The organism is Deinococcus ficus (assembly GCF_003444775.1).
Taxonomy (GTDB): Bacteria; Deinococcota; Deinococci; order Deinococcales; family Deinococcaceae; genus Deinococcus; species Deinococcus ficus.
Map to the genome: position 1 here is coordinate 230687 of NZ_CP021083.1, position 164432 is coordinate 395118.

Here is a 164432-nt window from a genome sequence, read left to right on the forward strand (position 1 = left end):
GACGAGCACCGTGCCGTTCACCGAGCACCTCCGGCTTCGGCGAGCAGGGCTTCGAGCTCGGTGAGGAGACGCTCGCGCTCGAAATGGGCTTCGAAGTACGCCCGGCCCCGGCGGCCCATTTCGGCGCGCTCCTCCGGGGGCGTCTCGTGCAGGCGGGTCACCGCGTCTGCCAGGGCGCGGGCGTCCTGCGGCGCGCAGCTCAGCCCGGCGCCGGCTTCCTCCACGATCTGGGCGCCTTCGCCTGCCAGGGAGGCGAGTACCGGCCGGCCGCTCGCAAGGTACGACTGGAGTTTGGCCGGTACCGTGAGGGCAAAGAGCTCATCCCGGGTGAGGGAGACCAGCAGCGCGTCCGCCTGAGCGAAGAAGCGGGGCATCTGCTCGGCCGGGTGGCTGCCCAGGAACGCCACCCGGTCCAGCTGCCGTTCCCGGGCCTGCTGTTCCAGGTTGGCGCGGACGCTGCCGTCACCCACGAAGACCCAGTTGATGTCGCGGTCACGCAGCATCTCCGCGGCGTCCAGCACCGTGGACAGGTCCTGGGCCAGGCCCATGTTCCCGGCGAACATGACCGTGAACCCCGCCTGCACACCCTGCGCACGTGCCCAGTCGAGGTCGGGCGCCAACGGCCGGTAGAAGCCCTCCGCGTACTGGGGGTAGTACGCGATCCGCCGGGCCGGCACGCCCAGGCGCTCGACGCGCGGAATGAACGCGCGGGACGTGACCAGGATCCGGTCGCAGGCCCGGTAGATGCCCCGGACCATCCATTCCACCGCCCGAAGCGCCCAGGGGTGCGTCACGAAGCCCGTCGCGGAGAGGCTTTCCGGCCACAGGTCCTGAATGTAGAACACGATCGGCCGCCGGGTCCTGCGCTTCATGACCATGGCCGGGTACCCGACGGTCATGGGGGACGGCTCGTACACGAAGATCACGTCGTACGCCTCCCGCAGCAGGCGGGGCCCGAGGACGCTGGCCGACACCGCGAACGACAGGTAGTTCAGGAACAGCCGCACACCGCTGCCCTGTCCCCGGGGGAGCAGCGGCACCCTCACCACCCGGATGCCCTCGTACTGCTCCTCCGCCACCCGACGCCCGTCATAGCCGTGCGTGAACTGGCCGGACGGGTAGTTCGGGTGACCGGTGAGGACCGTCACGCGGTGGCCACGGTCATGCAGGCCCGACACCAGGTCGTTGATGCGGAAGTTCTCCGGCCAGAAGTACTGGGTGACGATCAGAACGTGCACTCAGCTGTCCTTGCGCCAGACCACGCGGTTGACGTAATCGGTGTAACTGAGGATCAGGCGGACAACCTTGTCCGACACGTTGGGCATCGAGTAATCGCTCACCAGGCGCAGCAGCCGTTCGTCACCGCGCGGCTGGGACTCGAGAATGGCGAGGCCCTGCATGACGCGCTCCACGTTCAGGCCGGTCAGCATCACCGCCGCTTCCTCCATGCCTTCCGGCCGTTCGTGCGCTTCCCGGATGTTCAGGGCGGGGAAGTTCAGGATGCTGGCCTCCTCGGTGATCGTGCCCGAGTCGGACAGCACCGCGCGGGCGTGCATCTGCAGGTGCACGTAATCGTGGAACCCCAGCGGTTTGAGGAGCTCCACGTTCTCGTGGAAGCGCAGGCCGGCCGCGTCGATGCGTTTTTGCGTGCGCGGATGCGTGGACACGATGACCCGCAACCCGAACGTGGCGGCCACGGTGTTCAGGGTCTGGTGCAGCTTGTGGAGGTTCACGTCCGAATCGACGTTCTCTTCACGGTGCGCGCTGACCACGAAGTACTCGCCGGCCTGCAGGCCGAGCCGGGGCAGGACGTCAGACGCCTCGATCTGCGGGCGGTAGTGGTGCAGCACCTCGAACATCGGGCTGCCGGTCTTGATGACGCGCGCCGGATCGAGCCCTTCGCGCAGCAGGTATTCGCGGGCGATGCTGGAGTAGGTCAGGTTGATGTCGCTGGTGTGGTCCACGATCTTCCGGTTGGTTTCCTCCGGCACCCGCTGATCGAAGCAGCGGTTCCCGGCCTCCATGTGAAAGATCGGAATCTTGCGCCGTTTGGCGTTGATCGCCGCGAGGCAGCTGTTCGTGTCGCCCAGGATCAGCAGGGCGTCAGGGCGTTCCTGCTCCAGCAGGGGATCCATGCGAATCAGGATCTGACCGATGGTCTCTGCCGCGGAAGTGCCGGCGGCCTGCAGGAAGTGGTCCGGCTGGCGCACGCCGAGGTCACGGAAGAACACGCCATTGAGTTCGTAATCGTAATTCTGACCGGTGTGCACGAGCACGTGATCGGTGTGCTCATCCAGGCGTGCGAGCACCCGGGAGAGCCGGATGATCTCCGGCCGGGTGCCCACCACGGTCATCACTTTCAGCCGGCGAACGGAATCGAGGGTCATGCGGTCTCCACGGGTTCAGGGTAGGTGTCCGGGTGTGCCGGGTCGAACAGCTCATGCGTCCAGAACAGGGTGGTCAGGACGCCCGGGCCGACATTGGTGATGCTGTGCGTGTGCAGGGTCGGAATGTCCACGTACGCGGGCACCTCGCCGCTGACGCGGAAGCGCTGCACTTCGGTCCCGGTCACGTGACGGAGCCGGATTTCCGCTTCGCCGCCCGTCACCAGGAACCGTTCGATCTTGCGGGTGTGGTAGTGGTTTCCGCGCGTGACCCCGGGATGCGTGGTGGACATAAAACTCTGCCCGCCGTTGTGGCTTTTCACCGCCTCGAACAGACTGCCCCGGTCGTCGGTGTGAAGGGTCAGGGGCACGGGGTAACGCTGCGGGTAGAGGTAGGCGCGGTAGGTGTTGAACAGGTCCCGGTCGAACTCCGCGCGCACGTCGGGAATGACGTGCACGTCGTACAGCCGCTGGAAGTCCCTGAGGCGCCCGAGCAGGTCACCGACGCTGAGCCGGGTCCCCTCCACACGCACGTCACCTGTCTCGCGGCCGATCAGCGCGTGAACGTGACGGGCCACCTGCTGCGCGTGAACCTGCTCGACCATCGCCTCCGCATTGGCCGTCGGCGTCTCCCCACGGGCGAGTTGGGAGCAGAACGTGGAGACCACCGAGTTGTAAAAGGGCCGTCCGCCCTCACCGAACACGCCGGGGAGGATGACGTTCGTGAACGCCCCTCCGCTGCGCTGCGCCCAGTCCCGCAGCACCTGCGCCGCCTGGCGTTTGGACGCCCCGTAGGCCGAGTCGCGGTCGATGTGGGTCGACGACGAGAACAACACGTGCGGCGCCGCCTTCGCCGCTTCCAGGGCGGTCACGAGGTCCTCGCACAGGCGGACGTTGGTGCGGGCGAGTTCCGCGTCGTCGCCGCGGTTCATTCCCGCCAGGTGGACGATGGCGTCGCAGCCGTCCACAAACTCCCGCAGGGCGGCCTGGTCGGCGTAGATCTCCCGCCCGCCTGCACGGACTTCCACGCCCGGCTGACCGTGGAGGTACGCGTGAAGGTGCGTGCCGAGCAGGCCGCGCGCCCCCGTGATCCCGATCCTCATTGACGAGCGCTCTGGAACGCGGTGAGTTCCCGCTCGAACGCCGGCAGGGACCGCAGCAGGGCCTCAATCTGCGGCACGCTGAGGCGCTCGGTGTTGTGAGAGGTGTAGTCGTCGATCAGGGCTTCCTGCGGCTCGCCTTCCGTGAAGTACTTGGCGTAGTTCAGGTCGCGGTCATCCATCACGATCCGCAGGTAATCGCCCATGTCCTCGGCGTTCACCAGTTCGCCGGACGTGGCCAGCGTCTCGTAGAGCTTCTCGGCGTGCCGCGTGCCGATGACCTCCAGGGGCGTGTCCGTTCCGAACAGATTCTGAATGGCCTGCGCGAGGTCACCGACGGTGCTCGCCGGGGCTTTGCGCACGAAAATGTCCCCCTGCCGCGCATGCTCGAACGCGAACAGCACCAGGTCGATCGCGCTGCGCAGCGACAGCAGGAAGCGGGTCATGTGGGGATCGGTGATGGTCAGCGGCCGCCCGGACTTGATCTGCTCGACGAACAGGGGAATCACCGATCCGCGGGAGTACATCACGTTCCCGTACCGCACCGTGGAAATTACCGTCTCATGGTCGCCCAGGCGGCGCGCCGCGGCCGTGGCCACCTTCTCCATCAGCCCTTTGGTCATGCCCATCGCGTTGACCGGGAACACGGCCTTGTCGGTGCTGAGGCACACCACCGACCCGACCCGGTGCGCGATGGCCGACTCGACGACGTTGTGGCTTCCGACGACGTTGGTCATCAGGGCCTGCATCGGGAAGAACTCGCAGGACGGGACCTGCTTGAGCGCCGCGGCGTGAAACACGAGGTCCACGCCTTCCATGGCCTGGTCGACACTCTGCCGGTCCCGGATGTCCCCGATGTGGAACTTGACCTTCTGGTTTTTCATCCGCACGCGCATCTGCTCCTGCTTGAGCTCGTCGCGGCTGAACACCCGGACTTCACCGACGTCGGTGTCCTTGATCAATTGAAGAAGCTCATTGCCGAAGGAGCCGGTTCCCCCAGTAATGAGCACAGTTTTATCTGCCAGTGTAGTCATTATTTTTCTCCTGAACGCTGATGAGGGGAAACTCCTGGTGTTAATTCTCTGTAAACTCGCTACAGATTAGCCGTACTGATCCGAATAGCTTATAGTCTTACGTTATCTTGATTTCCTATATTATAAGAGTGAATTCTCCCATCCTAAAGAATAATCTGAAGGTATCTGAGCCGGTCCATCTAATTTCTAATTTTATATGCACTATTTAAGAGATTATCTGATCCTCCTGCCGGCAATTTCCTCATTTAAACCGATTGTAAGTACTAACTGGAGAGATGACAAGCACCAAAAACATCCCTCCGTATTCACCGGAAGAATTCTGCCGTTTCTGCCATAGCCCCTGCCAGGGCGTCCACGTCGTCCAGGGTGTTGTAGATGTAGAAGCTGGCGCGGGCGGTGCTGGCGCAGCCCAGGGCCCGGATGAGCGGCTGGGCGCAGTGATGCCCGGCGCGCACGCAGATGTTGGCCTCGTCGAGGAAGCCGGCGACGTCGTGGGCATGGGCTCCGCGCACGTTGAAGCTGATCACGCCGCCCCGCGCGGTGGGCGGGCCGTACAGGTCCAGGCCCTCGATCTGGTTCAGGCGGTCCAGCGCGGCGTGCAGCAGTGTCTGCTCGTGCGCCTCCACGCGGTCCATGCCCAGGTCGGTGAGGTACGCCATCGCCGCGCCGAAGCCCACCACCTCGGCAATGGCGGGCGTGCCGGCCTCGAAGCGGTTGGGCGCCGGGGCGTAGGTGCTGCGGTCGGGGTAGACCTCCCGAATCATGTCGCCGCCACCCATGTAGGGCGGCAGCGCGTTCAGGGTGTCGGGCCGGGCGATCAGGGCGCCCACGCCGCTCGGCCCGAGCATCTTGTGGCTGCTCAGGACGTAGTAGTCGGCGTTCAGGGCGCTGAGGTCCAGCGGGAGGTGCGGGGCGGCCTGCGCGCCGTCCAGCAGGATCGGCAGGCCCCGGTCGTGGGCCAGGCGGACCAGTTCGGCGGCCGGATGGACGGTCCCCAGCACGTTGCTGACGTGCTGGAGCGCGACGAACTTCACGGCCGGGTTGCGGAGTTTCGCGGCGTAGTCGTCCAGGTCCAGACGGCCGTCGGGGGTGGCCCGCACGTACTCCACGCGGGCGCCGCGCAGTCCGGTGACCAGGTGCCACGGCACGAGGTTGGCGTGGTGTTCCATCTCGCTGACCAGCACGACGTCCCCGGCGTTCAGGTGCGCCTGGCCCCAGCTGTGGGCGACGAGGTTGACGGCCTCGGTGGCGTTGCGCGTGAAGATCACGCCGTCCGGGCTGGGCGCGCGGAAGAAGCGCGCCGCGTCGGCCCGGACGCTCTCGAAGCGGTCGGTGGCGTGGGCGGAGAGGCGGTAGGCGCCGCGGTGGATGTTGGCGTAATCGCGGCTGTAAAAGTCGCTGATCGCCTGGATGACCGCGCGGGGCTTCTGGGTGCTGGCGGCCGAATCGAGAAAAACGAGCTCGGGATGATGGTCGAAGATCGGGAAGTCGGCCTTGACGTTCAGCAAGGCCGGCGCGGCGGGGGCAGTGGGGGTCATGGGGTGGGGGCCTCGGGGTCGGTGGAGGGGCTCAGGGTGGGGAGGTTCAGGGCGCCGAGGGGATCGGGGCCCATGGTCGGGTCGATCAGTTCGTGCAACTTGCGTTCGCCGAGGGTGCGTTCGATCTGCGCGTAGGTGGCGTCAAGGTGGGCGTGCAGGGGACACAGGGCGTGCTCGTGCGCGGGCCGGCCCAGCGGGCAGTGGAGGATGCGCGGGATGGGATCCACCGCGTTCACGATGTCGAGGATGCTGGTCTGCTGGGGGGGGTGGCTGAGGCGGTAGCCGCCGCGTTTGCCGCGCACGGCGGTCACGACGCCGCCCCGCGCGAGTTGCCCCATCACCTTGAACAGGTAATCGGTGGGAATCTGGGTCTGCCGGGACAGCTCAGCGGCGGTCAGCGCCTCGTCAGGCCGCGCGGCGAGGGTGACGGCGGCGCGCAGGGCGTACTCGGCAGTTTGGGAGAACATGGTTTCACCTCAGGTGGCCGCGGATGCCCGGGTGGTCCGGGGCCGCCGCCTTGACATGCACGTTATAGGTGACCTAGCCTGTCAACGTCAATTTACTGGATAATAATGTCCAGTTAAAGCCCAGTGACGTCAGGAGTGCCATGACTGCCCCCATTCCCCTGCTCGGCCACGACCAGACGCTTTTCGACCGCGTCGGGGAGGACCGTCTGCGCCGGCTGCTCTGGACCTTCTACGGCCGCGTCATGACCGACGACCTTCTCAGTCCGGTGTTTCAGGCCCGCGTCGGGCCGTACCCGGGCGGCGGCTGGCCCGTCCACATTGCCCGGCTGGAAGGCTTCTGGCGTGCGGTCATGCACGGACCCAGTGCCTACCGCGGCCAGCCCGGCCCCGCCCACATGAAGCTCGGCCTCGGCCCGGAGCACTTCGACCGGTGGCTCGCCTTCTGGCAGGGCACCCTGCCGGACATCCTGGAACCCGCCGAGGCCGAGGAGATGTACGCCCTGGCCAGCCGGATGAGGCCCAACCTCGAGCGGTTCGCCCTCGCTCCCACCGAGTAGCGACGCTCGTGGCCCCACCGGGCCACACGAACACCTCTCTACACTAGGTGACCCATGACCGCTGCACCCGGATCCGCCGCCCAGCCGTACCGACTCCAGGTGCGACCGGATTCCTTCACACTCAGCCGCGGCGCAGATCTGGTGCTCAGCTTCGAACTGGACGGCCGGCCACTGACCTGGTTCAGTGGGGGCACCCTGCACAAGCGCTCTCTCGCCTCGCAGGTCCTGGCCCGCAGACGCGTGAATGGCAGCCGTGAACGCTGGACTCTGACGCCCGAGCAGGCCCTTGAGCAGTTCGCCCAGGTAAAGGCATGGGTTGATGAGGCGCGCGAACAGGACCTGTTGCTGCGCTCCTCTCCCCTGCTCACCCGGGCAGCGGAGTGGTCGCCGCGTCGCCTTCTGGACGAGCAGGCGCGCTTCTCGCTGGCCTACTCCCCCATCAGCATCCTTCCGCCGGACCAGTACTACTCGGTGGTCGTTCAGGTCACCCGGGGCTGCTCATGGAACCAGTGCACCTTCTGCACGTTCTACCGGGACCGGCCCTTCACCACCCTCCCGCCGACGGAGTTTCAGGCTCACCTGGAGCAGGTGGGCGCGCTTCTCGGAGGATCGCTGGCGCTTCGGCGCTCCATCTTCCTCGCGGACGGCAACGCCCTCATGGTGTCCAATGCCCGCCTCCTTCCGGCCCTCGCTTCGGTGCGTGCCGCCTTCCCGGGCCGGCCGGTGAGCGGCTTCGTGGATGTCTTCACCGGGCAGCGCAAGAGCGCAGAGGACTGGCGTGCGTTGCGGGATGCCGGGCTGAAGCGGGTGTACGTGGGGCTGGAAACGGGGCACGATCCCCTGCTCGCCTGGGTGAACAAGCCCGGTGGACGCGAAGCCTCCCGGCAGTTTGTTTCTCAGCTCAAAGAAGCCGGGCTGGAGGTGGGTGTCATCGTGATGACGGGTCTGGGTGGCCTGACTTACGCAGCCGGACACGTCGCCGATACCAGTGCCCTCCTTGAGCAGTTGCCCCTGTCGTCCGGCGACCTCGTGTACCTCTCCCCTTTCGTCGAGCATGGGCCGTACGTGAACCGGGCCACGGAAGACGACGTCGCTCCCCTCCCGGAAGAGGAGCGGCTGACGCAGGAGCTGCATTTTCGTTCGCTGCTGAGTGCGGTGCATCCGGGTGTACGGGTGGCGCGGTACGACATCCGCGAGTTCATCTATTGAACGTATCGTGTTAATTTGTGTACAAAGTTGTACACAAATTAACACATGAGTATACGTGTGTGTTTGTTCGCCATACGGTCCATAGGCGACGTAACGAGGTGGCCCCGTGAGGAACGGCCACCGCCTTTGAAGTGACAGCCTCACATCTGCGGCCTGCCTCCCATCACCGCAGTGAAACCAGCTCGAACAGTTCAGGAGAAGCCGCGAGTCTGATCACACACATGTACACAAACGTACGTAATTGTGTACATGTGTATTTGTGTGTAAATTTGTTTTTTGATTCACGTACACGCTAGAGTGTTTACATGTCAGATTCAGATGCTCCGGGAGGTCGTGTGGGTCCGTTGGTGGTGGCAGTTGCAGGGCTGAAAGGGGGCATCGCCAAGACCACCACCTGCATTCATCTCGCCGGCGTGCTCGCTGACGCGGGTCAGAAGGTTCTGCTGGCTGACGGGGACCGCATTCGGACCAGCACCTCCTGGGCCCGCTCTGGACTGCTGCCGTTCACGGTGGCGCCCGTCTCCTCGCTCGCACGGGCCAGGGACTACGACGTCGTGATCCTCGACACCGAGGGTGGGCCGGACAACACCGAACTTCTGGAATTTGCCCGCACTGCAGATCTGACGCTGCTGCCGACAACGCCCGACATCAACGGGCTCGACGGCGCGGTTCAGACGGCCGAGATCCTGCGGACCGGTGGGGTGACGACAGACAAGTTCGTCTGCCTGCTCACCATGATCCGGCCCAAGGGGATGAAGGAGATCCTCGCCAGAAAAGCATTACAGGACCAGGGCATCACGGTGATGACCTCCGCAGTGCGACTGAGTGAAGCCTTCCGGGACGCCGCGAACAGTGCCGTGCTGGTGCGGGACCTGAAAACCGACATCGCCCAGAAATGCTGGAAGGACTACGAGGCGGTCACCACTGAACTGATTCACCGCCTCAGCCAGGGCCCGGAGGCGAGCGCATGAGCGATCTCCTTAAAGGGCTGGCCCAGCTGAAGCAGGTCCGGCAAACCGAGCAGAACGAGCCGACGCCAGTCAAGAGTCACCCGGCATCCGCTCCTGAACGCCGGCCGGGCGCCGGGACGGAGGTCGACCAGACGCCACAGGCCGGAATGGCCGGAAAACCCGGTCCCGGCAGGGGAGAGGAGAAGACCCTGGCCGGCCGGGTTCCCCTGGCGCTCCACCGCGAACTTGCGAAACTCATCCTCGAAGCTGCGGATGACATGGGCATGCGGCGGATCTACATCGATGAGGCGCTGGAGGCGGCTGTACGCATCGTGATCGGCGACCAGGCCATCCAGGAGCGCTGGAAGGCCGAAGTGCAGCAGGTTCGCATGGAGAAAGCCGGTTCCTGATTGACTCCCCGAGGCCCCCCTACCGATTTACTCGGCATGTTGGATGTACGTTGGACGGATGCCGCGACCGGCGATGCGGCCACCACGGTAAAAAATCGAGAAGGCGAGATGCCGAGTAAGACGGGTCCGGATGCTCTCTCCGACCCGTCTTACTCGGCATCTTTCGCAGGGTTATCCACAACACCTCCCGTCTTACTCGGCAGGTCCTTCTCGCAGCCCTGCCGTCTTACTCGGCATCTTTTCCCGATTTACTCGGCAGGTCAGCGAGAAGCGTCCACAACCTGAGCCCCGACTTACTCGGCATCTTTCACCCTTGACGACCCGATTTACTCGGCAGAACTCCCGTTTTACTCGGAATGTTGGAGGCACTTATCCACAAAAAAAGCCCGATTTACTCGGAATGGTGTTCCGAAAATTGCCGTCCTAGACGCCATCGGCCGCGCGCCGCTTGTTGTTGTTGATCAATCATTCTTTTCTTTTTTTAAACAACATCCAAGAAGACCAACAATCAACGTCACATCAATCCACCCTGCGTTTCCGCATGCGTGTTCGCTATAGTTGCCGTACGACAGCGGGAGGATATTGAGTGGCACGCACGCGGAAATCGGCCGTTCGGCCCAGACAGCCAGGAGAGATCGAACGGTTCGATGAGGCGAACTCTGCCCGCCTGGGGCTGATCTGTGTGCAGGAACGGATTCCCGCCGACTACACCCGATGGGACCTTGAACTGATGGTTGAAGGCCGCGTCGCCAGGCTCACCTGCATCTCGCCCGGCGAATATGGCGGCGTCCCCCACGGCCTGGACGGCGATTTCGCCACTGCCCTGAACATGATCTACCTGGAGCAGGGGGCGCCCGACAGCGGCGAGGTGGTCATCACCGCTTACCAGCTGCTGCAAAAAGCAGGGTTCACCGACTCCGGGCAGTACTACCAGGCCCTTCAGGACTCGCTGGACCGGCTGAAGGGGGCCACCTACACCGCCAGCGAATCCTGGCGCGACAAGCGTCATGAGCGCTGGACCACTGTAAAATTCAACATCATCGAACAGATCGACGCCGACACCCAGGACGGCACCGCCTACGGGCACGGCACTCTCCTGAAAATCCGTCTGGCACGGCCGGTGGTGCAGAGCCTGCGGGAGCAGTACCTCAAGCCCCTGGACATGACGTTCGTGCTCAGCCTGAGCCGTTCCCTGACCCGCAGCCTGTACCGCATGCTCGACGCCCGGAGGTATGATCCGGTGAATCTGGCCGAGCCCGCTGAAGTCCTGCGAATTTCCCTGCAGCAGTGGGCGCGCGAGTGCAAGCTCCTGGAAACGGTCCCGGCACGCATCAAACGCAACCTCGAAAGTGCGCACGCGGAGCTCATTGAGCGCGGTTACCTGAGGTCCGTCAGCTATGAGGGGACCCGCGCGGCCACCGTCATCGTGTACGAATTCGGCGACCTGCCGGCCAGCCTGCCCGCTCCGGAACCGAGCCTGCAGGTGATTCCGGACGCCCCGGTCGTGGACGCCCTGCGCCGTCACGGCGTGGTGGTCCCTGTGGCGCGCAAACTCGTCACCCAGTTCGGGGAAAACCATGTCACGGTCCGGCTTGAGCAGTTTGAGGCGATTCTCGCTGGGGGGTACCAGCCGCAACGGCCTTCGGCCTTCCTGGTGGACGTCATCAAGGATCAGAGCGGGAAGTACGCTTCAGGGCAGACGGTGCTGCCGCCGGCGCCCAAGCCTGCGCGCCCGGCGGCCAAACCCAAGCGTCTGCCGCAGCCGGACCTCGCGATGGAGGCCGAAGCGGATCAGATCAACGATCAGCTCACCCGTGAATTCCGTGCCTTGCCCCTGACCGAGCAGGCGGCCCGGGCGGTGACCCAGGTGCGCATGTTCGTGGGCCGTGAACTGCGTGACTCTCACTTGAAATCGCTGCTTGCGGCCATGCTGGCCGGTGACGTGGATCCGCTGACGGTGCGGGACGAGGTGACCCGGGCGGCCTGCAATCTGCAACTGCCGGAATTTGCCGAGGCGCTCCGGGCGGCTTACTCGGACGGCTAAGCGCGGCCCGCTTCACCCGATTTACTCGGCATGTTGCTCTGGAGCGCGCGGGAATCGTCCTGAACGCGGCATTGCTGCGGGATTGCCGCGTTCGGTGACGGTCCACACGACAAAGCATGCCGGCTGACCGGACATGCCAAGTAAATCGGGAGTGCCCCGAGACGTTTATGCCGAAGGGGGCAAAACCGCAGACGAGCCGGCTGGGTCCTTCAGGGTTCAATCCGGTCTGCTCCGGCGTACACCTTCAGGCTGTTCGGCTTCAGGAAGCCCACCAAGGCCATTCCGAAGTGAACTGCGGTCTCGACTGCCAGAGAGGTGGGTGCCCCCACGCTCACGAGCGTCTGAGCGCCCGCGATGACCGCCTTCTGAATGATTTCGAAGCCAGCACGACTTGTCACGACGAGAACATGGTCACCGAAGGGCAGCTGGTCACTGGCCCAGGCCCAGCCGATCAACTTGTCCAGGGCATTGTGTCGCCCCACGTCCTCAAAAGCGGCCAGGAGCCTCCCCTGACGGCTCACCAGACCGGCGGCATGAACGCCGCCCGTGGCGCGGTAGACCGGTTGAGCCTGCTCCAGCAGGGCCGGCAGGCTGCATAGCCAGCGGGCGCTGAGTGGCCCGGCTTGCACGTGTATCGGAGGCGCCGTCAGGGTCAGGCGTTCCACGCTGCCTGCCCCGCAGACCCCGCAGGCACTCGCCGTGAAGCCCGCCCGGGCCAGCGCGAGCAACTCCTCCACCGCCGCGCTGCGCAGCACCACGACGTTCGGCGTGGCCGGGTCCACCACCATCTCCAGGTCGCCCAGCGGCCTGAAGCCTTCGCTGTGCAGCCACCCGCGCACCAGCTCCTGGTCGTGCCCCGGGGTGCGCATGGTGATCAGAAGCGGCTGCTCGCCCTCCTCGGTCTGGATCCGGACCTCCAGGGGTTCCTCGGTGGCCACCAGGTCGGTCTCTTCATGCAACCGGCCGTCACGCAGAGCGACGGCCCGGGCCGGTTCGGTCGGATTCAGCGGCCATCCTCCCCGGTGGTGCGGCGGGTGGCGGCGGGCGCGTGCTGCCGCTCGTCCGCAAGCCGCAGGGTGTGCCCGAAACCCTTCAGGATGCCGACCATTGCGCTGAGGGCCACCTGCACATCCGGGTCCTTCAGGAGGCCCAGCAGTTCACTCAGACCGACCCGTTCCTCCCGCGCCACGCGGGCCGCGCCCTCGTTCAGGCCGTTGGTGAGCGCGCGGCCGAGGGTGGCGGTATTCTCCGGGTCGAGGTCGCTCAGCATCCGCGCGGTCTCCAGCAGGTTGCGGATCAGCAGCGTGGAGGTGCCGCGTTCCAGCAGGGCGAGCGCCTCGCCGCTGAGCCCCTGGCCGCCCCGCACGACCTTGGAGGCCGCCTCGAGCAGGCCGTGCCGGTGCAGCACGGTCAGCAGCTCCATGCCAGCCTGCAGGGCGTCAGCGTGGTCGCGCTGCGCGGCAGCCGCGATTTCTTCCGAGGTGGAAGGGCGGGGGGTGTACTTCAGGGATTCAGCCATCTCAGGCACCTCGAGGGCAATGAGGGGGAGCGTCAGTCATCGGCCACTCCCGATTTACTCGGCATGTTCATCCGGGAAGGCTGCGGCGGGGCGCCCAACCGGTCGGCCCGGGCGTTCAGACTGCTGCCCTGAAGCAGGCCCAGTCCCAGGCCCGGGAACACGTAGTCGGGCCGCGCCCACTTGCGCTCCACCTCCACGCCCCGCTGCGGCGTGGGGGTGCCGTACCGGAAGTTCCGGCGGGGCAGGGGAGGGGTGTCGCCGGTTCCGCCGATCACCTCCAGGCGAACGGCCGTGTCCTTGTACGCGGGCGTGTGGGTGCTCGGGTCGGTGTGGCTGCCGGTCAGGCGGTTGACGGCCTGCGCGGCGTCCGGGCTGTTCATCGGCACGTAGAGCTGCTGGCCCTGCACGCGCGCGGTGACCAGGGCCGGCAGCTTGACCGCGCCGTGCCGCGAGACCAGCCGCACGAGGGTGCCGTCCGTGAGGCCGCGTTCGCAGGCCAGATCGGGGGAGACCTCCACGAAGGCACCGGGCACCTGCGCGGTGATGCCGGCCGTGCGGAAGGTCATGTTGCCCTCGTGGAAGTGCTCGAGCATGCGGCCGTTGTTCAGGTGCAGGTCGTACTGCGCGTCAGGCGGCTCGGTGCGCGGAATGAACTCGGCCGGGTACAGCCGGGCCCGGCCGTCCGGGAAGGGGAAGCCGTCCGTGAACAGCAGGGGCGTGTCGGTGCCGTCGGGCTGCACCGGCCACTGGAGGGAGGCGAAGCCCGCGAGGCGCTCGTAGGTCACGCCGGCGTACAGGGGCGTCAGGCGGGCGATCTCGTCCATCACCTCCACCGGGTGGGCGTACGACCAGCCGGCCCCCAGGGCGTTCGCGACCCCCTGGATGATCTGCCAGTCGGGGCGGCTGTCGCCCAGCGGCGGCAGGGCCTGGTTCAGGCGCTGGATGCGGCGCTCGGTGTTCGTGAAGGTGCCGTCTTTTTCCAGGCTGGGGCTGGCGGGCAGGACCACGTCCGCGAAGGACGCGGTGTGGCTGAAGAACATCTCCTGCACGACCAGGAAGTCCAGTTTCTCCAGGGCGGCGTCCACGTAGTTGGCGTTGGCGTCCACCAGGCTGATGTCCTCGCCCTTGAGGTACAGGCCGCGCAGGGTGCCGGCGTGAATGGCGTGGATCATCTGGTGATTGTCCAGGCCCGCCGTGGTGGGGAGTTCCGTGCCCCACTCGGCGGCGTACGCGGCGCGCACGGCCGGGTCGTCCACCCGCTGGTACCCGGTGACGTGGCCGGGCATGGAGCCCATGTCGCTGGCGCCCTGCACGTTGTTGTGCCCGCGCAGGGGGTAGCTGCCTGCGCCGGGGCGCATGTAGTTCCCGGTCAGCAGCAGCAGGTTGGAGATCGCGGTGCTGGTTTCCGAGCCGCTCATCTGCTGGGTGACGCCCATCGCCCACATGATGCAGACCCCGTCGGCCTGCGCGATCTCGTGCGCGACCTGTCTGAGGGTCTCGCCGGACAGGCCGGTGACGGCCTCGGCGTACTCCAGGGTGTAGGCGTCCAGGCTCGCGCGGAAGGCATCCAGACCGCTGACCCAGCGGTCCAGGAAGGCGCGGTTCTCGAGGCCCTGGTCGAGCAGGTAGCGGCTCACGGCGTTGAGCCACACGAAGTCCGAGCCGGGGTTCGGGCGCAGGAACAGGTCCGCGCGGCGGGCCATCTCGTGCTCGCGCAGGTCCGCGACGATGAGTTTCTGCCCGCGCAGCTTCTGCGCTCGCTTCACGCGGGTGGCGAGCACCGGATGGGATTCGGCGGTGTTCGTGCCGATCCCGATGACCAGCCCGGCCCGCTCCAGGTCGGTGATGCTGCCTGAGTCGCCGCCGTACCCGACGGTGCGCCACAGGCCCATGGTGGCGGGGCTCTGGCAGTAGCGCGAGCAGTTGTCCACGTTGTTCGTGCCGATCACGCTGCGCGCGAGCTTCTGCATCAGGAAGCTCTCCTCGTTGGTGCATTTGCTGGACGTGATGAAGGCCAGCGCGTCCGGGCCATGCTCGGTCCGGAGGGCGCCCAGGCGCCGGGCGATCAGGGCCAGCGCCTCGTCCCAGTCCGCCTCGCGGAAGGCGCCGTTCTCCCGGATCAGCGGCCGGGTCAGGCGCTGAGGCGAACCCACGTGGTCCCAGGCGAACTTGCCCTTGATGCAGGTGCTCACGCCGTTCGCCGGGCCGTGGGTCGGCTCAATCTTCAGGATGTGGCGGTCCTTGGTCCAGACCTCGAAGGCGCAGCCCACGCCGCAGTACGTGCAGACCGTCTTCGTGCGCCGGATGTACCCCTCGCGCCCGGCGGCCTCGATCTCGCTGAGGTTCATGATCGGGCCGTACCCGAGGCTGGGTTCCACGTTCTTCACCATCGCCACCGCGTTCCCGAACAGCGGTCCCCGCTGGTCCGTGAAAAAGCCCGCCTCGCCCAGCATGCTCTTTTCCATCAGCGCGTTGCAGGGGCAGACGGTCACGCAGTGCCCGCAGTCCACGCAGCTGGATTCCCCGGCCGGCACGCCACCGTCCCACAGCACCCGCGGCTGCTCGGCTTCCCAGTTGATGCTGAGGGTCTCGTTCACCTGCAGGTTCTGGCAGGCCTCCACGCAGCGGCCGCACAGGATGCACTGGTCCGGGTCGTAGCGGTAGAAGGGATGCGAGGCGTCCACCGCCAGCCCTTTGCCCTGGAAAGGCCGGTACTGGTGCTGCACGTTCATCTCGCGGGTGGTGTTGTGCACGGTGCAGTTGCCGTTGTTGTTGTCGCAGACGGTGCAGTACAGCTGGTGGTTGGCGAGCAGGCGGTCGAAGGCCTCCTCCCGCGCGACCTGGGCGGCCCGCACGGCGGTGCGCACGCGCATGCCGGCGCGGGCGGGCGTGCCGCAGGCGCGGACGAGCTGCCCGTCCACCTCCACGATGCAGGTGTCGCAGGTCTGGATGGGGCCGAGCTGGGCGTGGTAGCAGACCTGCGGCACGGTCACCTGCGCGCGGTTCAGGGCAGCGATCAGCGGTTCGCCGGGCCGCGCGGCGTACCGGGCCCCGTCGATCAGGATGTCGGCAGGCTCAGGGGACAGGTTGGGACTGGGGTCCAGCACGGATTTCCTCCACTGGTCAACAAAGTTGCCATGTTGTGTACAACCACACGAGCGAACAACTGAACAGATCGAACTTTCCCGGCGCTGTGAGGACCACCCACACGGCCCGGACGCCGGACCGGTCCCGCCGCATACGTCAGGAACAGGGCGGACAACACCGGAAACCACGCTCCGCTCGAGGCTGGGGACAGCCCAGTATGCGCTCCAGCGCCCCCCGTCCGTCAGAACTCCGCAAGGCTGGTCTGATAGCATTCAGGGACTCACAACCCCGACTCATCCACGGCCTGCTTTGGCCGTCGCCGCACTCCCCCACCCTTCCCCATCACCCTGGGCCTCACGCAGGCCCGGACCCGGAGGACCCCATGAAACGAACCCTCGCTGCCCTGACCCTCTTCACCGCCCTCGCCACCGCCCAGGCCGAAATCCGTGTCGGCGTGGTCGTCTCCGCCACCGGCCCCGCCGCCAGCCTCGGCATTCCCGAGAAGAACACCGTCGCCCTGCTGCCCCAGACCATCGGCGGCCAGAAGGTCGTGTACACCATCCTGGACGACGCCAGCGACACCACCGCCGCCGTCACCGCCACCCGCAAGCTCATCCAGGACAGCAAGGTGGACATCATCATCGGGACCACCACCACGCCCGCGTCCCTCGCCATGATCGACGTGGTCGCCGAGGCCAAGGTGCCCCTGATCAGCCTGGCCGCCAGCGAGGCAATCATCGCGCCCATCGACGCCAAACGCCAGTGGGTCTTCAAGACCCCCCAGACCGACGCCCTGATGGCCGCCGCCATTGTGGACCACATGGCCCGCAACAAGGTCAAGACCGTCGGGTACATCGGCTTCAACGACGCCTACGGCGAAGGCTGGCTGGCCGAACTGAAGAAGAACGCCGCCAAGAAAGGCGTGCGCATCGTCGCCGAGGAGCGCTACGGGCGCAGCGACACCAGCGTCACCGGCCAGACCCTGAAACTGCTCGCCGCGAAGCCCGACGCCGTCCTGATCGGCGCGTCCGGCGTGCCGGCCGTGCTGCCCCAGAAGACCCTGAACGACCGCGGGTACGCCGGCAAGATCTACCAGACGCACGGCGTCGCCAATGCCGACTTCCTGCGCGTCGGCGGCAAGGACGTCGAAGGCGCCATCCTCCCGGTCGGCCCGGTGCTCGTCGCCGACCAGCTCGCCACCAGCGTGCCCAACCGCAAGGTCGCGTTGGACTACATGAACCTGTACGAGAGCAAGTACGGCCAGAACACCGTGTCCGGCTTCGGCGCGCACATGTGGGACGCCGGCCTGCTCCTCCAGAAGGCCATTCCCGCCGCGCTGAAGAAAGCCAAACCCGGCACGCCCGCCTTCCGCGACGCGCTGCGCGACGCCATCGAAGGCACCCGCAACGTGATCGGCACGCACGGCATCTTCAACATGAGCGCCACCAACCACCTCGGCCTCGACGCCCGCAGCCGCGTCATGGTGCAGGTCGTGAACGGCAACTGGAAACTGCTCAAGTAACCCCGACGGGCAAGGGGGCCGGGTCTGACCCGGCCCCCTTTGGCTTGCCTGTCCTAGCTGCCCAGTGCGGCCGCCAGGGCGTGGTCGCCCGGAACCACCTGCACGCCACTCAGGTGCGCGGTGAGTTCCTGGCCGAGCAGCGGCGAGATGCGGAACGCGCCGCCCGACGCGGTCACCGGCAGCGGCCCGGTGTGCACCTGCACGCGCCGCGCGAGATCCGCCAGGGACTCGGCGGCGTCCCGCACCAGCACCAGGGCCTGGGGGTCGCCCTGGTCCGCGGCGCGGCCCACCGCGGGCGCCAGCGACGCGATCGCCGCGGCGCCGGGCGTGCCGTACGCAAAGCCCCGCAGCGTGTCCCAGTCCAGGCCGCCGGTGAGGGCCGCGACCTCCCGGGCCAGGGGCGTATCCGGCGGGCCGCCCACGTCCAGGGCGTCGGTCAGGACCCGCAGCGCCGCCCGGCCCAGGCTGAACCCCCCGCCGTCGTCACCCAGGCGGTAGCCGCGTCCGCCGGCGCGGACCACCTCCCCGCCCGCAGTGACGTGGTAGGCGATGCTGCCGGTCCCGGCGTACACCAGGACGCCTTCCCCGGGCCGGAAGTGCGCGCGGTAGGCGAGGTCCAGGTCGCCCTCCACCTGCACCGCCTCCGGCGGCAGCCCGAAGGCGAGGGCGACCTGCCCGGCGACCTCCGCGGCCCGCGCTGAGCTCCGGGAGAGGCCCGGCAGGCCCAGGTGCACCGCCTGGGGCCGCTCACCGACGGCCCGCACCAGCGCGTCCAGATGCGCCGCACCTTCCGGCGTCAGCAGGAGCAGGCTGGTGAGAGGCGGGGTGACGCCGCGCGCCACCGCCACGCCGCCGCGCGCGAGCACCCACTTGGTGCCGCTGCCCCCGGCGTCCACACCCAGGCGGGTGGCGCTCATGGCAGGTGCAGGTCCGGCAGCACGGTGACCTGCCGCGGCAGCGGCGTGATCCTCTCGGTGGTCACGTCCCCGACCTGCACCTGCACCGGGCCCAGCGGCAGGCGCATGAAGCCGTAGCGGCCGCGGCCGTCCGTCTGCGTGCGGGCCACCTCCTGCCCCTGGGCGTCCAGCAGCAGCACCGTCCGGCCGCCCAGCGGGCCGCTGCCCACCTGCACCTGCCCGCTCACGGCGCGCAGGTGGGCGGGGTTCGGGCGGTCCCAGCGCACGGGCCGCTCGAAGGGCCCGCCCTCCCCGGAGAGTTTCGTGGTGAGTTCCGGCAGCACCTGCTCCTTGGTGCGGCGGTTCTCGTTCACGTCCTTGTCCGGCGTGCGGTAGGAGTACCCGGCCCAGCCGTCCAGGCCGGCCTCGCGGGTCTTCCAGACCTGATTGACACTGCTGTCCTGGTCGTTCAGGTAGATGGCGGCGCCGCTCACCTGATGCACGCCCGTCTCCTCCTGCAGGCGGGCGGCGAAGGCGTTCCACTGGTCGAACCACAGCGCCTGCGCGGGCACGAAGTCGCGCTTGTAGTTCATCATGACGTTCACGTCCAGGTAGCCTTCGCGCACCCAGGTCACCCAGTCCTGCAGGACCTCGGCGTAAGGCCGGGAGGCCAGCCAGCCCGCCTGATCCGAGGGACCCTCGCCGTACGTGATGGTCGCGGCGTTCACGCTCACGTCCGGACGGGCGGCCTTCACGGCCAGGGCCGTTTCCCTCACGAGGTTCGTGACCTGCTGGCGCCGCCACGCGCTCCACTGCGGGTCAGCCGGCAGGGGCGTGCCGGTGGCGCCGGTCTCCTCGCGGTAGCGTTCCAGCGCCGTGGGGTTGTACCCCCAGTTGTTCGGCCCGCCGACCGGGTTGTAGTCGGTGTAGCGCACCCGGTCGAACTGAATGCCGTCCACGTCGTAGTTCTTCACGACCGACACGTACATCTGCTTGATGTACTCGGCAGCGTCTGGGTGCCCGGGGTCCAGCAGCCAGTCGCTGCCGCCGCGGGTGCTGCCGTCATCTTTGACCATCAACCAAAAGTCTCGCCCGGTGGCTTTCAGGCCGTGCGTGGTGAAGACATGCCCCGGCGGTGGGGCAAGGACGGCGCTGTTCCAGATGGCGGTCGTGATGATCCAGGCGTGCACCTGAATGCCCTGCGCGTGCGCCTTGCCGAGCAGGTCCGCGAGCGGATCGAATCCGGCCGGCACGGCCGGGTCGTTCGTGCGGGGCATCGCGGCGTTGTTGCAGTAGCAGTCCCCGCGTCGGCCCACCTGCGCGAACAGCACGTTCACGTTCATCGCCTTCGCGGTGGCGACCAGCTGGTCGATCTCGGCCGGGGTCTTCATGCCGGGCCCGAAGCCGTCCACCCACAGGCCCCGCAGTTCCTGCTGGCCCTGCCCGCGCGGACCGGTGTGCGGCCCCGGCGTCCGGACCGCCTGGCTGTTCAGCGCGGGCGTGTCCGGCAGGCCGGCCTGCACCTGACCGTTCTGGGGCTGGGGGGTGCTGCCGCACGCGGCGAGCAGCAGGGCGGAAACCAGGGCGGTGCACTTGTGCGCGTGGGTCATGACGGGTCTCCTTGACGGGGGTACAGCCAGAAAGGGCGAAGGGAAAGGGCCGCCGCCCCGCCCGCCGCCTGCCAGCCCGCCAGGGCCGTCAGGGCAGCATCGGGACTGGATGGAACCGTGTCTGCGGGAACACCGAGCAGTTTCTGGAGCCAGTCCGGGTTGCGCTTCGCTCCGGCCGCTTCCAGGGCCGTGAAGAGGGTCAGGCCCAGCGGCAGGACCCGCAAAGGGCGTCCGGTGTCGTGCAGCTGCACGCCGGCGCAGCGCTGCCCGGCGTGCTTGCTGGTGGTGGGCGTGAAGTACGCCGGGCGGGCGGTGACGCCCAGATCCCGGCGGTTCACCTCCGCAGCCAGCGCGGGGGCGTCCACGCCCGGCGCGCCCACCAGCCGGAAGGGCAGGGCGGTGCCGCGCCCCTCGCTGGCGTCCAGCGCCTCAATCAGGCATGTGCCCGGGTACAGGTGGACGTTCGTGAGGTCCGGCAGGTTCGGGCTGGGCGGGACCCACGGCCGGCCCGGGTGCCAGCCGTCCGGGGCGTCCGTGGGGATCACGTCCACCGTGGCGTCCTCCTCGGCGGCGAGCACCCGGGCCACCTCGCCCAGGGTCAGGCCGTGCCGCAGGGGGAGCGCCTGGGTCACGCCCACGAAGGAGCGGAACTCCTGACGCTGGAGCGGCGGGCCTTCCACCGTGAACCCGATGGGGTTCGGGCGGTCCAGGATGACCACCCGCAGCCCCAGGGCCCGGGCGGCGCGCAGCACGTCCCGCACGGTGCTGATGTACGTGTAGAAGCGCACGCCGACGTCCACCAGATCCACCAGCAGGGTGTCCAGGCCGGCGAGGCGCCCGGCGGTCTCGGCGTCGGTGAGGTGGTACAGCACGCTGGTGGGCAGGCCGCTCGCGGCGTCGGTGCCGGCGTCCGGCGCCTCGCCGGGGGCGCCGCTGCCGTCCACGCCGTGCTCGGGCCCGAACAGCCGCACGAGCTGCACGCCCGCGCGTTGCAGGGCCACCGCCGAGGGCGTCAGGTCGCCGGTCACGCCGCTGGGGTTGGTGAGCAGCCCCACCCGGCCCCAGCCGTCCGCGCGCGCCGGATCCGCCAGCAGCCGCTCCAGGCCGGTCAGGGGCCCTGTCACGGAGCTTCCCGGTGGGGGAGGGGGGCCAGGCGGCCCCCGCGGGTCGTCAGGCCGGCCACCGTTATTTCTCGAACACCGTGTAGTTGCTGCTGATCACGGCGTTGTTCCGGACGTAGAAGTTCCCGATGCGCTTCTGGAACGCGGCGACACTGTCCGGCTTGGCGATCAGGATGACCGGCAGGTTCCGCGCGAACAGCAGCTGCCACTCGTTGTACAGCTTCTTGCGGGTGGCCTGGTTGCCGCTCGCTTCGGCCTGCGCGAACAGGTCCCAGGTGCGTTTCTCGTACGGCTGCATCAGGTCCATGTTGGGCGTGCCGCCTTCCTGCGCGGGCTGCAGGCTGCGGCGCCAGAAGTGCAGCGCCCCGCCGGGCTGCCAGATGTCCTTGCGCAGCTGCGGGTCCGGCTGGTCGCCGAAGGTGCCGAGCACCGCCTCGAAGTTCCCGCTCATGCTGGTGGGCAGGACGGTGCTGCCGGTCACGCCGCGCAGGTTGACCTTCACGCCGATCTTCCCGAAGTCACTCTGGATGATCGTGGCGATGCCGGGCATGATGCTGCTGTCTGCGGCGTGCAGCAGGTCGATTTCGAGGTTTCCGCCGCCCGGGTGGTTGCGCACGCCGTCGCGGTTGGTGTCCCGGTAGCCCAGGGCGTCCAGGCGGGCGGCGGCCTGCGCGAGGTTGAATTTCGGGAACATGCCCTTGGTGACCGGGTTGAACCACTCGCTGATCGGCGCCACGCCGAAGCCCGGGTAGCTGGCCAGGCCGTTGTACACCGTGTCGATGATGCGGTCGCGGTTCACGGCGAGCTCCATCGCCTGGCGGAACTTCAGGTCGCTGAACGCCTTTTTCAGCGCCGGGTCCTTGCTGTCCTGGTTGAACGCGAGGTGCACGGGCGGGTTGTTCAGGCCCACGCCGCGGATCACGCTGAAGTTCGCCCCGGCGAGCTCCTGGCGTTTCAGGTCCGGGAACTGCGCGCCGGTGATGGGCGCGCTGTCGAGCTGCCCGGCCCTGAAGGAGTTGATCTGCGCTTCCGGGCTCTTGATGATCAGGTACTCCAGGCGGTCCATGTACGGCAGTTGCGTGCCGGCCGGGTCGCGCCGCCAGGAGTTCGGGTTGCGCACCAGGGTGACCTTCTGGTCCACGGTGTAGTTGCTGAGGATGAAGGGGCCGGTGCCGACGATGTCGCCCAGGGCGGTGTTGGTCGCCCAGGCTTTCATGAAGCCCTCGGGGTCCTTGAGGGGCTGGTACTTGGCGAGCTTGTGCTGCGGGAGGATCGGCACGAAGGTCAGGGCCTGCAGCATCGCCCCGTAGGGTTTGGGCGCGGTGACCCGCACGGTGTAGGCGTCGACCTTCTCGAACTTCAGGGGGTCCTTGCCGACCTTGAACACCGCGGACTGGTTGGCTTTCAGGCCGGTGTTGCTGGCGACGTCCTCCAGCGTGAACATCACGTCGTCGGCGTTGAAGGCCTGCCCGTCACTCCATTTCACGCCCCGGCGCAGTTTCAGGGTGGCGACCCGGCCGTCCGGGCTGAAGGTCCAGCTTTCGGCCAGGGCCGGGTACAGCTTGTTCGTGCCGGGATCCAGGGTGATCAGGCGGTCCAGCACGTTGTTCATCACGGTGTAGCTGTTGTTGTCCAGCACCGCGAAGTAGTTGAAGCTCTGCGGGCTGGACACCAGGCTCAGGGTCAGCGTGCCACCCTTTTTCCCGGTGGTCTGGAACAGGCTGGCGGGAACGTTGCTCTTGGACTGCGCGGTGGCGCTGCACAGGCTCAGGGCGGCGGTGACGGCGAGCAGACAGACGGTCGTTCGGTTCATGGCGGCCTCCAGGAGGAAAGGAAGGAAAAGTCAGGGTCGGAATGGACCGGCGCCGAAGCAGGCTCGGCGCAGGGCGGGGGCAGGCCTAGCGGCTCTGGGTGTCGGCGGCGTCGCGCAGGGCGTCGCCCATGAAGTTGAAGGCCAGCACGCTGATGGTGATCATCAGGCCCGGCAGCAGCAGCCAGGGGTAGCTCTTGAAGGCCCCGTCGGTGTAGGCGTCTTTCAGCAGCAGGCCCCAGGACGCCATGGGTTCCTTGATGCCCAGGCCCAGGAAGCTCAGGCCGCTCTCGCCCAGGATGTAGCCCGGCAGGGCCAGCGTGGCGGTCACGATCAGGAAGCTGCTGAGGTTCGGCATGATGTGCCGCAGGATCACCCGCAGGTCGCTGCCGCCCAGGGCGCGCGCGGCCTGCGCGTAGTCGATGTTGCGGGCACTCATGACCTGCCCGCGGATCACGCGCGCCAGGCCCGCCCAGCCGATGAACGCCAGCACCGCCACGATCCCCAGGTACACCAGCGTGCTGGGCCACTTCGCGGGAATGATGGTGGACAGCGCCAGCAGGATCGGCAGGCGCGGGAAGGACAGCAGCACCTCCACCACGCGCTGGATCAGGCCGTCCACCCAGCCGCCGTAGTAGCCGCTGATGCCGCCCAGCACGATGCCCAGCGCGAAACTGATCAGGATGCCCACCACGCCCACCGTGAGACTCACCTGCGACCCCACCAGCATGCGGGACAGCAGGTCACGGCCGAACTTGTCGGTGCCCAGCGGGAAGTAGTACTGGCCGTCCGGCACGCCGAACAGGTGCAGCCGGGCGGGAATCAGGCCCAGGAAGCGGTACTCGTCACCCTGCACGAAAAAGCGCAGGGGAATCGGGTTGTCCCGGTCCACGGTCGTCTTGCGGGCGAACGTGACCGGGTCCCGCTCGGTTTTCGTGCCGTACACGAACGGGCCGCGCAGCTGCCCCTGGTGGATCAGGTGAATGCCGCTGGGGCGGGCGTACGGGTGTTCCTCGTGCTGCTCCTTGATGCTGTACGGCGCCAGGAACGGCGCGAACAGCGCCACCAGGTACATGAAGGCCAGCACCCAGAAACTCAGCACGCCCACCCGGTTGCGCCGGAAGCGGCGCAGGGCCAGTTGCAGCGGCGAGCGGCGCTCGGCGACCCGGAGGCGCTCCCCCTGAGAGGTCACGGTGGTCATGCGGCCCTCCCGAACGGGTGTGAAGCCCTGCCAGACCTGGCCCCAGGAGTGAGGCGGTGAAGTGTCCCGTGGCCCCTACCGTTCACGGACGGCCGCTCACTCTTCTTGATTCGGTGGCGCATGAGTCGGCTGTCCATCATTCGAACCTCACGCGGGGGTCCACCCAGGCCAGGGCCAGGTCGGCCAGCAGGTTCCCGATCAGGAGCAGGAACGCACTGAGCAGCAGCATGGTCATGGCGAGGTACTGGTCTTTGTTGATCAGGCTGTCGTACAGCAGCGGGCCGATGGTGGGGAGGTTCAGCACCACGCTGCCGATGATGCTGGCGTTGATCAGGTTGGGGAGGCTCATGCCGGCGATGCTGACCAGGGGGTTCACGGCGTTGCGGAAGATGTGCCGCCACAGCACCACCTGACCGGTCAGGCCCTTGCTGCGGGCGGTGCGCACGTAGTCCTGGTTCACGACGTCGAGCATGCTGGCGCGCATCTGGCGCATGATGCTGGCCACGCCTTCGAGGCCCAGCACGATGATGGGAATCCAGAGGTGGCCGAGCAGGTCCACGACCCGCGCCCAGCTCCACGGCGCGTCGATGTACTCGGGGCTGAACAGGCCGTTGACGTTCTGCCCGCCCATGGAGAGCACGAGAGCGGAGAGCAGCATGGCGACCAGGTAGTCGGGCGTGGCGAGGCTCACGTACCCGAAGAAGTTCATGGTGGTGGCGGCCTTGCCGTAGCGGTTCAGCGCGGTGTACACGCCGAGCGGCACGGCGACCAGCCAGGTCACGAGCATGGTGACCAGAGCGAGGAAGACCGTCCAGCCCAGCGAGTCCCAGATCATGCTGGTGACCGGGCGGGAGTTGGCGAAGGAGAACCCGAAGTCGAAGCGGGTGACGATGCCCTGCACCCATTTCAGGTATTGCGCCCAGGCGGGCTGGTCCAGGCCCAGCTGCCGGGTGATGCTCTGCACGGTTTCCTGCGTGACGCGGGGGTCGTCGAGGTACTGGTCGAGGTAACTGCCGGGCTGCAGCTGGATCACCGCGAAGCAGATGGCGCTGATGACCAGCAGGGTGGGGATCATGCCCAGGATGCGGCGCAGCGTGAAGTTCAGCATGCCGGGCCGCCCGGGCGGATGGGGGTGAGGTCAGGGTCAGTCATGGGTGGGGGCTCTTTGCGTGAGGGAAAGCGTGAAGGGCGGGACGTGCAGGCCTGACGCCTGAATGCCCCGCCCTTCACGTCAGGGCCTGGTTACTTCTGGTAGATGAGCGGGACGGGGTTGTACCCGGGGATGGAGCCGAGGTTGTACACGTAGTTGCCGAACTTGTTGCTCACGGCGCCGACGTTCTCGGGTTTGGCGATGGGCGTGACCGGCAGGTTCTGCGCGAAGATCAGCTGCCAGCGGGTGTACAGGGCCTTGCGCTGCGCGGCGCTGGTGGTGGTGGCCGCCTGGTTGAAGATGTTGTAGATCTCCTTTTCCCAGGGGAACATCTTGGCGACGATGCCGGGGTCGCCGTCCTTGGCGGGCTGCGTGGAGCGGTGCCAGTAGTACAGGCTGCCGCCGGGCTGCCAGATGGGGCGGCGCAGTTCCGGGTCGGGCTGGTCGCCGAAGGCCGCGAGGATCATCTCCCAGTCGCCGCTCTGGCCGGTGCTGATCAGCTTGCTGTTCAGGATGCCCTTGAGGTTGACCTTCACGCCGATCTTCGCGAAGTCGCTCTGGATGATCGTGGCGATGGGCGGGTAGGCGGCGCTGTCCGTGGCGTAGGTCAGGTCGAATTCGAGCTGCTTGCCGTTGGGCATCAGGCGGATCCCGGCCGAGTTCTTCCTGCTCAGGCCCATGGCGTCCAGGGCGCGGTCGGCGGCGTCGAGGCTGAAGCTGCCGAGCTGCTTGGTGGTGTTCGTGTAGAAGGCCTTGTTGGCCGGGGCGACGCCGTGCCCGGGGAGGCTGGCCAGGCCGTTGTACACGGTGTCGATGATGCGCTCGCGGTTGATGGCGGACTGCATGGCGCGGCGGAAGCGCACGTCGCTGAAGATCTTGGCGAGCTGCGGGTCTTTCGCGTCGAAGTTGTACGCGACGAAGGGGGGGCTGCCGAACAGGGCGGTGAAGCGCATGACCTTGAAGGGCGCGCCGGCCACTTCACGCTGTTTCAGGTCGGGGAACTGCGCGCCGCTGCTGTTGAGCTGGTCGAGGTTGCCGGCCAGGAACTGGTTGAGCTGCGCCTGCGGGTCGCGGATGACCAGGTACTCGAGGCGGTCGAGGTAGGGGAGTTTCTTCCCGGCGGCGTCCACCTTCCAGTAGTTGGGGTTGCGGGCCAGGGTGATCTTCTGCCCCACGGTGTAGCTCTGGAACTTGAAGGGGCCGGTGCCGACCACTTCGGCGGCGCTCACGTTGGTGGGCCAGGCGTTGTTGATGTCGGCGGGTTTCGCCCCGTTTTCCTGGCCGTACTTGGCGAGCTTGTGCTGCGGCATGATCGGGTAGCGCTGCTGCAGCAGGAAGGCGGGGGCGGGCTTGGGCAGCTTGAACTGCACGGTCATGCTGTCCACCTTGGAGATGGTGATGTTCTCGGTGCCCTGCTTGAAGTTCCCGGCGTCCCCGGCTTTCGCTTCGGGGTTCATGATCATGTTCCGGTACGTGAAGATCACGTCGTCGGCGTTGAAGTCCTGGCCGTCACTCCACTTCACGCCCGAACGGAGCTTGAAGGTGTAGGTCTTGCCGTCACCGCTGATGGTCCAGGATTCGGCCAGGGCGGGCTCGATCTTGTACGTGGAGAGGTTGAACTCGACCAGGCCGTCGAACATCTGGGCGGCGAGCTGCCCGAGGTTGCCGTCGATGGCGCCGTAGTACATCAGGCTCTGCGGGCCGTCGCCGAGGGGCAGGGTGTAGGTGCCGCCGGGCTTGCCGTTCACGATGCCCAGGGAGCTCAGGCCGGTCATCTTCTTGGGGGCGGCGAGCGCCCCGCCGAGGAGCGTGAGGGACACGAGGGCCAGGGTGGTGCGTTTCAGCATGGATACCTCCGGAGGGGGGGCGGGTGAACCGGGTGGTCCTGGGTTCAGGTTTGAAGTTGCTTGAACCAGACTAATACCATTCACGCACCACTTGCAAGCAGGTGACGAAGTGGTCTTGGGGTGGTATGGTCCTGGCATCATGCCCGAGCTGCCCGCCCCCTGGGGCATCCAGCTGCACACCGCGAGCGCCACGCCGGTGTACCTCCAGGTCGCCCACGGCCTGGAAGCCCGCATCCGCGCCGGCGAACTGCCGGCCGGCAGCGCCCTGCCCGCCGAACGCGACCTCGCCTCCCGCCTGGGCGTCTCCCGCGTCACCGTCCGCCAGGCCCTCTCCCGGCTGGCCGAACAGGGCCTGCTGGAGCGCCGCCACGGCAGCGGCACCTTCGTCGCCCCGGCCGGGCCGAGCAGCCCCGACACCCGCACCCTGGGCCTGCTGGAATCCTTCTCCGAAGACATCCGCGCGCGCGGCCAGCGGCCTGGCGCGCGCGTCCTGCACTTCGAACAGGCCCGCCCCAGCCCCGCCGAGGCGATGGCGCTGGCCCTCGCGCCGCGTCAGACCGTCTACCGCCTGCGCCGGCTGCGCACCGCCGACACCGAACCGCTCGCCGTGGAGGAAAGCACCCTGCCGGCCTCCCGGGTGGGACCGCTCACCGCCGCCGACGTCACCGACGCCAGCCTGTACGCCCTGCTCTCCCGTCAGGGCCTCACGCCGCACCGCGCCATCCGCCACCTGCGGGCTGTGAACGCCACGCCGGAGCTCGCCGCGGCGCTGGGCGTGCCGGAAGGCTCGGCGCTGATCGCCACCGAACGGGTCTCCTGGACCCGGGACGGCCAGCCCATCGAGTTCGCCCGCGCCCACTACCGCGGGGACCGCTACGACTTCGTGATGGAACTCCACGCCGAGGACATGCAGGCATGAGCGGCGCCACCCGCGCCCCGCGCGTCCTGGGGCTGATGAGCGGCACGAGTGCCGACGGCGTGGACGCCGCGCTGCTGGAACTGCCCGCCTGGCCGGAGATCGGGACCGGCGCGCCCTGGCCGGGCCTGCCGGCCGGCATGCCGCGCGGGCGGGTGGTCGAGCACGTCTTCACGCCCTTCGCCCCGGACCTGCGGGAGGCCGTGCTGCGGGCCATGCGCGGCGAACTGGGCAGCGAGGCGCTCACGCAGCTGCACTGGTGGCTGGGCGAGGCGCTCGCCGCGGCCGCCGCGCCGCTGGCCGCGCAGGCCGACCTGATCGCCTCGCACGGGCAGACCGTGCAGCACCACCCGCAGCCCGACGCCACGCGCGGCTGGGCCCGGCCGGCCACGCTGCAGCTGGGCGAGGCGGCCGTGATCGCCGAAACCTGCGGGCGGCCCGTGGTCGCCGACTTCCGCCCGGCCGACATCGCCGCGGGCGGCGTGGGCGCGCCCCTGGTGCCGTTCGCGGACTACGCCCTGTACGCGCAGGCGGGGGTGAACCGGGTGCTGCTGAACGTGGGCGGCCTGGCGAACATCACCGCGCTGCACGGCACCGACCCGGGGCGGGTGGTGGCCTTCGACACCGGGCCCGGCAACTGCCTGCTGGACGAGATCGCCGCCCGTGCCGGGCAGACCTGCGACGAGGACGGCCGCCTCGCCGCGGCCGGCACCGTGCACGTTCCTACCCTGGAGGCGTGGCTGGCCCACCCGGAACTGCACCGCCCGCCGCCCAAGGCCACCGGGCGGGAGGTCTGGACCCTGGCCCGCCTGCCGGCCGCGCCAGACCTGAGCCTTCCGGACATGGCGGCCACCGCCACCGCGCTCACCGCCCACACAGTGGCCGGCGCGCTGGCACGCTTCCTGCCCGGGGCGCCGCAGGAGGTCGTGATCGCCGGCGGCGGGGCCCGCAACCCCACCCTGCGCCGCGACCTGGCCCGGCTGCTCGGCCCGGTGCCGCTGCGGGACTTCCCGGCCCTGGGCTGGGACGCCCAGGGGTTCACCGACGCGACCCGGGAAGCGGCCGCCTTCGCTTTCCTGGGCTACGCCCGCGCGCAGGGCTGGCCGAACACCCTGCCGCACACGACCGGCGCGCGCCGCGCCGTCAGTGGCGGAAAGCTCAGCCTGCCCTCCCTCTCCCCGCTCTTCCAGGAGTCCGAACCATGACGACCTCGCAGGCCCCCGCCGACGACACCCGGCCGCCCGACTTCCGCCAGACCGAGGCGCTCGCCCCGGAACACGCGCACCTGGACACCCTGGACGTGCCGGGGCTGGTCCGGGCCTTCACCGACGATCAGCTCCGGGCCGTGCAGGCCGCGCAGGCCGCCGCGCCCGCCCTGTCCCGGGCGGTCGAGGCGGCGCTGCCCCGGCTGCAGCGCGGCGGGCGGCTGGTGTACGCCGGCGCGGGCACCAGCGGCCGCCTGGGCGTGCTGGACGCCACCGAACTTACCCCGACCTTCTCCTGGCCGGTGGAGCGGGCCGTGCCCCTGATCGCCGGCGGCGAGAAGGCCATCCGGGAGGCGGTGGAGGGCGCCGAGGACGACGCCGAGCTGGGCGCCGCCGACGTCCGGGCGGCCGGGGTCGGGCCGGACGACGTGGTGCTCTGCCTGGCGGCCAGCGGCACCACGCCGTACCCGCGCGGCGCGGCCCGGCAGGCCCGGGCCCTGGGCGCGCTGACGGTGGGCCTGGCGAACAACCCGGGCGCGCCGCTGCTCGCGGAGGTGGACTGCCCGGTGCTGCTGGACACCGGGCCGGAGGTGATCAGCGGCAGCACCCGCCTGAAGGCCGGAACCGCACAGAAGATCGCGCTGAACACCCTGTCCAGCGCGCTGATGGTCCGGCTGGGCAAGGTGTACGGGAACCTGATGGTGGATGTCCGCGCCAGCAACACCAAGCTCGAGGCCCGGGCCCTGCGGCTGGTGCAGCACGGCGCCGGGGTAGACGAACCGGCTGCCCGGGCGGCCCTGACGGCGGCGGGCGGGCAGGTGAAGACAGCCATCGTGATGCTACGCCGCGGCGTCGGCGCGGACGAGGCCGCCCGACTGCTCGACGGCGTGCAGGGTCACGCCCGCGCCGCGCTGGACGGCCCGGGCGAGGTGACGGGGTGAATCCCCCGCTGATTCCTGCACGGACACGTGACCTGCTCGCCCACCTCACGGACCGGCGGGACCTGGCGGGCGCGGCGCTGGGCGTGGTGGACGCGGCCGGTCGGCGCGAGACGCTGGTGCTGGGGCACGCGGCGCTGTTCCCGCAGGCCGCGCCGCTGGAGGAAACCCACCTCTTCGACCTGGCGAGCCTGACCAAGCCGCTGTTCACCGCGCGGGAGGTGCTGCGCGCCGCCGAGGACGGCCTGCTGGACCTGGACGATCCCCTGTCCCGGCACCTGCCGGAGCTGGCCTGGATGCAGGACACGCCCCTCAAGGCCCGCACGCTCCGGCAACTGATGACGCACACCGCCGGCCTGCCCGCCTGGGTGCCGCTGTACACCTGGGGCGACGAGGCGACGATCCGCGCGCGCTTCATGCAGGAACCCTGGACGCTCGCGGAGCCGGGCCCGGTGGTGTACAGCGACCTGGGGTACATGCTGCTGGGCCGCGTGCTGGAACGCGTGCGCGGCGTGCCGCTGCGGGACTTCGCCCTGCCGGCCGGCCTGACCTTCACGCCGGACCCGGCGCGGAGCGTGGCCACCGAACGCTGCGCGTGGCGCGAGCGGGTGCTGCGCGGCGAGACCCACGACGAGAACGCCGGCGCGCAGGGCGGCGTGGCCGGGCACGCGGGCCTGTTCGGCACCCTGGCCGGCGTGCTGGACCAGGCCGAGGCCCTGCTGCGCGGCGGCTGGCTGTCGCCGGCGGCGCAGGCGGCCGCCGCCCGCCCGGCCGCGCCGGAACGCACGCTGGCGTTCGTGCAGTCCTGCGCGGGCTGGAGTGGCGGGAGCCTGTGCAGCGCCGCGGCCTTCGGGCACACGGGCTTTACCGGCACGGGCGTGTGGGTGGATCCGCAGGCGGGCCTCGCCTGGACGCTGCTCACGAACCGGGTGCATCCCAGCCGCCACACCAGCATCGACATTCAGGATCTGCGCCGCCGCGTCGGGAACACGCTGCTGGCCCAGCAGGGCGGTTGACCCGGGAGAACCCACCCGTTGCGTGATGACGGCCGTTCACGTTCGTCCCGGCCTCATTCGCTAGACTTGCCGGCATGAAAATGCGCAACCTGTCCGTCTTGACGGCTCTTCTGCTCGGCACCGCCTCCGCCGCGCCCCTCACCGTCACGGTCCTGCACACCGACGACCTGCACGGCCACCTCGAACCCGTGAAGATCGGGGAGAACATGTACGGCGGCTACACCCGCCAGACCACCCTGATCCGCCAGTTCTCCAGCAGCGATGTCAACCCGCTGGTCCTGTCCGGCGGCGACACCTTCCAGGGCACGCTGTTCTACAACGTGTACCAGGGCCTGGCCGACGTGCTGTTCATGAACCACATGGGCTACCAGGCCATGGCCGTGGGCAACCACGAGTTCGACAACGGCCCCGAGGCCCTCGCCCGCTTCATCGACCGGGCGCGCTTCCCGGTGCTCGCCACGAACATCGACGTGAGCGCCGAGCCGCTCCTGAAAGACAAGGTCCGCCCTTACGCGGTCCTGAACGTCGGCGGGCAGAAGGTCGGCGTGATCGGCGCGGTGACGCCCGACCTGCCCCTGATCAGCAGCCCCGGCCCGAACGTGAAGATGCTGGAACTGATGGTCAGCCTCCAGAACAGCGCCGAGGCGCTGAAGGCCGAGGGCATCGACAAGATCTTCCTGGTCTCGCACCTGGGGTACGCGCTGGAGCAGCAGGTCGCCGCGACCGTGCCCGGCATCGACGTGATCGTGGGCGGGCACAGCCACACGCTGCTCGGCACCTTCAACAACAAGGACTTCCCGGCCTCCGAGGGGCCGTACCCGACCATCGTGAACAACCCCGACGGCAACCGCACGCTGCTGGTCGCCGCGTGGGAGTGGGGCAAGGTGCTGGGCCGCCTGAAGGTCAACTTCAACGACGCGGGCGCCGTGGAAAGCTGGGAAGGCAACCCCATCCCCGTGACCATGGACATCGCCGAGGACGTCACCGCCAAGAAGATGGTGGAGACCCTCAGCGTGCCGATCGCCGCGCTGCGCCGCCAGGTGGTCGGGAACACCGACACCGGCCTGAACGGCAACCGTGAAGTGGTCCGCCGGCGCGAGAGCACCATGGCCAACGTCCTGGCGGACGCCTCGCTGGAAGCCGGCAAGAAGGCCGGGGCCGTGATGGCCTTCCAGAACGGCGGCGGCGTGCGGGCCGGCGTGGACAAGGGGCCCATCACCTTCGAGGAAGCGATCACCGTGCAGCCTTTCGGCAACACGCTGACGATCGTGGACCTGACCGGCGCGCAGATCAAGGCGGCGCTGGAGCACGGCGTGGCGACCTGGTCGGAGAACAAGGGCCAGTTCCTGCACGTGAGCAAGGGCGTGAGCTACACCTTCGACCTGAGCAAGCCCGCGGGCAGCCGCGTGACCAGCGTGACGCTCAACGGTCAGCCGATCGTTGATACCCAGGTGTACAAGGTTGCGATGAACAACTTCACGGCCGCCGGCGGTGACGGCTTCACGATGTTCAAGGACGCCAAGAAGCTGGAGACCGGCACGCTGGACGTGGACGTGCTGGTGAACTACTTCAAGCTGGTGGGCACCGTGAACGCGCAGAACGAGGGCCGCATCGTCATCGTGAACGAACCCAAGTAAGCGCAGTTGTAAGGTGTGGGGGCAGCCGCCGTGGGTGGCTGCCCCCACGCTGCGGCTGCATGCCAGCCGAAATCCCCACAAGTCAATCTGTTTATGACATAATAGGAGCGCTATGGCACGCCCCAAGACGAAAACCGAAACCACAGGTGGCGCCGCCGCCACCCTCGACCGCCCCCGGACCGGCAAGGCCGCGGAGACCCGCCCGGCCACCGACCCGTACCAGACCTTCGACGCGCTGATGGCCAGCGCCGGCCTCGACAGCCGCCTGGCCGCCTTCGCCGAGAGCGGCGCCACGCCGGCCGAACTGCAGGCCGCCCTCACCGAGCACCTGGGCGTCGCCCTGACCCGCTGGGGCCTGGGCCTGCACCACCTCACCCACGAAGCCCGGCCCGAAACCGGCGAAAACGGCCCGGACATCGCCCTGCTCACCGACGGCCGCGTCACCGCGCGCCTCAGTGAGGGCGCCGCGGCCGTCGCCCGCGCCTACGCCTCCCTCACCGCGCCCGACGAGCGCGGCCTGAGCGCCTGGCCGGCCCTCGGCGAAGGCCACCGCCTCGCCGCCGACGCGCCCGCCACGCACCTGAAGATCCTGATCGAGGACGCCCGCGACTTCGAAACCGAGTGGATGACCGCCCGCGGCGGCACCCACCACCGCGTCTGGCGCCGCGGCGAGACGCTGCACGTGGAAGTCGTGCGCCCCGCCCCGCCCGAGACCGCCCTGGCCGACGCCGCCTGGGACGTCATCACCAGCATCAAGGACCGCACCTTCCAACGTGAACTGATGCGCCGCAGCGACGAGCACGGCATGCTCGGCGCCCTGCTCGGCGCGCGCCACGCCGGCGCCGGCGACGCCCTGTCCCGCCTGCCCGAGGCGCACTTCGCGGTGCAGGCCATGCACGGCACCCTCACCGGCCCGGAGGCCCGCAGCGCCGACGCCTACCGCACGCTGCTACGGACCCTGGGCACCGAACTCGAGCAGGTGCAGTCCCAGGCCACCCGCCAGCTGGCCGAACTGCTCAAGCACGGCCTGAACCGCGCCTGAACCCCGCGCCCGCGAGGCCCTGGAGTCACGCCCCGTCGGGGGCGGTCTCCAGGGCCTTTTTCTGCAGTTTCTGCCAGACCTCCACGGCCTTCAGGGTGCCCAGGCCCAGGTGCTCGGCGACGTCCTCCGGCCGGCCGGTCTGCTGCAGCAGGTGCCAGCCGGCGGCGTTGCGCAGCGCCCGCCAGGCCTTGTAGGGCACGTTCGCGCGGGAACACAGCCGGAACAGCACCCGCCGCAGACCGTAATCCCCCTGCACGTCGAACACCGGCCCGCGCGCCTCGAACAGGTCGGTGTGCCCGCGCTCCCGGCCGTACTCCCGCAGCGCCCGGTACAGCTCGTCGTCCAGCGGCAGCACCTTCCCGCGGGCGTGCAGTTCGCCGCGCCGGGTGTCCACCGCCTCCCATTGCAGGTTCAGGGTCTCGCTGGTGGTCAGGCCGGGCCGGCTGCCCAGCAGCACCAGGGCGCGCTCCATGGCGTCGGAGTGCGCCAGCAGCCGCCCGATCTCCTCGCCTGTGTACATCAGGCGGTGCTCCTCGGGCTTCTGGCTGGGCAGGCTCAGCCCGTCGAACGGGTTCGGGCCGGGGTGGGCGCCCAGTTCGGCCAGCAGGTCGTACAGGGTGCGCACGCGCGTGGCGTGGTTGTGCAGCGTGGACTCGCTGCTGCCGGCCGCCGCCAGGGACCCCAGGTACGCCCGGGCGTCCTGCGGGCGGGCGCGCAGCACGCCCACGCCCTGCTCCTGCGCCCAGCGCAGGTACACCCGGGCGCTCGACAGGTACGCCTTGCGGGTGGCGTTCCCGGGCATGCCGGGCAGCTTCGGGGCCAGGACGTCCAGCGCGGCCTCCGGGTCGCCGGCGGTCAGGTGCCGTTCCAGCAGCGCTCTGAGGGTCGACATGCGCGGAGGATAGAGCATCCCCGCGCGGGCACGCCGCTCAGCCGGCGTCCGGGCCGGGCAGCACCTCGTGCACTTCCAGCTCGTTGCGGCCGGCGAAGGCCTCGCGGGGCAGGCTGCCGCTGCGGGCATGCCCTTCCCGGAACGCATCCGACGCCGTCCAGGCCTCGAAGGCCTCCCGGCTTTCCCAGTACGTCAGCACGATGTACGGCTGGCCGGGCTGGGTGGGGCGCAGCACCTCGTTACGCACGAAGCCCGGCATGCCGTCCACCAGCCGGGCCCGGTCACGGAAGCGGGCCTCGAAGGCCTCGGCGTACTCGGCCTTCACAGGAATGCGGTTCATCACGGTGATCACGGAACACCTCCATGGAGAGAGAGGGGAGAGAAACGGGGACCGGCCCCCACCATAGGGGACGCGGGAGAACCCCGCCGAACGTGAGGGCGAACACGCCCGAACCTGGACACTGCAGGTCGCGAGGGGTTCACAGCGCCGGGGTGATCCCGGACAATGACCCCATGACCGCCTTCCCCACCACGCGCGCCGCTGAACTGATCGCCACGGAAGACCGGCTCGGGGCGCACAACTACAAGCCCCTGGACGTCGTGATCGCCCGCGCACGCGGCGCCCACGTGTGGGACACCGAGGGCCGCGAGTACCTGGACTTCCTCGCGGCGTACAGCTCCGTGAACCAGGGCCACTGCCACCCGCGCATCCTCGACGCCCTGACCACCCAGGCGCAGAACGTCACCGTCACCTCCCGCGCCTTCCGCAACGACCAGCTCGCCAGCTTCTACGAGACCGTCACCCGCCTCCTCGGGTACGGGGCGGTCATTCCCATGAACACCGGCGCGGAAGCGGTGGAAACCGCCCTCAAGATGATCCGCAAATGGGCCTACATCCACCGCCAGCTTCCTGAGGACGCGGCCGAGATCATCGTGATGGACGGCAACTTCCACGGCCGCACCACCACCATCGTCGGCTTTTCCAGCGAGGCGCAGTACAAGGCGGGCTTCGGGCCCTTCACGCCCGGCTTCGTGCGCGTGCCCTACGGCGACCTGGACGCCGTGCGCGCCGCCATCACGCCCCGCACGGCCGGCATCCTTTTCGAACCCATTCAGGGCGAGGCGGGCGTGATCGTCCCCCCGGCCGGCTTCGTCAGCGGCCTGCGGGACCTGTGTGATGAGCACGGCCTGCTGCTCGCCGCCGACGAGATCCAGACCGGGCTGGGCCGCACCGGCCGCTGGCTCGCCTGCGACCACGAGGGCGTCCGCGCGGACCTCGTGATTCTCGGCAAGGCCCTCGGCGGCGGGGTGTACCCGGTCAGCGCCGTGCTGTCCAGCCGCGAGCTCATGGACGTCTTCCGTCCCGGCGACCACGGCAGCACCTTCGGCGGCAACCCGCTGGCGGCCGCCGTGGCGAAGGCCAGCCTGGAAGTGCTCGCCGACGAGCAGCTGCCCGAACGCGCCGCCCGCCTCGGCGAGGCGCTGATGGCGCGCCTGAAGGCCATTCAGAGCCCCCTGATCCGCGAGGTCCGCGGCCGCGGCCTGATGATCGGCGTGGACCTGCACGGCCCCGCCCGCCCGGTCTGCGAGCAGCTCATGGCGCTGGGCGTGCTGTGCAAGGAAACGCACCACACCACCGTCCGCCTCGCCCCGCCGCTGATGATCAGCGAGGCGGACCTGGACGCCGCCGTGGCCAAGATCGAGCAGGTGCTCACCCAGGCGGGCTGATCCCCGGACCCCCGCGCCGGTCCGCCAGCTGAGGCGGCCGGCGCGCCGTTACTTACCCTCGCGGTCCATGGCGCGCGTCACGTCGGCATCCGCCTGCGCGAGTTCCTCGGCGCGGCCCAGCGCGCCCCACTCGTCGATGCCGCCCGGCAGGACCGGCGGGAGGCCCCTCAGGTACGCCGCCTGCGCGATCAGGTACGCGGTCAGCGGCGTGGTCAGGAACTGGAACAGCAGCACCGCCAGCAGCCGCGTGAACGCCGCCGAGTCCTGGAAGGTCGCCGCCGCCCCCAGGAAGATCCCGGCCGAGCCGAGCGTCACGAGCTTGCTGCTGGCATGCAGCCGCGAGTACAGGTCCGGGAAGCGCACCACGCCGATCGCGGCGCTCAGCACGAAGAAGGCCCCGATCAGGATGGGCACGTCCCGCGCGGGCTGGAAGTCCGCCCAGGTGCTCTCCGCGCCGTTCACCGCATCACCCGCCCGGTCAGCAGGTACCGCGTCAGGGCCAGGGTGCTCAGGAAGCCCAGCAGGCTCAGCAGCAGCGCGGCGTCCAGCGTCACGAGCAGCCGGGTCTTCACGGCCAGCAGCGTGACCAGCACCACCAGGTTCACGCTGAGAAAGTCGAAGGCCATGATCCGGTCCCCCCAGCTCGGGCCGCGCAGCACGCGGAAGGTGACCAGCAGCACGGACAGCGTCACGATGCCCAGGGCGAGGTCCACGATCATGCCGCCCCCCCCCGCCCGCCGGCCGGGGCCGGCAGGAAGTCCAGCAGCAGCCGCTCGACGTTCTTCACGCCGGCGCGGGCCTCATCGGGGCTGGCGAGCCCGATGCCGTGCATGTACATCCGGGTGCGCCCGGCGTCGAAGCCGAGCACCACCGAGCCCGGCATCAGCGTGACCGTGGCGGTCAGAAGCGTGAGGGACAGGTCGGTGTGCGGGCGCAGCGGCACGCTGAAGATCATGGCGTTCAGGTTCGGGCGGGCCCGCAGGGCCAGCAGCGCCACCTGCACGTTCGCCACCGTCAGTTCCCGCAGGAAGGTGCCCAGGAATCTCAGCAGGGCCACGCTGGCCCGCTGGTAAGCGCGGGTGCCCAGCGCGTCCGGGAACAGCCGCAGCAGCAGGTACCCCAGCCCGAACCCCACGCCCAGTTCGCGCAGGTTCACGTCCCCGGACAGCAGGGCCCACACCACGGCCAGCAGCACGTTCAGCAGAAAGCCGCTCACTTTGGTTCCTCCTTGTCGGTCTTCATCAGTTCCCGGCCGGTGGGGCGCGCCGGAATCCGGACCGGCTCCTCGCCTAGCACGCTGCGGACGTATTGCCCGGGGTCACGCAACTGCCGCGCGGTGGCCTCGGCGTGCGTGAACAGCGGTCCGGCCAGCACCACCAGCGCCGCGACGAGGGCCGAGGCGAAGTACGCCGGCCAGGTGGTGCGGCGCGTCACCGATTGCATCGGCACGGCCCGGTCGGCCTTGCCCCAGAAGAAGTCCCGCCACACCGTGAGCAGCGCCATCAGGGTGATCAGGCTGCCCAGCAGAGCGCACACCACGCCCGCCACGGCCAGCACCGACCCCTGCGCCAGCCCCGCGCGGACCAGGGCGTACTTCGCCACGAAACCCGCGGTGGGCGGCAGGCCCGCCACGGTCAGCAGGCACAGCAGGAACGCGCCGGCCAGCCACGGCAGCGGCTCGATGAAGCCCCGCCGGCCACGCACGGCGGGCGTGCCGGCGGCGCGTTCGGCCACCGCCGCGATCAGGAAGGTCGCCAGGGTCACCACGACGCTCACCGCCAGGTACGCCAGCGCCGCGCGCAGGCCGTCCGGGGTGCCCAGCCCGATCCCGAACGCCAGGTACCCCACGCTGCCCATCACCGTGAACGACAGGATCCGGCGCCACTCGCGCTGGCTCAGCGCGCCCAGCGCCCCGAACAGCATGGTGGCCGCCCCCAGTGCCAGCAGGAAGGCCTGCGGCAGCGCCGAATCCACCGGCAGGACCGTGGTGAACAGCCGGATCAGGGCGTACACGCCCACCTTCGTGAGAATCGCGGCGAAAAAGGCGCTGCTGGCCTGCGGCAGCGCCGGGTAGGTGCCCGGCAACCAGAAGCCCAGCGGGAACAGCGCCGCCTTGGACGCGAACACCAGCGTCAGCAGCACCGCCAGGACCGACACCGTGGCGCGCGGCCCGAGTTCCAGGGTCCGCTCGGCGATGTGCGCGTAATTCAGGGTGCCCAGCGTGCCGTACACCAGCCCGCAGGCCAGCACCAGCAGCGTGGACGCCGCGAGGTTCATCAGGATGTACCGGAAGCCCTCGCGCAGCTGCTCGCGGGTGCTGCCCAGCACCGCCAGCGCGTAACTGGCGACCAGCATCACCTCGAACGCCACGAACAGGTTGAACAGGTCCCCGGTCAGGAAGGACAGCTGCACGCCCGTGAACAGCAGCAGACTCAGCGCGAACGCGTGGTGCTGCTCCCGCACGCGGTCCTCGTGGGCGATCATGAACCACACCGCCACCACGCCGCTCAGGGACGCCAGCACGCTCATCCCGGCCGACAGGCGGTCGGCGGTCATCACGATCCCGAACGGCGCCGGCCACCCGCCCAGCTCGCTGACCAGCACCGAGCCGTCCGCTGTGGCCATCAAGAGCAGGCCAGAGCACAGCAGGGTGCCCAGCGCCCCGAACAGGGTCAGGCCGGCCTTCAGGGAGCGGCGCATGGGAATCAGGCACAGCAGGGCCACGCCCAGCGGCGTGAGGATCGGCGCGAGCGGCAGCGCGGACATCACGGCCTCACCTCCACCACGCCGCTGTCTTCCCAGTCGGGCTGATCCGGGCCCTGGTGCTCCGGGTCGGCGCGGTCCACGTCCTCCAGGCTCTCACGGGCCAGGCTGTCCCCGAGCGCCTCGACGTCCTCGTGTCCGGCCACCTGGTAGGCGCGCAGGGCGACCGTGAGCACCAGCGCGGTCGTGGCGAACCCGATCACGATGGCGGTCAGGATCAGCGCCTGCGGCAGCGGGTCCACGTGCGGGCCGGGCAGGGTCAGCAGCGGCGGACTGAACTGCTCCAGGCCCGCCACGGTCAGGATGGTGAGGTTCACGCCGTACCCCGTGAAGGCCAGGCCCAGCACCATCCGCACCAGGGAGCGCGACAGCAGCAGGAACACGCCGGCGGTGATCAGCACCCCGATGATGATTGCGAAAAACGAGGCCATTCAGCGGTCCTCCTGAGGCCCCGGCGCGGCGTCCTCCGGGGCGAGTTGTGTGGGGCGCACGTCGATGAGGGCAGTGGTGATCGCCATGCCCGCCCCGATTACCACCAGGAAGACCCCGATGTCGAACAGCATGGCGCTGGCCCATTCAAACTCGCCGGTCAGCGCGGTCGTGATGTACCCGAAGTCGGTTTTCAGGAAGGGCCGCCCCAGCAGGTACGGCACCAGCCCCGTCAGGAACGACAGGGCCGCCCCGATAGGCACCAGGGCCAGCGGCCCGACCCGCATGGCGCTTTCCCCGGTCGCCATGCGGTGCAGCGTCAGGGCGCCCACCATCATCAGCCCGGCGATGAACCCGCCGCCGGGCGCGTTGTGGCCGCGCCACAGCAGCAGCAGCGCGAACAGCATGATCAGTGCGAACGCCGCCCGGCTGACCGTGCGCAGCACTGGGTCAGGCCGGGGGACGGCCGCGGCCGGCCGGGAGGAACGGGCCGGACTCACGCCCGCCCTCCCCGGCCGCGCCGGACCCGACGTTGCCGGGCGGCCGCCGGGCCGGTGGCGTCGAGTTCCAGGTCGTCCGGGCGCTTCCCGGGCGCCTGCCCCGGGCGGCCGAGCTGCACCAGGCTCACGACCGCCAGGGCCACCATGCCCACCACTAGGATCTCGCCCAGCGTGTCGAAGCCGCGGAAGTCCACCAGCAGGACGTTCACGGCGTTCTTCCCGCCGCCGCCCTCGTAGCTGTTCACCACGTAGTACGGCGAGATCGGCGGCGCCAGGAACCGCAGGCTGCTCAGCGTGAGCAGCGTGGCGCCCAGCCCGGCCGCGCCGGCCAGCAGGCCGTCGAGCAGCAGCCGGCCCCGGGTGCGCGGCAGGTCACGAACGCCCGGCAGGTACCGGAAGGCCAGCAGGAACAGGATCACCGTGACCGCCTCCACCAGCAGCTGCGTGAGCGCAAGGTCCGGCGCGCGGAAGGCCAGGAACGCCGCGGCGGTGCCGAATCCGGTCAGGCCGGTGACGACCACCGCCGTGAGCCGGTTGCGGGACAGCACCACGCCGACCGCGCCCGCCACCAGCAGCACGCTGATCGGCACGGTCACCAGCGGCAGCTGCCCGATCGAGTGGAACACCTGCGGGGAGCGCCACACGGCGTACCCGCCCAGCGCCCCCACGACGAGCAGCATGGCGCGCAGCTGGTCCGGCAGCGCGAGCCCCTGGGTGTGCGTGATCAGCTGGCTCGCCAGGGCCCGCAGGCCGTCGGAAAGCGCGTAGTAGGCGGTGTTGGCGTTCCAGCGCGGCGTCAGGGCCGCCTGCAGGGCCGACACCCGGCCCGCCTGCGCGGCCACGAGCGACCCCAGCGCCCAGGTGAGCAGCGACAGCAGCAGGGCCGCGTTCACGCCGTGCCACAGCGCCAGGTGCTCCCCGTACGCTGTGAACCGCAGGGCCGAGGCCGCCGTGCGCGTGAGCCACTCCGCAGACTGGGGCAGCAGCCCGAACAGCACGGCGGCGCCGGCCAGCAGGAGTGGGGGCAGGTACAGCCCGGCCGGCGCCTCGTGCACGGCCGGCCCGGGCTGCGGGGCGGCCGGGGTGAAGAAGATGCTCAGGAGCCGCCAGCAGTACGCGAAGGTCAGCACGCTGCCCGCCACCGCCACCAGGATGAACCCGGGCCCGTGGTGCAGCATCGCCTCGTAGAACAATTCCTTGCTGACAAAGCCCCCCAGCGGCGGCAGGCCCGCCATGCTGAGCGTGGCCACCACCGCCACCAGGAAGGTGACCGGCAGCGCCCGGCGCAGGCCGCCCAGGGCGCGCAGCTGCGGAATCTCCCGGGTGCCGGTCTCATGGTCCACGATGCCCACCACGAAGAACAGCGCCGCCTTGAACGCCGCGTGGTTGAGCAGGTGCGCGGTGCCCGCGAAGCGGCCCTCGTCGGACGCCAGGCCGTACAGGCTCATCAGCAGGCCCAGCTGCGACACCGTGGAGTACGCCAGCAGGGCCTTGAGGTCGGTCTGGCGCAGGGCCAGCCACGACCCCCAGAACAGCGTCGCCAGGCCCAGCGGCACCAGCAGCCCCGACCACAGGGCGCTGCTGCCGAAGATCAGCCCGAACTTGGCGACCAGCACCACGCCGGCCTTGACCATGGTGGCCGAGTGCAGGAACGCCGAGATGGGCGTGGGGGCCTCCATGGCGGTCGGCAGCCACAGGTGAAAGGGCAGCTGGGCAGACTTGGTGACGGCCGCCAGCACCGTGCACAGCAGCGCCGGCACGAACAGCGGCGAGGCTCGCACCGCGTCCAGGTTCAGCTGCGACAGGGTGGTGGTGCCGCCCGCGATGGACAGCATCGCCACGGCGGCCAGCAGGCCCAGGCCGCCCAGCGCGCTGATCAGGAAGGCCTTGACCGCGCCGTCCCGCGCGGCGGGGCGGGTGTGCCACAGGCCGATCAGGAGGAAGCTGGTCACGCTGGTCATCTCCCAGAACATGAACAGCAGCGGCAGATTGTCGGACAGCACCAGGCCCAGCATGGACCCGCCGAACAGCAGCAGGTACGGGTAGAAGCGGCCGAACTTCTCCCCGGCCGACAGGTACGTCACCGAGTACACGCTGGCCAGCGTGCCGATCAATCCGATCAGCACGGCGAACAGCAGCGAGAACCCGTCCCCACGCAGGCGCAGGTGCAGGTCGAGCTCCGCCACCCAGGGCGTCACCTCGGTGACGGGCGTGGCACCCGGCATCCCGGCCAGCGGCAGGCCCAGGGCCAGCGCCGGCACGAACGCCAGGACCGCCAGCCACCCGGTGTGCCGGCCCAGCGGCCGGGCCGCCAGGGCGCAGACGGCGGCGAGAAGAAAAGGAAAGATCACGGCGAGGCTCAGCACAGCAACACTCCTGAAAAGGGCGGGGCCACGTCGGACAGGGAGGCCGGGACCGGTCGGGCACCGTCGGGACCGGGCCGGGCAGGGGGGCAGGTGCCGCGATGCGTCGCGGACGGGGGTGAGCTGGGCCAGGCGGCCCGCACCCACCAGGAAAGGCCGCGGGGCGCGGCCACGCTTCCAGAGTACCGTGCCGGTCCGGGTTTCCGCGCTGCGGGCTCCGCCGGCCCGCCGCTCTCGGCGCATGGCGCCCCGGTCGGGTATCGTGGCGGCATGAGCGTCACTGCCGGCTGCCCTGCCCGCCCCCCCCACCTGCCCGCCGGCGCGGCGGGCCGGGGGCCCGCGTGACTTTCGCGCCGCCCACCGCCGGAGCCCTGCTGGACCTCGTGATGGCCTGGCAGCGCGGCGAGGTGGAGCGCGAGGCGCTGATCGGCGCGCTCGTGCGGGTGCCCCGTGACCAGGGGCACGTGGTGCACGAGGTGCTGCGCGACCTGTGCCAGCGCGTGACCTGCGCCGAGCCGCTGGGGGCCGGGGCGCATCCGGGCGCGCACCTGGACGCCTCCGTGTGGCGGGAGGAGCTGATGGGCTGCCGCGCGCGCGCCTGGGAGTACCCGGAGATCGCCGGGCTGCTGGTGGGCCCGCAGGTGGTGATCCTGGTGGACAGCCGCGAGGGCGTGATCCTGCGGGACGGCGCGGCGCGCTGCGTGCCGCGGAGCGTGGCCGGGTCGCTGATGCTGCTGTGCCAGACGGTCGTGATGGCCCAGTCCGCGGTGGACGCCCGGGAGCTGGAGGCGCTGCGCAGCCAGCGGGTGAACTCGACCTCGACCTCCCTGTCGGAGATCGAGCCGGTCGAGTAAAGGCGAGCGGCGGCGGGCCAGCCCCGCCGCCGCTCAGGGCCGGGGTTCAGCCGCGGCGGACGGGGATGTAGAGGCGGCCCTGGGTGTTCCAGAGCAGGTCGAAGTCCCGTTCGGTCAGGGCGACGTTCGGGCCGTGCAGGGGGTCGCTCATCACGATGATGCCCTGGGCCTCGTCGTAGCCGCGCACCACGCGCCAGTGGGGGACTTTGCCGATCTGCTTGGCGTACTGAAGCACGATGACGGGGTTACCGGCCGCCACCTCGCGCTTCACGTCGGCGAGCGTGCCGCCCTTGTTCACCGGGGCGTCGAAGCCCAGCTTCTTGAGGAGTTTCTGCCCGGCGCCGGCGCTCATGTACTGCCCGCCGGGGCGCAGCTGCGCCTGGTACTTGTTCTGGGGGATGTTCAGGCCGTACAGGGTCAGTGCGGAGGAGATGCTGGCCGGGCCGCAGTTGTTGAAGGTCTGGTGGACGTACCCGACGCCGCTCAGGTACGCGCTCGTCGGGCGGTTGCCGAACCCGGCGGCGCGGAAGGTGCTGGGGGCCGGCAGGCGGTCCGGCAGGAAGATGCCGCGCTCCAGGCGGTTGCTGGGCAGCGGACTCGGGCTTGCGCTCGGGCTCGGCGCCGCACTCGGGGGGGTGGCGGGCGCGCTGCCGGGCAGGGTCAGGGTCTGGCCCAAGCCCAGGGTGCTGGTGGTGAGCCCGTTGAGGGCGATCAGGTCGTCCACGCTGACGCCGGCCGTGCGGGCAATGCGGTAGAGGGTGTCGCCGGGCTGGACCCGGTAGGTCTGGGTGGCGTGGGCGAGCCCGCAGCAGAGCAGGAGCACGAGTGGAGCGAGCTTCATCTTATCTTTAGTTTTCGCATATTTTTTCTTTAAAATCCCATACAAATCTTCACAGCCTCACCGACCGGGCCCCAAGGTCAAGGCCCAAGGTCAGGTGAAGCGCGGCGCCACGCGCCCAGGCGTATTGTTCGCCCATGCGGCCCCGCGCCCGACCCGCCCTGACGTCCCTGCTCTCCCTGCTGGCCCTGGGCTCCGTGGCCGGCGCGCAGCTCGTGCCCGGGCCGCCTGTGGCACCGATCCCCGTGGACGCTACGCCGCCCCCCAGCGGCCTGGTCCGGCTCCAGACCCCTGCCGGGGCCCTGGTGGGCCGCAGTGACGGGCAGGTCAGCTTCTGGCAGGGCGTCCCCTACGCCCAGCCCCCCACCGGGGACGCCCGCTGGAAGGCCCCCCGCCCCGCCCTCCCGTGGAAGGGAGACCGCAGTGCGCTGACCGCCGGTCCGCCCTGCCCGCAGAAGGGCGCCGGGTCCTTCGGCCTGGTCGGGTCCGAGGACTGCCTGAGCCTGAACGTCGCCGCACCCAGCGCCGCACTCGGCGCCGGGGCCGCGGCCCTGCCGGTCATGGTCTGGATTCACGGCGGGGCGTTCACCAGCGGCAGTGGCTCGCAGTACGACCCCCGCCTGCTGGCCCGCGAGCAGAACGTCGTTGTGGTGACCCTCAACTACCGCCTGGGCGCCCTCGGGTTTCTCGCCACGGACGGGCTGGCGGGCGAATCCCGCGCCCTGAACTACGGCCTGCAGGACCAGCAGGAAGCCCTGCGCTGGGTGAAGACCAACATCCGCGCCTTCGGCGGCGACCCCGGCAACGTCACCCTCTTCGGCGAGTCGGCCGGCAGCATGAGCATCTGCGCGCACCTCACCTCCCCGCCCGCGGCCGGCCTGTTCCACAAGGCCATCATGCAAAGCGGGTCGTGTGCTGCACCCGGCACCACCATCCCCCAGGCCGACGCGCGGCGCACCGGCGCCGCCTTCGCCCAGGAGGTCGGATGCCGCGGCGGCGACCCCGCCTGCCTGCGGAAGGTGCCGCTCGCACGCCTGATCTCCACGCCCATTCCGGGCCGCGGCGAGCTGCGCTTCCTGCCGCTCACGCCGGCGCACGGCGACGTCCTGCTCCCGAGCGAACCGGCCGCCGCGTTCCGCGAGGGCAAGGCTCCGCGCCTCCCGGCGCTGCTGGGCACCAACCGCGACGAGGGCACCCTGTTCGTCGGGCCCCTCGGGGACCGCGGGGGGGACCTGCCGCTGCTCACCCACTGGGCCCTGGCGGGCGTGCTGGCCGGCTGGAACGCCCCGCGCGTCCTCGCTGCCTACCCCACCGCGCAGGGCGTGGGGGTGGCCAGCGCGCGCCTGATCACCGACGCGATGTTCGCCTGCCCGGCCCGCACCCTCGCCCGGCAGCTGGCGGCCGTCACGCCCACCTACATGTACGAGTTCCGGGACCCGGACGCCCCCACCGACCTGCTCCCCACCGGCAGCGCCCCCCGCTACGGCGCCTTCCACGCCTCGGAGCTGATCAGCGTGTTCGGCACGCCGCTGACGTACTTCGCGTCCCCCACCCACTTCACACCCGCGCAGGGCGCGTTGGCCCGGCAGATGCGGAGCTACTGGGCCAACTTCGCCCGGACCGGCAACCCGAACGGCCCCGGCCTGCCCACCTGGGCGCCCGTGACCCCCACCCAGGACCGGGTCCTGGCCCTGGAACCCGGCCGCGTGCAGGAACTGGGTACCTTCGCGCAGGACCACCGCTGCGACCTGTGGCCGTGACGCCCCTCAGGCGGCGGCCAGGCGCGACCGGGCCGGCTGGATGCGCAGCGCCAGTACGGCCGCCGCGCCGGCCAGGACCGCCGCGGCGATGAACGCCGGGGTGTAGCTGCCCAGCGCGTCGCGCGCCACGCCGCCCAGCCAGGCGGCCAGCGCCGCGCCCAGCTGGTGCGCGAAGAACACCCAGCCGTACACCACGCCCACGTTCTCCCGCCCGAACACGTCCGCGGTCAGCGCGGTGGTGGGCGGCACCGTGGCGATGTAATCCAGCCCGAACAGCACCGCGAACGCCAGGAAGGCCGCGCCGGGAGGCACCAGCGGCAGCAGCACCAGGCTCAGGCCGCGGAAGGCGTAGTACGCGCCCAGCAGCAGGCGCGGGTCCACCCGGTCGGTGAGGTACCCGCTGCCCAGCGTGCCCACGAAGTTGAAGGTGCCCATCAGGGCCAGCATGCCCGCCGCGAAGCCCGCGGTAAGCCCCAGGTCCCCGCAGAACGCCATGAAGTGCATGCCCACGATCCCGGTGCTGGTGGCGCCGCACACGAAGAACGTCAGGGCCAGCAGCCAGAACTCGGGGCTGCGCACCGCCCGCCACATCACCTGCGGGTCCGCCCGGCCAGCGCCCTGGCCGGCGCCGGCCACGCCGGCATCCACCGGGTCGCCGTCCGGGGCGAGGTTCAGGTCGGCGGGGGAGTCGCGCATCAGCCACCACACCACCGGCGCCAGCGCCACCGCCAGGCCCGCCAGGGCCAGCGACCCGCCCTTCCACCCGACCGAGGACGCCAGCACGGTCAGCAGCGGAATGAACATCAGCTGCCCGGCACTGGTGGCCGCGCCGAACAGGCCCACCACCAGCCCGCGGCGTCGCCGGAACCAGCGGGTGGCGACGGTGGCGCCCAGCACGCTGCCGACCAGGCCGGTCGCCACGCCGCTGAACACGCCCCAGGTCAGTTGCAGGGCCAGCGGCGAGCGGGCCAGCGTGCTCACCGCGAACGCCACCGCGACCGCCAGCAGGCCCACCGTCGCCACCCGGCGCGGCCCGTGCCGGTCGATCAGCCCGCCCGTGAACGGCGCGGCCAGCCCGAAGGTCAGCATGCCCAGGCTGCCGGCCAGGGACAGCACGCCGCGGCTCAGGCCCAGGTCCGCTTCCATAGGCAGCAGGAACACGCCCGGCGCGCTGCGCCCCCCCGCCGCGAGCAGCAGCGCCGCGACCGTCACCGCGACCACCACCCAGCCGTAGTACACGACCGTGCCCCCGCGCCGCTGCCCTGCTGTCATCCGGGCAGTGTGGCACGCCCGGTCACGCGGGGCCCGGGGACCGTCTGGACGTGCCTCCCCGCTCCATCCGCTGAGGTTCAGCACGCAAGGGGCCGCGCGCGCGGCATGATGGGCGCATGCCGCCTGACCCCTCCAGTGAGTTCATCCAGCGGCTCCGCGTGCCGGGCCTGCTGGTCCTGGGGGTCCTGGCGGTGGCGTCCCAGGGCTTCGAGCTGCGCAGCGCCCTGGCGGCCGGCGACACGCTGCGCGCCGCCCTGGGCGCCGTGACCCTGCTGATCAGCCTGACCGTGACGCTGCTGATGCTGGCCCGGCGCCTGGACCTCAGCGCGCTCACGCCGCTGATCCTGTGGTTCGCGGGCGCCTGGACGGTCGTGCAGCTCGTGCAGGCGTTCGGGTCGCCCGGCCCGGTCGCCATGCCGCTGTACGTGTCGCACCTGATTCTGGTCAGTGTGGCCTACACGCTGCTGCCGGTCGTGCCGGCCACCGCCGCCGGGGTGCTCAGCGGAATGCTGGTGGTCGTGGCCGCCGTGACGCGCACGGCCGTGCAATGGGAGGTGCTGTCCTCGGTGCTGTTCCTGGCCGGGCTGATCGGCTTCATGGCCGTGCACGGCCGGCCCATCCGGGACCAGCGGGTCAAGACCGAACTGGCCCTGGACCTCACCGGCACCGACGTCCTCACCGGGCTGAAAAGCCGCCGCACCGGGCAGGAACGGCTGCAGCTCCTGACCCGTGCCGGTCCCAAGGACCGCAGCCGCAAGGCGGTGGTCGTGCTGGACGTCGAACAGTACGGCCCGGACGCCGCGCCGGACCGGGTGGCCGGGGACGACGCCCTGCGCCGCGCCGCCTCCATCCTGCAGGCGCACCTGAACGAACCGGACTTCGCGTGCCGCTGGGGCGCCAGTGAACTGCTGGTCGTGCTGAACGACACCACCCGGCCCGCCGCCGACGAACTGGTGGACTGGTGGCGCACCCGCATCTCGCTGCGGGAGAAACCCAGCCACCGCCTGACCCTGCGCGCGGGCGTGGCCATGTTCACCGAGGGCCGCAGCGTGGACCAGGTTCTTGCCCTGGCCGAGGCGCGGCTGTACTCCGCGCGCATCGCCGACCGGGAGGCGCAGGCGGGCCGCTGAGCCCGCCCGGCCGTCACAGCCGGGTGCGGACCTCCCACAGTTCCGGGAACAGCACGTGATCCAGCGCCGAGCGCAGGTACCCCACGCCGCTGGTGCCGCCCGACCCGCGTTTCATGCCGATGGTGCGGGACACGGTGGTCAGGTGGTTGAAGCGCCAGCGGCGGAAGTTGTCCTCGACGTCCACCAGTTTCTCCGCCAGGGCGTACAGGTCCCAGTACGCCTCGGTGTTGCGGTAAACCTCCAGCCAGGCCTGCAGCACCGCCTCGTTCAATTCAGGTTTCTGCGTCCGGTCCCGCTGCAGCACCTCGTCCGGAATCGCGAAGCCGCGCTCACTCAGGAGCCGCAATGCCAGGTCGTACACGCTGGGGCCGTGCAGGGCCTCCACCAGGGGCCCGTGCAGGTCGGGCCGGTGCGCGTGCGGGCGGAGCATGGTGGGGTTGCGGTTCCCGAGCAGGAATTCCACCATCCGGTACGACTGCGACTGGAAGCCCGAGGCCTGCCCGAACGCGTGCCGGAACTGCAGGTAGTCGGCAGGCGTCATGGTTTTCAGGACTTCCCAGGCGTTCGTGAGCTGCTCCTGCGCGCGGACCACGCGGGTCAGCATCTTCAGCGGCGCGTCGGTGATGCCGCGCTCCAGCAGCGCCATGGCCGCCAGGAGTTCGCGCACGATCAGGTCCAGCCACACCTCCGAGACGTGGTGGATGGCGATGAACAGGTGCTCGTCGTGCGCGTCGGTGATCGGCTGATGCGCGGCGCGCAGGTCGTCCAGGCGCAGGTAGTCGCCGTAACTGAGGTTTTTTCGGAAGTCGCTGTAGGCCTGCTCGGCGGCGTGCTCCGCGCCCGGCGCCGGGGCGTCCTCGGGGCCGCCCTGTGTCCCGCCGCTCACGCCTGCTCCTCCAGCACGGCCTGCACGCCCAGCACGGCGCGGGCCACGTCCAGGTGCGAGTGGTACAGCGGCGTGAACCCGAAGCGCAGGATGTCCGGCGTGCGGAAATCCCCGATGATGCCGCGCCCGGTCAGCCGAGCCATGACCCGCGCGGCGTCCGGGTGACGGTAACTGACCTGGCTGCCGCGCCGGGCGTGGTCCAGGGGCGTGGCCAGCGTCAGGGGGAAGCGCTCTCCCAGGGGCGCCATCAGCTCGATGAAGGTGTCGGTCAGGGACAGGGACTTGGCGCGCAGGTCGCCCAGGTTCACGTCCTCGAACACGTCCAGCGCCGTGTCCAGCGCCGAGAGGCTCAGCACCTGCGGCGTGCCCACCACGAACCGGCGCGCATTTTCGGCCGGGCGGTAGGAGCGTTCCATCTCGAAGGGGTCGGCGTGGCCCATCCAGCCGCTCAGCGCGGTCGGGGCGTGCGGCAGGTGCCGTTCGGCCACGAACACGAACGCCGGCGCGCCCGGGCCGCCGTTCAGGTATTTGTACCCACACCCAACCGCGAAGTCCGCGCCCGCCCCACGCAGGTCCACCGGGAAGGCCCCGGCGGAGTGCGCCAGGTCCCACACCGTCAGCACGCCCTGTGCGTGGGCCGCGGCGGTCACGGCCGCCATGTCCAGGCGCTCCCCGGTGCGGTAGTCCACCTCCGTGAGCAGCACGGCCGCGACGTCGGGCGTCAGCTGCGCCGCGATCTCCCGGGCGGGCACGCGGCGCAGCTCGTGGCCGCGGCCGAGCAGCTCGCCCAGGCCCTGCGCCACGTACAGGTCGGTGGGGAAGTTCTCCGCGTCAGTCAGGATCACGCGCCGGTCGGGGTTCAGGTGCAGCGCCGCGGCGAGCACCTTGAACAGGTTCACGCTGGTGCTGTCGCCCACGGCGACCTCGTGCGCCTGCGCGCCGATCAGACGGGCCACCTTGGCCGCCACGCGGTCCGGCAGGGCCATCCAGTCCTCGCCGCGGTCCGCCCCGGCGGTCCAGGAGCGGATCAGCGCCTCGCCCCACTCGCCGTGCAGCACCCGGGCGAGGCGGTCGGGCACGGCGCGGGGCATGGCGCCCAGGCTGTTGCCGTCCAGGTACACCACGCCCTCGGGCAGGGTGAATTCGGCGCGTTTGTGCGCCAGTGGGTCCCGGGCGTCCAGGGTCAGCAGGTGCTCGATCACGTCGGGGGCGAGGCCGGGCAGGGCAGGGCGGTGGTCAGGCAGGGTGGTCACAGGGGGTCCTCCAGGAGCAGGCGGGAGCGAGGGCCCGCGAACGGGCCGGGGTCGTCATGCCGGCTGTGAGGTCAGTGGGCGCTGCCCAGCGTCGCGCACCACCACGGGCGCAGGGCGGGCGCGATGTCGTTCGCCCGCCTGCCCCGGGGGTCCTCCTGTGAGGGGTGACGCATGTCCCGGTCAGTATACGGAGCGCTCGGGTGCCGCGCTCAGCGGCGCAGGAGCTTCACGGCGCGCACCACGTCCTGCGGGGTGACCGCCTCGCCCGGGTGGGCCCGGCAGCCGGAGGCGTACTGCTCCAGGATGGTCTCCCCGGCAGCGTCCAGGGCGCTGCGGACGCTGGAGAGCTGGGTCAGGATGTCGTGGCAGTCACGGCCCTCTTCCACCATGCGGTGCAGGCCGCGGACCTGCCCCTCGATGCGGCGCAGGCGTTTCAGGACGCGTTCGTCCGTCTCGGAAAGCGGCGGGAGGGCAGGGGCGGAGCTGTTCTGCGTGGTCATGGCGGGTCCTCGGGAAGGGGCGGGGAAGGGCTGAGCGGCAGTATAGGCACTTTCCCGGCCGCTGGCGCCGGGCTTTCGGCGCTCAGCGGGCGACGGGGTACCCGGCAGCCTGCCAGTCGTTCATGCCGCCCGTCACGTTCCGGATGTCCCGGAACCCGGCCCCGACGAGCAGCGCACTGGCCTGAGCGCTGCGGCTGCCGGAGCGGCAGATCACGTACAGCGGCTGCGCCGGATCGAGTTCGCCGGTGCGGGCGCCGAGACTGTCCAGGGGAATGTTCGCGGCCCCCCCGATGTGCCCCTCGGCGAATTCCGCGGCGGTGCGGACGTCGAGCACGGCCGCGCCGCCCTCCACCGCGGCCTTCAGGTCCGTGACGCTCACGTTCCGGTAGTCCCCGCCGGCGCTTTTCGGCGCGCAGCCGGCCAGCAGGACGGCAGTCAGGGCGACAGTGATCACAGGGCGCATGCCGCCAGTATACCCCCTTCCCCTATGTCGCCGTGAGGAGTCCGGCTGCGTGGGTGTCAGCGCCGGCCCGTCAGGCGGAACACGCCCCGGCCCACCCGCGACCCCGCCGGAGCCGGCGATTCCGTCTGCCGCCCCCGACCCACTCCCAGGTGCTCGGCCAGCGCAGCCACCAGGGCGGCATTCTCCCCCGGCCGGCGGGTGCACGCCAGCAGCGTCTCCTCGTCCCCGCCGAGCAGCAGCCCCCGGGCTGCCAGGGCCGTCCGCGCCGCCTCCGCCCCGGGAAGCCGCAGCGCCACGACCGGACCGCCCGCGTGCTGCACGTCCCCGAAGCGCTCCAGAGCGGCGGCCAGCGAGCCAGCGTGCTGCAGGACGCGCGGCAGCGTCTCATGCAGGAACCCGGCCGCGCCAGGCAGCGCCTCCAGGACCGCCAGCGTGCCCGCCGGCAGCGCGGACGGCGCCGCCAGCCCCGCCACCCGCCCGGCCAGTTCCGCCGGCAGCAGGGCGTAGGCCGCCCGCACACCCGGCAGCCCGTGTGCCTCCCCCGGGGAGCGCAGGCGCACCAGGCCCGGCAGTGAGCCAGGAACCGGCCGGGCCGTGAACGGCGCGAGGCTCTCGTCCACGGCGACCACCGCTCCTGCCGCGGCGCACCGGTCCGCCAGCGCGTGCCAGTCCCGGGCGCCCCAGGGGCAGCCCGCCCGGAATTCCGGCGGCCGGACCAGCACCAGCTTCACGCCGTCCAGGGCCAGGCCCGACAGGGGAGAGCGCCCGTCTGCATCGCGTTCAGGCAGGGCCACCTGGTGCGCCGGCGTGTCCCGGGCCATCAGCCAGGGGACCACGTCGTCCCAGGGGCCGCCCAGCATCGCCAGCCCGCCATCCCCGGCACCGATGGCGCGGATCAGGCGGTCCACCAGATCCACGAGTCCCAGCCCCGGCACGACCCCGGCCGCGTCCAGGTGATGAAGTCCGGCCAGGGCGCGGCGCGCCGCCGCGTAGGCCGGGTCGGGCAGCGCCGCGTGATCGGCGTCCCGCACCGCCTGCAGCAGCGTCCAGTCCGGCCCGTAGGGATTCACCACCCGCCGGAAGTCCAGGGGAGACGCCGGGGTGGGCTGGGGGGAGGGGTGAACCGGCCGCATCGTCATGGGCAAACCCGCGCAGTGTACCCCCGGTCAGGACGTCAGGGGGAGGCTGCGGGGCCCTGCGCCGCGCGAACCAGCCGCAGCAGCTGCGCGCGGTTGAGCGGCCCCAGATGGCGCGCGGTGACCCTCCCTCCGGCGTCCACCACCAGCGTGGTCGGAAACGCCGTCACCTTCAGCGCCGGGGTCAATGCCTCCCCGCCCACGCGCGTGGGGAGCACAAGATTCTCCCGTCGCAGGAACGCCACGACCACTGCCGGGGCCTCGCCCACGTTGACCAGTTCCACCGGGGCGCCCCGCGCGATCTCCCGCTCCAGCAGGGGCAGTTCAGCCCGGCAGGGCCCGCACCACGTCGCCCAGAGGTTCACCACCCGCCCCGACGGGACGGGTGTGGCCGGCTCCAGCTGCCCGGAGGGCCGCAGCGTCCGCAGCGGCGTGTCCGGCCAGCCCGTCTCGCCGCCTCCGGCCGGGCGCAGCAGCCCCGGGAGCGCTCCGGCGAGCACCGCCACGAGGACGGCACGCGCGGCCACCTGACCGTGCCCGCGTGGTCCCACCGCCAGGCTCAGCAGCCCGGCAGCGAGTCCGGGCAGCCATGCCCAGTCGCCCCGCCGAACATCCACGAGGTCCAGCGCGTTGTCCAGCAGGGGCCGGCCAGCGTCCAGACCGGGGACAGCCGCCCACAGCCGCGCCGTGATCAGCGTGATCAGGGCGGCGCGGCCGGCGCCAGGGAAGCGTGCCAGGGCCGCCCAGGCCACCAGGCCCAGCAGCAGGGTCAGGCTGGGCCAGCTCAGGGCGAGGGGACCCAGGCGCAGGCCGTCAGGAACGATCACCCGGACAGGATACCCCGCCGGGCTATGTCGATCGCCTCTCTGAACTCACACGCCCATGCTGATGAACTTCGTCTCCAGGTACTCCTCCAGCCCCCAGTGCCCACCCTCGCGGCCCACGCCGCTGTTCTTCATGCCGCCGAACGGCACGTGCGGGCTGTTCGCACTGGGCACGCCGTCATTGATGCCCACGATCCCGTACTCCAGCGCCTCCGCCACCCGCCACGCGCGCGACAGGTCCCGCGTGTAGGCGTATGCCGCCAGCCCGAACTCACTGTCGTTCGCCAGGCGCAGCGCCTCCTCCTCCGTGTCGAACACCACCACCGGCGCCACCGGACCGAAGGTCTCCTCGCGCAGGATGACGCTGTCCGGCGCGACGTCCACCAGGATCGTCGGCTCGAAGTACAACCCCCCGCGCGCCTGCCCGCCCACCGCCGCGCTCGCCCCACGCGCCAGCGCGTCCTGCACCTGCGCCTGCACCTTCTCCAGGCCCGCCTGCTCCACCACCGGGCCCACCTGCGTCGCGTCGTCCAGCGGGTCACCCAGCGTCAGTGCCGCCGTCTTCTCCGCGAGCAGCCGCGTGAACTCGCCCGCTACGCCGCGCTGCACGTACACCCGGTTCGTGCAGATGCAGGTCTGCCCCGCGTTGCGGAACTTGCTTGCCACCACGTCCGCCGCCGCGCGTTCCAGGTCCGCGTCGTCGAACACCACGAAAGGCGCATGCCCGCCCAGCTCCAGCGAGACGCGTTTGATGGTCCTCGCCGCCTGCGTGTACAGCAGCCGCCCCACCGCAGTGCTGCCGGTGAAGGTGAGCTTGCGCACCCGCTCGTCTTCCATGAACGGCGCCGTCAGGGCCGTCGCGTCGTTCGTCGGCAGGACCTGCAGGGTGTCCGGCGGGCCCCCCGCCTCCAGCCACAGCTCAGCCAGCATCAGGGCCGTCATGGGCGAGAGTTCCGCCGGTTTCACGATCATCACGCACCCGGCCGCCAGCGCCGGCGCAGCCTTGCGGGTGATCATCCCCGCCGGGAAGTTCCACGGCGTCACCGCGTACACAATCCCCACCGGCTCGGCCGCACTGAACCCGCGCTTGTGGTCGAAGCGCATGCTGATCCGCTCCCCGCTGATCCGCCCGGCCTCCTCGGCGCACCACTCGATGAAGCTCGCCGCGTAGTGCACCTCCCCGCGCGTCTCCGTGATGGGCTTGCCCATTTCCAGCGTCATCAGCCGCGCCAGGTCCTCCTTGCGCTCGATCATCAGGTCATGCCAGCGGCGCAGGACCTTGCCCCGCTCGTAGGGGTTCACCTTCCGCCAGACCTTCAGCGCCGCTTCGGCCGCGTCGATGGCCTGGCGGGCCTGCTCGGGCGTGCAGTCGGCCACCCGGCCGATGCTCTGGCCGTTCCCCGGGTGACGGACCTCGAAGGTCGCGGGCGCGTCGCGCCACGCTCCGGCGAAATAGGCCTGGTGGCGGGTCACGGGATCAGGAAGGGTCAGGGTCATGCGGGCACCTCGGAACGGGAAAGGGGGACTCAGGGCGGGGAAGTGAACCGGACGGCGCAGAGGCAGGCGAAGGCGGCCACCCGGGCACGTCACAAAGCGGAAATGCGCCCAGTCTGCCCCGCCCCGGCCCAGCCCGCAACCGCCGCGCCCACCAGGGGCGTCCACTCCGCTGGACGACTCCCAATACGCGGGGCAGGACCGGAATGCCCGGCCCGCGTGCCGTATTCTCGGTCGCATGACGCCCCGCCTCCTCCTCCAGGCCGCGGGAGCCCTGCTTCTCCTCACCGCCCCGCCTGCCCACGCTGCGGCCCTCACCGTCTTCGCCGCGTCTTCCCTCACCGACGCCTTCCAGGAGATCGGCCGGACCTTCGACCGCCAGACCGGGCACCGCACCACCTTTCAGTTCGCCGGCTCCCAGGTCCTGCGCACCCAGATCGAACAGGGCGCCCGCCCCGACGTGTTCGCCAGCGCCGACGACACGCAGTTCGTCCCGCTCAAGCAGGCCGGACTCATTCCCGCTGGCCAGGTGTTCGCGCGCAACTCCCTGACCGTCATCACGCCCGCCCGCTCCACCCTCAGAACCCTGCGTGACCTCGCGCGCCCCGGCGTAAAACTTGTTCTCGCCGACCCGGCCGTGCCCGTCGGCAAGTACAGCCGACAACTCCTGCGCGCCCTGGACGGCGCGCCCGGCCACGGCCCCGCGTACTCCCGGACAGTGCTCGCCAACGTCGTCAGCGTCGAAACGAACGTCCGGCAGGTCGCGCTGAAAGTCCAGCTCGGTGAAGCCGACGCCGGCATCGTCTACCGCACCGACCTCACGCCCGCCCTGAAACTGGCGGTGCGCCAGCTGCCGGTCCCGCCAGCGCTCAACCCCGTCGCCTCCTATCCCATCGGGGTGCTCGGCAGCAGCGCCCAGCCGGCCGCCGCGCAGGCCTTCGCCTCCTTCGTGCGCGGCCCTGTCGGGCAGGCCATCCTGCGCAAGTGGGGCTTCCTCAGCCCCCGATGACCCGCCCACGCCCCGCCCACCGCCACCCGCCCACCGCTCCTGTCCTGCTCGGCGGCGTCCTGGTCGGCTTTCTGCTTCTCCCGGTCGCCGCTCTCCTCCTGCGCGGCCTCACGCCCGCCCTGCTCCTCACCCTCGTCAGTCCCGTCGTCCTTGACGCCCTGCGGGTCAGCCTCCTCACCACCACCCTGACCCTGCTGCTCACCCTGCTGCTCGTCACGCCCGTCGCCTGGCTCCTGGCCCGCTACGACTTTCCTGGCAAGGCCGTCCTCGACACGCTCCTCGACCTGCCCATCGTCCTGCCGCCGGTTGTCGCCGGCCTCGGCCTCCTGCTCGCCTTCGGCCGCCAGGGCCTGCTTGGCCCCCCGCTCGCCCTGGCCGGCATCCAGCTGCCCTTCACCACCGCCGCGGTCGTTCTCGCCCAACTGTTCGTCTCCGCGCCCTACTACCTGCGCGCCGCCAAAGCCGGGTTCAGCGCCGTGGACCCCGACGTCGAAGCAGCTGCCAGCATCGACGGCGCCAGCCGACGCGCCGTGTTCCGCCACGTCACCTGGCCCCTGGCCTTTCCCTTTCTCCTTGAGGGCCTGATCCTCACCTGGGCCCGCGCCCTCGGAGAATTCGGCGCCACCATCCTTTTTGCTGGCTCCCTCCAGGGGCGCACGCGCACGGTCACGCTGGCCATCTACGCCGCCCTGGAATCCGACCTCGGCCCCGCCCTGGTTCTTTCGGCTGTGATGGTTCTCCTCGCCTTCGGCCTGCTGCTGGCGGTGCGGCTGCTCAGCCATTGGAGACCCTCGCTGGGGCGCGCAGCGGTCATCGTGCCGGAATGAGAGGTGCACGACGTGAGGAGACGTAGGGCGCCACGACAAGTCTTCATGGGTTTCTCGAAATTCCGTCAGATTCGCTCATGGAGGTTTCATCCTTCGGCTGCGAAGACTATCCTGCGCAAGATGACGTCGCTGACCCTCTCCGCTATCCACAGGCGGACCATTCATAGCTGCCAATCCTGCCTGAGAATGTCGTTCTCACATCTTCAGAGGCGCGGGCTTAGGCTGATGAGCCCACCAACACACCAGCGGGCGGACGACGTAATTGGGAAAGCAACGTGACCATGACCGCCACACCGACGTATCTCCATAAATTCCTTCTGGACGTAGCACTGTGGTTTTCTGCTGCTCTGCTCGCCTACGCCTTTCGCAAACCTTCCCTGATTGACCTGGGCATTCCTCTGGAAGTGTGGGCGTACGCAGGGATGAGCGCGGCCGTACTCGGTCTGCTGTCGCTGCGTTATCACCTACCTCACCAGTCATGGCGTCGCGTCGGCATGCGGGACCTCACGCTGCTCGCCCGGGCGGCGGCGCTCAACACGCTACTCATGTTCGCGCTGGGGTTCATTCTGCAGTCGTGGCTGCAGTTGCCCCGCAGCGTGCCGCTGCTGGCCGGCATCGTGGGGTTCCTGCTGCTCGGCGGCGTGCGCATGTTCGCGCGGCTGCTCAGCGAAGGCGCCCGCCGCCGGGAGGTCCCGGTCTCCAGCCGCGTTCTGATCGTCGGGGCCGGAGATGCAGGCACCCTGATCGCCCGTGAGATGCAGCGCCACCCGGAAGCGGGTCTCGACCCGGTCGGGTTCCTGGACGACGACACCAGCAAGCAACGACAGCGGCTGCTGGGCCTGCCTGTGTTCGGCACCGTCGACCAGCTGAGTCGGGTCGTTCAGGATGAAGACATCCAGGAGGTCATCATTGCCGTGCCATCGGCCAGTGGCGACTTCGTGCGGCGCGTGGTGGACCTCGCCGGGGGCGCGGGTGTGCGGTACCGCATCATCCCAGGGGTCTTCGAGATCCTGTCGGGCAACGTCAGCATCAACAACCTGCGGGACGTGAACCTGGAGGACCTGCTGCGCCGGCCGCCAGTACGGCTGAACACCGAGGAGATCATCGGGTACCTGAGGGGCCGGGTGGTGCTGGTGACGGGCGCGGGCGGCAGCATCGGCTCGGAAATCGTGCGGCAGATCGCCGCGTTCCAGCCGGCCACGATCCTGCTGTTCGGCCGGGGGGAGAACAGCATCTTCACCATCCAGCAGGAACTGCTGCGGGAATGGCCGGAGGTCAAGCATGTCGGCCTGATCGGCGACGTGCGGGACGCCGGGCGGCTGCGGGCCATCTTCGAGGAGTACCGCCCGGAGGTGGTGTTCCACGCTGCCGCGCACAAGCACGTGCCCCTGATGGAAGAGGCGCCCTCCGAGGCGATCATCAACAACGTGATCGGCACCCGCAACCTCGTGGAGATGAGCCTGCGCTACGGCGTACTCCGCCTCGTGAACGTGTCCACGGACAAGGCCGTGAACCCCACCAGCGTGATGGGCGCGTCCAAGCGCGCCGCCGAGATGACCGTGTCGGCCGGCGCGGCCCGGGCCCGCGAGACGCAGGCGTTCGTGTCGGTGCGCTTCGGGAACGTGCTGGGTAGCCGCGGCAGTGTCGTCCCGACCTTCATGCGCCAGATTCGCGCCGGGGGTCCGATCACGGTCACGCCCCCGGAGATGGTCCGGTACTTCATGACGATTCCCGAGGCGGCCCGCCTGGTGCTGCAGGCCGGGGGACTGGCGGAGAACGGGAAGGTGTACGTCCTGAACATGGGCGAACCGGTGAAGATTGCCGATCTGGCCCGGGACGTGATCCGGCTGTCCGGCGCGCAGGGCGTGGACATCGTGTACAGCGGCGTCCGGCCCGGCGAGAAGCTCTACGAGGAACTGCTGACGAGCAGCGAGGGGGCGGATGCCACCACGCACAGTGAGATCTTCAGCGCCCGTCTGGAGCGGGTGGACCCTCAGGTTCTGGAGGCGCACCTGGACGTGTTGCAGCGCCACGCTGTGCAGGGAGACGCCGCGGCCATCCGCATGGACCTGGCGCGCATGATCCCCGAGAACAAATTTGGCCAGATCCGCTGAGCTGGCGACGGGTGGGGTGTCGGGGGGGATGACATTCCTCCGTGAAGGGCTGACACAAGACCCTTAGACTACGTTCATGAAAGTGAAGATGCTGGTGACGTCTCTTGGCCTGCTGCTCGGCACCTCTGCGTTGGCTCAATCTGCGCCGTTCGGGGTGGTGCTGGACCTCGGGAGCCGCACCGACCGCTCCTTCAACCAGGCGGCCCTCGCCGGCGTGCAACGCGCCCAGAAGGAATTGGGCGTGAAGGTGGATGTCTACGACACGAGAGTCGACGCGGACCGTCAGAAGGGCCTGAACCTGTACGCCGGGCAGAAAAAGCAGCTGGTGATCGGCCTGGGATTCAACTTCCTCGACCCGGTGAAGTCCACGGCCTTCCAGTACCCGGGCACGAAGTTCGCGGTGGTGGACGCCCTGCCCAGCGGAGCGAACACCGCCGGCCTGACCTTCCGGGAGCAGGAGGGCAGCTTCATGGTCGGGTACATTGCTGGCCTCCAGAGCAGCACCGGCGTGGTGGGTTTCGTGGGCGGTATGGATTCGCCCGTGATCCACAAGTTCGACGCGGGCTTCACGGCCGGCGTGAAGTTCGCCTGCCCGAACTGCACGGTGCTCAGCCGTTACCTCGGCAAGACGCCGAGCGCCTTCAACGATATTCCGGGGGCCACGGCGGTCGCCGGGGGGCTCAAGGCAAAAGGGGCGGACGTCATCTACGCCGCCGCTGGCGCGAGCGGCCGCGGCGTGATCAGCTTCGTGACCCGAGCGCAATGCATTCGCGCCTCGGAACTGCCCGCCGGCGTGAAGTTCCGCCAGAACGCCTTTGCCGGGATTCCCAAGTCTGCCCCCTACAAGGCGCAGTGCACTGGCGACACCCGGCCCCTGTTCTTCATCGGGGTGGACAGCAACCAGAACTACCTGGGCGACACCGACAACAACCCCAAGACCCTGAACCACGGTCTGACCAGCATGGTCAAGCGCATCGACACCGCGCTGTTCACCCTGATTCAGCGGGAAGTGAAGAAAGAGAAGTGGCGGTCCGGGGAGAGCAGCTTCGGGCTGGAGAACGGCGGCGTGGACTACGCCCTCGACGAATACAACGAGGCCCTGGTGCCGCAAACGCTGCTGGACAAGCTCACCAAGGTTCGCGAAATGGTGATCACCAAACTGATCAAGATCCCCACCCAGTAAGTCCACCCTGGGCCGGCCTGAACCTTACGGGTTCAGGCCGGCCTGTTCAGGTCACCGGATCGGCCTGCCCGGGTGCCGGAACCACGGCAGGCCCGGCTGGGGCGTCCAGGGCGGGGAACTCCACGCAGAACGTTGTGCCGTCCGGTCCGGTCCGCGCGACCCGCAGGCGCGCGCTGAACTGCCCGGCGATCCACTCGGCGATCGCCAGGCCCAGGCCCGCCCCCAGGTCCCGCTGGCGGGCCGGATCCGCGCGGTAAAACCGCTTGAAGATGTGCGGCAGCGCCTCAGCCGGAATCCCAGGGCCGCGGTCCTGCACGCACAGCTGCCAGCCGCCCGGCACGGCGTCCAGCCGCACCGTGACCGCCGACGCGGGCGGACTGTACTTCAGGGCGTTGTCCAGCAGGATCAGCAGCAGCTGCCGCAAGCGGTCGGTTTCCGCGCGGACCGGCGCAGCCCGGTCGCCGCCCTGAAGGTCGATGGTGTGCTCGAATGCGAGTTTGCGCGCGTCCCGGATAGCCTCGCGGGTCACGGCCGCCAGGTCCACCGGCTGCAGGTACAGGTTGTCCCCGGCGTCACTGCGGGCGAGCAGCAGCAGGTCCTCCACCAGGCGGCTCATGCGCCGCACCTCGCGGTCCATGTCCGCCAGCATCTCCTGCTGCTCCTCGGCGCTCAGGTGCGGGTGGCGGCGCATCAGTTCCACGTTCGCGCGCATGATCGTCAGCGGCGCCCGCAACTCGTGCGAGGCGTCCCCGACGAATTGCTGCTGCGACGCCCACGCGGACTCCAGGCTGCCCAGCATGTCGTTGAAGGTCACCGCCAGCTGACCCAGCTCGTCCCGGCCGCCGGGCGGCGCCACGCGGCGGCTCAGGTCCCGGTGGTGACTGATGCTGCGGGCCGTGCCGATGAGGGCCTGCAGGGGCCGCAGGGCGGCGCCCGCCAGTGCCCAGCCGATGATCAGGATGACTGCCACGGAAAGCACCGTGAGCTTCACCAGGTCCCGCGTCTGCCGGCGGGCGGTGGCGTCCGTGCGGCCCAGGGGCGTGAGGGCCTCCACGAACGCGACGGTCTTGCCGGCCTTGCGGACCTCGATCACGTACCGGCGCCAGCGCTGGTCCGGGAGCCTGAGCGTGCCGAACGCCCCGGCCCCGCGGTCCACGGCCGGCGTGCCCGGCAGGCGCAGCGGCAGCACGTCCAGGTAGGCCGGCGGTGCCGGCGCGTGCAGCGGGTCCTCCGGCCGGGTTTCCGGCAGGCCCGGGTCGGTCACGGACCGGTACATCAGCCCGCCTTTCGCGTCATAGGTGCGCAGGACCAGCACGATGCCCTCGTTCAGCGGCTCGGTGGTGTCCGTCTCCAGCCAGTACGACCGGCCGTACGACAGGATGCCCTGCTCGACCAGCCGCGCCGACCCCTGCAGAACGCGGTCCACCGTCAGGTAGTTCTCCCGCACGGAGATGGTCAGGCTGCTCAGCGCGATGCCGATCAGCACCAGCGTGAACAGCGCCCCGTACCACAGGCTCAGCCGCAGGCGCAGCGTCACCCGCGCGCCCCTGCCGGACCGGGCCTAGCCGTGGCGTAGGACGTACCCGACCCCCCGGATGGTGTGAATCAGGCGCGTCTCCCCGCCCGACTCCAGCTTCTGCCGCAACTGCTTCACGTACGTTTCCACCACGTTCGGGTCGCCGAGGTACCCGATGCCCCACGCCCGGTCGAGCAGGACGGACTTGGACTGCACCCGTTCCGGGGCGTCCATGAACGCCTGCAGCAGCCTGAACTCCTGCGCGGTCAGCACGATCTCCCGCTCGCCCCGCCGGACCGCGTGCCCGGCCGGGTCCAGCGTCAGGTCCGCGAAGCGCAGCAGGGCCGGCACCTCCGTCTCACGGCGCCGCAGCTGAATGCGCACCCGGGCCAACAGCACGTCGAAACTGAACGGCTTGGTCACGTAGTCGTCCGCACCGCCCTCCAGACCTGCGACCTGGTCCTCCGGGTGGTCGCGGGCGGTGAGCAGGATCACCGGCACCGCGTCCCCGGCCTGCCGCACCCGGCGCAGCACCTCGATGCCGTCCACGCCCGGCAGCATCACGTCAAGGATCACCAGGTCCGGCGTCCGGTCCCGCAGCGCCCGCACGCCCGCCTCGCCGTCCCCGGCCGTCTCCACGAGGTACCCCTCGTACTGCAGGCCGCGTTCCAGCACCCGGCGAATCCCGGGATCGTCGTCAATCACCAGAATCCGCGTGCTCATCCCCCCATTCTAGTCGGTGCCTTCCGGGGGCCTGCGCGCCTCAGCCGGGCCACAGCTTCCCTCCCGCTCCCCCCCAGGACCGGTCGGTACGCTCGGCGCATGCTGTACCGTCCCTCCCTTCCGGAGCGCTTCCAGTTCGGCAGCGCGGTCGTGCAGCGCGTCCTGGCCCACGTGGGCGCCCAGACGCTCGAGGTTCTGGTGCAGGAGGCCCGCGGGGCGAGCCTGCTGCGCCGCCTGCCGCCCACCCGCACCGCGCAGGGCAGCGCCCTGTCGCTGCGGGCCCGCTCGGGCGCCCCGGTGGCGGCCGTGCAGGACGTGCAGGTGGATGAACCCAGCGGACACATCCGCGCGTACGTGCTCCGCGCGACGGACGGCACACCCGTAACGGTCCCCGCCGAGGACACCTACTGGTGGCGGGGGGAGCTGTACGGCACCAGCCGCGCCCTGCGGGCCGTGCGCCGCTCCGGCAAACCCCGCCGTGCCGCTGCCCAGCGCAGCCCTCTGGGCGCCCTGGCCCTCTAGGGCCTTCAGCGGAGCCTCAGGTTTCCTCCGGGTGGGCGTCAGGGACGCCATTTAAGCTTCACGTGTCGTGACCTTCAGGCGCCCTGCCTGTCCCGGCCGGAGCTTCCCGGCCTGCGACGCCGTACCCCAGACCGCTGAACGTGACGGACGATCCCGGGTTTCCAGCCTGTCCGTCACGTTCCCTTTTGACCCGTACGGCAGCCGGTCAGGACGGTGCTCTTGGTTCCGCAGGAAACCCCTGCCGTGTTGCCCTGGGTTCCTGGCGCGTTGTTGCTTCACTGCGGGTCTTCAAGGCTCTCCTTTACCGGTCGTGCCGGCGCTTGTCTTCGTACATGCGTTCGTCGGCCAGGCGCAGCAGCACCGCCCCCAGCGGGTCATCGGGCGTCAGGGTCGCCACGCCCACATCCAGCAGGACCTGTTCTCCGGGCTGGCCCTCGGCTGCGGCCTGCTGCACGCTGCGCCGCACCAGCCGGCCCTCGGCCTCCGTCGCGCCAGGCAGCAGCACGGCGAACTCGTCGCCGCCCCACCGGAAGGCCAGGTAGCGGTCCGGGGCGGGGTGGGAGGGTCGGTCGCCGGCCCCCCGACGGTGCCCGGGCACCCAGGTTCGGTTCCCGCTCGCGAGCGGCTGGCTGAGCACGTTACCCAGGTGCCGCAGCGCCTCGTCGCCGGCGGCGTGCCCGAACGTGTCGTTCAGACGCTTGAAGCGGTGCACGTCCATCAGCAGCAGCGTCAGCGGCGAGCCGTGCACCCGCGCGGCGTCCAGTTCCAGCCGCAGCGTCTCGTTGAACGCCCGGCGGTTGGGCAGCCCCGTGAGGTCGTCGGTGCGGGCTGCGGCGGTGATCTCCTCCCGCAGCCGGACCTCGTGCAGAATCAGTGACGCCTGCACCCCGAACGAGGCGGCGAGGTCCACGGAGTCGTCCGCGAAGGCGTCCGGGTCCGTCAGCGAGTCGATGTTCAGCAGGGCGGTGACCTGCCCCGCGTACAGGATCGGGACGGTGATGTTGGCCTGAATGGTGTCCAGGCTCGCCAGGTTCCCCTCGATCAGCCGATCCCCCTGCAGGTACCGCTGTCCCTGCTCGACCAGCGCGGAGCCGCGCGCGACCCGGGGCACGCCCCGGGACCACGACTCCAGCCCCAGGCCGTACCAGCGGTCCCGGGAGTCCTCCAGGCGGAACGACACCTGGGTCAGTTCCTCCTCGTCGTGCGTCTGCGAGGCCACGTACCGGAAGCAGTCGCCGTCGAACACGGCCAGGGAGCCGGTCTCCGCGCCCGGAATGGTGGCGATGGCATGCCGCAGCAGCTCCTGGTAGGCCAGCGTGTGCGCGCCGCCCAGCAGGTCGCGGTGCAGGGCCTGCAGCGTGTGCAGGTGCCGGTCGGCCTGCAGCCGTTCCAGTTCCGAGCCGACGGCCAGAGCCAGCAGCCGCAGCGTGGCCTGCTCCGCCGCCGTCCAGGCGCGGCCCGGCGCCCAGATCCACAGGGCGTACCGGGCGCGGTACCGGCCATGCAGAGGCAGCAGCAGGCCGCCCGGCCGCAGGGCCGCGGTACCGGTTCGCAGCGCGGCGAGATCGTTCAGGGCGAGCGGGACGTCCTGCGGCGTTCCGGCGTCCCAGGCCCGCAGGCGGCGCAGGCCCCCGGCGCGCACCTGCAGCCCGGCCACGCCCGCCACGCCGAACGTGCCGTGCACCCACCGGGCGGCGCCTGCCAGGTCCGCCGGACCGGTCGAGGTGCCCACCAGCTCCGTGAGCACCTCGGCCAGGGACGCGGTCAGCCGTTCAGCGCTGACCCCGCCGGGCGCGGCGGCGGACGGGTCAGGCAGAGGGGAGGGAAAGTCGGTCATGAGGGGAGGGCCGGGACGTCCGGGATGCCGTGATGCTAGCCTGCCTGACCCGCGCCTGTCCCCTCACGTTCCCCGGCCCACCCGACAGATGAAGGCCCGCCGGGTCGGGCCCCGGTCAGGCGAGTTCGACGACGCTGGCGTCGCTGATGGTGAGCTTGTGCGAGTTCGGCAGCTGCTGCCGGCCCCGGACCTGGGCCCGCACGCCGATCAGGCAGTCCTGCAGCCGGCGGTCCACGTTCTCGATGATGGCGCCGGCGTCCACGGCGCTGTGTTCGATCTCGGCGTGGCGGATCACGCTGTCCCGGCCGATGCTGGTGAATGGCCCGATGTAGGCGTCCTCCACCACCACGTTCTCTCCCAGCATGACCGGGCCGAGCAGCGTGCTGCGGATCACGCGGGCGCTGGCCGGCACCACCACTCGGCCCGCGATGCGGCTGTCCTCCACCTCGCCTTCCACGCAGGGCTCCACGCGTTCCAGCAGCAGGCGGTTGGCGTCCAGCAGGTCTTCCGGCCGGCCGGTGTCCTTCCACCAGCCCTCCACGCTCACGCCCAGCACCTCCTGCCCGGCGTCGATCAGCCGCTGGATGCCGTCGGTGATCTCGTACTCGCCCCGCGCGGAGGGCGGCATGCCGTCCAGGGCGCCGAACAGCGCCGGGGTGAAGCAGTACAGGCCGGCGACCGCCATGTTGCTGGGCGGGTTCTTGGGTTTCTCCACGAGGCGGGTGATGCGCGTTCCGTCCAGTTCCGCCACGCCGAACGCGGTGGGGTTCTGCACCTCCACCAGGGCCAGCAGCGCCGCCGGGCGCTGCGCGCGGAACGCCTCCACGAACGGCCGGGCGCCCTGCTCGAACAGGTTGTCACCCAGGTACACGCAGAAGTCGTCCTGCCCCACCCACTCGCGGGCCGTCAGCACGGCGTGCCCCAGGCCAAGCTGCTCATGCTGATTGATCAGCGTAATCTCGGCGCCCTCGATGCCCTCGATGGCGTGCTGAATCTCGTCGCGGGTGATGTCGGAGACGACCACACCGATCTGCCGGATGTCCGCCGCCAGCAGCGTCTGAACGGCGTGCCGGATGATGGGCTGCCCCGCCACCTGCAGCACCGGCTTGGGCCGGGTGAAGGTCAGGGGACGCAGGCGGGTGCCCAGGCCGGCCGCCGGAATGATGGCTTTCATACCCTGCATCCTAGAGCGGCAGCCCAGCCCATGGGCACGCAGGTGGCCGCCCCCGGTCACGGAAACCTTCCATGTCTGCCGAATCCGGCGTGTGTAGCATGGCCGCATGGCGCATCCCTGGCATCACGCCGTCTCCAGCGCCCGCCGGTTTGGCGGCGCCCCCGAGGACTACCTGGGCATCCACCAGTGGTTCGACCAGACCAAGGCGCACCTGCCGGACGCCCGGCACCGTGCCCTGCTGCACTCCAGTTTCGGAATCTTCCTGTGCGAGCAGGTGCACGGCCCCACCCTGGTAAACTCCATGGGGCGGCACGTGCCGGTGCGCGTGATCGGTGAGCAGCACGTGCAGGAGGACATGGGCGGCACCATCCCCACCGTGCAGGACTGGTTGGGGGAACTGCCGCTGCGCCCCTGGATGGCCGTGGGCGCGCGCGGGCTGCGCACCCGCCTGGAGGGGGAAGCGGTACCGCGCCGCGCCACCCGGCCCAAGGGGGCGGTTCTGGGGGCGGACGATGAATGACATCGACCGTGCGCTGCTTGAGGTCCAGGCGCGGCATGCCGGCGCCCTGCGCGCCGCGGCACGCACCCTCCAGGCGCAGGGCGTGCGGCGCCTGCACTATGGCGTGGACTACGTCAACGACGACGGCGAACCCGCCGATTACGCGGTGTACGAGTACGAGGACGGCCGCGTGGTGGAACTGGAGCACTGGCCGGAGGAACTAAGCGAGGACGTCTTCCTGTGGGCCGTGCGGTACTGCCAGCCCTACACCTTCGAGGTGGCCACGGCGTCCCTGACGCTGGACCGGCAGGGCGGGCAGGTCGCCACCGAGGAGAACGTCCTGCGCAACTACCACACCGACGCCCGGCGACAGCTCTTGGAGGAGGAGGCCGGCGACGGGGGCGGCTTCAGCCTACTCGACGAGTTCAGCGTGAGCTATTCGACGGAACTGCGGGAACTCGGAAGCGCCCTCTCTGTCCAGGGCATCCGGAAAGTGCATTTCGGCGTGGACTGCCTAGGCCCCGCCCACCAGCCCCGGTATCCCATTGCCGGGTGGTGCGTCGTCCAGCGGGACGAAGGCGAGACGGCTGGGGCCCTGCTGCCGGAATTGCAGGCCGCCGCGGACCTGTGGGATGAGCTGCCGGACTACGGGGCCTTCACCCTTGACACGGGCAGCGGCTGGGTGACCCCCAGCGATGAGGGCGGTACGGTCACGCTCGGCCCGGAGGAGATCCGGGCGTATCACAGCGAGGCCCAGCGTCAGGCACTGCTGGGCCGGCCCACCTGAACCGCCCTGCACGGCCAAAGGAAAAAGCCGCACGGAGCGGCTTTGATGACAACAAGAATACTGCGGTATGCACGGGCCGCCCAGGATATGCACCACAATCATGGAGCGGGTCTGCGAATGCCGTCCATCACACGTTCAAGGGGATTCGGCGATGTGATATTCGGGCGGCTCGCATGGATTCCCGAAGGACCGAGGCAACTCTTCTGCCGCCCAGGTTCCTTCACCTGGGGCGTGCTGTAACGGTGGTGTGACGTGGCCTGCCTACACTCCGGGGGAACATGAAAAGAATGCTTCTGACGGGCGTCCTGGTGACGCTTTCCATGTCCAGCGTGGGCTCGGCCGTGAAGGTCGGCGCTCTCCTTCCCCTGAGCGGCGCCGGCAGTGTCAGCGGCCAGGCCGCCCGCAACGGGTACCTTCTCGCCCTGGACGAGATCAACAAGGCCGGCGGCGTGCTCGGCCGGCCCCTGGAACTGGAGTTCGCGGATGACGGCAGCGCCCCCGCGAAGGCCGTGCCCGAGTTCGTGAAGCTCGTGACCGTGGAGAAGGTGGACTTCATGGTGGGCGGCGTGAGCAGCGCCACCTCCATCGCCATTTCCGGCCCGGCCAAGCAGTACAACACCTTCATGGCCTGGATCGGCGCGGCCGCCGTGCCTGTCGAGGACGCCTTCGCCGACCACAAGTACTTCTTCCACTACCACCCGTGGTCGTACTACAACTTCGAGGCCATCCTCGACTACTTCAAGCACCTGCGCGGCACGAAAAAAGCCCGCAACATCGCCATCGCGTACGAGGACGGTCCATTCGGGTCGGCCGGGATCAACGACACCGTCGCCGCATTCAAGAAGGCCGGCTTCAACGTGGTCATGACCGAGAAGTTCAAGACCGGCAGCGGGAACTTCGGGCCGCTGGTCAGCAAGGCCAAGGCCGCCAAGCCCGACATCCTGTACTGGGTCGGGTACGACACCGACGCCCTGCCGCTGGCCACCGAGATCAAACAGCAGAACCTGCAGGTCGGCCTGATCTACGGCACGCCGCCCAGCTGGCCGGTCGGGTTCGAGAAGAACCGCCTGGCGGAGAACGTCGGCGGCCTGAGCCTGTGGCTGCCCAGCACGCCGAACACCGAGAGCCGCGCGTTCGTGGCCGCGTACAAGAAGAAGTTCGGGAACATCACCGAGGAGTACTTCGCGCCGCTCGCGTACGTGAACCTCAAGACGCTGGCCGCCGCCATCAACAAGGCCGGCAGCACCGACAAGGACAAGGTCGCCGCGGAACTCGCCAAGACCAACGTCCGCACGCCCTTCGGGCCGCTGACCTTCACCAAGAGCCTCAAGACGCAGTACCAGGGCTTCAAGGCCGGCAGCTGGCTGAGCTTCCAGTACACCGACAGCGACGACCGCGTGCCGGTCTTCCCGCTGAAGGCCGCGAAGAAAACCACTTCCTGGAGCAAGTAAGCCTCCACGCAGCGGGGCCGCCGGCAGGTGACGGCGGCCCCCTTCGCCTCGCCGCGGCGGGGACAAGACGGGAAGAGAGAGGTGAGATGGAACTTTTCATTCAGACGCTGGTGAACGGCCTGCTGCAAAGCGGGATCTACGCCCTGGTCGCCTCCGGGCTGGCCCTGGCGGTCGGCGTGGTCGGGATCGTGAACTTCGCGCACGGCGAGTACCTGATGATCGGGGCGTTCCTGGCCTGGGCGGCCAGCGCCATGCTGGGCGTGGACCCACTGCTGGCGCTGCCGGTCGTGGCGCTGGCCGTGTTCGGCGTGGGGGCCCTGACGTACCGCACGACCATCCGGCACGTGCTGCTCGCGCCGGAACTCAACCAGATGCTGCTGACTTTCGGGGTGAGCATCCTGCTGCAGAACCTGGCGCTGATGTGGATGGGCGGCAACACCCGCTCCGTGACCACGCCGTACCAGGCGAGCAGCCTGAGCCTCGGGGAGATCAGCATCGGCGGGCCGAAGGCCATCGCGTTCGCGTTCGCCGCCGGGATTCTCGCGGCTCTGTACGCGGTGCTGTACCGCACCACCCTGGGCCGTCAGATGCGGGCCGTGGCGCAGAACCGCCGGGGCGCGCAGCTGATCGGCATCAACGTGGACCGCGTGTACCTGATCGCGTTCGGCGTGTCGTGCGGGCTGGCGGCGGTCGCCGGGACGCTCGCGGCGGTGCTCCTGTTCGCCTCCCCGACGGTCGGCCTGGTCTTCGCCCTCAAGGCCTTCGCGATCATCGTGATGGCGGGCCTGGGGAACCTGACCGGGGTGCTGTGGGCGTCGGTGGTGCTGGGCGTCTCGGAAGCGCTGGTGCAGACCTACGTGCCATCGGGCGGCGGCTGGAGCGACGCGGTGTTCTTCCTGATGATCTTCCTGACGCTGGTGTGGCGCAGCTTCCGGGGGGCGCGGTGATGAGCAAGGCCACCACCCTGCCCGCCGCGCCCGTGACCCGCTCGGCCCGCACGCCCGACTTCACGTTCGGCAAACTGCTGCCGCTGCTGATCTTCTTCGCCGTGGCGCTGATCTTCCCGTTCCTGCCGTTCGGCGATCGCCGTGAATTCCTGCTTCAGATCGGGTTCTTCACGCTGGTGGCCGGCACCATGGCCCTGTCGTGGGACATCCTGGCCCGCAGCGGGCAGGTGTCGCTGGCGCACGCGGCGTTCTACGGTCTGGGCGCGTACAGCTACGCCCTGCTGATGAAAGCGGGCCTGCCGTGGCTGGCCGCCATGCCGCTGGCCGCCCTGATCGCGGGACTCTTCAGCCTGCTGCTGGGCATGGTCACCATGCGCCTGAGCGGCATGTACTTCGCGATCGCCACGCTGGCGTTTACCGAGGTCGTGCGGACCGTGATCCAGAACCTGCCGGAGTCCGTGGCGGGCGGCGCGACCGGCATCCTGGTGCCCGCGCTGCTGGGCGGCAATTCCCGGCAGCAGTACTTCTTCGCGCTGCTGGTCCTGCTGCTGACCGTCGGGGTGAGCCTCGCGGTGCGCCTCACGCGGCTGCACCACGCCTTCGCCGCGATCCGCCAGGGCGAGGAGACCGCCCGGGTGCTGGGCGTGAGCGTGGTCCGGTACAAGCTGCTGGCCTTCTTCATCTCCAGCGTGCTCGCGGCCCTGGCGGGCGTGCTGTACGCCGGGAAGACCTTCTTCCTGAACCCGCTGGAGACCTTCAGCCTCGCGAACTCCATCGCGCCGCTCACCACCAGCATCTTCGGGGGGCTGTACACCACCCTCGGGCCGGTGCTGGGCGCCACGGTCCTGCGCATCGCCGAGGAACTGCTGCACAACATCGTGAAAAACGGGTACCTGGTCGTGTACGGCCTGGTGCTGATCCTGAGCATCCTGTGGCTGCCGCGCGGCGTGATCGGCCTGCTGCGCCGCGGCCGGCACGGAGGAGACCTGTGACCGCCGCCGCGCCCATTCCAGCCGTGCCCGCCCCGAACGGGCCGGTCGTGCTGCGCGCCGACGGCCTCAGCAAGCGCTTCGGGGGGCTGCTGGCCGTGCAGAACGTGTCGTTCACGCAGTTCGCCGGGGAGATCCTGGCGGTGATCGGCCCGAACGGCGCCGGGAAGACCACGCTGCTGAACCTGCTGTCCGGCGTGTACCAGCCCACGTCCGGGCGACTGCACCTGCTCGGGCAGGACGTCACCAGCTCACCCATCGAGCACCGCTGCCACCTGGGCCTGGGCCGCGCCTTCCAGATCGTGCGGCCCTTCCCGGAGATGACCGTACACGAGAACGTCACAGTCGGTGCACTGTTCGGCACGCCCGGAACGACCCTGCCCGCCGCGCGTGAACTCGCCTACGACCTGCTGGACCGCACCGGGCTGGCCGCGCACGCCGACAAGGCCGCGCACGAACTCACGCTGCTGCAGGACAAGCGGCTGGAGGTCGCCCGCGCGCTCGCCACCCGCCCTCAGGTGCTGCTGCTCGACGAGGTGATGGCCGGCCTGCGGCCCGCCGAGGCGCAGGAGGCCGTCGCCCTGGTGCGTTCCGTGCGGGACAGCGGCGTGAGCGTGCTGTTCATCGAGCACATCATGCCCGTCGTGCGGGACCTCGCCGACCGGGTGGTCGTGATGGACCAGGGCCAGGTGATCGCCGAGGGCACCTACCGCGAGGTCACCAGCAACCCCCAGGTGGTCAGCGCGTACCTGGGGACCGAAGCGGAGCTTCACGCATGAGCGGGGCGAGCAGGGAGGGAGCGCACGGCGTGGGACAGGAACTGGTCATCGAGCATGTCGCGGCCGGGTACGGCAAGGTGCAGGTGCTGTGGGACGTGTCGGTGCGGGTCGCGCCGGGCGAATTTGTTGCCATGATCGGCGCGAACGGGGCGGGGAAGACCACCACCCTGCGCGCCGTGAGCGGCGTGGTGCGCCCGAGTGCGGGCAGCATCCGCCTGGGGGGCCGGGAGATCTCCCGCGCCACGCCCAGCGACATCGTAAAACTGGGTCTGGCGCACGTGCCGGAGGGCCGGGAGCTGTTTCCCCTGATGACCGTGCGGGAGAACCTGGAGCTCGGCGCGGCCATGCGCCCCGAGGCGGCGCGCGCGCAGGCGGAGACGCTCGGGCAGGTGTACCGCCTGTTTCCGCGTCTGGAGGAACGCGCCGGGCAACTGGCCGGTACGCTTTCCGGCGGGGAGCAGCAGATGGTCGCGGTGGGCCGCGCGCTGATGGCCCGGCCGAGCGTGCTGGTGGTGGACGAGCCCAGCCTGGGCCTCTCGCCGCTGATGACGCAGACGGTGTTCCAGGCGCTGAAGGCCGTGAACGAGGAGGGCGTGAGCGTGCTGCTGGTCGAGCAGAACGTGGGCCTGAGCCTGAAGCTGGCCGACCGGGGGTACGTGCTGGAGAACGGGCAGGTGATCCGCGAGGGCAGCGGCGCGGACCTGCTGCGCGACCCGGCGGTGCGCGAGGCGTACCTGGCGCTGTAGGTGGACGCGGAGCCGGGCCTGGAAGGCGCGCCGTGTTGCGGCCTCCGGGCCCGGTGCCTTGCGGGGGCGTCCGGCCCTGCCGGCAGGGCGGAAAGCCCCCTGGGGTATGCGAGGGTACACTTGGGCCATGAACTTCGCTGACCTGCGGGCCGACCTGATCGGCACGGACGCCGTGATCCGCACGCCGTTCGGGGACCGGCGCGTCACGTACGCCGATTACGTCGCCAGTGGCCGCGCCCTGCACAGCGTCGAGGAGCGCGTCCGGACCCTGGCGCTGCCGCTGTACGCCAACACGCACACCGAGGACAGCGCCACCGGGGCGCACAGCACGCACCTGACCCACCAGGCGGCCGGGTACATCAAGGCGCAGCTCGGCGGGGATCAGACCTGCAAGCTGGTGTTCTGCGGGTCGGGCAGCACCGCCGCGGTGCGCCGGATGCAGGACATCCTGGGCATCAGCGTGCCGGCCGAGCACCGCGGCGCGGTGGAGGCGGCCCTGCGGCCCGAGCAGCGCCCGGTGGTGTTCGTGGGCCCGTACGAGCATCACAGCAACGAGGTCAGCTGGCGGGAGACGCTGGCCGAGGTCGTCGAGCTGCCGCTGTGCCCCAGCGGGGGACTGGACCTGGACGCCCTGAAGCGCGCGCTGAAGGCGCCGGAGTACGCCGGGCGGCCCAAGATCGGGTCGTTCAGCGCGGCCAGCAACGTCACCGGGCTGCTGACCGACACGCGCACCGTGGCGCGCATGCTGCACGCGTATGGCGCGTTTGCCTTCTTCGATTTCGCCGCCAGCGGGCCGTACGTAAAGATCGACATGAAGCCCGGCCAGCCGGACGGGTACGACGCGGTGTTCCTCAGTCCCCACAAGTTCGCGGGCGGGCCCGGCGCGCCAGGGCTGCTGTGCTTCCAGGAGCACCTGTACCACCTGAAGGTGCCCAGCACCGCGGGGGGCGGCACGGTGCGGTACGTCAGCCCGCGCCGGCACGCGTACATCGACGATATCGAGACCCGCGAGGACGCGGGCACGCCCGCGATCCTGGGCAAGATTCGCGCGGCCCTGGCGTTCCGCGTGAAGGAAGCCCTGGGCACGGTGGTGCTGACGGAGCGCGAGCACGAGCTGTTCCGCCGGGCCCTGGCTCGGTTCCAGGCCAATCCCCGGTTGCAGCTGCTGGGCAACCCGGACGCGCCGCGTCTGGCCTTCCTGTCGTTCCTGGTGCGCGCCCCGGGCGGCGCGTACCTGCACCCGCGGCTGGTGGTGCGGCTGCTCAACGACCTGTTCGGGATTCAGGCCCGGGGCGGCTGCGCCTGCGCCGGCCCGTACGGGCACAGCCTGCTCGGCATCGACGACGCGCACAGCGAACGGTACTTCCAGTGCATCCTCAGCGACCTGGAGGGCGTGAAGCCCGGCTGGACGCGCCTGAACCTGGCGCCCTGGATCACCGACGAGGAGGCGGACTTCATCCTGAATGCCGTGGAGTTCGTCGCGGAGCATGGTGAGCGGTTTGTCGGGGAGTATGAGTTCGACTGGCACACGGGCGCCTGGACGCACCCGGACGATGTGGCGCCGCTGGACCTGTTCGGGGAGGCACGGCCGGCCACGGCGGGCGGAGAGGTGCCGTACGCGGCGTACCTGGAGGAGGCGCGGGCGCTGGTGCGGGCCCTGCCGGCCGGTCACGTCTCCCGGCCGCGGCCGGAGACCGTGCCGCAGGACCTGGTGTTTTTCGCCCACTGAGGCGGGCCGAAGCGGACCGGCGGGGAAGCGTCCAGCCGGTCTGGGACATTTTGCCTGTCGGTGCGGCCAGCCATGCCTAAAGATGAACACGTTCAATTTCAGACACGTTCAAAGAGGAGTAGATATGCAAGTGTGGGCCGGACGTTTCCTGATCTTCGTGGCGGTGGGCCACCTGCTGCTGGCCCTCGCCAGCGTGCTGCCCCAGCTGTCCACCCTGGCCCCGCACGGCCTGCCGGGCGCCGTGGTTCCCTCCTGGGAGGCCGCGCACCTCGGCACGCAGGCGGCCTTCTGGAGTTCGCTGGGCAGTTTCGCCGGCCCGCAACTGCTGTGGGGCTGCGGGGTCCTCGCCTCGGCCCGTGCCGGGCAGGCCCTGCCGCGCGGCACCGGCCTCGCCCTGCTGCTGCTCACCGCCGCGCAGGTCACGCTCGCCCCGGTCGGCGGGTTCTGGCTGAACATCGTGCCGGCCCTGCTGCTGATGGCCGCCGAGCGCCCTGCCCGCCGCACCGCCGGAGCGGCCCTGTGACCGCCCGCGTGCTGGTCGTGGGGGCCGGCATCGGCGGCCTGGGCCTGGCGCAGGCCCTCCGGAGGGCGGATGCCGACGTGGTGCTGATCGAGAAGGCCGCCGCTTTCCAGCCGGTCGGGGCCGGGCTGATCCTCAGCGTGAACGCCCTGCGGGTCATGAAGGGCCTGGGCCTCGCAGGGGAAGCGCTGGCGGCCGGTCAGGCGCTCCAGGCCGCCCACCTCACGACCGCGGACGGCCGCCCCGTGCAGACCGTCGGGTACGCCGCGTACGGCGGCGCGGTCGCCCTGCACCGCGCCGCCCTGCAGGCCCTGCTGGCCCGCGGCGTGCAGGACCGGGTCCGGTTCGGCGTGACCCTGCACGCCCTGCGGCAGGACGCCGAGGGCGTGGACGTCACCTTCAGCGACGGCACGACCGGCCGGTACGACGTGGTGGTGGGCGCCGACGGCCTGCACTCGGACGTGCGGCGCCGCACCTTCGGCGCGCGGCCCGCCCGGTACGCCGGGTACACCAGCTGGCGCTTCGTGGTGCCGGGGCCTCCGGGACTACCGGTCAGGGAGGCGGTGGAACTGTGGGGCCGTGGGTGCCGGCTGGGTCTGGTGCCCATCGGGGGCGGGCAGGTGTACGGGTACGTCACCGCGAACGCCCAGGAAGGACAGCGGGAACTTCCAGACGGCCGCGCCGCCCGCTTACAGGCGCGCTGCGCGGGTTTCGGCGGTTCCGCGCCGGCGGTGCTCGAGCAGATGCAGCCGGACACCCCGGTCATTCACACCGACATTCACGAGGTCAGGCTGCCGTCCTGGGTGCAGGGGCGCGTGGCGCTGCTCGGTGACGCCGCGCACGCCATGACCCCCAACCTGGGCCAGGGCGCGGCCATGGGCCTGGAGGACGCCTGGGTGCTCGCCCGGGCCCTGCGCTCCGGACTGGACCTACCAGCGGCGCTGCGGCAGTACGAGGCCCTGCGCCAGCGCCGGGTGGCGGAGGTGCAGGGCGCGTCCAGACTGGTGGGGCGGGCCGGACAGCTGGAGTCAGGCGCGCTGCGCGCCGCGCGGGACGCCGTGATGCGCCTGACCCCGCCGGCCGCGGCCCACCGCTCCGCCCGGCAGATGTTCGCCTTCGGGCTGGACGGCGGGCCACACCCCGCTCCTTAGGGCTGAGCGCTCCAGAAGGCGTCCAGCGCGGCCCGGACCTCGGGCAGCTTCTCCCACTGCGGCAGGCCGTCGGTACCGGGGATGCGCACCACGGTGGTGTTGGGCAGCGCGTCGAACTGCGGCAGCCGGTCGAAGGACACGAACGCGTCCTGGTCGAACAGCACCAGGGTGGGTACGGTCAGTTTGGCGTACAGGTTGGTGTAGGCGTCCGGGTTGAACAGGCGGCCGCTCACGAAGTACAGCGGCGCGTACTTCGCGCCGGGCTGGGCGCTGGTGTCGGCGGCGTAGTCGATCACGTCGCCGGGCACCTCGCCGCGGAAGCTGCGGCTCAGGAAGTACCACAGGCTGGGGCGGGTGCGCAGCGTGCCGTACAGCACGTCCCCGAAGGAGTTCAGGGTGTTGTACAGCTTCAGGCCGCCGTCGTCGGCCGCGGCGTCCTGCGTGCCGTTGCGCGGCTGGCCGAAGCCCGAGGGGCTGATCAGGGCGAGGCTGCGGATGCGCGGCTCGGCCAGCGCAGCGCGCGCGGCGAACTCGCTGCCCAGCGAGAGGGACACCACGTCCACCTCGGTGTTCAGCTGCGCGACCAGGGCGACCAGGGCCGAGGCCATCAGTTCCGGCGTGTAGGTGAGGTCCGGCCGGTCACTGCTGCCGAAGCCCGGCCACTCCAGCAGGTACACGGGCCGCTGCCCGGCGTACGACTCCCACAGGGGTTTCATCTCGTAGCCGCTGGCAGCGGCGTTCACGGAGTGCGTGAGCACCAGCGGGCGACCGGTACCCGCGGCGCTGGCGTAGTAGGTGACCTGCCCGAAGCCGGGCACGGTCAGGGCACGCCGCTCGGCGTTCACGGCGGGGCGCAGGCGGTAGCCGTCCGGGCCGGGCGCCTGCACGGCGGGGGCGCAGGCGCTCAGGGTCAGGGTGCCTGCGGCCAGCAGGGCAAGCACGACAAAGCGTTTTTTCATGGGTCGTTCCTCCACGCCCATTCACGCACGTCTCATTCCTCAACCCCAATTAGTCAATCTTGACTAATCGAGGGGAGAGGCCCGGAACGCTAGCATGCCGGCATGACGGGACCGCGCCGCGCCACACGACCGGCCCCCCGCCCCCCGGCCGACGACCGCGCCCTGCTGTTGCTGGGCCTGCTGATCAGCCAGGACCGTCACGGCTACGAGATCAACGACTTCATCGAGCATCAGCTGCACTTCGTGACCGACCTGAAAAAGGCCACCGCCTACCAGCTGCTCGGCACCCTGGAACGCCACGGCCTGGTCGAAAGCCGCCTGGAGCAGCACGGCGCGCGGCCCAGCCGCCGCGTGTACCACCTGACGCCCGCCGGGCACACCCACTTCCAGACGCTACTGGCCGAGCACCTGCGCGCCCAGGACGCCCTGATCCTTCAGGGCAACATCCCCGTGATGTTCTCCGAGCACCTCGCCCCGGCCGAGCGCCTCCGTGCCCTGGAAGCCCGGCTGAGCGCGGTGGAAGGCCACCTGCACTTCTACGACGCGATGACCTTTCCCTTCCCGGACGGCGTGCGGCTGGCGCTGGCGCGGCTGCGGGCACTCACCGTGGCCGACCGAGACTGGCTGCGGGACACCGTCCAGCATCTGCGGGCCGCCCAGGAAGCCGGGGATTGAGGCCGGCGTTACGCGGTCGGGCGGCGGTCGGCGGCCACCCGGGCCTGCACCCAGAAGGAGATGAAGGCGTCCACCTGCTCCACGAACGCGTCGAAGCCGCTGGCCTTGACCATGTAGGAGCTCACATGCAGGTTGTAGGCGGCCTCCACGTCCAGGGAACTGCCCGACGTGGACAGCACCACCACGGGAATCAGCTGCAGGGTCGGGTCGGCCTTCATGGCCTGCACCAGTTCCAGCCCGCTCATGCCCGGCATGTTCAGGTCCGTGATCACCACGTCCGGCAGGCGCAGTTCGGGGTTCCTCAGGTGCGCCAGCGCCTCGGCGGCACTCTCGCAGGTGGACAGCCCGACCTGATCCTGCCGCTGCTCGAAGGCCTCACGCGCCAGGAAGAGGTCGGCGGGGTTGTCGTCCACCAGGAGCACACAGAAGGGATCCCGCATGCGGGGAGTATGCCGCATGAAGATTTGGTAAAGAGGTCATTGCGTCACGTCTGCGCCGGCACCACCACCTGACCCTGCCCCCCCACCGCCTGAATCGCCGCCTTTCCGGCCGATGCTGCGGTCCCGGTACGCACCAGCGCCACCAGCGCCCCACCGAACCCCGCCCCGGTCATGCGCGCCCCGAACACGTCCGGCAGCGCCTGCAATGCCGCCACCAGCGCGTCCACCTGCGGGTGCGAGACTTCATAGTCGTCCCTCAGGCTGTGGTGACTGGCGTTCATCAGGGCCCCGAAGCCCGCAGCGTCGGCCTCCACCGCCTGCAGCACCCGGGCATTCTCCGTGACCACGTGCCGCGCCCGGGCCCTGAGCGGCGGCGGCAGCTCCTCCACGGCCGTCACGTCCTGCACGTCCCTCAGTTCCGGCACGCCCAGGAGCCGCGCGGCCTCCTCGACCTCTGCGCGGCGCGTGTTGTACCCGCTGCCGGCCAGGGTGCGCGGCACGCCGCTGTCCACGACCAGCACCTCCGCCCCGGCGGGCAGCGGCAGCACCCGGCGGTCCAGGCTGCGGGTGTCCAGCAGCAGCATGTGCTGCGCGTCCGCGAGGCTGGAGGCCAACTGATCCATCACGCCGCACAGCACGCCCACGAACTCGTGCTCCACCCGCTGCGCGGCCAGCGCCAGCGCCACGTCGTCCCCGTCGTACACGCCCAGGCCCCGCAGGGCGCGCAGCACCGCCACCTCGAGTGCCGCGGAGGAACTCAGGCCCGCGCCCATCGGCACGTCGCTGTGCACGTGCACGTCCAGGCCCTCCCGGGCGCCGCCCAGCGTCAGGGCGCCCGCCACGTACCGCGCGAACTCCGGCAGCTCGGCCATGTCCGCCCCCGACACCGCGAACCCCGCCTGCTGGTCCAGGTCCGCGGCGTACACCCGGTGCTGGCCGGTGCCGTTGCGGGCCACCGTCACGGTCGTGTGCTGCGGAATCGCGGTGGGCAGCACGAAGCCCCCCTGGTAATCGGTGTGCTCGCCCAGCAGGTTGACCCGGCCGGGCGCGGCCGCCTGCCCCTCCGGCGCGCGGCCGAAGACGGCCTCGAAGCCCTGTGATTGCGTGTTCACTGCTGCCCTCCTGGCTTGTCCGGCGTGAAGGCCGGGTCGGCCGCCCGCAGCTCCGCGGCGGCCACCTCCGGGAATTTGTCGTTGGCGAACTCCCCGGCGCCCTGCTCAGTGCCCGCCAGGAACTTCAGCCGGCCCGGCGCCCGCAGGTACGGGCACAGCTCCACCCGCAGAGGGTACGTCGCCGGCCCGGCCTCGCCGGGCGTGTCCAGCGGCGCCTGCTGCACCGTGAGCAGGTAAGGCATCCGCACGCCGAACAGCGCGTCCAGCCGCCGCAGCGCGTCCCCGAGCACCCGCGCGAACGCGGCGCGTTCCGAGGCGCTGAGGTCCGCCAGGAAGGCCACCGGCCGCGCCGGCAGCACCCACGTCTCGTACGTGAACCGCGCGAAGGGCGGCACCACGCTCAGCGCCTCGCCCTCGTCCCGGATGACGCGCACGCCCTCGGCGCGTTCAGCCGCCACGAAGTCTTCCAGCCAGGGCCGGCCATGCGCCTCGCGGTACGCGCGCATCTGCTCGGCCGCCCGCGCCGGCACCGGCGGCACGTGATCGTAGGCGTAGATCTGCCCGTGCGGGTGGTGCAGCGTCACGCCCACCTCCACGCCCCGGTTCTCGAAACACAGCACGCTGCGGATCTTCCCGGTGGCCGCCAGCCGCGTGGTGCGGTCCGCCCACACGCCCAGCAGCAGCGTGAGCTGCGCTTCCGTCAGGTCCGCCAGGCGGCCCGAGGCGTCCTGGCTGAACACCACCACCTCGCACGCCCCCACGCCCGCCCGGGTGTCCGCCGGCCCGGGGCCCGGGTCCGGCGCGTTGAGCGTCAGGCTGGGGAAGCGGTTCTCGAACACCGCCACGTCGTACCGGCCGCGCGGCAGCTCGGTCGGGTGCGCGGGATCGCGGGTCGGCGCCAGCGGGTTGTACTCGGGCGGCGGCAGGAACGTGCGCCCCAGGCGGTGCGCGGCGTACATCACCCACTCGCCGCGCACCGGATGCCAGCGCAGCACCGGCCGGGCGTCCACCGGGTCCGGGCTGGGGCTGGGGACTTCCGACGTCACCTCGACGGGCGCCAGGCCGTACAGGGTCAGGGCCCGGCCGTCCGGTTTTACGAGGTCCAGCTGATGCAGGGCGCGGGCGGCCTCAGGGTCTGGCATGACCGTCATTGAAGCAGATCACCGCCGGTCGTGTGCCGGGGCGGCCAGGGAGGAGGAACCTGGCGCACGGCCGCCTTCACCGCACCAGCTCACGGCACCACGGCCACCGGCCGCCCCGAGGCCCAGCTCAGCGGCGCCACGTGCAGCTGCCGCATGGTGTGCGCGGCGTCCCAGGCGTGGAACACGAGGTGATCCTGGTCGCCGCGCTGCGTGACGCTGGCGTGCCCCGGCCCGATCAGCCCGCGGCCCGAACGCAGCACCGCCGCGCCCGGCTGCGGCTCCTGGAACGGGCCCAGCGGGTGCGGGGCGGTCGCGTGCCCCACGCCGTACGTCTCCCCGATCCAAGCGCCGCCCGAGTACAGCAGGTGAAAGGTGCCGCCCCGCTCCAGCACGAACGGCCCCTCCAGGGTGTGCCAGTCGAACACGCCGCCGTAATGCGGCATGGCGCGCTCCGCCTGATACCGCTGCCAGTCGCCGCTGGCCCGCAGGACCGTGCGGACCTCGCCCAGCCGGGTCATGTCATGCAGCGGCGCGGCCGCCAGCACCGTGCCGGGCCGCTCGCCGCTCAGGTCATCCCGCGCGAAGTACAGGAACCACTCCCCGCTGGCTGTCCGGAAGGGATGCGGGTCGATGGCGAACGGCTCCTCCGGCGAGAGGTTCAGGCCCAGGTCCCGGAAGGGTCCGGTGGGGTGCGGCGCCGTCGCCACGCGCAGGTGGTGGCCCCGGTCGCCCTCTCCGACCGAGTAGTACATGAAGAACGTGCCGCCGTGCTCCGCCACCTCCGGCGCCCAGTAGTCGCGCGGCTCCTCGTCCAGCGGGAGCAGCGCCCCGCCGCAGGACGTCCAGTGCTCCAGGTCGTCGGAGGCCAGGACCTCGAACACCCGGCCCTCCACCACGCGGCCCGTGCCGTACGCGTAGTACCGCCCGGCGTGGCGCAGCACGAAGGGATCGGCGAAGTACCCCGGGTACAGCGGCCCCACCGGCGCTGGGCCGCCGGTCACGGTTTCGCCGCCTTCACGGCCGGGCGCGGCTGCGGGCCCACGGTCGGGCCGCTGACCTTCACCTTGCCGTTCTGGAAGCTCACGCGGTCCAGGTACAGGGACCGGTACCCGGCCTCATCCCCGATATACCCGGCGGTCCAGGCGTGGTACGCCAGCCAGGTCTGCCCGGCCGCGTCGGTCACGACCGTCTGGTGCCCAGGCCCGGCCACCTTCCCGCGCGAGACCAGGATGGGGTTCTCGGCGGCCTTGCGGTACGGGCCGGTGACCTTCTTCGCGGTGGCGTACCCCACGGCGTACAGGTCGGAATCGAACGGGCCGGCCGAGTACAGCAGGTAGTAGTCCGCGCCCCGGCGGTACAGGGTGGGCGCCTCGATCACGTTGCCCTCCCACAGCGCGAAATTGCTGATCAGGGTGCTGGCCTTGCCGGTCAGTTTCAGGCCGTCGGCGGACAGCGGTTGCAGGTAGATGCTGGTCGTCTGGTTGCAGCAGTTCCCGTCGTTCTTCCACAGCAGGTACGCCTTGGCGCCCTGGTCCACGAACGGACTCGCGTCGATGGACCCGCCCTGGCCGGCCTGACACACCAGCGGCCCGCTGCCCTGCGCCTTGAACGGCCCGGCAGGCGTTTTCGCGGTGGCCACGCCGATGCACTGCCGGCCGGATTTGCGGTCGCGGGCGGTGAAGTACAGCAGGTACGCCCCGCGCAGCCGCACGACCTCCGGCGCCCAGGTCAGGCCCGGCTGCACCCACGCCGGCAGTTTCGGCATCGCGTCCCCGCGCACCTCCCAGCCCACGAGGTCGCGGCTGACGGCGTACGGCACATTCCCGCGGCTGCCGTTCGTGGCGTACGCGTAGTACCGCCCGGCCCCGTCGTTCAGGATGAAGGGGTCGGGAAAGTTGGCGTCCAGCACCGGGTTGGTGAAGGTCTTGGACGTGCCGGAGGTCTGGGCCGCAGAGGTCTGGGCGGTCGTCGGCAGGCCGAACACGGCGCCGGCCAGCACGTCTGCCAGGCCCAGGAGCAGGGGGCCGCGCCCGGTCATTCCTTAAGCCCCGTGGTGGACAGCCCCGCTTCCAGGAACCGCTGCGCGACCAGGTACGCGATGAGCGCCGGCACGGCCGCCAGGGTGGTGGAGGCCATCAGTTTCCCGTACTCGGTCACGTACCGCTGCGAGAAGGTCGTGATGCCCACCGGCAGCGTCATCTTGTCCACGTCGGTCACGGTGTACAAGGGCCACAGGAAGTTGTTCCACGACCCCATGAACGCGAACACCGCCAGCGTCACCAGCGAGGGAATGCTCAGCGGCAGGATGATCCGCCACAGGATCATGAAACTGCCCGCGCCGTCCAGCCGGGCGGCTTCCTCCAGTTCACGCGGCACGCTCAGGAAGAACTGCCGCAGCAAAAACACGCCGAACACGCCGCTGATCCCCGGCCAGATCAGCGCGTGGTACGAATTGATCCACCCGAAATTCAGCATCATGATGTACGTGGGCACCAGCGTGACGATCCCGGGAATCATCAGGCTGGACAGAATGAACCAGAACCACGTGTCCCGCCCGGGAAAGCGCATCCGGGCCAGGGGATACGCCGTCAGCGCGCACAGCGCCACGTGCCCCATCGTGAACAGCAGCGCCACCAGCAGCGAATTCCAGGTCCAGCGCAGGATGTTTCCGTCTGGCGAGGTCAACACCGCGCGGTAGTTGTCCAGCGTGGGGTGCAGCGGAATCCACTGCACCGGCGAGGCGATGGCGTCCGCCTCGGATTTCAGGGACGTGGAGATCATCCAGTACACCGGCGCGAGGAACAGCGCGGCCAGCACGCACAGCAGCAGGAACCGCGGCAGGTCGCGCGGCCAGCGGCGCCGCGGCGCGGCCCGCCGCACCGCCGCCTCGGCCCCGGTGGCCGCGCCGGAGTCCGGGAACGGAGAGACCGGCGCGCTCACGCGGCGCCCCCTTCACGCGCGTCGCGCGCCATGATCCGGAACTGCGCGGCCGTCAGGATCAGCATCATCAGCCCGAACACGAACCCCATCGCGGCGGCACTGGAAATCTGCGCGTTGGTGAAGCCCTCCTCGGTGATGTACTGGATGACGCTCTGCGTGGAGCGGTTCGGGCCGCCCGCCGTGATCACCAGCGACTGCCCGAACAGCTGGAAGGACGCCAGCGCGGTCGTGATGAACACGAACAGCGTCTGCGGCCCCAGCAGCGGCCAGGTGATGAACCGGAACTGCTGCCCCGGCGTGGCCCCGTCCAGCGAGGCCGCCTCGTACAGGCTGCTGGGAATGTTGCCCAGCGCGGCCAGGTACAGGGTCATGTTGAACCCCACCGTCCACCACACCGTCCCCACGACGATCGGCACCCAGGCGAGCCCCTCGGTGGACAGCCAGGGAATCGGCGGCGCACCGGTCAGGAGTTCACGGGCGGCGTTCACCAGACCGATCTGGTTGTCGAACATCCACCGCCACAGGATGCCCATCACGGACACGGTCAGGATGCCCGGCAGGAAGAACACGGCCCGGAAAAAACTCCGGCCGAAGATCGGGCGGTAGAGCAGCAGCGCCAGCCCCAGCGCCGCGGCGACCAGCAGCGGCACGCTGACCACCGTGAACAGCGTGGTGTTCAGCAGCGTGCGCCAGAAGAACTCGGATTGAGGGGTCCCGCTGCTCAGCAGGTTCCGGTAGAACTCGGTCCCCACGAAGGCCTTCTCCGGGTTCAGCAGGTCCCAGCGGTGCAGGCTGATGTACAGCCCGTACCCGATCGGGTACACCGTGAACACGAAAAATAACACCGCGTGCGGCAACAGGTACAGGTACGGTTCGGGCGACAGGCGCCGGCGGGCGGGCGCGGCGGACAGGGGTCCCGCGGGGTGCGTGGTCATCGGACGTGAACCTCCGGGCAGGGGGTGGCCGGGGAGCGGGCGCGGCGCCGTGGGTCAGAGTCGTCCACGGCGCCGCGCCTCCCGGGGGCGTTACTTGAAGTTCTTGCGGGCCTGCTCGATCTGCTTGTTCGCCTCTCGCACACCGTCGTTCAGGGCCTGCTGCACGGACTTCTTGCCCAGGTACGCCGCTTCCCACGCGGCGTCGAAGGGCCCCATCACCTGCCCCACCCACGGGTAGCCGCTGGTGGCGTACACGCTGTTCAGCCGGTCGAAGATGCCGCTGATGGGCGTGCTCTCGAACTTCTTGTTGCTGGCGACCGCCGCCTGCGTGGGCAGGCTCCCGGTGGACGTCCACTGCAGGTTCTGCGCGGGCTGCGCCATCCAGGCCAGGAACTCCAGGGCCGCGCGGCGTTTCTCGGCCGGGTACCCGGCGCGCTGCACGGGCAGGGTCAGGTGGCTGGACCCGCCCCACGCCGCGTCACGCACCGTCCCGCCGATGCGGGGCATGAACGTCACGCCGAAGTTCATCTTCTGCGACTCGAACCGGTCCAGGTACCACTGCCCGCTGGGGAACATGCACACCTTGCCCTGCGAGAACGCCGCGAGTTCCGCCTCCTCCGTGGAGTTCGGACGGGCCACTTGGTACTTCCGCACGAGGTCCACCAGGAACTGCACGGCGCTCACCGCCTGCGGGGAGTTGAAGGCCGCGTTCTGATTCTTGTCCGTCAGCGCCCCGCCGTTTTGCAGGATCGCGGCGTACGCGGCGCGGGACCCCACCCAGTTGTTGTACAGGCTGACGCCCCAGGTGCTCAGGTTCTTCGGATCAAAGCCGGACTGCGTGGACGTGCGGCCGTTCTTGTCCACGGTGCACTGCTGCGCGGCCTTCAGGAACTCCGCACGGGTGCGGGGCGGCTTGGTGGGGTCCAGGCCGACTTTCTTCATCAGGTCGCGGTTGTAGAACATCACGTACGCCACACTGGAGATCGGCACGCCGTAGGCCTGATTCTTGTAGTCGGCGGTGGCGAACAGCGGTCCGAAGAACTTGCTGCGGTCAATCCCGGCACTCTTCATCTCGGCGGCCGTCAGGGGCGAGACGGCCCCCCGCGCGATGAAGCCCGTGATCTGGTCCTCGTTGATCACCGCGATGTCGGGCGCGCGGCCCGAGGCGACCAGCGCCGGAAGCTGCTGCCAGGTGGTCGCCCACGGCTGCGCCTGCGCCCGGATCTCGATGTTCGGATGCGTGGCGTTGAAGCGCTTGACGAGGTCCTCCATCACGGGGCGGTCGGGGCCGGTGAACCCGTGCAGGTAGGTCAGCGTGACCTTCTGCGCGCCGGCGGCCCCGAGGGCCAGCATGGCGAACAGGGCGGCGGTCCGGGGCATGGTCCTTGTCATGTGATGCCTCCTGAATGGTCCTGGGAAGGGACGGGAGGAGCTGCCGGCCGGGGCCGGTGAAGCGGGCAACGATATGAGCAGCAGGAGCGGGGCCAGCACGTCAGGGCCGCGGCATCCGGCACGGAAGGGCCGGAATCAGCGGAGTGAAACTGAACTAGACGACGAAATCGAGCCTAACATGGCGCCAGGAGCGGGTCAATTTGATTCGTGGTCACCCGAATGACCATGTGGAAACGCTAAAGCATGAGCACGGTGACGGCATGACGAGCGGGAGTTTGGATGCCCGGCAACAGTGCCCGCCAGGCCATCTGGTGAGTGGCTCCCGGCAGCACGCCCGCGCTTTTTCGTCTTCATGCCTGCGGGTTCAGTTGAAGGTTGATGGGACGCGGGGCAAGATAGGCCATGTTCCTGACCTGCTGCGAACCGCGCCCGACGAAGGGTCGCGCGAGGCCCTGGACCGCGCGAGAACCTTCGCTGCGGGCGGCCGTGAACTGGGCGAGGCGCGGGCGCCCGTCCTCCTTCGCCGGCGCGTGGGGGCCGCGCGTGCTCCGGCAGGGGAGAGAGTGAACGCGCCGGCTCCCACGGTCACGGCCCAGCCCTGGGGCCACACGCCCCGCGGCGAGCCGGTCACCCTGTACACCCTGAGCGCCGGTCCCCTCAGCGCCGAGATCATGGATTACGGCGGCGTGATCGTCCGTCTGCTCGCCCCGGACCGCTCGGGCACCCGGGAAGACGTGGTGCTCGGGCACGACCGGCTGGAACCGTACCTGGACCGCGCCACCTCGCCGTACTTCGGCGCGCTGATCGGCCGGTACGGAAACCGGATCGCCGGCGGCACCTTCACGCTGGACGGCCAGACGTACCAGCTCGCGCGGAACAACGGCCCGAACGCCCTGCACGGCGGCCCGGGCGGCTTCGACCAGCAGCTCTGGGCCGGTCACGCCCACGCCGGACCTGCCGGCGCCGTCCTGGAACTCACCCGCCGCAGCCCCGCAGGTGAGGAAGGCTACCCGGGCACGCTGGACGTGACCGTCACGTACACCCTCACGCCGGGCGGCACGCTCGACCTGACGTACGCCGCCCACACCGACGCGCCCACCATCGTGAACCTCACGCAGCACACGTACTGGAACCTGAGCGGCGACGCCCGGCGCGACATCCTGGGCCACCGGCTCACCGTGAACGCCGACCGGTTCACGCCGGTGGACGCCACCCTGATTCCCACCGGGGAGCAGGCGGACGTGACCGGCACGCCCTTCGACCTGCGCACGCCGCAGCGTCTCGGGGACGCCCTGGCCCAGCACGCTGCCCACCCGCAACTCGGGCACGCGGGCGGGTACGACCACAACCTCGTGCTCTCGGGCGGGGAAGGCCAGTCCGGCGACCTCGTGCACGCCGCCACCCTGCACGACCCCCAGTCCGGACGCGTGCTGGACGTGCACACCACCGAACCCGGCCTTCAGCTGTACACAGGCAACTTCCTGGACGGCACCATCACGGGCAAGGCCGGGCGGCGCTACGACCGGCACTGGGGCCTGTGCCTGGAAACGCAGCATTTCCCGGACTCCCCCAACCAGCCGGCGTTCCCCTCCACCGTGCTGCGCCCCGGCGAGCGCTACGCCTCACGCACCCGCTTCACCTTCGGCACGGCTCAGGAAGAAGGCGCCCTCACCGGCTGACCGGGCCGCTCAGGCTGGCCCCCGGACGCTGTGAGGCGGCTGCCCGTCCTGCCAGTCGTCCGTGAGGTTGAAGGTCGCCCGCGTGAAGTGCGTGACGGCCGGTCCGTAACTGCGGGTCAGGGTGCGCGGGCGGTCCGTGCGGCTGACCTCCAGGCAGCGGCGCAGCAGGTTCAGGCCCTCCTCGTCCAGCATCCTGATCGGGTCGCTGCTGGCCCGCAGGCCGCCGATCACGTCCAGCATGCCTGCAACTGTCCCGCGCTCCTCGGCGCTGAGCAGGCTCAGTTCGCGGCGGCAGATGGCGACGTCCGGGTCCGGCTGGTACCACGCGTGCTGGTACCAGCGGCTCAGGCTGGTGTGCAGCGCCGCCCGGGCGCTCGGCGCGGTGCCGTCACCCAGCCACACGCGGCGGGTGTGGTCGTCCCAGTAGGGGGCCACGTCCGGCCCGGTGCGCATGGCGTCCACCAGCCCGATGCTCTGCGCCAGCGGCGCCCCGCAGCCCAGCAGGAACGCGTCCTGACCCGCGCCGTCCCGCAGGCCCTGCAGGCCCCGGCGGTAGGCGTCCGCCCGGCCCACCGTGGGATCGAAGCGCACGCCCGGCAGCGCCGCCCCGAACAGGAAATCCAGTTTCAGGTACGGGTACCCCCACGCGCGTGCCGTGGCCGTCAGCTCCCGCAGCCAGGGCAGCACGTCGGGGTGCGTGGTGTCCAGCACGGGGTACGGCCCGCCCCAGTTGTGCCCCACCGGCAGCGGCCCGCCGTCCGGGCCGCGCACCAGCCAGTCGCGGTGTTCCGCGAACAGCTGTGATCCCGGCCCCACCAGGAACGGGGCCAACCACAGGCCCGGCGTGAAGCCCAGTTCGCGCAGCGGTCCGGGCAGGTCGCGGGCGTGCCCGCCGAAGTGCGCGGCTGGCCGGGTCCAGTCGCCCAGGTCGGCCTGGAAGCCGTCGTCGAGCTGGAAGACGTCGAAGGGCAGCCCGCGTTCCCGGGCGAGGCGGGCGTTCTCCAGCATGGCGTCCAAGGTGACGTCGCGGTAGTAGCTGTACCAGCTGCACCAGACGCGCAGCGGCGCCGGCTGCCGGGCCCCCATCGCCCGCCCCAGCCGGGCCGCCAGGGCCTCCACCGCAGCGGTCACGTCGGCCGTCTCCTCCCACACGACCGGCACCTCCGGCCCCTCCAGCGTGCGGGTCACCTGCACGCCGTCGCCTTCCACGCGCGTCTCCCACTGCGCGAAGGTCCGGGTGGCGTCCAGCACGCCGCCCACCCAGCCACCGCCGTCGCCGCGCACCAGGGCGATCAGGGTGTGGCTGCGCCACACGCCGCCCAGGCCGCTGGGCAGGAAGCCCGGGTCGTGGCCCTGGTCGTGCCGCCACGCCATTGCCGGGCGGGCCTGCACGTCCGTCAGGGGGCGCAGCTCCGCCTCGCTCCACGACTGGTACCCGCTCACCAGCACCTTCAGTGCCTCCACCCGCACCGGTAAATGCCATTCCCGCATGCCGCCTCCTGAGTGGTCGTGACCTGCCCCGAGTGTGCCACCGGCGGTCCCTGGACCATGCTGGACAAGTTGTTGACAGCTCTGATCCACTGGTCTACAGTTGCACCGGCTTCAGCACAGGAGCCGCCTTTATCCAGAGTCGGCGTGAGGTCACTGGACCACGGACCGCCGCAGCAACCAGCCCTCATCACGGCGGGTGCTTTCCAGCCCTGCGCACCCCAACGATGACCACGGGTGGCAGAACGGGTAAAGGAAGGGCGTACCTCATCACAGGTTCAGCAGCGACATTCTGTCCCCTTCCGACGCGACCAGTCCCAGGAAGGGGATTGCCGTTTTCCGGCGCCCCTTTCACCCACGAAACGCCGGAGCCAGTGTCATGCCTCAGTTCCCCCCCGCCTCAGCGCCTCCCGCGCTGGACTTCCAGCAGGTCCGCAAGACCTACCCCGGCCAGCCCCAGCCGGCCCTGCACGACCTGACCCTGCACGTGCCGCGCGGCAGCCGCATGGGCATCATCGGCCGCAGCGGCGCCGGAAAAAGCACCCTGGTGCGCCTGATCAGCGGCCTCGACCACGCCGACGCCGGCGTGCTGCTCGCCCGCGGCGAGGTGGTGCACGGCCCGCAGCTGCGCGCCCATCAGGCCCGCACCGGCCTCGTCTTCCAGCAGTTCAACCTGCTGGCCCAGCGCACCGCCCTGCAGAACGTGGCCCTGCCGCTCGAACTGCGCGGCGTGCCCCGCGCCCGGCGTGACGCCCTGGCGCGCGAGCAGCTGCGGCTGGTGGGCCTGGAGGCCCTCGCTGACCGCTACCCCGCTCAGCTCTCCGGCGGGCAGAAGCAGCGCGTCGGGATCGCCCGCGCCCTGGTGACCGGCCCGGACCTGCTGCTCGCCGACGAGGCCACCAGCGCCCTGGACCCCGAGACCAGCGCCAGCATCCTGACCCTGCTGCTGGACATCCAGCAGGAACGCGACCTGACCCTGGTGATCGTGACGCACCAGATGGAAGTAGTGCGCGCCGTGACCACCCACGTCGCCGTGCTGGACCACGGCACCATCGTCGAGACCGGCGAGACGGGAACCGTGCTGCGCGCCCCGCAGCATCCGGTCACCCGCGCGCTGCTCGGCGCGCACCGCCCCCAGGTCCCGCTCGCCGACCACGAAACCCTGCGGCATCTGACCCTGCCGGACCTGAACCCGGACACGCTGGCCGCGCTGGCCCGCAGCGGCGCGCGGCTCGTGCAGGCGCAGGCGCACCTGCAGGGCGTGGACGTCTGGCTCGCCGTCAGCGCCCACCTTCCCCTGCACCTGCCTGGCAGCGCGCCGCTCGCGGTGGGCGCGTGACCGCCGAGGTGCTGTGGCCGCTGCTCGGGCAGGCCACCCTGGAAACGCTGTGGATGGTGCTGCCCGCCGCCCTCGTCGCGCAGCTGCTCGGCACGGCCCTGGGCGTGCTGCTCACCCTGTGGCGCCCCGGTGGCCTGCGCCCCAATCGCGCCGCGTTCCAGCTGCTGGACGCAGCCGTGAACATCGGTCGCAGCGTACCGTTCATCATCCTGCTGGTCCTGCTGATTCCGGTCACGCGCCTGCTGACCGGCACCAGCATCGGCTCGACCGCCGCCATCGTGCCCCTCGCGGTCGCCGCCATTCCCTTCGTGGCCCGCCTGGTGGACGGCGCGCTGCAGGAGGTGCCGGCCGGCGTGGTCGAGGCCGCCCGTGCCATGGGCGCCACCACCGCCCAGACCGTCTTCAAGGTCCTGCTGCCCGAGGCGCGCCCCGCCGTCATCCACGCCTTCACGGTGATGCTCGTGAGCCTGATCGGGTCCAGCGCCATGGCCGGCGCGATCGGCGGCGGCGGCCTGGGCGACCTGGCGATCCGCTACGGCTACCAGCGTTTCGACACCGGCGTGATGGTCGCCACGGTCGTGGTTCTGCTGCTGCTCGTGCAGGGCATGCAGTGGGCCGGGGACCGCGCGTCCGCCTGGACCGACCACCGCTGACCTTTCAATCACCCGGCGTACCCTTCCCGCCCCGCATCGCGCGGCGTGCCTCCCGTCCCTTTGCCCCCACATTCCCGGCGCCCCCGGCGCCTCCCAAGGAGTTTCCCATGCGCATCCCTGCCCTGCTGACCGCCCTGCTGCTCACCACCGCCTCCGCCGGCACCCTGCGCGTCGGCGCCAGCCCCGTGCCCCACGCCGAGATCCTGAACTTCGTCAAGCCGCTGCTCGCCAAGCAGGGCGTGACGCTGGTCGTGCGTGAATTCAGCGATTACGTCCAGCCGAACCTCGCCCTGGCGGACGGCAGCATCGACGTGAACTTCTTCCAGCACGCCCCGTACCTGAGTGCCTTCCAGAAAGACCGTCCGCTGGGGATCGTGGCCGGCGCGAAGATTCACGTGGAGCCCATCGGCGTGTACAGCCGCCGCGTGAAGGCCCTGCGTGACCTGAAGACCGGCGCGACCATCGCCATCCCCAACGACCCCAGCAACAGCGGCCGCGCCCTGAAACTGCTCGAACGAGCCGGCCTGATCCGCCTCAAGCCCGGCGTCACGACCGGCGCGACGCCCCTGGACATCGTCAGCAACGTCAAACGCCTCAAGTTCCGCGAGCTGGAGGCCGCTCAGCTCCCCCGCGCCCTGGCCGACGTGGACGCCGCCGTGATCAACACCAACTACGCCCTGGACGCCAACCTCAACCCCCTCAAGGACGCCCTGACCCTGGAGGACGCCCGCAGCCCGTACGCGAACCTGCTGGCCGTGAAGCCCGCCACGCTGAAAAACCCCGACTACCAGAAGCTGGTCAAGGTCCTGCAGAGCGCCGCGGTGCGCGAGTTCATCCTGAACACCTACAAAGGCGCCGTCGTTCCGGCCTTCTGAGCCGCGCAGTTCATCCCTTGCCGCCCCCGCCTCAGCGGGGGTCGTTCCTTTCCTGAGCGCCAGGGACCTCCACCGGGTCCTGCATGAACAGGTTGTTCAGCGCCTCGCTCCAGGTGGGGTGCGAGAAGATCCCCTCCCGCAGGTCGGCCGCGGTCAGGCCGCCGTGCAGCGCCACCTGCAGGACGCTGAGCAGCTCGCCGCCCCCGGCGCCCAGCACGGTCGCCCCGAGCAGCCGGTCCGTGCTGGCCTCCACCACCGCGCGGATCAGGCCGCGCGTTTCCCCGGTCTCGGTGGCGCGCGCCACCTTCGACATCGGCAGGGTGTACACCCGCGCCGGCCGCTCCTGCTCGTGCGCGCCCTGCTCGTCCAGGCCGATTCGGGCAAGTTCCGGGTCCGTGAACACCGTGTACGGCACCAAGCGGTCCCGCCACGAACGGTGCGTGCCGTGCAGCAGGGCGTCCCGCACGATCCGATAGTCGTCGTATGCGGCGTGCGTGTAGGCCGGCCCGCCCCGGACGTCCCCGAGGGCGTACACGCCGTCCACGCCCGTGAGCAGGTCGTCGTTCACGCAGATGTGCCCGTGGTCGTCCACCTCGACGCCCGCGGCGTCCAGGCCCAGGTCGTCCGTGTTCGGGGTGCGGCCCACCGCCACCAGCAGGTGCGTGCCGTGCAGCGTCTTTTCGCCCTTTGGGCCGCGCACCCGCAGGCTCAGGCCGCCTTCCGCGCGGCGGGCCTCCAGGGCCTGGTGCCCGCACAGCACCGTGACCCCGTCGGCCGTCAGGGCTTCGGTGAGGGCCGCGGCCACGTCCTCGTCCTCCCGCTCCAGCAGCCGCTCGCCGCGCTCCAGGACCGTCACGTCGCTGCCGAACCGGGCGAAGGCCTGCGCGAACTCCAGCGCCACCGGCCCGCCCCCCAAGATCAGCAATTTTTCGGGTCGCTCCTTGAGGCCCAGCAGGCCGGTGGAATCCAGGGCATCCACGTCCTGCAGCCCTGGCAGGTCCGGCCAGGTGGGCCGGGCGCCGGTGTTGATGAACACCAGCGGCGCCTCGAACGCCCGGTGCGTGCCGTCCGGCAGGGCCACCTGCACCGCGTGCGGGCCGGTGAAGCGGGCGCGGCCCATCACGACCTCCACGCCTGCCTCCGTCAGGCCCTGCTCGTTTCCGGATCGGAACTGCGCCACCACCTCATCCTTGCGGGCCTGCACGGCCGGGAAGTCCACGTGGACCTTCCCGGCGTGCACGCCGTACTCGCCGGCCCGGCGGGCCAGGTGCGCGACGCGGGCGCTGGCGATCATGGTTTTCGTGGGCGTGCAGCCCTCGTTCACGCAGGTGCCGCCCACGTGCGTCGCCTCGACCAGCACGACCCGCCGGCCGGCATCCGTCAGGGCGCGTGCCAGCGGACCGCCCGCCTGGCCGGCCCCGAGCACGAGCGCGTCGCAGCGGGTCAGGGCCTCGGCAGCGGGGGGAGTGGAAGGGGAACGGTCATCGGACATGGTGGCCTCCTGCTGCCACTGAAGCGCACAACCAGGCCGGGCAGTGTAGCGGGGCACACCCGGCACGGTCCGGGCAGCGCGTCCCCTGCTAGCATCCCGGCAATGGCCCCTTCCTGGCGTGAACTCACGTCCGCGCGCCGCGCCCGCTGGCCGGTGGTGCGCGGCGCCCTGACCCGGCCGCGCCTGCACGCGCCGGACGGCGCGCAGGTGATCACGGTCGTGGCGCCCGCCGGGTACAGCAAGACCACCACCCTGGCGACCGCCGACCTGCGCGACGCCCGCGCCTGGCTCACCCTGGACGCCGACGACGCCGACCCGCAGGTGTTCGTGGCCGGGCTGTCCCTGGCCGTCGAGCAGCTTCCCGGCGGGCACGGCCCGGCCGCGCTGATGGACGCCGGCACGCCACCGCGCCGCGTCGCGGCGAAGGTCGCCGACGTGCTGGACGCCAGCCGCGCACTGCTCGTCATTGATGAGGCACACCACCTGGGCGGCGGCCTGCTGGACGAACTGCTGCGGGAACTGCTGGATTGCGGGCAGGGGCAGGTGGCGCTGCTTTCCCGAGTCCCGCTCTCTCTGACCGAACTCACCCGCCTGGACGCCGCGGGCGTGCTCGCGGCGCTGGGCGTGGAGGACCTGACCTTCACCCCGGAGGAACTCGGGGCGCTGTTCGCCGCGCAGGGCGTCACGCTCAGCCGCCCGGACCTGCAGCACGCGCACGCGCTTACCGAAGGCTGGCCGATCGCGGTGCGGTACCTCGCCCAGGCGTGCGCACAGGGCCGGGTGCAGCTCGCGCGGCTGTCCGACCTGGACGGCGGGCCGCAGCTCGCCACGCTGTTCACGTACCTGGCGCAGGAGGTGCTGGGCCCGCTGGACCCGGCGCTGCGGGACGTGTTGGTCAGCGGCAGCCTGTTTGAGGACCTGACCCCCGCCCTGCTGCGGGACGTGCTGGGGCTGGACACCGGCGGAGAGCTGCTCGAAGCCCTGTCGCGGTCCGGGACGTTCCTGACCCGGCAGGGCGAGGGTGCGTACCGCGCCCACCCGCTGCTGCGCGCCCACCTGCGCGCCCAGCTGCCGCCCGGCGAGGTGGTGGCCCTGGCCGCCCGCGGGGCGGCGCACCACGAGGCGCTGGGCCACCCGCGCCGCGCCATGGCCGCGCACTTCCTTGCCGGGAACACCGACCGCGCCGCGGCGCTGCTCATCCGGCACGGCCCGGACTGGCTGCGCGCCGGGCGGCTTTCCCTGGTGGAAAAGGCCCTGGAGCGCCTGCCGGCCGCGGCGTGGACCGCCGAGGTGCACGCGCTGTCTGGCGACCGGCACCGCCTCGCGTCGCGGTACCCGGCGGCGCTGCACGACTACGCCCGCAGCGGCGATCTGCAACGCGCCCTGGGTGAGGCGCAGGTCGCGCTGGACACCGTGCAGCCGGACCTGGGCTGGGACGCGCTCGCCCGCGCCGAGGCCCTGGCGGCCGCCCACCCGGAGGGAGCGGCCATGCTCGCGCAGGTGCGGCGCATGCGGGCCGAGAACCTGCTGAACGCCGGACGGCTGGCCGAGGCGACCGCCCTGGAACCGGACCTGCAGCGGTCCGCGCGGTACGCCCTGCGCTCCGGCGACCTGGACCGGGCGCTGCAGATGGCGGACGACGCTGCGCGGGGCGAGGTGGGCGGCGCGCGCGCCGCACAGAACCACCGCGAGGGCCTGCTGCTGTCCAGTCTGCTGCACGCCGCCACCGGAGCCGCGGACCTCGCCTCCGCCCGCGCCCGGGACGGGCTGCGCGAGGGCGAGCGGCTCGACAGCCCGTTCGTGCGGGCCCTCGCGCTGGCGCGGCTGGGGCACGCCGACCTGACGGTGGGCGCGCTGGACAGCGCGCAGGCGCACTACGAGGCGGCGCAGGCCACGGCGCAGCCGGTCACGCAGCGCCTGCAGACCGAGGCGCTGATGGGCCTGGCGTACCTCGCCGAGCGGCGCGGCGAGCCCGGCCGGGCGCGGGACCTGCACGAGCAGGCGCTGGCGGCCAGCATGGGCGACGCCTACATGCGCGGCCTGCTGCACCTGATGTACGCCCTGGCCGCGCTGCACGCCGGCCACCCGGACGCCGGGCGCTGGGCGGCAGCACGCGCGGCCTTCCTGGCGTGCGGCGACGCGTTCGGACTCGCGGCCGTGGCGCTCGGCGAGGCCGCGTCGCTGCCGGCCGGGACGGTCACGGCGCCGGAGGCCGCGCAGGCCGCCGCGCGGTACCCGTTCCTGCTCACCCGGCGCGCCCTGAGTTCCCCGTTCCCTGAAGGGCCGCGGCGCGCGCAGCTGCTCGCGCGACTGGCCGCCGACCACCCGGCGCTGCGGGAGGCGCTGCTGTCGCTGGCCGCGGCGCTGGGGTACGCGCAGTTGCCCCTGCCGACCGACACGCCGGGGTTCAGCGTGCAGGTGCAGGTGCTGGGCCGGGTGGCGGTGACGCGCCTCGGTGAGGGCCGCCCACGTGACTGGGGCCGGGCGAAGGCGCGGGACCTGCTGCTGCTGCTGGCCGCGCACGTCGACGGCGTGCCGCGCGAGCAGGCGCAGGAGCTGCTCTTCCCGGACGCCGACCCGGGCGTGGGCGAGCGCAACTTCCGCGTGACGCTGCACGCGCTGGGACAGGTGCTGGAGGAGGGTGCCCCCAGCGGCGTGTTCCTGGAACGCGGCGACTGGGTGAGGCTGCGCGGCGGCCCGGACCTGCACGTGGACCTGTGGGCGGCGCAGCGGCAGCTGCAGCTGCCGGCCGGCACGCCGGGGCGGCTGGACGCGCTGCTGGAACTGCCGGGCGCGCTGGCCGATTCGGAGCTGCCGCCGGTGCAGGAGGTGGCGGCCGCGTACGCCGCGCAGCTGCCGGACGCGCTGTGTGCCGAGGCGCTGCTGGCCGTGCAGGAAGGACAGGTGGAGCGGGCGGTGGGGGCGGCCGGGGCGGTGCTGGCGCTGGACCCGGCGCACGAGCCGGCCGCGCGGCTGCTGATGCGGCTGCACAAGGGCCGCGGGCACGGCGCGGCGGCGCGGCGGGTGTATGCGCAGCTGGAAGTCGCGCTGAGGGAGCTGGGCCTCACGCCGTCGGACGAAACGGCGGCGCTGGCCGGGCGCCTGCTCGGCTAATGAGAATTGTCCGGTTGTACGCGTGTCAATTTGTGTACAACTGAACATCCTGGAATCCGTAATCGGCCCGTGACGGCCCGCGCCTACACTCCCCGCATGACCCAGCCCGTTCAGGAAGACCGCACGGCCCTCGTCACCGGTGGCACCAGCGGCATCGGCCTCGCCATCGCCCAGCGCCTTCAGGCGGACGGCCTGCGCGTCGCCGTGCTGGACCTCGACCGCCCCCAGGGCCGCGACGTGGCCGCCGCCCACGACCTGCACTTCATCGGCGCGGACCTCAGCAGGCGCGCCGACTGCCGCCGCGCCGTGGAGGAGACCGTGGCCGCCCTCGGCGGCGTGGACGTGCTGGTGAACAACGCCGGCTTCCAGCACATCGACCCCATCGCGGAGTTCCCGGAAGACACCTGGGACACCATGCTGCACGTCATGCTCACCGCGCCCTTCCTGCTCAGCAAGTACGCCTGGCCGCACCTGCGCCGCAGCGGGCACGGCCGCATCATCAACGTCGCCAGCATCCACGGGCACGTCGCCAGCCCCTTCAAGAGCGCCTACATCAGCGCCAAACACGGATTGATCGGCCTGACCCGCACCGCCGCGCTGGAAGCCGGGGAGCAGGGCCTCACCGTGAACGCCATCTGCCCCGGGTACGTGCGCACGCCGCTGGTCGAGGGCCAGATCGCCGACCAGGCCCGCACGCGCGGCATCACCGCCGAGGAGGTCGAACAGAAGGTCATGCTCGAACCGGCCGCCATCAAACGCCTCCTGAACCCGGAGGACATCGCCGCGCTCGCCAGTTACGTGGCCTCCCGCGCCGCGTGGGGCATGACCGGCGCCGTGTTGGACCTCGATCTCGGCTGGACCGCCCGCTGACCCCCGCCCGGCCTCAGCCGGGCTGAGGCACGGGCGGCTGCACCAGTTCGTCCAGGCGCCCAGCCAGCGCCGTGAACTCGTCGAAGGCCAGCGGCTTGGTGATGTACGCGTCGGCCCCCAGCGCCTGCGCCCGCTCGCGGTCCACGCTGGCGCTGGAGGTGGTCAGCACGATCACCTGCAGGCCCGCCAGGCGCGGGTCGCTCCGCACCGCCTCCAGCACCTCGAAGCCGTTCATGCGCGGCATGTTCAGGTCCAGCACCACGGCGTCCGGCAGCGGCCCGCCCTCCTGCAGCACGGCCATGGCCTCCACGCCGTCGCGCGCCACCACGAACTCCAGGGCGACACCGGCGTGCTGCAGCGCCGCTTCCATCAGGAACACGTCGGCGGCGTTGTCCTCGGCGAGCAGCAGACGCCGCACGCCGCGCATCTCCCCGCCCTCCACGGCGGTCACGCGCCCGCTCCAGACAGGGGCATGGCCGGGGCCGGCAGGTCCAGCGGCAGCCGCAGCGTGAAGCGCGCGCCGGGCCCGGGCGCGGCGTCCAGGCTGAGGGTCCCGCCGTGCAGTTCGGCGATCTTCCTTGCCAGCGGCAGCCCCAGGCCGGTGCCGGCCGGATCGTCGGTCTGGCCCGGCACCAGCCGCTGGAACAGCTGGAAGGCGCGGTCCCGGTACTGCGGGGGAATGCCCGGGCCCTGGTCGGCCACCGTGAAGGTCGTCGAGTGCGCGTCCTGCCGGACCGTGACCGTCACCGCCGACCCCGGCGGGGAGTACGTCAGGGCGTTGACGACCACCTGCCGCAGCGCCTCGCGGCCCTTGACCGCGTCCACCCGGACCGGCCGGTCGGCGCCGGACGCGCCCGAAACGTCCACCGTGACCCGACCGGCGGCGCCGGGCACGGCTTCCACTACGTCCTGCACGAACTGCACGGGGGTCACGTCCACCGGCGAGAGGGCCGGGTAGGACAGCAGCTCGATGTACGCATACAGGTCCGTGATCAGGCGGTGCAGCCGCCCGGTCTCGCGCGTCACGAATTGCGAGAGCGTGCGGGATTCCGGGTCGATGTCCGCGCCCTGCCGCAGGCCGAACAGCTCCACGAACTGATGGATCAACCGCACCGGTTCCTTCACGGTGTGTGCGATCACGAACGCCAGTTCCCGCCACTCAGCGCCGCTGCGCGCCAGCTGGTCGTTCAGGCTGCGCAGCGTGGTCAGGCGCTCGCCCAGCGTGGCCGTGAGCGTCTCCCCCAGCGCCGACGCCTCCGAACGCTCGCCCTCGTGCCAGGGCAGCGCGCGCCCCTGCACGGTTTCCAGGTACGTCTCGAACGACTGGCGCGGCCCCAGGCCGTCCTTGGCGAACTCGGGCGTCGCGCCGCCCCACGCGACGGTGCGCGGCACCTCCGGGCGGAACCACAGCAGCGCTTCGCGCCAGCCGTGCCCGATGCTCAGGGCCAGCAGCCCGCTCGCCACGCCCGGGAGCTCCGCCGCGGGCGGCCAGGCGGCGCCCAGTTCGTCGGTGCTGTACAGTGTGCCCGGCTCCGTCGCCCGCAGCCAGCCCAGCAGGGCCTCCAGGTCCGCCGTGCCGGGCGCGGCGCCCAGCGTGCGCCACTGGCCCTCGAAGTGCAGGGCCAGCCCGCCGGCGTTCATCAGTTCCCGCAGCCGCAGGCCCGGGTCACTCAGGGCGTCCAGCGGCGCGGTGGACCGCGCGGCCGCCTGCAGCACCCGCTGGTGCCCGCCGCGCAGCCGCTCGCGGAAGGCGTCCACCTCGGCGCGCTCCTTGAGCTGCACCTGCAGGTTCAGCAGCCGCCCCAGCTCCTCCAGGGTGCTGCGCAGCTCCGGGCTGGTCACGAGCGGCGTCTGGTGGTGACAGGCGATCAGGCCCCACAGGCGGCCGTCCACCACGATGGACACCGACAGGCTGGACGCCACGCCCATGTTCCGCAGGTACTGCAGGTGGATCGGCGACGTGGCGCGCAGCACCGCGCCGCCCAGCGGCACCGGCGCGTTCGTCACGGGGTCCAGGCGCGGCAGCAGCGGCACCGGCGCGGCGTTCACGTCCGCGGTCAGGCGCAGCAGGTGTCGCACGTACAGGGCCCGCGCCTGCGGGGGAATGTCCGACGCCGGAAAGCGGTGCGCGAGGAAGCTGCCCAGGTCCTCCCGCCGCGCCTCGGCGAGCACCTCGCCGCTGTGGTCCGGCCCGAAACGGTACAGCATCACCCGGTCGAAGCCGCTGAGGTCCCGCGCGGCCGTGACAGCCACCTGCGCGAGCTCCACGAGGCCGGTCGCGCCTTCCATGGCGAACACGGCGTTGCGGCGCCGGTAGGCGAGACCGGCCGTGTCGGGTTGGGTGGGTTCCAGTTCCACGATCAGGCGCTCCCCGACGCGGTGCGCGGTCAGGATGAGCGGCGCGGCGACCCCCGCGCCGGTGTGTAGCGGCACGCGGAACTGCACGTTATCGGCCACGCCGTCCGGCAGCGCCTCGGCGATCTGCGCCTCAACGCGTGCGCCGTCCACGCCGGTCAGTCCACCCAGCAGGGCGCCCAGCGGCCGACCCAGCGCCTCCGGCGCGGCCACGCCCAGGAACGCCGGCAGGTTCTCGCTGACCTGCAGCACCTGCCCGCCCTCCGCGTTCACGACCAGCAGCGCCCCGTGCGGCTGCACGCTGCCCGGAATGTGAATCGGTTCGCGCTCGCAGTTCTCGGTGGTGATCTCCGGACCGCCCAGGTACGTGGGAGGCAGCAGGTTCGCCTCCGGGTTCGGGCCGGTCACGCCAGCGCCCCGTGGAAGGCCAGGAAGGTCCGCCGCGCGCCGCGCAGCACCGCGTCCTCCTGCTCCGCCGGCACGCTGCCTTCCAGCGCCGCCCGGAAGGCCTTCCAGCGCGCCCCGGTATGCACGCCGTGCCCTGCGAAGTACGCGCCGCCGTCCTCGGCGCTCAGGCCCAGGCGGCCCAGCTGCCGGGTGATCAGCTGCCCGCCCAGCGTGGACCCCTCCAGCACGTAGCACGCGCCCAGCGCCTCCGCGCCGGTCAGGTCCGCCCACACCTGCGCGCTGCCCGGGTCCGGGGGCACCGGCGCTTGGTCCAGGCCGCGCAGGTCCGCTTCCAGCAGCGCCGCGCGGCGCCGCTCCGGCCATTCCAGCGCCTCCGGGAGAACCAGAGCGTCCAGCCGCGCCTCCAGGGGCTGTACCACCGAGTAGAAGGCCTGCAGCACGCCCACGTAGTCCTGCAGGGTCAGGTCCGGGTGCATCAATGGCAGCCGGGCCTCCAGCGCCGCATGCTCACTGGAAGTCTCATCTTTCAGCCGCTGTAACAGGGTCACTTCCCTAAGAATACCACCGAGCATTTTTTCACTCAGACCTGACCGCCAATTGGCGGGGGTCAGGCAGCGCCCGCGCGTCACCCGGGCAGGGACCCTGCCCCCAGATTCCGGTAGGTCCGTAGCGGCCCGGCCCGGTCGAGGGGGATCGCGCACCTGCCCGTCATGCCCGGGTCCAGCGCCGGAATGACGCCGTTCACACCGCCCCCCGTCCGGTCACCCGCGTGACGAAGGCCGCCATGGCCGCCAGCGTCACGTCCGGCGCCTCGCGGTGCGGGGTGTGCCCGCAGCCGGGCAGCAGCAGCGCCTCGGCGTGCGGTCCGATGCCGCGCACGATCGCCTCCACCTGCGCGGGCGTGCCATACCCGTCGTCCAGGCCCTGCATGACCAGCGCCGGCACCCGGATCCCAGGCAGGTACGCCTCCAGGTTCCAGGTCAGGAACGCGTCGCTCAGCCACGTGTCGCTCCAGCCGCGGAAGGCCACGTCCACGTGATCGTGGTGCCGCGCCAGGCGCCCGCGCAGGTCCCCCGCCTCGTACGCGGCGACCGCCTCGCGGATGCCCTGGCGGCTCAGCTCCTCGTTGAAGACGTGCGCCGCTTCAGTCACCACGCCCCGCAGCCCCGGCAGCGCGGCCGCCCCGGCGTGAATCAGCGCGACGCTCCCGCCGTCGGAATGCCCGACCAGCATGTGCTCCCTGACATCCAGCGCGCGCAGCACCTCCGGGAGGACGTCCAGCGCCTCATGGTGCAGGTACGTGACCGGGCGGGGCAGGGCCGCTGGGCCGCTGCGGCCGTACCCGGCACGGCTGTACGCCATCCACCCGCACCCGGTCGCGGCCGCGAGCCGCGCCGGGAAGTCCCGCCACAGCCCCGCGCTGCCCAGCCCCTCGTGAAGAAACACCAGCGTGGGCGCCTCCTGTGGGCCCGGACCGGCGCGCTGGACCTCCAGTGGGATCCCGCCAACGTCGTGCAGGAAGGCTTCCGGTTCGGCGGACATGCCCGGAGCGTAGCGCAGCCGGCCTGCCCGGGCGGTTTACCCTGAGGCCATGACCGACCCCGCCTCCCACCCCGGCCTGCGCCAGGACCGTCAGGGTGACCTGCTGATCCTCACGCTGGACCGGCCTGCCGTGCGCAACGCCCTGAACACGCCCCTGATCCGCGCCCTGCACGCCGCGCTGGACGCCGCCGCCGAGGACCGCGCGGTGCGGGGCGTGGTCCTCACCGGGGCGGGCGCGGCCTTCTGCGGCGGGCTGGACATCGAGGAACTCCAGGCCATGAGCACGCAGCCGCCCGAACGGCACCGCGCGGACGCCCAGGCCTTCGGGGCGCTGCTCGAACGCCTGTACCTGCTGCCCAAACCCACCTTCGCGGCCGTGAACGGGCACGCCGTGGCGGCCGGGGCGGGCCTGGTCGCCGCCTGCGACCACGCGGTCATGGACGCCCGCGCCAGGCTCGGGTACACCGAGGCGAAGATCGGGTTCGTGGCCGCGCTGGTCGCCGTGTTCCTGATGCGCCAGATTCCTGAGAAGCACGCCCGGGACCTGCTGCTCTCCGGCCGGCTGGTCACCGCCGCGGACGCCGCGCGCATGGGCCTGGTGAACGAGGCGACCCCGGAAGGGGAGAGCCTGACCCGCACGCTGGCCATCGCCGCTCAGGTCACCGCGAACGCGCCGTACAGCCTGCGTCAGACCAAGGCCATGCTGGCCGACGCCCCCACCCTGAGCGTGCAGGAGGGCCTGCGCCGCGCCACCGACCTGAACGCCGCGGCGCGCGCCAGCGCCAGCCTGAAAGAAGGTGTCACCGCCTTCCTGGAAAAACGCCCGCCGGACTGGGCGGCCCTGCAGGAAGACTGAGCATTCAGGAAGTCCTGTGACAGCCTGACAGATCCCGCCCGGGGCACAGGGATAAGGGCTTTCAAGCGGATGCGCCCTGCACGCCCACCTGAACACACTTCCTGGCGCTTTCCGGTGACAGGCAGGCGGGGGCGGACCACCCGAGCTGCCCTGTGAGAGAACGGAGAGACTCCGCGCAGCACAATGCGCTGTACAAGACAGCTGACGGGCACCCAGGCGGTGACTTCCAGTCAGCGTCCGTCACGCTGCCAGGAGACCCACTGTGAAGACCCCCCGCCTGTTCACCACCCTGACCCTCGCCACCCTCGCCCTGACCTCCGCCGCCCAGGCCCGCAGCCTGAATGACATCCTCAAGGACGGCACCCTGCGCGTCGCCACCGCCGCCGACATCCCCCCCTTCGGCTTCGCGAGCGGCACCACCGTCACCGGCTTCGAGGTGGACCTGATCACCGCCGTCGCGGCCGACATGGGCCTGAAGGTCAAGCTTGTGCCCGCCCCTATCGACCAGCTGTCCAAACTGCTGAACAGCGACGCGGTGGACGTCGCCATGAGCGCCCAGGCGATCACCAGCACCCGCGAGAACCGCGTGGACTTCACCACGCCCACCAGCTGCAGCGCCGTGTCCATGGTCAGCACCAGCCCGAAACTCAAGACCCACACCGACCTGGCCGGCAAGACCATCGTGGTCGGCTCCGGGTCCATCATGCAGAGCTTCGTGCAGAAACTCCCCTTCGACAAGAAGGTCAGCGTCGTGCCCACCAGCCAGGACGTGATGTTCTCCATGATCAGCGGCCAGGCCGACGCCACGTTCATGTACAGCGCCATGCAGCCCGCCATCAAGCAGATGTTCCCCAAAGCCACCCTGTACTTCGGGCCGGAACTGTGGAGCGTGCCGCAGGGCATGATGATCCACGAGGACGCCACGGCGCTGCGCCTGCGCCTCAACGCCGGCATTCAGCGCCTGCTGGGCAACGGCAAGTACGCCACCATCAGCACCAAGTACTTCGGGAAGGACGTCCGCTGCAAGTAAGAGCGGCGACCTGACGAACCGGGGACCCGCAGGTCCCCGGTTTACTGTTCCGACCCGTACTCGGCATCCGTCACGTGCTCCAGCCAGTGCACCGCCTCCCCATTCAGGCGCTCGTGAATGGCGAGGTGGGTCATGACCTGACCCGGCGCCGCACCGTGCCAATGCCGCTCACCCGGCGCGAACCACACCACGTCGCCCGGGTGCAGGTCCACCACCGGGCCGCCCTCCCGCTGGGCGCGGCCCAGGCCGTCCGTGACGATCAACGTCTGCCCCAGCGGATGCGTGTGCCACGCCGTCCGGGCACCCGGCGCGAAGGTCACGCGGCTGCCCGCAGCGCGCGCCGGGTCCGGCGCCGTGAACAACGGCTCGATGGTGACCTCGCCCGTGAACCACTCGGCCGGACCGCTCTGCGCGGCCACGGTGCCTGCCCTGATGATGTCCATGACGCCCACCGTAGCGCGGAGCGGGCCCAGCCGAAATCCCGGCACGTCTCCGCGCCTTGCTCAGGGCCATGCCGAAAGCGAAGCGCCCCCACCAAATCAGCATGAGAGTCCCTTGTGCCCGTCGATGGCGGGCAAACGGTTCAGTGATGCGGGTTGGACCATACCCGCAACTGCGTGCCGCGGGGCCCCGGGAACCGGCCCTCCACCAGCCAAGTTCCGATGCTGGTGACCACGACGTCCCCCGCCCTCGGCGCGTCCACGCCCTGCGCGAGGCTCAGCACGACCGCCCCGTCACTCAGCTTTTCGACCCTGGAAATCTGCCGGTCCGCCAGAAAGGTCTCCATGCCCCATCATGATTCGCTGCCCCGGCAGCCGCCTACCCCCGCGCCGGATCCTGAATCCTGCTTACCTGTTGCTCACCGTGGCCACGGTGGATCCTCTGCAGGCCGCGCGGAAACCGGCTGATTCCCTGCAGCGGATCAGGTCGACTCTGGAACGCACCTCAATACCGGACGCCAGCGGGACCGTTGGCATGACCACGTGACCCACGTTCACGTCGGTACGTTCGACATCCAGGTCTGGGATCGAGTACCGGCGCACGACGCGACACTGCGGCAGCGCGCCACGCTGGTCGATGAATATAACCTTCACAGTCGCGAGCCCGGAATCATCCCCACGGTCACCATCGCTCCTCAGGGTGGTGACCCCGCGCTCCTAGTCTCGCAACATCGAGCGCTCGATCCCCAGGGGTTCCCACTCGGCGTGGTCGTCGTGCCGGACACCAGTCTTGTGCTGATCGGTGCCGCCCAGCGGCTCCTGGCGTATGACTTCATAACCCCCGAAAGATCTGGCTCTAGGAAGAACATGTGGAAATCGGCATCCCGGGATTGGCCCAGCATGACGAGATGATCACGATGTCCGGCGAACTCTCCCTCACGCCCATGATCTACAGGGTCGGGTCGCATCCGGACCCCTGAGTCAGGTTCAGCGGTCGTTGCGGCGTGCTCCACATTCAGACCAGAATGAGCACCCGTCCGGTTGGCAGCTGCTCCTTCCGATCATCGTGGTGTCCCTCAGCATTCGGCGCCGGGTGGGTTCAGCGGACCTCGACGACCTCCACGCGACCGCGGAATTCGCCGATGGCGAGGCGACTGTCTGCCCACTGCAACGTGGTGATCTGGGCGGCGTCCCCGCGGAGGTACGGGCCGATCTGATCGCCGGTGCGCAGACTGTGGATGCTCACGGCCTTGAGGTTGCCGCCCTGACCCTGGTTCGTGGGCGCCACCGCAAAGCGGGCGCAGTTGGCGTTCGTGTATGTGAAGCGGCCCAACTCCGATGGATGCGTTCCCACACGCCAACCATCTTCAACGGACGGAAGTGGTCGTACATCGTCTGCCAGGGCGGAAAGTCGTGGGGCAGTGCCCTCCACGCGGTCACACTACGCAGCACGTACAGCACGGCACTGACGATCTCGCGGGTTGACCACCGTGAAGGCGCCCCTCGCGCAGAACGTGGGGGCCACACTCCACTCAGCATTTCCCACTCGGTATCAATGAGGTCGGAATCGTACGTCTGTGACGACATCCTTTATGTATTCGCCCGCCCAGATCGGCGTGAAATTCCCAATCGGGTTCTAAGGGGCAGGCTCCCGTGAACCTGAAGGGCTGCGGATGAGCCAGATGACGTGCCGGCATTCTGATGCTGCTGGCCGTGCGCCGCCTGCTGCAGGCGGACCTGGAAGGAATGTTCAGCGCGTCCGACGAGGCGCGCCGGGAAGCGCGGACCCTCCCGCAACCCCCCATCGAATTCAGTGAACCGGCTCAGGGGGAGGGCCACCAGACCCCCTGAGCCGGCGCGGGCGTTACAGGCGAGGGTCGAGCGGCTCGCTTTCCAGCGCGGCCACGCCGAACACGCACTCGTGCAAGCGGCGCAGCGGCTCCCCGGCCACGAAGCGCTCCAGGCCCTCGAGGCCCAGCGCGAACTCCCGCAGGGCCAGCGCCCGCTTGCCGCTCAGCCCGCGCGCCCGCAGGCGTTCCAGGTGCTCCGGGAGGGTGTACTCCGGGCCGTAGATGATCCGCAGGTACTCCCGGCCCCGGACCTTCATGGCCGGCTGCACCAGGCCCTTGTGCCCCCGCGTGAGGAAGTGCAGCGGCTTGACCACCATGCCCTCCCCGCCGCCCGCCGTGAGGGCCAGCCACCACTCGGTGGCCGCCTGCCGGCTGGCGTCGTCCCTCAGGTCCACCGTGCGGTGCCGCGTGGCGATGAACAGCGCCGGGTCGGCGTCCGCAAGCCGGGCGAGCGTCCTCATGTGCCACAGGTGATCCTGGCCGGAGTGCACGTGCCCCTCGCTGGCCAGCAGGTGAAAAGGCGCGATCCGGACGTCCGCGAGCCCGTGCGCGCGCCGCACGTACTGCCGGTACGCGTCCACGTACGCGGCCGTCAGCGCCTCACGCGCCCGGGTGCGGTCCAGCAGGTCCCCCAGTGGCAGGCCCCGCGCGACGGCCGCCTCGAGCACGCTGACCTCGGCCGGCAGGGTCGCCCGGGCCGCCGCGCCGACCGCGGCGTACTGCCCCCGCAGCAGCGCCCCGGCCTTCAGGGACCACGGGAGGATCTCGGCGTCGAGCAGCGCCCAGTCCGTCCCCAGTTCCTCCCACAGCCCGGCCGCGCTGATGGCGTCCGCCGCCCGGGCGACGAGGTCCCGCTCCAGGGCCTCATCCTCGAAGAAGGCCCGGCCGGACCGGGAGTACACAGTCCCCTGTCTGCCGTCCCGCACGCCGAAGCGCCGCTGGGCGGCGTCCGCGTCCCGGGCAAGCACCAGCACCGCGCGGGACCCCATGTGCTTTTCCTCGCACACGACCTGCGCCACGCCTGCGTTCAGGTAGTGGGTGAAGGCCTCCTCCGGATGCTCGAGGTACCCCTCGCGGGTGCTGGTCTCACTGGGGCTCATGGTGGGCGGCAGGTACAGCAGCCAGCGCGGGTCCGTGGCGAAGCGGCTCAGGGTCTCCAGCGCCGCGGCCGCCTCGTCCTCCCGGACCGTGACGCGGCCGCGCAGGCGCGTCTCGATCACGCGTTTCCCGGTCACGTCCGCGAGGTCGAGCAGTTCGTCATTCACCTGCTGCGCGCTTCCAGGCTCCCGCGCGGGCTGCAGGGGCCGCACGGGTTCGGCGTACACCTCCCGCGCGGGTACGCTCACGACCTCGAGCTCCGGGTAGCGCAGGGCGGTGAGGTGACCGCCGAACACGCAGCCGGTGTCGATGTCGATCGTCCGGTTCAGCCACTCGGCGTGCGGGACGGGCGTGTGCCCGTACACCACATGCGCCTGCCCGCGGTACTCGGCCGCCCAGTTCCAGCGGACCGGCAGGCCGAACTCGTCGGTCTCCCCGGTCGTCTCGCCGTACAGCGCGAACTCCCGCACCCGGGCGGACGCGCGGCCCTGGTACGCCTCCTTCATCCCGGCGTGCGCCACCACCACCCGGCCGCTGTCCAGCACGTAGTGGCTGACCAGGCCCTCGAGGAAACCGGCCACCTCCCGCCGGAACTCCGGGGGCTGCGCCTGCAACTGCTCAAGCGACCGGTCCAGGCCGTGGGAGACCGTGACCTTCTTCCCCTGCAGGGCCCGCAGGAGCTTCACGTCGTGATTCCCGGGCACGCACAGGGCCGTTCCGGCACGGACCATGCCCATCACCAGCCGCAGCACGCCGGGCGTGTCCGGCCCGCGGTCCACGAGGTCTCCCACGAACACGGCCTTCCGGCCCGCTGGAGGCGTGACGCTCAGGTCCTCTGCGACGGCGTACCCCAGTGCGCCCAGCAGGTCGCGCAGTTCCGGCAGGCAGCCGTGCACGTCCCCGATGAAATCGAACGGGCCCGGCTCATGCCGGAGGTTGTTGTACAGCCGCTCGCGCACCACCTGCGCGGCCTGTACCTCCTGCGCGCCACCCAGCACCGTCACGTGCCGGAAGCCCTCCCCCTGCAGTCTCCGCAGGGACCGCCGCAACTGCTGCACCTGCTGCCGGACCACGCCCGGCCCGAACGGCCGGTCCGCCCGGGCCGCGTGCCGGGCCAGCAGTTCCTCCTCGGGCAGGTCCAGCACGACCGCCACCGGCAGCACGTCGAACTCACGCGCCAGGTCCACGATCCGCTTCCGGGCGTCCGCTTGCACGTTCGTCGCGTCGATCACGGTCAGCAGGCCCCGCGCCAGGCGCTTCCGGGCCACGAAGTACAGCGCGTCGAAGGCGTCCCCGTTGGCGTCCAGGACGTTCTCGTCGTTCGCGACCAGCACCCGGAAGGCGTCGCTGGACAGCACCTCGCCCGGCGCGAACAGCCGTCCACCCAGCGTCGTCTTCCCGGACCCCGACGCGCCCACCAGGGCCACCAGGCACAGCTCCGGCAGGTGAATCGTCGTCATGGACGCACCAGAAGGGCGGCCGCCGCGAGGAACGCCTGCGCCTCGGGGGCGTCCGGGTCATGCTCGTACTCCTCCATGAGTGCCCGGCCCGGAGGGCCGCTGCGCAGCCACGACAGCAGCACTGGCCCGGAGTCACGCCGCGCGAAACTGTTCCATGCCCGGTTCAGCATGAGGCCCGTCAGGTGCTCGTTCACGAACCGCGCCAGCCAGCACCGGGCGGACCGGCCAGACGCCAGCCAGAGGGTCAGGTAGTCGTCCCAGGCCACCTCCGGCTCCACCTCGGTGAGCGAGGCCAGCACTTCCCAGGGATCATCGGTCGGCAGGATCGAGGTGAGCGCCTGAAGCCACCACGCCCGGAGGTACGCCCGGACCGCGTTCCGCTGAGGGTCCGGCCAGTCCCTCCAGGGCACAAACCGCAGGCGGCGGACGACCCAGCTCCGGTCCGGCCAGTTCAGTTCGCCGGTGGCCGAGACCTCAAGAAGGCGGGGCAGGAAGTACTGGAAGTCACCCGGGGCGCCGACCGTGTCCGGGGCGTTGGCACCGTAGGACCGGAGGTCCGCGGCGCTGAGCTCCTCTCGGTTTCTCGAGGACAGGACCGCCAGTTCTTCCTCACTGATGCAGCAGTTCGTGCAGCCGTCCACGCGACCCGGGTGGGGAACGTCCGCAAAGGCGGCGTACAGCGGCGCCACCGTGCCGGTCAGGGCCGTCACGCCCCCTCCTTCAGCCGGAGGCGGACCAGCAGGTCACTCAACGCGTCCACCGTGGCCACATCGACCTCGACCGGCAGGCCGCTCGCGTCCCGGGCGTCCTCGAGGTCACGCGAGAGCCGCCGGTACTCCCGCTCGTAGAACGCCACGTCACCCGTGAAGGGTTCCTTCTCCGCCCCGCCGCGCTTCTGGTCCATCAGGTCGTCCAAGTACCCCAGCCTCACCTCGGCGTTCAGGTGCGTCAGGTTCGCCTCAGTCTTCCCAGTCCGCATCAGGTGAAGACCGGTCAGCAGGGTGCGGAAGGTGTACAGCAGCGGCTTGACCCGGCGCGGGGACTCCTTCTGGAACATCTGCCACTGGTTCGCGCTGAAGCCCAGGTAGTGGTGCGCGTGATGCCGCGTGACGACCCGCGCCGCCAGGTGCCGGAGTTCGGCGTGTTCCGGCGTGGTGTGCACGACCAGCGGGGAGTGCAGCTGCTCGAGCACGTACCCGTTGCGTTTGAGCAGCAGCCGGAAGAACTTCGCGGCGTCGTGCGTCACGAGGTCCAGGTCCACGGCGTGCCGGGCCGGGTCGTACATGACCTCCACGGTGTCCTGCGTGTCCTGCAGGCCCAGCACCTCCCGGACGGGCAGCAGGTGGACGCCGCGCAGGTCCCAGTCGCTGTCGGCACTGGGAAAGCCGTACAGGTGCGCGCCACTGATCGTGGCGAACAGCAGGGGATACGGGTGGTCGCTCACCGCGGCCTGAAGGGCGGCGGGAATGGTCAATGGGGTGCTCATGCGATCTCCAGAGGGGTCGGGGCGTCCAGCATGCGGCGGCGGGCGCGGATCAGGAAAGCGTTCACGCGGTCGTAATCGGGCCGGTCCGGCAGGCGTGTGCGGGCCAGGGCCACGTCGAAGCGGGCGTGCAGGTCCAGACGCCAGCCTTCGGTGTCCGCCCAGCTCACCTCGCCCCGCTTGACGGCCAGCAGGGCGTCCCGGTGCTCTCCGACGTGCACCATCACCTCGCCCTGCTCCAGCACGGCAATGCCTGAGAGAAGCAGGCGAATCAGGTGCATCGCGTGCTTCGGCCGGACCTGCCCGTGGGTGCGGCGGTCGGCTTCCATCCGCCGGAACTGCGAGAGGACGTACCCGTTGTACGTCTGGTACACCAGCGTGGACAGGAACGCCTCCCGCAGGTCCAGCAGGTCCTGCGCGACCGGGGAGACGTGCTCCACCAGGGGCGTGTACAGGCACTCCAGGACGTTCGGGTTGGCCTTCAGCGCCAGCGTCAGGAACTTCTGCAGCTCCCAGTACGTCTCCTGCGTGGCGTCGTTCTCCAGCTGCTCCGGCACGCCCCACAGGCTCCAGTGCCGTTCCGCGGGCGGCAGGTAGAAGCCCCGGCGGTCGGTGTCGCTGCCTTCAGTGTCCAGCCCGAAGGCGCGGGAGCCGACCACGCAGCGGTACTGCACCCACGCGAACCAGTCCGGCTGGTTCGGCGGGGTGGGCTCGGCGTGGTGCCGCTGGACTTCCAGGTCCGCGCGCAGGAACGCGCGGACCGTGCCATCCGGGAAGCTGACCCGGTACGCGTTCCGCAGGTCGGCCGGCGCCGCCACCACCCGCCCGACCGCGCCGGCCGGCCGGCTGACCTCCCCGGAAGGAGAGTGCAGCGCGGTGCGGGTGACCACCTGCGTGCCCACCGGCAGGGGCCGCCGGTCGGTGCCCCGCGCCGGGCCGCGCTCCGGCGCGGTCACGGCGCCTCCCGGCGGAAGACGGCCATCTGCGTGGGCGGCCCGAGGGCGGCGTCCACCTCTCCCACGTCCCGGAAGGTCACCGCGTACCCGAACTCCCCGGCCACCCGCTGCGCCCACGTGCGGAACTCCTGGCGCGTCCACTCGAAGCGGTGGTCGTCGTGCCGGACCGTGCCGGCCGGCAGCGTGGCCCAGCGAGCGTTGAACTCCTCGTTCGGGGTGGTCAGCACCACCGTCGCAGGCCGGGCGTCGCCGAACAGGGTGCGTTCCAGCGTCCACAGCCGCGCCCCGTCGAGGTGCTCGATGACCTCCACGACCGCCGCCGCGTCAAAGCCCCGCAGGCGGGCGTCCCGGTACGTCAACGACCCCTGGACGAGGGTCAGCCGGGCCCGGTAGGGCTCCGGGAGCTCCGCCAGGCGCAGGCGTTCCCGGGCGAGGTCCAGCACGCGCGGACTGACGTCCATGCCGAGCAGCCGCGTGAACTGCCGCTCCGGCAGCAACCGCGCCAGCAGGTTGCCCTCCCCGCACCCGAGGTCCAGCACGCTCGCGGCCCCGGCCGCGAGCAGCTCCGCCTTCACCGCCTCCAGCCGCTGCTCGTTCAGGGAGACGTTCCGCGCCCCGGGCGCCCCGGCGTCCGCGTCCTCCTCGGGCGTGAAGTGCGCCTGCGCGGCGCGCTGCAGCGCCCGGCGGTGCTTCAGGAACCGGCGGGTGATCAGGTCCCGCTCCGGGTGGGTGTCCAGCCACCCCGCCCCGTACCGGAGCAGCTTGTCGATCTCCGCCTCGCTCACGTAGTAGTGCTGGCTGTCGTCCAGCACCGGGATCAGCACGTACAGGTGGGCAAGCAGGTCCCGCAGGCGCACCTCGGCGCGCAGGGTCACGGCCTGGCAGGGACTCGCGCCCCACTCCGGGAAGAGCGGATCCAGCGGCGCCTCCTGCACGCTCACCCCGTACCCGAGCGGGCCGAACAGCCGCCCGGGCAGGGCCGCGTCCCCACGGGCCGGCAGGGCCGGCAACCGCACCTCGAACGGCAGGGACCGCGCCGCCAGGTCCGGGCGGTCCCTGCTGCGGCCGCTCATTGCGGTGCTGAACGCCTCACGCAGCGCCGTGCCGAGGAAACTGGACGCCGCGTACGGCCGGTCGTTCACGTACGGCTCGAGCGGCAGCCCGGCCCGGCCCCCGCCCCGCCCGCGCGAGATCACCACCGGGTCCACCTCGACGAGCAGAGCCGCCGTGCACACCTCCTCGCTTGCCTCGGGGTAGAACACGTGCCCCTGCCCGACCGGCAGACCGAACGTGAACACCCGGGCCGGGTTCTTGTGCAGCAGGAACCCCAGGTCCGTGGCGGGGTGGTGGGTGGTCGAGATGGTCAGCAGCATGGCGGTCTCCTTCGGGGCCCTCACTCCAGGCCTCAGCGCGGCGTGCACCAGCGTACTGTCCGTCAGGGCGGCTTCCATCCGCACTTGGGCGTAGCCGCGCCAGATCGGGCAGGGGCCGCCTGGTGCCCTATCTGGCCGCCAGTCGGCGTGCACGCTCGGCCCCTTCACGGACCTGCAAAGGGTGAGGGATCGGGGTGCACGGGGAGCCAGCCTGACCTCGGACTCAGGGACCTGCCAGAGCTCCGTCTGGGACGACTTCTACGACTGGGGCCTCGTGGCACACGTCGAGCGCGAACCTTACTGAACGGGGTATTTCATCGGAGAAAGGTCGGCGAGATGATGGCGGTCAACACCCGCTCCGACGGGACGTCCGCCTGGAACGAAGTGGCGTACGCGAGTGCGAGCGACGCCCTGCGCATCAGAGCGGACGGCACCGACGAGTGGAAGGACCTGAGTGGCAGGGTCACGAAAGGCAGGTGGACCGCAGCGCCGGACGGCCCGGGATCATCGTGAAGGACGCCCGAAGGGGAGCGTGGAACCTGCACAACACCACCAATCTGGTCGAGGAACGCTTCCGGAAACTGCAGGGCGCACGCCTGTTCCCGAGTGACCCGGGAAAGATGAGCATGGCCGCACCCCGTCCCCTGGGCCGCCCACCTGTTGGCCTCCCTCGGGGACCGTCTGCGCGCACCGTACACGGGTTCCGCATCGGGCCCTCCCAACGGAGTGCCGGGCAGGTCGGGGAGGAGGATGGCGGGTGCGGGTCGTCTCCGACCCTCCGCTCCTCTCAGCGGCGCCTCAGCCGCACGGCTTGAGCCGCTTCACCGGGTCCAGCCATGCTCATAGCAGTAGGCCCAGGTTTCGCCTGGCTCAGCGCTGCGAATCACCGGGTGGGCCTGGGCGTGCGCGTGCTGCGTGGCGTGCCTGTTCTTCGAGGAGTCGCAGCAGCCGACATGTCCGCAGGTCATGCATGTCCGCAGGTGCACCCAGGTGTCCCCCAGGGCGAGGCACTCCAGGCACACGTCGGCCTCGGGGACGATGGGCCCGGCCGCGCTCAGGGCGTGAGGACACTGGGCCTGCTGCGCGGGCGTGAGGCTCACTGGGGCGTGCTCCGAGAGATGTTGAGTCACCTGGGCGCGACTCACGTCCGGGGGCGTGAGGAGGTCCAGAATTCCCGTGGCCACCTCCTTCCGGGGGGTCAGGACGTGCCGCGCCCCCAGCGCTTTGAGGTGACTGAGGTCGTCGGGCGTTTCTGCCCGGGTGATGATGGGCAGGTCGGGCGCCACCGTCCGGGCGACGCTCACGGCGCGGGCCGTCATTTCCGCGTCGTCGTCCGCCACCACCAGGACCCGGGCGGAGGCGATCCCCAGGTCGCGCAGCAGGCCGGCCCGGGTGTAGTCGGCGATCAGGACGGGCGCTCCGCGTCCGGACAGTTCGCTTGCGCCGTCCGGGCTGCGGGTGATGACGCTGTACGGAACCCCCACCCGCGAAAGCGCGCGAGCAGCGAGACGGGCATGCGCTCCATACCCGGCAAACACCACCCGGTCCGCGACAGGAAGGGCACTTCCGTGATCCGACCCGGCAGACTCCCCGGCCTGAACGCTGGGGCGGGGTGGCCGCTGGCCCAACAGGGGCGTGGCCAGGGCACCCAGCGCGGGGGTGACGACCATCAGGAGGACCGTCGCCGCGATAAAGACCTGCGTGCCCTGCGGACCCAGTCCGGCGAAACTGAGGCCCAGGGCGGTGCCCGTGGCGGCCAGGACGAAGGAGAACTCACCCACCTGCGCGGTCAGGAGCGCGACCGGCAGGGTCACGTCCAGCGGCTCGCCCAGCAACCGGACACTCAAGGTGGTCACGGCCGCCTTCAGCACGGCAATCAGCAGCACCGCCCCCAACACTTCGGGCAGATGGGTGAGGAGGAAGGCCGGGTTCAGCTGCAGCCCGACCGACAGGAAAAAGGCGGCGCTGAAGAGCACCTGGAGCGGAAGAATCTCACCCAGCGCCTGCATCCCGTAGCGGCTTTCACTCACCAGCAGACCCGCCAGGAAGGCGCCCAGCGCGAGGCTGACCCCGGCCATGGCCGTGAGGCTGGCGGTGCCGAAGCACAGGGCGACGACGGTCAGGAGAAAGATCTCCGTGCTGCAGGTGCGCGCCACGACCTCCATCACGGGAGGCACGAGCCGCCGGGCCGCGACCAGCACAAAGCCGATGATCCCCGCCGCCTTGGCCAGCGCCAGGGCGACGCCGCCCGGCCCGCCGCCCTGCCCGGCCAGCATGGGAATCAGGAGCACCATCAGGACCACCGCAAGATCCTGAAAAATCAGGATGCCCAGGGCCACCTGCCCGGTGCGGGCGCCGGTCTCTCCGCGCTCAGCCAGGAGACGCATCACGATCGCGGTGCTCGACAGGGCCACCAGACAGCCCGTGAACACGGCGCTTTGCCACCCCACACCGAAGGCAAGCAGAGCCGCCGACACGGCAGCGACCGTCAAACCCGTCTGCAGGCCACCACCCAGGAAGATGAGCCGGGCGATGCGCACGAGCCTTTCCAGACTGAACTCCACCCCGATGGTAAAGAGCAGGAGCATCACGCCGATCTCGCTGGCTGAGTTGATCAGCGCCGGGTCGCGGATGAGCCCCAAGGCGCCTGGCCCCACGAGGACCCCGGCGAGCAGGAAGCCAATGATTGGAATCAGTCGAATCCGGTAGGACAGGTAGGCGGCCAGGGCGGAAACGAGCAGCAGCAGGGTCAGGGGCAGAAGAAATTCAGGGGGGCCTGTGTGACCTGCCTCCCCTTGCGCAGCGACGGCGGATCCCAGCAGCAGGGGAGAGGTTACCAGGGCACGCCCACGTGTCATGAACCAGTGTGGCAAAGGGCCGCAACGCGGTCAACGTGATGGCCGGCATGACCTCCCTGCTCAAGGGCCGGGAGACTGGCCTGGCCTCCTGCACGATTCAAAGGTCGTGGTCGGCCGCCGACGGAGCCCGCGGTGTGCCGGCGTTCCGTCCAGAACACCCGAAGGGCCTGACCCAGACTCATTGCAGGATCACCCTCTGGCCCGGCCTGGACGCCTGTTCAGTCAACGGCCTGGTCTCGCTTTCAACATACACCCGGGCCCAGCGGTTGCCTCAGCAGAGGCTCCGGCAGCTCTGGAAGAACGCGCGCGCCGGGAGGGAGTCCGGGGCAAGCACCTCCGGGTGCCACTGCACCGCGATCAGGCCGTCGCCCTCCACGGCCTCCACCAGCCCGTCCGGGGCGTGCGCGGCAGCCACCAGTCCGGGCGCCAGGTCGCGCAGCGCCTGATGGTGGTACGAGTTCACGAACGCGCGCTCCCCGTGCGTGGCGTGCAGGTGGGTGCCGGGCGTGAACGTCACCTCGTGCCCCACGGCGGGGGAGGGGGCGACCTGCGCGTGGTCCGCCCAGAATTCCGGGGCGTCCGGCAGGTGCTGCCACAGCGTGCCGCCCTCGAGCACGTTGATCATCTGCACGCCCCGGCAGATGCCGAACACCGGTTTGCCCAGGCGGCGCGCCTCGCGGTACAGCCGGATCTCGAATTCGTCCCGCTCGCCGTCCACCTGACCCAGGCCGCGGCGGGGGTGCTCCCCGAAGTGACGGGGGTGCACGTCCACGCCGCCGGTGAGCAGCACGGCGTCCACCTGCGCGGCGTACGTCTCGGCGAGGTCCGGCAGGGTGGGGAGCAGCAGGGGCAGGAACCCAGCGGCGTCGAGCGCCTCGGTGTAGCGGCGGGGCGTGCCGTTGAACACGCGGCCCAGGCCGGTGCCTTCTGTCAGTTGTGAGGTGCTCAGGCCGACGACGGGACGGGGGGCGGGCATGCCCCGAGCATACGCGGGCGCAGCGAAAGGCACGCGCCCCCGGACCGGATGGTGGGGGCGCGTGCCTGCTGGAAGAATTCAGGTCAGGATTACAGGTTGCCCTTGAGGGTGCTGGCGACCTTGAAGGCGACCTTCTTGCCGGCGGGAATCTGGATCTTCTCGCTGGTGCCGGGGCGCACGCCGGTGCGGGCGGCGGTGGCCTTGACGCTCAGGGTGCCGAGGCCGGGCATGCCGACGCTCTTGCCGCCCTTCACGGCGGTCACGATGGCGTCCAGCATGGCGCTGACGGCTTCCTCGCTCTGCTTCTTGGTCAGGCCGGTCTTGTCGGCGACCATTTCCACCAGCTGGGTCTTGGCGACCTTGTTGGACTCGCCGGCGGCAGCCTTACGGGGAGCAGCTTTGGCGCTGGCAGCGGGCTTCTTGGCGGGGGCCTTCGATGACTTTTTGGTCATGGTGAGCAGCATGACATACGCCCTGCGGGAAAAGAAGAGGGGGTATGGGATTCCAGCCCGCCAGTACGGCATTTCCCAGTCTGAGAGAAATATGAAATGCCTCCAGGACGCTGTTTTTCCCGTTATTGAGGTTCGTGGCGTGTGGCACGGGAAAAGCCCGGGCTTCCGTTTGGCGGGGTCGGCATTTCTGTCGTTGTCACCGTGGAAACTCCGGACAGGGCAGCTCGGCATCATAGAGCGTGACGGAAATTGTTCGTACTGGACGTGAATTCTGAGAATAGGACGTGCAGGCGCGCTCCCCGGCGGCGTTGCCGCTGAGGACGCGCTGGCCGGCTATACCCCCCTCTGCTCCCCGTCTTCATGGACGGACCATGGCATGCAAAGAAGCGCTCCCCGGTCCTGCAAACTGGACCGGGGAGCGCCGGGCGGCCTCTCAGCCGGCGTCAGCCGAAGCGGCCGGTGACGTACGCCTCAGTGCGCTCGTCTTTCGGGGACTGGAAGATCTGCTCGGTGGCGCCATGCTCGACCATGTCGCCCACCAGGAAGAAGCTCGTGGTGTCGCTCACGCGGGCCGCCTGGTGCATGTTGTGCGTCACGATCACGATGGTCGTGACCTTCTTCAGGTCCGTCATCAGGTCCTCGATCCTCGCGGTGCTGGCCGGGTCCAGGGCGCTGGTCGGCTCGTCCATCAGCAGCACCTCCGGGTCCACCGCCAGGGCCCGCGCGATGCACAGGCGTTGCTGCTGCCCACCGGACAGCCCGGTCGCCGGGGTGTGCAGGCGGTCCTTGACCTCGTCCCACAGGGCCGCGCCGCGCAGGGAGCGTTCGGCGACCTCGCTGAGCTGCCGGCGGTCGCGCACCCCGGCGAGTTTCAGGCCGGCGACCACGTTGTCGAAGACGCTCATGGTGGGGAAGGGGTTGGGTTTCTGGAACACCATGCCCACCCGGCGGCGCATGGCGACCGGGTCCACGCCCGGGTCGTACACGTCCTGCCCGTCCAGGATGATCCGGCCGGTCACGCGGGCGCCGGGCGTGAGGTCATGCATGCGGTTGATGGCGCGCAGGAAGGTGGTCTTTCCGCAGCCGCTGGGGCCGATGAGGGCGTTCACGGTGCCGCGGGCGAAGTTCAGGTTGACGTTCTTCACGGCGTGCTTGTCGCCGTAGTGGATGTTCACGTCCTGCGCGCTGAGGATGGTCGTCATGGGGTTCTGGGGCTCCTTGGGGTTACTGGCGGCGGCTGAAGCGCCGGGCGAGCAGGCTGGTGGCGAAGATCATCAGGATCAGCAGCAGCGCGCCGGCCTTGGCCATGCGCTGGTTCTCGTCGTAGGCGCTGGTGGCGCCCTTGTAGATCTCCAGCGGCAGCGCGCTCATGGCTTTGCTGGGGTCCAGGTTCACGAGGTTGTTGCCGAACGCAGTGAACAGCAGCGGCGCGGCTTCCCCGGCCACGCGGGCGAGGGCCAGCATCACGCCGGTGACGATCCCGCCCGCCGCGGCCGGCAGCACGACCCGCAGCGTGACCAGCCACTTGGGCAGGCCCAGGGCCAGTCCGGCTTCGCGGACGGTGCCGGGTACGAGTTTCAGCACTTCCTCGGTGGTGCGCACCACGATGGGAATCATCAGGAAGCCCAGGGCCAGTGCGCCGGCCGCGCCGCTGAACTTCCCGGTGGTGAGCACCACCAGGCCGTAGGCGACCAGGCCCATCACGATGGCGGGAATGCCGGCGAGGACGTCGCTGAGCATGCGGATGGTGGGCATCAGCGGGTGGCGGGGGTATTCGGCGAGGAAGATCCCGCCGGCCACGCCGACCAGGACCCCGATGACGCTGGCGAGCCCCAGCATGGTCAGCGTGCCGGTGATGGCGTTCAGCAGTCCGCCGCCCGTCTCGCCTTCCGGCGCGGGGGTCCTGGTGAAGAAGTTCAGGTCGGCCATCCCGTCGTTCAGGCCGAACATGGCGCTGAAGCCCTCGCGCAGCAGGTAAGCGAAGATCAGGATCAGCGGCGCGACGACCACCAGGGTGGCGAGCACGATCAGGGCGCCCATCAGGGCGTTCCTCGCCTTGCGGGCCGGGGACAGGTGCGGGCGTGCCGGGACGGCGGGGACAGGGGTGGTCACTGCTGGATTCCTTTCGGCGTGAGCCGGGCGATGATCAGGCGGGCGGCGTAGTTCACGAGCACGCTCAGGAAGAACAGCGTGAACCCGAGCGTGACCACGCTGGAGCGGTGCAGGGTCTCCTGCGCGTCCCCGAACTGGTTGGCGATCACGGACGCCATGGTGCTGGCGTTGCCCCACAGGCTCTTCAGGAGGTCCTGGCTGTCCCCGATCACCATGGCGACCGCCAGCGTCTCGCCGAGTGCGCGGCCCAGCGCGAGAATCACGCCGCCCATGATCCCGGCGCGGGCGTACGGCAGGATCGCGCGGGAGATCACCTCCCACTTCGTGGCGCCCAGCGCGTACATCGCCTCGCGCTGGTCCTGCGGCACCAGCCGGATCACGTCCCGCGCCACCGACGCGGTGTACGGCAGGATCATCACGGTCAGGATGATCACCGCCAGCGCCAGGCCGCGCCCGGCCGCGCCGTCTGGCACGAAAAAGCACGTGAAGCTGTTCTTCCCCTCGGCCCACAGGGCGCTGCACTGCATGAACTTCGCGAAGCGGTCGGGGTGGTTCGCCTGATCGAAGAAGGTCTGCTGCCAGCGGCTGAGGACGGGCGCGATCACGAACAGCGCCCACAGGCCGTACACCACGCTGGGCACGGCCGCCAGCAGCTCGATCAGGTACCCGACCGGGTCCGCCAGCCATTTCGGGGCGTACTCGGCCACGAACAGCGCGCTGGCGACCGCCAGTGGCACGCTGATCGCCAGCGCGGCCAGGCTGGTGACCAGCGTGCCCAGGATCATGGCGGCCGCGCCGTACTGCCCGGTCACCGGGTTCCAGGTGCGGCTGGTGAAAAACTCCAGCCCGAAGCGCTGCAGCGCCGGCCAGGATTCCTTGCCAAGCTGCCAGAGGCTCAGCACGAACACCAGGGCGATCACGCTGGCGAGCAGCAGGATCACCGTCTCGAACACCCGGTCACTGCGGCTGGACAGGCCCCGTCGGGCGGCCGGGGCAGGGGCGGTCAGGGAAGCGCGCTGGGTCTGGTCAGGGTTCGTCATGGACTCATGCCCCTCCGGGGCGAATACCCCCAGTTCACCGGGAAAACGTCAGCCCGGCGTCATGGCGGGCGGGCGCGGCGGCGTGGACCGGAGGCGTGAAAACGGGCGGCCCCCAGTGGAGACCGCCCCGTGCAGGTGCAGGAATTCGGTTACAGCTTCTTGCCGCCGTAGGTCATGGTGTTCAGCAGGTTCTTGGCCTTGGCGGCCACGTTCGCGGGCAGCTTGCCGTAGTCGAGCGGTTCGGCGTACTGCTGGCCGGAGCTGAGCATCCAGCCGAGCAGGTTCTTCAGGGCCTTGGCCTGCGCCTCGGTGCGGTTGCCGTACTTCTGGTCCTGGTAGAACATCACGTACGAGAACGCGCTGATCGGGTACGCGTCGGCGCGGGCGCTGTTGGTGATGCTCACGCGGGTGTCGTTGGGGATGACCACGCCCAGGGCGGCGTTGGCGATGGGGCCGTTGTCCGCCAGGATGTACTTCCCGGCGCGGTTCTGCACGGCGCCGTAGGCGAGCTTGTTCTGCTTGGCGTACGCCATCTCCACGTACCCGATGGCGCCCGGGGTGCTCTTGACCACGCCGGCCACGCCGTCGTTGCCCTTGGCGCCCGTGCCGACCGGCCACTGCAGGCTGTTCGCCACGCCGACCTTGCTCTTCCACTCGCTGCTGACCTTCGCGAGGTAGTCCGCGAAGACGTACGTGGTGCCGGACCCGTCACTGCGGCGGGCCACGGTGATGGGCAGGGGGGGAATGGTCACGCCGGCGTTGATCTTGGCGATGGCGGGGTCGCCCCAGGTCTTGATCTTGCCCAGGTAGATGTCGGCCAGGACCTTGCCGGTGAAGTTCAGGGGTTTGGTCAGGCCGGGCAGGTTGTACGCGGGGACCACGCCGCCCATGGTGGTGGGAATCTGGATGATCTTGGCGGGGGCGTCCTTGAGCATCTCGTCGGTCATGGCGTTGTCGCTGCCGCCGAAGTCCACGGTGCGTTCCTTGATCTGCTTCTGGCCGGCGCCGGAGCCCACGGACTGGTAGTTCACGTCCACGCCGGTGGCCTTCTTGTACTCGGCGAACATCTTGCTGTACAGCGGGTACGGGAAGCTGGCGCCCGCCCCGGTGAGGCTGGTCTGGGCGGAAGCGGCACTCAGGGTGGTCAGCGCGAGGGCCAGGCCCACGGTGAAGGTCTTCTTCATGCCTGACAGCGTGCGCGCAGACTGTCAGGCCCGCGTCACTGGCCTGTCAGCCGACTGTCAGGGCCCGGCCCGGGAGCGGGCCGGGCGCACAACGGATGTTCACCCCATCCCGGGGGTGCGTGACCGTTGATCAGGCGGTTTTCCGTCACCCAGCGCTGGTCCAGCGTGCGCCGGGCCACTACATTGAGCTGAAGTCCAGCACCCGCTCATGCGTCCCTCACGCATCGGCCGCGCGGCCGGCCGGCGGGCCCCCCCGCCGCACCGGCCTGGTCCCCACCGCATCCTCTCTTCCCCCGGTCATTCCCCCTCTTTCAGGCAGGTCCCGCGAGGTGCTCCATGAAAGCAGTGATATTTGCTGGCGGTTACGGCACTCGGATCAGCGAGGAAAGCACCGTGCGGCCCAAACCGATGATCGAGATCGGCGGCCGGCCCATCCTGTGGCACATCATGAAGATCTACGCTGCGCACGGCATCACCGATTTCGTCGTGCTGTGCGGCTACAAGCAGTACATGATCAAGGAGTACTTCGCGAACTACTTCCTGCACATGTCCGACGTGACCTTCGACATGCGCACCAACACGCCCCGCATCCACCACGCCCACGCCGAACCCTGGTGCGTGACCCTGGTGGACACCGGCGAGGAAACCATGACCGGCGGCCGCCTGAAACGCGCCCGGCCGTACCTGGACGACGACACCTTCTGCCTGACCTACGGCGACGGCGTCGGCAACGTGGACATCAGCGCCGCCATTGACTTCCACCGCCGCTACGACCGCCTCGCGACCATGACCGTCGTGCAGCCCCCCGGCCGCTTCGGGGCCGTGGCCATGGAAGAGGGCTACACCGTCCGCAGCTTCCACGAGAAGCCCGACGGAGACGGCGCCTGGATCAACGGCGGGTTCTTCGTGCTGGAACCCGGCGTGCTGGATTACATCGAAGGGGACAGCACCACCTGGGAAGCCGAGCCGCTGCGCAACCTCGCCCGTGACGGCCAGCTCGGCGCCTACCGGCACGGCGGGTTCTGGCAGCCGATGGACACCCTGCGCGACAAACACGTCCTGGAAGGCATGTGGAAAGACCACCAGGCGCCCTGGAAGGTGTGGTGAGCCCGTGCGGCACGACTACGCAGTGATCGGCGGCGGCATCGTGGGCCTCGCCACCGCCCGCGCCCTGGCGCAGCAGCACCCGCACGCGTCCATTTTGCTGCTGGAAAAGGAAAGCGGACCCGCCCGGCACCAGACCGGCCGGAATTCCGGCGTGATCCACTCCGGCATCTACTACAAACCCGGCAGCATGAAAGCGCAGCTGTGCGCCGCCGGCGTGCAGTCCATGATGCGCTTCTGCGACGACTACGGCCTGAAGTACGAGCAGTGCGGCAAGGTCATCGTCGCCACCGAACCCCACGAACTCCCGCAGCTCGAGGCGCTGTACCGCCGCGGCCTGGACAACGGCCTGGACGTCCGCCGGCTCACCGGGGAACAGGTCCGCGAGTTCGAGCCGCACGTGCAGGCCCTGGCCGGCATCCGCGTGGCGTCCACCGGCATCGTGAACTACCGGCACGTCAGCCAGGTGCTCGTGGAACTCGCCCGCTCCCACGGCACCCAGGTGCACTTCGACACCCGCGTCACCCGCCTCACGCCCACCCGCGACGGCTACGACATCGGCACCAGCGCCGGCGATCACGCCGCGCGGGTCGTGGTGAACTGCGCCGGCCTGCACAGTGACCGCGTGGCCCGCCTGGCCGGCACCGACCCGGGCGGCAGCATCGTGCCGTTCCGCGGCGAGTACTACGAACTGCGCCCCGAACGCCGGCACCTCGTGCGCGGCCTGATCTACCCGGTCCCGAACCCGGACTTCCCGTTCCTGGGCGTGCACTTTACCCGCATGATCGACGGGTCCGTGCACGCCGGCCCGAACGCCGTGCTGGCCTTCGGGCGCGAGGGGTACCGCAAGACCGACCTGAACGTCCGCGACCTCGCGGAGGTGCTCGCCAACCCGGGCTTCCGCGCCCTGGCCCGCCAGCACCTGCGGGAAGGCGCCATGGAAATGGCCCGCTCCTGGTCCAAGGCCCGGTTCGTGCAGAGCCTGCAACGCCTGATCCCTGAGGTCAGCGCTGACGACATCGTGCCCTGCGCCGCCGGCGTGCGCGCCCAGGCCCTCACGCAGCGTGGGCAGCTGGTGGACGACTTCCTGCTCGTGGACGGGCCGAACGCCCTCCACGTGTGCAACGCTCCCTCGCCTGCGGCGACCTCCAGCCTGGAGATCGGCCGGGTCATCGCCGGGCGCGTGCCGCCCCTGGCCGCCCGGCGCAGCGTGGCCGTGCAGGCCCCCCCGCCCCGCCCCCAGCCCCGGCACGACCAGGGACCGCAAGGAGTGCACGCATGAACGTCCTGATCACCGGCACGGAAGGTTACCTCGGGTCCATCGTGACCCCCCACCTGCTGCGCGCGGGCGTGCAGGTCACGGCCGTGGACACCGGGTACTACCGCAGCGGCTGGCTGTACCACGGAACCCCCCTGACCGCGCCCACGCAGTTCAAGGACATCCGGCACATCAGCGCCGCCGACCTGGAAGGCGTGGAGGCTGTGGTGCACATGGCGGAACTGTCCAACGATCCCCTCGGGCAGCTGCTGCCGAACATCACGTACGACATCAACCACCACGGGTCCATGCGCCTGGCGCGGCTGGCGAAGGCGGCCGGCGTGCGGCGCTTCGTGTACATGTCCTCGTGCAGCGTGTACGGCGTCGCCACCGACGGCGACGTCACCGAGGACTCCCCGGTGAACCCGCAGACCGCGTACGCCGAGTGCAAGACCCTCGTGGAACGCGACCTGCGCGACCTGGCGGACGACACCTTCTCGCCCACGTACCTGCGCAACGCCACCGCCTTCGGCGCCTCGCCGCGTATGCGCTTTGACATCGTGCTGAACAACCTCGCCGGGCTGGCCTGGACCACCGGCGAGATCAGGATGACCTCCGACGGCACGCCCTGGCGGCCCCTGGTGCACGCCAACGACATCGCCCGCGCCATCCAGTGCGTGCTGGCCGCGCCCATCGACGCCGTGCACGACCAGGTCTTCAACGTCGGCGACACCGCCCAGAACTACCGCGTGCGGGAAATTGCCGAGATCATCGCCGCCGCCTTCCCCGGCTGCCAGCTCAGTTTCGGCGAGAACGGCAGCGACAACCGCAGCTACCGCGTGGACTTCACCAAGATCAACACCCGGCTGCCCGGCTTCCGCTGCGAATGGAACGCCGAGCGCGGCGCCGCGCAACTCGCCGCCCTGTTCGCCCGCATCGACCTGACCCGCAGCGACTTCGAGTCCCGCGGCTTCACCCGCCTCAAGCAGCTCGAGTACCTGCTCGCCACCGGGCAGATCGACCAGGACTTCTTCTGGACCGACCCCTTCGCCCACCCGGCGCCCGCCACGCCCGCCCCCACCCGGCGCGAGGAGACCCTGGCATGATCTTCACCGAAACGCCCCTCCAAGGGGCCTTCATCATCGATGTGGACCTCCGCGAGGACGAGCGCGGCTTCTTCGCCCGGACGTTCTGCCAGCGGGAATTCGCCGAGCACGGCCTGAAAGTGGACGTTGCGCAGGGCAACCTCAGCTTCAACCACAAGGCCGGCACGCTGCGCGGCATGCACTACCAGCTCGCCCCGGCCGCCGAGACGAAACTGGTGCGCTGCACCCGCGGCGCCATCCTGGACGTGATCGTGGACCTGCGCCCGGAATCCGCCACCTACCTGCAGCACGTCGCCGTGGAACTCAGCGAGGACAACCGCCGCGCCCTGTACGTCCCGGAACTGTTCGCGCACGGCTACCAGGCCCTGACGGACGGCGCCGAGGTGACCTACCAGGTGGGCGAGTTCTACACGCCCGGCTACGAGCGCGGCCTGCGCCACGACGACCCGGTGCTGGGCATCCAGTGGCCCCTGCCGGTCACGGTGATCTCCGGGAAGGACGCCGCGTGGCCCCTGCTGGACCCGCAGGCGGTCACGGCGCGCGAGGCGGTGGCCGGATGATCATCGTGGACCGGGCCCTGCAGGCACGCGAGGCCGCCGGCCAGCCCATCCGCGTCGGCATGATCGGCGCCGGTTTCATGGGCCGTGGCGTCGCCAACCAGATCATCAACTCCGTGCCCGGCATGCGGCTGGCCGCGGTCGCCAACCGCACCCTCGGGAACGCCCGGCGCGCCTACACGGAAGCCGGCGTGGAGAGCGTGCGCGAGGTAAGCACCCAAGGCGCCCTGGAAGACGCCCTGCGCGCCGGGCAGCCCGCCATCACCGAGGACGCCCTGCTGCTGTGCCGCGCTGCCAACCTCGACTGCCTGATCGACGTGACCGGCGACGTGGAGTTCGGCGCCCTGGTGACCGTGGAAGCCATCCGGCACGGCCGGCACGTGGTCACCATGAACGCCGAGCTGGACGCCACCGTCGGCCCCATCCTCAAGCGCATGGCCGACGAGGCCGGCGTGATCCTGACCGCCGCGGACGGCGACCAGCCCGGCGTGCAGATGAACCTCTACCGCTTCGTGAAGAGCCTGGGCCTGACCCCGGTGCTGTGCGGGAACATCAAGGGCCTGCAGGACCCCTACCGCACGCCCACCACCCAGCAGGCCTTCGCCGAACGCTGGGGGCAGAACCCGTACATGGTCACCAGTTTCGCGGACGGCACGAAAATCTCCTTCGAGCAGGCCATCGTCGCCAACGGCACCGGCCTGCGCGTCGCGCAGCGCGGCATGCGCGGCCTGGACTTCCCCGGGCACGTGGACGACCTGAAGGCCCTGTACGACGCCGACGAACTGCGCGCCCTGGGCGGCGTGGTGGATTACGTGGTCGGCGCCAAACCCGGCCCCGGCGTGTTCGTGTACGCCACGCACGACGACCCGAAACAGCGGCATTACCTGAACCTGTACAAGCTCGGCGAGGGCCCGCTGTACAGCTTCTACACGCCCTACCACCTGTGCCACTTCGAGGTGCCCCTGACCGCCGCGCGCGTGGTCCTGTTCGGGGACGCCGCGCTGCAACCCCTGGCCGGGCCGGTCGTGGAGGTCGTCACCACCGCCAAACGCGACCTGAAGGCCGGGGAGACCATCGACGCCCTCGGCGGGTACATGACCTACGGCCAGTGCGAGAACGCCGACGTGACCGCCGCTCAGCGCCTGCTGCCGATGGGCCTCGCCGCCGGCGCGCGGCTGAGGCGCGACGTGCCCAAGGACGCGGTCCTCACCTACGCGGACGTGACCCTGCCCGAGGGCCGCGTGGCCGATCAGCTGCGCGCCCGGCAGGACGCCCTGTTCAGCCCGGCGCCCGTGCCCCAGCCCTGACCGCCCGCCGTACGCCCGCCCCGCCCGCTGTCCCCCAGGGAGAACGACCATGAAAAACACCTACCTCACGGGCGGCCTCGTCAAGCGGGCTCCCCTGCCGCCCCACCAGGTGACTGCCGGCCAGCACGTGCGGGTGGCCTTCAACGAACGCCGGCTCGTCCGGGTGCTTGCCGTCACGGCCGCCGTGCTGGTCGTCGTGGGCTTCTGGAGCATCTACAGCGTGCGCTTCCTGCCGGATTTCTTCGCGCGGGAAATGGTGTGGTCACTGACGTACCTGAACGGCGAGACGAACCTCCCGGCGCTGTTCTCCACCCTGAACCTGCTGCTCACCGCCGCCATCCTCGGCATGATCGCCGTTGTCAAACGCAACGTGCACGATCCGTTCGCGCGCACCTGGACCGGCCTGGCCCTGCTGGCCGCGTACCTGGGCGTGGACGAGGGCGCCAGCCTGCACGAGAAACTGATCGAGCCCGTACAGAAACTCATCCGGCTGGACGGCATCTTCCACTATGCCTGGGTGGTGCCGTACGGCCTGCTGGCCCTGACCGTCCTGGTCGTCTGCCTGCGCTTCCTGCGGCACCTGCCGCCCGGCATCCGCAACGCCATGATCCTCAGCGGCGCCCTGTACGTCACCGGCGCCTTCGGCCTGGAACTCGTGGAAGGGTACGTGCAGACTCACATGGGCCGCGACAGTTTCTGGATGGAAATCCTGATCGCCTGCGAGGAAGCGCTGGAGATGGCCGGCGTGATCCTGCTGATCGGCACGCTGCTGCGCTACATCCGGCTGTACCTGCCCGGCATGGAAGTGCGCCTGGGCGTGCAGGACAGCAGCGGCCCCCGGCCCGGCTGAAAACCGGACCGGGTCATTCGCCGCGCGCCATGGCCGTGAGGTGCGGCAGCAGCCGCTGAACGACGTGCGCCCAGGTGTACTGCTCCTGCACCCGCCGGTACGCGGCCCGGCCCAGCCGCTCGGCCAGCGCGGCGTCGTTCAGCAGGCAGTGCAGCGCCTCGCCCAGCTGCTCGCGGTCGCCCTGCTCCACCAGCAGGCCCGTCTGGCGGTCCTGCACGATCTCCGCGGCCGGGCCGCGGTTCAGGGCGATGCAGGGCAGGCCGTGCCCCATCGCCTCGCAGAACACGTGCCCCCACGGCTCGAAGGACGGCATCACGAACACCCGCGCCCGGCTGTACAGCTCGGCCAGCTTCTCGCGGTCCGCGATCCGGCCCAGCCAGTGCACGCCCGGCTGCGGCGGCGCCTTCGGCAGGCGGGGCCCCACGATCCACAGCTGCGCGTCCGGCAGCCGCGCCCGAACGTCCTGAAACGCCCGCAGGACGTCCTGCCCTCCCTTGCGGTCAAAGTCCATGCCGACAAACAATGCCACCGGTTCCTCGTATCGTTTGCCGTCCAGGCTGGGCGCCATCAGGTTGGTGCCCGCACCCACGCGCACCACCCGCGACGGATCGCAGCCGTACTCCTCGATCAGCGACCGGGCCGTGAAGTCGCTCCACGGAAACAGCCGCGCCGCGCGGTGGTACGTCTCGCGTTCCAGGGTCATCCAGCGGTCCATGGCCGCGCGTGGCAGCGGATGATCCCCCGGGTAGTGCCGGCGGGACATGTCGAAGGTGGCGTCCAGGTACACGCCGTACGGCGCGCCGCCGGTGCCCGGCGCCGGCGCGAACTGCAGGTAGGTCTGCAGGACCACGTCGTACTCCCCGCGCCGCGCGGCCAGGTACTCGCCGGCCACCACGGTCCGCTTCTGGAACAGCTGCGGGTTGAACCCCGCGTTGCGCCGCCAGCGGGACAGGTTCGGGTGAATCTGCCCCAGGCGGTTCAGGAACTTCTGCCCCGGCGACAGGGTGGGCGACATGCGGCCCACCACCTGGACGTGCTCGTCCAGGGCGCGGTACAGCGCACTGTTGCGGGAGAAGTCCCGGCGGTAGTCCGCGATGTACTCCAGGTCCAGCCCCACCAGCCGCAGCGGCGCCGGGTGCTGCGGCGCCGGGTACAGCGGCACGCTGCGCGGAGCGGTCCGGCGCGCGCCGGTCACCTCCATCACTGCCCTCCTCCCGCGCGGCACTCGGCGGTGTTGAAGAAATTGCAGTCCCCGGCCACCCGGCCCGACACCGCCTTGCGGACCTCGGCGCCGAACTGGTTGTGGTCCACGGTCACCGCCGGGTTGTCGTTGTCGGCGTACACGGCGGTGTCCACGTGATCGAAGCGGTTGTTCTCGATGCGGGTGCGGCCGTACCCGCGGTCCAGCAGCACGCCGATGGCCGGCCCGTCGATGCGGTTGTCGGAGATCACGACGCCGTTGGCGCCGACGATCACGGCGGTCCGCGCCCAGGGCTGCCGGCCCGTGATCTGATTGCGCCGCATGACCACGTTGTCCGCCTCGATGCGGATGCCGCGGCGCGTGTCGCTCACCTCGTTGTCCTCCAGCACGATGTCCCGCGACGGCGGCCCGGTGCGCCAGGTGTTCACCTTGATGGCGTCTTCCGAGTACACCTCCGGCTGCCCCCCGGTGCCGACGATGCGGTTGCGGCGGACCTGGCCGCCCTGCACCGAGTGCAGCAGGATGTACGCCGACCCGTCCGACGCCCAGTCGCGCCGCGCGCGGATGGTGTTCCCCTCGACCAGGGCGCCCTCCACGCTGGTGTCGTGCCCGTCGTACGGCATGATCTTGATGCCGTCCTTGCCGAACACGTCCACGGTGTTGTTCCGGTAGACGACGTGATCCACACCCTCGGTCTTCGTGGCGGTGTTCGCGACGTTCTTCACCACGTTCCCCTCCGCGAGGAAGTCGTCGCCGATGGTCGCGAAGAACCCCAGACCCGACGGCCGGACGCGCGGATCACCGCCGCCCACCACGGTGTTGTCCAGCCAGCGCTGGTGCACGGTCCGCTGCGACCAGCCGCCCGCGCCGCCGGCGTTCTCCATGCGGTTGCCCTGCAGGGTCACGGTGTCGGTGTCGGTCACGGCGATGCCGTTGGTGGGCGCGTCGAACACCTGCAGGCCGCTTAACGTGACGTTCTTCCCCCGCACCACGCGCACGCCGTCGATCACGCTGGCGTACGCACTGGCGACCGGTACGCGGTGCCCGACGATCTTCAGGCCCCGCACCGTGAGGTTCACCGGCCGGTCGAAGTGCAGCATGCCCTCGGTCTTCCCGCGGGCGTAGTTCGGCGCGGCGCGGATGGTGGCGCCGCCCTCGCCGGACACCGTCTGGTTCGAGAAGTTGCTGAACACCACCGGGCTGCGGATCAGGTACGTGCCCGCCGGGAACACCAGGTCCCGCCCGGCCGCCTGGGCCGCCGCGCGGTTCAGGGCGGGGGCGTCGTCGGTCACGCCGTCGCCCCTGGCGCCGACCGACTTCACGTTCAGGCTGCCTTTCTTCGACGGGGCCTGCGCCAACGCGAGGACCTCGCTGCGGGCCGCGGGCGGGGCCGCCGGGGCCACCGAGGACGGGGCGGTCGTCCGGGCGGGCGCCGCCGGCACCTGACTGCGTTGCAGCAGCCCCGCCCCCAGCAGCAGGCCGGCGCCCATCATCACCAGGCCCTGGCCGCTCACGACGCCTCCCCGCGGGCCAGGGTCCCGCCGGCCGGCCGGGCGGCCTGCCGTCCCAGGGCGCGGGCGTAGGCAGCCAGCAGCCGCGGCGCCTGGTGCTCCCAGGCCAGCGCGTCCCGCATGCGGGCCTGCCCGATCCGGCCCATCATCTCGCACCGCTGCGGGTCGGCCAGCAGCTCCAGCAGTTTCTGCGCGAAGTCCTCCTCGTCGTTCGGGCGGGCGTACACGGCCGCGTCGGCCGCCGAGTGCCGGCCCTCGGTCAGGTCGAACTGCACGGTCGCCTTGCCCAGCGCCATGTACTCCAGGACCTTGTTCATGGTGCACACGTCGCTGTACGACGTTTTCGGGTCCGGCGCGACGCACACGTCGCAGGCGGTGAGCCGCTCCATGAGTTCCGCCTGGTCGGTGATCATGCCCGTGAATTCCACGTGGCCTTCCAGGTTCAGTTCACGGGCCAGGGCCCGCAGCGGTTCCAGGGACGGCCCGCCCCCGATGATCATGAAGCGGACGTCGTCCCGCCCGCGGTCCAGCAGGCACCGGGCGACGCGCAGCAGCACGTCCAGGCCGTCCTGCGAGCCGAGCACGCCCACGTACCCGACCACGTGCCGGAACCCGGCCCGGTACCGCTCCCCGCCGGGCCGGGGCACGAAGCGGTCCAGGCGCGGGCCGCTGCGCACCACGAACACGTCCTCCGGGCGCTTTCGCCCCCGGCCCAGCGCGAAGCCCCGCAGCGACTCGTTGGTGGCGATGACTACGTCCGCCGCCGAGTAGGTGAGGCGCTCGGCGACCTTCAGCACCCGGTAGGGCAGGTCGCGCCGGCCGAACTTCGCCTCGTACATCTCCAGGGTGGCGTCGTGATGGTCGAAGATCATCGGCGTGCCGAACAGCGCCCGGAACGGCGCGGCCACCAGGAACAGCAGGTCCGGCGGGTTGCACACGTGAATCACGTCGAAGCCCCGCTCGCGCCGCACCCGCCACGCCAGCCGCGTCTCGTGCCAGAGGGCCAGGGCGTACTCCTTCACGAAGGTCAGGGTGCCCTCACCGTCCGGCGGCAGCGGGTGCCGGTAGATGGCGATGCCGTCCAGCATCTCGAAGGCCTGGTCGTGGCCGCGGCCCATCGGGCAGATCACCGACACGTAGTAACCGGCGTCGCGCAGCGTGGTGGCTTCCATCCACACCCGGCGGTCCACCGGTACCGGCAGGTTCTCCACGATGATCAGCACGCGTTTGCCTCGGCGCTGCGCCCGCTGTGAGATTCTGAATCTAGTCATGGGCTCCTCCTGCGGCGGTGCCGCCCGGGGTGAGGGCCGGCGGCCCGCTCAGCTGCCGGTACAGGTCGTGCAGGCGCTCTGCGGTGCGCCGGATGTCGTAGCGCGCCTGCGCCCGGGCGTACGCGGCCTGTCCCAGGCGCTGCCGGGCATCCGGGTCGTTCAGGACCTCGTCCAGCGCCGCCGTGAGGGCCGGCGTGTCCCCCGGCGGCACCAGCCGGCCGCTGACGCCGTCCTCGATCAGGTCCGGGATGCCGCCCACCCAGGTGGACACCAGCGCCAGCCCGCGTGCCATGCCTTCGAGCAGCGCCAGCGGCTGCCCCTCGAAGTGCGAGGGCAGCACTAGCACGTCCGCGCGGTCCAGCTGCGCCGCGACGTCCTGCGGGTCCAGCCACCCGAGCAGCTCCACGCTGCCCTGCAGGCCCTCGGCGTGGATCAGGGCTTCCATCTCCGCGCGCAGGGGGCCGTCGCCGGCGAACCGCAGGGTCGCGCCGGGCGGGCGCAGGCAGGCGGCCCAGGCGCGCAGCAGCGCCAGCGGGTCCTTGCGCTCGATCAGCACGCCTACGAACAGCACCCGCGGCGCGGGCCCGGCCAGAACGCGGGGTTCGGGTGCCAACCGCACGCCGTTTTCGGCCACGGTCACCCGGGCGCCCGGCGCGATGCGCTGCACGGCCGCGCCCAGGGCGGGGGAGAGCGTCACCACCCGGTCCGCGCGCCGCAGCGTGGCCCGCACCAGCGACTGCGCCGGGGCCGGGCAGCGGCGGTAGAAGTCCTCGAATTCCCCGGCGTGCAGGTGCAGCACGGCCGGCACCCGGAACACGCCGCGCGCCGCCCACAGCAGCAGGCCCTTGCGCACGAAGCTGCCGTACGCCGCCGAGTGCAGGTGCACCAGGGCCGGGCGGGCCGTCAGGCACCGCCACACCAGCGTCCCGGCAGCCCGGGCGAACAGCGCCGCGCGCCGCCGCCGGCTGCCGTCGTCATGCGTGACCAGCCGCTCCACACCCCAGTCCGCGAAGAGGCCGGTGGTCTCCAGCGCCCGGCCATACCCGTGAATGCCGCCCCGGGCGCCGGTCGCGACCCACAGCACGCGCCGGCCCGGCCCGGGGGCGGACGCCCTCACGCGAGCACCCGCTGCGGGCGCGCCGCGCCCAGCCACAGTTCCAGGCACAGCGCCGTCCACGCCAGTTTCGCGCCGCCGGTGCTTGACAGCGCCTCGGGGGACAGCAGGTCCTGCACTTCGGCGGTGGTCATCCACTGCCGCAGCGCCGCGCCCGGCGCGAGCAGGTGATCGTGCGCCATGTCCCGCAGGCCCGGGTCGCCGCGCAGCCACTCCCCGAGCGGCAGTCGGAACCCGCTCTTCGGGCGGTCCAGCACCTGCTTGGGCAGATGCGGCGCAAAGGCCCGGCGCACCGGCATCTTCCCGCGCAGCCCGCGGAGCTTCACGCGGTCCGGCAGGGCCACCGCCCAGGGCGTGAGGGCCAGGTCGAGCATCGGCACGCGCTGCTCGATGGACGCCTGCATGGTCGTGTAATCCCCGCGGCTCAGCAGGTTGTTCGGCAGCCAGGATTCCAGGTCCAGCACCTGCATGCGCTGCAGGTCGCTCCAGCCGGCCGGGTACTGTGCCAGGCGGTCCTCCACCCAGGCGCACGCGCGGCCCGGCTGCGCGCCCCCCTGCCGCAGCGCCCCGACCAGTCCGGCGGGCGCGGCGTCGTTCTCGAACCAGCGCATCCAGCGCACCGCCCGGTCCCGTTCGGCCAGGGCGTTCGCGGCGATGCCCAGGCGGCTGCGGCGGCCCAGCAGGCCCCGCACGGTGCCCATGGCCGGGCCCAGCAGGCCGGCGTGGCGGTCCACGGCGTACTTGGGGTAGCCGGCGAACGCCTCGTCGCCGCCCTCGCCGGACAGCACGACCTTCACGTCCTCGGCGGCCGCCAGGGACAGTTTCAGCATGGCGATGTCGGCCGGGTCCGCGAAGGGTCCGTTCAGGCTGCCGGACAGCACCGGCGCGAGGTCCGCGAAGTCCGCGGGCCGCAACTCGATCTCCCGCAGGTCCGCCCCGATGGCCGCCGCGACTGCCCGCGCGTGCGGCAGTTCGCTCACCTCGGACTGCGCGCCCTGGAACCCCACCGAGTACGCCCGCAGCGGCCCGCCGCCTTCCCGTGACAGGCACTGCGCCACCACGCTGGAATCCAGGCCGCCGCTCAGGAAGCAGCCCAGCGGCACGTCCGCGATGGTGTGATGCGAGACGCTGTCCAGCACCCGTTCCTCCACCTCCGCGGACGTGGGCGCCGGGGCGCCCAGGCCCGCCAGGCGGTGCCGTTCGACTTCGTCGGCCACGCTGGCAAACCGCACCGGGCGCACCATGTCCAGCCGGTCGGCGATCACCAGGGCGGTGCCGGGTGCCAGGCGCCGCACGCCCTCGTACAGGGTGTACTCCCCGTAGGCGTAGCGGTGCGTGAGGGTCTCCATCACGGACGTCAGATCCAGGGCCGGGCGCGAGCCCGCCAGATCCAGCAGGGCGCCCATCTCGGACGCGAAGTGCAGCGCGCGGGGTGTGTGCATCCAGTACAGCGGCTTGATGCCGAACGGGTCGCGGGCCAGCACCGTGCGTCCGTCCCGGCGGTCGTGCAGCGCGAAGGCGTACATGCCGCGCAGCCGCGCGAAGCCGGCCTCGCCCCACGCCAGGTACGCGCCGAGGATCACCTCGGTGTCGCTGTGCGTCGCGAAGCGCTGCCCGGCGGCTTCCAGTTCGCGGCGCAGGGCGGCGTGGTTGTAGATCTCCCCGTTGAATACGATGGTCGCCAGGCCGTTCACGTCGCTCATGGGCTGCGCGCCGCCGCTCAGGTCGATGATGCTCAGCCGCGTGTGGCCCAGCACCGCGCTGCCCCGCACCTGGCTGCCCTGGGCGTCCGGGCCGCGGTGCTGCAGGGCCCGCAGGTCCAGGGGCGAACGCTCGATCTCACGGTCGTGAACGGTGCCAAGAATTCCACACATGGTGTTCCCCTCCGGCCCGGGCAGGGGGCCGCGTCACGTCCCGGAACAGCGCCGCGAACCGCGCCGTCATCCGGTCAATCGAAAACTGCGTGGCCGCGCGCTCCCGGCCGGCGCGGCCCAGGCGGGCGCGCAGGGCCGGGTCGGCGGCCAGGGCGTGCAGGCGCGCGGCCATGCCGCCCGCCTCGCCGTCCGGGACGAGGTACCCCGTCTCGCCGTGCACGACCAGTTCCCGCGGGCCGAAGTCGATGTCGAAGCTCACGGCCGGCAGGCCGCAGGCCATCGCCTCGACCAGCACGTTCGCGAACCCCTCGGCGCGGGAGGTCAGGACGAACACGTCGTGCGCCTGCAAGAAGGCCAGGGGATCCGGCACGTACCCGATGAACCTCACCGTGTCCGCCACGCCCAGGGCCCGGGCGCGGTCCTCCAGGGCGGCCCGTTCCGGCCCTTCCCCGGCCACCTCGACCAGCACCGGCACGCCGCGGCGCCGCAACTCGGCGGCCACGTCCAGCAGGCGGTCAAAGCCCTTGTCCGGCACCAGCCGGCCCATCGCCGCGACCCTCAGCGGGCCGGCCCCGGCCATCCCGGACGCCTCTTTCCGGAGGGGGGGCAGCGGCGTGGCGTTGTGAATCACCTGGCCCTGATCGGCCGGGGCGCCGGCCCGCACGAACTGAACGCGCAGGCCCTCGGTCGGGACCACCCAGCGGTCCGCCTGCCGGATCACCCAGCCTCGCAGCCAGCGCTTCACGCGGCCCCGGTCGATCTGGGCGTCCAGGGTGAGTTCCTCGTTCGCGACGTGCCGGAACCCCAGGGTGCGGCGGTTCAGGCTGCCCACCGCCACGCCCGCGTACCACAGGCGCGAGTACACCACGTCCGGCTGAAAAACCTCGATGCGCCGCGCGAGGCGGCGCCGGGCGATCAGCAGGTTGCGGGCGGCGTGCCCGGCCCCCATCGGCCGGTCCAGTGCCGGGGCGATGCCCAGGTCCGTCCAGGGCACACCGCCCGCCTCCAGCCGGGCGCTGAGGGCGTTGCCGTCCGGCACGCTCAGCAGCGTGACCAGTTCACACTCGTACTCGTCGCGGGGCAGGCCCAGCAGCAGGTGCACCAGCTGCATTTCCGCGCCGCCCGGCCACAGGGAGGGCAGCACCGCCATGACCCTCAGGGGCCGGCCGCTGCGCGTGACCGTCACTGGAGCGGCCCCCGGGGACCGCGTCTGGGCGCCCCGGCGCCCGCTCGGACTGAACCTGCTGGTGGGGACGACTGCTGCATGGAGGCTCCTCTGGAACGGCGGGCCGCCGGGGGGCGGCGCGTGTCGTGGCGGGGCATGGGCGGGCAGGGCCGGTGGGGCATTACTTGGCCACCTGCGCCTATTGTCCGTGTGGAACGGCGCCCGCGCCGCTGAGCGACGGGTGGGCAGCCCCTGATTACCGGTCGCTCAGGCCCTGGGGCCGGCCTGCCGTCCTGGCCGCACTGGCGGACTCTGCGGGTGCAAACCCGTTGCAGGGGATGAGCAACGGCCGCCCAGGACGTGACTGGCCGTTGTTCATGAAAGGCAGGCTCCTAGTCTGAGCGCACCGCAGGGCTCAGCTGAACAGGCATTCATGCCCTGAGGTTCCGGCTCCACCTGAACTGCCCCGGGAACGCGAGTCGGCCCCGCCCGCCCATCCCAACGTCTCCCCCTCACCGACCCGGACGGGCATGCACGCGACGCACTGACGGAGGACAGATGAACATCACCATTGTCGGCACTGGATACGTGGGCCTGGGCACCGCCATCATGCTCGCCTACCTGGGTTACCAGGTCACCGGCCTGGACAGCGACCAGGCGAAGATCGACGGCCTGCGCTCCGGCGCGCTGCCCATCTACGAGCCCGGCCTGGAGGAGCTGCTGAGCAGCGCCAGCGCGAACCTGCACTGGACGACCAGTTACGCCGACGCCATCCCGCACGCCGACGTGATCTTCATCTGCGTGGGCACGCCGCCCCTGCCCGACGGCCACCCGAACCTCAGCTACCTGGAAAGCGCCGTGCGCAGCGTTGCGGAGAACCTGGACGGCAAACCGCAGATCATCGTGAACAAAAGCACCGTGCCCATCGGCACCGGCGACTGGGTGCTGCGCATCCTGGAAGAACACGCCGCCCGGCACGCAGGCAGCCGCTACGAGGTCGTGAGCAACCCGGAATTCCTGCGGGAAGGCACCGCGCTCGGCGACAGCCTGTACCCGGACCGGATCGTGCTGGGCGGCAGCGCCTGGGCCACCGGCCGCCTGCGGGAGCTGTACGCCCCGCTGATCGAGCAGACCTTCGAGGCGCCCCCCCATATTCCCCGTCCGCGCGGGTACATGCAGCCGGCCGTGGTGGAAACCACCCTGACCAGCGCCGAGATGATCAAGTACGCCGCGAACGCCTTCCTTGCCCTCAAGATCAGCTTCGCGAACGAGATCGCGGGCCTGTGCGAGTGCGTCGGGGCGGACATTCAGGAAGTCACGGCCGGCATCGGCCTGGACCACCGCATCGGCACGCCCTTCCTCGCGGCGGGCGCCGGCTGGGGCGGCAGCTGCTTCGGCAAGGACACCAGCGCCCTGATCAGCACCGGCCAGGACTACGGGTACAGCATGCCGATCCTGCGCGCGGCGATCAGCGTGAACGACCGCCAGCGGCACCTCGTGATCGAGAAGCTGCAAAAGCACCTGCGGCTGCTGAAAGGCAAGCGCGTGGCGGTGCTGGGCATGGCCTTCAAACCCAACACCGACGACCTGCGCGACGCGCCCGCACACGACTTCATCACGCGGCTCTCGCAACTCGGCGCCAGCGTCGTCGCGTACGACCCGGTCGCCATGCCCCGCGCCCGGCGCGAATGGCAGCACCTGACCTACGTCGAGGCCGCCTCCGCCCAGGCGGCGCTGCACGGCGCGGACGCCGTGATCATCGCCACCGAATGGAGCGAATTCCGCACCCTGAACTGGAGTGAGGCGGTGTGCACCATGCGGACCCGGGTGATCGTGGACGCCCGCAACATCCTCACCCTGCCGCTGCAGGTGCCGGCCGTGCTGGAACAGATCGGCCGCGACCATCCCCGCCCCAGCTTCCTCCCGGCCGAGCACCAGCCGGCCGCGCCGCAGCCCGGCGTGCAGGTCGGCGCATGAAGCTGCTGCTCACCGGAAGCGCCGGATTTATCGGCAGCCACCTCGCGGAACACTTCCTGGCGCATGGCCACGAGGTCATCGGGGTGGACAACTACCTCAGCGGGCAGCCGCGCCACACCCGGCACCTGCTGGCCCACCCGGGCTTCAGCTTCGTGGAGGCCGACGTCAGCATGGGCCTGCCCACCGACACCGGGCCGCTGAACTGGGTGCTGCACTTCGCGTCCCCGGCCAGCCCGCCCCACTACCAGCAGCACGCCATCGAGACCCTGATGGTCGGCGCGCAGGGCACCCAGCACGCCCTGGACCTCGCCCGGCGCAGCGGCGCGCGCTTCCTGCTCGCCTCGACCTCGGAGGTGTACGGCGACCCGCAGGTGCACCCGCAACCCGAAGCCTACTGGGGCCACGTCAACCCCAACGGAGTGAGAAGCTGCTACGACGAGGCGAAACGCTACGCCGAGGCGATCACCTGCGCGTACCACCGCGAGCACGGCCTGGACACGCGGATCATCCGGATCTTCAACACGTACGGCCCGCACATGCGACCCGACGACGGCCGGGTCGTCACGAACTTCATCAACCAGGCGCTGGCCGGCGAGGCGCTGACCGTGCAGGGCGACGGCCAGCAGACCCGCAGCTTCCAGTACGTCTCGGACCTCGTGGCCGGCATCGCGGCGCTCATGGCGCTCCCCGGCCCCCACCCACATCCGGTGAACCTGGGCACCACCGACGCCATCACCGTGCTGCGCTTCGCGCAGATCGTGCGCGACGCCATCGACCCCACCCTGCCCATCCGGTTCGTGCCGCTGGCCGCCGACGACCCCCGCCAGCGCCAGCCGGACATCACGCTCGCCCGCACCCTGCTCGGCTGGTCTCCGCAGGTCAGCCTGACCGACGGCCTGACCCGCACCATCGCGTACTTCCGCGCCCTGCGCGCCGAACAGCAGCCTGTCCCCACGTCCGGTCCGGCCTGGATGAGGGGCGCTGCAGACGCCGGTCAGAGCGCCGCCACGCCGGGCGACTGACCCCGGAGCGACTCGCGCCCCGTCCTTCCAGCTCTCCACCCGTTCCGTGTTCCTGAGGAGGCCCTCCCGTGCTCACCGTTCACACCCTCCGCGCCGTTCCGCACTCCGCGCAGTCCATGGCCCTGCTGTACTTCAAGCGGCGGCTCATGAACGGCGCCGTGCTGCTCGCGGGCGACCTGATCGCCCTGGAAGGCGCCCTGTACCTGGCCGGGCAGCTGCGCACCTGGCTGTTCGGGGAACTCTCGTTGCCGTCCTGGAGCGGTCTGCTGGCCGCCACCTGGCTGCTCGGCGCGTACCTGAACAAGCTGCTGCCCAGCTGGGGACTGGGCGTGGTGGAGGAGGTGCGGCGCGTCACCGGACTGGTCGCCCTGGTATTCCTGGTGACGGTGCTGTCCATCGTGCTGGTCGGGCAGGCCGGGGACTTCAGCCGCCTGGTGCTGGGCCTGGGCGCCCTGATCGCCTTTCCAGCGGTGCTGTTGACCCGCTACGTGACCCGGCACCTGCTGATGCGCGCCGGGCTGTGGGGCGTGCCCACCGTCGTGTACGGCGCGCATGAGGGCGTCATCGCGGCGCTGCAGGCCACGCCCGGCCTGGGGTACCTGCCGGTCGGCATCTTTGACAATGCCGCCCACGGGCGCCTGCTGGGCGTGCCGGTCCTCGGCAACCTGAACGAGATCAAGCCCGGCGAACCGGCTGCGCCGGTCGCGATCGTGGCCCTGCCGCAACTCGAACGCGACGCGTTCACGCAACTGCTGGAAGGCACCCTGCGCTCCTACCGGAAGGTGGTCGTCATCTCCGCCATGTCGGACATGCCCTCGCTGTGGGCGATGTCCGTGGACATGGGCGGCATTCTGGGCCTGGAACTCACCCGCAACCTGCTGGACCCCACCGCCCGGGTGCTCAAACGCGCCTTTGACCTGACCACCACCCTCGTGACCGCCGTGTTCTGGGTGCCGCTGTGCCTGCTGATCGCCGCGGGCCTGTGGCTCGAAACCCGCACCAGCCCGCTGTTCGTGCAGGAACGGGTGGGGGAGGGCGGCCGGCACTTCTTCACCTGGAAGTTCCGCACCATGGTCCCGGACGCTGAATTGGTCCTTCAGCGGCACCTCGCACAGAACCCCGCCCTGCGGGAGGAATGGGAGACGCACTTCAAGCTGCGCGTGGACCCGCGCATCACCCGCCTGGGCGGGCTGCTGCGCAAGACCAGCCTGGATGAACTCCCGCAGCTCGTGAATGTCCTGCGGGGCGAGATGAGCCTCGTCGGGCCGCGCCCGCTGCCCGCCTACCACGAGTCGCAGCTGCTGGCCCGGACGCGGCAGGTGCGGGTGCAGGTGCAGCCCGGCATGACGGGGCTGTGGCAGGTGTCTGGCCGGTCCTCGGCCGGGAATGCCGGCATGGAACGCTGGGACCCGTACTACGTCCGCAACTGGTCGCTGTGGCTGGACCTGGTGATTCTCTTCCGCACCGTTCGCGTGGTTGTGCTGGGCTCCGGCGCGTACTGAACCTGCAGGGCAGCGCCCCCAGACCGTGACCCTGGGTTTCGGGGGCGCCGTTTCAGGGTTACAGGGAGTGACGGTCGATGACCTGCGTCGGAACGGTCGCGAACGGGGGCAGGTCCCCGTGGCGGTCCCCGGCGGCCGCGCGGTCGGCCACGCACTGCGCGAGGACCTCCATGTCGTACGCGACGGTCGTGAGCACCGGGTCGAGGTAGCCCAGCAGCGGCTCGATGTTGTCGTACCCGACCAGGCCCACCTGGGCACCCAGCTGCCAGTCGGGCTGCTCGGTGCTCAGCAGGCGCAGCAGCTGCCGGGCCGTGATGTCGCTCATCCCGAGCAGGGCCACGCGCTGGCCCCGCTCGCCGATTCGCGTGTTGAGTTCCGTCATCAGCTCCGTGGGAATGGCGCTGGCCGGCAGGGCGGACCGGGGTTCCAGGGCGCCCGGCGTGGCGTTCAGGTGCTCCAGCAGGTCGGCGGCGTGATGCTGGTCGCGCTGGCGCAGTCGGGCCGCGGCGTCCGCGCGATTCAGCCCCGGGTCGGTCCACAGCCGCAGTTCCGGCCAGGGTCCGTCGTGCGCGTGCAGGGCCCGGGCCACGCCCTCCAGGCGGGCGCCCGTCAGCCAGCGGTCGCGGCTGAAGTACCCCAGGTGCAGGACGTCGTACCCGGCCTCCAGCGCGCGCCGCGTGAGGGTGGCCGAGGCCGTGCTCCAGTCCGGCGCGACGCTGGGCAGCGCCTCGTCCCGGCCGATCATGACGGCCCGGCGGCCCGTCGCGGCGAGCAGCCGCACGTGCTGGCCGGTGTGCGGGCCTTCCCACAGCACCATGCTGCTGGTCACGCCGGACTGCGCGAGGTCCGGCAGGCTGCCGGGGTCGGTGACGGGCGTGATGACCGGGTGCAGGCCGCGGTCCAGCACGGCGCGCATCAGGTGAAAGAGCATCTGGGCGTGGTACGGGTTGAACAGGTGGCTCATCTCCACGCACAGCGCCACGATGGGACTGCCCTGGTTGCGGCGGGCCTGGGCGACGAGGTCGGGCGTGTACCCCAGCCGGGCGGCTTCCTCCTCGATGTGGCGGAGCAGGTCGGGCCGCACGAGGTGCCGGGCGTCGGGCCGGTAGGCGCGGTTCACGGTCGCGACCGAGGTGTTGGCGGCCATCGCGACCCGGTCGCGGGCGCTGATGGTGTAGCGCAGCGCCCGGGCGCTGGCCATGACCTGCTCGACGATCTCGGCGGGCACCTCGCCCCGCAGGGCGAGGGCCTGGCGGACCTGGCAGGGTTCCAGGCGGGCGTGCTGGGCGATGCGTTCGACGTCGCGGTTGGAGATGGACTTCTTCATCGGCGGTCCCTCCGGTGTGCGCTGGGGGTGTGGGAGGCGCCTCCTGGCGGCGCTTCGCTGATGGCTGACCCGGGCACAGTGTGTGGTGGTGGGCAGGGTGGCGATGAGCAACCGAACGCCGTGCGGCGTACAGCCCTAGCTCATGCTTTCGTCATCCGCTTCAAATTGTTGCCTGCACCGTACACGAGACCATGCGGGAATTCCTGACGAAATCTAAAGGCCGGGCCTGCTGCCACACTCCCGGCCGCCGGGGTCCCGGCCGTCCTGGTGAGCAGAAGTTACTCATTGACGCTGCGAAAAAAGGCGGTCGGATCGGCCCTTGAGCGACCGCTTCTCAGTGCCCTGCGCTTCCATCATGAGCGGTACCTCATCAAGTCAACCGTGTTCGCCGCCCGCCGTTCGCCGCTTTCTCCAGCATCCTCAGCAGTGCGCTTTACAGGAGGCCGATATGTCCCCACGCCACCTTCTCCTTTCCCTCATGCTCGCCGCCGCGACGACCGCCAGCGCCGCCCCGCTCACCGGTCTGGCGCACAGCTTCGTGAACCGCCTCGCGCGGGCCGGCAACGTGCCGATGACCGGCATCGTCTTCACCCGCACCACCGCCACCACCCAGGTCGCCCGGTCCTTCAACGCCCGCAGCTACTGCCTGACCGACCCCACCCTGACGCGGCTGCAGGCGCAGCCCACCAACCGGGCCGTGCAGGCCCAGGTGTTCCTGGAATTCCGCTGCGTGAACACGGTGGGCGGCAAGGCCCTCACGCCGGACCTGGCCCTGGCCCTGCTGGAGGAACTGGGCTACAACCTCCAGGGCGACCTGCTGACCAGCCTGCTGAACAACCCCCCGGGCAGCAACGCGCTGCTCGAGGCCAGCAAGCACGCCGTCACTCCGCTCACGCCCCGCAACTGATTCATGACGCGCCGGCCGCTCGCCCTGATCACCTCGTTCCTGATCCTGGCCGCGACGGCCGCGCTGTGCGGCCAGGCCGTGAGCGCCTACCTGGTCAGCCGCGCCCGTGATCAGGCCGAGCGCCTGCGCCAGGAAGGCGAGTACGACCGCGCCTGGAGCACCCTGGAATCGGCGCTGCACCTCAGCCCCGACTCCCCGGACCTGTGGACGGAACTTGGGCAGACCTACCGCGCGGCGTGGTTTTTCCGGCAGAGCCCGGAGTTGCTCCGCTCGGCGCTGCAGGCCTACGAGCGGGCGGCCACGCTGCATCCGCTGAGCGCCACGCCCCCCGCCGAACTGGCGCGCACGCTGGCGCTGGGCGGGCAGTACGCGCAGGCAGACCGGGCGTACCAGCGTGCGCTCGTGAACGATCCGCGCAACCCGGGTCTGCTGGTGGACCGCGCCGCCGCCCTGGAGAAACTCGGCCGGCCGGCCGCGGCCCTGGCGCTGTACCGCTCGGCCGCCCACATCAAACCGAACGAGTACTCGCAGGCCGCCGAGCAGCGGCTCGCGCCCGCCCGGGAGGCCCCATGACCACCGCCTCACTCCTGAACGGGGAGGCCAAGATCGCGCGGGCGCTGGAACGCGCGGCGCTGCTGGCCCTCTGCGCCTTCGTGGCCTGGGGGCCGCTCGCGCAGGGCAGCACCTTCGCGGGCGGCCGGGCCGGCCTGACCGTGCTGGGGCTCCTGACCGGCGGCCTGTACCTGGCCAGCGCCGTCCTGTCCGGGGAGCGCCGCCCCTGGCGGTCCCTGTGGGTGCTGACCCTGCTGGCCCTGCTGGCCTGGACGGCCCTGAGCGTATGGCAGGCGAGCTCCCGCGCGGTGGCGCTGCCTCAGGGCCTGCTGCTGGGCAGCGTGTTCCTCGCGGCGCTCGCCGCGCGGGGCCTGCTCGTGCCGGCGGGCCGCCGCGGGCTGTTCGGCGGGTGGCTGCTGCTGGTCGCCGTGACGATGGCGGCCTACGTGGCCGTGCAGCACGTCGCGGGCGGCTTCACCCTGCAGGTGGATCCGGACACGCTCAGCGGCTTTTACTACCACCCGAGCCATTACGTGGGTTTCGTGACCCTGGCCCTGCCGGTGTGCGTCTGGGCGCTGTTCGAGGCGCGCGGCTGGCTCCCCCGGGTGGCCGGGCTGATCGCCGGTCTGATCCTGCTGGGGTCGCTGCTGTACACCAACTCCTCCAGCCTGCCCACCGCCCTGCTCGCGGCTGCCACCGCCACCGTGCTCGCCGTCTGGCGCCGGCACCGGCGCCTGGGACAGGGGGCCGCGGCGCTCCTGCTGCTCGGCGTGCTCGCCGGAGGCTGGCTGCTGGCGACCGCGCCGGGCCGGCAGACCCTGGACAGCCTGATGGGCGGCATTCAGACCAAGAGCGTGGACGCCTTCCTCACCGAGCGTGGGAAGCTCTGGGCGATGGACGCCCGCGCCGCGCACGCCGCGCCGCTGACCGGCGTCGGCCCGGGGCACTTCGTGGCCTTCATCACCCGCTTCCGGCCGGAACGGGCCGAGGGCGGCAGCGACCTGGCCTTCAACTTCGTGAACTACGCCCACAACGACTACTACCAGCTCGCCATCGAACTCGGCTGGCCGGGCCTGGGCCTGTACGCCCTGCTGCTCGTCCTGACGCTCGCCGCGGCGCCCCGGCAGGACCCGCTGGGCGCCTCACTGCTGGCCGGGCTGGGTGCCGTGTGGCTTTCCGGGATCTGGGACGCGCACGCCACCGTGGTGCCCGGCACCATGGCCTGGACCTGGGTGGCCTGCGGGCTGGTCGCCGCGCGCAGCGTGCGCGTGGAGCAGCCGCACGCCGTTACCGAGCCCGCGCTCCGTCCGGTCCTCCCTGGCCCGGCGCCGGACGTTCTCCCGCCCCCGCAGGCCCACGCCTTCCGGGCCTCCGCCGACCCTTCCCGCGCCCTGCCCGGAGGCCCGCCTCATGCATGACCGCACCTCGACCGACATGATCGACCTGACCCGCAGCCTGCAGGCGCTCCGGCAGTCCGCGTGGGCCATCCTGCTGTGCGCCCTGGCGCTGGGCGCCGGCGCCTACGCGTACTTCAAACGTCAGACGCCGATCTTTCAGGCGAGCACCATGATCGTCTCCACCGGCAGCCAGACCGGGAACCAGACCGTGAACCAGACCCTGGTGAGCGCCCCGCCCCTGCCGTCCGGCGCGCTGAAAGGCGCGCTGCTGAACTTGGACGTCCTGCGGGCCATCAACACCGGCCTGGACGGCCTGCAAGGCCTTGACCCTGCCATTCGCGTGGCGCTGCAGCGCAAGCTGCTCGGCGAGGCCGCCGCCGGGCGGTCCAGCACCCTGCGCGTGAACGGCGAGGTGGACCTGTACGGCAACGGCATCTACACCATCAGTGCCCGGCACACCGATCCCGGCGTGGCCGCGCAGCTCGCCAACCTCGCCACGGAGGCCATCATCGCCTGGGACACCCGGCGCGGCCTGGTGAAGGTCACGTCCGCCCGGCAGGCACTGGAGGTGCAGCTGCGGGACACCGAACGTCGCCTGGCGCTGCTCGGCCCGGTGGGTGCGCAACCCACCCGCGAGCAGGCCACCCTGCTGAACCAGCAGGCGGTGCGCACCAACGACCTGAACAACCTGCGCGCCCTGGAACGCGCCGTGGTGGGCTCGCTGTCGCTCGTCGCGCAGGCGGTCACGCCCCTGAAGCCGGTCTCCCCGCGCGCGGGGCGCAACGCGGTCCTGGCGGGCCTGTTCGCGCTGCTGGCGTCCTCGGTGCTGGTGCTGGTGCGGTCCTCGCTGTCGCGTGTGGTGTCCTCCGACCTGGACCTGCACGGCATGCAACTGCGTCTCCTGGGCGAGATTCCCCGTTTCCGCACCGCGAAGAAGGGCCAGTCGGTGCTGGCGATGCTGCACAAGGGCCAGGGCGCCGACAGCGTGGCGTTCCTCGCCAGCAACCTGCGCGGGCGCCTGGGGCAGGAAGCCCAGGACCGCGGGCAGGACGCCCGGACCCTGATGGTCACGTCCCTGCTGCCCGGTGACGGCAAATCCACCCTGGTCGCCGCGCTGGCCGGCAGCTTTGCGGCCTCCGGGCTGCGCACCCTGCTGATCGAGGCGGACGTGCGACACCCGACCCAGCGCGCCCTGTGGGGCCTGGCCGCCGAGACGGCCACCTGGGTGAACCTGCCGATGGCCGCGCCGTTCCCCGGTGAGGAGGCCCGCGACCTGCAGGCCGCGCTGCGCAACCCGGAAGCGGCGCAGGCCCGGCGCCTGAGCGAGCACCTGCATCTGGTGGTCACGGCCGCGCACGAGGGCGCCACCCGCCTGCCCACCGAGGCCTTCCGCGCCGCGCTGCACACCTGGACGCCGCGGTACGACGTGGTGCTGGTGGACGCCCCGCCCGCCCTGGCGATCTCCGACCCGCTGGAGATGGCGTCCATGGTGGGCGGCGTGCTGATCGTCCTGGAACCCGGGAAGGCCAACCTGTCGGGCGTGCAGCGCCTGCAGGACGCCCTGGAGCTCGCCAACGCGAACGTGCTGGGCGTGGCGTTCAACAAGATCAACCCGCGCCGGATCACGACCGGGTACGGCTACGGGTACGGGTACAGCAGCCCGGCCCGTCCGGTGAAGGCATGAGTGCAGCCGGCCCGGCCCCAGCGGCGGGGCTGCTGCGCAACATCGCGGCGCTGTACGGCGTGCAGATCGCCACGTTCGTGCTGCCGCTGATCACCGTGCCGTTCCTGGCCCGCACCCTCGGCCCGCACGCCTGGGGCGCCCTGGCGATCGCGCAGGCCTTCGGCGGCCTGGTGGGCCTGCTCGTGGATTACGGCTTCGACCTGTCCGGCACGCGCGAGGTCGCCCGGGACCGCGACCACCCGCAGCGCCGCGCCGAACTGCTCGCCGGGGTGCTGGGCGCCCGGCTGGCCCTGATGGCCGTGGGTGTGGTCGTGACCCTGGTCGCCGGGCAGATCGTCCCGGCGCTGGGCGACCCACTCCTGCTGTGGGCCGCGGTCGCCTGGGGCGCGGCGCAGGCCCTGAGCCTGATGTGGTACTTCCAGGGGCTCGAGCGCGTCACGCAGGTGGCGGGGCTGGACGTCGCGGCGAAGGTGGCGGTCACGGCCGGCATTCTCCTGCTGGTCCGCCGCCCCGCCGACGCGTGGCTGGTGCCGGCCCTGGGGGCGGGCGCGGCGCTCGTGTCGAACGCCTACGCGCTGTGGCTCGCGCACCGGGACACGCCCTTTTGCCGCCCCACCTGGCGCGGCACGCGGCACACCCTGCGCCTGGGCTGGAGCATGTTCGTGTTCCGCGGGTCGGCCGCGTTTTACAGCACGGCCAGTGCCTTCCTGCTGGGCCTGTTCGTGCCCGCGCAGCTCGTCGGGTATTACGCGGGCGCGGAGCGCATCGCGCGGGCCGCCCAGGGGCTCCTGACCCCGCTGCACCGCGCGCTGTACCCGCGCTTCGCCCGGGCGGCCGGCGAGGGCCGCGCGGCCCTGCGCCAGCAGCTGCCCGGCGGGCTGGCCGTGATGGGCGGCGCGGGCCTGCTGCTGAGCGTGGGCACCGTCCTGGCCGCGCCGCTGCTGGTGGGCGTGTTGCTCGGCCCGGGCTTCGAGGCGTCGGTGGCGGTGCTGCGCGTCCTGGCGGCGCTGCCGGTGGTGATCGGCGTGAACATGGTGCTGGGCCTGTTCTGGCTGGTGCCGCTGGGCCTGGACCGGGCGTTCAACCTCACGGTGGCCGGCGGGGCGCTCGTGAACGCCGCGCTGATCCTGCTGCTCGTGCCGCCCCTGGGGCCGCTGGGCATGGCGCTGGCCGTGCTGTGCACGGAACTGCTGGTGGGCCTGGGCCTGTACGCCCAGTACCGCGCGTCCCGACGCTCCCGCACGCCGCACGCCGCGGCCCTGGGAGGCTGAAGGTGCAGCTCCGCCGCCGCGAAACGGACCTGTGGCTGCACGTGGGCCTGTTCAGCCTGTACCTGGGCACCTTCTCCGTGTTCGGATTTGCCCGCCGGCTCGATCCGTCGCTGGGCAGCGCCGCGCAGCTGGGCCTGCTGCTGCTCACCTGGCTGCTGGTGCTGTACGCCGTGTGGCGTTCCCGGCGGCTGCCGATGTGGGGCGTGGTGCTGCTGGCCCTGCTGCCGTACGCACACATGGTCTGGTTCACCGCGACCGGGGAGTCCACGGCCGGGGCGTTCTCGTACGTGTACAAGTTCAGCGGGTTCCTGATCGCGCCGTACCTCTGGCTGTGGGCCCGCAACAGGGACGAGGGGCAGATCGAACGGACCCTGATGGTGCTCGCCACGGTCGCCGCGGCGCGGGCTGTGCTGACCTTCGCCGTGCCGGGCCTGGCGCCGGGCGCCGGCAAGTTCGCGGACGATTTCATCGTGTACGAGTGGGTGGGGCCGCTGCCCCGCATCTTCTACCCGGGCATGGCCCTGGTGTTCCTGGGCCTGACCGTCTCCCTGCGGAACATCTTCCAGACCTCGGACCGGGCGCTGCCGCTGGAAGTGGCGCGGGCCCTGCTGTTCCTGACGGCGCTGTGCGTGAACATGTCGCGCGGCATGCTGATCCTGGCGGTGCTGATCGTCACGCTGCTGGTGCTGCTGAAGTTCTCCAGCGGCGCCGTCGCCGCCGGACGCAAGGGCCGGCTCGTGCTGGGTGCCCTGCTGACCCTGTCAGGCACGGCGCTGGTCGTCGTGGCGACGCCCCTGGCCGACACCGTCGCCAACGCCGCGGCCGGCTTCGGCGGACAGGAACGCTTCAGTCTCGACCAGAAGAACCTCGACTGGCGGGCGCAGCAGGTCTCGGCCGCCTTCCGGCTGGTGCAGACCCCGGAAGCGCAGTGGCTGGGCGTGGGCACGAACACCTTCATCCCCGAGAGCCTGGAAAACCCCCGGCTGGGTGAGGTCACGAACGAACTGCATTACTCCTACGACTCGGTCCGCTGGACCTTCGGCACGCTCGGCCTCATTCTGCTGATCACCTTCACCATGGCCCAGCCGCTGGCCCGCACCCTGCTGCTGCGGCCCGCCACGCCGCTGGTCCTGCCCGCCCTGCTGACCGGGGCGTTCATCGGCCTGGTCGGCCTGTACACCGTGGTGTTCACCACCACCGACTGGAGTTTCGCGCTCACCGTGTGCGGCGCGTACCTGCACGCCCGCTGTGACGCCCGGCGCGCCCTGCCCGCGCCAGCCCGGCCCCGCCGGGCCGTTCCCGCCCTGAATGGTCCCGCCCGGAGGTTCCCCGCATGACACCCCTGCCGTCCCCCACCCTGGCCCCCGCGCCCACCTCCGCCCCCGCTCCCCGCCCGCGCGCTTGGCCGTCGGTGGGCATCGTCGTCATCAACTACAACGGCTGGGCCCTCACGGACGACTGCCTGCGGTCCCTGGCCGCCCTGGACTACCCGGACGCGCAGGTGATCCTGGTGGACAACGGCTCCACCGACGACTCGCTGGCGCAGCTCCGCGCCCGGCACCCGGACCAGCCGGTCCTGACCATTCCCCGCAACGTGGGCTTCACCGCCGCGAACAACATCGGGACCCGCGAGGCGCTGCGGCGCGGCCTGGACTACGTGTGGCTGCTGAACAACGACACGGTCGTCCCGCCGGACGTGCTGCGCGAACTGGTCAAGGTCGCCGAGGACCACCCGCGGCTGGGCGCGGTCACGTCCGTGCTGTACCACCTGCGCCGTCCGGAGGAACTGCAGAGCTGGGGCGGCGGGTACGTGGACCTCTGGCGCGGCAGCGCGGCGCTGTTCGAATCTCCGGTGGACTGGGCGCGGCTGGACTTCCTGGCCGGCACCAGCCTGCTGGTGCGCACCCGGGCCCTGCAGGAGGTCGGCCTGCTCGACGAGCGGTACTTCATGTACTGGGAAGACGCCGACCTGTGCTTCCGGCTGCGGCAGGCCGGCTGGGGCCTGGGCATCGCCGAACGGGCCCGGACCTGGCACCTGGGCGCGGCGTCCATGGGCATGAGCACCATGACCGACAAGAGCACCGCGTACGAACTGCAGTTCACCAAGAGCGCCGTGCGGTTCTTCCGCCGGCACTCGCCGGTCCCGGCGGTGGCGCTGCTGGCCGGGCCCGGCACGTACCTCGTCAAGCGCGTGCTGCGCGGACAGTGGCAGCGCGCCGCGGCGGTCGCGCGGGGCGGCTGGCTGGCCGTCCGCCCCGACCCCCGCTGACCTCGCCACCGGCGTCAAGGAGGCACATGTACCGAGTCATGGGAGTGGACACCGAAGGCGACGTGGACTTCCGGGTGGTGCGAGGCCGCAACCTGTCTCTGTACCGGGCGCTGTCGGCTCACGCGCAGATCGTGGACCGGTTCACACCCGCCCTCAGCGGCATGCCCATGATGATGAACTACGCCTCCAGCTTCCGGCCGCATCCCTACCGCTGGAAGGGCGTCGCCAACCTGAACCCGCGCACCTTCCGCGTCCGCAGCGACCTGGCCCTGCGGCGCCTGAATGCCCGGCGCGGGCAGTTCGACGTGGTGCTGCAGATTTTCGGGATGTTCTCCGTGGCCGGGCACGGCTTTCCGGTAGCCCTGTACCTGGACAACACCATGGCCCTGACCATGCGGCACTACCCGCAGTGGAACCCCATGAGCGACCGCGAGCGGCGCGAGTGGCTGATCCTGGAGCGCGAGGCGTACCACGCCGCCGACCGGATCTTCGCGATGTCCCAGGCGGTGCACCAGTCCCTGCTCGACGATTACGGCGTGCCGGCCGACAAGGTCCTGACCGTGGGCGCCGGGGCGAACTTCACCATCGACCCGGACGGCAAGGACGCCTACGACCAGCAGACCGCGCTGTTCGTCGCGTACGAGTTCGACCGCAACGGTGGCCGGACGCTGCTGGACGCCTGGCGGCGCGTGCGGGCCGACCTGCCCGGCGCCCGGCTGCAGATCGTGGGGCCGCGGCGGCCGGTGGCGCTGGCCCTGCCGCCGGGTGTGGAGTGGTTCGGCCCGGTCCGGGACCGGGAGCGGCTGCGGTCACTGTTCCACGGCGCGACGGTGTTCGTGCTGCCCAGCGTGTTCAATCCCTTCCCTCACGTGCTGCGCGAGGCGATGGCGGTGGGCCTGCCATGCGTCAGCACCAACCACGTCGCGATTCCCGAGATCGTGATGGACGGCGTGACGGGCTCCCTGGTGGCGGTGGACGACGTGCCGGCCCTGGCCGGCGCGCTGACGGAACTGCTGGGGCAGCCGGCCATGGCCCGGCAGTACGGGCAGGCAGGGCTGGAGGCCGTGTCGCACGCCATGTCGTGGGATCAGGTGGGCGCCCTGGTGGCCGATCAGCTGAAGGTGCTCGCCGCGCAGCCTTGAACGGAAAGCCGCAAAGCGGCCCCCGCCCGGTGAGGGGCGGGGGCCAGCAGGTCAGGCTCCAGTGACGGTGCGGGGGGTTACTGGCAGGTGACGGTGACGCCGGTGCCGGTGTTGCCGGAGCAGGTATTGCTGGTGCCGGAGTACACGATGGCCTTGCTCACGGCGCTGAAGCTGTTGGTGGTGAAGGTGTTGTTGTTGTTGCCGGTGTTCGCGGCGTAGATGCCGGTGCTCATGCCGCTGAAGGTGTTGCCGCTGAAGGTCGTGCCGTTCACGTACAGGTCGAACATCACGCCCATCTCGCCGGCAGTGGCGAAGGTGTTGCCGGTGAACTTGTTGCGGGAGGCGTTGCGGTTGAAGATCACGCTGGTCCGGGCGCTGCCCTGGAAGGTGTTGTTGGCGACGGTGTTGTCGTTGCCCATCAGGCGCATGCCCACGAAGGAGTTGCTGACCTTGTTGTCGCTGATGGTGATGCCGCTGGGCACCGGGCCGCTGCCGTGCGCCTGGAGGCGGATGGCGTCCTCGTAGCCGTAGGGGGGCTGCTTGCCGCTGCTGGCGCCGAAGGTGCCGTAGGTGGTGTTGCCGCTGACCCGGCCGCCGATCACGCTGCTGATCTGCAGGGCGGTGGAGCCGTACTGGTGGGCGCCGGAGAAGCCGCGCACGGTGTTGTTCTCGATCACGCCGTTGCTGACCTGGCTGACGCCTTTTTCCGGGAGGGGCATGATCTTGATGCCGTCGGTGGCGAAGCCGTCGAGGTTGTTGCCGCGGAACACCACGTTGGAGGCCCCTTCGGTCTTCATGCCGGTGTTGCCGATGGCGCTGACCACGTTGTTCTCGATCAGGTAGTCGCCGCCGAGCTGCCCGAGCAGGCCGATGCCGCCGGTCAGGACGGTGCTGCCGTGACCGGTGATGCGGTTGCCGCGCCAGGTCTGCTTGCTGGACGCGGAGCTGAACACGCCGTGGTACTTCACGCCGGAGACGGTGTTCGTGCTGACGGTGGTGCCGCTGGTGTTCTCCACGTACACGCCGCAGCCGCCGAGCTGGCTGATGGTGTTGCCGTCCACGACCGCGCCGCTGCCGCCGCTGACGCGCACACCGTCGATCCAGCCAGTGCCTTCACCGGCGCCGATCACGGTGAAGCCGCGCACGGTGGTGTTGGTGGTGTTGGTCAGGTGCAGCAGGGCCGCGCCGGTAAAGCCGCTCTTGGCCTTGATGGTGGCGCCCTGGCCGACGTAGGTCAGGCCGCTGACGCCGCTGAAGGTCACGGCGCGGCTGATGAGGTACGTGCCGGACGGGAAGATCAGTGACTTGCCGCTGCTGGCCGCTTTCTGCAGGGCGGCGGTGTCGTCGGTCACGCCGTCGCCCTTCGCGCCGAAGGTCTTCACGTCCACCGCGTCGGTGGGGGCCGGAGCAGGCGTGGGGGTCGGCGTCGGAGTGGGGGTCGGGGTGGGTTCAGGCGCGGGCGCCGGAGCGGTGGTGGCGACCGGGGTCAGGGTCAGGTAGTCGATGTAGGCGTTGCGGTCACCGCCGGCGCCACTCAGGTCGTTCACGAACACGGCGCTCAGCACCTGCCCGGCGGTGAGGCTCAGGTCGCCCAGGGCGAGGGGGGCGTAGGTGAGGCTGGTGATTTCCACGCGCTTGCGCTCGGTGCCGTTCACGCGGATGCTGAGGATGACGTTGCCCTGGTACGCGGTTTCGCGGGCCTGCAGCGCGGCTGTGAAGGTGCCGGTGCTGGGGACCGTGAAGGTCGCGGCGTTCCCGTTGCCCAGCAGAGTCACGGTCTGCTGGCCTTCGGCTTTGGCGTCGTACTCGGTTCTGCCGCCACTGGCGACGCCGGGTTGCACCTTGATGGGCGTGGTGGACTCGGCGTTGATGGTGGGGCTGCTCACCGTGGTGTCACTGGTGGGGGCGGTGACCTGGTCCTGGGCGGGGGCGGGGGTGCCGGTTCCGCAGGAGGCGAGCAGCAGGGCGGTACCGAGGAGCGCAAAGCGGAGGGCGGCGGGGCGGGCGGCGAAGCGGTGAGACACGTGTTTCTCCAGAGCTGCAGGGTGCAGGGCGGGCATGCGGTGGTGCATGCACGAGCGGGGTCGACAGTGAGGATGAACGGCGCGTGGGTGCGCCGCTGGGCCAGGGCGTGCTGGTCGGGTGGATCTGACCGGCTGCTGATGGTGAATTTAATCTGGCCTTATGGAGACCGTAATAAAGAATTTCACTTCCCTTAATCTGAGTAACTCATGTGAGAAGCTCAAAGCAATCTTGGACTGTCTTCAGCCCTGTCTAGACAAATTGTCTCTCATGCTCGACAAATCCAGAATTTCGTGGTTGCAGCATGCGACAACATCCAGGCGGGAGGGAATCCCTCCCGCCTGGACGGCATTTTTCGTTGGTCGCCTACGCTTTTTTGACCCTGGGAATGGCCCCTACTCCTTCCCAGAGTATGTCCAGAGCGAGCTCCAGCTCAGTTGCGCGGAGTCAGTGGGGTCACGGCCTGTTCGGTCATGGCCTGCAGCCAGTTCACCGGCAGAGGATCATCCAGACTGGCCACAAGATCCTTCGGCGCACTGGTCTGCAATTCATCGGGCGCGGATACCGTCGGCGTGGGCGCGGCCTCACTGACCACAGGCGCCGCCGCCGCAGACACGGGCGTCGTATGGTTCGCCATTTCCCCACTTCCCCTATGCAGGTCCAGGGGCCTGGGAGCACTCACGGGCGCCGCGGCGGCTGGGGTCCGTGCTGGTGAGCTCAATGCCGCCACAGCCTCTGCCGGGTTCAGGGGAGGGCCGCGCAGGGTGACGGCGAAGTCCGCCACGAACTGTGTGTTGCCCGGCGAGGCCTGCAGCGCCTCTAGCACCCGCGGGGTGACCAGCCGCCCCACCCCGGCCATCATTCGGGCGATGTCCAGCGTGGCGGTCGGCCGGTCCATGGCACTTTCCGGAATGATGTACCCGGCGGCCCGCGTCAGCCTCAGGACCACTTTCCGCGCCTCACCCGTGATGGGCCGGGCGCCCGCACTGTCCGGGGCGGGCGTGACCGCTGCCGAGCCGGGGGGGCCCCCGGGCCGGCTGGGCTGACCGTCCACCGCCGGAACCTGCGCCGCTGCGGTGCCTGCCCTGGAGGTGGAGGCGGGCGTCTGCTCCTGGGCAGGGACCGCAGCTTTCGGGGCGTCCCCGGGCCCGGCTGCCGGGGGCAGCGTCAGCACCTGCGCGCGCAGCTCGGCCATGCCGGCCAGCGGCGTGCGCTGACTGACAGTCACTCGCTGAAAGCCGACCACGGCACCCAGGCCCGCCGCGCAGACCGCGAGCACGATCATGCCGTCGGAGACCGTGCGGGCGAGCGCCGGCCGGAGGGCCAGGGCGTTGCGCATCCGGTCCAGCGGCGTGGCGGTCACCACTGGGCGGGTCACCGCCGGCACCCGCTGCGCGTTCAGTTCCTTCAGATCGGTTCGGTTGACATTACGGTCCATGCGGGTCACCTACAGAGGTGCGGGTACCGGGGGCGGTCACGGCGTCCCCCCAGGGTAAGGGCTGGGCGCCCACGGCCGGAATGACGATCCGTCATTCATGCACCGCCCTTCACGCGCTCAGGTGCGGGACGCGGCCGCCGTCCGGGCGCGGCGGGCGCCGCGACTCCATTCGATGCTGGGTCGCTCGACCGCCCGGTATGCCAGGGTCGAGACCGGAATCACTGCAGCTGCGGTCAGCAGCAGCAAGGAGCCCAGGGGCAGGTGCGTGCCCAGGCCGTACAGGAAAGCCAGCAGCACCACGCCGTGGTAGAGGTACAGGCTGTAGGAGATCCGCCCCAGGAACTGCAGGACGGGCCACCGGGAGAGTCGCAGCAGGCGCGGGGAGTGCGCGAAGACCAGGACCAGCATCAGCGCGCCCGGCAGGATCAGCAGGTCGCCCACCCGTGAGGTCACGCCCAGGTGCGCCATCAGCGGCTGGCCGTACGTGAACGAGATCAGCCCCACGCCGATCAGGGCGCCCTTGCGGGCGGGACCGAGCGCCGCGTACCACGCGCCCACCACGCCCCGGTGCCGGGCCATCAGCGCGCCCAGCGCGAAGAAGATCAGGTAGTGCAGGGTGTTCAGGTAGGGCGTCAGGACGAACGCCGCGTGCGGAGCCCGGTGAAGGAGCAGGTGGGTCACGGCGTTCGCCCCCAGGCTCAGCAGCAGGCCGCCGACGATCACGTGCCGAGCGCGGCATCGCACGATCAACAGGTACAGCACCGGGAAGATCAGGCTGACCTGCATTTCCTGCACCAGTGACCACAGCACGAAATCGTACGGTTCACTGTTGGGGTTGCCGATCACCAGCACGTGCTGCAGAAAGGTCTGCAGGTCCGGCGGGTGCTGCCACAGGGTGTTCACCCAGGCACCGTACCCGGGCAGGGCGTGCCCGCCCAGGGTGTCTGCCAGGCCGATGCTGACCAGCACCGCCACGAGATACGGCGGGTACAGTCGCCACAACCGGCGCCGCACGTACGTGCCGTAGGTCATGGGCCGTCCGGCCAGCATCAGGTACAGCACGAAGCCGCTGAGCAGGAAGAACACCAGCACCGCCTCGGACCCGGCAAACAGCAGGAAGGCCGGCGTGAGCCTCAGCGCTCGCAGGACCTCCTGCAGGGCCGCGTCGTGCGGACTGAGGCTCTGGTGCACCAGCAACGTCAGGTGAAACACCACGACCGACAGCGCCGCCAGACCGCGCAGGGCGTCCAGGGCGCTGTGGTGCGGGGCGGGCGGCGCGGCGGGTTCGGAAACTGGGGCGGACGGGAGACCCTGAGTGGGAACGGTGCTGAGCATCGGTGCACTCCTTTCAGACAGAGATGACAGGATCAGGCCCTCATCCTCCCTCATCCGCGAAGGACGTGTGGGCGCACCTTCACCTGACCACCCGTTGCTCTTCCGGCCCGTGGAGAGCCGGTGCAGGTCGGAGCGGCAGTCCCGGCCAGGGAGAACAGGGATGTGATGGGCGTGCCGAGGAGCGGCCGAACCTCCTGGTCGGTGGCAAACTCCCAGCGCCGCCCCGAGGCAAAGCAGAACGTGAAGGACGCTTGTGCGTGAGTCAGGTGCCAAAGCCGAAGCGCTGCGGGTGAAGCCCCCGCCCGGCAATGGATACTCCCCAGGTTTGTGCCGGCGTACACCAGGGGAACAGTGCCGATTGCTACGGCGGAAACCCCCGTCATTGGGTGACGCCGGCAATCGCGTTCGGCAGGTGTCTAAGGTACGTGGGTGATGGTTCCGAAAGTCGGCGCACATGGACCGGGGGATGGTTGTGGGGTCTCGGGCAGGCCACATGCCAGGCTGAGCATTCCAGCCGGCAGGCCCACCCACGATCAAAAAATCTGTCAAGTAACGAAATGTCAGTAGTGTAGGATGAGCGCCAATGACCACGCCCACGCCACGGCGCCGCCGGCTCCAGGCCCAGGATCGCCGCACCCAGATCCTCGACCAGGCCGCCGCGCTCTTCATCGAACGCGGCTTCGAAGGCGTGAGCATGGCCGACATCGCCCTCGCCCTGCACACCTCCCGGCCCACCATCTACACCTACTTCCCGTCCACTGAAGCGATCCTCGCCGAACTGCTCGACCGCCGCCTCGAACACCTCCCAGAGCGCCTGGCCCAGCACCTGCACACCGAGGACCTCACAGCCTTCAGCGAACTCTTCCAGGCCATCTTGCAGGAGAGCGAACTTCTCAAGCTCCTGCACAGCGGCGGCGGCCCGCAGTTCCGCAGCCGCCGCGCCGAATTCCTCAGCGCCCTGCAAAGCCGGCTGAACCTGGAGCAGCTCCCCGGCCTGAAAGGCGAGACGCTGAACGCCCACCCACTGCTCCTGCCGCTGCTGCTCGACCTGATCACCCAGGTGGCCTACCGCCAGGTCACGGACCCCGCCCCCGATCCGGACGGCCTGCTCCCACTGCTCAACACCTTCATCCGTGGCGGAGTGCACGCCGTTGCCGCTCACGACCCTCACTCCTGACCGGGGCAAGACTCAGGGCGTCCAGTGCATCACCACATTCAGAGTGTCGTCGCCCACCTCATGAAACCCCAGGCGCCTGTACAGCCGCCGGGCCGGCGAATCCGCGCGCACGTGCAGCCGCACGCCGCCCGGGCCGCACGTCGCCTGCACGGCCCGCAGGGCCGCACTCCCGACGCCGCAGCCCTGCCAGGCCGGCAGAACAGCGAGATCGACCACCAGCGTGATCTCCTCCTCTTCGGCGAGCAGCAGCATGCCGACCGGCCCAGCTGCCCCCAGCAGGATTAGGCGGCGGGCATGCGGATATCGGGCCGCGTACCCGGCCGCCCGCGCCCGGTACTGAAGGTCGAGCAGGACGCCCCGCTCCGGCAGGCCCTCGAAATCCACCTGCGTCTCCGCGTGCAGCGTCCGCAGGAACATCTCGTCCTCCGACGTGGCCGCCCGCCACAACCGTGACGGGTTGACCGGGTGCCCGGGTTCAGGCATGCAGGTACGTGTACAGCCACCCACTGCGCAGGTCCTCGCCCCGGTGCAGCCCGGCCGGCCCGTCGGCCAGCGGCTTGTCCGGCAGTCCGCCACCGCGACGCCAGAGGGGCGTCCCCGCCAGCCCCGACTCGTTCGCCCGCAGCGGCCCGCGGGCACCAGGGACAGCCGCGTGCATCAGCCCGCTGTACTGGGCCAGCGCCCCGGCCGTCGCCGGCAGTGACGACAGCCCGGCAACCATCCAGCGCCCGGCGTCAAAGCCCAGTTGCGCCCCCGGGTGTCCGGCGTCGTCCCCCAGCGCCGCGCTCGCCAGGCCGTCCGCTCTGGAGGGTGCGGCCAGCACCGACGGGACGCCCGCCAGCCCGGGCGCCGTGAGCCCTCCTTTTGTCACGCTCAGCCCGGCCTGCTGCAGGGCCAGGATGACTTCCGCGCCCTGACCGCTGGCAAGCACGTGCGCCGCCCGCGCGCCGCTGACCCGGACGGCGTCGACCGCGCCGGCCACGTCCGGTCGGCGCGAGGCGAACACCGTGGAACCGGCCAGCGTGCCACCCGCGGCCGTGAACCCGGCGCTGAAGGCATACGGAAGATCGTACCCGGCCTCCACATCGGACATCAGCAGGTGAACGGCCGCGCCGGACGCCGAGCGCGCCAGCGCCTGCCCGTGGCCCCACTCGGCCTCCCAGGTCCGCAGGGAAAGCGTCACAGTCAACGGCGCCGGACGGTGCGTGCCCGGCAGGAGCGCGCCAAGTTCCGCGGCCAGGACCGGGACCGGCCGGGCATGCAGCAGTCCGGCCAGCGCGGCTGCCAGCCCGTCGCCCAAGAGAATCAGCGCCTCACAGCCGTCGTCCAGGGCCGCCTGCGCGGCCTGCGCGGCCTCGCGGGGCAGCGGGCCGGTGGAGTAGGTCCGCAGCTCAACCGCCTGCCCGGGCGCCCCCGCCCGCACGCCCCGCGTGAAGGCGGCCCCCAGGTCAGGGTAGAGGCTGCGGGCGGGCAGGACCAGCCCCACACGCAGCGGCAGCCGCGGGGTGGCGGAAGGGGCCGCGAGGGCCGACGGGGCACCACCGGTCACGCTGAGAGCCCCCAGGGCGGCCAGCGTCTTGAGCAGGCCCCGCCGGGTGGGCGGGGTGGGGGCGGCAGAGTCAGGCAGGTCGGTCATGGAAGGCCTCCACGGACAGCCGCAGGGCAGCTCTCCGGTCGGAAATGTGCGGGCGCGCGGGCGGTCAGGAACGCGGCGGGAAGACGCCCTGCAGGGCGATGATGAACGTCAGCATCAGATATGGCGCCTGGTTGTTGTGAGGCTGGTTGCCGCCAGCGAGGTTCACTGCGCCGGGATGCATCGCGACGTTGGCCGCGCCGGCGTACGGCGTGAGGTTCACGCCCCGGGCCAGCGCCTTCCCGGCAGGCACGGCACTCTCAGCCGGATCGGGCAGACCCCGCACCTGGTGGGTGTGCGCCGGCATCTCTGTGGACAGCAGGGTGACGCTGTCGCTGCCCCCCGGCTCGCCGAGCGGCCGGAGCGAGAGACCTGGGCCCTGTCCCTGATGGACGGGCACGCGGTTCCGCAGGTCCGGCAGGGCGAAAGTGGTGCGGCCGTCGCCGCCGTAGGTGGTGCCGAGCAGACTGAACAGCGCGGTGTTCTGCGAGATCGGGAGGATCTGGCCATCACACCTGGCCCAGCCCGTCGGGGCGAAATTTCCGGCGAACAGACGGATCTCTCCAACAAATGGGTCCATGACTCGGTCCTTTAGGCCTGGCTCGGGAAGATCCCGTACAGGGAAATGATGAAGGAGAGGGGCAGATAGGGAGCCATATTCTCGTGCGGCTGGCTGCCTCCGGTCCCGCCCAGAGCGGCCGCGTTCATCGCCATGACCGGCATGTCGTCCAGATACGCCTGCCCGGCCGCCGGGCGAGCCAGGACCCGGCCCTGCGGCGCACCGCTGGTGGCCGGCGCTCCGCTGGCCATCAGCGCATGGGAGTGTGGGGGCAGCTGAGCCTGCGTCAGGGTGACGGTCTCGACGCCGCCCACAGCGCCCATGGGGTAGGGAGTCTGAATTCCAGGCCCCTGACCCTGATGCAGCGGAGAGCGGCCGCGCAGGTCCGGCAGGGCGAATGTCGACTGCCCGTCGCCACCGTAGGTCGTCCCGATCAAGGTGAACAGGACGTCATTTTCGGAGATCGGCAGAAGCTGCCCGTCACAGAAGGCCCAGCCGGCTGGGGCAAAGTTTCCGGCGAACATGCGGATCTCACCGACGTAAGGTTGGCCCATATCAATTCCTTGAGGGGAAGATCCCCTGCAGCGCGATGATGTAATTCAGGACCAGGTAAGGAGGCCGGTTCTCATGGGGTTGACCGCCGCCGACGGCCTGAATGGACGATGAGTTCAACGCCACGCTGCCCGCACCATCCGTGTACAAGGCGACCTCACCTGTCGCGGCGAGGACGTTCCCGGCTGGGCCGATGGCGCTGCCGGGGCTGCTGCTGGCGTTCAACGCGTGATTGTGCGCCGGCACCTCGTTGGTATTCAGCGTGTGTAATTCCTGGCCGGCCATCTGCCCTGGGTAGGGACCGCTCGCATGCATCGGCCGGCGCCCCCGCAGGTCTGGAAGGGCGAAGTTTGTCTGCCCGTTCCCGCCATACGCCGTGCCAAGCAGGGAAAACAGCGCCTGATTCTGGTTGATGGGCAGCAGCTGGCCGTTACACATCGCCCAGCCTTTGGGCGCGAAGTTGAAGCTGGTAAGGCGGATTTCCGCCAGGAAGGGTTCAGACATGCCGGTCTCCTGAAAACTGAGGTCGGTCCCGGCCGTTCACGGCAGGGTGCAGGTGCCGTTCTGCGGATCGAGGGGGGCGCTGCGGATTCGTGCAGTGGAGGGAGAGTTCGCCGCCTGAATAAAGCTGATCGCTCCGGCATCGCTGGTGTTCGTGATACCGGGCAGCACCAGGACGCTGCCTGGGCGTTTCCGCAGCGCGAACCCGCTCAGGCTGGACCCGGCTGCGGCCTGGACGTTGTTGGCCGCGGCATTCAAGCAAAGGGTACTGGTGTCGGTGGTGTTGATGCCGGCCAGCACCGACACGCCGTCCCGGCCATTCCCAGCCGGACTGGCCACGGTATTGCGCTGCAACGTCACGTCCAGCCGGCCGCTCCCAGCCTCGCCCGCCGACAGGCTGATGCCGTACGTGCCGAAGGACGTGACCTGGTTGTCCGTGACGCTGAACACGCCATTGCCCGGACCGGCCTGGGAGAGGGTGATGCCATTGCCTGTGCCGGTCGTGGCCATGCTGAAGGTGTTGCTCGTGATCTGGCCGCGGTCGGTGGCACCGGCACTGCGATTCTGGGCACTGTAGACGAGCCCGCCACCTCCGACTGTTTGAGTAAAACTGCTGGATTCGATGGTGTAGTCGTTCGTACCGCTTCCACCAGGACTGAGGAGCAGGCCTGTTCCGTTGTTCACGAAGCTGCTTTGTAGTACAAGCAGATTGAGGCGACCAGTGGAAACGGCTGGAAGCTCGTACGCCAGCCCGGTGGCACTGTTCTGAACCTTCACGTCGATAAGCTTCACGTCCAAGAGGCCGTTTCCTGGCTCGAGGCGGTAGCCTGCACCTCCAGTGGACTGCACCGTTCCGCCAGAACCCACCGTTCCCGCACTGCGGACCGTGAAGTTCCCCGTGAGATTGGACAGCAGGACGCCGGGAACCCCGCCCGTGCTGGCTGCATCGACACTGTTGATGTCGGCGAGAATCTGACCGCCGCGCAGATCAAGCGCTGGGCCCGCCGTGGCGCGCACCACATCAGCCAGCAGGGTCAGCTGGCCGACATTTGCTCCCATGACCCCGCCAGTGGTGCCAGTGATGCTGACCCCCTGGACCTTGTTGCCGGTCGCCAGGGTGAGTCCCACGCCCGCTGGGTTGTTCAGCGCACTGGATTGCGGCCCGAAGGGCACAATGAGTGTGGAGCCGGCGCGAAGCTCTGCTCCCTCTCCGAGCAGACGCTGATTGTCCTTCAGGGCCAGAGCACCGTTCATACCGCCCGTGCCCCTGAACAGGTAGAGGGTGTCACCGATCGCTGAGGCGCTTTGCAGGCTCGCCACCGTGTTGAACGGCGTGTCCTGGCGGCCGTCCCCGCCGGCCGCGGCCGTGTCTCGGGCGAACCATACGCGTCCACTGACGCTCACCGGGGCAGTCTGCACCGGACTGGTGCAGCCGTGTCCGTCGGAGACGGTGTACTTCAGCTGGTCGGTCACAGCGGGCGCGCCGTCCCCGACCTTGGAGGTGAACGTGAAGGCCCCATCACCTGACATGTTCAGCTGGCCGCCACGGGCAGTGCCCTGACCAGCGAACGTCAGCGTGGTCGCTGGCCCGGAGGGCGTGGTGGGGTAGGCGGCGTAGTACTGTCCCAGGCCGGTTTCGGTTGGAACGGGGTAGTTGACATTCCCGGGCGTGAAGTAGGAAGACGGCAGGGCCTTCAGGGCGACGTCGCCGCCCAGGTGGGTCAGGCGGCCGTTGCCGGGGGCGCCGGCGGTGGTGGCCGAACCGATGAATACCGCGTTGCTGCCGGCGTAGGAGGTGCCGCACAGTAGCGCCACCTGCGCGCCGCCCAGCGCCGTGGCGCGGGCCTGGACGGTCCCCAGGGCCTGTTCCTCGGGGCTTTCGGTCACGCGGGTCACGCTGTCGTCGGCCACGGCGAAGGTCATGTTGAAGGAGTACGGGTCGTCGGCCACGCTGGCCTGGAGCGGGAGTTTCAGCCCGATGGTGACCACGCCGGCGTAATCGTCTGCGGCCGGAGTGGCAGGCAGGGCGCGGCTGGCAGTGTTCACGCGGTGGCGCACCACGTACCCGAAGGGGAAGGCGCGGGTCACGCTGCCGGCCGTGAGGGGCTGAACCTCGTCCTCCGCGAAGACCTGCAGGTCCTCCCCGCCGGGCAGCAGGGTGGGGCGTTCGGTGCCGCGGTCGAACATCAGTCCGGCGGTGGGGGTGATGGTCGTGGCGGCGCTGGCGTCAGCGGGGGAGCCGTCGTATTTCAGCAGGGCGCTGTAGGGCGTGTTGGGCACGGTGCCGGCAGTGCTGGCCGCGACCAGCGTGAGGTTCTGCCGGGCGGTGGGGTACGCGGCGCCGCTGCCGTCGGCGTTGCGGACGAGGAAGGTGGCGTACAGGTACCGCACGCCGTCCACGCCGCGGGTGCCGGTGGTGAAGGTGCCGTGCGACAACACTTTCAGCTGCACGCTGCTGCGGTCGGTCAGGGCGGCCGGGCCGAGCGCCCCGGAACTCGGGACGGCCACCTTCAGGCCGGCCGGGTCGGTAAGGCCGCTGAAATTCACGGTGACGGTGCCCAGGGCCTTGAGGTCACTGCGGGCGGGCGGGGGGACGGTGCCGCTGGTGGGCGGCGGGGGCGTCGCTGGGACCGGGGCGGGGGCAGGCGCCTGGAAGCAGGCGGACAGCAGCAGGGCGGGCAGCAGCGCACTCAGGCGCAGGGCGGCCTTCGGGTGGGTGGACCGTGCGGGGCTGGTCATGGGCAGCTGCTCCCTTTCACGAGGTACGTGGCGGCGGGGTCGCCCGCCTGCCCGGCGATGCGGACTTCCGGAATGCAGCGGGCCGGGACGGCGCCGGTCACGCCGGCCGGATAGCTGCTGCCCGGCAGGACGTTCACCTCGGTGGCGCCGGCCAGGGCGGCCCGGGCGTTCACGGCGGCGTTCCCGAGGGCCTGTTCGTCCAGGCTCTGCGTGACCCGGGTCACCTCGTCCTCCACGACCAGCAGCACCATCCGGAACCCCCATGGGTCGCGCTTGGAGCCCTGGGAGGGCGTGCGGGCGGGGTCGTCCGGCTGGAGGGGCAGGCTCACGGAGAAGGTCACGCGGCCGTCGAACTGAGCCGGGGCGGGGCTCGCGCTCAGGGTGCGGCCACCGGACAGGGTGCGCACCACGAACCCGTACGGCAGGACGCTGTTCACGCCGAGCTGCGCGTACGTGAGCGGCTGTCCTGCCGGGTCGCGCAGCGCGCCGGGGGCCACCTCGCTCTCGGGGTACACCTGCAGGTCCTCCCCGCCCGTCGAGAGGACCGGTGCGGCGCGCAGCGGGTCCATGCGCATGGCGTGCGTGGGCAGGAAGGTCCGGGCCAGTCCGGCTTCGGCGGCCGCGCCGCCGAAGGTGGTGACGGCGCGGAAGGCGGTGCCGTCCAGCGTATCTCCGGCGTTCACGGCGATCAGCGTGATGTTCTTCCGAGGCCGGGCGGCGGGGGTGCCGTCACTGTCGGCGTTCCGGACGCGGTACGTGGCGCTGACGTACCGGCGGCCGTCCACGCCGCGGGTCCCGGTGTTGAACACGGTCAGCGTGAGCGGCTCCAGCTGCAGGCCGCCCGCCTGGTGGGTGGTCGCCTGCGGGGTCAGGCCGGCGGTCGGCTCCAGGGTCCGGAGGGACGTGGCCGGGGCGTCGGTGCCGAGCCCCTGCAGACTGACCTCGACCAGACCGATGACCTGAGGTCCGGGGGCGGGGGCGGGTGCCGGGCGGGGGGCGCCGCAGGCGACGAGGGGCACCGTCAGGCACAGGCTGAGCAGCCAGACGGGCCTGCGGGGGCGATGCGCACGCGGGAGGGTCGTCATGAGGACTCCTTGCGGGATGCGGGGGAAGTCGCCCGGGGGCGCGTGACGGGGCTCAGGCAGGCTGGGAGGAAGGATCGTTGCGGTGGCCGCCCGGGCCGACTGGCACGCTGACGGCCAGGGTCAGGGCGTGCCAGGTGCCCAGACTGGTGAGCTGCGGGGCGCAGTAGGGGCGCTTCACCCGCTGTGCGGGGGTGGGCTGGTGGGCAGGGGTCGGCTGCATGGCACCTCCAGAAGTAGGTGGGGTCTGAGAACGGGGAGACGAAGCGGCGGGCGCGGAGGGGCGACTGCTGGGTTCCTACTCTGAGGAGTTTATGAAGTATATCTCGTTTCCTGGCCTCATGAGAGCTCAGACGGATGGGTTCCATGTCAGGGCAGTCGTTCAGTTCGGATGGCCAAAGGGACCCTGCAGAACCATCACCTTCTCCTACATGAACCTCACATGGCGTCCTTAAAGCAGAGGGAAACGAAGAAGGTTGTCTGGAAAGGGTTTTTCCGCTTAAGGCCGATGCGGGAGACAGCCGATGAGATGCCGTACGGGTCCAACAGACACGTGCAACCCCCACTTCGAGCTCAGTCCTGGCTGCATGGAAAGGATCTTTATCTATTCATCAGATTCGGTGGCCGTCTTTTTCCAGCTCCAGAGCACAATGCCAGACGACGATCACTCCTGACCTGACTGAATAGCTCTTCTTACCGCAGCCTGTCAGATTGCCTGAATCCGCTGCCCGCTGCTGATGCGGTTCGCCGCCCTGCGGTTTCGTCCAGGGGGGCACTTTTCGTCTTCTGCTCCCGACTGCCGGATGCCCTGAGTGGCCGTAAGGAGCGGCTGAGCCGCACGATCCTACGCTGAGCGCACTATGGAATGCGCCCTGAACCTGCGGAACAAAAAGAGCCTGATTCTGACGGCCATTGCCGCCGCGACGTTCATGACGAGCTGTGGTGGCGCGGGAACGCCGGCGCCGCAGGCAGCGTCGGCGGCGACCAGCACCACCCAGCCGATCAACTGGGCCACGCCGCCCCTGGTGATCCTGTCGCGGGACGGCCAGCAGGCCCTGAACCTGCTGCGCAGCGCGGGCAGCACGGACTACACCGAGAACGATTACGTGAATGTCGTGGTGACGACGCCGCTGCCGGGCGAGTACCGCCGCCGCGTGCAGAGCCGGCCGCAGGTGTTGGGAATGCACGAATGGGTGAACGACACCATCACTGACCTGCACGCGCCCATCCAGGCCCACTGGGTCCGGGCGTACCAGATGCAGGCGGGCCTGACGCCGGCGGAGGTCGTCGCAAACTGCCAGGCGGATCAGGTGGGGGGAGACTCCTGCGCGGCGTCGATGCAGGGGGCCAGCCACGCTTCGGTGGAGCGGCAGGCGGAGGCGGACAGCTGGGTGCTGATTCTGGCGTCTATCGATCAGCCGATCCGCATTCAGCCTGGGCGCTGACTGCCAGAGCCCCTACCGGCCCCGCTTCTGCGCGGGGCTTTTTCGTTTCGGGCTGAGGAAGGAGAGGTTGAGCGTAGGGAAGTGCCGGCCCGGGCTGTTCGGGTGGGGAAGACGTGCCGCACAGCCAGAGTTGAGCAGAGACCTCAGGACAAACTGGACATTGACATCTATTTTTCCTGAGCCTACACTGCCGCCAGATAACTGG

At 70.6% G+C, this 164432-nt stretch carries 149 protein-coding genes (1 of these 149 cut by a window edge); 61 read left to right on the forward strand and 88 right to left on the reverse strand.

Annotated features, from left to right (window positions below):
• The 7 genes from DFI_RS17485 to DFI_RS17515 all read right to left on the reverse strand — a co-directional run.
• On the reverse strand, positions 1 to 21 hold the start of the coding sequence (locus DFI_RS17485; RefSeq protein WP_027462200.1) for a hybrid nucleoside-diphosphate sugar epimerase/sugar transferase. Its footprint begins 1548 nt before the window's first position; only the first 21 of its 1569 coding nucleotides appear in the window; it begins with the start codon at positions 19 to 21; its stop codon lies off the left edge, out of view.
• A complete protein-coding gene (locus DFI_RS17490) occupies positions 18 to 1238 on the reverse strand; it encodes a glycosyltransferase family 4 protein (protein WP_027462201.1) in 1221 nt (406 codons plus the stop codon). Before DFI_RS17490 ends, DFI_RS17485 begins: the two co-directional genes overlap by 4 nt.
• Positions 1239 to 2387: a non-hydrolyzing UDP-N-acetylglucosamine 2-epimerase gene (gene wecB, locus DFI_RS17495; protein WP_027462202.1), complete on the reverse strand. Its 1149-nt coding sequence runs from the start codon at positions 2385 to 2387 to the stop codon at positions 1239 to 1241.
• Entirely contained in the window at positions 2384 to 3487 is a 1104-nt protein-coding gene (locus tag DFI_RS17500; protein WP_027462203.1) for a polysaccharide biosynthesis C-terminal domain-containing protein, read from the reverse strand. The genes wecB and DFI_RS17500 overlap by 4 nt, the downstream gene beginning before the upstream one ends.
• Positions 3484 to 4518 carry a polysaccharide biosynthesis protein gene (locus DFI_RS17505; protein ID WP_043777228.1) on the reverse strand — a complete coding sequence of 345 codons (1035 nt, stop codon included), beginning with the start codon at positions 4516 to 4518 and terminating at the stop codon, positions 3484 to 3486. Before DFI_RS17505 ends, DFI_RS17500 begins: the two co-directional genes overlap by 4 nt.
• A gap of 305 nt (positions 4519 to 4823) precedes the next feature.
• Positions 4824 to 6056: an aminotransferase class V-fold PLP-dependent enzyme gene (locus DFI_RS17510; protein ID WP_051307506.1), complete on the reverse strand. Its 1233-nt coding sequence runs from the start codon at positions 6054 to 6056 to the stop codon at positions 4824 to 4826.
• Positions 6053 to 6523, reverse strand: coding sequence for an Rrf2 family transcriptional regulator (locus DFI_RS17515; RefSeq protein ID WP_027462206.1), 471 nt, complete (start codon positions 6521 to 6523; stop codon positions 6053 to 6055). Before DFI_RS17515 ends, DFI_RS17510 begins: the two co-directional genes overlap by 4 nt.
• Before the next feature lie 140 nt (positions 6524 to 6663).
• Here DFI_RS17515 and DFI_RS17520 point away from each other — a divergent pair, with 140 nt between their 5' ends.
• From DFI_RS17520 to DFI_RS17540, 5 genes are all read left to right on the forward strand, one after another.
• Positions 6664 to 7080 (forward strand): group III truncated hemoglobin, encoded by a 417-nt coding sequence (locus DFI_RS17520; protein ID WP_043777230.1) that lies wholly within the window; start codon positions 6664 to 6666, stop codon positions 7078 to 7080.
• A gap of 54 nt (positions 7081 to 7134) precedes the next feature.
• Positions 7135 to 8289: a radical SAM protein gene (locus tag DFI_RS17525; protein WP_244940407.1), complete on the forward strand. Its 1155-nt coding sequence runs from the start codon at positions 7135 to 7137 to the stop codon at positions 8287 to 8289.
• 305 nt (positions 8290 to 8594) lie between these two features.
• Positions 8595 to 9260: a ParA family protein gene (locus DFI_RS17530; protein ID WP_027462209.1), complete on the forward strand. Its 666-nt coding sequence runs from the start codon at positions 8595 to 8597 to the stop codon at positions 9258 to 9260.
• Positions 9257 to 9649, forward strand: a complete 393-nt coding sequence (locus DFI_RS17535) for a hypothetical protein (RefSeq protein ID WP_027462210.1) — start codon at positions 9257 to 9259, stop codon at positions 9647 to 9649. Before DFI_RS17530 ends, DFI_RS17535 begins: the two co-directional genes overlap by 4 nt.
• A 586-nt stretch (positions 9650 to 10235) precedes the next feature.
• Entirely contained in the window at positions 10236 to 11693 is a 1458-nt protein-coding gene (locus tag DFI_RS17540) for a replication initiator protein A (protein ID WP_043777232.1), read from the forward strand.
• 209 nt (positions 11694 to 11902) lie between these two features.
• Here the strand turns inward: DFI_RS17540 and DFI_RS17545 are convergent, their stop codons facing one another.
• The 3 genes from DFI_RS17545 to fdhF are packed head-to-tail and all read right to left on the reverse strand — an operon-like array spanning position 11903 to position 16319.
• Positions 11903 to 12652: a formate dehydrogenase accessory sulfurtransferase FdhD gene (locus DFI_RS17545; RefSeq protein WP_043777234.1), complete on the reverse strand. Its 750-nt coding sequence runs from the start codon at positions 12650 to 12652 to the stop codon at positions 11903 to 11905.
• A 44-nt stretch (positions 12653 to 12696) separates the two neighbouring features.
• Entirely contained in the window at positions 12697 to 13212 is a 516-nt protein-coding gene (locus DFI_RS17550; protein ID WP_051307508.1) for a helical membrane plugin domain-containing protein, read from the reverse strand.
• Between the two features lie 32 nt (positions 13213 to 13244).
• The gene (gene fdhF, locus DFI_RS17555) at positions 13245 to 16319 is read right to left on the reverse strand and encodes a formate dehydrogenase subunit alpha (RefSeq protein ID WP_420810884.1); all 3075 of its coding nucleotides are present in this window, start codon (positions 16317 to 16319) and stop codon (positions 13245 to 13247) included.
• A gap of 362 nt (positions 16320 to 16681) precedes the next feature.
• On the opposite strand from fdhF, the gene DFI_RS17560 reads away from it, so the two are divergent.
• Positions 16682 to 17821 (forward strand): ABC transporter substrate-binding protein, encoded by a 1140-nt coding sequence (locus tag DFI_RS17560; RefSeq protein ID WP_027462213.1) that lies wholly within the window; start codon positions 16682 to 16684, stop codon positions 17819 to 17821.
• Between the two features lie 53 nt (positions 17822 to 17874).
• Here the strand turns inward: DFI_RS17560 and DFI_RS17565 are convergent, their stop codons facing one another.
• The 7 genes from DFI_RS17565 to DFI_RS17595 all read right to left on the reverse strand — a co-directional run bounded on the left by DFI_RS17565 (position 17875) and on the right by DFI_RS17595 (position 27456).
• Positions 17875 to 18738 (reverse strand): N-acetylglucosamine kinase, encoded by an 864-nt coding sequence (locus tag DFI_RS17565; protein ID WP_043777236.1) that lies wholly within the window; start codon positions 18736 to 18738, stop codon positions 17875 to 17877.
• Positions 18735 to 20327, reverse strand: a complete 1593-nt coding sequence (locus DFI_RS17570) for a family 10 glycosylhydrolase (RefSeq protein ID WP_027462214.1) — start codon at positions 20325 to 20327, stop codon at positions 18735 to 18737. The genes DFI_RS17565 and DFI_RS17570 overlap by 4 nt, the downstream gene beginning before the upstream one ends.
• The gene (locus DFI_RS17575; RefSeq protein ID WP_051307509.1) at positions 20324 to 21451 is read right to left on the reverse strand and encodes an exo-beta-N-acetylmuramidase NamZ family protein; all 1128 of its coding nucleotides are present in this window, start codon (positions 21449 to 21451) and stop codon (positions 20324 to 20326) included. Before DFI_RS17575 ends, DFI_RS17570 begins: the two co-directional genes overlap by 4 nt.
• A gap of 61 nt (positions 21452 to 21512) precedes the next feature.
• Entirely contained in the window at positions 21513 to 23261 is a 1749-nt protein-coding gene (locus DFI_RS17580) for an ABC transporter substrate-binding protein (protein ID WP_022802738.1), read from the reverse strand.
• An 85-nt stretch (positions 23262 to 23346) separates the two neighbouring features.
• Positions 23347 to 24459, reverse strand: a complete 1113-nt coding sequence (locus DFI_RS17585) for an ABC transporter permease (protein ID WP_022802739.1) — start codon at positions 24457 to 24459, stop codon at positions 23347 to 23349.
• A gap of 136 nt (positions 24460 to 24595) precedes the next feature.
• On the reverse strand, positions 24596 to 25567 hold the full coding sequence (locus DFI_RS17590) for an ABC transporter permease (RefSeq protein WP_022802740.1): 972 nt from the start codon (positions 25565 to 25567) through the stop codon (positions 24596 to 24598).
• Between the two features lie 134 nt (positions 25568 to 25701).
• Positions 25702 to 27456, reverse strand: coding sequence for an ABC transporter substrate-binding protein (locus tag DFI_RS17595; protein ID WP_022802741.1), 1755 nt, complete (start codon positions 27454 to 27456; stop codon positions 25702 to 25704).
• A 139-nt stretch (positions 27457 to 27595) separates the two neighbouring features.
• Between DFI_RS17595 and DFI_RS17600 the strand changes: the two genes are divergently transcribed.
• The 6 genes from DFI_RS17600 to DFI_RS17625 all read left to right on the forward strand — a co-directional run bounded on the left by DFI_RS17600 (position 27596) and on the right by DFI_RS17625 (position 34210).
• Entirely contained in the window at positions 27596 to 28375 is a 780-nt protein-coding gene (locus DFI_RS17600) for a GntR family transcriptional regulator (protein WP_043777246.1), read from the forward strand.
• Positions 28372 to 29577 (forward strand): anhydro-N-acetylmuramic acid kinase, encoded by a 1206-nt coding sequence (locus tag DFI_RS17605; protein WP_043777248.1) that lies wholly within the window; start codon positions 28372 to 28374, stop codon positions 29575 to 29577. Before DFI_RS17600 ends, DFI_RS17605 begins: the two co-directional genes overlap by 4 nt.
• Entirely contained in the window at positions 29574 to 30518 is a 945-nt protein-coding gene (locus DFI_RS17610) for an N-acetylmuramic acid 6-phosphate etherase (protein ID WP_027462217.1), read from the forward strand. The genes DFI_RS17605 and DFI_RS17610 overlap by 4 nt, the downstream gene beginning before the upstream one ends.
• Positions 30515 to 31531: a serine hydrolase domain-containing protein gene (locus DFI_RS17615; RefSeq protein WP_027462218.1), complete on the forward strand. Its 1017-nt coding sequence runs from the start codon at positions 30515 to 30517 to the stop codon at positions 31529 to 31531. The genes DFI_RS17610 and DFI_RS17615 overlap by 4 nt, the downstream gene beginning before the upstream one ends.
• A gap of 74 nt (positions 31532 to 31605) precedes the next feature.
• Positions 31606 to 33168, forward strand: coding sequence for a bifunctional metallophosphatase/5'-nucleotidase (locus DFI_RS17620; RefSeq protein ID WP_027462219.1), 1563 nt, complete (start codon positions 31606 to 31608; stop codon positions 33166 to 33168).
• Positions 33169 to 33280: 112 nt separating this feature from the next.
• Positions 33281 to 34210 carry a hypothetical protein gene (locus DFI_RS17625; protein ID WP_027462220.1) on the forward strand — a complete coding sequence of 310 codons (930 nt, stop codon included), beginning with the start codon at positions 33281 to 33283 and terminating at the stop codon, positions 34208 to 34210.
• 25 nt (positions 34211 to 34235) lie between these two features.
• Here DFI_RS17625 and DFI_RS17630 read toward each other — a convergent pair whose 3' ends face one another.
• Positions 34236 to 35102 (reverse strand): tyrosine-type recombinase/integrase, encoded by an 867-nt coding sequence (locus DFI_RS17630; protein ID WP_027462221.1) that lies wholly within the window; start codon positions 35100 to 35102, stop codon positions 34236 to 34238.
• A 37-nt stretch (positions 35103 to 35139) separates the two neighbouring features.
• Positions 35140 to 35454, reverse strand: coding sequence for an antibiotic biosynthesis monooxygenase family protein (locus DFI_RS17635; protein WP_027462222.1), 315 nt, complete (start codon positions 35452 to 35454; stop codon positions 35140 to 35142).
• A gap of 161 nt (positions 35455 to 35615) precedes the next feature.
• Here DFI_RS17635 and rocD point away from each other — a divergent pair, with 161 nt between their 5' ends.
• The gene (rocD, locus tag DFI_RS17640) at positions 35616 to 36830 is read left to right on the forward strand and encodes an ornithine--oxo-acid transaminase (RefSeq protein WP_027462223.1); all 1215 of its coding nucleotides are present in this window, start codon (positions 35616 to 35618) and stop codon (positions 36828 to 36830) included.
• A 48-nt stretch (positions 36831 to 36878) separates the two neighbouring features.
• Here the strand turns inward: rocD and mnhG are convergent, their stop codons facing one another.
• Genes mnhG through mbhE form a run of 7 tightly spaced genes read right to left on the reverse strand, consistent with a single transcriptional unit; the run spans position 36879 to position 42888 of the window.
• Complete coding sequence (gene mnhG / locus DFI_RS17645) at positions 36879 to 37292, reverse strand: monovalent cation/H(+) antiporter subunit G (RefSeq protein ID WP_043777250.1); 414 nt, start codon at positions 37290 to 37292, stop codon at positions 36879 to 36881.
• Positions 37289 to 37549, reverse strand: coding sequence for a monovalent cation/H+ antiporter complex subunit F (locus DFI_RS17650; protein WP_027462225.1), 261 nt, complete (start codon positions 37547 to 37549; stop codon positions 37289 to 37291). The genes mnhG and DFI_RS17650 overlap by 4 nt, the downstream gene beginning before the upstream one ends.
• A complete protein-coding gene (locus DFI_RS17655) occupies positions 37546 to 38046 on the reverse strand; it encodes a Na+/H+ antiporter subunit E (protein ID WP_027462226.1) in 501 nt (166 codons plus the stop codon). Before DFI_RS17655 ends, DFI_RS17650 begins: the two co-directional genes overlap by 4 nt.
• Entirely contained in the window at positions 38043 to 39596 is a 1554-nt protein-coding gene (locus DFI_RS17660; protein ID WP_043777252.1) for a proton-conducting transporter transmembrane domain-containing protein, read from the reverse strand. Before DFI_RS17660 ends, DFI_RS17655 begins: the two co-directional genes overlap by 4 nt.
• Positions 39596 to 40024, reverse strand: a complete 429-nt coding sequence (locus DFI_RS17665) for a sodium:proton antiporter (protein ID WP_027462228.1) — start codon at positions 40022 to 40024, stop codon at positions 39596 to 39598. Before DFI_RS17665 ends, DFI_RS17660 begins: the two co-directional genes overlap by 1 nt.
• A complete protein-coding gene (locus DFI_RS17670; RefSeq protein ID WP_051307510.1) occupies positions 40025 to 40522 on the reverse strand; it encodes an MnhB domain-containing protein in 498 nt (165 codons plus the stop codon).
• The gene (gene mbhE / locus DFI_RS17675) at positions 40519 to 42888 is read right to left on the reverse strand and encodes a hydrogen gas-evolving membrane-bound hydrogenase subunit E (RefSeq protein WP_338030651.1); all 2370 of its coding nucleotides are present in this window, start codon (positions 42886 to 42888) and stop codon (positions 40519 to 40521) included. Before mbhE ends, DFI_RS17670 begins: the two co-directional genes overlap by 4 nt.
• 338 nt (positions 42889 to 43226) lie before the next feature.
• Here mbhE and DFI_RS17680 point away from each other — a divergent pair, with 338 nt between their 5' ends.
• Positions 43227 to 43739, forward strand: coding sequence for a hypothetical protein (locus DFI_RS17680; protein WP_027462229.1), 513 nt, complete (start codon positions 43227 to 43229; stop codon positions 43737 to 43739).
• Between the two features lie 46 nt (positions 43740 to 43785).
• On the opposite strand, the gene DFI_RS17685 is transcribed toward DFI_RS17680, so the two are convergent.
• A complete protein-coding gene (locus DFI_RS17685; protein ID WP_027462230.1) occupies positions 43786 to 44580 on the reverse strand; it encodes a LysM peptidoglycan-binding domain-containing protein in 795 nt (264 codons plus the stop codon).
• A 134-nt stretch (positions 44581 to 44714) separates the two neighbouring features.
• Here DFI_RS17685 and DFI_RS17690 point away from each other — a divergent pair, with 134 nt between their 5' ends.
• Positions 44715 to 46337, forward strand: a complete 1623-nt coding sequence (locus DFI_RS17690) for a carboxylesterase/lipase family protein (RefSeq protein ID WP_043777254.1) — start codon at positions 44715 to 44717, stop codon at positions 46335 to 46337.
• Positions 46338 to 46343: 6 nt separating this feature from the next.
• Here DFI_RS17690 and DFI_RS17695 read toward each other — a convergent pair whose 3' ends face one another.
• Positions 46344 to 47609, reverse strand: coding sequence for an MFS transporter (locus tag DFI_RS17695; protein WP_027462232.1), 1266 nt, complete (start codon positions 47607 to 47609; stop codon positions 46344 to 46346).
• Between the two features lie 116 nt (positions 47610 to 47725).
• On the opposite strand from DFI_RS17695, the gene DFI_RS17700 reads away from it, so the two are divergent.
• Positions 47726 to 48739 carry a GGDEF domain-containing protein gene (locus DFI_RS17700; RefSeq protein WP_027462233.1) on the forward strand — a complete coding sequence of 338 codons (1014 nt, stop codon included), beginning with the start codon at positions 47726 to 47728 and terminating at the stop codon, positions 48737 to 48739.
• Positions 48740 to 48752: 13 nt separating this feature from the next.
• Here DFI_RS17700 and kynA read toward each other — a convergent pair whose 3' ends face one another.
• From kynA to DFI_RS17735, 7 genes are all read right to left on the reverse strand, one after another.
• On the reverse strand, positions 48753 to 49625 hold the full coding sequence (gene kynA / locus DFI_RS17705; RefSeq protein WP_027462234.1) for a tryptophan 2,3-dioxygenase: 873 nt from the start codon (positions 49623 to 49625) through the stop codon (positions 48753 to 48755).
• Complete coding sequence (kynU, locus tag DFI_RS17710; RefSeq protein ID WP_420810887.1) at positions 49622 to 50869, reverse strand: kynureninase; 1248 nt, start codon at positions 50867 to 50869, stop codon at positions 49622 to 49624. Before kynU ends, kynA begins: the two co-directional genes overlap by 4 nt.
• 218 nt (positions 50870 to 51087) lie before the next feature.
• The gene (locus DFI_RS17715; RefSeq protein ID WP_022802765.1) at positions 51088 to 51378 is read right to left on the reverse strand and encodes a metal-sensitive transcriptional regulator; all 291 of its coding nucleotides are present in this window, start codon (positions 51376 to 51378) and stop codon (positions 51088 to 51090) included.
• Positions 51379 to 51460: 82 nt separating this feature from the next.
• A complete protein-coding gene (locus tag DFI_RS17720; RefSeq protein ID WP_027462236.1) occupies positions 51461 to 51841 on the reverse strand; it encodes a rhodanese-like domain-containing protein in 381 nt (126 codons plus the stop codon).
• A gap of 56 nt (positions 51842 to 51897) precedes the next feature.
• Positions 51898 to 52980, reverse strand: a complete 1083-nt coding sequence (locus DFI_RS17725) for an aminotransferase class I/II-fold pyridoxal phosphate-dependent enzyme (protein ID WP_051307511.1) — start codon at positions 52978 to 52980, stop codon at positions 51898 to 51900.
• A gap of 35 nt (positions 52981 to 53015) precedes the next feature.
• Complete coding sequence (locus DFI_RS17730) at positions 53016 to 53804, reverse strand: TlpA family protein disulfide reductase (protein ID WP_027462237.1); 789 nt, start codon at positions 53802 to 53804, stop codon at positions 53016 to 53018.
• A 45-nt stretch (positions 53805 to 53849) separates the two neighbouring features.
• Entirely contained in the window at positions 53850 to 55298 is a 1449-nt protein-coding gene (locus tag DFI_RS17735; protein ID WP_051307512.1) for an NAD-dependent succinate-semialdehyde dehydrogenase, read from the reverse strand.
• Positions 55299 to 55533: 235 nt separating this feature from the next.
• On the opposite strand from DFI_RS17735, the gene modA reads away from it, so the two are divergent.
• The 4 genes from modA (at position 55534) to DFI_RS17755 (ending at position 60428) form a co-directional block, all read left to right on the forward strand.
• Positions 55534 to 56304 carry a molybdate ABC transporter substrate-binding protein gene (gene modA, locus DFI_RS17740; RefSeq protein WP_043777257.1) on the forward strand — a complete coding sequence of 257 codons (771 nt, stop codon included), beginning with the start codon at positions 55534 to 55536 and terminating at the stop codon, positions 56302 to 56304.
• Positions 56301 to 57131 carry an ABC transporter permease gene (locus DFI_RS17745; protein WP_043777258.1) on the forward strand — a complete coding sequence of 277 codons (831 nt, stop codon included), beginning with the start codon at positions 56301 to 56303 and terminating at the stop codon, positions 57129 to 57131. Before modA ends, DFI_RS17745 begins: the two co-directional genes overlap by 4 nt.
• A gap of 281 nt (positions 57132 to 57412) precedes the next feature.
• Entirely contained in the window at positions 57413 to 59245 is a 1833-nt protein-coding gene (locus DFI_RS17750) for a polysaccharide biosynthesis protein (RefSeq protein WP_118376022.1), read from the forward strand.
• 76 nt (positions 59246 to 59321) lie between these two features.
• Complete coding sequence (locus DFI_RS17755; RefSeq protein ID WP_027462241.1) at positions 59322 to 60428, forward strand: BMP family lipoprotein; 1107 nt, start codon at positions 59322 to 59324, stop codon at positions 60426 to 60428.
• Positions 60429 to 60474: 46 nt separating this feature from the next.
• On the opposite strand, the gene DFI_RS17760 is transcribed toward DFI_RS17755, so the two are convergent.
• Both DFI_RS17760 and DFI_RS17765 read right to left on the reverse strand, forming a co-directional pair.
• Positions 60475 to 61965: a sensor histidine kinase gene (locus tag DFI_RS17760; protein ID WP_051307513.1), complete on the reverse strand. Its 1491-nt coding sequence runs from the start codon at positions 61963 to 61965 to the stop codon at positions 60475 to 60477.
• A gap of 24 nt (positions 61966 to 61989) precedes the next feature.
• Entirely contained in the window at positions 61990 to 62667 is a 678-nt protein-coding gene (locus tag DFI_RS17765) for a response regulator transcription factor (protein ID WP_027462242.1), read from the reverse strand.
• Positions 62668 to 62766: 99 nt separating this feature from the next.
• On the opposite strand from DFI_RS17765, the gene DFI_RS17770 reads away from it, so the two are divergent.
• The gene (locus DFI_RS17770; protein ID WP_027462243.1) at positions 62767 to 63189 is read left to right on the forward strand and encodes a hypothetical protein; all 423 of its coding nucleotides are present in this window, start codon (positions 62767 to 62769) and stop codon (positions 63187 to 63189) included.
• A gap of 301 nt (positions 63190 to 63490) precedes the next feature.
• Here DFI_RS17770 and DFI_RS17775 read toward each other — a convergent pair whose 3' ends face one another.
• On the reverse strand, positions 63491 to 65026 hold the full coding sequence (locus DFI_RS17775) for a GGDEF domain-containing protein (protein WP_051307514.1): 1536 nt from the start codon (positions 65024 to 65026) through the stop codon (positions 63491 to 63493).
• Positions 65027 to 65141: 115 nt separating this feature from the next.
• Complete coding sequence (locus DFI_RS17780; protein ID WP_027462244.1) at positions 65142 to 66200, reverse strand: glucose-1-phosphate thymidylyltransferase; 1059 nt, start codon at positions 66198 to 66200, stop codon at positions 65142 to 65144.
• 106 nt (positions 66201 to 66306) lie between these two features.
• Here DFI_RS17780 and DFI_RS17785 point away from each other — a divergent pair, with 106 nt between their 5' ends.
• The 10 genes from DFI_RS17785 (at position 66307) to DFI_RS17825 (ending at position 75798) form a co-directional block, all read left to right on the forward strand.
• Positions 66307 to 66720 carry a DUF6915 family protein gene (locus tag DFI_RS17785; RefSeq protein ID WP_027462245.1) on the forward strand — a complete coding sequence of 138 codons (414 nt, stop codon included), beginning with the start codon at positions 66307 to 66309 and terminating at the stop codon, positions 66718 to 66720.
• A complete protein-coding gene (locus DFI_RS17790) occupies positions 66713 to 67486 on the forward strand; it encodes a hypothetical protein (RefSeq protein ID WP_027462246.1) in 774 nt (257 codons plus the stop codon). Before DFI_RS17785 ends, DFI_RS17790 begins: the two co-directional genes overlap by 8 nt.
• A 278-nt stretch (positions 67487 to 67764) precedes the next feature.
• The gene (locus DFI_RS17795) at positions 67765 to 68937 is read left to right on the forward strand and encodes an ABC transporter substrate-binding protein (protein ID WP_027462247.1); all 1173 of its coding nucleotides are present in this window, start codon (positions 67765 to 67767) and stop codon (positions 68935 to 68937) included.
• Positions 68938 to 69023: 86 nt separating this feature from the next.
• A complete protein-coding gene (locus tag DFI_RS17800; RefSeq protein WP_022802783.1) occupies positions 69024 to 69884 on the forward strand; it encodes a branched-chain amino acid ABC transporter permease in 861 nt (286 codons plus the stop codon).
• Complete coding sequence (locus tag DFI_RS17805; RefSeq protein ID WP_081425771.1) at positions 69884 to 70876, forward strand: branched-chain amino acid ABC transporter permease; 993 nt, start codon at positions 69884 to 69886, stop codon at positions 70874 to 70876. Before DFI_RS17800 ends, DFI_RS17805 begins: the two co-directional genes overlap by 1 nt.
• The gene (locus tag DFI_RS17810) at positions 70873 to 71652 is read left to right on the forward strand and encodes an ABC transporter ATP-binding protein (RefSeq protein WP_248632515.1); all 780 of its coding nucleotides are present in this window, start codon (positions 70873 to 70875) and stop codon (positions 71650 to 71652) included. The genes DFI_RS17805 and DFI_RS17810 overlap by 4 nt, the downstream gene beginning before the upstream one ends.
• Positions 71649 to 72398, forward strand: a complete 750-nt coding sequence (locus DFI_RS17815; RefSeq protein WP_051307515.1) for an ABC transporter ATP-binding protein — start codon at positions 71649 to 71651, stop codon at positions 72396 to 72398. The genes DFI_RS17810 and DFI_RS17815 overlap by 4 nt, the downstream gene beginning before the upstream one ends.
• 127 nt (positions 72399 to 72525) lie before the next feature.
• Positions 72526 to 74127: an aminotransferase class V-fold PLP-dependent enzyme gene (locus tag DFI_RS17820; RefSeq protein WP_043777260.1), complete on the forward strand. Its 1602-nt coding sequence runs from the start codon at positions 72526 to 72528 to the stop codon at positions 74125 to 74127.
• Between the two features lie 124 nt (positions 74128 to 74251).
• On the forward strand, positions 74252 to 74650 hold the full coding sequence (locus DFI_RS20355; protein ID WP_027462252.1) for a DUF6463 family protein: 399 nt from the start codon (positions 74252 to 74254) through the stop codon (positions 74648 to 74650).
• Positions 74647 to 75798: an FAD-dependent monooxygenase gene (locus tag DFI_RS17825; protein ID WP_051307516.1), complete on the forward strand. Its 1152-nt coding sequence runs from the start codon at positions 74647 to 74649 to the stop codon at positions 75796 to 75798. Before DFI_RS20355 ends, DFI_RS17825 begins: the two co-directional genes overlap by 4 nt.
• On the opposite strand, the gene DFI_RS17830 is transcribed toward DFI_RS17825, so the two are convergent.
• Entirely contained in the window at positions 75795 to 76757 is a 963-nt protein-coding gene (locus tag DFI_RS17830; protein ID WP_027462253.1) for an alpha/beta fold hydrolase, read from the reverse strand. The two genes, DFI_RS17825 and DFI_RS17830, sit on opposite strands and share 4 nt — an antisense overlap.
• Positions 76758 to 76859: 102 nt before the next feature.
• On the opposite strand from DFI_RS17830, the gene DFI_RS17835 reads away from it, so the two are divergent.
• Positions 76860 to 77432 (forward strand): PadR family transcriptional regulator, encoded by a 573-nt coding sequence (locus DFI_RS17835; protein WP_051307517.1) that lies wholly within the window; start codon positions 76860 to 76862, stop codon positions 77430 to 77432.
• An 8-nt stretch (positions 77433 to 77440) separates the two neighbouring features.
• On the opposite strand, the gene DFI_RS17840 is transcribed toward DFI_RS17835, so the two are convergent.
• The 8 genes from DFI_RS17840 to DFI_RS17875 form a co-directional block, all read right to left on the reverse strand.
• Positions 77441 to 77872, reverse strand: a complete 432-nt coding sequence (locus DFI_RS17840; RefSeq protein ID WP_043777262.1) for a response regulator — start codon at positions 77870 to 77872, stop codon at positions 77441 to 77443.
• A gap of 44 nt (positions 77873 to 77916) precedes the next feature.
• Entirely contained in the window at positions 77917 to 78984 is a 1068-nt protein-coding gene (galK, locus tag DFI_RS17845; protein WP_027462255.1) for a galactokinase, read from the reverse strand.
• Positions 78981 to 80126, reverse strand: a complete 1146-nt coding sequence (galT, locus tag DFI_RS17850; protein ID WP_051307518.1) for a galactose-1-phosphate uridylyltransferase — start codon at positions 80124 to 80126, stop codon at positions 78981 to 78983. The genes galK and galT overlap by 4 nt, the downstream gene beginning before the upstream one ends.
• A gap of 89 nt (positions 80127 to 80215) precedes the next feature.
• Entirely contained in the window at positions 80216 to 81127 is a 912-nt protein-coding gene (locus DFI_RS17855) for a glycoside hydrolase family 43 protein (protein ID WP_027462256.1), read from the reverse strand.
• Complete coding sequence (locus tag DFI_RS17860; RefSeq protein ID WP_027462257.1) at positions 81124 to 82164, reverse strand: glycoside hydrolase family 43 protein; 1041 nt, start codon at positions 82162 to 82164, stop codon at positions 81124 to 81126. The genes DFI_RS17855 and DFI_RS17860 overlap by 4 nt, the downstream gene beginning before the upstream one ends.
• Complete coding sequence (locus tag DFI_RS17865; protein WP_420810885.1) at positions 82161 to 83066, reverse strand: carbohydrate ABC transporter permease; 906 nt, start codon at positions 83064 to 83066, stop codon at positions 82161 to 82163. The genes DFI_RS17860 and DFI_RS17865 overlap by 4 nt, the downstream gene beginning before the upstream one ends.
• Positions 83063 to 84001, reverse strand: a complete 939-nt coding sequence (locus DFI_RS17870; RefSeq protein WP_043777264.1) for a carbohydrate ABC transporter permease — start codon at positions 83999 to 84001, stop codon at positions 83063 to 83065. The genes DFI_RS17865 and DFI_RS17870 overlap by 4 nt, the downstream gene beginning before the upstream one ends.
• A 90-nt stretch (positions 84002 to 84091) precedes the next feature.
• Positions 84092 to 85393, reverse strand: coding sequence for an ABC transporter substrate-binding protein (locus DFI_RS17875; protein ID WP_027462260.1), 1302 nt, complete (start codon positions 85391 to 85393; stop codon positions 84092 to 84094).
• Positions 85394 to 85956: 563 nt separating this feature from the next.
• Between DFI_RS17875 and DFI_RS17880 the strand changes: the two genes are divergently transcribed.
• Positions 85957 to 87072: an aldose epimerase family protein gene (locus tag DFI_RS17880; RefSeq protein WP_027462261.1), complete on the forward strand. Its 1116-nt coding sequence runs from the start codon at positions 85957 to 85959 to the stop codon at positions 87070 to 87072.
• A gap of 9 nt (positions 87073 to 87081) precedes the next feature.
• Here DFI_RS17880 and DFI_RS17885 read toward each other — a convergent pair whose 3' ends face one another.
• Positions 87082 to 88563 carry a glycoside hydrolase family 36 protein gene (locus DFI_RS17885; protein ID WP_051307519.1) on the reverse strand — a complete coding sequence of 494 codons (1482 nt, stop codon included), beginning with the start codon at positions 88561 to 88563 and terminating at the stop codon, positions 87082 to 87084.
• 376 nt (positions 88564 to 88939) lie between these two features.
• Here DFI_RS17885 and DFI_RS17890 point away from each other — a divergent pair, with 376 nt between their 5' ends.
• The 3 genes from DFI_RS17890 to DFI_RS17900 all read left to right on the forward strand — a co-directional run bounded on the left by DFI_RS17890 (position 88940) and on the right by DFI_RS17900 (position 91427).
• Positions 88940 to 89899, forward strand: coding sequence for a methionine ABC transporter ATP-binding protein (locus tag DFI_RS17890; RefSeq protein ID WP_043777265.1), 960 nt, complete (start codon positions 88940 to 88942; stop codon positions 89897 to 89899).
• 53 nt (positions 89900 to 89952) lie between these two features.
• A complete protein-coding gene (locus DFI_RS17895; RefSeq protein WP_420810888.1) occupies positions 89953 to 90552 on the forward strand; it encodes a methionine ABC transporter permease in 600 nt (199 codons plus the stop codon).
• A 107-nt stretch (positions 90553 to 90659) separates the two neighbouring features.
• Positions 90660 to 91427 carry a MetQ/NlpA family ABC transporter substrate-binding protein gene (locus DFI_RS17900; protein WP_022802797.1) on the forward strand — a complete coding sequence of 256 codons (768 nt, stop codon included), beginning with the start codon at positions 90660 to 90662 and terminating at the stop codon, positions 91425 to 91427.
• A 31-nt stretch (positions 91428 to 91458) separates the two neighbouring features.
• On the opposite strand, the gene DFI_RS17905 is transcribed toward DFI_RS17900, so the two are convergent.
• Complete coding sequence (locus DFI_RS17905; protein ID WP_051307520.1) at positions 91459 to 92919, reverse strand: mercuric reductase; 1461 nt, start codon at positions 92917 to 92919, stop codon at positions 91459 to 91461.
• Positions 92920 to 93021: 102 nt separating this feature from the next.
• Between DFI_RS17905 and DFI_RS20360 the strand changes: the two genes are divergently transcribed.
• Positions 93022 to 96033: an AfsR/SARP family transcriptional regulator gene (locus DFI_RS20360; RefSeq protein ID WP_027462264.1), complete on the forward strand. Its 3012-nt coding sequence runs from the start codon at positions 93022 to 93024 to the stop codon at positions 96031 to 96033.
• A 96-nt stretch (positions 96034 to 96129) separates the two neighbouring features.
• The gene (locus DFI_RS17915; protein WP_022802800.1) at positions 96130 to 96903 is read left to right on the forward strand and encodes a 3-hydroxybutyrate dehydrogenase; all 774 of its coding nucleotides are present in this window, start codon (positions 96130 to 96132) and stop codon (positions 96901 to 96903) included.
• A 13-nt stretch (positions 96904 to 96916) separates the two neighbouring features.
• Here DFI_RS17915 and DFI_RS17920 read toward each other — a convergent pair whose 3' ends face one another.
• The 4 genes from DFI_RS17920 to DFI_RS17935 form a co-directional block, all read right to left on the reverse strand.
• Positions 96917 to 97354, reverse strand: a complete 438-nt coding sequence (locus DFI_RS17920) for a response regulator (RefSeq protein ID WP_022802801.1) — start codon at positions 97352 to 97354, stop codon at positions 96917 to 96919.
• On the reverse strand, positions 97351 to 99666 hold the full coding sequence (locus DFI_RS17925) for an ATP-binding protein (RefSeq protein ID WP_051307521.1): 2316 nt from the start codon (positions 99664 to 99666) through the stop codon (positions 97351 to 97353). The genes DFI_RS17920 and DFI_RS17925 overlap by 4 nt, the downstream gene beginning before the upstream one ends.
• On the reverse strand, positions 99663 to 100214 hold the full coding sequence (locus DFI_RS17930) for a biliverdin-producing heme oxygenase (RefSeq protein ID WP_051307522.1): 552 nt from the start codon (positions 100212 to 100214) through the stop codon (positions 99663 to 99665). Before DFI_RS17930 ends, DFI_RS17925 begins: the two co-directional genes overlap by 4 nt.
• A 193-nt stretch (positions 100215 to 100407) precedes the next feature.
• Positions 100408 to 101208: an alpha/beta fold hydrolase gene (locus DFI_RS17935; protein ID WP_027462267.1), complete on the reverse strand. Its 801-nt coding sequence runs from the start codon at positions 101206 to 101208 to the stop codon at positions 100408 to 100410.
• Positions 101209 to 101257: 49 nt separating this feature from the next.
• Between DFI_RS17935 and DFI_RS17940 the strand changes: the two genes are divergently transcribed.
• Both DFI_RS17940 and DFI_RS17945 read left to right on the forward strand, forming a co-directional pair.
• Positions 101258 to 102064 (forward strand): enoyl-CoA hydratase/isomerase family protein, encoded by an 807-nt coding sequence (locus DFI_RS17940; RefSeq protein ID WP_051307523.1) that lies wholly within the window; start codon positions 101258 to 101260, stop codon positions 102062 to 102064.
• A gap of 262 nt (positions 102065 to 102326) precedes the next feature.
• The gene (locus tag DFI_RS17945; RefSeq protein ID WP_027462269.1) at positions 102327 to 103094 is read left to right on the forward strand and encodes a substrate-binding periplasmic protein; all 768 of its coding nucleotides are present in this window, start codon (positions 102327 to 102329) and stop codon (positions 103092 to 103094) included.
• A 41-nt stretch (positions 103095 to 103135) separates the two neighbouring features.
• On the opposite strand, the gene DFI_RS17950 is transcribed toward DFI_RS17945, so the two are convergent.
• A complete protein-coding gene (locus DFI_RS17950) occupies positions 103136 to 103537 on the reverse strand; it encodes a (R)-mandelonitrile lyase (protein WP_027462270.1) in 402 nt (133 codons plus the stop codon).
• Positions 103538 to 103677: 140 nt separating this feature from the next.
• Positions 103678 to 103881, reverse strand: coding sequence for a hypothetical protein (locus DFI_RS17955; protein WP_022802808.1), 204 nt, complete (start codon positions 103879 to 103881; stop codon positions 103678 to 103680).
• 196 nt (positions 103882 to 104077) lie between these two features.
• On the opposite strand from DFI_RS17955, the gene DFI_RS20365 reads away from it, so the two are divergent.
• On the forward strand, positions 104078 to 104446 hold the full coding sequence (locus DFI_RS20365) for a hypothetical protein (protein ID WP_155864502.1): 369 nt from the start codon (positions 104078 to 104080) through the stop codon (positions 104444 to 104446).
• A gap of 187 nt (positions 104447 to 104633) precedes the next feature.
• Here DFI_RS20365 and DFI_RS20370 read toward each other — a convergent pair whose 3' ends face one another.
• The gene (locus DFI_RS20370; RefSeq protein WP_027462271.1) at positions 104634 to 104867 is read right to left on the reverse strand and encodes a hypothetical protein; all 234 of its coding nucleotides are present in this window, start codon (positions 104865 to 104867) and stop codon (positions 104634 to 104636) included.
• Complete coding sequence (locus tag DFI_RS21095; protein WP_081425741.1) at positions 104777 to 105121, reverse strand: transposase; 345 nt, start codon at positions 105119 to 105121, stop codon at positions 104777 to 104779. Before DFI_RS21095 ends, DFI_RS20370 begins: the two co-directional genes overlap by 91 nt.
• A 114-nt stretch (positions 105122 to 105235) precedes the next feature.
• Between DFI_RS21095 and DFI_RS20375 the strand changes: the two genes are divergently transcribed.
• Positions 105236 to 105385 carry a hypothetical protein gene (locus tag DFI_RS20375; RefSeq protein WP_162899089.1) on the forward strand — a complete coding sequence of 50 codons (150 nt, stop codon included), beginning with the start codon at positions 105236 to 105238 and terminating at the stop codon, positions 105383 to 105385.
• A gap of 13 nt (positions 105386 to 105398) precedes the next feature.
• Here the strand turns inward: DFI_RS20375 and DFI_RS17965 are convergent, their stop codons facing one another.
• The 12 genes from DFI_RS17965 to pstS all read right to left on the reverse strand — a co-directional run bounded on the left by DFI_RS17965 (position 105399) and on the right by pstS (position 120376).
• Positions 105399 to 107942 (reverse strand): polynucleotide kinase-phosphatase, encoded by a 2544-nt coding sequence (locus DFI_RS17965; protein ID WP_027462272.1) that lies wholly within the window; start codon positions 107940 to 107942, stop codon positions 105399 to 105401.
• Positions 107939 to 108652: a hypothetical protein gene (locus DFI_RS17970; protein WP_027462273.1), complete on the reverse strand. Its 714-nt coding sequence runs from the start codon at positions 108650 to 108652 to the stop codon at positions 107939 to 107941. Before DFI_RS17970 ends, DFI_RS17965 begins: the two co-directional genes overlap by 4 nt.
• Entirely contained in the window at positions 108649 to 109428 is a 780-nt protein-coding gene (locus DFI_RS17975; protein WP_027462274.1) for a nucleotidyltransferase domain-containing protein, read from the reverse strand. The genes DFI_RS17970 and DFI_RS17975 overlap by 4 nt, the downstream gene beginning before the upstream one ends.
• Positions 109425 to 110381 (reverse strand): nucleotidyltransferase domain-containing protein, encoded by a 957-nt coding sequence (locus DFI_RS17980; RefSeq protein WP_081425742.1) that lies wholly within the window; start codon positions 110379 to 110381, stop codon positions 109425 to 109427. The genes DFI_RS17975 and DFI_RS17980 overlap by 4 nt, the downstream gene beginning before the upstream one ends.
• The gene (locus DFI_RS17985; RefSeq protein WP_027462276.1) at positions 110378 to 111754 is read right to left on the reverse strand and encodes a 3' terminal RNA ribose 2'-O-methyltransferase Hen1; all 1377 of its coding nucleotides are present in this window, start codon (positions 111752 to 111754) and stop codon (positions 110378 to 110380) included. Before DFI_RS17985 ends, DFI_RS17980 begins: the two co-directional genes overlap by 4 nt.
• Positions 111755 to 112575: 821 nt before the next feature.
• Positions 112576 to 114612: a cation:proton antiporter domain-containing protein gene (locus tag DFI_RS17990; protein WP_027462277.1), complete on the reverse strand. Its 2037-nt coding sequence runs from the start codon at positions 114610 to 114612 to the stop codon at positions 112576 to 112578.
• Between the two features lie 271 nt (positions 114613 to 114883).
• Positions 114884 to 115588 carry a gamma-glutamyl-gamma-aminobutyrate hydrolase family protein gene (locus tag DFI_RS17995; protein ID WP_027462278.1) on the reverse strand — a complete coding sequence of 235 codons (705 nt, stop codon included), beginning with the start codon at positions 115586 to 115588 and terminating at the stop codon, positions 114884 to 114886.
• Between the two features lie 89 nt (positions 115589 to 115677).
• Entirely contained in the window at positions 115678 to 116052 is a 375-nt protein-coding gene (locus DFI_RS18000) for an HU family DNA-binding protein (RefSeq protein WP_027462279.1), read from the reverse strand.
• A gap of 431 nt (positions 116053 to 116483) precedes the next feature.
• A complete protein-coding gene (gene pstB, locus DFI_RS18005) occupies positions 116484 to 117242 on the reverse strand; it encodes a phosphate ABC transporter ATP-binding protein PstB (protein ID WP_027462280.1) in 759 nt (252 codons plus the stop codon).
• 22 nt (positions 117243 to 117264) lie between these two features.
• Positions 117265 to 118080, reverse strand: a complete 816-nt coding sequence (gene pstA, locus DFI_RS18010) for a phosphate ABC transporter permease PstA (protein WP_081425773.1) — start codon at positions 118078 to 118080, stop codon at positions 117265 to 117267.
• Positions 118081 to 118148: 68 nt separating this feature from the next.
• Positions 118149 to 119192, reverse strand: coding sequence for a phosphate ABC transporter permease subunit PstC (gene pstC, locus DFI_RS18015; RefSeq protein WP_051307524.1), 1044 nt, complete (start codon positions 119190 to 119192; stop codon positions 118149 to 118151).
• A gap of 149 nt (positions 119193 to 119341) precedes the next feature.
• A complete protein-coding gene (gene pstS, locus DFI_RS18020) occupies positions 119342 to 120376 on the reverse strand; it encodes a phosphate ABC transporter substrate-binding protein PstS (RefSeq protein WP_027462283.1) in 1035 nt (344 codons plus the stop codon).
• Positions 120377 to 120712: 336 nt separating this feature from the next.
• Here pstS and rfbF point away from each other — a divergent pair, with 336 nt between their 5' ends.
• Genes rfbF through DFI_RS18050 form a run of 6 tightly spaced genes read left to right on the forward strand, consistent with a single transcriptional unit; the run spans position 120713 to position 126558 of the window.
• Positions 120713 to 121483: a glucose-1-phosphate cytidylyltransferase gene (rfbF, locus tag DFI_RS18025; RefSeq protein WP_027462284.1), complete on the forward strand. Its 771-nt coding sequence runs from the start codon at positions 120713 to 120715 to the stop codon at positions 121481 to 121483.
• A gap of 4 nt (positions 121484 to 121487) precedes the next feature.
• The gene (lhgO, locus tag DFI_RS18030; RefSeq protein WP_051307525.1) at positions 121488 to 122762 is read left to right on the forward strand and encodes an L-2-hydroxyglutarate oxidase; all 1275 of its coding nucleotides are present in this window, start codon (positions 121488 to 121490) and stop codon (positions 122760 to 122762) included.
• On the forward strand, positions 122759 to 123844 hold the full coding sequence (locus DFI_RS18035) for an NAD-dependent epimerase/dehydratase family protein (RefSeq protein WP_051307526.1): 1086 nt from the start codon (positions 122759 to 122761) through the stop codon (positions 123842 to 123844). Before lhgO ends, DFI_RS18035 begins: the two co-directional genes overlap by 4 nt.
• Entirely contained in the window at positions 123841 to 124404 is a 564-nt protein-coding gene (rfbC, locus tag DFI_RS18040; RefSeq protein ID WP_027462285.1) for a dTDP-4-dehydrorhamnose 3,5-epimerase, read from the forward strand. The genes DFI_RS18035 and rfbC overlap by 4 nt, the downstream gene beginning before the upstream one ends.
• Positions 124401 to 125708, forward strand: coding sequence for an NAD(P)H-dependent oxidoreductase (locus DFI_RS18045; protein WP_027462286.1), 1308 nt, complete (start codon positions 124401 to 124403; stop codon positions 125706 to 125708). Before rfbC ends, DFI_RS18045 begins: the two co-directional genes overlap by 4 nt.
• A 49-nt stretch (positions 125709 to 125757) precedes the next feature.
• A complete protein-coding gene (locus DFI_RS18050) occupies positions 125758 to 126558 on the forward strand; it encodes a hypothetical protein (protein WP_051307527.1) in 801 nt (266 codons plus the stop codon).
• 13 nt (positions 126559 to 126571) lie between these two features.
• On the opposite strand, the gene DFI_RS18055 is transcribed toward DFI_RS18050, so the two are convergent.
• Genes DFI_RS18055 through DFI_RS18080 form a run of 6 tightly spaced genes read right to left on the reverse strand, consistent with a single transcriptional unit; the run spans position 126572 to position 134679 of the window.
• Positions 126572 to 127759, reverse strand: a complete 1188-nt coding sequence (locus tag DFI_RS18055; protein WP_051307528.1) for a glycosyltransferase family 4 protein — start codon at positions 127757 to 127759, stop codon at positions 126572 to 126574.
• A complete protein-coding gene (locus tag DFI_RS18060; RefSeq protein WP_027462287.1) occupies positions 127759 to 129273 on the reverse strand; it encodes a right-handed parallel beta-helix repeat-containing protein in 1515 nt (504 codons plus the stop codon). The genes DFI_RS18055 and DFI_RS18060 overlap by 1 nt, the downstream gene beginning before the upstream one ends.
• The gene (locus DFI_RS18065; protein ID WP_051307529.1) at positions 129270 to 130541 is read right to left on the reverse strand and encodes a glycosyltransferase family 4 protein; all 1272 of its coding nucleotides are present in this window, start codon (positions 130539 to 130541) and stop codon (positions 129270 to 129272) included. Before DFI_RS18065 ends, DFI_RS18060 begins: the two co-directional genes overlap by 4 nt.
• Positions 130534 to 131658, reverse strand: coding sequence for a glycosyltransferase family 4 protein (locus DFI_RS18070; RefSeq protein WP_162145402.1), 1125 nt, complete (start codon positions 131656 to 131658; stop codon positions 130534 to 130536). Before DFI_RS18070 ends, DFI_RS18065 begins: the two co-directional genes overlap by 8 nt.
• Positions 131655 to 133529 carry an asparagine synthase (glutamine-hydrolyzing) gene (gene asnB / locus DFI_RS18075; protein ID WP_051307531.1) on the reverse strand — a complete coding sequence of 625 codons (1875 nt, stop codon included), beginning with the start codon at positions 133527 to 133529 and terminating at the stop codon, positions 131655 to 131657. The genes DFI_RS18070 and asnB overlap by 4 nt, the downstream gene beginning before the upstream one ends.
• A complete protein-coding gene (locus DFI_RS18080) occupies positions 133495 to 134679 on the reverse strand; it encodes a glycosyltransferase (protein ID WP_051307532.1) in 1185 nt (394 codons plus the stop codon). The genes asnB and DFI_RS18080 overlap by 35 nt, the downstream gene beginning before the upstream one ends.
• A 573-nt stretch (positions 134680 to 135252) precedes the next feature.
• Here DFI_RS18080 and DFI_RS18085 point away from each other — a divergent pair.
• The 3 genes from DFI_RS18085 (at position 135253) to DFI_RS18095 (ending at position 139195) form a co-directional block, all read left to right on the forward strand.
• Positions 135253 to 136671: a UDP-glucose dehydrogenase family protein gene (locus DFI_RS18085; protein ID WP_051307533.1), complete on the forward strand. Its 1419-nt coding sequence runs from the start codon at positions 135253 to 135255 to the stop codon at positions 136669 to 136671.
• Positions 136668 to 137693, forward strand: coding sequence for a UDP-glucuronic acid decarboxylase family protein (locus DFI_RS18090; RefSeq protein ID WP_081425744.1), 1026 nt, complete (start codon positions 136668 to 136670; stop codon positions 137691 to 137693). The genes DFI_RS18085 and DFI_RS18090 overlap by 4 nt, the downstream gene beginning before the upstream one ends.
• A 68-nt stretch (positions 137694 to 137761) precedes the next feature.
• Entirely contained in the window at positions 137762 to 139195 is a 1434-nt protein-coding gene (locus tag DFI_RS18095; protein ID WP_027462289.1) for an exopolysaccharide biosynthesis polyprenyl glycosylphosphotransferase, read from the forward strand.
• A 58-nt stretch (positions 139196 to 139253) separates the two neighbouring features.
• Here the strand turns inward: DFI_RS18095 and DFI_RS18100 are convergent, their stop codons facing one another.
• Positions 139254 to 140522 (reverse strand): substrate-binding domain-containing protein, encoded by a 1269-nt coding sequence (locus DFI_RS18100; RefSeq protein ID WP_027462290.1) that lies wholly within the window; start codon positions 140520 to 140522, stop codon positions 139254 to 139256.
• 448 nt (positions 140523 to 140970) lie between these two features.
• On the opposite strand from DFI_RS18100, the gene DFI_RS18105 reads away from it, so the two are divergent.
• From DFI_RS18105 to DFI_RS18140, 8 genes are read left to right on the forward strand one after another with little or no spacing between them, the layout of a single operon-like run.
• Positions 140971 to 141429, forward strand: a complete 459-nt coding sequence (locus DFI_RS18105) for a hypothetical protein (protein WP_118376025.1) — start codon at positions 140971 to 140973, stop codon at positions 141427 to 141429.
• A gap of 3 nt (positions 141430 to 141432) precedes the next feature.
• The gene (locus DFI_RS18110) at positions 141433 to 142002 is read left to right on the forward strand and encodes a tetratricopeptide repeat protein (protein WP_022802832.1); all 570 of its coding nucleotides are present in this window, start codon (positions 141433 to 141435) and stop codon (positions 142000 to 142002) included.
• Complete coding sequence (locus DFI_RS18115; RefSeq protein WP_027462292.1) at positions 141999 to 143399, forward strand: O-antigen ligase family protein; 1401 nt, start codon at positions 141999 to 142001, stop codon at positions 143397 to 143399. Before DFI_RS18110 ends, DFI_RS18115 begins: the two co-directional genes overlap by 4 nt.
• On the forward strand, positions 143392 to 145062 hold the full coding sequence (locus DFI_RS18120; protein ID WP_027462293.1) for a tyrosine-protein kinase domain-containing protein: 1671 nt from the start codon (positions 143392 to 143394) through the stop codon (positions 145060 to 145062). The genes DFI_RS18115 and DFI_RS18120 overlap by 8 nt, the downstream gene beginning before the upstream one ends.
• Positions 145059 to 146333 carry an oligosaccharide flippase family protein gene (locus DFI_RS18125; protein WP_051307534.1) on the forward strand — a complete coding sequence of 425 codons (1275 nt, stop codon included), beginning with the start codon at positions 145059 to 145061 and terminating at the stop codon, positions 146331 to 146333. The genes DFI_RS18120 and DFI_RS18125 overlap by 4 nt, the downstream gene beginning before the upstream one ends.
• Positions 146334 to 146335: 2 nt before the next feature.
• A complete protein-coding gene (locus DFI_RS18130; RefSeq protein WP_027462294.1) occupies positions 146336 to 147670 on the forward strand; it encodes an O-antigen ligase family protein in 1335 nt (444 codons plus the stop codon).
• Complete coding sequence (locus tag DFI_RS18135; protein WP_081425745.1) at positions 147667 to 148602, forward strand: glycosyltransferase family 2 protein; 936 nt, start codon at positions 147667 to 147669, stop codon at positions 148600 to 148602. The genes DFI_RS18130 and DFI_RS18135 overlap by 4 nt, the downstream gene beginning before the upstream one ends.
• A 26-nt stretch (positions 148603 to 148628) precedes the next feature.
• The gene (locus tag DFI_RS18140) at positions 148629 to 149744 is read left to right on the forward strand and encodes a glycosyltransferase family 4 protein (RefSeq protein ID WP_081425746.1); all 1116 of its coding nucleotides are present in this window, start codon (positions 148629 to 148631) and stop codon (positions 149742 to 149744) included.
• A gap of 77 nt (positions 149745 to 149821) precedes the next feature.
• On the opposite strand, the gene DFI_RS18145 is transcribed toward DFI_RS18140, so the two are convergent.
• The 3 genes from DFI_RS18145 to DFI_RS20380 all read right to left on the reverse strand — a co-directional run bounded on the left by DFI_RS18145 (position 149822) and on the right by DFI_RS20380 (position 154539).
• A complete protein-coding gene (locus DFI_RS18145) occupies positions 149822 to 151768 on the reverse strand; it encodes a right-handed parallel beta-helix repeat-containing protein (RefSeq protein WP_051307590.1) in 1947 nt (648 codons plus the stop codon).
• A 431-nt stretch (positions 151769 to 152199) separates the two neighbouring features.
• Positions 152200 to 153213: a hypothetical protein gene (locus DFI_RS18150; protein WP_027462296.1), complete on the reverse strand. Its 1014-nt coding sequence runs from the start codon at positions 153211 to 153213 to the stop codon at positions 152200 to 152202.
• 108 nt (positions 153214 to 153321) lie between these two features.
• Positions 153322 to 154539: an acyltransferase family protein gene (locus DFI_RS20380; RefSeq protein ID WP_022802841.1), complete on the reverse strand. Its 1218-nt coding sequence runs from the start codon at positions 154537 to 154539 to the stop codon at positions 153322 to 153324.
• A 583-nt stretch (positions 154540 to 155122) separates the two neighbouring features.
• Between DFI_RS20380 and DFI_RS18160 the strand changes: the two genes are divergently transcribed.
• Positions 155123 to 155716 carry a TetR/AcrR family transcriptional regulator gene (locus DFI_RS18160; RefSeq protein WP_027462297.1) on the forward strand — a complete coding sequence of 198 codons (594 nt, stop codon included), beginning with the start codon at positions 155123 to 155125 and terminating at the stop codon, positions 155714 to 155716.
• A gap of 12 nt (positions 155717 to 155728) precedes the next feature.
• On the opposite strand, the gene DFI_RS18165 is transcribed toward DFI_RS18160, so the two are convergent.
• The 8 genes from DFI_RS18165 to DFI_RS20385 form a co-directional block, all read right to left on the reverse strand.
• Entirely contained in the window at positions 155729 to 156199 is a 471-nt protein-coding gene (locus DFI_RS18165) for a GNAT family N-acetyltransferase (protein ID WP_022802842.1), read from the reverse strand.
• Complete coding sequence (locus tag DFI_RS18170; RefSeq protein WP_027462298.1) at positions 156192 to 157352, reverse strand: ABC transporter substrate-binding protein; 1161 nt, start codon at positions 157350 to 157352, stop codon at positions 156192 to 156194. Before DFI_RS18170 ends, DFI_RS18165 begins: the two co-directional genes overlap by 8 nt.
• 64 nt (positions 157353 to 157416) lie before the next feature.
• Complete coding sequence (locus tag DFI_RS18175) at positions 157417 to 157929, reverse strand: phage tail protein (protein WP_022802844.1); 513 nt, start codon at positions 157927 to 157929, stop codon at positions 157417 to 157419.
• An 11-nt stretch (positions 157930 to 157940) separates the two neighbouring features.
• On the reverse strand, positions 157941 to 158462 hold the full coding sequence (locus tag DFI_RS18180; protein WP_022802845.1) for a phage tail protein: 522 nt from the start codon (positions 158460 to 158462) through the stop codon (positions 157941 to 157943).
• Position 158463: 1 nt separating this feature from the next.
• Entirely contained in the window at positions 158464 to 158964 is a 501-nt protein-coding gene (locus DFI_RS18185) for a phage tail protein (protein WP_027462299.1), read from the reverse strand.
• Between the two features lie 36 nt (positions 158965 to 159000).
• Positions 159001 to 161700: a hypothetical protein gene (locus tag DFI_RS18190; protein WP_027462300.1), complete on the reverse strand. Its 2700-nt coding sequence runs from the start codon at positions 161698 to 161700 to the stop codon at positions 159001 to 159003.
• Entirely contained in the window at positions 161697 to 162785 is a 1089-nt protein-coding gene (locus tag DFI_RS18195) for a hypothetical protein (protein WP_081425747.1), read from the reverse strand. Before DFI_RS18195 ends, DFI_RS18190 begins: the two co-directional genes overlap by 4 nt.
• 52 nt (positions 162786 to 162837) lie before the next feature.
• Entirely contained in the window at positions 162838 to 163005 is a 168-nt protein-coding gene (locus DFI_RS20385; RefSeq protein ID WP_155864506.1) for a hypothetical protein, read from the reverse strand.
• 637 nt (positions 163006 to 163642) lie between these two features.
• Between DFI_RS20385 and DFI_RS18200 the strand changes: the two genes are divergently transcribed.
• The gene (locus DFI_RS18200; protein ID WP_027462302.1) at positions 163643 to 164227 is read left to right on the forward strand and encodes a hypothetical protein; all 585 of its coding nucleotides are present in this window, start codon (positions 163643 to 163645) and stop codon (positions 164225 to 164227) included.
• Positions 164228 to 164432: the final 205 nt, after the last annotated feature.

What these genes read in the sequence shown, in the direction of transcription:
- wecB (WP_027462202.1), bottom strand. Translation starts at nt 2,387, where the DNA reads ATGACCCTCGATTCCGTTCGCCGGCTGAAAGTGATGACCGTGGTGGGC.
- rocD (WP_027462223.1), top strand. Translation starts at nt 35,616, where the DNA reads ATGACCGCCTTCCCCACCACGCGCGCCGCTGAACTGATCGCCACGGAA.
- DFI_RS17585 (WP_022802739.1), bottom strand. Translation starts at nt 24,459, where the DNA reads ATGACCACCGTGACCTCTCAGGGGGAGCGCCTCCGGGTCGCCGAGCGC.
- DFI_RS20355 (WP_027462252.1), top strand. Translation starts at nt 74,252, where the DNA reads ATGCAAGTGTGGGCCGGACGTTTCCTGATCTTCGTGGCGGTGGGCCAC.
- DFI_RS17515 (WP_027462206.1), bottom strand. Translation starts at nt 6,523, where the DNA reads ATGTTCTCCCAAACTGCCGAGTACGCCCTGCGCGCCGCCGTCACCCTC.
- DFI_RS17770 (WP_027462243.1), top strand. Translation starts at nt 62,767, where the DNA reads ATGCTGTACCGTCCCTCCCTTCCGGAGCGCTTCCAGTTCGGCAGCGCG.
- DFI_RS17550 (WP_051307508.1), bottom strand. Translation starts at nt 13,212, where the DNA reads ATGGCTGAATCCCTGAAGTACACCCCCCGCCCTTCCACCTCGGAAGAA.
- DFI_RS17650 (WP_027462225.1), bottom strand. Translation starts at nt 37,549, where the DNA reads ATGATCGTGGACCTCGCCCTGGGCATCGTGACGCTGTCCGTGCTGCTG.
- DFI_RS18085 (WP_051307533.1), top strand. Translation starts at nt 135,253, where the DNA reads ATGAACATCACCATTGTCGGCACTGGATACGTGGGCCTGGGCACCGCC.
- DFI_RS17755 (WP_027462241.1), top strand. Translation starts at nt 59,322, where the DNA reads ATGAAAGTGAAGATGCTGGTGACGTCTCTTGGCCTGCTGCTCGGCACC.
- DFI_RS17610 (WP_027462217.1), top strand. Translation starts at nt 29,574, where the DNA reads ATGACGACCTCGCAGGCCCCCGCCGACGACACCCGGCCGCCCGACTTC.
- DFI_RS18175 (WP_022802844.1), bottom strand. Translation starts at nt 157,929, where the DNA reads ATGGACCCATTTGTTGGAGAGATCCGTCTGTTCGCCGGAAATTTCGCC.
- DFI_RS20380 (WP_022802841.1), bottom strand. Translation starts at nt 154,539, where the DNA reads ATGCTCAGCACCGTTCCCACTCAGGGTCTCCCGTCCGCCCCAGTTTCC.
- DFI_RS17800 (WP_022802783.1), top strand. Translation starts at nt 69,024, where the DNA reads ATGGAACTTTTCATTCAGACGCTGGTGAACGGCCTGCTGCAAAGCGGG.
- DFI_RS18050 (WP_051307527.1), top strand. Translation starts at nt 125,758, where the DNA reads ATGAAAAACACCTACCTCACGGGCGGCCTCGTCAAGCGGGCTCCCCTG.
- DFI_RS18110 (WP_022802832.1), top strand. Translation starts at nt 141,433, where the DNA reads ATGACGCGCCGGCCGCTCGCCCTGATCACCTCGTTCCTGATCCTGGCC.
- DFI_RS17900 (WP_022802797.1), top strand. Translation starts at nt 90,660, where the DNA reads ATGCGCATCCCTGCCCTGCTGACCGCCCTGCTGCTCACCACCGCCTCC.
- DFI_RS17950 (WP_027462270.1), bottom strand. Translation starts at nt 103,537, where the DNA reads ATGGACATCATCAGGGCAGGCACCGTGGCCGCGCAGAGCGGTCCGGCC.
- DFI_RS18165 (WP_022802842.1), bottom strand. Translation starts at nt 156,199, where the DNA reads ATGCCTGAACCCGGGCACCCGGTCAACCCGTCACGGTTGTGGCGGGCG.
- rfbC (WP_027462285.1), top strand. Translation starts at nt 123,841, where the DNA reads ATGATCTTCACCGAAACGCCCCTCCAAGGGGCCTTCATCATCGATGTG.
- DFI_RS17600 (WP_043777246.1), top strand. Translation starts at nt 27,596, where the DNA reads ATGCCCGAGCTGCCCGCCCCCTGGGGCATCCAGCTGCACACCGCGAGC.
- DFI_RS18170 (WP_027462298.1), bottom strand. Translation starts at nt 157,352, where the DNA reads ATGACCGACCTGCCTGACTCTGCCGCCCCCACCCCGCCCACCCGGCGG.
- modA (WP_043777257.1), top strand. Translation starts at nt 55,534, where the DNA reads ATGACGCCCCGCCTCCTCCTCCAGGCCGCGGGAGCCCTGCTTCTCCTC.
- DFI_RS18080 (WP_051307532.1), bottom strand. Translation starts at nt 134,679, where the DNA reads ATGGCGGTGCTGCCCTCCCTGTGGCCGGGCGGCGCGGAAATGCAGCTG.
- rfbF (WP_027462284.1), top strand. Translation starts at nt 120,713, where the DNA reads ATGAAAGCAGTGATATTTGCTGGCGGTTACGGCACTCGGATCAGCGAG.
- DFI_RS18000 (WP_027462279.1), bottom strand. Translation starts at nt 116,052, where the DNA reads ATGCTGCTCACCATGACCAAAAAGTCATCGAAGGCCCCCGCCAAGAAG.
- DFI_RS18055 (WP_051307528.1), bottom strand. Translation starts at nt 127,759, where the DNA reads ATGGAGGTGACCGGCGCGCGCCGGACCGCTCCGCGCAGCGTGCCGCTG.
- DFI_RS17820 (WP_043777260.1), top strand. Translation starts at nt 72,526, where the DNA reads ATGAACTTCGCTGACCTGCGGGCCGACCTGATCGGCACGGACGCCGTG.
- DFI_RS17840 (WP_043777262.1), bottom strand. Translation starts at nt 77,872, where the DNA reads ATGCGGGATCCCTTCTGTGTGCTCCTGGTGGACGACAACCCCGCCGAC.
- pstB (WP_027462280.1), bottom strand. Translation starts at nt 117,242, where the DNA reads ATGACGACCATCCTCAGCGCGCAGGACGTGAACATCCACTACGGCGAC.
- DFI_RS17940 (WP_051307523.1), top strand. Translation starts at nt 101,258, where the DNA reads ATGACCGACCCCGCCTCCCACCCCGGCCTGCGCCAGGACCGTCAGGGT.
- DFI_RS18135 (WP_081425745.1), top strand. Translation starts at nt 147,667, where the DNA reads ATGACACCCCTGCCGTCCCCCACCCTGGCCCCCGCGCCCACCTCCGCC.
- DFI_RS18200 (WP_027462302.1), top strand. Translation starts at nt 163,643, where the DNA reads ATGGAATGCGCCCTGAACCTGCGGAACAAAAAGAGCCTGATTCTGACG.
- DFI_RS17780 (WP_027462244.1), bottom strand. Translation starts at nt 66,200, where the DNA reads ATGAAAGCCATCATTCCGGCGGCCGGCCTGGGCACCCGCCTGCGTCCC.
- DFI_RS20385 (WP_155864506.1), bottom strand. Translation starts at nt 163,005, where the DNA reads ATGCAGCCGACCCCTGCCCACCAGCCCACCCCCGCACAGCGGGTGAAG.
- DFI_RS17525 (WP_244940407.1), top strand. Translation starts at nt 7,135, where the DNA reads ATGACCGCTGCACCCGGATCCGCCGCCCAGCCGTACCGACTCCAGGTG.
- DFI_RS17955 (WP_022802808.1), bottom strand. Translation starts at nt 103,881, where the DNA reads ATGGAGACCTTTCTGGCGGACCGGCAGATTTCCAGGGTCGAAAAGCTG.
- DFI_RS17935 (WP_027462267.1), bottom strand. Translation starts at nt 101,208, where the DNA reads ATGTCCGCCGAACCGGAAGCCTTCCTGCACGACGTTGGCGGGATCCCA.
- DFI_RS17885 (WP_051307519.1), bottom strand. Translation starts at nt 88,563, where the DNA reads ATGCGGGAATGGCATTTACCGGTGCGGGTGGAGGCACTGAAGGTGCTG.
- DFI_RS17700 (WP_027462233.1), top strand. Translation starts at nt 47,726, where the DNA reads ATGCCGCCTGACCCCTCCAGTGAGTTCATCCAGCGGCTCCGCGTGCCG.
- DFI_RS17630 (WP_027462221.1), bottom strand. Translation starts at nt 35,102, where the DNA reads ATGTCGACCCTCAGAGCGCTGCTGGAACGGCACCTGACCGCCGGCGAC.
- DFI_RS21095 (WP_081425741.1), bottom strand. Translation starts at nt 105,121, where the DNA reads ATGTCGTCACAGACGTACGATTCCGACCTCATTGATACCGAGTGGGAA.
- DFI_RS17685 (WP_027462230.1), bottom strand. Translation starts at nt 44,580, where the DNA reads ATGAAGCTCGCTCCACTCGTGCTCCTGCTCTGCTGCGGGCTCGCCCAC.
- DFI_RS17725 (WP_051307511.1), bottom strand. Translation starts at nt 52,980, where the DNA reads ATGACGATGCGGCCGGTTCACCCCTCCCCCCAGCCCACCCCGGCGTCT.
- DFI_RS17870 (WP_043777264.1), bottom strand. Translation starts at nt 84,001, where the DNA reads ATGACCACGCACCCCGCGGGACCCCTGTCCGCCGCGCCCGCCCGCCGG.
- DFI_RS17975 (WP_027462274.1), bottom strand. Translation starts at nt 109,428, where the DNA reads ATGAGCACCCCATTGACCATTCCCGCCGCCCTTCAGGCCGCGGTGAGC.
- DFI_RS17830 (WP_027462253.1), bottom strand. Translation starts at nt 76,757, where the DNA reads ATGAAAAAACGCTTTGTCGTGCTTGCCCTGCTGGCCGCAGGCACCCTG.
- DFI_RS18180 (WP_022802845.1), bottom strand. Translation starts at nt 158,462, where the DNA reads ATGGGCCAACCTTACGTCGGTGAGATCCGCATGTTCGCCGGAAACTTT.
- DFI_RS17965 (WP_027462272.1), bottom strand. Translation starts at nt 107,942, where the DNA reads ATGACGACGATTCACCTGCCGGAGCTGTGCCTGGTGGCCCTGGTGGGC.
- DFI_RS17795 (WP_027462247.1), top strand. Translation starts at nt 67,765, where the DNA reads ATGAAAAGAATGCTTCTGACGGGCGTCCTGGTGACGCTTTCCATGTCC.
- DFI_RS17735 (WP_051307512.1), bottom strand. Translation starts at nt 55,298, where the DNA reads ATGACCCTGACCCTTCCTGATCCCGTGACCCGCCACCAGGCCTATTTC.
- DFI_RS18090 (WP_081425744.1), top strand. Translation starts at nt 136,668, where the DNA reads ATGAAGCTGCTGCTCACCGGAAGCGCCGGATTTATCGGCAGCCACCTC.
- DFI_RS17565 (WP_043777236.1), bottom strand. Translation starts at nt 18,738, where the DNA reads ATGAGCGCCACCCGCCTGGGTGTGGACGCCGGGGGCAGCGGCACCAAG.
- DFI_RS17665 (WP_027462228.1), bottom strand. Translation starts at nt 40,024, where the DNA reads ATGGCCTCGTTTTTCGCAATCATCATCGGGGTGCTGATCACCGCCGGC.
- DFI_RS17745 (WP_043777258.1), top strand. Translation starts at nt 56,301, where the DNA reads ATGACCCGCCCACGCCCCGCCCACCGCCACCCGCCCACCGCTCCTGTC.
- DFI_RS17815 (WP_051307515.1), top strand. Translation starts at nt 71,649, where the DNA reads ATGAGCGGGGCGAGCAGGGAGGGAGCGCACGGCGTGGGACAGGAACTG.
- DFI_RS17905 (WP_051307520.1), bottom strand. Translation starts at nt 92,919, where the DNA reads ATGTCCGATGACCGTTCCCCTTCCACTCCCCCCGCTGCCGAGGCCCTG.
- DFI_RS18035 (WP_051307526.1), top strand. Translation starts at nt 122,759, where the DNA reads ATGAACGTCCTGATCACCGGCACGGAAGGTTACCTCGGGTCCATCGTG.
- DFI_RS17510 (WP_051307506.1), bottom strand. Translation starts at nt 6,056, where the DNA reads ATGACCCCCACTGCCCCCGCCGCGCCGGCCTTGCTGAACGTCAAGGCC.
- pstS (WP_027462283.1), bottom strand. Translation starts at nt 120,376, where the DNA reads ATGAAGAAGACCTTCACCGTGGGCCTGGCCCTCGCGCTGACCACCCTG.
- DFI_RS17715 (WP_022802765.1), bottom strand. Translation starts at nt 51,378, where the DNA reads ATGACCACGCAGAACAGCTCCGCCCCTGCCCTCCCGCCGCTTTCCGAG.
- DFI_RS17860 (WP_027462257.1), bottom strand. Translation starts at nt 82,164, where the DNA reads ATGACCGGGCGCGGCCCCCTGCTCCTGGGCCTGGCAGACGTGCTGGCC.
- DFI_RS17505 (WP_043777228.1), bottom strand. Translation starts at nt 4,518, where the DNA reads ATGACTACACTGGCAGATAAAACTGTGCTCATTACTGGGGGAACCGGC.
- DFI_RS17775 (WP_051307514.1), bottom strand. Translation starts at nt 65,026, where the DNA reads ATGACCGACTTTCCCTCCCCTCTGCCTGACCCGTCCGCCGCCGCGCCC.
- DFI_RS17535 (WP_027462210.1), top strand. Translation starts at nt 9,257, where the DNA reads ATGAGCGATCTCCTTAAAGGGCTGGCCCAGCTGAAGCAGGTCCGGCAA.
- DFI_RS17605 (WP_043777248.1), top strand. Translation starts at nt 28,372, where the DNA reads ATGAGCGGCGCCACCCGCGCCCCGCGCGTCCTGGGGCTGATGAGCGGC.
- DFI_RS18195 (WP_081425747.1), bottom strand. Translation starts at nt 162,785, where the DNA reads ATGACGACCCTCCCGCGTGCGCATCGCCCCCGCAGGCCCGTCTGGCTG.
- DFI_RS18105 (WP_118376025.1), top strand. Translation starts at nt 140,971, where the DNA reads ATGTCCCCACGCCACCTTCTCCTTTCCCTCATGCTCGCCGCCGCGACG.
- DFI_RS17895 (WP_420810888.1), top strand. Translation starts at nt 89,953, where the DNA reads ATGGTGCTGCCCGCCGCCCTCGTCGCGCAGCTGCTCGGCACGGCCCTG.
- DFI_RS17750 (WP_118376022.1), top strand. Translation starts at nt 57,413, where the DNA reads ATGACCGCCACACCGACGTATCTCCATAAATTCCTTCTGGACGTAGCA.
- DFI_RS17690 (WP_043777254.1), top strand. Translation starts at nt 44,715, where the DNA reads ATGCGGCCCCGCGCCCGACCCGCCCTGACGTCCCTGCTCTCCCTGCTG.
- DFI_RS17890 (WP_043777265.1), top strand. Translation starts at nt 88,940, where the DNA reads ATGCCTCAGTTCCCCCCCGCCTCAGCGCCTCCCGCGCTGGACTTCCAG.
- DFI_RS17660 (WP_043777252.1), bottom strand. Translation starts at nt 39,596, where the DNA reads ATGTCCGCGCTGCCGCTCGCGCCGATCCTCACGCCGCTGGGCGTGGCC.
- DFI_RS18065 (WP_051307529.1), bottom strand. Translation starts at nt 130,541, where the DNA reads ATGACTAGATTCAGAATCTCACAGCGGGCGCAGCGCCGAGGCAAACGC.
- DFI_RS17990 (WP_027462277.1), bottom strand. Translation starts at nt 114,612, where the DNA reads ATGACACGTGGGCGTGCCCTGGTAACCTCTCCCCTGCTGCTGGGATCC.
- DFI_RS17785 (WP_027462245.1), top strand. Translation starts at nt 66,307, where the DNA reads ATGGCGCATCCCTGGCATCACGCCGTCTCCAGCGCCCGCCGGTTTGGC.
- DFI_RS17985 (WP_027462276.1), bottom strand. Translation starts at nt 111,754, where the DNA reads ATGCTGCTGACCATCTCGACCACCCACCACCCCGCCACGGACCTGGGG.
- pstC (WP_051307524.1), bottom strand. Translation starts at nt 119,192, where the DNA reads ATGACGAACCCTGACCAGACCCAGCGCGCTTCCCTGACCGCCCCTGCC.
- DFI_RS18100 (WP_027462290.1), bottom strand. Translation starts at nt 140,522, where the DNA reads ATGAAGAAGTCCATCTCCAACCGCGACGTCGAACGCATCGCCCAGCAC.
- DFI_RS18140 (WP_081425746.1), top strand. Translation starts at nt 148,629, where the DNA reads ATGTACCGAGTCATGGGAGTGGACACCGAAGGCGACGTGGACTTCCGG.
- DFI_RS17580 (WP_022802738.1), bottom strand. Translation starts at nt 23,261, where the DNA reads ATGAACCGAACGACCGTCTGTCTGCTCGCCGTCACCGCCGCCCTGAGC.
- DFI_RS18045 (WP_027462286.1), top strand. Translation starts at nt 124,401, where the DNA reads ATGATCATCGTGGACCGGGCCCTGCAGGCACGCGAGGCCGCCGGCCAG.
- DFI_RS17595 (WP_022802741.1), bottom strand. Translation starts at nt 27,456, where the DNA reads ATGCTGAAACGCACCACCCTGGCCCTCGTGTCCCTCACGCTCCTCGGC.
- DFI_RS17765 (WP_027462242.1), bottom strand. Translation starts at nt 62,667, where the DNA reads ATGAGCACGCGGATTCTGGTGATTGACGACGATCCCGGGATTCGCCGG.
- DFI_RS20375 (WP_162899089.1), top strand. Translation starts at nt 105,236, where the DNA reads ATGCTGCTGGCCGTGCGCCGCCTGCTGCAGGCGGACCTGGAAGGAATG.
- DFI_RS17560 (WP_027462213.1), top strand. Translation starts at nt 16,682, where the DNA reads ATGAAACGAACCCTCGCTGCCCTGACCCTCTTCACCGCCCTCGCCACC.
- DFI_RS18160 (WP_027462297.1), top strand. Translation starts at nt 155,123, where the DNA reads ATGACCACGCCCACGCCACGGCGCCGCCGGCTCCAGGCCCAGGATCGC.
- DFI_RS18125 (WP_051307534.1), top strand. Translation starts at nt 145,059, where the DNA reads ATGAGTGCAGCCGGCCCGGCCCCAGCGGCGGGGCTGCTGCGCAACATC.
- DFI_RS18120 (WP_027462293.1), top strand. Translation starts at nt 143,392, where the DNA reads ATGCATGACCGCACCTCGACCGACATGATCGACCTGACCCGCAGCCTG.
- DFI_RS17835 (WP_051307517.1), top strand. Translation starts at nt 76,860, where the DNA reads ATGACGGGACCGCGCCGCGCCACACGACCGGCCCCCCGCCCCCCGGCC.
- DFI_RS17570 (WP_027462214.1), bottom strand. Translation starts at nt 20,327, where the DNA reads ATGACCCACGCGCACAAGTGCACCGCCCTGGTTTCCGCCCTGCTGCTC.
- DFI_RS17620 (WP_027462219.1), top strand. Translation starts at nt 31,606, where the DNA reads ATGAAAATGCGCAACCTGTCCGTCTTGACGGCTCTTCTGCTCGGCACC.
- DFI_RS17590 (WP_022802740.1), bottom strand. Translation starts at nt 25,567, where the DNA reads ATGCTGAACTTCACGCTGCGCCGCATCCTGGGCATGATCCCCACCCTG.
- DFI_RS18185 (WP_027462299.1), bottom strand. Translation starts at nt 158,964, where the DNA reads ATGTCTGAACCCTTCCTGGCGGAAATCCGCCTTACCAGCTTCAACTTC.
- DFI_RS17805 (WP_081425771.1), top strand. Translation starts at nt 69,884, where the DNA reads ATGAGCAAGGCCACCACCCTGCCCGCCGCGCCCGTGACCCGCTCGGCC.
- DFI_RS17625 (WP_027462220.1), top strand. Translation starts at nt 33,281, where the DNA reads ATGGCACGCCCCAAGACGAAAACCGAAACCACAGGTGGCGCCGCCGCC.
- galT (WP_051307518.1), bottom strand. Translation starts at nt 80,126, where the DNA reads ATGCCAGACCCTGAGGCCGCCCGCGCCCTGCATCAGCTGGACCTCGTA.
- DFI_RS18115 (WP_027462292.1), top strand. Translation starts at nt 141,999, where the DNA reads ATGACCACCGCCTCACTCCTGAACGGGGAGGCCAAGATCGCGCGGGCG.
- DFI_RS17875 (WP_027462260.1), bottom strand. Translation starts at nt 85,393, where the DNA reads ATGACAAGGACCATGCCCCGGACCGCCGCCCTGTTCGCCATGCTGGCC.
- DFI_RS17790 (WP_027462246.1), top strand. Translation starts at nt 66,713, where the DNA reads ATGAATGACATCGACCGTGCGCTGCTTGAGGTCCAGGCGCGGCATGCC.
- DFI_RS17520 (WP_043777230.1), top strand. Translation starts at nt 6,664, where the DNA reads ATGACTGCCCCCATTCCCCTGCTCGGCCACGACCAGACGCTTTTCGAC.
- DFI_RS17500 (WP_027462203.1), bottom strand. Translation starts at nt 3,487, where the DNA reads ATGAGGATCGGGATCACGGGGGCGCGCGGCCTGCTCGGCACGCACCTT.
- DFI_RS17695 (WP_027462232.1), bottom strand. Translation starts at nt 47,609, where the DNA reads ATGACAGCAGGGCAGCGGCGCGGGGGCACGGTCGTGTACTACGGCTGG.
- asnB (WP_051307531.1), bottom strand. Translation starts at nt 133,529, where the DNA reads ATGTGTGGAATTCTTGGCACCGTTCACGACCGTGAGATCGAGCGTTCG.
- DFI_RS20360 (WP_027462264.1), top strand. Translation starts at nt 93,022, where the DNA reads ATGGCCCCTTCCTGGCGTGAACTCACGTCCGCGCGCCGCGCCCGCTGG.
- pstA (WP_081425773.1), bottom strand. Translation starts at nt 118,080, where the DNA reads ATGGGCGCCCTGATCGTGCTCGCCACCCTGGTGGTCGTCGCGCCGCTG.
- DFI_RS17530 (WP_027462209.1), top strand. Translation starts at nt 8,595, where the DNA reads ATGTCAGATTCAGATGCTCCGGGAGGTCGTGTGGGTCCGTTGGTGGTG.
- DFI_RS17720 (WP_027462236.1), bottom strand. Translation starts at nt 51,841, where the DNA reads ATGCGCCCTGTGATCACTGTCGCCCTGACTGCCGTCCTGCTGGCCGGC.
- DFI_RS18190 (WP_027462300.1), bottom strand. Translation starts at nt 161,700, where the DNA reads ATGACCAGCCCCGCACGGTCCACCCACCCGAAGGCCGCCCTGCGCCTG.
- DFI_RS17995 (WP_027462278.1), bottom strand. Translation starts at nt 115,588, where the DNA reads ATGCCCGCCCCCCGTCCCGTCGTCGGCCTGAGCACCTCACAACTGACA.
- DFI_RS17915 (WP_022802800.1), top strand. Translation starts at nt 96,130, where the DNA reads ATGACCCAGCCCGTTCAGGAAGACCGCACGGCCCTCGTCACCGGTGGC.